This is a genomic window from Rhizobium binae (assembly GCF_017357225.1).
Taxonomy (GTDB): Bacteria; Pseudomonadota; Alphaproteobacteria; order Rhizobiales; family Rhizobiaceae; genus Rhizobium; species Rhizobium binae.
In genome coordinates, this window is sequence record NZ_CP071604.1 from 2,086,158 (window position 1) to 2,308,850 (window position 222,693).

Annotated in this window: 228 protein-coding genes, 2 tRNA genes and 5 pseudogenes (2 of these 235 running past the window's edge); 129 read left to right on the forward strand and 106 right to left on the reverse strand. The window is 61.0% G+C overall.

What is annotated here, in order from left to right; genetic code table 11:
• On the forward strand, nt 1-580 hold the 3' portion of the coding sequence (gene ntrC / locus J2J99_RS10185; RefSeq protein ID WP_012483696.1) for a nitrogen regulation protein NR(I). 872 nt of this gene lie to the left of the window's left edge; the window shows 580 of its 1,452 coding nt (coding positions 873-1,452); the start codon falls outside the window, past its left edge; the stop codon is at nt 578-580.
• 159 nt (nt 581-739) lie between these two features.
• Here ntrC and J2J99_RS10190 read toward each other — a convergent pair whose 3' ends face one another.
• Nucleotides 740-1,081 (reverse strand): TraR/DksA family transcriptional regulator, encoded by a 342-nt coding sequence (locus tag J2J99_RS10190; protein ID WP_168294765.1) that lies wholly within the window; start codon nt 1,079-1,081, stop codon nt 740-742.
• A 339-nt stretch (nt 1,082-1,420) separates the two neighbouring features.
• On the opposite strand from J2J99_RS10190, the gene J2J99_RS10195 reads away from it, so the two are divergent.
• Nucleotides 1,421-2,116, forward strand: a complete 696-nt coding sequence (locus J2J99_RS10195) for a VIT1/CCC1 transporter family protein (protein ID WP_168294764.1) — start codon at nt 1,421-1,423, stop codon at nt 2,114-2,116.
• A gap of 155 nt (nt 2,117-2,271) precedes the next feature.
• Here the strand turns inward: J2J99_RS10195 and J2J99_RS10200 are convergent, their stop codons facing one another.
• The 7 genes from J2J99_RS10200 to J2J99_RS10230 form a co-directional block, all read right to left on the reverse strand.
• Nucleotides 2,272-2,724 carry a DUF302 domain-containing protein gene (locus tag J2J99_RS10200; RefSeq protein ID WP_205918623.1) on the reverse strand — a complete coding sequence of 151 codons (453 nt, stop codon included), beginning with the start codon at nt 2,722-2,724 and terminating at the stop codon, nt 2,272-2,274.
• Nucleotides 2,721-3,104, reverse strand: a complete 384-nt coding sequence (locus J2J99_RS10205) for an EF-hand domain-containing protein (protein WP_246638803.1) — start codon at nt 3,102-3,104, stop codon at nt 2,721-2,723. The genes J2J99_RS10200 and J2J99_RS10205 overlap by 4 nt, the downstream gene beginning before the upstream one ends.
• A gap of 303 nt (nt 3,105-3,407) precedes the next feature.
• Nucleotides 3,408-4,328, reverse strand: coding sequence for an FAD:protein FMN transferase (locus tag J2J99_RS10210; protein WP_168294761.1), 921 nt, complete (start codon nt 4,326-4,328; stop codon nt 3,408-3,410).
• 1 nt (nt 4,329) lies between these two features.
• Nucleotides 4,330-6,528 carry a PepSY domain-containing protein gene (locus J2J99_RS10215; protein WP_168294760.1) on the reverse strand — a complete coding sequence of 733 codons (2,199 nt, stop codon included), beginning with the start codon at nt 6,526-6,528 and terminating at the stop codon, nt 4,330-4,332.
• An 18-nt stretch (nt 6,529-6,546) separates the two neighbouring features.
• Nucleotides 6,547-7,017: a DUF2271 domain-containing protein gene (locus J2J99_RS10220; protein WP_168294949.1), complete on the reverse strand. Its 471-nt coding sequence runs from the start codon at nt 7,015-7,017 to the stop codon at nt 6,547-6,549.
• A 34-nt stretch (nt 7,018-7,051) separates the two neighbouring features.
• The gene (locus J2J99_RS10225; protein WP_168294759.1) at nt 7,052-7,369 is read right to left on the reverse strand and encodes a hypothetical protein; all 318 of its coding nucleotides are present in this window, start codon (nt 7,367-7,369) and stop codon (nt 7,052-7,054) included.
• A gap of 44 nt (nt 7,370-7,413) precedes the next feature.
• Nucleotides 7,414-7,692: a PepSY domain-containing protein gene (locus J2J99_RS10230; protein ID WP_168294758.1), complete on the reverse strand. Its 279-nt coding sequence runs from the start codon at nt 7,690-7,692 to the stop codon at nt 7,414-7,416.
• Nucleotides 7,693-7,832: 140 nt separating this feature from the next.
• Between J2J99_RS10230 and J2J99_RS10235 the strand changes: the two genes are divergently transcribed.
• Both J2J99_RS10235 and J2J99_RS10240 read left to right on the forward strand, forming a co-directional pair.
• The gene (locus J2J99_RS10235) at nt 7,833-8,492 is read left to right on the forward strand and encodes a response regulator transcription factor (RefSeq protein ID WP_168294757.1); all 660 of its coding nucleotides are present in this window, start codon (nt 7,833-7,835) and stop codon (nt 8,490-8,492) included.
• Entirely contained in the window at nt 8,489-9,871 is a 1,383-nt protein-coding gene (locus J2J99_RS10240) for a sensor histidine kinase (RefSeq protein ID WP_168294756.1), read from the forward strand. The genes J2J99_RS10235 and J2J99_RS10240 overlap by 4 nt, the downstream gene beginning before the upstream one ends.
• Before the next feature lie 9 nt (nt 9,872-9,880).
• On the opposite strand, the gene J2J99_RS10245 is transcribed toward J2J99_RS10240, so the two are convergent.
• Nucleotides 9,881-10,638, reverse strand: a protein-coding gene (locus J2J99_RS10245) for an IS5 family transposase (protein WP_168294755.1) whose coding sequence is annotated in 2 segments (ribosomal slippage) — nt 9,881-10,320 and nt 10,320-10,638 — 759 coding nt in all. Because the reading frame shifts where the segments join, the coding sequence is not laid out codon by codon here.
• A 435-nt stretch (nt 10,639-11,073) separates the two neighbouring features.
• Between J2J99_RS10245 and J2J99_RS10250 the strand changes: the two genes are divergently transcribed.
• On the forward strand, nt 11,074-11,592 hold the full coding sequence (locus tag J2J99_RS10250; protein ID WP_168294754.1) for a TetR/AcrR family transcriptional regulator: 519 nt from the start codon (nt 11,074-11,076) through the stop codon (nt 11,590-11,592).
• Between the two features lie 53 nt (nt 11,593-11,645).
• A complete protein-coding gene (locus J2J99_RS10255; protein WP_168294753.1) occupies nt 11,646-12,473 on the forward strand; it encodes an SDR family oxidoreductase in 828 nt (275 codons plus the stop codon).
• 633 nt (nt 12,474-13,106) lie between these two features.
• On the opposite strand, the gene J2J99_RS10260 is transcribed toward J2J99_RS10255, so the two are convergent.
• Entirely contained in the window at nt 13,107-13,784 is a 678-nt protein-coding gene (locus tag J2J99_RS10260; RefSeq protein ID WP_168294752.1) for a cupin domain-containing protein, read from the reverse strand.
• 551 nt (nt 13,785-14,335) lie between these two features.
• On the opposite strand from J2J99_RS10260, the gene J2J99_RS10265 reads away from it, so the two are divergent.
• The 6 genes from J2J99_RS10265 to hflX all read left to right on the forward strand — a co-directional run bounded on the left by J2J99_RS10265 (nt 14,336) and on the right by hflX (nt 21,903).
• Nucleotides 14,336-15,325, forward strand: a complete 990-nt coding sequence (locus J2J99_RS10265; RefSeq protein WP_168294948.1) for a potassium channel beta subunit family protein — start codon at nt 14,336-14,338, stop codon at nt 15,323-15,325.
• A gap of 216 nt (nt 15,326-15,541) precedes the next feature.
• Nucleotides 15,542-17,809: a sensor histidine kinase NtrY-like gene (locus J2J99_RS10270; protein ID WP_168294751.1), complete on the forward strand. Its 2,268-nt coding sequence runs from the start codon at nt 15,542-15,544 to the stop codon at nt 17,807-17,809.
• A complete protein-coding gene (gene ntrX / locus J2J99_RS10275) occupies nt 17,799-19,163 on the forward strand; it encodes a nitrogen assimilation response regulator NtrX (RefSeq protein ID WP_064683635.1) in 1,365 nt (454 codons plus the stop codon). Before J2J99_RS10270 ends, ntrX begins: the two co-directional genes overlap by 11 nt.
• Nucleotides 19,164-19,282: 119 nt before the next feature.
• Complete coding sequence (locus tag J2J99_RS10280) at nt 19,283-20,146, forward strand: D-amino-acid transaminase (RefSeq protein ID WP_168294750.1); 864 nt, start codon at nt 19,283-19,285, stop codon at nt 20,144-20,146.
• Between the two features lie 111 nt (nt 20,147-20,257).
• Nucleotides 20,258-20,500 (forward strand): RNA chaperone Hfq, encoded by a 243-nt coding sequence (hfq, locus tag J2J99_RS10285; RefSeq protein ID WP_003539403.1) that lies wholly within the window; start codon nt 20,258-20,260, stop codon nt 20,498-20,500.
• 77 nt (nt 20,501-20,577) lie between these two features.
• Entirely contained in the window at nt 20,578-21,903 is a 1,326-nt protein-coding gene (gene hflX, locus J2J99_RS10290) for a GTPase HflX (protein WP_168294749.1), read from the forward strand.
• Nucleotides 21,904-22,213: 310 nt separating this feature from the next.
• On the opposite strand, the gene mazG is transcribed toward hflX, so the two are convergent.
• Entirely contained in the window at nt 22,214-23,059 is an 846-nt protein-coding gene (gene mazG / locus J2J99_RS10295; RefSeq protein ID WP_168294748.1) for a nucleoside triphosphate pyrophosphohydrolase, read from the reverse strand.
• Nucleotides 23,060-23,079: 20 nt separating this feature from the next.
• Nucleotides 23,080-23,667: a deaminase gene (locus J2J99_RS10300; protein ID WP_168294747.1), complete on the reverse strand. Its 588-nt coding sequence runs from the start codon at nt 23,665-23,667 to the stop codon at nt 23,080-23,082.
• 266 nt (nt 23,668-23,933) lie between these two features.
• Between J2J99_RS10300 and cysG the strand changes: the two genes are divergently transcribed.
• Genes cysG through J2J99_RS10325 form a run of 5 tightly spaced genes read left to right on the forward strand, consistent with a single transcriptional unit; the run spans nt 23,934 to nt 29,138 of the window.
• Nucleotides 23,934-25,370, forward strand: coding sequence for a siroheme synthase CysG (gene cysG, locus J2J99_RS10305; RefSeq protein WP_168294947.1), 1,437 nt, complete (start codon nt 23,934-23,936; stop codon nt 25,368-25,370).
• A gap of 2 nt (nt 25,371-25,372) precedes the next feature.
• Nucleotides 25,373-25,687 carry a DUF2849 domain-containing protein gene (locus tag J2J99_RS10310; protein WP_168294746.1) on the forward strand — a complete coding sequence of 105 codons (315 nt, stop codon included), beginning with the start codon at nt 25,373-25,375 and terminating at the stop codon, nt 25,685-25,687.
• Between the two features lie 8 nt (nt 25,688-25,695).
• Nucleotides 25,696-27,366, forward strand: coding sequence for a nitrite/sulfite reductase (locus J2J99_RS10315; RefSeq protein WP_168294745.1), 1,671 nt, complete (start codon nt 25,696-25,698; stop codon nt 27,364-27,366).
• 10 nt (nt 27,367-27,376) lie between these two features.
• Nucleotides 27,377-27,889, forward strand: a complete 513-nt coding sequence (locus J2J99_RS10320) for a DUF934 domain-containing protein (protein ID WP_168294946.1) — start codon at nt 27,377-27,379, stop codon at nt 27,887-27,889.
• A 37-nt stretch (nt 27,890-27,926) separates the two neighbouring features.
• Entirely contained in the window at nt 27,927-29,138 is a 1,212-nt protein-coding gene (locus J2J99_RS10325; protein ID WP_168294744.1) for a UbiH/UbiF family hydroxylase, read from the forward strand.
• On the opposite strand, the gene J2J99_RS10330 is transcribed toward J2J99_RS10325, so the two are convergent.
• Nucleotides 29,106-30,068 carry an AEC family transporter gene (locus tag J2J99_RS10330; RefSeq protein ID WP_168294743.1) on the reverse strand — a complete coding sequence of 321 codons (963 nt, stop codon included), beginning with the start codon at nt 30,066-30,068 and terminating at the stop codon, nt 29,106-29,108. The two genes, J2J99_RS10325 and J2J99_RS10330, sit on opposite strands and share 33 nt — an antisense overlap.
• A 45-nt stretch (nt 30,069-30,113) precedes the next feature.
• Entirely contained in the window at nt 30,114-30,863 is a 750-nt protein-coding gene (locus J2J99_RS10335; RefSeq protein ID WP_168294742.1) for a cytochrome c biogenesis CcdA family protein, read from the reverse strand.
• Between the two features lie 211 nt (nt 30,864-31,074).
• Between J2J99_RS10335 and J2J99_RS10340 the strand changes: the two genes are divergently transcribed.
• The 7 genes from J2J99_RS10340 to J2J99_RS10370 all read left to right on the forward strand — a co-directional run bounded on the left by J2J99_RS10340 (nt 31,075) and on the right by J2J99_RS10370 (nt 36,096).
• Nucleotides 31,075-31,150 (forward strand) — tRNA-Lys (locus tag J2J99_RS10340).
• A gap of 190 nt (nt 31,151-31,340) precedes the next feature.
• Complete coding sequence (locus tag J2J99_RS10345; RefSeq protein WP_168294741.1) at nt 31,341-31,553, forward strand: helix-turn-helix transcriptional regulator; 213 nt, start codon at nt 31,341-31,343, stop codon at nt 31,551-31,553.
• A gap of 93 nt (nt 31,554-31,646) precedes the next feature.
• Complete coding sequence (locus J2J99_RS10350) at nt 31,647-32,069, forward strand: hypothetical protein (protein ID WP_168294740.1); 423 nt, start codon at nt 31,647-31,649, stop codon at nt 32,067-32,069.
• Between the two features lie 17 nt (nt 32,070-32,086).
• On the forward strand, nt 32,087-32,353 hold the full coding sequence (locus tag J2J99_RS10355; protein WP_168294739.1) for a hypothetical protein: 267 nt from the start codon (nt 32,087-32,089) through the stop codon (nt 32,351-32,353).
• Nucleotides 32,325-34,439, forward strand: a complete 2,115-nt coding sequence (locus tag J2J99_RS10360; protein ID WP_168294738.1) for a bifunctional DNA primase/polymerase — start codon at nt 32,325-32,327, stop codon at nt 34,437-34,439. The genes J2J99_RS10355 and J2J99_RS10360 overlap by 29 nt, the downstream gene beginning before the upstream one ends.
• 188 nt (nt 34,440-34,627) lie before the next feature.
• Nucleotides 34,628-35,086, forward strand: coding sequence for a hypothetical protein (locus J2J99_RS10365; RefSeq protein ID WP_168294737.1), 459 nt, complete (start codon nt 34,628-34,630; stop codon nt 35,084-35,086).
• Between the two features lie 11 nt (nt 35,087-35,097).
• Nucleotides 35,098-36,096 carry a hypothetical protein gene (locus J2J99_RS10370; RefSeq protein WP_168294736.1) on the forward strand — a complete coding sequence of 333 codons (999 nt, stop codon included), beginning with the start codon at nt 35,098-35,100 and terminating at the stop codon, nt 36,094-36,096.
• A gap of 355 nt (nt 36,097-36,451) precedes the next feature.
• Here the strand turns inward: J2J99_RS10370 and J2J99_RS10375 are convergent, their stop codons facing one another.
• Both J2J99_RS10375 and J2J99_RS10380 read right to left on the reverse strand, forming a co-directional pair.
• Complete coding sequence (locus tag J2J99_RS10375) at nt 36,452-36,637, reverse strand: DUF3606 domain-containing protein (RefSeq protein WP_168294735.1); 186 nt, start codon at nt 36,635-36,637, stop codon at nt 36,452-36,454.
• A gap of 100 nt (nt 36,638-36,737) precedes the next feature.
• A complete protein-coding gene (locus J2J99_RS10380) occupies nt 36,738-37,232 on the reverse strand; it encodes a DUF6998 domain-containing protein (protein ID WP_168294734.1) in 495 nt (164 codons plus the stop codon).
• 453 nt (nt 37,233-37,685) lie between these two features.
• Between J2J99_RS10380 and J2J99_RS10385 the strand changes: the two genes are divergently transcribed.
• From J2J99_RS10385 to J2J99_RS10480, 20 genes are all read left to right on the forward strand, one after another.
• Complete coding sequence (locus J2J99_RS10385) at nt 37,686-38,072, forward strand: hypothetical protein (protein WP_168294733.1); 387 nt, start codon at nt 37,686-37,688, stop codon at nt 38,070-38,072.
• A complete protein-coding gene (locus J2J99_RS10390; RefSeq protein WP_168294732.1) occupies nt 38,038-39,945 on the forward strand; it encodes a terminase large subunit in 1,908 nt (635 codons plus the stop codon). The genes J2J99_RS10385 and J2J99_RS10390 overlap by 35 nt, the downstream gene beginning before the upstream one ends.
• Nucleotides 39,946-41,214, forward strand: coding sequence for a phage portal protein (locus J2J99_RS10395; RefSeq protein WP_168294731.1), 1,269 nt, complete (start codon nt 39,946-39,948; stop codon nt 41,212-41,214).
• On the forward strand, nt 41,211-41,810 hold the full coding sequence (locus tag J2J99_RS10400; RefSeq protein WP_168294730.1) for an HK97 family phage prohead protease: 600 nt from the start codon (nt 41,211-41,213) through the stop codon (nt 41,808-41,810). Before J2J99_RS10395 ends, J2J99_RS10400 begins: the two co-directional genes overlap by 4 nt.
• A 101-nt stretch (nt 41,811-41,911) precedes the next feature.
• On the forward strand, nt 41,912-43,180 hold the full coding sequence (locus tag J2J99_RS10405) for a phage major capsid protein (protein WP_168294729.1): 1,269 nt from the start codon (nt 41,912-41,914) through the stop codon (nt 43,178-43,180).
• 52 nt (nt 43,181-43,232) lie between these two features.
• Nucleotides 43,233-43,445: a hypothetical protein gene (locus J2J99_RS10410; protein WP_168294728.1), complete on the forward strand. Its 213-nt coding sequence runs from the start codon at nt 43,233-43,235 to the stop codon at nt 43,443-43,445.
• Entirely contained in the window at nt 43,426-43,950 is a 525-nt protein-coding gene (locus tag J2J99_RS10415; protein ID WP_246763154.1) for a head-tail connector protein, read from the forward strand. The genes J2J99_RS10410 and J2J99_RS10415 overlap by 20 nt, the downstream gene beginning before the upstream one ends.
• Before the next feature lie 18 nt (nt 43,951-43,968).
• Complete coding sequence (locus tag J2J99_RS10420; RefSeq protein WP_168294726.1) at nt 43,969-44,379, forward strand: hypothetical protein; 411 nt, start codon at nt 43,969-43,971, stop codon at nt 44,377-44,379.
• A gap of 94 nt (nt 44,380-44,473) precedes the next feature.
• The gene (locus J2J99_RS10425; protein ID WP_246735329.1) at nt 44,474-44,881 is read left to right on the forward strand and encodes a head-tail adaptor protein; all 408 of its coding nucleotides are present in this window, start codon (nt 44,474-44,476) and stop codon (nt 44,879-44,881) included.
• On the forward strand, nt 44,878-45,336 hold the full coding sequence (locus J2J99_RS10430) for an HK97-gp10 family putative phage morphogenesis protein (protein ID WP_168294725.1): 459 nt from the start codon (nt 44,878-44,880) through the stop codon (nt 45,334-45,336). The genes J2J99_RS10425 and J2J99_RS10430 overlap by 4 nt, the downstream gene beginning before the upstream one ends.
• Before the next feature lie 3 nt (nt 45,337-45,339).
• Nucleotides 45,340-45,756: a DUF3168 domain-containing protein gene (locus J2J99_RS10435; RefSeq protein WP_168294724.1), complete on the forward strand. Its 417-nt coding sequence runs from the start codon at nt 45,340-45,342 to the stop codon at nt 45,754-45,756.
• 36 nt (nt 45,757-45,792) lie between these two features.
• Nucleotides 45,793-46,230, forward strand: coding sequence for a phage tail tube protein (locus J2J99_RS10440; protein ID WP_168294723.1), 438 nt, complete (start codon nt 45,793-45,795; stop codon nt 46,228-46,230).
• Nucleotides 46,230-46,595, forward strand: coding sequence for a gene transfer agent family protein (locus J2J99_RS10445; protein ID WP_168294722.1), 366 nt, complete (start codon nt 46,230-46,232; stop codon nt 46,593-46,595). The genes J2J99_RS10440 and J2J99_RS10445 overlap by 1 nt, the downstream gene beginning before the upstream one ends.
• Nucleotides 46,596-46,819: 224 nt before the next feature.
• Nucleotides 46,820-49,090, forward strand: coding sequence for a tape measure protein (locus J2J99_RS10450; protein ID WP_168294721.1), 2,271 nt, complete (start codon nt 46,820-46,822; stop codon nt 49,088-49,090).
• A complete protein-coding gene (locus J2J99_RS10455) occupies nt 49,083-49,793 on the forward strand; it encodes a hypothetical protein (protein WP_168294720.1) in 711 nt (236 codons plus the stop codon). Before J2J99_RS10450 ends, J2J99_RS10455 begins: the two co-directional genes overlap by 8 nt.
• Nucleotides 49,794-49,819: 26 nt before the next feature.
• A complete protein-coding gene (locus J2J99_RS10460) occupies nt 49,820-50,386 on the forward strand; it encodes a hypothetical protein (protein ID WP_205918621.1) in 567 nt (188 codons plus the stop codon).
• Nucleotides 50,371-50,778, forward strand: a complete 408-nt coding sequence (locus tag J2J99_RS10465) for a hypothetical protein (RefSeq protein WP_207600965.1) — start codon at nt 50,371-50,373, stop codon at nt 50,776-50,778. Before J2J99_RS10460 ends, J2J99_RS10465 begins: the two co-directional genes overlap by 16 nt.
• Before the next feature lie 8 nt (nt 50,779-50,786).
• A complete protein-coding gene (locus tag J2J99_RS10470) occupies nt 50,787-52,832 on the forward strand; it encodes a phage tail protein (RefSeq protein WP_168294718.1) in 2,046 nt (681 codons plus the stop codon).
• A 14-nt stretch (nt 52,833-52,846) separates the two neighbouring features.
• Nucleotides 52,847-55,333 (forward strand): hypothetical protein, encoded by a 2,487-nt coding sequence (locus J2J99_RS10475; RefSeq protein WP_168302384.1) that lies wholly within the window; start codon nt 52,847-52,849, stop codon nt 55,331-55,333.
• 87 nt (nt 55,334-55,420) lie between these two features.
• On the forward strand, nt 55,421-56,461 hold the full coding sequence (locus J2J99_RS10480; protein ID WP_168302385.1) for an acyltransferase family protein: 1,041 nt from the start codon (nt 55,421-55,423) through the stop codon (nt 56,459-56,461).
• A gap of 122 nt (nt 56,462-56,583) precedes the next feature.
• On the opposite strand, the gene J2J99_RS10485 is transcribed toward J2J99_RS10480, so the two are convergent.
• The gene (locus J2J99_RS10485; RefSeq protein WP_168302386.1) at nt 56,584-56,781 is read right to left on the reverse strand and encodes a hypothetical protein; all 198 of its coding nucleotides are present in this window, start codon (nt 56,779-56,781) and stop codon (nt 56,584-56,586) included.
• 76 nt (nt 56,782-56,857) lie between these two features.
• Entirely contained in the window at nt 56,858-57,241 is a 384-nt protein-coding gene (locus tag J2J99_RS10490; protein ID WP_168302387.1) for a hypothetical protein, read from the reverse strand.
• A 144-nt stretch (nt 57,242-57,385) separates the two neighbouring features.
• On the opposite strand from J2J99_RS10490, the gene J2J99_RS10495 reads away from it, so the two are divergent.
• The 9 genes from J2J99_RS10495 to J2J99_RS10535 all read left to right on the forward strand — a co-directional run bounded on the left by J2J99_RS10495 (nt 57,386) and on the right by J2J99_RS10535 (nt 62,987).
• Nucleotides 57,386-57,643, forward strand: coding sequence for a hypothetical protein (locus J2J99_RS10495; protein ID WP_168302388.1), 258 nt, complete (start codon nt 57,386-57,388; stop codon nt 57,641-57,643).
• On the forward strand, nt 57,627-58,115 hold the full coding sequence (locus tag J2J99_RS10500) for a lysozyme (protein WP_168302389.1): 489 nt from the start codon (nt 57,627-57,629) through the stop codon (nt 58,113-58,115). The genes J2J99_RS10495 and J2J99_RS10500 overlap by 17 nt, the downstream gene beginning before the upstream one ends.
• A complete protein-coding gene (locus J2J99_RS10505) occupies nt 58,112-58,483 on the forward strand; it encodes a hypothetical protein (protein WP_168302390.1) in 372 nt (123 codons plus the stop codon). The genes J2J99_RS10500 and J2J99_RS10505 overlap by 4 nt, the downstream gene beginning before the upstream one ends.
• A gap of 49 nt (nt 58,484-58,532) precedes the next feature.
• Entirely contained in the window at nt 58,533-58,706 is a 174-nt protein-coding gene (locus J2J99_RS33940; protein ID WP_246735480.1) for an anaerobic dehydrogenase, read from the forward strand.
• Nucleotides 58,703-59,014 (forward strand): hypothetical protein, encoded by a 312-nt coding sequence (locus J2J99_RS10515; RefSeq protein ID WP_168302392.1) that lies wholly within the window; start codon nt 58,703-58,705, stop codon nt 59,012-59,014. The genes J2J99_RS33940 and J2J99_RS10515 overlap by 4 nt, the downstream gene beginning before the upstream one ends.
• Before the next feature lie 28 nt (nt 59,015-59,042).
• Nucleotides 59,043-59,306, forward strand: a complete 264-nt coding sequence (locus J2J99_RS10520) for a hypothetical protein (RefSeq protein ID WP_064696048.1) — start codon at nt 59,043-59,045, stop codon at nt 59,304-59,306.
• An 85-nt stretch (nt 59,307-59,391) separates the two neighbouring features.
• Nucleotides 59,392-61,887 carry an FAD-dependent oxidoreductase gene (locus tag J2J99_RS10525; protein ID WP_207600966.1) on the forward strand — a complete coding sequence of 832 codons (2,496 nt, stop codon included), beginning with the start codon at nt 59,392-59,394 and terminating at the stop codon, nt 61,885-61,887.
• Nucleotides 61,888-62,025: 138 nt separating this feature from the next.
• Entirely contained in the window at nt 62,026-62,601 is a 576-nt protein-coding gene (locus tag J2J99_RS10530) for a hypothetical protein (protein ID WP_168296993.1), read from the forward strand.
• Nucleotides 62,598-62,987 (forward strand): type II toxin-antitoxin system death-on-curing family toxin, encoded by a 390-nt coding sequence (locus J2J99_RS10535; RefSeq protein WP_168296992.1) that lies wholly within the window; start codon nt 62,598-62,600, stop codon nt 62,985-62,987. The genes J2J99_RS10530 and J2J99_RS10535 overlap by 4 nt, the downstream gene beginning before the upstream one ends.
• Before the next feature lie 45 nt (nt 62,988-63,032).
• Here the strand turns inward: J2J99_RS10535 and J2J99_RS10540 are convergent, their stop codons facing one another.
• From J2J99_RS10540 to J2J99_RS33950, 4 genes are all read right to left on the reverse strand, one after another.
• On the reverse strand, nt 63,033-63,830 hold the full coding sequence (locus J2J99_RS10540) for a DUF2971 domain-containing protein (protein WP_168296991.1): 798 nt from the start codon (nt 63,828-63,830) through the stop codon (nt 63,033-63,035).
• An 82-nt stretch (nt 63,831-63,912) separates the two neighbouring features.
• Nucleotides 63,913-64,287: a thermonuclease family protein gene (locus J2J99_RS10545; protein ID WP_168296990.1), complete on the reverse strand. Its 375-nt coding sequence runs from the start codon at nt 64,285-64,287 to the stop codon at nt 63,913-63,915.
• Nucleotides 64,284-64,508, reverse strand: a complete 225-nt coding sequence (locus J2J99_RS33945; protein ID WP_168296989.1) for a hypothetical protein — start codon at nt 64,506-64,508, stop codon at nt 64,284-64,286. The genes J2J99_RS10545 and J2J99_RS33945 overlap by 4 nt, the downstream gene beginning before the upstream one ends.
• Nucleotides 64,505-64,780: a hypothetical protein gene (locus tag J2J99_RS33950; RefSeq protein WP_425526062.1), complete on the reverse strand. Its 276-nt coding sequence runs from the start codon at nt 64,778-64,780 to the stop codon at nt 64,505-64,507. Before J2J99_RS33950 ends, J2J99_RS33945 begins: the two co-directional genes overlap by 4 nt.
• Between J2J99_RS33950 and J2J99_RS34690 the strand changes: the two genes are divergently transcribed.
• The 3 genes and pseudogenes from J2J99_RS34690 to J2J99_RS10555 all read left to right on the forward strand — a co-directional run bounded on the left by J2J99_RS34690 (nt 64,677) and on the right by J2J99_RS10555 (nt 66,687).
• Complete coding sequence (locus tag J2J99_RS34690; protein ID WP_205918848.1) at nt 64,677-65,198, forward strand: hypothetical protein; 522 nt, start codon at nt 64,677-64,679, stop codon at nt 65,196-65,198. The genes J2J99_RS33950 and J2J99_RS34690 overlap by 104 nt on opposite strands.
• Nucleotides 65,155-65,307, forward strand: a pseudogene (locus J2J99_RS33960) (non-homologous end-joining DNA ligase); the annotation flags it as partial. The gene J2J99_RS34690 and the pseudogene J2J99_RS33960, both read left to right, overlap by 44 nt.
• Before the next feature lie 294 nt (nt 65,308-65,601).
• Nucleotides 65,602-66,687 (forward strand): class I SAM-dependent methyltransferase, encoded by a 1,086-nt coding sequence (locus J2J99_RS10555; protein WP_207600967.1) that lies wholly within the window; start codon nt 65,602-65,604, stop codon nt 66,685-66,687.
• Nucleotides 66,688-67,126: 439 nt separating this feature from the next.
• On the opposite strand, the gene J2J99_RS10560 is transcribed toward J2J99_RS10555, so the two are convergent.
• Together J2J99_RS10560 and J2J99_RS10565 are read right to left on the reverse strand one after the other, a co-directional pair.
• Nucleotides 67,127-67,492 (reverse strand): hypothetical protein, encoded by a 366-nt coding sequence (locus J2J99_RS10560; RefSeq protein ID WP_168296985.1) that lies wholly within the window; start codon nt 67,490-67,492, stop codon nt 67,127-67,129.
• Nucleotides 67,493-67,542: 50 nt separating this feature from the next.
• Entirely contained in the window at nt 67,543-67,752 is a 210-nt protein-coding gene (locus J2J99_RS10565; RefSeq protein WP_246735359.1) for a helix-turn-helix domain-containing protein, read from the reverse strand.
• A 123-nt stretch (nt 67,753-67,875) separates the two neighbouring features.
• Here J2J99_RS10565 and J2J99_RS10570 point away from each other — a divergent pair, with 123 nt between their 5' ends.
• The gene (locus J2J99_RS10570; RefSeq protein WP_168296983.1) at nt 67,876-68,145 is read left to right on the forward strand and encodes a hypothetical protein; all 270 of its coding nucleotides are present in this window, start codon (nt 67,876-67,878) and stop codon (nt 68,143-68,145) included.
• A 439-nt stretch (nt 68,146-68,584) separates the two neighbouring features.
• A complete protein-coding gene (locus J2J99_RS10575) occupies nt 68,585-68,974 on the forward strand; it encodes a hypothetical protein (protein ID WP_168296982.1) in 390 nt (129 codons plus the stop codon).
• 610 nt (nt 68,975-69,584) lie between these two features.
• Here the strand turns inward: J2J99_RS10575 and J2J99_RS10580 are convergent.
• The 3 genes from J2J99_RS10580 to J2J99_RS10590 form a co-directional block, all read right to left on the reverse strand.
• Nucleotides 69,585-70,682, reverse strand: coding sequence for a hypothetical protein (locus J2J99_RS10580; RefSeq protein ID WP_168296981.1), 1,098 nt, complete (start codon nt 70,680-70,682; stop codon nt 69,585-69,587).
• 118 nt (nt 70,683-70,800) lie between these two features.
• Nucleotides 70,801-71,154: a hypothetical protein gene (locus J2J99_RS10585; RefSeq protein WP_168296980.1), complete on the reverse strand. Its 354-nt coding sequence runs from the start codon at nt 71,152-71,154 to the stop codon at nt 70,801-70,803.
• On the reverse strand, nt 71,138-72,433 hold the full coding sequence (locus tag J2J99_RS10590) for a tyrosine-type recombinase/integrase (RefSeq protein ID WP_168296979.1): 1,296 nt from the start codon (nt 72,431-72,433) through the stop codon (nt 71,138-71,140). The genes J2J99_RS10585 and J2J99_RS10590 overlap by 17 nt, the downstream gene beginning before the upstream one ends.
• 790 nt (nt 72,434-73,223) lie before the next feature.
• Between J2J99_RS10590 and J2J99_RS10595 the strand changes: the two genes are divergently transcribed.
• Nucleotides 73,224-73,361: a hypothetical protein gene (locus J2J99_RS10595; RefSeq protein ID WP_168296978.1), complete on the forward strand. Its 138-nt coding sequence runs from the start codon at nt 73,224-73,226 to the stop codon at nt 73,359-73,361.
• Nucleotides 73,362-73,682: 321 nt separating this feature from the next.
• Here J2J99_RS10595 and J2J99_RS33965 read toward each other — a convergent pair whose 3' ends face one another.
• The 13 genes from J2J99_RS33965 to J2J99_RS10660 all read right to left on the reverse strand — a co-directional run bounded on the left by J2J99_RS33965 (nt 73,683) and on the right by J2J99_RS10660 (nt 83,920).
• Nucleotides 73,683-73,826 (reverse strand): hypothetical protein, encoded by a 144-nt coding sequence (locus J2J99_RS33965; RefSeq protein ID WP_246735358.1) that lies wholly within the window; start codon nt 73,824-73,826, stop codon nt 73,683-73,685.
• Nucleotides 73,827-74,033: 207 nt separating this feature from the next.
• Nucleotides 74,034-74,534, reverse strand: a complete 501-nt coding sequence (locus J2J99_RS10605; RefSeq protein WP_168296977.1) for a hypothetical protein — start codon at nt 74,532-74,534, stop codon at nt 74,034-74,036.
• A 4-nt stretch (nt 74,535-74,538) separates the two neighbouring features.
• Entirely contained in the window at nt 74,539-75,264 is a 726-nt protein-coding gene (locus tag J2J99_RS10610) for a hypothetical protein (RefSeq protein WP_168296976.1), read from the reverse strand.
• A gap of 11 nt (nt 75,265-75,275) precedes the next feature.
• Entirely contained in the window at nt 75,276-75,938 is a 663-nt protein-coding gene (locus J2J99_RS10615; RefSeq protein WP_246763155.1) for a hypothetical protein, read from the reverse strand.
• 59 nt (nt 75,939-75,997) lie between these two features.
• A complete protein-coding gene (locus J2J99_RS10620) occupies nt 75,998-76,744 on the reverse strand; it encodes a terminase large subunit domain-containing protein (RefSeq protein WP_168296974.1) in 747 nt (248 codons plus the stop codon).
• A gap of 187 nt (nt 76,745-76,931) precedes the next feature.
• Nucleotides 76,932-77,333, reverse strand: a complete 402-nt coding sequence (locus J2J99_RS10625; RefSeq protein WP_168296973.1) for a hypothetical protein — start codon at nt 77,331-77,333, stop codon at nt 76,932-76,934.
• A gap of 412 nt (nt 77,334-77,745) precedes the next feature.
• Nucleotides 77,746-78,417: a hypothetical protein gene (locus J2J99_RS10630; protein WP_168296972.1), complete on the reverse strand. Its 672-nt coding sequence runs from the start codon at nt 78,415-78,417 to the stop codon at nt 77,746-77,748.
• Between the two features lie 468 nt (nt 78,418-78,885).
• Nucleotides 78,886-80,454, reverse strand: coding sequence for a TOTE conflict system archaeo-eukaryotic primase domain-containing protein (locus tag J2J99_RS10635; protein WP_168296971.1), 1,569 nt, complete (start codon nt 80,452-80,454; stop codon nt 78,886-78,888).
• The gene (locus J2J99_RS10640; RefSeq protein ID WP_168296970.1) at nt 80,451-80,909 is read right to left on the reverse strand and encodes a hypothetical protein; all 459 of its coding nucleotides are present in this window, start codon (nt 80,907-80,909) and stop codon (nt 80,451-80,453) included. The genes J2J99_RS10635 and J2J99_RS10640 overlap by 4 nt, the downstream gene beginning before the upstream one ends.
• The gene (locus tag J2J99_RS34695; RefSeq protein ID WP_168296969.1) at nt 80,902-81,108 is read right to left on the reverse strand and encodes a helix-turn-helix domain-containing protein; all 207 of its coding nucleotides are present in this window, start codon (nt 81,106-81,108) and stop codon (nt 80,902-80,904) included. Before J2J99_RS34695 ends, J2J99_RS10640 begins: the two co-directional genes overlap by 8 nt.
• 92 nt (nt 81,109-81,200) lie before the next feature.
• Nucleotides 81,201-81,848 (reverse strand): hypothetical protein, encoded by a 648-nt coding sequence (locus J2J99_RS10650; RefSeq protein ID WP_168296968.1) that lies wholly within the window; start codon nt 81,846-81,848, stop codon nt 81,201-81,203.
• The gene (locus J2J99_RS10655) at nt 81,845-83,182 is read right to left on the reverse strand and encodes a site-specific integrase (RefSeq protein ID WP_168296967.1); all 1,338 of its coding nucleotides are present in this window, start codon (nt 83,180-83,182) and stop codon (nt 81,845-81,847) included. The genes J2J99_RS10650 and J2J99_RS10655 overlap by 4 nt, the downstream gene beginning before the upstream one ends.
• 393 nt (nt 83,183-83,575) lie before the next feature.
• Complete coding sequence (locus J2J99_RS10660; RefSeq protein ID WP_168296966.1) at nt 83,576-83,920, reverse strand: hypothetical protein; 345 nt, start codon at nt 83,918-83,920, stop codon at nt 83,576-83,578.
• Between the two features lie 434 nt (nt 83,921-84,354).
• Here J2J99_RS10660 and J2J99_RS10665 point away from each other — a divergent pair, with 434 nt between their 5' ends.
• Entirely contained in the window at nt 84,355-84,786 is a 432-nt protein-coding gene (locus tag J2J99_RS10665; protein WP_168296965.1) for a hypothetical protein, read from the forward strand.
• A 373-nt stretch (nt 84,787-85,159) separates the two neighbouring features.
• Here the strand turns inward: J2J99_RS10665 and J2J99_RS10670 are convergent, their stop codons facing one another.
• Both J2J99_RS10670 and J2J99_RS10675 read right to left on the reverse strand, forming a co-directional pair.
• A complete protein-coding gene (locus J2J99_RS10670; RefSeq protein WP_168296964.1) occupies nt 85,160-85,450 on the reverse strand; it encodes a hypothetical protein in 291 nt (96 codons plus the stop codon).
• Nucleotides 85,451-85,621: 171 nt separating this feature from the next.
• The gene (locus tag J2J99_RS10675) at nt 85,622-86,095 is read right to left on the reverse strand and encodes a nucleoside deaminase (RefSeq protein ID WP_168297000.1); all 474 of its coding nucleotides are present in this window, start codon (nt 86,093-86,095) and stop codon (nt 85,622-85,624) included.
• A gap of 359 nt (nt 86,096-86,454) precedes the next feature.
• Here J2J99_RS10675 and J2J99_RS10680 point away from each other — a divergent pair, with 359 nt between their 5' ends.
• Nucleotides 86,455-86,625, forward strand: coding sequence for a hypothetical protein (locus J2J99_RS10680; protein ID WP_168296963.1), 171 nt, complete (start codon nt 86,455-86,457; stop codon nt 86,623-86,625).
• 350 nt (nt 86,626-86,975) lie between these two features.
• Here J2J99_RS10680 and J2J99_RS10685 read toward each other — a convergent pair whose 3' ends face one another.
• On the reverse strand, nt 86,976-87,434 hold the full coding sequence (locus J2J99_RS10685; RefSeq protein WP_168296962.1) for a DUF3237 domain-containing protein: 459 nt from the start codon (nt 87,432-87,434) through the stop codon (nt 86,976-86,978).
• A 102-nt stretch (nt 87,435-87,536) separates the two neighbouring features.
• Here J2J99_RS10685 and J2J99_RS10690 point away from each other — a divergent pair, with 102 nt between their 5' ends.
• A complete protein-coding gene (locus J2J99_RS10690) occupies nt 87,537-88,394 on the forward strand; it encodes a LysR family transcriptional regulator (protein WP_168296999.1) in 858 nt (285 codons plus the stop codon).
• Between the two features lie 199 nt (nt 88,395-88,593).
• Nucleotides 88,594-90,087 carry an FAD-dependent monooxygenase gene (locus tag J2J99_RS10695; RefSeq protein ID WP_168296961.1) on the forward strand — a complete coding sequence of 498 codons (1,494 nt, stop codon included), beginning with the start codon at nt 88,594-88,596 and terminating at the stop codon, nt 90,085-90,087.
• 20 nt (nt 90,088-90,107) lie between these two features.
• Here the strand turns inward: J2J99_RS10695 and J2J99_RS10700 are convergent, their stop codons facing one another.
• Together J2J99_RS10700 and J2J99_RS10705 are read right to left on the reverse strand one after the other, a co-directional pair.
• Nucleotides 90,108-90,839 (reverse strand): hypothetical protein, encoded by a 732-nt coding sequence (locus J2J99_RS10700; protein WP_168296960.1) that lies wholly within the window; start codon nt 90,837-90,839, stop codon nt 90,108-90,110.
• Nucleotides 90,840-90,954: 115 nt separating this feature from the next.
• Complete coding sequence (locus tag J2J99_RS10705) at nt 90,955-92,505, reverse strand: winged helix-turn-helix domain-containing tetratricopeptide repeat protein (RefSeq protein WP_168296959.1); 1,551 nt, start codon at nt 92,503-92,505, stop codon at nt 90,955-90,957.
• 130 nt (nt 92,506-92,635) lie between these two features.
• On the opposite strand from J2J99_RS10705, the gene J2J99_RS10710 reads away from it, so the two are divergent.
• Both J2J99_RS10710 and J2J99_RS10715 read left to right on the forward strand, forming a co-directional pair.
• Nucleotides 92,636-93,094 carry a cupin domain-containing protein gene (locus tag J2J99_RS10710; RefSeq protein WP_168296958.1) on the forward strand — a complete coding sequence of 153 codons (459 nt, stop codon included), beginning with the start codon at nt 92,636-92,638 and terminating at the stop codon, nt 93,092-93,094.
• Between the two features lie 173 nt (nt 93,095-93,267).
• The gene (locus J2J99_RS10715; protein WP_168296957.1) at nt 93,268-94,674 is read left to right on the forward strand and encodes an adenylate/guanylate cyclase domain-containing protein; all 1,407 of its coding nucleotides are present in this window, start codon (nt 93,268-93,270) and stop codon (nt 94,672-94,674) included.
• A gap of 87 nt (nt 94,675-94,761) precedes the next feature.
• Here J2J99_RS10715 and J2J99_RS10720 read toward each other — a convergent pair whose 3' ends face one another.
• Complete coding sequence (locus J2J99_RS10720; protein ID WP_168296956.1) at nt 94,762-96,552, reverse strand: ABC transporter ATP-binding protein; 1,791 nt, start codon at nt 96,550-96,552, stop codon at nt 94,762-94,764.
• Between the two features lie 847 nt (nt 96,553-97,399).
• On the opposite strand from J2J99_RS10720, the gene J2J99_RS10725 reads away from it, so the two are divergent.
• Nucleotides 97,400-97,693, forward strand: coding sequence for a DUF982 domain-containing protein (locus J2J99_RS10725; protein ID WP_168296955.1), 294 nt, complete (start codon nt 97,400-97,402; stop codon nt 97,691-97,693).
• A gap of 354 nt (nt 97,694-98,047) precedes the next feature.
• Nucleotides 98,048-98,932: an AraC family transcriptional regulator gene (locus J2J99_RS10730; RefSeq protein ID WP_168296954.1), complete on the forward strand. Its 885-nt coding sequence runs from the start codon at nt 98,048-98,050 to the stop codon at nt 98,930-98,932.
• A 308-nt stretch (nt 98,933-99,240) separates the two neighbouring features.
• Here the strand turns inward: J2J99_RS10730 and J2J99_RS10735 are convergent, their stop codons facing one another.
• Nucleotides 99,241-100,071, reverse strand: coding sequence for a nickel-binding protein (locus J2J99_RS10735; RefSeq protein WP_168296953.1), 831 nt, complete (start codon nt 100,069-100,071; stop codon nt 99,241-99,243).
• Between the two features lie 291 nt (nt 100,072-100,362).
• Here J2J99_RS10735 and J2J99_RS10740 point away from each other — a divergent pair, with 291 nt between their 5' ends.
• The 3 genes from J2J99_RS10740 to J2J99_RS10750 all read left to right on the forward strand — a co-directional run bounded on the left by J2J99_RS10740 (nt 100,363) and on the right by J2J99_RS10750 (nt 101,159).
• Nucleotides 100,363-100,620 carry a DUF982 domain-containing protein gene (locus J2J99_RS10740; RefSeq protein ID WP_168296998.1) on the forward strand — a complete coding sequence of 86 codons (258 nt, stop codon included), beginning with the start codon at nt 100,363-100,365 and terminating at the stop codon, nt 100,618-100,620.
• A gap of 117 nt (nt 100,621-100,737) precedes the next feature.
• Nucleotides 100,738-100,908, forward strand: a complete 171-nt coding sequence (locus J2J99_RS10745; RefSeq protein ID WP_164517744.1) for a hypothetical protein — start codon at nt 100,738-100,740, stop codon at nt 100,906-100,908.
• Entirely contained in the window at nt 100,908-101,159 is a 252-nt protein-coding gene (locus tag J2J99_RS10750; protein WP_168296952.1) for a hypothetical protein, read from the forward strand. The genes J2J99_RS10745 and J2J99_RS10750 overlap by 1 nt, the downstream gene beginning before the upstream one ends.
• Here J2J99_RS10750 and J2J99_RS10755 read toward each other — a convergent pair.
• From J2J99_RS10755 to J2J99_RS10785, 7 genes are all read right to left on the reverse strand, one after another.
• On the reverse strand, nt 101,156-101,545 hold the full coding sequence (locus J2J99_RS10755) for a RidA family protein (RefSeq protein ID WP_168296951.1): 390 nt from the start codon (nt 101,543-101,545) through the stop codon (nt 101,156-101,158). The genes J2J99_RS10750 and J2J99_RS10755 overlap by 4 nt on opposite strands.
• Nucleotides 101,546-102,127 carry an NAD(P)H-dependent oxidoreductase gene (locus J2J99_RS10760; RefSeq protein ID WP_168296950.1) on the reverse strand — a complete coding sequence of 194 codons (582 nt, stop codon included), beginning with the start codon at nt 102,125-102,127 and terminating at the stop codon, nt 101,546-101,548. It abuts the gene before it with no gap.
• The gene (locus J2J99_RS10765) at nt 102,127-103,533 is read right to left on the reverse strand and encodes an FAD-binding oxidoreductase (RefSeq protein WP_168296949.1); all 1,407 of its coding nucleotides are present in this window, start codon (nt 103,531-103,533) and stop codon (nt 102,127-102,129) included. Before J2J99_RS10765 ends, J2J99_RS10760 begins: the two co-directional genes overlap by 1 nt.
• A gap of 1 nt (nt 103,534) precedes the next feature.
• Nucleotides 103,535-104,848 carry a cytosine deaminase gene (locus J2J99_RS10770; RefSeq protein WP_168296948.1) on the reverse strand — a complete coding sequence of 438 codons (1,314 nt, stop codon included), beginning with the start codon at nt 104,846-104,848 and terminating at the stop codon, nt 103,535-103,537.
• Nucleotides 104,848-105,690: an ABC transporter permease gene (locus tag J2J99_RS10775; RefSeq protein ID WP_168296947.1), complete on the reverse strand. Its 843-nt coding sequence runs from the start codon at nt 105,688-105,690 to the stop codon at nt 104,848-104,850. The genes J2J99_RS10770 and J2J99_RS10775 overlap by 1 nt, the downstream gene beginning before the upstream one ends.
• Nucleotides 105,687-106,514, reverse strand: a complete 828-nt coding sequence (locus tag J2J99_RS10780; RefSeq protein ID WP_168296946.1) for an ABC transporter ATP-binding protein — start codon at nt 106,512-106,514, stop codon at nt 105,687-105,689. Before J2J99_RS10780 ends, J2J99_RS10775 begins: the two co-directional genes overlap by 4 nt.
• 70 nt (nt 106,515-106,584) lie before the next feature.
• Nucleotides 106,585-107,601, reverse strand: coding sequence for an ABC transporter substrate-binding protein (locus J2J99_RS10785; protein WP_168296945.1), 1,017 nt, complete (start codon nt 107,599-107,601; stop codon nt 106,585-106,587).
• Nucleotides 107,602-107,783: 182 nt separating this feature from the next.
• On the opposite strand from J2J99_RS10785, the gene J2J99_RS10790 reads away from it, so the two are divergent.
• The gene (locus J2J99_RS10790) at nt 107,784-108,734 is read left to right on the forward strand and encodes a LysR family transcriptional regulator (RefSeq protein ID WP_168296944.1); all 951 of its coding nucleotides are present in this window, start codon (nt 107,784-107,786) and stop codon (nt 108,732-108,734) included.
• Nucleotides 108,735-108,761: 27 nt separating this feature from the next.
• On the opposite strand, the gene J2J99_RS10795 is transcribed toward J2J99_RS10790, so the two are convergent.
• Nucleotides 108,762-109,553 (reverse strand): creatininase family protein, encoded by a 792-nt coding sequence (locus J2J99_RS10795; RefSeq protein ID WP_168296943.1) that lies wholly within the window; start codon nt 109,551-109,553, stop codon nt 108,762-108,764.
• A 231-nt stretch (nt 109,554-109,784) separates the two neighbouring features.
• On the opposite strand from J2J99_RS10795, the gene J2J99_RS10800 reads away from it, so the two are divergent.
• On the forward strand, nt 109,785-110,264 hold the full coding sequence (locus J2J99_RS10800; protein ID WP_168296942.1) for a DUF2938 domain-containing protein: 480 nt from the start codon (nt 109,785-109,787) through the stop codon (nt 110,262-110,264).
• Between the two features lie 231 nt (nt 110,265-110,495).
• Here the strand turns inward: J2J99_RS10800 and J2J99_RS10805 are convergent, their stop codons facing one another.
• From J2J99_RS10805 to J2J99_RS10815, 3 genes are read right to left on the reverse strand one after another with little or no spacing between them, the layout of a single operon-like run.
• Entirely contained in the window at nt 110,496-111,137 is a 642-nt protein-coding gene (locus tag J2J99_RS10805; RefSeq protein WP_012483742.1) for a ThuA domain-containing protein, read from the reverse strand.
• A 17-nt stretch (nt 111,138-111,154) separates the two neighbouring features.
• A complete protein-coding gene (locus tag J2J99_RS10810) occupies nt 111,155-112,255 on the reverse strand; it encodes a Gfo/Idh/MocA family protein (protein ID WP_168296941.1) in 1,101 nt (366 codons plus the stop codon).
• Nucleotides 112,256-112,289: 34 nt separating this feature from the next.
• Complete coding sequence (locus J2J99_RS10815; protein WP_168296940.1) at nt 112,290-113,489, reverse strand: ROK family transcriptional regulator; 1,200 nt, start codon at nt 113,487-113,489, stop codon at nt 112,290-112,292.
• A gap of 199 nt (nt 113,490-113,688) precedes the next feature.
• On the opposite strand from J2J99_RS10815, the gene J2J99_RS10820 reads away from it, so the two are divergent.
• From J2J99_RS10820 to J2J99_RS10835, 4 genes are all read left to right on the forward strand, one after another.
• Complete coding sequence (locus tag J2J99_RS10820) at nt 113,689-114,993, forward strand: ABC transporter substrate-binding protein (RefSeq protein WP_168296939.1); 1,305 nt, start codon at nt 113,689-113,691, stop codon at nt 114,991-114,993.
• Nucleotides 114,994-115,071: 78 nt separating this feature from the next.
• Nucleotides 115,072-116,010 (forward strand): carbohydrate ABC transporter permease, encoded by a 939-nt coding sequence (locus J2J99_RS10825; protein WP_168296938.1) that lies wholly within the window; start codon nt 115,072-115,074, stop codon nt 116,008-116,010.
• Nucleotides 116,003-116,851: a carbohydrate ABC transporter permease gene (locus J2J99_RS10830; protein ID WP_168296937.1), complete on the forward strand. Its 849-nt coding sequence runs from the start codon at nt 116,003-116,005 to the stop codon at nt 116,849-116,851. The genes J2J99_RS10825 and J2J99_RS10830 overlap by 8 nt, the downstream gene beginning before the upstream one ends.
• Nucleotides 116,852-116,874: 23 nt before the next feature.
• Nucleotides 116,875-117,948: an ABC transporter ATP-binding protein gene (locus J2J99_RS10835; protein ID WP_168296936.1), complete on the forward strand. Its 1,074-nt coding sequence runs from the start codon at nt 116,875-116,877 to the stop codon at nt 117,946-117,948.
• 110 nt (nt 117,949-118,058) lie between these two features.
• On the opposite strand, the gene kdgD is transcribed toward J2J99_RS10835, so the two are convergent.
• The 3 genes from kdgD to J2J99_RS10850 all read right to left on the reverse strand — a co-directional run bounded on the left by kdgD (nt 118,059) and on the right by J2J99_RS10850 (nt 120,769).
• Nucleotides 118,059-118,985, reverse strand: a complete 927-nt coding sequence (kdgD, locus tag J2J99_RS10840; RefSeq protein WP_168296935.1) for a 5-dehydro-4-deoxyglucarate dehydratase — start codon at nt 118,983-118,985, stop codon at nt 118,059-118,061.
• 36 nt (nt 118,986-119,021) lie between these two features.
• Nucleotides 119,022-119,996, reverse strand: coding sequence for a mannonate dehydratase (locus tag J2J99_RS10845; protein ID WP_168296934.1), 975 nt, complete (start codon nt 119,994-119,996; stop codon nt 119,022-119,024).
• Nucleotides 119,997-120,058: 62 nt separating this feature from the next.
• Complete coding sequence (locus J2J99_RS10850) at nt 120,059-120,769, reverse strand: FadR/GntR family transcriptional regulator (RefSeq protein ID WP_168296933.1); 711 nt, start codon at nt 120,767-120,769, stop codon at nt 120,059-120,061.
• A 130-nt stretch (nt 120,770-120,899) separates the two neighbouring features.
• Here J2J99_RS10850 and J2J99_RS10855 point away from each other — a divergent pair.
• Both J2J99_RS10855 and J2J99_RS10860 read left to right on the forward strand, forming a co-directional pair.
• Nucleotides 120,900-121,085, forward strand: a pseudogene (locus J2J99_RS10855) (ABC transporter substrate-binding protein); the annotation flags it as partial.
• Nucleotides 121,080-121,232, forward strand: a pseudogene (locus J2J99_RS10860) (ABC transporter ATP-binding protein); the annotation flags it as partial. The pseudogenes J2J99_RS10855 and J2J99_RS10860, both read left to right, overlap by 6 nt.
• A gap of 28 nt (nt 121,233-121,260) precedes the next feature.
• Here the strand turns inward: J2J99_RS10860 and J2J99_RS10865 are convergent.
• Both J2J99_RS10865 and J2J99_RS10870 read right to left on the reverse strand, forming a co-directional pair.
• The gene (locus tag J2J99_RS10865; protein WP_168296931.1) at nt 121,261-121,788 is read right to left on the reverse strand and encodes an NADPH-dependent FMN reductase; all 528 of its coding nucleotides are present in this window, start codon (nt 121,786-121,788) and stop codon (nt 121,261-121,263) included.
• Nucleotides 121,789-121,805: 17 nt separating this feature from the next.
• Nucleotides 121,806-122,858, reverse strand: a complete 1,053-nt coding sequence (locus tag J2J99_RS10870; RefSeq protein WP_168296930.1) for a LacI family DNA-binding transcriptional regulator — start codon at nt 122,856-122,858, stop codon at nt 121,806-121,808.
• Between the two features lie 188 nt (nt 122,859-123,046).
• Here J2J99_RS10870 and J2J99_RS10875 point away from each other — a divergent pair, with 188 nt between their 5' ends.
• The 5 genes from J2J99_RS10875 (at nt 123,047) to J2J99_RS10895 (ending at nt 130,096) form a co-directional block, all read left to right on the forward strand.
• Nucleotides 123,047-125,566 carry a hypothetical protein gene (locus tag J2J99_RS10875; protein ID WP_168296929.1) on the forward strand — a complete coding sequence of 840 codons (2,520 nt, stop codon included), beginning with the start codon at nt 123,047-123,049 and terminating at the stop codon, nt 125,564-125,566.
• A 65-nt stretch (nt 125,567-125,631) separates the two neighbouring features.
• The gene (locus tag J2J99_RS10880; RefSeq protein WP_168296928.1) at nt 125,632-126,891 is read left to right on the forward strand and encodes an ABC transporter substrate-binding protein; all 1,260 of its coding nucleotides are present in this window, start codon (nt 125,632-125,634) and stop codon (nt 126,889-126,891) included.
• An 11-nt stretch (nt 126,892-126,902) separates the two neighbouring features.
• The gene (locus J2J99_RS10885) at nt 126,903-127,940 is read left to right on the forward strand and encodes a carbohydrate ABC transporter permease (protein WP_168296927.1); all 1,038 of its coding nucleotides are present in this window, start codon (nt 126,903-126,905) and stop codon (nt 127,938-127,940) included.
• Nucleotides 127,937-128,986 (forward strand): carbohydrate ABC transporter permease, encoded by a 1,050-nt coding sequence (locus J2J99_RS10890; protein ID WP_168296926.1) that lies wholly within the window; start codon nt 127,937-127,939, stop codon nt 128,984-128,986. Before J2J99_RS10885 ends, J2J99_RS10890 begins: the two co-directional genes overlap by 4 nt.
• A 30-nt stretch (nt 128,987-129,016) precedes the next feature.
• Nucleotides 129,017-130,096, forward strand: a complete 1,080-nt coding sequence (locus J2J99_RS10895) for an ABC transporter ATP-binding protein (RefSeq protein WP_168296925.1) — start codon at nt 129,017-129,019, stop codon at nt 130,094-130,096.
• 57 nt (nt 130,097-130,153) lie between these two features.
• Here the strand turns inward: J2J99_RS10895 and J2J99_RS10900 are convergent, their stop codons facing one another.
• Nucleotides 130,154-130,336: a hypothetical protein gene (locus tag J2J99_RS10900; RefSeq protein ID WP_168296924.1), complete on the reverse strand. Its 183-nt coding sequence runs from the start codon at nt 130,334-130,336 to the stop codon at nt 130,154-130,156.
• A 377-nt stretch (nt 130,337-130,713) separates the two neighbouring features.
• Between J2J99_RS10900 and J2J99_RS10905 the strand changes: the two genes are divergently transcribed.
• The 6 genes from J2J99_RS10905 to J2J99_RS10930 all read left to right on the forward strand — a co-directional run bounded on the left by J2J99_RS10905 (nt 130,714) and on the right by J2J99_RS10930 (nt 135,634).
• Nucleotides 130,714-130,923 (forward strand): hypothetical protein, encoded by a 210-nt coding sequence (locus tag J2J99_RS10905; protein WP_168296923.1) that lies wholly within the window; start codon nt 130,714-130,716, stop codon nt 130,921-130,923.
• A gap of 9 nt (nt 130,924-130,932) precedes the next feature.
• A complete protein-coding gene (locus J2J99_RS10910; RefSeq protein ID WP_168296922.1) occupies nt 130,933-131,307 on the forward strand; it encodes a GFA family protein in 375 nt (124 codons plus the stop codon).
• Nucleotides 131,308-131,519: 212 nt separating this feature from the next.
• Entirely contained in the window at nt 131,520-132,812 is a 1,293-nt protein-coding gene (locus J2J99_RS10915) for an efflux RND transporter periplasmic adaptor subunit (protein WP_168296921.1), read from the forward strand.
• Nucleotides 132,813-132,824: 12 nt separating this feature from the next.
• The gene (locus J2J99_RS10920) at nt 132,825-133,541 is read left to right on the forward strand and encodes an ABC transporter ATP-binding protein (RefSeq protein ID WP_168296920.1); all 717 of its coding nucleotides are present in this window, start codon (nt 132,825-132,827) and stop codon (nt 133,539-133,541) included.
• Nucleotides 133,531-134,733, forward strand: coding sequence for an ABC transporter permease (locus J2J99_RS10925; RefSeq protein ID WP_168296919.1), 1,203 nt, complete (start codon nt 133,531-133,533; stop codon nt 134,731-134,733). The genes J2J99_RS10920 and J2J99_RS10925 overlap by 11 nt, the downstream gene beginning before the upstream one ends.
• Nucleotides 134,734-135,019: 286 nt before the next feature.
• Nucleotides 135,020-135,634, forward strand: a complete 615-nt coding sequence (locus J2J99_RS10930; RefSeq protein WP_168296918.1) for a GntR family transcriptional regulator — start codon at nt 135,020-135,022, stop codon at nt 135,632-135,634.
• Between the two features lie 52 nt (nt 135,635-135,686).
• On the opposite strand, the gene J2J99_RS10935 is transcribed toward J2J99_RS10930, so the two are convergent.
• Nucleotides 135,687-136,499 (reverse strand): ferredoxin--NADP reductase, encoded by an 813-nt coding sequence (locus J2J99_RS10935; RefSeq protein WP_168296917.1) that lies wholly within the window; start codon nt 136,497-136,499, stop codon nt 135,687-135,689.
• Between the two features lie 337 nt (nt 136,500-136,836).
• Here J2J99_RS10935 and pcsA point away from each other — a divergent pair, with 337 nt between their 5' ends.
• The 14 genes from pcsA to J2J99_RS11005 all read left to right on the forward strand — a co-directional run bounded on the left by pcsA (nt 136,837) and on the right by J2J99_RS11005 (nt 153,025).
• On the forward strand, nt 136,837-137,565 hold the full coding sequence (gene pcsA, locus J2J99_RS10940) for a phosphatidylcholine synthase (RefSeq protein WP_168296916.1): 729 nt from the start codon (nt 136,837-136,839) through the stop codon (nt 137,563-137,565).
• Between the two features lie 10 nt (nt 137,566-137,575).
• Nucleotides 137,576-138,556, forward strand: a complete 981-nt coding sequence (locus J2J99_RS10945; RefSeq protein WP_168296915.1) for a quinone oxidoreductase family protein — start codon at nt 137,576-137,578, stop codon at nt 138,554-138,556.
• Nucleotides 138,557-138,604: 48 nt separating this feature from the next.
• On the forward strand, nt 138,605-140,164 hold the full coding sequence (locus J2J99_RS10950) for an ABC transporter ATP-binding protein (RefSeq protein WP_205918849.1): 1,560 nt from the start codon (nt 138,605-138,607) through the stop codon (nt 140,162-140,164).
• Nucleotides 140,154-141,239: an ABC transporter permease gene (locus J2J99_RS10955; protein ID WP_168296913.1), complete on the forward strand. Its 1,086-nt coding sequence runs from the start codon at nt 140,154-140,156 to the stop codon at nt 141,237-141,239. The genes J2J99_RS10950 and J2J99_RS10955 overlap by 11 nt, the downstream gene beginning before the upstream one ends.
• On the forward strand, nt 141,236-142,156 hold the full coding sequence (locus J2J99_RS10960; protein WP_168296912.1) for an ABC transporter permease: 921 nt from the start codon (nt 141,236-141,238) through the stop codon (nt 142,154-142,156). The genes J2J99_RS10955 and J2J99_RS10960 overlap by 4 nt, the downstream gene beginning before the upstream one ends.
• A gap of 52 nt (nt 142,157-142,208) precedes the next feature.
• Nucleotides 142,209-143,285 (forward strand): BMP family ABC transporter substrate-binding protein, encoded by a 1,077-nt coding sequence (locus J2J99_RS10965; RefSeq protein WP_168296911.1) that lies wholly within the window; start codon nt 142,209-142,211, stop codon nt 143,283-143,285.
• A gap of 143 nt (nt 143,286-143,428) precedes the next feature.
• Nucleotides 143,429-144,391, forward strand: coding sequence for a galactofuranose ABC transporter, galactofuranose-binding protein YtfQ (ytfQ, locus tag J2J99_RS10970; RefSeq protein ID WP_168296910.1), 963 nt, complete (start codon nt 143,429-143,431; stop codon nt 144,389-144,391).
• Nucleotides 144,392-144,510: 119 nt separating this feature from the next.
• Nucleotides 144,511-146,034, forward strand: coding sequence for a galactofuranose ABC transporter, ATP-binding protein YtfR (gene ytfR, locus J2J99_RS10975; protein ID WP_168296909.1), 1,524 nt, complete (start codon nt 144,511-144,513; stop codon nt 146,032-146,034).
• Nucleotides 146,031-147,035 carry an ABC transporter permease gene (locus J2J99_RS10980; protein ID WP_168296908.1) on the forward strand — a complete coding sequence of 335 codons (1,005 nt, stop codon included), beginning with the start codon at nt 146,031-146,033 and terminating at the stop codon, nt 147,033-147,035. The genes ytfR and J2J99_RS10980 overlap by 4 nt, the downstream gene beginning before the upstream one ends.
• Before the next feature lie 5 nt (nt 147,036-147,040).
• Nucleotides 147,041-148,009, forward strand: a complete 969-nt coding sequence (yjfF, locus tag J2J99_RS10985; RefSeq protein WP_064708946.1) for a galactofuranose ABC transporter, permease protein YjfF — start codon at nt 147,041-147,043, stop codon at nt 148,007-148,009.
• 14 nt (nt 148,010-148,023) lie between these two features.
• The gene (locus J2J99_RS10990; protein WP_168296907.1) at nt 148,024-148,800 is read left to right on the forward strand and encodes a FadR/GntR family transcriptional regulator; all 777 of its coding nucleotides are present in this window, start codon (nt 148,024-148,026) and stop codon (nt 148,798-148,800) included.
• Between the two features lie 83 nt (nt 148,801-148,883).
• Entirely contained in the window at nt 148,884-150,245 is a 1,362-nt protein-coding gene (glmU, locus tag J2J99_RS10995; RefSeq protein WP_168296906.1) for a bifunctional UDP-N-acetylglucosamine diphosphorylase/glucosamine-1-phosphate N-acetyltransferase GlmU, read from the forward strand.
• A gap of 111 nt (nt 150,246-150,356) precedes the next feature.
• Nucleotides 150,357-152,183 carry a glutamine--fructose-6-phosphate transaminase (isomerizing) gene (gene glmS, locus J2J99_RS11000; RefSeq protein ID WP_168296905.1) on the forward strand — a complete coding sequence of 609 codons (1,827 nt, stop codon included), beginning with the start codon at nt 150,357-150,359 and terminating at the stop codon, nt 152,181-152,183.
• 134 nt (nt 152,184-152,317) lie between these two features.
• Nucleotides 152,318-153,025, forward strand: a complete 708-nt coding sequence (locus J2J99_RS11005) for a DUF502 domain-containing protein (RefSeq protein WP_168296904.1) — start codon at nt 152,318-152,320, stop codon at nt 153,023-153,025.
• Here the strand turns inward: J2J99_RS11005 and recG are convergent.
• A complete protein-coding gene (gene recG / locus J2J99_RS11010; RefSeq protein ID WP_168296903.1) occupies nt 153,022-155,127 on the reverse strand; it encodes an ATP-dependent DNA helicase RecG in 2,106 nt (701 codons plus the stop codon). The two genes, J2J99_RS11005 and recG, sit on opposite strands and share 4 nt — an antisense overlap.
• A 92-nt stretch (nt 155,128-155,219) precedes the next feature.
• Between recG and J2J99_RS11015 the strand changes: the two genes are divergently transcribed.
• Genes J2J99_RS11015 through J2J99_RS11025 form a run of 3 tightly spaced genes read left to right on the forward strand, consistent with a single transcriptional unit; the run spans nt 155,220 to nt 159,509 of the window.
• Nucleotides 155,220-155,525 (forward strand): FAD assembly factor SdhE, encoded by a 306-nt coding sequence (locus tag J2J99_RS11015; RefSeq protein ID WP_168296902.1) that lies wholly within the window; start codon nt 155,220-155,222, stop codon nt 155,523-155,525.
• Entirely contained in the window at nt 155,522-159,025 is a 3,504-nt protein-coding gene (gene mfd / locus J2J99_RS11020) for a transcription-repair coupling factor (RefSeq protein WP_168296901.1), read from the forward strand. Before J2J99_RS11015 ends, mfd begins: the two co-directional genes overlap by 4 nt.
• A 16-nt stretch (nt 159,026-159,041) precedes the next feature.
• The gene (locus J2J99_RS11025; protein ID WP_168296900.1) at nt 159,042-159,509 is read left to right on the forward strand and encodes an OsmC family protein; all 468 of its coding nucleotides are present in this window, start codon (nt 159,042-159,044) and stop codon (nt 159,507-159,509) included.
• A gap of 106 nt (nt 159,510-159,615) precedes the next feature.
• On the opposite strand, the gene J2J99_RS34575 is transcribed toward J2J99_RS11025, so the two are convergent.
• The 4 genes and pseudogenes from J2J99_RS34575 to J2J99_RS11040 all read right to left on the reverse strand — a co-directional run bounded on the left by J2J99_RS34575 (nt 159,616) and on the right by J2J99_RS11040 (nt 162,622).
• Complete coding sequence (locus J2J99_RS34575) at nt 159,616-159,882, reverse strand: GrpB family protein (RefSeq protein ID WP_311043897.1); 267 nt, start codon at nt 159,880-159,882, stop codon at nt 159,616-159,618.
• A gap of 32 nt (nt 159,883-159,914) precedes the next feature.
• Nucleotides 159,915-160,181, reverse strand: a pseudogene (locus tag J2J99_RS34580) (GrpB family protein); the annotation flags it as partial.
• A complete protein-coding gene (locus tag J2J99_RS11035) occupies nt 160,087-160,758 on the reverse strand; it encodes a DsbA family oxidoreductase (RefSeq protein ID WP_168296899.1) in 672 nt (223 codons plus the stop codon). The gene J2J99_RS11035 and the pseudogene J2J99_RS34580, both read right to left, overlap by 95 nt.
• 61 nt (nt 160,759-160,819) lie before the next feature.
• A complete protein-coding gene (locus tag J2J99_RS11040; RefSeq protein ID WP_168296898.1) occupies nt 160,820-162,622 on the reverse strand; it encodes an extracellular solute-binding protein in 1,803 nt (600 codons plus the stop codon).
• A 288-nt stretch (nt 162,623-162,910) separates the two neighbouring features.
• On the opposite strand from J2J99_RS11040, the gene J2J99_RS11045 reads away from it, so the two are divergent.
• Nucleotides 162,911-163,564: an invasion associated locus B family protein gene (locus tag J2J99_RS11045; protein WP_168296897.1), complete on the forward strand. Its 654-nt coding sequence runs from the start codon at nt 162,911-162,913 to the stop codon at nt 163,562-163,564.
• Between the two features lie 378 nt (nt 163,565-163,942).
• Here J2J99_RS11045 and hspQ read toward each other — a convergent pair whose 3' ends face one another.
• From hspQ to J2J99_RS11060, 3 genes are all read right to left on the reverse strand, one after another.
• Nucleotides 163,943-164,272, reverse strand: a complete 330-nt coding sequence (gene hspQ / locus J2J99_RS11050; protein WP_064802571.1) for a heat shock protein HspQ — start codon at nt 164,270-164,272, stop codon at nt 163,943-163,945.
• Nucleotides 164,273-164,428: 156 nt separating this feature from the next.
• Nucleotides 164,429-165,838, reverse strand: a complete 1,410-nt coding sequence (glnA, locus tag J2J99_RS11055; protein WP_168296896.1) for a type I glutamate--ammonia ligase — start codon at nt 165,836-165,838, stop codon at nt 164,429-164,431.
• 78 nt (nt 165,839-165,916) lie between these two features.
• A complete protein-coding gene (locus J2J99_RS11060; RefSeq protein ID WP_003539626.1) occupies nt 165,917-166,255 on the reverse strand; it encodes a P-II family nitrogen regulator in 339 nt (112 codons plus the stop codon).
• A gap of 345 nt (nt 166,256-166,600) precedes the next feature.
• Here J2J99_RS11060 and J2J99_RS11065 point away from each other — a divergent pair, with 345 nt between their 5' ends.
• Nucleotides 166,601-168,073 carry an NAD(P)H-hydrate dehydratase gene (locus tag J2J99_RS11065; RefSeq protein WP_168296895.1) on the forward strand — a complete coding sequence of 491 codons (1,473 nt, stop codon included), beginning with the start codon at nt 166,601-166,603 and terminating at the stop codon, nt 168,071-168,073.
• Between the two features lie 211 nt (nt 168,074-168,284).
• Here J2J99_RS11065 and J2J99_RS11070 read toward each other — a convergent pair whose 3' ends face one another.
• Genes J2J99_RS11070 through uvrA form a run of 3 tightly spaced genes read right to left on the reverse strand, consistent with a single transcriptional unit; the run spans nt 168,285 to nt 172,299 of the window.
• Nucleotides 168,285-169,091, reverse strand: coding sequence for a DUF72 domain-containing protein (locus tag J2J99_RS11070; protein WP_168296894.1), 807 nt, complete (start codon nt 169,089-169,091; stop codon nt 168,285-168,287).
• 23 nt (nt 169,092-169,114) lie between these two features.
• Complete coding sequence (locus J2J99_RS11075) at nt 169,115-169,381, reverse strand: hypothetical protein (protein ID WP_168296893.1); 267 nt, start codon at nt 169,379-169,381, stop codon at nt 169,115-169,117.
• Nucleotides 169,378-172,299, reverse strand: a complete 2,922-nt coding sequence (gene uvrA, locus J2J99_RS11080) for an excinuclease ABC subunit UvrA (RefSeq protein ID WP_168296892.1) — start codon at nt 172,297-172,299, stop codon at nt 169,378-169,380. The genes J2J99_RS11075 and uvrA overlap by 4 nt, the downstream gene beginning before the upstream one ends.
• A 282-nt stretch (nt 172,300-172,581) precedes the next feature.
• Between uvrA and J2J99_RS11085 the strand changes: the two genes are divergently transcribed.
• A complete protein-coding gene (locus J2J99_RS11085) occupies nt 172,582-173,097 on the forward strand; it encodes a single-stranded DNA-binding protein (RefSeq protein WP_168296891.1) in 516 nt (171 codons plus the stop codon).
• Nucleotides 173,098-173,199: 102 nt separating this feature from the next.
• Here the strand turns inward: J2J99_RS11085 and J2J99_RS11090 are convergent, their stop codons facing one another.
• The gene (locus tag J2J99_RS11090) at nt 173,200-173,847 is read right to left on the reverse strand and encodes a MarC family protein (RefSeq protein ID WP_168296890.1); all 648 of its coding nucleotides are present in this window, start codon (nt 173,845-173,847) and stop codon (nt 173,200-173,202) included.
• 237 nt (nt 173,848-174,084) lie between these two features.
• On the opposite strand from J2J99_RS11090, the gene gyrA reads away from it, so the two are divergent.
• The gene (gene gyrA / locus J2J99_RS11095; protein WP_168296889.1) at nt 174,085-176,883 is read left to right on the forward strand and encodes a DNA gyrase subunit A; all 2,799 of its coding nucleotides are present in this window, start codon (nt 174,085-174,087) and stop codon (nt 176,881-176,883) included.
• A 147-nt stretch (nt 176,884-177,030) separates the two neighbouring features.
• Here the strand turns inward: gyrA and J2J99_RS34475 are convergent, their stop codons facing one another.
• The 3 genes from J2J99_RS34475 to J2J99_RS11105 form a co-directional block, all read right to left on the reverse strand.
• Nucleotides 177,031-177,165: a hypothetical protein gene (locus J2J99_RS34475; RefSeq protein WP_281410839.1), complete on the reverse strand. Its 135-nt coding sequence runs from the start codon at nt 177,163-177,165 to the stop codon at nt 177,031-177,033.
• A gap of 36 nt (nt 177,166-177,201) precedes the next feature.
• Complete coding sequence (locus J2J99_RS11100) at nt 177,202-177,357, reverse strand: hypothetical protein (protein WP_003539654.1); 156 nt, start codon at nt 177,355-177,357, stop codon at nt 177,202-177,204.
• 142 nt (nt 177,358-177,499) lie between these two features.
• Entirely contained in the window at nt 177,500-177,778 is a 279-nt protein-coding gene (locus tag J2J99_RS11105; RefSeq protein ID WP_168296888.1) for a hypothetical protein, read from the reverse strand.
• Nucleotides 177,779-177,868: 90 nt separating this feature from the next.
• Here J2J99_RS11105 and coaD point away from each other — a divergent pair, with 90 nt between their 5' ends.
• From coaD to tgt, 5 genes are all read left to right on the forward strand, one after another.
• Entirely contained in the window at nt 177,869-178,363 is a 495-nt protein-coding gene (coaD, locus tag J2J99_RS11110) for a pantetheine-phosphate adenylyltransferase (RefSeq protein ID WP_168296887.1), read from the forward strand.
• A 58-nt stretch (nt 178,364-178,421) separates the two neighbouring features.
• The gene (locus J2J99_RS11115) at nt 178,422-178,994 is read left to right on the forward strand and encodes a peptidylprolyl isomerase (RefSeq protein WP_168296886.1); all 573 of its coding nucleotides are present in this window, start codon (nt 178,422-178,424) and stop codon (nt 178,992-178,994) included.
• A gap of 28 nt (nt 178,995-179,022) precedes the next feature.
• The gene (locus J2J99_RS11120; protein ID WP_168296885.1) at nt 179,023-179,532 is read left to right on the forward strand and encodes a peptidylprolyl isomerase; all 510 of its coding nucleotides are present in this window, start codon (nt 179,023-179,025) and stop codon (nt 179,530-179,532) included.
• Between the two features lie 72 nt (nt 179,533-179,604).
• The gene (gene queA / locus J2J99_RS11125) at nt 179,605-180,690 is read left to right on the forward strand and encodes a tRNA preQ1(34) S-adenosylmethionine ribosyltransferase-isomerase QueA (RefSeq protein ID WP_168296884.1); all 1,086 of its coding nucleotides are present in this window, start codon (nt 179,605-179,607) and stop codon (nt 180,688-180,690) included.
• Nucleotides 180,687-181,817 carry a tRNA guanosine(34) transglycosylase Tgt gene (gene tgt, locus J2J99_RS11130; protein ID WP_168296883.1) on the forward strand — a complete coding sequence of 377 codons (1,131 nt, stop codon included), beginning with the start codon at nt 180,687-180,689 and terminating at the stop codon, nt 181,815-181,817. Before queA ends, tgt begins: the two co-directional genes overlap by 4 nt.
• A gap of 2 nt (nt 181,818-181,819) precedes the next feature.
• On the opposite strand, the gene J2J99_RS11135 is transcribed toward tgt, so the two are convergent.
• The 6 genes from J2J99_RS11135 to J2J99_RS11160 all read right to left on the reverse strand — a co-directional run bounded on the left by J2J99_RS11135 (nt 181,820) and on the right by J2J99_RS11160 (nt 185,989).
• Entirely contained in the window at nt 181,820-182,890 is a 1,071-nt protein-coding gene (locus J2J99_RS11135; protein ID WP_168296882.1) for an acyltransferase family protein, read from the reverse strand.
• A 127-nt stretch (nt 182,891-183,017) separates the two neighbouring features.
• The gene (locus J2J99_RS11140; RefSeq protein WP_168296881.1) at nt 183,018-183,446 is read right to left on the reverse strand and encodes a DUF4864 domain-containing protein; all 429 of its coding nucleotides are present in this window, start codon (nt 183,444-183,446) and stop codon (nt 183,018-183,020) included.
• Nucleotides 183,447-183,527: 81 nt separating this feature from the next.
• Nucleotides 183,528-184,793, reverse strand: a complete 1,266-nt coding sequence (gene fabF, locus J2J99_RS11145) for a beta-ketoacyl-ACP synthase II (protein WP_168296880.1) — start codon at nt 184,791-184,793, stop codon at nt 183,528-183,530.
• 13 nt (nt 184,794-184,806) lie between these two features.
• Nucleotides 184,807-185,313, reverse strand: a complete 507-nt coding sequence (locus tag J2J99_RS11150) for a winged helix-turn-helix transcriptional regulator (RefSeq protein ID WP_168296879.1) — start codon at nt 185,311-185,313, stop codon at nt 184,807-184,809.
• 58 nt (nt 185,314-185,371) lie between these two features.
• Nucleotides 185,372-185,665: a hypothetical protein gene (locus J2J99_RS11155; protein WP_168296878.1), complete on the reverse strand. Its 294-nt coding sequence runs from the start codon at nt 185,663-185,665 to the stop codon at nt 185,372-185,374.
• 135 nt (nt 185,666-185,800) lie between these two features.
• A complete protein-coding gene (locus tag J2J99_RS11160; RefSeq protein ID WP_168296877.1) occupies nt 185,801-185,989 on the reverse strand; it encodes a hypothetical protein in 189 nt (62 codons plus the stop codon).
• A gap of 210 nt (nt 185,990-186,199) precedes the next feature.
• On the opposite strand from J2J99_RS11160, the gene J2J99_RS11165 reads away from it, so the two are divergent.
• The 6 genes from J2J99_RS11165 (at nt 186,200) to J2J99_RS11190 (ending at nt 191,836) form a co-directional block, all read left to right on the forward strand.
• Nucleotides 186,200-186,595 (forward strand): hypothetical protein, encoded by a 396-nt coding sequence (locus tag J2J99_RS11165; protein ID WP_168296876.1) that lies wholly within the window; start codon nt 186,200-186,202, stop codon nt 186,593-186,595.
• Nucleotides 186,596-186,778: 183 nt separating this feature from the next.
• On the forward strand, nt 186,779-187,609 hold the full coding sequence (locus J2J99_RS11170; RefSeq protein ID WP_168296875.1) for a metallophosphoesterase family protein: 831 nt from the start codon (nt 186,779-186,781) through the stop codon (nt 187,607-187,609).
• Nucleotides 187,606-188,796: an ABC transporter ATP-binding protein gene (locus J2J99_RS11175; RefSeq protein WP_168296874.1), complete on the forward strand. Its 1,191-nt coding sequence runs from the start codon at nt 187,606-187,608 to the stop codon at nt 188,794-188,796. The genes J2J99_RS11170 and J2J99_RS11175 overlap by 4 nt, the downstream gene beginning before the upstream one ends.
• Entirely contained in the window at nt 188,789-189,712 is a 924-nt protein-coding gene (locus J2J99_RS11180) for a carbohydrate ABC transporter permease (protein ID WP_168296873.1), read from the forward strand. The genes J2J99_RS11175 and J2J99_RS11180 overlap by 8 nt, the downstream gene beginning before the upstream one ends.
• Entirely contained in the window at nt 189,709-190,545 is an 837-nt protein-coding gene (locus tag J2J99_RS11185; RefSeq protein ID WP_168296872.1) for a carbohydrate ABC transporter permease, read from the forward strand. Before J2J99_RS11180 ends, J2J99_RS11185 begins: the two co-directional genes overlap by 4 nt.
• 25 nt (nt 190,546-190,570) lie before the next feature.
• Nucleotides 190,571-191,836 carry an ABC transporter substrate-binding protein gene (locus tag J2J99_RS11190; RefSeq protein ID WP_168296871.1) on the forward strand — a complete coding sequence of 422 codons (1,266 nt, stop codon included), beginning with the start codon at nt 190,571-190,573 and terminating at the stop codon, nt 191,834-191,836.
• 66 nt (nt 191,837-191,902) lie between these two features.
• Here the strand turns inward: J2J99_RS11190 and J2J99_RS11195 are convergent, their stop codons facing one another.
• Both J2J99_RS11195 and J2J99_RS11200 read right to left on the reverse strand, forming a co-directional pair.
• A complete protein-coding gene (locus J2J99_RS11195; protein WP_168296870.1) occupies nt 191,903-192,883 on the reverse strand; it encodes a substrate-binding domain-containing protein in 981 nt (326 codons plus the stop codon).
• Nucleotides 192,884-193,057: 174 nt separating this feature from the next.
• A complete protein-coding gene (locus J2J99_RS11200; RefSeq protein WP_205918847.1) occupies nt 193,058-194,227 on the reverse strand; it encodes an MFS transporter in 1,170 nt (389 codons plus the stop codon).
• A gap of 139 nt (nt 194,228-194,366) precedes the next feature.
• On the opposite strand from J2J99_RS11200, the gene J2J99_RS11205 reads away from it, so the two are divergent.
• Nucleotides 194,367-195,875, forward strand: coding sequence for a winged helix-turn-helix domain-containing tetratricopeptide repeat protein (locus J2J99_RS11205; protein ID WP_168296869.1), 1,509 nt, complete (start codon nt 194,367-194,369; stop codon nt 195,873-195,875).
• Between the two features lie 37 nt (nt 195,876-195,912).
• Here J2J99_RS11205 and J2J99_RS11210 read toward each other — a convergent pair whose 3' ends face one another.
• The 7 genes and pseudogenes from J2J99_RS11210 to J2J99_RS11235 form a co-directional block, all read right to left on the reverse strand.
• Nucleotides 195,913-196,593 (reverse strand): peroxiredoxin-like family protein, encoded by a 681-nt coding sequence (locus J2J99_RS11210; protein ID WP_168296868.1) that lies wholly within the window; start codon nt 196,591-196,593, stop codon nt 195,913-195,915.
• Nucleotides 196,594-196,667: 74 nt separating this feature from the next.
• On the reverse strand, nt 196,668-199,913 hold the full coding sequence (locus J2J99_RS11215) for an adenylate/guanylate cyclase domain-containing protein (protein ID WP_168296996.1): 3,246 nt from the start codon (nt 199,911-199,913) through the stop codon (nt 196,668-196,670).
• 297 nt (nt 199,914-200,210) lie between these two features.
• Nucleotides 200,211-202,472: a bifunctional diguanylate cyclase/phosphodiesterase gene (locus J2J99_RS11220; RefSeq protein WP_168296867.1), complete on the reverse strand. Its 2,262-nt coding sequence runs from the start codon at nt 202,470-202,472 to the stop codon at nt 200,211-200,213.
• Nucleotides 202,473-202,577: 105 nt separating this feature from the next.
• Entirely contained in the window at nt 202,578-202,712 is a 135-nt protein-coding gene (locus J2J99_RS34480; protein WP_259664544.1) for a hypothetical protein, read from the reverse strand.
• 127 nt (nt 202,713-202,839) lie between these two features.
• Nucleotides 202,840-203,046: pseudogene (locus J2J99_RS34700) on the reverse strand (helix-turn-helix domain-containing protein); the annotation flags it as partial.
• A 252-nt stretch (nt 203,047-203,298) separates the two neighbouring features.
• Nucleotides 203,299-204,726 (reverse strand): ISNCY family transposase, encoded by a 1,428-nt coding sequence (locus J2J99_RS11230; protein WP_168312671.1) that lies wholly within the window; start codon nt 204,724-204,726, stop codon nt 203,299-203,301.
• Nucleotides 204,727-204,961: 235 nt separating this feature from the next.
• Entirely contained in the window at nt 204,962-205,468 is a 507-nt protein-coding gene (locus J2J99_RS11235; RefSeq protein WP_168297136.1) for an Lrp/AsnC family transcriptional regulator, read from the reverse strand.
• A gap of 164 nt (nt 205,469-205,632) precedes the next feature.
• Between J2J99_RS11235 and J2J99_RS11240 the strand changes: the two genes are divergently transcribed.
• From J2J99_RS11240 to J2J99_RS11250, 3 genes are read left to right on the forward strand one after another with little or no spacing between them, the layout of a single operon-like run.
• On the forward strand, nt 205,633-206,859 hold the full coding sequence (locus J2J99_RS11240) for a diaminopropionate ammonia-lyase (protein WP_168297135.1): 1,227 nt from the start codon (nt 205,633-205,635) through the stop codon (nt 206,857-206,859).
• Complete coding sequence (locus J2J99_RS11245) at nt 206,859-208,100, forward strand: Zn-dependent hydrolase (protein WP_168297134.1); 1,242 nt, start codon at nt 206,859-206,861, stop codon at nt 208,098-208,100. The genes J2J99_RS11240 and J2J99_RS11245 overlap by 1 nt, the downstream gene beginning before the upstream one ends.
• A gap of 1 nt (nt 208,101) precedes the next feature.
• A complete protein-coding gene (locus J2J99_RS11250) occupies nt 208,102-209,259 on the forward strand; it encodes a M20 aminoacylase family protein (RefSeq protein ID WP_168297133.1) in 1,158 nt (385 codons plus the stop codon).
• 91 nt (nt 209,260-209,350) lie between these two features.
• Here the strand turns inward: J2J99_RS11250 and J2J99_RS11255 are convergent, their stop codons facing one another.
• Complete coding sequence (locus tag J2J99_RS11255; protein ID WP_168297132.1) at nt 209,351-209,731, reverse strand: hypothetical protein; 381 nt, start codon at nt 209,729-209,731, stop codon at nt 209,351-209,353.
• 64 nt (nt 209,732-209,795) lie between these two features.
• Nucleotides 209,796-210,425: a hypothetical protein gene (locus J2J99_RS11260; RefSeq protein ID WP_205918863.1), complete on the reverse strand. Its 630-nt coding sequence runs from the start codon at nt 210,423-210,425 to the stop codon at nt 209,796-209,798.
• 302 nt (nt 210,426-210,727) lie between these two features.
• Between J2J99_RS11260 and J2J99_RS11265 the strand changes: the two genes are divergently transcribed.
• Nucleotides 210,728-211,336 (forward strand): TerC family protein, encoded by a 609-nt coding sequence (locus J2J99_RS11265; RefSeq protein WP_168297130.1) that lies wholly within the window; start codon nt 210,728-210,730, stop codon nt 211,334-211,336.
• Nucleotides 211,337-211,411: 75 nt separating this feature from the next.
• Here the strand turns inward: J2J99_RS11265 and J2J99_RS11270 are convergent, their stop codons facing one another.
• Genes J2J99_RS11270 through metG form a run of 3 tightly spaced genes read right to left on the reverse strand, consistent with a single transcriptional unit; the run spans nt 211,412 to nt 214,569 of the window.
• Nucleotides 211,412-212,227 carry an MBL fold metallo-hydrolase gene (locus J2J99_RS11270; protein ID WP_168297129.1) on the reverse strand — a complete coding sequence of 272 codons (816 nt, stop codon included), beginning with the start codon at nt 212,225-212,227 and terminating at the stop codon, nt 211,412-211,414.
• Nucleotides 212,228-212,231: 4 nt separating this feature from the next.
• Nucleotides 212,232-213,014 (reverse strand): TatD family hydrolase, encoded by a 783-nt coding sequence (locus J2J99_RS11275; protein ID WP_168297128.1) that lies wholly within the window; start codon nt 213,012-213,014, stop codon nt 212,232-212,234.
• Between the two features lie 4 nt (nt 213,015-213,018).
• On the reverse strand, nt 213,019-214,569 hold the full coding sequence (metG, locus tag J2J99_RS11280; protein ID WP_168297127.1) for a methionine--tRNA ligase: 1,551 nt from the start codon (nt 214,567-214,569) through the stop codon (nt 213,019-213,021).
• Between the two features lie 233 nt (nt 214,570-214,802).
• Here metG and J2J99_RS11285 point away from each other — a divergent pair, with 233 nt between their 5' ends.
• Complete coding sequence (locus J2J99_RS11285) at nt 214,803-215,591, forward strand: sulfite exporter TauE/SafE family protein (protein ID WP_168297126.1); 789 nt, start codon at nt 214,803-214,805, stop codon at nt 215,589-215,591.
• Between the two features lie 10 nt (nt 215,592-215,601).
• Here J2J99_RS11285 and J2J99_RS11290 read toward each other — a convergent pair whose 3' ends face one another.
• The 4 genes from J2J99_RS11290 to J2J99_RS11305 form a co-directional block, all read right to left on the reverse strand.
• On the reverse strand, nt 215,602-216,627 hold the full coding sequence (locus tag J2J99_RS11290) for a DNA polymerase III subunit delta' (RefSeq protein WP_168297125.1): 1,026 nt from the start codon (nt 216,625-216,627) through the stop codon (nt 215,602-215,604).
• Complete coding sequence (tmk, locus tag J2J99_RS11295; protein ID WP_168297124.1) at nt 216,620-217,300, reverse strand: dTMP kinase; 681 nt, start codon at nt 217,298-217,300, stop codon at nt 216,620-216,622. The genes J2J99_RS11290 and tmk overlap by 8 nt, the downstream gene beginning before the upstream one ends.
• A 191-nt stretch (nt 217,301-217,491) precedes the next feature.
• Nucleotides 217,492-218,649, reverse strand: coding sequence for a D-alanyl-D-alanine carboxypeptidase family protein (locus tag J2J99_RS11300; protein ID WP_168297140.1), 1,158 nt, complete (start codon nt 218,647-218,649; stop codon nt 217,492-217,494).
• A 212-nt stretch (nt 218,650-218,861) separates the two neighbouring features.
• On the reverse strand, nt 218,862-219,968 hold the full coding sequence (locus J2J99_RS11305; RefSeq protein ID WP_168297123.1) for a septal ring lytic transglycosylase RlpA family protein: 1,107 nt from the start codon (nt 219,966-219,968) through the stop codon (nt 218,862-218,864).
• Between the two features lie 541 nt (nt 219,969-220,509).
• Here J2J99_RS11305 and J2J99_RS11310 point away from each other — a divergent pair.
• Together J2J99_RS11310 and J2J99_RS11315 are read left to right on the forward strand one after the other, a co-directional pair.
• On the forward strand, nt 220,510-221,331 hold the full coding sequence (locus J2J99_RS11310; protein ID WP_168297139.1) for an Ig-like domain-containing protein: 822 nt from the start codon (nt 220,510-220,512) through the stop codon (nt 221,329-221,331).
• Nucleotides 221,332-221,502: 171 nt separating this feature from the next.
• Nucleotides 221,503-221,592, forward strand: a tRNA-Ser gene (locus J2J99_RS11315).
• Between the two features lie 223 nt (nt 221,593-221,815).
• Here J2J99_RS11315 and J2J99_RS11320 read toward each other — a convergent pair.
• Both J2J99_RS11320 and J2J99_RS11325 read right to left on the reverse strand, forming a co-directional pair.
• On the reverse strand, nt 221,816-222,133 hold the full coding sequence (locus J2J99_RS11320) for a hypothetical protein (protein WP_168297001.1): 318 nt from the start codon (nt 222,131-222,133) through the stop codon (nt 221,816-221,818).
• A 366-nt stretch (nt 222,134-222,499) separates the two neighbouring features.
• Nucleotides 222,500-222,693: the 3' portion of an MFS transporter gene (locus J2J99_RS11325; RefSeq protein WP_168297122.1), read on the reverse strand. Its footprint extends 1,234 nt past the window's final position; 194 of the gene's 1,428 nt are visible here — the last part of the coding sequence; its start codon lies beyond the right edge, outside the window; the stop codon is at nt 222,500-222,502.

Genomic DNA, 222,693 nt, shown 5'->3' on the forward strand with positions numbered 1-222,693 from the left:
CCGCGAGGATCTCTACTACCGCCTCAATGTCGTGCCGCTGCGCCTGCCGCCGTTGCGCGATCGCGCCGAAGACATTCCCGATCTCGTGCGCCATTTCATCCAGCAGGCCGAAAAGGAAGGCCTCGGCTCCAAACGCTTCGATCAGGAAGCGCTGGAATTGATGAAGGCCTATGCCTGGCCGGGCAATGTGCGCGAGCTGGAAAATCTCATCCGTCGCCTGATGGCGCTCTATCCGCAGGATGTCATCACTCGCGAGATCATCGATGCCGAACTGCGTTCCGACGTTCCCGACAGCCCGATCGACAAAGGGCCAATCCGCAACGGTTCGATGACGATCGCGCAGGCCGTCGAGGAGAACATGCGCACCTACTTCGCCGGCTTCGGCGAAAACCTGCCGCCGCCCGGCCTCTATGACCGTGTGCTGACCGAGATGGAATATCCGCTGATCCTCGCGGCACTCACGGCAACGCGCGGCAACCAGATCAAGGCTGCCGATCTCCTCGGCCTCAACCGCAATACCTTGCGCAAGAAGATCAGGGAACTTGGCGTCTCGGTCTACAGGAGTTCCCGCACTGCCTGAGCTGTTCGGGCTTGCGCGGTTCTCCGGAGGGATGTCTAACACGCATCCTCCGGATAGCGATGACGCTCATGAATGGCTCATCGGTGCACGCGTCGGCTGAGCTGGCCCGGTATCAGATAGCGCTCATGATGGTGACCTTGCAACTCAGGCTTCAAACGACTAAGCGCAAGACTGACAGAAAGGTGTGTGAGGGACGGCGCCAAGCCTCTTCTCGCCGATCGGCTTGCGGCATTTCACGCATGTGCCAAAAGTTCCGGCTTCAATCCGGTCCAACGCCGCTTGGACGGCGAGGAGCTCTTTTTGTCCAGCTTCGCCGAGTTCTTCCAGGACTTCATCGTTATTTCGCTCTGTGGCACGATCATCATCATCGGGATTCCGAGGCTCTTCGAAATCATGCTCGATCGCTTGCAGGCGGATTTCCAACTCGCGCCGACGTTGGTCAAGGATCGCCTTGTACCTTTCGATATGCTGCCTCGTTTGCGAGGAGGACTGCTTCTGCATGATCGCTCTCCAGCCGGCCCTATGTTCGCGACCGACACCATGTTTTACTGGGAATTTCACCCCTGACGGGATGCGGAAAAGCTAGGCGTGTCGGGCGTCCGTCGCATTGATTCGAATCAAGATAGCTTTCGAGCCGCGAGTGTCCGGGCTTCCTTGTCCGAAGAGTTAAACTTGCAGGATACTGTTTTAGCTTGGCTTCGCCGACGGCCCTTCGGCCGGTAAATTGATGGTTGTCAAATCTTTTATGACCAAGGATCGATATGAAGGTCGGGTGTGATCGCGAGTGCCACTTTGCTCGATGTCGCGCTCCACGTCCAATCGCGCATCCCGGAGACCCTGATGAGCAGACTGCATTCCGAAAATCACCTCGTCTCCCGCATCGGCTGGCTCCGGGCCGCCGTCCTCGGTGCAAACGACGGGATCGTCTCGACGGCGAGCTTGATCATGGGCGTCGCCACCGCATCCGCCGGAGCCTCGCAGATCCTGGTGGCGGGCGCCGCTGGTCTGGTCGCGGGCGCAATGTCGATGGCGGCCGGCGAATATGTATCGGTAAGCTCGCAGGCGGATACCGAGGAAGCCGATCTCGCGCGGGAGCGGACGGAGTTGGAGACGCAGCCAGAAGCTGAGCTCAACGAGCTGACGCAAATCTACGTCAAACGCGGCCTTACCCACGATCTGGCTAGGCAGGTGGCTGTTCAATTGACCGCCAATAATGTTCTCGACGCGCATTTGCGCGACGAACTCGGTATCGTCGAACACATGGGCGCCCGGCCCATTGAGGCAGCCTTGACGTCGGCCGTCACCTTCGCGGTGGGAGCCGCACTCCCCCTGCTGATGGTCGTCCTTTCACCCGCCTCGGTGCTGGTCTATAGCGTTGCAGGCGCGTCTTTGGCTTTCCTTGCGTTGCTGGGCGCAATCGGTGCGAAAGCGGGCGGCGCAAATGTCTTGAAGGCCACCGCTCGCGTCACCTTCTGGGGCGCCTTCGCGATGGCGCTGACGGCCGCAATCGGTGCGCTGGTTGGCACGGCCATCTGACCAGGCGTGTCAGATGCGAGGGGTGGCCTGTTTCTGTACTGCGGCTGCCGGTTCGCGATGGTCGTATGCAGTCGGCCGCCGTTCGGCTATCAGCGGGAACTGTCTGAACAAAAATCGAAACGGATTCGGTAGCCAACTCTCCGTAAGGTCGGGTATCAAACGTCCGTCACGACATCCGCAAGCATCGAGCGGACCCTGCCTGCCAGACTGGTCAGCATTTCGTTGTCGATCGCCTGCATGGAGGCGACAGGATCAATGGCGCTCACCATGACATTGCCACCGCCGACTGCGCGCAGAATGACGTTGCACGGCAGCATGGCACCCACCTTCGGTTCCAGTTTCATCGCCTCGAACGCCATGCGCGGATTGCAGGCTCCGAGGATGAGGTAGTCGTCGATGTCGGCGTCGATCTTCTTTTTCATCGTTGCCCTGACATCGATCTCCGTCAGAACACCGAAACCGTGCTTGATGAGAGCGGATTTGGTCCTGCCGACCGCGTCTTGGAAACTGGTCGCCCCCAGGGTTCTATCGAGCGTATAGGTCATGAGAAGTCTCCTTTGGGCGGTGGCTCCCATGCAGCGGCCGGCAAATGCCCAGCCTCCAATCATTTGTCCTGCATGAACGCCTGCATTTCTTCAGGTGTGACCTTGCCATCCTTGTTTGCGTCGACCGCGTTGAAGATACGTTTGTGGATTGCTGTTACCTCTTCGAAAGAAATTGCGCCGTCTCCATCACTGTCTGCGATGACGAACATGATCTTCATCATATGACCGCGCATTGGCCCCATCATGCGCATTCCTGGGTACATGCCAGATTGCATCATGTTGCGACCCATCATGCCTGGCATCATTTCCCATCCGTCGGCCTCGGGTTTAGCCTCCGACTGGGCCGGGTCTGGACTTTTCGTCTGGGCGGAGGCGCTGCCCATGGCACCGACGGCACCGAGCAAGGCCAGCAGAGTGATAGTCGGCAGTCTGAACATAGACATTCTGCATCTCCTCTTTGAGACATTATCCTCCATGAATATGGAGTTGCTTGTACCAATACGATGAATGCTGGGTCCAAGCGTTGCGTTGGATCAAACTGCCTGCCGAGTCGTCGATGAAGGACCAACAAATCTGCATGCGCCACACCGTGTCCACGATGCCAGCCGCCATGTGTCCGAGGAGCGAACGCGCGCGAAGCGACACTTAGGATCGAGCCGGCCGACGCAAGGTGATTTTGCGAGTGCGATCGGCTCATTTGCACGCCTCAAGACAGATGAGCTATCGAGTTGGCTTCAATGAGGTCGTCAGCGCGCGAACAGGCCGCATCCGAACCCCTCAGTTTGATCATGCTTGAGGAAGAGAACGGACAGACCAAGCCTTTCCGCGAGCGCAAGACCACGTGCTTGGCCGAGAACCATCATCGCCGTCGCCCAGGCGTCGGCGCTCATGCAATCGCAGGCGATCACCGTCGCCGAGGCGGGCGGATCCCTGAGCGGCATGCCGAGGCGCGGCTCCATGGTGTGCGAGAGGCGATGGCCGCCGACATCGATCCAGTGTCGATAGTCGCCGGAAGTCGCAACAGCGGCATCATCCAGCTCGAGCATGGAATGCACGGCACGCACATCCAGATTTGGCGTTTCGACTGCGACGGCCCAGCCGCGACCATCGGGCCGAGTGCCAAGCGCTCGCAGTTCGCCATCGATGGCGAAGAGGCCGGCGTCGATACCGTACTGGCGCGCAGCCTCAGCCAATTGATCGGCGCCATAACCCTTGGCGATGCCGTTGAGATCGAAGCACATCTCGGAGTGCTTGCGGGCGCGCCCGGCGGCCTTGTCCAGCTCCAGGACGTCATGGGCCGGGCTGCGTTTCGCAAGACGGGCGGTCCTGATCATGTCCGTGTTTGCCTCCACCGGGCCGAAACCCCAGGCAGTGGTGGCATCACCCATGCCGATATCGAAAGCGCCGCCCGAGGTGCGGCCGATGGCAAGACCCGCTCCCAGCACGGCAAGCAGCCGGTCGGGTAGGGCGACCCATCCGCCGGGTCGTGCGGCGTTCAAGCGGTTCAGGTCGCTGTCCGGCCTCCAGGTGGACATTTGTTTGTCGACTTCGGTTACGGCGTCGGCCATTGCCTTGCGGGCGGGGGCGACATCGAAATCCGATGACATGTGAAAGAGGGCGGACCAGCGCGTGCCCATGGTCGGACCGTTCATCGCGTAGCGCGTCATGTCAGTAGACGTCCTCGGCGTAGCGGCCAGTGGCTTTCAGGAGCGCGAGATTGAAGCCCTGTGCCGCGAGAATGTCGGCAAGCACGGCGGCAACGGCCGCCGCCATGTCCCGACTCCCGCAGATGAGAACCTGACCGCCTGCGGCAATGAGCTTGCCGATGCGCTCGGCGTCCTTACGCAGAATATCCTGCACATAGGCCGGGCTTGCAGTTTGCGAAAAGGCGGTCGATACCGAGGTCAGCCGGCCGTCCTTTTTCCAGTAAGAAAGTTCCTCGGCGTAAAGCGCGTCGCTGGCGGGATGGCGAGTTCCGAAATAGAGGTGCATCGGGCGACGTGCCCGGTTTCGACGGGCGAAGCCGGCAAGCGGACCGATACCGGCGCCGGCGCCGATGAGAATGACCGGTTTGCCTCCTCGGGCTGGGCGGAAGGAGGGGTTGGGGCGCACGAAGGCCGCAACGATATCCCCCGGTTTCAAGGCGGTGAGCTGGGTCGAGCAAAGCCCTCCCACTTGCTTGCGGACGCAGATTTCGAGAAAGCCATCCTTGGTACCGGAAGCAAGGGAGTAGAAGCGCGGCAGATCCGAGCCCTGTGGCACGATGCCGATCAGGTCTCCCGCCTCGAACCGCGGGAAAGCCTTGCCAGTCAGGCGCTGCCAGAGCGAAATCTTCGGCAGGGAAAAACGCAGGATGGCGGTGGTCGCCTGTATGCTTGCGCCATAATCGCGGCGGGATATAAGCGGCAATCGCCAGGTCTTTGGAGCGGTGGGTTGGTGCTTCAGCTCGAAATCGAGGCCAAGTGTCTCAGCCAAGAGCCGTCCCCAGCGGGCAAAATCCTGTGGCGATTGGCGGTCTACCGTGTCGAAGGGGATGAGGGCGGCCCAGCCCTTGTCCTTGGCGATCGTCGCGATCTCAGCGGCGAAACCGCAGAAGGCCGGGAAGCTGCGGTCGCCAAAGCCGAGCACGGCGAGCGGGAGGCCGGGCTTTGCAGGCGTACGCTCGAGACGTTCGATGAAGCCCATGGCGGAGGCGGGTGCTGCGCCATCGCCATAGGTGGCGGCGAGCAGAATGACACGCCGCGCCTTCGGCCAGTGAGCCGGCTCGAAACTGGACATCGGGCCTATATGGACGCAAAGACCCTGTGCGGAAAGAGCAGCCTGCAGCGTATTGGCAAAGCCCCAGGTCGTGCCGCTCTCACTGCCGACGAGCAGGATCGTGTCGGCCTCGCCACCGTCTGTCGAGGTTGCTCGTCGGGCGCGGCTCCCTTTGAGCCAGACAATGAGGCCTGTCCAGCCGAGAACAGGAACCGCAAGCGCAGAGAACCCGAGAACGAGCCCGAGCCAAGCCAAGCCGTGCCCAGTGTGCAGCATGATGATGAAGCGCGTGACCCTGTCGACCCAGCCGGTGTCCGACCAGGCCAGCAGCGCGCCGTTGCCTTGGTCTATGTAAGCTTCTCCTGCTGCTATCTTGAGTGTGAAAACGTCCGTTGCGTCGCCCGTAGCAGGGAAATTCAGCGAGAGCAGATCATTGACCGGCGTCTCTTGAAGCAGAGTGACAGACGTGAGCGCCACCCCGGTCTTGCCGCTGACATCGGCCGGGAAGGTCGGTGCACCCGCGCCTGCCGGCAGCAGGCCGAAAACTGAAGCCGTCATCCAGAGCGCAGTGAGCGAGGAGAGGAAGAGACCCGGCAGAGCTAGGCGCGAGACGACGGCGTGTAGGCGTCCGTCGCCGCTGCCGCGAACGGATTTCAGGACGAAACGCCAGCCGCCGGCGCGCCGTGCCATCAAGAACAGACCGGAAATTGCGAGGGCAAGCATAACCGCTGCACCGCCCGCAGTTAGGAAGCGTCCAGTATCGTCGAGGAAAAGCGAACGATGGAGATTGGTCAACCAGCGCTCCAAATCCGAGATGTCGGCACTGCTGGCCGGCGTGCCGGTGGCAGGGTCGATGACAGCGGAGGCGGGTTGGTCGCCTTCGTAGTAATAGGCGGTGATCCGCCCGGACGGCGCGCGTCTGATCTGTTCCACCGTAGGTTCTGCCGCCTGGACCCGCGCGGCGAGTTCGGCAACGCTGATGTGCTGCGCGGCAGGCGTGGTGAGCGCCTCTGCAGCGGGGAAGATCGACAGTGCGACGCCGCTGAGCGCGACGACGGTGAGAAGCACCGAGGCGATCAGCCCAATCCAGCGGTGAAGCGAGCGCGTCATGGCGAGCGTCCGTCCCGCTCAACGCGCATAGGTGAAGGCGGCGATGTAGCGCGTGCCCTTCACCTTCTGCCCCAAGCCGACCGATGTCAGCGGCACCACGATCTCGTTTGGGCTGTCGCGCATGTCTTCCACGGCGGAGTCGATGTGAAGCTGATAGCCGGCATCGAACAATGTATCGGCAAGATCGACCGTGACCTTGAGTGAACGGCCGGCACCAACGCTGGCACCCGTGATGCCGTTGATCTCGGAGGTATCGCCACCAGTGGCGCGGTACCAGCCGGTGAGATGCTCGTAATACCTGGTCTTGCCGCCTGCCATCCAGAGACTGCCGACATATTTGCCCTGCGCATCGGTGACGTAAAAGGCAAGGTAGGCGCCATCGCCGCCGTAGTTGCGCATGTTGGTGGTGAAGGTCACCTCGCGCGCCATGGCAACGGCGGGAACGGTAAGGGCCGTGGTGACTGCAAGCATGGCAATAAGGGATTTCATTCTCATCGATACTCTCCTTGGCTGACTTGACGGTTCAGTTCGTCTGGACCCGCGGCTTGGAACCAGGCGTGAATAGGCCGTTGCTGGGCGGCGTGGCGTTCTGCTGCTGCACCGCGCCGCCGCAGGCTTCATCATCCTCGTTTTTGCAGTCATCGACGGCGTAACGGTCGGTGTCGTCGTCATGGAGGCGATGCTCTTCCTCGTGATCATCGTCCTCGCTCTCTTGATAGCCGGTTGGTACGGCCCCGGCGGCGGCACTCTTCTGTGCGGGGAACGGCATGGCCAGACTGCCGAGGGGTGCGAGAAAGCCGATGCCGGCGCAAGCGGCCAGAACAAATTTGCGGTTCGTCAAGGTGACCTCCAGTTGGTTATCTTCATGAGGATCGGGAGCGATGCTCAGCGATCTTCGCGGCGTTCATCGAGTTGGATGACTTCAAGCGTCACCGGATCGATTTTCGCCTCGAAGCGACGGCCGTCGCTGTCGGTGCCCTGGATTTCGTAACAACCGTCATCGATCTTGATGCGCTTCAACGTCCAACCCCGTTGCCCCGCCATGGCGCGAACCGCCGCGTGCGTCTTCCAATTGCTGATCGGAACGTCGCAATCATCTCTTGCCTGAGCGGATGTCACAGCGACGACGGCAAGCGCCAAGATGGGCAAGGTGCCGGTTTTCATCCTTGTTTCCTCTCATTTCGGTCCGATCAATTGCGTTCCAAGCTGACCGGCACCTGACAAACCGCGAGACATTGCTTCAGCTTCCCGTAAGCTGCCAGGGGGACTAGAAGATGAGGGAGAGCTACGGTGAGAGGACTACGATGCGGGTTCTGCTGATCGAGGACGATACGGCGCTGGGCGCGGCCATTCGCGACCAGATCGCCGCCGACGGCCATTCTGTCGATTGGGTCAACCGCCTCGACCAGGCGGGCGATGCGATCGTTGCGGCCGCTTATGATCTGGTGCTGCTCGATCTGATGCTGCCCGATGGGCTCGGCATTCCCTTCCTGAAGGCGTTGCGCGGGCGCGGCGACGTGACTCCGGTCATGATCTTGACAGCGCTCGACCAGGTCTCCGACCGTATTGCCGGATTGAATGCCGGCGCTGACGACTACATGGTGAAGCCCTTTGATCTTGCGGAGCTTTCGGCGCGGATCGGGTCGGTGGCGCGCCGTTATGCCGGCAATCCCAATCCCAACATCACGCTTGGCCCACTCGCCATCGATCTCGCCGCCAGAAGCATCACGCTGAATGGTAAGGCCGTTGTTTTAACGGCGCGAGAATGGGTCCTGTTTGAGGCCTTCCTGCAACGTCCCGGTCAGCTTCTTTCGAAGGCGCAGCTCGAAGAGCGGCTCTATTCCTTCGATAGGGAAATCGACAGCAACGCCATCGAGGTTCACGTCAGCCGGTTGCGCAAGAAGCTCGGTACTCATGTGATCGAGACCGAGCGCGGGCTCGGCTATCGCCTGGGACGGCCATGAGGATCGGCGCTTCGCTCCAGACGCGCTTGGCGCTCGCCCTTGGGCTTTCAGTGACGCTGTTATGGCTTGCGGCTGCGGCGGTCACCGCGCACCGCCTTGGCGGGCAGATGGAAGAGGTGTTCGATGATGGGCTGAAGGCCACAGCGCAGCGCATTTTGCCGATTGCCCGGCACGACCTGCGCGAGGACCATCAAGGCCGCGATGCGACCGACTACGACGACAACGGTGAGGACGACGACGGTGATGGACGCATCGGCCGAGAGGCTCGCTACGGCGAAGACGTCAGCTTCATCGTGCGTGAGCAAACCGGACAGGTTCTGCTCGGTTCCAAGGGGGCGGATGCCTCGATCTTCCCGCCGTTCACCAAGCGCGGCTTCCTTCGAACCGCAACGCACCAGCTCTATTACGATACAAGCTTCGACGGCAAGCTGACGATCGCCGTCGCCGAACCGCTTGACCATCGCACCGAATTGTCACGCAAGATGCTGTTGGGCCTTGTGCTGCCGTTGATCGTGGTGATCCCTCTCAGCCTGCTCGCGATATACCTTGCGGTGCGCCGCTCCTTGCGGCCGGTGCGCGCGCTGAGGCAGGAACTGGCCAATCGCGGCGCGCAGGATTTGTCGCCCGTCACCGACAGCGGCCTGCCGACCGAGCTTCTTCCGATTTCGGCAGGTGTCAACCAGCTTCTCGACCGCCTGACGGCAGCGTTCCACGCCGAGCGCGCCTTTGCAGCCAATGCCGCACACGAGCTTCGTACGCCGGTGGCCGGCGCAATCGCGCAGGCGCAACGCATTCGCTCCGAAACCAAGGAAAAGCTGACGAGCCAGCGGGCGGCGGAGATCGAAACGACGCTGAAGCGGCTGATGCGCGTATCTGAGAAGCTGATGCAGCTTGCTCGCGCTGAAGGCGGACGTCTACAAAGTGACGAACCGTCCGATCTCCGAACCGTCCTGCAGATGGTCCTTCAGGATTTTGCCCGGGCCGGAGAGGGGCGCATTTCACTGAGAGTGCCGCAGGCACCGGTGCTTTCCATGCTTGACCCGGATGCGGTCGGTATTCTCTGCCGCAACCTGATTGAGAACGCGCTGAAACACGGCGCGCTAGATGGAAAGGTTGAGGTTTCGCTTCAGCTTGGCGGCCTGCTGAGTGTTGCCAATGACGGCCCGATACTGCCCCCAGACGCTATAGACAGGCTGATGCGGCGCTTTGAGCGCGGGAACGTTGAGATCGGGGGAAGCGGTGTCGGGCTCGCTATCGTCAAGGCCATCGCCGATCGCATTGGAGCCGATGTGACGATTGTGTCTCCGCGACCCGCGAGGAACGAAGGTGTGCAGGTTGAAATAAAGCTTCCCGTGTGGTCGCCGAGGCTGAGTGTTTAGGCTCTGGACTCACAACCAAAACAACACCGTTGCCACGAGAGCGATGGCAGATAGGAACACGACAGGACATCTATCGTAGCGAGTAGCGACCCTGCGCCAGTCTTTCAGCCGCCCAAACATGTTCTCAATCTTGTGGCGGGCACGATAAGTCGTGGCGTCATGCGGGATAATGTCTTTACGGTTTCGTTGAAATGGAATGCGGGGTTCAATATTTCTTTCTTTCAGCCCGTCGCGGAACCAGTCGGCATCATACCCTCGATCCGCCAGCATCCACTTTGCATCCGGCAATGATGCAAGGAGTGCCCGCGCCCCGATGTAATCGCTGACGTTACCTGCGCTCAGAAACAGTCTTATCGGACGACCCAATGCATCGGTGACGGCGTGTAGCTTGGAGTTCATTCCTCCTTTGGTGCGACCGATCAAGCGGCCACGCCCCCCTTTTTGAGCCCCATGCTGGACGCTGTGCGATGGGTCTTCAGATGGGTGGCGTCAATCATCAAGGTGCCTGTCGCAGCGCCCTCAGAAGCCAATTCGGCCAGGATATTCGCGAAGATGCCCATTCGGGCCCATCTGGCCCATCGGTTGTAAAGCGTCTTGTGCGGCCCGTACTCGGCCGGAGCATCGCGCCAGCGCAGGCCATTTCGAATGACATGGATAATGCCGCTGAGAACCTTTCGGTCGTCAGAACGAGCAACCCCACGTGGCTTTGGGAACAAGTGCTTGATGCGGTTGAGGCGCTCTTGGTCGAGCCAGAACAAATGCGACATGGACAATCCTCCTGTCGCCTTGAATCACGATGCCGCAAGGAATGGAATCGACCATCACAAAGGCCGCTCAGCGCGGCAAGGCAATCATCCGACAGAAATGCTCAGATGACCGCCTTGAGCCCATCTCGACCAATGCTGCGCCAAGTGTGAATTACTGCAAATGCCATGAAAGCTGCCATGACCGATGGGGGCGGGCGCCGGACAGGCGGCGTCACGCGCCTGATTTCCTGATGGTCGCTGACTTCCCCGCTTTGTGCAGACCAAGGACACCCCATGGTATCAGCCGGTCTTCAGTAGGGTCGCTGTCGATCCCAGAGAATTTCCAGTGTCAGTCGCAGAAAGATCTTGTAACCGAAAATTTATTCGCTTATATGCGGTGACATGAAACCGAAAGACGAAAAGAAACTGGATGCAGTAATCGCGGCGACCTGTCATTTGGCCGCCGAAGAAGGGCTGCTTGGCCTGACCCTGGCCAAGATCGCCAAGGCGGCCGGAATTGGTACCAGCACGCTCTATGTCTACTTCGCGGACAAGGAGGCGCTGTTCAACGAGGTCTACCGCCGGGCCAAACGCACGGCGCTGGAGTTCTACAGCAGCGACCTGGATGCCGGCATGCCGTTGAAGGCACAGGTCCGAAACGTTTGGAATAAGATGCTAGACCACCGGCTGCGTAGGCACGACCAGGCAAGCTTCATGGAGCAATTTGCCGGCTCGGCCTTCATGAGCGATGAGAGCCGCGCCTTTGTCGGGCGACACGGCGACGGGCTGGTGCAGATCGTGCTGGAGGGGCAGCAGCAGGAGCTTCTGAAAGCCGCGCCGGTCCCGTTCATTGTCGCGCTGTTCTTCGGTTCGATCCGGGAAACGGCGCGACTCATGCGCAGCGGCGAAATTGCGGATACAAAGGAAAACCGCGAGACCGCCTTCCGCCTGTGCTGGGACGGCATCCGGTCCTGAACGTCCTTTTTTTTTGACTTTAACCGAAAATATAATCGCCAAAGGAGTCTCCTATGACTGACCATACTTCCCCCGTCGTTCTGATTACCGGCGCGTCCAGCGGGATCGGCCGCGCCACGACAGAACTGTTCGCCGCGCAAGGCTGGCGCGTTGCCGCCACCATGCGCAATCTGTCGCAAGGCGCGGATCTGGCCGGGCTTCCAAATGTCGAGGTTCTGCCGCTGGACGTGACCGATGCCTCTTCGGTCCGGGCGGCGGTTGCCGAAACACTGGATCAATTCGGACGGATCGACGCGCTGGTCAACAATGCCGGCTACGGTCTGTTCGGCCCTTTCGAGACGGCAAGCGACGAGCAGATTAGCCGCCAGTTCGCGACCAATGTCGATGGCATTTTCGCTGTCACCCGCGCAGTCCTGCCGGCAATGCGTAGCCAGGGTAGCGGCACGATCATCAATGTGGCCTCGCTTGGCGGCTTGATCGCGCTTCCCCTGTTCTCGCTCTACAATGCGACCAAATTTGCTGTGGTCGGCTTCACCGAGGCACTGTCTTACGAACTTGCGCCGCTTGGTATAAAGGCCAAGTATATCGCGCCGGGCGGTGTCGCCACCGATTTCGCCGGCCGGTCGATGGTCCAAACGTTCGATGGGGTCGAGAATGCCTATGGCGATACTCTTTCGAAGGTTGTGTCCGCCATGACCGGAGTTCGTACCGACTACTCGTCACCGGAGTCTATTGCCGAGGTCATCTTCTCTTCAGCGACCGATGGAACCGGTCAGGTCATGTATCTCGCCGGTCAGGATGCCGACCAAGCCTACGCGCTGCAGCGGAGCCTGTCGGAGGCAGAAAAGCTGGAAATGGTGCGGCAACGCTCAGGATTGTGATCGCACGGCTGCCAAACCCGAGGAGGTCGCCTTTCGCGATGCGCTTGAGAGCGCACATTCGCCCTAACCCGATAGGCGAGCGCTCCGTCTCGCAACTCGGTCATAGCCCGGTTTTTCGGCAGTGTCGGCTCACGGTCGAAGCTGCCGTTGGAGCAGGGATCGATTTATAGGTCCTGAGCCTAGCGGGTGGCCGCCGACGTGCCAATCGCGAAGCCGGCGCTGTCCACCCATCTTGTAGGCATGCCGCTCGGCCGTTTCTGTTTACAGAAGCTCCCGCACCGCCTGAAAGCAGGCGGTGGGCTCCTCGTGTCCGCCCACCGCCTCCTCCTCCCAGTATCCGCCGCCACGGTCGGGAACAAAACTAAATCTATCCCAGGCCTGCCACGGTTTGTATCTGCGCCGGCAAACAAAAGCGCAGTGTCATTTGATGGTCACATAGTATTTGCGGGCTATTGTTTGCCGCCGGGCAAATGTCATTGAAGTTACTGCGGTCGCCGCCACCGCGCCTGTGGATAAGCTGTGGATAACAGGTGGATGGCATGGCTGGTCAGTGGACGATAAGGTTCTCTGATTCATCATGATGTTGCTCATTCGTTCCGCGTGTGGCCATCCACCGTTGCGCCCCGAAATCCGCTAGGATGGCAGTTTCACAACATCGGCGTGCTGCAACGGTGCGTCTTTGATCCAGGCATATGCGCCCTCAGGACCGGCGCTCGCCATCAGGTTTTCCCCTTGAGGCAGCCGCATCCAGCTCTGGGGTCGAAGTCGCTCCGTTCCAACGGACAGCTCGCCTTCGAGAACCAGGAGCTCCAATCCACGATGATTCGAAAGTCTGATCGTGGCGCTGCTACCCCACCTTTGAAGATAGACCTGCTCATGACTGTCATCGAACAGGATCGTTGCGGTAACGGCATCGTTTTGAAGCCCTGGCTCTCCTTCACCCGGTCTACGCACGATTTGCGCCTCGTCGCCCTCGCGAAACTGCCAGAGCTTGACGAAGATGGTGCACCCGTCAGCGGATGCGGGCGCATGCGACGTACCCGGCGGATTGCGGAAGTAAGATCCGGCCGGGAAACGGCCGTGCTCGTCCTCGAATATCCCATCGAGCACCAATATTTCCTCACCGCCCGTGTGGGTATGAGAGGGAAATACGCTGCCTGCGGCATAGCGGACGATCGATGTCGCCCGAGCCACTTCCTCGCCGACGCGATAAAGCATCCGTCTATCGACCCCGCGAGCCGGACTGGCAACCCAATCCAGTTTCGCGGCGTGCACGACCGTCGGCTTGGTAAAATCATCATTCAGACGCATCGTTTTTCTCCATGGTCAGCACCACCGAAACTTGACGCCACCGGACTGCGTCTTTTTGAAAAGCATTAGCGGTCCTGACGACACCGCCAAAGGGTCCTTTCCGATTCCAAGAACAACAAGCCGGCCTTGAGCCGCGACACCTGGCATGAGTGCCGAAACCATCTGGAGGTCTCCGATGGTGGAAATTACGGCCTTCGCACCACCAAGGCGCTTCAGACATTCTACTGCGTTTGCTTGGCCGTATCATCGCCGGCTTGAATAAACTCGCGTATCAGGCGCGCGAGGAGTTCATGGTCGAGCGACACCGACGTTCTTCGTCAACGGCAAGAAGTTTACCGGGGCACAACCGGTCGAGGAAATGAGAGCCGATATCGGGGGGCAGCAAAACCGCATTCAGCGTCTTTCTCGGGGCTGGTTTAAACAGCTTGTTGCGCCGAGGCTCGCATATCGTCGTTCACGCCATAGATTAAGCCGATCGGTCGTTGATCGATGGTGTGATGTCGAGGCCGGTGACCGGCCGGCACATGTTCATAATTTGCGGGAGCTGCATGATGGAATATCGTCGTTTGGGAAAGTCGGGCCTGCAGGTGAGCGAGTTCTCCTTCGGCTCATGGGTCACTTTCGGCAAGCAGGTGAACGGCGGCGACGCCGTCGACCTCATGAGGCTTGCCTATGATAATGGGGTGAACTTCTTCGACAATGCCGAAGGCTATGAAAGCGGCAAGTCCGAGCTCGTTATGGGCGAGGCGCTGAAGTCGCTCGGTTGGAGCCGCGACAGCTTCGTCGTCTCCAGCAAGGTGTTCTGGGGAGGCCAGAAGCCGACGCAGCGCGGCCTGTCGCGCAAGCACGTGACCGACGCCTGCCACGCGGCGTTGAAACGTCTTCAGGTCGACTATCTCGACCTCTACTTCTGCCATCGCCCTGATATCGATACGCCGATCGAGGAAACGGTCCGGGCGATGCACGATCTGGTCGCCCAGGGCAAGGTGCTCTATTGGGGAACATCGGAATGGTCGGCGCAGCAGCTGACCGAAGCCTATGCCGTGGCCCGGGACCTGCGCATCACGCCGCCGACGATGGAGCAGCCGCAATACAACATCTTCGAGCGCCAGAAGGTCGAATCCGATTATCTCCCGCTCTATGACCTCATCGGTCTAGGCACTACCATCTGGTCGCCGCTCGCCTCGGGCGTCCTGACCGGCAAATACAATAACGGCGTGCCGGCCGACAGCCGCATGAACTTGCCCGGCTATGAATGGCTGAAGGAGAAGTGGTCGAGCGACGCCGGCCGCGCCCAGCTCCAAAAGGTCAGTCAGATCGCCAAGCTCGCCGACGAGATCGGCCTGTCGATCACCCATCTCGCCCTTCTGTGGTGCCTCGCCAATCAGAACGTCTCCACCGTCATTCTCGGCGCCTCGCGCGCCAGCCAGCTGCAGGACAATCTCGCGGCCCTCTCGCACCGGCACAAGATGACGCCTGAGGTGATGGAGCGGGTCGATACGATCGCCGGAAACAAGCCGGAAGGTCCACGACGTTTCTGACGCATGTCGCGCAAAAGTGTCCGAGGCGAGACACTGCCGGAGCTTGACAACGTGAGAAGGCGCGTTGCATTTTCGCCACAATGCGTTGCTTAAAGGTCACGCAGGGTTTTGGACATTTCGCTCCCGATCGACTCGTTTCGACGCTGGCTTTTTTGAGCCGGCGTTGTTTGGTTTCGATCGAGGGCGGGGCGGCGGTGCCGCCTGAAGAGAGGCTGAATGACGCAGGATGGGGTAGCGCCGGCGGCGGCGGGCGAGGCGGTGACGACGGTGACCGATCGCCGCGCCCTTTTTGCCGTGCCTGGCCTCGTGCTCGCCGGCGGTGCGCTTCTCTGCGCCACGATCACGCTTTTCATACTGCTTGGCTTGACGCCGATCGCGCCGACCTCGCACGTTGTCATTACCTCGGTGATCGTCAACTCCTTCTTCGTGCTGACGCTGCTCGCCCTGATCGGCCGCGAGGTGGCAAGGCTGCTCAAGGCCCGCACCCGGGGCAGGGCGGCCGCGCGGCTTCATATCCGCATCGTCGTGCTCTTCTCGATCGTCGCGATCACGCCGGCGATCCTGGTCGCCATCTTTGCCAGTATCACGCTGAATGCCGGCCTCGACCGCTGGTTTGCGCTGCGCACCCAGTCGATCGTCAGTTCATCGCGCAATATCGGCCAGGCCTATATGATGGAAAATGCCAGCTACCTGCAGGGGCAGACGGTTTCCATGGCCAACGACCTGGAGCGCAACCGTGCGCTCTACAGTCTCGACAGGACGGGATTCGCCGAGTTGATGACGCGCCAGGCGAGGGGCCGCGGCCTGCTCGGCGCCTTCCTCGTCGAGCGCGACGGTTCGGTGATCGTTCAGGCCGACATCACCACCGAAAAGCCGCTGCCGGCAATTCCGCAGGACGCACTGGAAAAGGCGGCGGCGGGCCAGCCGACGCTGATCCCGCCTGGTGTCACCAACCTCGTCGGCGCCATCATCAAGCTCGACGCCATCCAGGGCACCTTCCTCTACACGGTGCGCGCCGTCGATCCCAAGGTCATGGGCGCCATGCGCATGATGGAGGAGAACGCCACCGAATACCGTTCGATGGAGGCGAATCGCTTCTCGCTGCAAATCGCCTTTGCCGTTCTCTACATCGGCTTTGCGCTGATCGTGCTCTTGGCAGCGATCTGGACCGCTATTGCCGTCGCCGACCGCATCGTCCGGCCGATCCGGCTGCTGATCACTGCGGCCGACAGTGTTGCCTCTGGCAATATGGATATCGTCGTGCCGGTGCATGCCGTCGATGGCGACGTCGCCAATTTGTCGCGCACATTCAACAAGATGATTTCGGAAATCCGCACTCAGCGCGACGAGATCCTCGAAGCCAAGGACGAGGTTGACGACCGCCGCCGTTTCATCGAAGCCGTGCTGGCGGGCGTGACCGCCGCCGTCATCGGCGTCGAGCAGGATCGCCGCATCGCCATTGTCAACAGTTCGGCTGAAACGCTGATGTCGCTGCCGGCCGACGCGATGCTTGGCAGGCGGTTGGCCGATATCGCCCCCGAGGTCGACCAAGTGCTGACCGAGGCGGCCGTGCGTCATCGCGGCGACTTCCGCAAGCAGATCGCGCTGGTGCGCGGCGGTACGGTGAGGACGCTGAGCGTCCAGGTTACCCGCGAGGAAGTGCGCGACATGAGCGAATCCTATGTGATCACGCTCGACGACATCACCGACCTCGTCATCGCTCAGCGTTCGACCGCCTGGGGCGACGTGGCGCGGCGCATCGCCCATGAGATCAAGAACCCGCTGACGCCGATCCAGCTGTCCGCGGAGCGCATCCAGCGCCGCTACGGCAAACAGATCGCCCAGGACGACCGCACCGTCTTCGACCAGTGCACGGACACGATCATCCGCCAGGTCGGCGATATCGGCCGCATGGTCGACGAGTTCTCCGCCTTTGCCCGCATGCCGAAGCCGACCAAGGAGCCGAGCGATCTGCGCGATATCCTCCGCGACGCGATCTTCCTGCGCGAGATGGGCAACCAGCATGTCGCCTTCCAGCAGGATTTCGGGGACCAGCCGCTGGAGGGTCTGTTCGACAGCCGCATGCTCGGCCAGGCCTTTGGAAATCTCATCAAGAATGCCGTGGAAGCGATCGAGGCGGTTCCGAGCGACGAACGCGACGAGCGCAAGATTCTCGTCCGCGCCGCTCTCGATGCCGCCCGCGACCGCTTCACCGTCGACGTGATCGACAACGGCCGCGGCCTGCCGGTCGAGAACCGTCACAGCATTCTGGAGCCCTATATGACGATGCGCGAGAAGGGCACCGGCCTTGGCCTCGCCATCGTCAAGAAGATCATCGAGGAACATGGCGGGCAGCTCGAGCTGCACGATGCGCCCGCCGATTTTGACCGGGGAAGAGGGGCCATGATCCGCGTGCATCTGCCACGCCTGGATCCGACGCCTGCTCCCGCAGCCAATGACAAGGAAAGCGTTTATGGCCTCTGATATTCTCGTCGTCGATGACGAGCACGATATTCGCGAGATCGTTTCCGGCATTCTCTCCGACGAGGGACACGAGACACGTACGGCCCATGACAGCGACAGCGCGCTGGCGGCGATTTCTGACCGCGTGCCGCGGCTGATCTTCCTCGATATCTGGATGCAGGGCAGCAAGCTCGACGGCCTGTCGCTGCTCGACGAGATCAAGACCCGCCATCCGGATCTGCCGGTCGTGATGATCTCGGGCCACGGCAACATCGAAACCGCGGTTTCGGCGATCAAGCGCGGCGCTTTCGATTTCATCGAGAAGCCTTTCAAGGCCGACCGGTTGATACTGATTGCCGAACGGGCACTCGAAAATTCGAAGCTGAAGCGCGAGGTTTCCGAGCTGAAGCGGCGCACCGGCGATGCCTTGGAACTGATCGGCACGTCGGTTGCCGTCTCGCAGCTGCGCCAGACGATCGAGAAGGTCTCGCCGACCAACAGCCGCATCATGATTCTCGGCGCATCGGGATCCGGCAAGGAGCTGGTGGCGCGGATGATCCACAAGAAGTCGGCGCGCGCCAACGGCCCCTTCGTCGCCCTGAACGCCGCCAATATCACGCCCGATCGCATGGAAGTGGCGCTGTTCGGCACCGAAGGTACGCCGGGCCAGGCGCGCAAGATCGGCGCGCTGGAAGAGGCGCATCGCGGCATCCTCTATCTCGACGAGGTCGGCGAGATGCCGCGCGAGACGCAGAACAAGATCCTGCGCGTCCTGGTCGACCAGCAGTTCGAGCGGGTCGGCGGCTCCAAGCGCGTCAAGGTCGATGTCCGCATCATCTCTTCGACCGCCTACAATCTCGAAAGCCGCATCGCCGAAGGCTGGTTCCGTGAGGATCTCTATCATCGCCTCGCCGTCGTGCCGGTGCGCGTGCCGGCGCTTGCCGAGCGGCGCGAGGATATTCCTTTCCTCGTCGATCAGCTGATGCGCCAGATCTCCGAACAGGCCGGCATCCGGCCACGCCGGATCGGCGACGACGCCATGGCGGTGCTGCAGGCGCATGACTGGCCGGGCAATATCCGCCAGCTGCGCAACAATATCGAGCGGCTGATGATCCTAGCCCGCACCGACGGCCCGGATGCGCCGATCACCGCCGACATGCTGCCGACCGACCTCGGCGACATGCTGCCGAAGGTTTCCGCAAAGAACGACTATCACATCATGACGCTGCCGCTGCGCGAAGCCCGCGAAATGTTCGAGAAGGATTATCTGATCGCCCAGATCAACCGCTTTGGCGGCAATATCTCGCGCACCGCCGAATTCGTCGGCATGGAGCGTTCGGCGCTGCACCGCAAGCTGAAGTCGCTCGGCGTTTAGAGCATGATGCCGTAGTCTCAGCGGTTATCGGGCAACATGACGCTCCACTTTTTGATCACGCTGCTGCGGCCAGGGCCGCGCCGCATCCCTCTACCGCCTCCCGGAAGATCAGGTTTCCCATGCCGAGAATCGCCTATGTGAACGGCCGTTACGTCAAGCATTCCGATGCGAGCGTCCATATCGAGGACCGGGGCTATCAGTTCGCCGACGGCGTCTACGAGGTCTGCGAGGTCCGCCACGGCTATATCGTCGACCTCACACGCCATCTGAACCGTCTCGACCGGTCGCTCGGTGAGCTCCGCATCGGCTGGCCGATGAGCCGGGCGGCGCTGACGCAGGTCATTCGAGAGACCCTGCGCCGCAACCACGTCCGCAACGGGCTTTTCTACCTGCAGGTGACGCGCGGAGTCGCGCGTCGCGATCATGTCTTCCCGGCCGAGGGCACGCCGCCGTCGCTTGTCATCACCGCCAAGAGCACCGATCCCAAGATCATCGCCGCCAAGAATGCAAACGGCATCAAGGCGATCACCGTTGCCGACAACCGTTGGGATCGCGTCGACATCAAGTCTGTCGGCCTGCTGCCCAATGCCATGGCCCGCCAGCAGGCCAAGGAAGCCGGCGCCCAGGAGGCGATCTATGTCGATGCCCACGGCATGGTGAAGGAAGGGGCGGCGACCAATGTCTGGATCGTCGATAAGGACGGAATGCTGGTGACGCGGCCCGCCGAACACGGCATCCTGCGCGGCATTACCCGCGCCACCTTGATCGATGTCGCAGGCCGGCTGGGTCTGAAGATCGCCGAGCGGAATTTCTCGGTATCAGAGATGCTCGCGGCCCGCGAGGTTTTCCTGACGGCAGCCACAAGCATCTGTTTTCCGGTGGTTTCCGTCGATGGCCAGGCCATTGCCAACGGTCATCCCGGCAGCGTCTCGCAGAAAATCCGCGAGGCCTTTTTCGACGTTGCGGAAAAGATTGCGATTTGATACCAAGATTTGCTGGACAGGTGGAATGAGGGTGCCGCCGGTCTTGCATGGAGAGGTTGATTAATATTCTACCGGCCAGATCAGGTCGGCAATAAAGAAAGAAGCGGCGCGATGGCGGAACGTTCTCAGAATCTGCAGGACTTATTTCTCAATACTGTTCGCAAGCAAAAGATTTCCCTGACAATCTTTTTGATCAACGGCGTGAAACTCACGGGCGTTGTTACGTCTTTCGACAATTTCTGTGTTCTTCTTCGCCGTGACGGCCATTCGCAGCTGGTGTATAAGCATGCGATCTCGACAATCATGCCGGGTCAGCCGATGCAGATGTTCGAGAGTGAAGAAGCCGCGTCCTAACAGGATCTGCCCTCATTTCGACACGCGATACCAAGAACGATTCGATTATCCCTGAGGCCGCCAAGCACAGGGACGATATGCGCGCGACCGTCGTCGTGCCGGTTCTGAAATCGCGCAGCCGCGGTGGCCAGACCGAATCGGCCTCGACCCGCACGCCGGAGAGCCGGCTGGAAGAGGCGACCGGCCTTGCCCAGGCGATCGATCTCGATGTCGTCAACGGCTCGATCGTCCCGGTCAATGATCCCCGGCCGGCGACGCTGCTCGGCACCGGCAAGATAGAGGAAATCAAGGCGTTGCTCGATGAGCGCGATTCCGGTCTCGTTATCGTCGATCATCCGCTGACCCCGGTGCAGCAGCGCAATCTCGAAAAGGAATGGAACGCCAAGGTTATCGACCGGACGGGCCTCATCCTCGAGATCTTCGGCCGCCGCGCCTCCACCAAGGAAGGCACGCTGCAGGTCGATCTGGCGCATCTGAATTATCAGAAGGGCCGACTGGTGAGGAGCTGGACCCACCTTGAACGCCAACGCGGCGGCGGCGGCTTCATGGGCGGCCCCGGCGAAACCCAGATCGAAGCCGACCGGCGGCTCTTGCAGGACCGCATCATCAAGCTCGAACGCGAACTGGAGCAGGTCGTGCGCACCCGCCAGCTCCACCGTGCCAAGCGCCGCAAGGTTCCGCATCCGATCGTTGCCCTCGTCGGCTATACCAATGCCGGCAAGTCGACCCTGTTCAACCGCATCACCGGCGCCGGCGTGCTGGCCGAAGACATGCTGTTTGCCACGCTCGACCCCACGCTTCGCCGCATGAAGCTGCCGCACGGCCGCACGGTCATCCTGTCCGACACCGTCGGCTTCATCTCCGACCTGCCGACCCATCTCGTCGCCGCCTTCCGCGCAACGCTGGAAGAGGTGCTGGAAGCCGATCTCATCCTGCATGTCCGCGACATGTCGGATCCTGACAACCAGGCGCAGAGCTCCGACGTGATGCGCATCCTCGGCGATCTCGGCATCGACGAGGCCGAAGCCGACAAGCGGCTCATCGAGGTCTGGAACAAGATCGACCGGCTGGAGCCCGAAGTCCACGACGCCATGGTGCAGAAGGCTGCCGGCGCCACCAATGTGGTGGCGGTCTCGGCCGTCAGCGGCGAGGGCGTCGATACGCTGATGGAGGAGATCAGCCGCCGGCTCTCCGGCGTGATGACCGAAACGACCATCCGCCTTCCCGTCGACAAGCTGGCGCTGCTGCCCTGGCTCTACGACCACGCGATCGTCGACGGCCGCGAGGACAATGAGGACGGCTCGATCACCCTCGATCTGCGCCTCTCCGAAACCGAAGCCGCCGAACTCGAACGCCGCATCGGCAATGGGCCGAAGTCTGCGAAAGAGGATTGGGAGCGGTAAGGGGTTCCCCTCTCTCCGAGGCGAGAAGGTGGCCCGAAGGTCCGGGTGAGTGGGCCACCCGCCCTTCATTGCTCGTTGCTCGGCCTCAGCACAGTCGCTCCTGCCGTTGCTCAACCTCCTCTTCGGCCTGCCGGCATCCCCTTCGCGCGGGCAAGGAGAAGGGAGATTAGTTCGGCGACAAGCCAACCTCACTCTCCGTCATCCTCGGCCTCGAGCCGAGGATCCATGTCACTCGCGCCGGCGGATGTGGTGTGGATGCTCGGCTCAAGGCCGAGCATGACAGAGGATGGGGTTGAAATCGCCCACAAACTCACTCACCCCCAGCCGCCACAGCACGCTCGATCGCCTTCGCCGCCTGCCAGATTTCCTCCATTCGCTCCAGCGTCGCGCCTTCCAGCGTCTCGCCTTCCGCTTCAAGAACGTGCTCTATATGATTGAATCGGCGTCTGAATTTCGTATTCGTTCCGCGCAGCGCCTGTTCCGGATCTGCATTCACATGCCGGCCGATATTGACGACGGCGAAGATCAGGTCGCCGAGTTCATCGCTGACCTTCGCCCGGTCGCCGTCTCTGAGCGCCATCCGCAATTCGCCGATCTCCTCCTCGATCTTGTCGAGGATTGGCTCGGGCGCCGACCAGTCGAAGCCGACCTTGGCGGCGCGTTCCTGCAGCTTCAGCGCTTCCGTCAAGGCCGGGAAGCTGCGCTGCACCGAGCCGAGGAAGCCGCCCTTGAAATCCTCGGTAATCCCGCGCCTTGACCGGCGCTCGGCGCGTTCGCGTTTTTCCGCCTGCTTGATCTCGTCCCACTGGATCTTCACCGCGTCGGGTGTATCCGCTTCCGAACGGGCAAAGACATGCGGGTGGCGGCGGATCATCTTGGTGGTGATGGCGTTGACGACGTCGCCGAAAGAGAATTCGCCGGCCTCCTCGGCCATGCGGGCATGGAAGACCACCTGCAGCAGCAGGTCGCCCAGCTCGTCACAGAGGTCGTCCATATCGCCGCGCTCGATCGCGTCGGAGACCTCATAGGCCTCCTCGATCGTATAGGGCTTGATCGTCTGAAAATTCTGCTCGATGTCCCAGGGGCAACCGGTGTCGGGATGGCGCAATGCCGCCATGATCTCGATCAGCCGCGAAATGTCTTTTGAAGGTTCCATGGTGCCTCGGTTCAGCATCCTCAATTGAGGGGGATATCGTTGGCGCTCTTTGACGATTGGTAGCTGGTGGAAAGCGTGTCGTAGCGCGCCTTGATGCGAACGGTCTGCGCCTTCAGCGCCGCTCTCAGCCGGGCCTCTTCGGTCTCGACCAGATCGGCGATGGCAAAGCTGTTCCAGAAAGCGTTCTGCCTGCGATAACCGCCGGGTTCAAGCCCGAAGACTTCCTTCAGGATCTTCAGGTCATGCGGAATGGCGAAGGCATCGCGGGAATCCTCATGGCTGAAGAAATAATAGAAATTGTCGAAGCCCGCCCAGGTGATCGCCGACATGCACATGGTGCAGGGCTCGTGCGTCGACAGGAAGATCAGATCCTTGGTCGCCGGCCTGTCGCCAAGCTCGTAGAAGCGCTTCAGCGCATGTACCTCGCCGTGCCAGAGCGGATTTTCAAGCTCGTTGTTGGTTTCGGCGACGACGAGCGACAGATCGGACTTGCGCAGGATCGCCGCGCCGAACACCTTGTTGCCAAGCGAAACGCCGTGTTCGGTGAGTGGCAGGATATCGTCCTCGATCACCTTAAGCAGGCGGGCTGCGATCGTCTTGTCGGGCATTGGTGTCTCCGGTTTTTTCCAGTCTATCGCCTTGGAGGCGCGAGCGAAATGCGCCAATCGTCGGTGGACGCCGTTTATCACAGGCTTTATACTGCACCGCAACAATGAGAGTGGGAACAGGTGGGTTTTGTCAGCACGGTTGACTTTTCTCAAATCGCCGATGGTGCGAGCAAAAGAATACGCGCTTGCTGGGGCTTTCGAATTTCTGTTCCTTCAATCCCTTGTCGATCACGGGCATATTCTGGCAACTTCGAAGTGGATTGATGATGTCTCCCAAGACTGAGCAGCTTTCGGTATTTCCAGCCTTCTTTCGCGTGGAGGGCCAGAAAACGGCTGTCTTCGGCAATGGCGACGAAGCTTTCGCCAAGGTGCGGCTGCTGCTCAACACGCGGGCGCGGATTGTCGCCTACGCCGAGAAGCCGCAAGCCGATTATCATGCCTTCCTGATTGCCAATCGCATCGACACCGTGCGCGCCGGATTTTCCGCCGAGCAGGTCGAGGGAGCGGCCCTCGTCTTTGCCGCCACCGGCGATGAAGCCGACGATCGGAAGATCGTCGATGCCGCCCGCGCTGCAAGCATTCCGGCCAACGCCGTCGATCAGCCCGACTACTGCGATTTCTTCACCCCGGCGCTGGTCAATCGCGCCCCGGTCGCCGTGGCGATCGGCACCGAAGGGGCGGGGCCGGTTCTGGCGCAAATGATCCGCGCGCAGATCGACCAGCTTCTCTCTCCCTCGCTCGGGCGCCTGGCCGGATTGGCGACGAGCTACCGCAAGGCCGTCGAACAGCTCGTGCCCCGCGGCGTTTCCCGCCGCGTCTTCTGGCGCCGCTTCTTTTCCGGCGCCGTTGCCGATGCTGTCGCCAACGGCAACCTGCCGCAAGCCCGCCAAGCCGCTGAGCGGCTGCTGGGCGCGATGGACAAGGTGGCTGGTCACGTTTGGCTTGTCGGCGCCGGCCCGGGGGCTGAGGATCTGCTGACGCTGCGTGCCCAGCGCGTGATGATGGAGGCCGACGTCATCGTTTATGACGCCCTCGTGCCGCAGGCGATCGTCGATATGGGCCGCCGTGACGCCGAGCGCCTTTCCGTCGGCAAGCGCAAGGGTTGCCATTCGAAGTCGCAGGAAGAGATCAATGAGCTCCTGGTCGAGCTCGGTCGTCAGGGCAAACGCGTCGTCCGCCTCAAGTCAGGCGATCCGCTGGTCTATGGCCGGGCAGGGGAAGAAATGGCCGCATTGCGTGCTGCCGGCATCACCTATGAGGTCGTGCCCGGCATCACCTCGGCTTTCGCGGCCGCCGCCGATTTCGAACTGCCGCTGACCCTGCGCGGCGTCGCTTCCTCGCTGGTCTTCACGACCGGCCATGATCTCACCGGCGACGTGCTGCCGGATTGGGCAAGCCTTGCCGTCTCCGGCGCGACGATCGCCGTCTATATGGGCCGCACCGTTGCCGCCTCGGTCGCCGAGCGGCTGATGCAGGCCGGCATTCCAGCCGAAACGACGGTCGCCGTCATCGAAAATGCCAGCCGCGCTGACCGCCGTCTGCTGCATGGCACGCTTGCCGATCTGCCCGATCTGCAGCACCGCGATGAGTTGACCGGGCCGGTCATGGTCATTATCGGCGATGCCGTCGCCGGCGCCAATTTCGAACTGTCCGAGCCGCTGGTGCGTGCGAACGCCCGGATCGAGGAACTTGCAAGGAGCTGAATATGGTAGACAAGGTTCTGACGGCCAACCGGCTGACGGACGGCATTGCCGTCTGGCTGGATGCGAACGGGAAATGGTCGACCTCGCTGCAGAATGCGCTTGTCGCCCGCCATAACGAAGCCGTCGACGCGCTGGAAGCGATCGGCAAGAAATCCTATGCGGACAACGAGGTCGTTGACGTCGCCGTCGTCGACGTTCAGGAAACCAACGGCATTCTCTGGCCGCTGCGCCTTCGCGAGCGCATCCGCGCCCAGGGGCCGACCATGGAATATGCCCCGGGCTACGCTCCCGCCGATCCCGAATTCATTGCAGTCTGAGGAAGACGATGTACCGTTACGACGAATTTGACCATGCCTTTGTCAGCGAGCGTGTCGAGCAGTTCCGCGACCAGGTCCAGCGCCGCCTTTCCGGCGAGCTTGCCGAGGATGCGTTCAAGCCGCTGCGCCTGATGAACGGCGTCTACCTGCAGCTTCATGCCTATATGCTGCGCATCGCCATTCCCTATGGCACGCTGAGCGCGCGCCAGCTGCGCATGCTCGCCCATATTGCCCGCACCTATGACCGCGGCTACGGCCACTTCACCACGCGCCAGAACCTGCAGTTCAACTGGCCGAAGCTGTCGGAAATCCCCGATGCGCTGGCCGATCTCGCAAGCGTCGAGATGCATGCGCTGCAGACCTCGGGCAACTGCATCAGAAACGTGACGGCCGATCACTTCGCCGGTGCGGCCGCCGACGAGGTCGCCGATCCCAGACCCTATGCCGAAATCCTGCGCCAGTGGTCGTCGGTCCATCCGGAATTCTCCTTCCTGCCGCGCAAGTTTAAGATTGCCGTCACCGGCGCCGAGCGCGACCGCGCCGCGATCCAGGTCCACGATATCGGCCTGCACCTGAAGAGGAACGACAAGGGCGAGATCGGTTTTGCCGTCTATGTCGGCGGCGGCCAGGGCCGCACGCCGATGATCGCCAAGCTGATTCGCGACTTCCTGCCCGAGGAGGATCTGCTCTCTTACACCACTGCGATCGTGCGCGTGTACAATCTGCACGGCCGCCGCGACAACAAGTACAAGGCCCGCATCAAGATCCTGGTGCACGAAACCGGCACCGAGGAGCTGACGCGGCAGGTGGAGGCCGAATTCGCTGCGCTGAAGGATAGCGAACTGAAGCTGCCGGAACAGGACGTCGAGGCGATCGCCGCCTATTTCGCGCTGCCTGATCTGCCTGAGCGCGCCGAGGGCTGGGAAAATCTAGCCCGCTGGAAGAAGGCCGATCCGGCTTTCGCCCGCTGGGTCCAGCAGAATGTGCAGCCGCACAAGAACCCCGATTACGGCATGGTGACGATCTCGCTGAAGCCGATCGGCGGCATTCCGGGCGACGCGACCGACGCGCAGATGGATGCGATCGCCGATCTCGCCGAGGAATATGCTTTCGACGAAATCCGCGTCAGCCATGAACAGAACCTGATCCTGCCGCATGTAGCGCTGGCCGATCTCGAAGCGGTCTATCGCGGCCTTGTTGCCATCGACCTCGCCGAAGCCAATGCCGGCCTGATCACCGATATCATTGCCTGTCCGGGGCTGGACTACTGCGCGCTCGCCAATGCGCGCTCCATTCCGGTCGCGCAGGAAATCTCGCGTCGCTTCGGCAATCCCGAACGGCAGGCCGAGATCGGCGAACTGAAGATCAAGATCTCCGGCTGCATCAATGCCTGCGGCCATCACCATGTCGGCCATATCGGCCTGCTCGGTGTGGAGAAGAAGGGCGCCGAACTCTATCAGATCACGCTCGGCGGCTCCGGCGACGAACATACTTCGATCGGTGAAATCATCGGCCGCGGCTTCGAGCCGGACCGGGTGACGGATGCGATCGAGACGATCGTCGATACCTATCTCGGCCTGCGCCTCGATCCGTCCGAAACCTTCCTCGCCGCCTATCGCCGCGTCGGGCCGCAGCCCTTCAAGACGGCGCTCTACGGCTCGGCCGCCGAAGCGGCATAAGGAGGGGATGATGACGAAGATCTGGAAAGAAACCGGTTTTGTCGAGAACGATCCCTGGGTGATCGAGACCGACGAGGTGAAGGCGAGTGGCGAGCAGAAGCCGCTGCTCGGCCTCGACGCGCTGATCGCCAAGGCCGACGAAAGCAATGATGTCGGTCTTGGGGTGCTCGTCAAGCCGGCCGACGACGTACGCCGGCTGGAGCCCTATCTCTCCCGCCTCGACATCATCGCCGTCGCCTTCCCGGCCTTCAACGACGGCCGCGCCTTCAGCCATGCCTCGCTGCTGCGCCAGCGTTTGGGCTACACCAGCGAGCTGCGCGCCGTCGGCGACGTGCTGATCGACCAGGTCCCGCTGATGCTGCGCGTCGGCATCGACAGTTTCTCGGTCAGCAACGCCACGGCGCTGAAGCGGCTTGCCGAAAACCGTCTTCCCGCCATTCCCCATCACTATCAGCCGGCGGTGCGTGACGCCGAAGCCGGCAAGGGCTATAGTTGGCGCCGTCAGGCGAAGCCGGCCGCATAAGCGGCCGGTCCGCCTCTTGCGATGGCGGAACAATAGCATGAAGACATTTGAAATCGCGGTGATCGGTGGCGGGCTCGCCGGCATGATCGCCGCAATCGCGCTTGCCCGCGGTGGCCGCAATGTGGCGCTGGTGGCTCCCCTGGCGACAAGGGAGGACCGGCGCACGACGGCGCTGATGGATCAGTCGATCAGCTTCCTCGACCGGTTGGCGCTCTGGGAAAAGCTGCGCCCTGCGGCAGCGCCGCTGACCAGCATGCGCATCATCGACGGCACCGACCGGCTGCTGCGCGCGCCGACGACGACATTCCGCGCCGCCGAGGTCGGTCTCGACGCCTTCGGCTATAATTTCCCCAACAAGGCCATGACCGACATCCTCGAACAGGCGACGGCCGGCGAGGGCAATATCAGCCGCTTCCCCAGTATGGCTGAATCGATCGAGATCTCGGCCGAGAGGGTCTCGATCACGCTTGCCGGCGGCGAGACGTTCGCAGCCGATTTTGCCGTCGGCGCCGACGGCCGCGGCTCGAAGCTGCGCGAGACGGCCGGGATCGGCGTGCGCAACTGGTCCTATCCGCAATCGGCCATGGTGCTGAATTTCGCCCATTCCCTGCCGCACCAGAACATATCGAGCGAATTCCACACCAAACACGGCCCCTTTACCCAAGTGCCACTGCCGGGAAGCCGTTCGAGCCTCGTCTGGGTGCAGGATCCGGCTGAGGCCGCCGCACGCATGGAGTTGCCGCTGGCCGAGCTCGGCCGCCTTGTCGAAGCGCAGATGCAGTCCATGCTCGGCAAGGTCGATGTGGAGGAAGGTGTCCAACTCTGGCCGCTGTCGGGCATGATGGCGCATCGTTTCGGCAAGGGTCGCATCGCCCTGATCGGCGAGGCGGCGCATGTCTTCCCGCCGATCGGGGCGCAGGGGCTGAACCTCAGCCTGCGCGATATCATGGCGCTCACCGACATCCTCTGTGACAGGGCCGAATTGCCGGTGCCGGCCGATGCCGGCGACAGCTTCGATCGCAAACGCCGCGCCGACATCATGACGCGTACGGCCAGCGTCGATCTCCTCAACCGCTCGCTGCTCTCGGATTTCCTGCCGGTGCAGATGCTGCGCGCTGCCGGCCTGCATATCCTCTCGGCCATTCCGCCGCTGCGCAACCTCGTCATGCGCGAGGGCATCGAGCCCGGCCGCGGCTTCCGCGACATTCCCGATTCCCTAAGGGAAAAGCTGAAGCGGAAGAAGGCCTGAGCGGATCGCGATCAGCCAGAGCGAAACGCTCGCCACCGAAAGCACCGTCGTGATCAGGATCGTCGCCGAGGCCCGCTCCTGCCACACGCCATATTGCTGGCCGATGACGAAGACATTGGTTGCCGTCGGTAATGAGGCGAGCAGCACGGCCGCCTGGATCCAGACCGGCTCGAAACCGCCGACAGCAGTCAGCGCCAGGAAAACCGCGATGGGATGCAGGATCAGCTTGGCCGGCACGATGTAAACGATCTCCGTGGGAACCCGTTTCAGCGGCCGTAGCGCCAGCGTCACGCCCATGGCAAAGAGTGCGCACGGCGCCGCCGCCTGGGCGAGGTAATCGACGAGGCGCTGAAACGCCAGCGGCTGATCGATGTGGAAGGCGGCGACGGCAAAGCCCGCCGCCGTCGACAGGATGAAGGGATGCAGCGCCACCTTCCGGGCGATATCGGCGGCAAGCTGGCCCCCAGAACGCTTGTCATCGCCGGCCGCCGCCATCAGGGCCGGGGCGACGATGAAATGCAGCGCGTTCTCGAAGCAGATGATCAGCGCCACCGGCACGGCGGCACCTTCGCCGAGCGCCAGCAGCGCCAGGCCCGGCCCCATATAGCCGATATTGCCATAGGCGCCGGCAAAGGACTGGATGGTGCAGTCATCAAGCGCATTGCCGCGCACGAACCGGCCGATGGCAAAGAGCAGGATGAAGACCGCATAGGTGGCGGCGATATCGGTGACGATGAAATCGACGCGCGTCAGCTCTTCGATCGGTGTGCGCGAGACGAGCTTGAAGAACAAGGCGGGCAGGGCGGCATAAATGATGAAGGTGTTCAGCCAGCCGAGCGCCTCCGCCGGCTGCTTCGTCGCCTTGGCGGCGGCATAACCGATCAGGATCAGGCCGAAGAACGGCAGCAGCAGGCTGATGATGTCGGCCAAGGGAAAGTCCGGTTTTCGCGGGATGGTCGGCGGGAAGAATCTCTTCTAGCCGATTTGCATCAGGATCGGAAAGGTCTGCTGGAACCAGATCGCCACATCGCTGACCCAGCCGAACAGAAAGGCGAGGCCGGTGAGGATGAGGAAGACGCCCATCACCTTTTCCACCGTGCCGAGATGGCGGCGGAAGCGCGACAGGAAGCGCATGAAGGCGCCGGAGAAGCCCGCGGCGATCCAGAACGGAATCGCAAGACCCAGCGAGTAGATGGCCAGCAGCCCGGCCCCCGAACCGACCGTCTCGCGCGAGGCGGCGACACCGAGGATCGCGCCGAGCACCGGCCCGATGCAGGGCGTCCAGCCGAAGGCGAAGGCCAGGCCCATGACATAGGCGCCCGTCAAGGTCGCCGGCTTGCCGCCACCCTGGAAGCGCGCTTCGCGGGCAAGCAGACCGATTCGGAACAGGCCGAGGAAATTCAACCCCATGACGATGATGATCAGTCCCCCGATCTTGGAGAGCAGATCAAGATGCTGGCGCAGCGCCATGCCGATGCTGGACGCCCCGGCGCCGAGGGCCACGAAGACGGTGGCAAAACCGAGCGTGAAGAGCAGCGACGACAACAGCACCCCGCGCCTGATATCCGGCGCCACCACAACCGCGGAGCCGCCGCGGAACTGCTCGACCGATATGCCGGCCATATAGCAGAGATAGGGCGGGACCAGGGGAAGCACGCACGGCGAAAGGAAGGAAAGCGCCCCGGCTATCAACGCGCTCCACAGGGAAATATCGGCAATCGACACGCATTCTCTCCGGCTGCAATCTGCGCCCTGTTCCTAGCGTCGCAGGCCCGGGATTGCCAATCACCTTTTTGCGTCCGGCCGAAACGCATCTTTGGGCGCGAGAGAAATGTGCCTTACCTTTGCAAAAGCCGAATTTTTCGGTTGACCGCAATGGGTCACCTGCCTATGTTCCGCCCACTTCCAGCCGGGGTGCCTCACACCCGCGGAGAGGGAGAGCGTAGCTCAGCCGGTAGAGCAACTGACTTTTAATCAGTAGGTCTCGGGTTCGAACCCCGACGCTCTCACCAATAATTTCAATCACTTATAGACAGTATCGGGCTAGCGAATGTTGGCTGGTCGCCACCGAGTCGCCACCGATCTGGGTGCGCGCATCTTCAGCCTTTTCGCCTGCCTGCATTTTAATGCCATTTTTTCGCCTAAACTGGTTTCGGAAAATACATCATATCACCGGCATCAACCTGAAACATGGAGGTGCCAATGCAACGAAACATCCGAGTCAAAGAGGCTGCTCACTATGTCGGCCTGTCGAAATCCAGCCTCGATAAGCTTCGCCATTTCGGTGGCGGTCCAAAGTACTTCAAGCTCGGTCGGGCCGTGGTCTACTCGACTGCCGACCTAGACGATTGGATGTCTGAACGTCGGCGTTCTGAAACCTGGAACGGCGCCAACGACAATCATCGCGCCGCCTAATTCTGGACATTACGGTCGGCTCTGCCGACATAGCTTCCGCCACCACATCACCGACATTTTGCCGACCGGCCACGCGCCGGCGAGAGGAGACACATGCGCATTTCTGACATTCAAGGTCCGTCCCTAACCGAAGTCATCGCATTCACCATGATCGAGAAGCCCGAAGACGTCGCGATAGTCGAGCGCCAAGCTGCCGATCGCATGGCTACTGTCCGCGGCTGGTACGGCTGGCGGGCTGTCGACGTCGACGTCGTCGATGACGCTGACGAACTGGTGCGCCTGACCATCTACGCCCAACCTGTCGGCGCTGGATACCGGGAAGAGGCGACATTTACGTTCCTGACCGATCGAGATGGCAAGCGTCGATCAGCTCGCCTTGATGCATTCCTCGCGGCTTGCGGCGTATCGGAACGCGTAGACGACACCCGCGAAATCAAGGGTCGCTTCTTCGCAACCAAGAATCGCGGCCGAGGCGTTAGAGACTTCGGACCGCTGACCAACGCGCTGGTCGGCTGACCATGATAGTCGCCAACATGACGCCTGCCGCCGATCTGGGCGGCGGGACGATGAAGCACGTCGCCGATTTCGACCTGCAAATCACCGATGACATCAGGATCTGCGGAATGCGGTTGTTGCGAGCGCCGGACGGTCGACTCCTGACCTATGCGCCCACGGCGCTGGGAGGTCGCCGGTCGGTGACATTCTCGCCGGAAACGACTGCAGCAATTACCGACGCCGCCCGCAACAGTTACTTGGAGCTCGTAACAGCCGATGACCGCAGCAGCACTGCAGCAGCCTGAAGTACCATCCCCTCTCGAAATCGCGCTCGGATATAACCGTCTCCAGTGGCCTGTCTTTCCCTGCCGCCACGCTCCCGAAGATGTCGCAGACCCGCAGACCGGTGAGATCGAGACTCGCGGCGCCAAGACGCCTCTTATTTCCAACGGGCTAAACGGCGCGACCCTAAACACACCACTCATCGGCAGGCTCTGGACGCGTTTCCCCGACGCCATGATAGGCATCCCCACAGGAAAGAAGATCGGCGCGTGGGTTCTCGACATCGACGTGCCGCCCGGGCATGCCGACGGCCGCCTTTGGCTCGCCGAGATGGAGGCAAGGCACGGTAAGCTTCCTCCCACGCGCACGGCCACAACGGCCAGCGGCGGCCGGCACTATTTTTGGAAATATAGCTCCGACGTAAAGAACCGAGCGTCGATCGGTCCTGGCGCCGATCTGCGAGGCGAGGGCGGCTACGTCATTGCTGCCGGCAGCGTCATGGCCGACGGCCGTCGTTATGACTGGGACAACGACTTCGACATCGCTGAGGCGCCAGCGTGGCTGATGGAGCTGGCGACACCGCAGCAGTCGGCGCCGACGCCAGGTCAAACCTTCGACTATCGTACCCGCGCTACCGATCGCTACGTGGAAGCAAGTGTCGACGACGAGCTACGCATCCTCGCGTCTACGGCACAGGGTGGGCGTGGGCACCAGGTCAACGCCTCGGCTTACAATCTCGGTCGGTTCGTCGGCGCCAACCTTCTGAGCCGTTCAGAAGCCGAGGCCGGTCTCTACGCCGCTGCGCAGGCCAACGGCGTTGCGCAGAAGGATGGCGAGCGCGAGACATGGGCCAAGATCCGGCGCGGGCTAGACGCGGGCATACTGAAACCGAAGCACATCCCGGAACGAGAAGTTGCTGACAACACACCCCCGATGGATCACTCGCGGATGGTCGAGCGAGCGAGAGAGAAATCAGCTGCTCAAAAGCTAGAAGCGGCTAATGACAACGTCCCGCCCGCATCGACCATTTCCGAATTGCCTGTGGTCAATCCGGCTGATTGGCAAGACAAAGAAGTGCCTCCTCGTGAATGGTTCATCGCCGATTGGATTCCTCACCGACAGGTGACAATCCTATCCGGCGATGGTGGCGTAGGTAAATCTCTGCTTGCGCTTCAGTTCGGCGCCGCGTCGGCGCTCGCGGTAGACACCGCAGGCCTTTCGCCCAAGCCTGGCAAGGTTCTGTATCTCGGCGCTGAGGACGAAGAGGATGAGTTCCATCGACGGCTTGCCGATATCGTCCGCGGACATGGGCGACATCTCTCCGACCTAAGCGATTTCCGGCTGGTGCCGATGGCCGATTTGGACGCCCTGTTAGCTGTTCCTGACGCCAAGGGGGTGCTGCAGCCGACGAAGGTCTGGACGAAGTTCTGCGAGCTAGCTCGAAGCTTCGAGCCGCGTTTCATCGTACTCGATACTGTCGCGGATCTCTTCGGCGGTGACGAGATCAAACGCGGGCAGGCGCGGCAATTTATCGGCATGCTTCGAAAGTTGGCCATTGAGTTGGACTGCTCGATCATGCTCCTGGCGCATCCATCGCAAGAGGGTATTCGATCTGGCACAGGGTCGTCAGGTAGCACTGGCTGGAAAAACAGCTCGCGCAGCATGCTCTATTTCAGTCGGTCCGATGACAAAGAGGCGGACACAGATCTTCGATTCCTCACAAATAAGAAGATCAACTACGCCGGTGTCGGTAGCGAGATACGGTTGCGATGGGAAAGCGGATGTTTCGTTCCTGAGATTGCGGGATCCTCACCGGCAATGGGATTGCTTAACCGGCAGGCAGAGAGGACCTTCATAGATCTTCTTCGTACCTTCTCGAGAACGGGCCAGCATGTCGGCGCATCGCCAGGAACAAACTTCGCACCGGCGAAAATGGCTAAGCATCCAAGCGCCGGCGGCGTTTCGAAGAAATCACTCGAAGCTGCGATGCAGCGGCTCCTTGAGGATGGGACGATCAAACTGATTTGGGAAGGCCCGGCGTCGAAACAAAGGCAGAGGCTAATCGTCACCGCGGATGATTATTTTTCACGAAAAAGGGACGAAGAGTGAATTTCCACCGACCCTTCCACCGGCCTTCCACCACCCTTCCACCGCGTTCCACCGACCCTTCCACCTCTCCCCCTACAACCCCCGGCGAGGTGGAAGCACCTCGCGGTGGTGGAACCACCGCAGCGCTCCCACCCTCTGAAAGGAAAAGACATGCCGCATCTCAAAGAAGAGAACAGGAGTCTACACCTGTGAACCCAACAACGTTCATGATGCGCAATCCGATCCGCAAAGGCGAGGATCTTCGGAAGTTCATCATCCGGACGATCACCGAGAACTGCGATTCCGACCTTCCCGGGGCTCGTGAAGAAATGATCGGTGAGGCGCTCCAGTTTTACCGGGCTAGGATAGTCGAGCACGTTCAGCAGGAAGAGCAAGACCGAGCCGCTGCTGATCGTCGTCACCTGGAAGCACGACTTGCGGATCTCACCGCCAAGTATGACGCGTTGGGGGCGCAGCACGCGCGGCTCAAGTCCACCATGCCGACGTCAATCTCAATACGCGAAGCGGAGGAGGCCAGGCTAGGCGCGTTCAAGCTGGCGCGCGAGAAGGCGGCGAAGCTCATGGAAGGTCCCGATGGCCAGCCCACGCCTTGGAGTGAGGCAATCCGGGAAAAGATCAAAGATCCGAAACCTAAGTGGACAAAATAGGAGGTGGAGACATGGCGACAGAAGAGACCGACGAGATTTTGGATGCTACGGGCCGGACCGTGTTCACGGGCAAAGAGCCTCACCCGTACCGAACCAACACGCGCTTCGCCCAGGTCAACGGCCAATGGGAGCCAATATTAACAAAGAAGCCAGCCGCGACCACTTTGATAACGCGCTCACCGGAAGAGCAGGTTCGGGAGCGCAACGCCAACAGGGCTGCGGCCCAGGCGAGAGCAAACGGGGAGAGACGCCGCATGGCGAAGTTAATAAGCAAGATCGCTAAACGGCAGTCAAAGGGCGACCCCGCCACCGTGCAAAGCCGAGCAGAGGACTTCCCGCTCCTGGAGACGTTGCGTCGAGACAAGAACGAAGAAGGCATCAAACTTGTTAGACGATACCGGTTGCTGGTCGCGCTCTGTGAAGCCGAGCCGCTGAAAGGGCTGGACTATAGCAGGGCGGATGGCGGCGAGGTTGTACGCGTCAGTAAACGGCTCACGCCGGAAGCCGACGTTGATAAGGCGGGGGCTAGCGGTTGGTCCGTAATCGCTGATGGTGAGATCAGATATTCATCGAAGATAAGGAAGAGCAAGGGCGCCCACGCTGAACCCTCGAAGCGTGTCGTCGTCGCCTCGAACGATAATGCGGCGGAAGGTAGCCGCATCAGATCGGAAAACCTCCACATCAAGGTGACTGACGAAGTTCTGGTGGCGCAGATAGATGCCAAGCCAATCCTTGCCGAACTTCGCAGATCAATCGGCCCTCTCGTGGACCCATTTGAGGACGCTGTCCTGGGCGGCAAGACTTACGAGGAGGTGGGCCTCATCAGTGGTGCATCTGCGCGATATGCCGTGGGTGTAGGGAAGTCTTTGGTTGGTACCGCTATCGCATCCCTCACCGTCACATGGAAAGAAATAGACGCTCGTGAACGGCTGTTGGAGATAGAAGCCGCAAGGCGGTTGGCGTCCCGGAATGCAGCCAACGATAACCGCGCGGTCCGCAAAGCCTCATAGGGTGTCGCGCCACGCGCATTGAGGTCGCCAACGGTTGAGAGGGTGCATCGCTGCACCCCAAACCGTTTGCGGCAAAGTCCGCCGATCCGTCATGCTGCAGTTGGGTGCAGCCGCTGAACGTGGGCGTAACTATCTGGCCGTGCACCGTGGCTGCTTCTGCGTAAACGGGCTCTTATCAGCGATGCAGGAAATTGTAACTCCTGCATTCGTCGGGGATGGATCAACCAACGGCAGCGCTAACGCCCCACGTTATGCTCGGTGCCATCCCCATAATTTCCCATTACCTGGCGCTGCCTCCTCTCGGCGACGGGTAATCCTGCCGCTGGTCGAGCTTCACTGCTCCCAGCGGCTTTCGCTATTTCTTGAGACGCTCGGCCGCCTTGTTAGCCTCGCTTCGGTCTGACCCATGACGCTTTACGATCTTCTCGGCCTCGTCGCGACTTATCCCATGTTTCCTGGCGAAATAGCGGACTTCGTAAGGTTCGCTCGCAGAAATCCTTCTGCGATCTGCGGCGCCTCGCTTGGACTTGTCATCGGCCATCTTCTTTTCCTCCAATGGAGGAGACCGAACGCTTGAGCAGTTCGACGGTTCCTCGCGGCTGCTCCACTGCGATTGCGGTGTTGAGCGGCCGCTTTCGTTTTCAGGGAATGAAGTCAAGGCGCTCGTGATCTAGGACGAGGCGATCAGCTTGGCGGATCTTACTTGCAGTCAGCATTCGCTGATTTGAAAACTCCGTTGGAAGAAACTGAGTTGCGTAGCGCTCGGGCCCATTGAAAACGACCTGTCCCACACCTTTTGTGAAGTCGATTTCGAAGAACAAAAGGTAATCTGCTTTGGTTTCCGTTTTACGGAAAGCAGGACCACGGCTCGTTCCCGTAGCTTTCACTTGGACGGTAGAAATTCCATCGGCAGTGTATCCATCAATCCCGGGATGGGATTTGGTTTCCACCAACCTCACGCCAAAGTGCTTAACGGCAAGCGCTTCGCCAAGGTCTCCGACCAGATTGCCATCGAACGTAAAATGAAGCTTTACCGCCGGACTGTGATGCGTCCGTAAGATATCATCGTAATGATCGCGCAGTTTATTTCTGGCCGCAATCAAGTCTGAAAGCATCGGGATTTCAATTGTTCTCATGTAACATCTTCATTCGCGGTCTCACGGCGCTCACATTAATATGGCCAGCTTAAAACGCAGTGAAGATGCCGAGAAATATAGACGTCTCTATCGAACTGCCGCCTGGCGCCGCATCCGCCATCAGCAGCTAGCCCTTCAACCCCTATGCGAGTGGTGCCTCGAGCGCGAGGTCGTTACCGAAGCGACGGAGGTGCACCATGGCGAAGCGCATCGGGGAAACCTTGAGCTCTTCTTCAACGGCCCCTTCATCTCAACATGCAAACCTTGTCACTCCTCGCGAGGGCAGCGTGAAGACCTTGGTCAGACGGTACTGCGCTTCGGGCCGGACGGCTGGCCCCTCTGACGGGGAGGGGTGTTCCATTCTTACGGAATGCCGCCGCCAGCGAACCGGCGCCCCCGCATCGCGCACGCATCTGCATTTCAAAATATGACCCCTCGTAAGGATTTCGTCCCATGGCAAGACCGAGGAGTCCTCTCGGCAAAGCCAAAGCCGAGGGGCGAGACACAATCAATCGTGGCCGCTTCAAACAGCGCAAGGAGCCGGGCGCCAATGAGCCGCTCGGGCCGCCCCCGAAATGGATCGTCGACAATGACACGATCAAGGCTAAGTCGGCTTGGGAGTTGTTCCGTAAGGAGATCCCGTGGCTAACGGAGTCTCACCGCATGCTGGTTGGCATGGCGGCCAATATTCAAGGGCGCATCATGGCCGGCCAGGAGGTCGGCGTTCAGGCAATGAACCTTCTCCGGCAGATGCTGGGGCAGATGGGTGCGACGCCTTCTGACGCCTCCAAAGTAACGGTGCCCGATGCCGGTGAGGAAAAAGACGACCTGCTCGACTGAGGGGGTGGCGCTAAGGCGCGTAAATGAATACGCCAGGAGCGTTCTGGACGGCCAAACCATCGCCGGCCCGCACGTTCGAAATGCTTGCCGCAGGCATTTTGCAGATCTGGCCAACGGCCGTGAACGCGGCTTGCGCTGGGACGATGCAGCAGCGACGAGGGTCTTCCGGTTCTTCGAAGAGCGGCTGCGCCTAAGCGACGGCCAGTTCGATGGTAGGCCGTTCAAGTTGCATCCATCGCAGGCATTTAAGCTGGGCTCGATCTTCGGCTGGAAAAGAGCAGACGGAACCAGACGCTTTCGCACCGTCTACATCGAGGAAGGCAAAGGCAACGGCAAGTCTCCTTTCGCCGGCGGCATAGGTCTCTATGGCCTTATGGCAGACGATGAGCCTGGCGCGCAGATTTATGCGGCCGCAGCGAAAAAGGATCAGGCAAACATCCTGTTTCAGGATGCGTGCAAAATGGTCCGGCAGGCGCCAGCTTTGAATGATCGGCTAAAATTCAGCGGCGGCATAGGCAAAGAATTCAACATCGCCCACCACCGGTCACAGTCGTTCTTTCGGCCGATCTCCAAGGAGGCTGGCAAGACCGGATCGGGGCCGCGGCCGCATTTCGCCTTGTGTGACGAGGTGCATGAGCACCCGGACCGCAGCATCATGGAGATGCTCCAGCGCGGCTTTAAGTTCCGGCAGAACCCTCTGCTCCTGATGATTACCAATTCGGGTAGCGACAGGAATTCCGTCTGCTGGGAGGAGCGGGAGCGAGCGGTAAAAGTTGTGGTCGGCACCCAAACGCCCGACGACGATTTCACTTTCGTCGGCGACGCTTGGGAGGGCAGCGACAGCGTCTTCGCATTCATTTGCGGCTTGGACAAAGACGATGATCCGATGACGGATCCATCGTGCTGGGTGAAGGCGAATCCACTCCTCGGCACTATTTTGACCGAGGATTATCTCGCCGGGGTCGTTGCCGAGGCTAAGGCGGTCCCTGGCAAGCTGAACAACGTTCTTCGCCTGCATTTTTGCGTCTGGACCGATGCCGACAAAGCGTGGATGTCTCGAGCGACAGTCGAGAGGGTCATGGCGCCGTTCGATCCGGAAGAGCACGCGGGCAGGGATGCCTACCTGGGGATCGACCTCGCCGGCACCAAGGACATGGCTGTTGTGGCGTGCGTGGTGCCTACTGGAACGGTCGAAGTCGTTCGATCCGACAGCAGCTTGGTAATTCTGCCGACCTACGACGCCTGGATTGAGGCCTGGACGCCGGGCGACACTTTGGCGGCGCGCACCGCGGCAGACAAGCAACCCTATGATCTATGGGTCCGTGACGGGTTCTTGAATGCTCCCCCTGGCCCACGCATCCGCTTCGATGTCATCGCCGCTCGGGTGGCAGAGATTAACAGCACCTACAACATCAGGGCGATCGCCTATGACAACTACGCCTTCGCAAAGTTCAGAGATGAACTCGACGTGTTGGGCGTAGAGGCCGAGACCCTGCCGCATCCGCAGGGCGGGAAGGTGAGGGCCAGGCCCTCTGAGGCACGGATCGAGGCAGCCAAGGCCGCCGGCGAAAAAACGCCGCTCGGTCTGTGGATGCCCGGCTCAGTCACCGAACTCGAAAATCTTATCATCGATGGGCGTATTCGGCTTCGCAGTAGCCCAGTGCTCATGAGTGCCCTGATGGGCGCAACGTTCAACCATCCACCGGACCCGCACGGAAATAGGTGGTTTGTGAAAACGCGGGCTTCGGTCCGCATCGATGCGGCAGTCGCTCTCGCAATGGCGACCGGTGCTGCGGCAGACGGCGGACTTGAAATCGCGTGTGTTGCATCCCCATGGGACGACCCAGAATTCTCCATCAACAAGGCGGCATAAATGGCATTAAAAGACTGGTTTAGCCGCCCGAATGCGGAAAAATCGCCGGAAACGCGGGCAACAATCGAGAATCCGATGATCCCGGTGAGCGCTGACAATTTTCTGGCGTTCTTCGGCATCAATTCGGCCAATCTGCCGGCCGTCACGGTCGACAGCGCCCTCACGGTGCCGGCGGTTTGGGCCGCCGTCGCCTTCATGTCCAGAACGCTTGCCGCGCTGCCGCGGCATGCCTATCGCGACACGAAAGCTGGTGCGGCGCGGATAACCGGGCGGCTGGAAACGGTCGTCAACATCGCGCCGAACGATGGAATCGGCTCTTTCGCGTTTTGGCAGTGGTTCTGGCAGCAGGTTTTCACCCACGGTCGCGGCCTGGCCTACATCGAGCGCACGCCGCTAGGCGTGGATTCGCTCTGGCCAATGGATCCGACGAAAACGACGGTCAAGCGCGTCGGCCTGAAGATCTCCTACGAGTACGACGGCAAGACCTATGACGCCGCTGACGTCATCGACGTGCCGTTCATGCGCCGCAGTTGCGGATTGAGGCACTATGGCCCGATCGCGCAGACATCCAAGGCGATCCAGCTCGCGATCGCCATGAACGACTACGGATCGAATTTCTTCGCCGGCGGCGGTGTCCCGCCACTCGCGCTGAAAGGTCCGCTGCCGGCCAGCGGGGAAGCGCTCAAGCGCGCGCAGGCCGACATCAAGCGGGCCGTCGACGCCGCGAAGGGCGCCGGGGAATCTGTTTTCCCGATTCCGCCTGGTTATGACCTAACGGCGGTTGGCCTTGATCCTGCCAAGGGGCAGATGATCGAGGCGCGGCGATTCCAGGTCGAAGAGATCGCCAGGACATACCAATTGCCGCCGGTTTTTCTGCAGGATCTAACCAGGGCCACGTTTAGCAACGTTGAGCAGCAGGATCTGCACCTCACCAAGCACTTGATCGGCCAATGGGCTAAGGCGCTTGAGGACGAGATCAACTTGAAGTTCTTCGGCCGCAACGGCGGTGGACGTTACGTGGAGCATGTGCTCGACGGAATACTTCGTGGCGACTTCAAGAGCCGCATGGATGGTTACGGCGTCGCAATCCAGAATGGCATCCGCACTCCGGATGAGGTTCGCAAGCTGGAGAACCTGCCGGCCAAAGGTGGCGAGGCGGACAAGCTTCACATCCAGGGCGCCACGGTCCCGCTCGGCTCGCAGCCGAAGCCTGGCACGGATCCGCCGGCCAATGACAACAATTCCGATGATGAGGCGCAGGCCGCATGACGACAGAAATTGAAAAGCGCAGCCTCATTGCTGACGTCGAGCACCGTGCTGCGGATGACAAGCGCACCTTGGTTGGCTACGCCGCTGTTTTTGAGCGGCTGGCCGACATCGGCGGCTACTTCCAGGAGAAGATCGCTCCTGGCGCCTTCACCGATGCCATCAAGGGCGACATCCGCGCCCTCGTCGACCATGACATGGGCCGAGTGATCGGCCGCACCAAGAGCGGCACGCTGCGCCTTCAGGAAGATGGCAAAGGCCTGCTCGTAGAAGTAGACGTGCCGGACACCACCGACGGGAATGACCTGTGGGTGCTCGTCGAGCGCGGAGACATCAGCGGCATGAGCTTCGGCTTCCGCGTCACCAAGGAAACTTGGGATGAAACAGGCGCCGTGCCGGTGCGGACGATCGAAAAGGTCAACCTGCTCGAGGTCTCGGCCGTTGCCTGGCCGGCATACGATGACACCACAATCGGCCTACGGTCGCTTGCGGCGACTAGGGCTGAAGGCGGCGCGCGGAACGCCGCGGCCGCCCGTCGGCGCATTGCTGAGCGCGAAGCTCGCCAGGAACAAAAAATTCGGGGCATCCGGCAGGACTGACCCGTAAGCGGCCGCAAGGCTGAAGTCACCCGGCGCCCAGCCGGAGGGCCGGACACGCCGTCCTGCCATTTCCCACCAAAACCACCACATTGGAGACTTGCATGACTCTCACCGAGCTGCAGGAAAAGCGCGGCCGTCTCGTCACGGAAGCCCGCGCCGCCCTGGAAGAAATCAAGAAAAACACTGACGAAGCCCGCGCCGCTGAGCTCGAAGCTCGCCACGACACCATCATGGCCGAGTTCGACCGCGTCGAGCGCAACATCAAGCGCGAAGAAGACCAGGCCGCGATCGAAGCCCGCTTCGCTGCCCGCCAGGAAGAAGAGCGCGCCAAGAAGCGCCCGGGCGCTGGGTCCGAAGAGCGCGCGTCTGGCTCCGAGACCGGGAATGAGCTGAGCTATCGCCATGTCTTCGCAAAGGTCGTCTGCGGTGGTCTCGATGATCTGAGCCCCGAAGAGCGCGCCGTACTGAAGCAGGGCGTCGCCAAGTTCGAGCAGCGTGCTCAGACTGCGGGCTCGACGACTGCAGGTGGTTTCACGGTTCCAACAGAGCTTGCCAACGAGATCGTTCGGAGCATGCTGGCGTGGGGCCCGATGTACGACGGTGATGTCGCGCGTGTGATCGAGTCCTCGGCCGGCAACCCGATGAAGGTGCCGACGGTCAACGACACTGCAAAGTCGGCCGGTGCCCACACCGAAGGCGCCGCGCTGACCGATGACGGATCCGAAGATGTTACCTTCGGGCAAAAGTCGCTCGACGCATACGTCTTCGACACGGAGTTCATCCGGTGGTCGTTCGAGCTGGATGCCGACTCGATCTTCTCCATGGAAGCTCTTCTGGCGGACCTTCTCGGCGAACGTCTCGGCCGCATTGCGAACGCCCAGCTCACGCTCGGCACCGGCACGTCTGCTCCGAATGGTGTTGTTACCGCATCGACACTCGGCAAGACCGCCGCTTCGGCTACGGCGCTTACGACCGATGAGCTGATTGACCTCGAGCATTCCGTCAACCGTGCTTATCGTAAATCGCCCAAGACGGCGTTCATGATGAACGACCTGACGGTCAAGGCGGTGAGGAAGCTGAAAAACTCGGACGGCGATTATATCTGGTCTGCCGGCGACGTCACCCAGGGCCGACCGGCTACGCTGCTCGGCTACAAGCTGAACGTAAACGACTCCATGGCCGATATTGCCACGGGACAAAAGACCGTTCTCTTCGGTGACTTCAACAAGTATTTTGTCAGAAAGGTCGGTTCCCCGGTGATCGGCGTTCTCCGTGAACGCTTCTGGCCGGATCTTGGCATCGCCGGCCTCATCCGCTTCGATGGTGAACTAGCGGACACCGCGGCGATCAAACATCTCATCCAGGCTTAGTGAAACGCGCGGGCTGGCTTAGGCTGGCCCGCCAATCTTTAAAGGAGGCGACATGCTTTTGAAAATGACGGTCGGCTTGTGCGGCCCTGAATTCAACCTGGCGCCTGGCGACGAGCGCGAATTCGAAGATGCCGAGGCTGAGCGCCTGGTTGATGCAGGCTTTGCCTTGAAGGCAGAAGCTGACGAAGTGCCGGCCGCAGCACCGGCTCGCAAGAAGGGCAAGGCCAATGTGGTATCCGCCGAAGGTGACGCTGGCTCCGAGTGAGCCAATCTCCGTCGCGGAGGCGAAGCGCCATTGCGTGGTTTTGCACAACGATGATGATGCGCTATTCGACGCCCTCATCACCGCGGCACGCGACTACGTCGAACGATACTGCAATACGCCCCTGGCAACGCAGACGATCGAAGTGAAATGCGACGCCTTCTGCGATTTCGATCGCTTGCCGGTGGCGCCGGTGCAGTCGGTCACCATGATCGCCTATATCGCCACCGACGGCACAAATGCGACCGTTGACGCCGGCGACACAGAGATGCGCTTCGACGGCCTTGAGGCATCGATCTTGCCCGCCTACGGCAAGCAGTGGCCGGTCCCGCGCAACGGGTCGCGCATCACGCTGACCGCCATCGTTGGCTATACCGCGCTGCCGCCATCCATCAAACACGCGATGCTGCTCTGGATCGCCGATGCCTACGAGCAGCGCGAAAGCGAAGAGCTGCCAGGCTGGACCGCGTTCGACGCGCTGCTTTGCAACCATAGACGCGGCGCGTAAGCCGCAGGAGACTTTCCCATGGCAGACCTCGTAATTGTAGCCGCGAACGTCGTGGCTGGCGCGGATTCGTCCGCAGTCACCGGCGTCGCCGGCGAAACGATCACGGCCGGCAAGGCCGTCTACCTCAGCTCCACCACGAAGAAGTGGATGCTGGCCGACTCCAACTCGGTAACTGCTGAGGCGCGGCAAGCAAAGGGCATCGCGCTGAATGGCGCATCGCTAAATCAGCCCATCGCCGTGCACAAGAGCGGCGAAATCACGATTGGCGCGACCCTCGTCGCTGGAACGGCATACTACCTGAGCGACACCGCAGGCGGCATTTGCCCGCTCGCCGATGTGGGCGCCGGCGAGTATGTCTGCCTTCTCGGCCTCGCTAAATCGACCACCGTACTGGCCGTCGATATCCAGTTTCCGAATGTGAGCCTGTAATGTGGGTGCGGTTTCTGGCTGACTACGACTGGAAACCGCGGCCACAGGTGACGGTCGCGTTTAAGGCTGGCTGCGTCCACAACGTCACGCGTGCATGCGCGGCAGCCGCGATATCGGCCAGCAAAGCCACACCAACCGAGAGGCCAGCGAAATGACTGCAGGAAATCTGCGATCCAAGCTGCACTTTCAAAAGCGCGGGCAGAGCGACGACGGCTTCGGCAACTCGGTCACCGGCGAATTCGAAACGGTCTTCACTGACGCCGCCGAAATCATCCCGCGCATGGGCTCTGAGACAGTAATTGCCAGCCGGCTGCAAGGCGTTCAGCCCTTTACGATCCGCGTGCGCTCGTCGACGCAGACGAGGGAGCTCGACGCCACCTGGCGCGCCATAGACGCACGCTCGGCCCTGGTCTATTCCATTGTCTCGCCACCAACCAACCTGGATCAGAAGAACGCTTATATCGAAATGCTAGCCACAACTGGCGGGCAGACCGACGCATGACGGTTCGAGGCCTTAAGGAACTGCAGCGCAAGCTTGATCTCTTGCCGGCCGTCGCAAAGGCTCGGATCCGAGAAGCGATGGAGAAAGGCGCCGGCGAGATCGTATCCATGATGCGATCGCTCGTTCCGACTGATAGCGGCGATCTACGCGATAGCATAGCGTGGACATGGGGCAGGGCGCCTAAAGGCGCATTGACGCTGGGCAAGGTGCAGTCTGTCGGCGGCGATCTGACAATCACGATCTATGCCGGCAACGCGACAGCGTATTATTCCAGGTTCGTGGAGTTTGGTACGGCGTCGCATACGGCGGGCGGAATGTTTGCCGGCGCAACCATTCCAGCCATCGCGGCGTCTCCATTTTTCTTCGTGAGCTACCGAGCCAACCGCAAGAAGGTGAAGAGCCGTATCACCCGCGCCATTAACAAGGCAGCCAGAGAAGTGGCGGCTGGGAGTTAACCCTTGGATCCCGTTTTCGAACTCAAGGCGGCTGTCATCGGCAGGCTTAAGGCCGACGCCGCGCTAGCCGCGTTTGTTGCTGGTAACGTCTTTGACCGCCCGCCCGATGGGGCGAAGCCTTCTCCATACATTTCTATGGGGCCGTGGGATGCAACGACGGACGAAGCAGACTGCATCGACGGCATGGAAATCAACATGCAGATCGATTGCTGGTCATGGGGCGGCGGCGAGGCATTCAGCAGCGCCGAGGTCAGCAAGATCGCTGGTGCCGTCCGATCGGCACTTCATGAGGCCGAATTTGAACTATCGACCAATGCGCTGGCGACAATAAGCCACCGCATCACCCGTTACCAGCGGGAGTCGGATGGGGCGACTAACCGCGCCATCATCACCGTAACGGCATTCGTCGAGCTCCCGTAGCCGGCGGCCACCAATCACCACAGCTTGGAGACTACTATGGCCCAGCCTTCTACAGCTCGTTTTGGCAAATTCCGCATACTGCTCGGCAATAATGCTGAGCCTATCGTCTACACCGCTCCTTGCGGCTTTACGTCCAAGAGCCTCACGCTCACCAAGGACCTGACCGACGTCACGCTTCCCGATTGCGACGATCCTGATGCTGTTGCGTGGGTTGGTCGCGACGCAAGCACGCTTTCCGCTTCAGTTTCCGGTGAAGGAGTGCTCGCGTCCGAGTCCGTCGAGACCTGGCTCGATGCCTGGGAAAACGTCGCATCCGTTCCGGTCAAGATCGAAATCGAGTTTCCTGCGAAAACGATTACCTGGACTGGCCTTATGCACGTTTCCTCGCTCAACCCTTCAACTGAGCAGGGCGGCCGCGTGACGATGTCGGTTGAGATGCAGAGCGACGGCGAGCTCGTGCGCACGGTGGCCTAATGAGCCGCGATGCAAAAATTACCCTGACCTGGGCGGACGGTGACTACACCTTCCGCCTCGGCTGGGGCGAGTTGGCTGAGCTTCAGGAAAAAACCGACGCCGGACCGTATGTCGTGCTGAACCGCTTGCACACCCACCACTGGCGAATCGAAGACCTGTCAAACGTCATTCGTCTTGGTTTGGTCGGCGGCGGGCTAGAGCCAGTTAAGGCTCTCAAGTTGGTCCGCACATACGTCGAAGCGCGCCCGCCAATGGAAAATCATCCATATGCAGTTGCCATTCTCTCCGCCGGCCTGATCGGCGCGGAAGATGAGCCGCTGGGGGAGGACGAGGCGCCAAATCAGATGCCGGAAGCCAATCAATAGATGACCTTCCAAACGGCAAGATCCGATTTGGCGCGATCTACGGCACAGGCGCGGCCATTGGCTTCACGCCTCAAGATGTGAACGCGATGTCGATGTGGCAGTTCATGGCGGCCGTGGAGGGCTACGTGAAGGCGCACAGTGGCGAAGACGCCAAGATGTCCGACAAAGAAGCCGACGATCTGTTCGAGTGGCTGAAGTCTAAGGAATAACGGAGCGCCAGAAAGATGGCCCAAGATCTTGAGCGCCTCGTTGTGCAGCTGTCCGCTGACATCAAGGGATATGAGAATGCGCTAAATCGAGCGCAGGGCGTGACCGTAAAGCGGTTTGCTGCCATACAAAAAAGCGCAGAAACATCCAATAAAGCTGTCGCCGCCTCATTCATCAGGACAGGCGCGCAAATTGGCGCAGCCTTCCTGGCGAGTTCTGTCGTTAGGGAAGCGGCACAGCTTTCTGACGCTGCCACCCGCATCAGCAACTCGTTAAAGGTGGCCGGACTATCGGGCGAGGAGCTCGAGAAGGTATACCAGCGTCTCAATAAGGCGGCGCTGGCCAATGGCGCTCCGATTGAGACGCTGGCCACGCTTTACGGCAAAGCTGCGCAAGCTCAAAGGGAACTAGGCGTCAGCAGCGAGGAACTTCTCGGCTTCACCAACAACGTGGCTCTAGCGCTGCGAGTTGCGGGAACTGATTCACAATCTGCGAGCGGTGCGCTTTTGCAGCTTGGCCAGGCGTTGGGCTCCGGTACTGTCCACGCCGAGGAATTCAATTCCATTTTGGAAGGCGCGCCCACGATCGCGCAGGCCGTTGCAGCCGGTCTGCTGGAGGCCGGTGGATCCGTCTCCAAGCTGAAGTCGCTCATCGTCGACGGCAAAGTTTCGTCAGAGGCGTTCTTCCGCGCTTTTGAGGCCGGCGCACCGATACTTCAAGAAAAGGTCGCCGGCTCCGTCTTTACGATTGATCAGGCCACGACGAATCTTGTGACGGCCCTGACTGATGTCGCCAAAGAATTCAACGAGTCGACCGGCGCAAGTGAGAGTTTCGCCGGTGGCATAAACACCGCCGCGGGCGCAATAAACGACTTCGACGTTTCTGGGCTGATCGAAAAAATTCGATCGGCCAAGGCGGAGTTCGAGGACTTCCTTGGTAGCCTCGGAAACTCTGACTTTTTTGCGTCGCTGAATGAAGCGCTTGGCGTCACTGATGGCAACGGCAATGTCATCAATCTCGATGCATCCGAGGCCAAAGATGAGACGGCGAGCCTCGAGAAAGAGGTGGCAACACTTCAGGACCGCATCGCGCTAAACACGTCACTCGGTTTCGATAATACTGAGGCGCTTGCTCGCCTAGGCGAAGTGCAGCAGGCGCTTGCAAATATCCGTGCGGCAGCCGCTAATCTTCCCGCCACGGTCTCCGTGGAAAGCCTTACCGCTCCTGCGCCTGCGGCTCCCGCTGCGGCGGGAACTGGAGAGCAGTTCGGTCCACCCAAACCGCCTGAGAAGTTTGGGCCCCCGAAGCCGGTGGCCGTCAAACCCATCTCCACCAATGACTTCAAGCCACCCGCAAGTTCAAAGGGTGGTGGCGGTGGCGGTCGAAAGAAGGACGGTGGCAGCGGCGAGAATGAGTATCAGCGCGAGATCGAACAGATCAAGGAGCGTACAGCCGCAATTCAAGCGGAAACGACAGCTCAAGCTGGTGTTAACCCTCTTGTCGAGGACTATGGCTTTGCAATCGAAAAGGCGCGCGCTCAGAGCGACCTTCTGACTGCAGCGCAAAAAGCAGGCATGACGATCACGCCGGAGCTTAAGGCGTCGATCGACCAGCTGGCAACCGGTTACGCGAATGCCAGCGTTGCGGCCGAAAGGCTTCAGGAATCCCAGGATCGGGTAAAATACGCGGCGGCCGACTTCAAGGACACCGCCAAGGACATCACCAGCGGCTTCATATCTGACCTTCGCAACGGATCTTCCGCTGCTGAGGCGCTTTCTAATGCCCTGAATAAGGTGCTCGACAAGGTCATCGACATCGGCCTGAACGCCATCTTTGGCGGCGGAGGCGGTGGCGGCGGGCTATTGGCTGGACTTGGCTCTCTTCTTGGCTTTGCCGATGGCGGCTATACCGGCCCGGGCGGCAAGAATGAGCCTGCCGGCATAGTCCACAAGGGCGAATACGTCCTCGATGCGGAGACCACCAAGCGGATCGGCGTCAAAAACCTGCGCAGGCTTCAGGGTTACGCAAGCGGCGGCCTCGTCGGCGCTCCAGCCATGCCAGTCATTCGCGGCGCCGCATCTGGCGGTAAGCAAGGCGGCAAGACGCAGATCCAGGTCGGCGTATCCGTTGACGACACCGGCGGCCTGCGGGCCTACGTGAAGAGCGTCAGCCAAGACACAGTGACCGCGGCAAGCCCGCGCATCCTGAGCGCCGCTAACCAGCAGGTGGTTCCGACCATGGCGAAATACCAAAACGACAGCGCTGGCGGGGATTACAGAAATGGTTGACGTCGTCGAATGGCCGACCTGCTTGCTCACGCCGCAACAGGTGCAGGCCAATGTCGTCGCTTTCACGAGAAGCGGCGGCAAATCCCTGGGTGGCGTCGAGCCGGTTATCCGCACAGATCTGGGCTATTGGGCCATCGATTACACCGGTGTCGTTGTTCAGAACCGCTATCGCGACCAGTGGCGAACATGGCAGGCCATCAGGCAGAAGCTTGGCGGCCGCTCCGGCCTGATTGCGGTGCGCGTTCCATCGTCGCTCTCTGCGCCTTATGCGTCCGGCAAATTTGAGCCGACGACCGAGACAACGCACGGCGATGACACGACGTTCGGCGATGACACTGAATACGAGCAGAATGCCATTTCGGTCGTGTCCGTCGGCGTCACGCCTCTGGCGGCCACGTCAATCAAGCTCCGCATTATCAAAGCCCAGGCCGATTTGGTTGGCGTGCGCTTCTCCTTCAACAACGCGCTCTATGAAACCGGCCCGGTCACCGAAATCGATGGCGACACATGGACGGTGTCGATATCGCCGAGCGTGCGCGAGCTCATTCCTGATGGCGCCGATTTGAATTTCGATCGCCCGACCTGCCTCTGCCATCTCGCTGAAGATCGCGGCATGGACATCTCGCAGGACGCCATCAACAAGGCCACACGGCCGAATGTCAGCTTCGTCGAGGCGACAGATTACTGGAATTCGCTGGTTTAGGCCGGCGTCATTAATTGGAGGCCGGTTTGGCCAGTCTTCGTGTTTTGTGCCAGGTGGAGCTTCCATCTGGCACTCTTCGTTTTTGGGATGGGTCAGGCGGTCCGCTCATCGGCGCCGACGGCGAAGTCTATCGCGCTTGCACCCTAACAGAGGACGCTCTGGCGCAGATAGAGGCGGCAATCAACGCTGAGGCATTCACACTGTCGCTGGTGCTTTCTGGCATCAGAGAGGCGGAGAGCAACGCGATCTGGGCCGACTATCAGGCCGGCACCATCGTCGGATCGAAGTTTCGGATTCTCCTGCAGAAGTGCGACAACTACGATCAGCCGACCGGCTCACCCATTGTTAAATTCACTGGCACCATAGCCAATTTGAATTTCGTCGATAGCGCCAGCAATACCGGCATCAACTCCACGATTCAGGTGGATATCGCCAACCGCTTTACGCTGCGCTCGGTGACCAACGGCGCCGTCTTGTCAGACGTCGACCAGCGCGCTCGAGCGAAGATTTTAAATCCTTCAGCCGCGGACGACAAATTCTGCGAACGCATCCCTGGCTTGAAGGATCGGACGATCAGGTGGCCGCAGTGGTAGAGCAGGCGCTTGCCTCCTTCCTGGCCGCGCAAGAGCTGAAAGCCTGGGATGCGGCGACGTTGAATTGCATGCTCTTTCCGGCTGCATGGGCGATCTGGCTTGGCCATCGCGACCCCGTCGAGAAGTGGCGCGGCGCATTCGCCAGCGAGGCTGAATATCTGGCCATTGTCAGGGCGGCCGGCGGTTGCGTGCCGCTGATGGAGAAGGCGGCTGAGCGCATCAATGCGCGGCGTCTGATGGTCCCTGTGTGTGGCGCCGTGGGCGTCATCGGGTCGCATACCAATTTCGATCGGCAGTTTGGCGCAATCTTCGACGGCCGCCGCTGGCTGGTGCGCTTCACCAATCGCATTGGGAGCATGGCCGCGCGCCCTCTGGCCATCTGGTCCATTTAGGAATTTCCATGACTGGTCTTGAGCTTATTCCGCTGATCGTATCGTCAGCGGCAACGACGGTTGCAGCGGCAAACGCACTCTATCTCGGCACGGCAGCGCTCCTTTATGGCGGCTTGGCGGCTGGTCTCGGGTTTGTATCCAGGGCGCTTATGCCAAAGCCTTCGGTTCCGAAGCCAGAGGACGGAACATACAATCTAAAGCAGTCCGTGCCTTCGCTGCCGATCGTGCTCGGCCGCGTTAAGAAAGCCGGCGACTACGTCTTTCTTGAAGAAAAGAATGGCGTCGCATACCACATCATCGTCCACGCAGGCCATCGGATCCAAGGTTACGTTAAGCACTATCTTCACGACGAAGAGGTAACCATTGACGGCTCCGGCACTGTCGTGTCGCCAGCGCACTTCAATGATGACGGCAATGCCTACATCCACATAGAATCTAGGATTGGACAGTCCGGCGAGACTGCATACTCTTCGGTTGTCGGCGCATTCCCAACGATATGGTCGAACAATCATCGCGGTGATGGCCTTGCATCAGTCGAAATGCATTGCTTCACGGCACCGTCGAAGGACTATCTGAAGATTTATCCAAATCAGATGCCGGAGCATTCGGCGGTTATTGATGGGATGCCGCTCTACGATCCACGCACCGGCACGACAGCCTTTACCAATAATTTGGCGATCATGCGGCTTTGGCACCTAACCAGCCCATACGGCGGGAAGCTGTCATTGAGCGACATGTACCTGCCTGACTGGATAAACGCGGCCAATGTCTGCGGCCAAAACGTCACCAATCGAAGCGGCGGCACGGAAAACCGTTACGACGGCGGAATGTGGTTCAGGGCGAACAGCGACCCGATCGAGGTTGGTCGCACGCTGGATCAGGCCGCCGAGCTCGTTGTCTATGAGCGCGCTGATGGCCTTATCGGTGTTCATGCTGGCGAATATGTTGAGCCGACAATTACGCTCACAAGAAACGAAATCATATCGTTCGGCCTAAATGCGAATGTCGATCCAGCCACTACCGTTTTGGCGGTTCGTGGGCGCTTCACCGATCCGAGTGACCTCTACAACACTAACGACGCGGCCATCTATGGCAATCCGTATATCGGAGAGGACACCGAGCGGACGCTGACCGTCGACAACGTGGCGGTTCAATCGCACAACCACATTCAGCGCCTACAAAAGCTGGCCTATATCCGCCGCAACGGCGCTCGCGTGAGCATCACGGCCCACTACGATCCAGACAATGACGTCGCCTATCATCGGTTCATTCGCGTCCAGTATTCTCCGAAGCTTTCCGATGCAGTCATCGAAATCACATCCAAGGTCAACATCTCCCTCAAAGACATGACAGTCACGTTCAGTGGGATTGTTGTCCCTTCTGGGCTGTATGATTTCAATGCAGCAACCGAAGAGGGTGAGCCTGGGGCATCAATCGTCATCATTCCGCCGAGCAGCGCCCCGGTGCCAGTCAACTTCGACGTTGTCATCCAGACAGAGGTCGTTTCTGGCGGATCCTCTGCGGCTTATGCATTGGCTACGTGGGATTTCGCCGCCTCTTCACTGACATACGAACTCGAGTGGGAAAAGACATCCGGCTCAACTGGACCTCAGTCGGTCATCTCCACCGCCGGCGAGACGCAGGTTAGATCGGGCTATCTAGCCGATGGCACGCAATATAAATTCCGTCTCCGCAGTTGGGCTGGTGGTGCGAGCTCGGGCTGGACTGCCTACGAGATACGAACCGCAACGGCGGACTCGACGCCGCCTGGCGTCGTCACTGGCGCTTCAGCTACAGGCGGATCTGGGCAAGCCACATTCAATTGGACGGCGCCCAACAGTGCGAACTATGCGGCAGCACGGATCTATACCAACACCGTCAACAGCTTCTCTGGCTCAACGCTCATCGCGACAGAGTATGGGCCGCCGAGCTCGGCGGATAGCCGTGTCGTCACAGGCCTAACGGCTGGAATCAAATACGGCTTCATTGAAGCCATCAATGCATCTGGCATTGCTGCGACTCCGCAAGCAACCGGCTCATTCACCGTTACCTAATATCTGGAGTGCATATGCCCGCACCTACAGCAGCCATCGCATGGCGCGACTACGTAACCGACGGCGTGCCGTCTTCCGGCAATCACAATCCAGACAAATTGGAGATCCGCTCCTGGGGCCTGTGGCTGGAATCATTCATATCGGCCATCGGCGCGAATAGCGGGTCTGTCTTCACCACCCGCGCAGCCCTATTCGCCGACCTGGCTCATGCCGCAAACTCGATGGCGTGGGTAATCGGTGACACGACTGTCGCCTACAATGGCATATACCGGAAGAGCGGCGCGTCAGGAACCGGATCCTGGACGCGGGTTGCGGACCTTCCGTACAGCTTCATCACCGCTGTGGATGCTGGGGCCGGCACGCCGAATGCGATCCAGGCAACGAGTACAATACCGGTCTCCGAATCGGCGCTAATCGTTATGAACATCTTCGAGGCCAACACCGGATCGCCGGTAACGGTCTCGTTCAATGGTGGCTCGACGCTCACCGTCAAGAGCAACAGCGGGAATGACATCTCGGCCGGCGGCCTGACGGCCAACATGCGAGTGCTAGGCGTCATTTCCGGCACCGAATTCCGGCTGGTCAGTGACCAGGTCTCGGCCGCGATCGTGGCTGCGGCTGAAGCAGCGGCTGCGTCGGCTGCCTCCTCAGCATCGACCGCCACGAGCGCCGCGGCAACGGCGGTTGCGGCCGCTGCGTCGATCACCAATATCCCTATCGTCTTCAAGGCTTTTGGCGATCTGACCGCAGACACCGTTTTGAGTTATTCTGGCTCGTTCCCGGTTGTCGCAGGCTCAACCGTCGTGCAGGTCTCGTCGAAGGGATGGAGCTATATCGTCGCCGCTTCCGGCGCGAGCGATTACCACATCATCACGGCCGGCGGGGTGAAGCTTTATGCGCTGCCGTTCAACGGTTATGTGAACGTCGAGCAGTTCATTCAGGCCGGTTACGTTAACAGCACGACCAACGTCCTGGCCGCCTTCACTGCGGCTATAGCAACGGCGCATCGTGTCAAAGGCGACCCCGAGCACATCTACGGCATAAATGGCAAGATCACGCTCGCGGCCGGCACTTGGCTCGAGGACATCTCCGCGAAGCAGCTGGCGCCGCATGCCACCACCAGTGTCGTAACAATCGGCTCGACTTCAGTCAGCAACATCACGCTGAAACGCGTCAAGGTCGATCGCAACGGTGATGGGACCGGCGGCTCTCTTAATAATGCGGCCGGCATCTCCATCAGCGGCGGCTCGGGCCATTATCTCGAAGACGTCGAAGTGTTCGGGTCGGATATCGGCACCGGCATCGTGGTCAGCAGTGCGACAGATTTCCAGATCGTTAGACCGCATGTGCACGACATCCTTTACGTGTCGGCATCCCTACCTTCTGATGACCAGGCTCAGGGTTTGTGGCTTAGCAGCTGCTCGGATTTCTCTGTTATCGAGCCGAAGATCCATCATATAGGTGGCATTGTCGGCGGCACGTTCCGCAGAGCGTTCGGCCGCATGATGCCGATCGGGTTGGGTTGCTCGTTTTTCCGTATTGTTGGCGGCGATCTCTATGATGGTGACGTCGGCATCGATCTCACCGGTTCGAAGGGCAATGTTAATTTTGCCCTGATGGGCGTGACGGTTCGAGATGTCGAAACCTGGGGAATCAAGCTGGCGAACTACAATCGCTTCGGCGAGGTGATTGGCTGCAACGTTCACCGCGCGGGATCTGCCGGATTCGTTGGCTCGGGACCGACTGTCGATGTTGATCCTGATACGCCAGTGCCAGACAGCTTGCCGCGGCATGTGACCTTCACCAGTTGCGGCGCTTGGGACACCGGCTATGGCAACACCGGCCGCGGCACGTCCCAACCGGCTGGCTTTCTGATCACACCCGGTGCAGCGCCGTCCTATCAAGACTTCCCGCGCGGATATCGGATGGTTGGCTGCGTTGCCTACGACAACCAGACCGTTAAGACGCAATACCACGGATTCAGGTGCGAAACGACCTTCGGCGGCGCGCCGTTGAACGAAGTCATCAACTGCAAATCTGGCGGCTATGCAGCCGGCGGTCAGCATGTTGCGCTGTTCCCGTATCCGGCCTGTCGTGCCTATAACAGCGCCGCGATCTCGATACCGAACAACACATCGACGATCGTGTCGTTCAACGCCGAGGACTTCGACGGCTCGGCGATGCATAGCACGTCGTCGAACACGGATGCGATTTTTGTCCAAGAAGCAGGCTGGTACCGTGTTGAGGGCCAGGCGACATTCGCGCAAAACGGCACCGGGTTGCGCAGTGCTATCGTCAGTTTCGGCGGCGTCAATCAGCCGCGCATCGCCGATAGCCAGCCGGGCAGCGCCGTCAATGACACAACGGTTCGCGTCAGCGGCATGGTCTACATCAGCGACGTCACCGGCAGCTTCAAGCTCAGTGTGTATCAGAACTCAGGCGGGGCGCTGAACGCGTCGAACGTCCAGCTGTCCGTGACGAGGGCGATGCCGAACAATTGACGAAAAGGAGGGGCGCAACAAAGGCGCCCCGCTCACTGCGAACTCGCGGAAGTTGAACAGGTCCCAGGCTTATGTTAGGGCCTGATCATGATCCAGCGCTATAACCTCGGAAAAGAAACAGCCGTTATCGACGCACTCCGAGGCATCGCGGGCCTTCTGGTCTTTCTGTCTCACGCTGATGCGTACAATCTGATCAGGATAAAACCGATCGCGCATTACTCAGGCTACGTGGGGGCGATCGGGGTCTGCGTGTTTTTCGTTTTGTCTGGATATTTGATCTGGGCTTCGGCGGGCAGGCTGCTCGATCGCCCCCATGGACTTAGAACCTACGCCATACACCGGGCCGCAAGGATCATGCCCCTCTACTATGTGGCCCTTGGCTTTGCTGCTTTGATCTTCCGGCATGTCTCGGGCTATCCTGTAGAAGTAGGCTTCTATGACATGGTCCGGCACATCACGTTCACTCAGGCGCTTATTCCGGATGTCAGCAGGGCGCTAAACCCGGTGCTTTGGACGCTTACCTTTGAGATGATCTTCTACGTGGCGGCGCCGGCTCTCTTCGCGCTTCGCAGCTTCTTTCCTGCTTTCATCATCATCGCGGCTTCGTCCTTCATCCTCTGCCAGTTCGTTGCCTCGCCGTATTTCAAATTCCTCAACCTGATGCCGCTCTTCGTGCTCGGCATGTGGCTGGCGCATTACCGTCTGGCTCCGACGTGGGTTTGCGCGGTGGCCTGCGCGGTGATCGGGATCGCTTTGGGGCTTCTCGGCGCGAAAGCCTACCTGATCTCGTCGGTCTGGGGTTTTGGGGTTTTTTCGGCAATGGTTTGGCTTCGTGGTTTCCGTTCGTCCCTGGCTGTCAAAGCGTTAGCGTGGGTGGGCGTTATCTCGTACTCGCTGTACATCTGGCACTACATGCTGATTGAGATTGTCGGCTGGCTTCTAACGCGCGTCGGATTTATGCCAAGCAACTATCCAGTCTCTACTGGCGTCGGGTTAACCGCCCTGACGCTCGCGGTATCGTGGGCAAGTTACAGATACATCGAACTGCCCGCACAGGCGTCAGTCCGCAGGCGGCTTTCTAAAAGTTTTGCTGTTCATAACCTTTCTGCGGTCACCGAGAAATCGTGATCGAATAATACAAACAAGCGTATGGGCCGCTGCTGAGCGGCCTTTTTCGTGCCTGGAAACATCCTACCTGACTGGCGGTGGGCGCTATTGGGGTTTTGGCAGGGCGGGTTCGGCCCGCCTCTTCAGCTATCGTCGTCTTCCCGGTCGGCGATATCCTCAGCCAACTCCGCGGCATGCTCTGAAAGAATGGCAGCCACGTTGTCGAGAAGCTGCGCCAATTCAGGATCGCTGGCGAAAAGCCGCTCCTGATTGGTCCTCAGCTTTTCAATGTAAAATCGATGGATGTAAAGCGAGCCGTTCATTTGTGCGAGGCTTGGCATGACAATGCTCCGTATGCAGGCTTGTCACGTCATACGCTCGTGACGGTTCATCATCATAGCACAGTCCATTTTGCGGTCAGAGATTCTCAAGCTCTGGAAAAGCCGAATACTGTAGTCGGTCGGTGTTGCATCCCGGCGCGTCCTGCAGTGAACTGACGACGCTCGCGCCCCGAAAACGAAGCGACGTCGACGTCATTCCGACGTATCCGCCCATTCGGTTTTTTGCATTAAATCGGACGCAAATTGACCTATAGCCGGTATCTAGGAGCGTGACTGCATTGGAAATGCTAGCGTCCCGGATGGAATACGGGTCGTAGAAGGTGCTCTTGATATAAGTAATTGCGGCGGCTCGTTCGGCGGCTGTTGGCGGCATCTGCGACCCGTATATCTTGTCCAATTGCTCGGCGCTCACACAGCCCGACAGAACTCCAACCCCAACTAATAGAATCGTCCGCTTCATTCACCCCTCCCAGGTTGTGAAGCGATATTGCATGATTCTGCTGCGGTAGAAACTGATCAGACGCAGCAGACATTCACGGTGCGAGAGTTTGATCGAGCCTCTCATTCGCGCGCCTTTTCTTTCCACAAAAACCGGAGCCCACCATTGCTTCGCACGCTTTTCTCAGGCGCGCGTGACGCTTTCGCGCGCGTGCTCATTCCCGATGCGGCCGCAACCACCAAGAGCGCCTGGTCGCTGCGCCTCATCGAGTTGGCGGCCCTAGCCGACATAATCCTGAACCTCGTGCCGGTCGTCTCCGATTACCTGCCGTGGTGGCTGACGCTTGCGCTCCTCGTCGGCGCATGGATTGCGCGCCACCTCATCCAGCCTGAAAAGGAGCCTGCAGATGGCGACAAGGCTTAGAAAAACGGGCGGCGGTCTCGCCGCCATTACGCTCGCAGGTGCGCTTGCGGTGCAGACAGTCGGCGGGTTCGAGGGGCTGAAGCTCTACGCCTACCGCGATGTGGTCGGCATCTGGACCGCCTGTTACGGCGAGACGAAGGGCATAAAGCCCGGCATGAAGTTCTCCAAGGCCGATTGCGATAACCTGCTGATCGACAGCCTAGTCGAGCACGAGGCCGGCATGCGTGGTTGCCTCAAGGTGCCAGACGCTCTGCCGATCCAGACATACATCGCCGGCGTGTCGCTGACCTATAATATCGGCCCCGGCGGCTTCTGCGGCTCGACCGTGGCGCGCAAGCTGAATGCCGGAGACATCCGCGGCGCCTGCGACGCCTTCCTCATGTGGGACAAGGCGAAGGGCCGCAAGATCCCCGGCCTGACGAAACGCCGCGTCGCCGAACGGGCGCTCTGCCTGCAGGGTGTCGCAGCATGATCGCGTTCTTCTTGAGTCCCATCGGCCGCCGCCTCGCCGGCGCGCTGGCCGCGCTCGCGCTGCTGTTGGCCGCTTATGCCCACATCGACCACCGCGGCTACGCCCGCGCCGAGGCGCACTACAAGGGCGTCATTGCTGCGGAACATGCGGCCGCAGCCGACGCAGCCATCGCCGAGACCGAACGGCAAGCCGCAGCGAACAACGCGGCCAAGGCCCGCGAGGCGGAGCGCATTGCTCAGATGCAAGCCGAAAACGAATCCCTGGAATTGAATATTAAGGAGCTCGAGCGTGAGGCTGATGAAGATCCTAGCGCTGATGTGCCTGTGCTTGGCGCTCCCGGCGTGCAGCGCATTAACAAGGTCCGATAGACTGGTTGTGCCGCCGGCGCCGCCTAAACTGGTGCGGCCGGACAGCGCATTGACGGCGCGCTGCCTCGGCCCGGTCGACCTTGGCGACAAGGCGTTGACGCAGGCGCAGCTGGAAAAACTCTGGATCACTGACCGCGAGCGGCTTCTGACGTGCATCCGGCGACACTTGGCGCTGCGCGATTTCTATGCCGACCGCGACGCAGGGTTGGAGCGCAGGCCATGACCGGACCAGAAATCATGGCCGTTGTCGGCTTCTTCGTCATGCTCGCCGGCGCCGGCTGGCGCGTCTGGACTCGCGTCGAAGCCAAGGTGAAGGTCGCCGAGGACAAGGCCGACAAGAACACCGCCGACCTTGCCGCGTACAAACTCCATGCTGCGGAAACATTCGCAACGAAGACCAGCCAGGCCGAGCAGACGGCGCAATTGCTGCGAGCCATCGAGGGCGTCGGCAGCAGGATAGATGGCGTGCACGAGCGCCTCGATCGCCTCTACGAGAACTCACCACAGCGGCGCACCACCACGCGCGGCTAATTCCTCTCCCAATCTCCTGGACATCATCATGGCTACTGAACTCCTCGCGGTGGGCTCCACCGCGGCCAATTCCGCTGATCTCGTAGTAGCATCTGGCTCTACCGTGCTCGTGGGCATCAAGGGCACTACGACCTCACAAGCGCGGGTGCGCATCACCCTCAAGGACGACGCGGGCGGCTACACCGATATTGGCGAACTCACGCCTTTCCGCCCCGCGATCGCGATCACCGCGCCAGGCACATACCGCTTCAGCCGCGTCGCTGGCGAAACGTGTGGTGTCTTCAGTGCTTGATAGCAGTACGTTTCTGAGTTCGCCGCTCTCCCCCTTTGGGCGATACAGCGTCGTTGGCCGAATTCCTGGCGGGGCCGGGGGCGGCTTGCCGTCTCTGGCGCCATATACATTCGAGGCGGAGACCAACGCTCTCGCCGCGGCCATTACCGCGCCGACTACCAACGCCAAGCGGTCGATGAACCGCGCAATCAAGCGTCTCAAGGCGGCAGGCATCTGGTCTAGGGCCGTGGGGATGGGCTTCCTAGTTGGCCCTGATGAGGCGACTGCCCTGCGCTGGTGGAATGACCCCTCGCGCACCTGTACAAAGATCAGCACTCCGGGCTTTAACACCGGTTTTGGCTGGACAGCGACGGCGAACGGCCAGGCCCTCAATACCGGCTTGTTAGCCAGCGATCTGAACGGCGCAGGCGGCACCGCCCCGACCGACCTCGGTGCTTACGTCTATTGCACCAATGCGGTTACCGGCAGCAGCAACAGCGACATGGGCGCTATCAACGCCTCGTCTCAAGGCATCAACATTTGCGCCCGTCGAGCGACAAACGACAACCAGACGATCCGTTTGGCATCAGCTGCGATCACCACCATCGCGGCGGATGGCGATACTGATGGCGCCGGTCTTACGGGCGCGAGCCGTTTCGATGCGGCGAACATAACCGGATCCCACCTCGGGGTTGCCAAGAACACGGTTGCTGCTGCATCGGTCGCCCTTCCTTCGATCCCGATCTACTTGCTTGCGCACAACGCAAACGGTTCAGTCTCGAGTTTCTCGCCACGCCGTCTGGCATTCTGGTATGTGGGCCGAGGCCTGACCAACTCCCAAGAGATCGAACTTAATTCCATCTGCGCCGAGTATCTGGCGGCAGCGGGTTACGGGCATGCCTACATCGAGGAAGTCGGGGTTGGCACACAGTCGATCACCGTGGACTTCATCGGCTACGGCTTCGAGGCTCAAACGGTCCTCGCCTGCCTACAGGCTGCCCGAAACGGGTTGACCGTTGCCATGGTTGGCGGTTGGCGTGATCGCTTCAACTTCGGCGGCATGTCGTCAGGCGGTCTCGGCTTCGGCGACATCCTTAATACCGCCGCGTTTGGTGGTCTGGTCAACTGGCTCATTAAGCGCATCCAGGCGATTGGCAACCAGGCGAGCCCTCAATACTATTTTGAGCCCAGATGGATGCAATGGGCGCTACGCGAGCTGCTCACGTTCGAGAAGAATGGCGGGTATAACATCCCCATTTATCAGACGAATGGCGTCCTGTCCGTCACCAAAGATCCAGCCACCAAAGCTGTCACCTCAGTCACCACGATGGACGGGCGCACCTTCAACATTAAGGGCTGGTACGATGGCTCGTATGAGAAGGACTTGGCCGCTGCGGCTGGTTGCTCGTATCGGATCGGGCGAGAAGCTGCGACGGGCGGCGCAGGCGAGCAGTACAACGGCATTCGCGCCACCTACAACGAGTACGCGGGCGTTGATCCGTGGAAGACGCCGGGGGATACAAGTAGCGGCCTGATCAACATGATCCAGGCTGTCAAATCGACCTTTACGCCCGCCCTCAACACCTTGCCTGCGGCGGGAACAGCTCATGACAAAGAGCAGGCTTTCAACTTCCGCATGACGATGACGAACTCGCCAAAGTGGCGCCGGCCGTTGCCGAGCACGCCACCTGCCGGGTTCGACATCGCAGATTACGAAATCCTGCTGCGCTTCATGGCGGCAAACCCAACAAAGACCAGCTTCACCGACTACTTCAAGGCGGATGCCGTTTTTACCTCCAGCGGCGAAAGCAAGTTCGACGTGAACAACCGCGCCGGGCCCGCCGCGCCGTCGACTGACTTCATCGGCAAGAACTGGGGCTATTCGACGGCCAACTACTCGGCCCGCGAGGTTATGTGGAGGGCTCACTGGAACTGGATCATGGGCATGCTGTACCTGCTGCAGTATGGCACCGATCCTCGTATCCCAGCAGCGCTAAAGACGAACTGCCTGAACTGGGGCCTCTGCGCCGATCATTACCACTCGCCGCACGAGAGCGACACGGTCGGCATGAACCCGCAGCTGTACGTTCGCGAGGCGCGCCGCCTAATAGGTGTCGCCACCATGACGGGCGACGAGCTGAAGCGCGGCGACGGCGGTGTGCCATCGATCTCGACCAACACGATTTCCATGATCTCGTATTTCATGGACAGTCACGCTATCCAGTACATCGCCTACGAAAAGACGGCTGGGAACTGGATAGTGGCGGGTGAGGGCGGCTTCGGCGAGCCGGAAGGTTCATTGGGCGGGGCAGACGGCATGTTCCCGCTTCCGCTTGAGATCGCGACGCCTGTTGCCTCTGAGTGCACCAACGGCTTCGTGGGCTTCGGCTTCTCTACCACCCATATCGCGTTCGCAGCCTGCCGAATGGAGCCTACCGCATGGCAGGCCGGCCAGAGCCTTGGCCAAGTGGCTGCGGAAGCGATCAAAAACAACCGCACATTCCAAGATGCGGCGAACTATCCGGCCGCACGCACGGCGCTCTTGGCGAATGCCTTCGCACTCAGCAATGAGACTGTGCCGGTACTCGCACAGGCGACCTAAACATCAGCCGCCTCTCCTTCACCGGGGAGGCGGCTATTTCGTTTGGCACGGGCGCCCAGGGACGGAGTTCCGCATCCACTTGTGGGCGACGATTGAACATGACCTTCCGATGCCGTATCTATTGATGAAAAGGTATTGATGGCGATGTCTGCAGCACTCTTAAAAGAGCGGGTGAAAAGGTTCGAGGACTTCCTCAATCCGGATTGGCCGTCACTGGATGCCGACCCGGGAGAGGTGGCAGCCGCTTACGCGCGGGGTTTCGCAAAATTTGTCCTTAAACTTCGCTCTGCTGATGCACTCGATCGAGCAGGCCTCGCTGAGGAGGTTGAAAGTGCGATTCAAGACAACAATAGAGCGGCCCTGATAGGCTTGAGACTTGCTTGCCTGGATTACGGCACGAGCGCGTATAAAAACGTCTTGCGCTCGCGTCAGGTCCTCCAACAAATGCAGCAACTTATCGATCAGCGTGCCGCTCGCATTAGCGACCCGGGCAAGCGGAGATACTTTCGCGCAAAAAGCGCTGAATCTATCAAAGCGCACGAGCAGGCGGTGGGAATAGAAGAGGCCTTTATCTCTTATCTTCAGCAGGAGATTCAGCCGAAGATCGATAGTAAGATTCGGGAACAAGCCCGAGCCATTGCCGGTGATGAAGCGGCTATTCGGGAAGACCTAAATAAACGATATCCAATAGTCACGGCATACTTGGCTAGATGACCACGCCAATCTGGGTAGATGTCGAGAGCGTGGTTACGATCAACGCCCAGCAGGTCTTTAGGACTGGCGAGACGCACTTTTTGCGAGACCTTGGCGCGTTGGAAAGCGCCGTGATGTCGCCAAGGAACCATTGGCTCTACGAGAGCCAAGATCTCGTGCGAGCGTTTGGCATTATGCTCTTCGCGATCGCGAAGGCGCACGCCTTCGAACAAGGCAACAAAAGAACAGCGTTTCACGCCAGCGCAGAGTTTTTAGCGAAAAATGGAGCCACCCTAATTATGCCTGATGATGAGTTCTGGGCTAGCAAGATCGAGGACGTCGTCTCAGGACGGGCACAGCTGGGAGACTTCATCAGAGTTATTAGGATTTTCATTATTCTGCCCTGAAGGCCAATGTGCAGCCACCAATGTCTGTCTTAGATGCAGATCTGATCAGGATCTCACCCTATACGATGAGCGTGACGGTCTGATCTCGTACATGGAGCTGCCAAACAGGTGATGCAGCATAAAGCCGCGAACCATTTCCACTGGGGTGTTGTTTGCTGGACCTATGATAATTTTTGCGATCAACTCCTGCCGTTGCTCTTCGGGTATGCTTATATCCAGGTAAGGAGCGAGGTGGGTGCCTTTGGCAACATAGTTACATTTCTCGTAGCCGGCCTCGTGAACGATACGCCATTCACGCTCCTCTTCAAAGCCTGGGTTCTTGAAAGCGAACGCGAAATTCTTTGTTGCCTCTAACGAGATATCGGTGGGCTTTCGTTGTCGCTGCTTTTCGACGATCTGCGTAACAATACGTTCCTGCTCGCCCTCGTCATAAATCACTTTAATCGCCCGGCCTCCCATCTTAGCGAGTTGCATTAGCTTCTCACCTCGGAAACCTATGCAGAATCCGCGACCGTCATCGGCGTAGCCGCGCCATTGGCTGAGCAGATCGCATTGCTCTGACAGGCACAATCCCAGGATAGCAGCTTGATTGATGAAATCTCGCTGACTGTAATACCAGCGCGGAAGGAATTCCTGCGCGTTCTGCGCCTGGATAGCGTCCTTCAGTTTGCTGTCGTACCATTCGCCTTCCATGCTGTCATTGGACAGCCGTAGCGCCGATAGCCTGATGGTCGCGTTCGAAATGATCGCGTGGAATGTCGCAGTGGAGCAGTAGTGATACAATATCTCAGGATTGCCATTGTATTGCTCTGGTTTTAACGGATCAGATTCAAAATCAATCATAGTATCTTTTCTTTTCGTGTTCGGTATTATGCGACAATTTTATATGTTGCGCGCCTCGCCGCGGCAAGTAATCCTCAATACATTATCCACACCAGTCGTTCCGCTGCTTCGGGCTCCAGCTGCGAGCGAAGCCTTCCTTCAGCAGCTTCTTGCCGATTTCTTCACCATTCATTCGGTAGATGTTGACGAGCGGCCGGTGCGTTGGTGTCTTGTCCACCGCGCCGCTGAACATCACACGCAGTCCCTTTTCAGCCAAAAGCTCTTTCAGCCTGCCTTTTGCAATCAGCGCCAGCTTCCGTTCCTTGACGCACTTCGCGTGGCTCCCGATCTCCGGCGTGTCGATGCCCGAAACGAACGGAACACCTTCTCCCAGCAGTCGCATGTTCTGCCCATCGCATTTCACGGTGTCGCCGTCGACGGCCGTCAGCGAGGCGCATAGTATCAATCCAGCAATCATTGAACGGTCGTCCCACCCTCCGCAGCCTCGAGGTTCCGTCGCAGCGCTTGTTCGTGTTCGAAAGATTTATGCGGGAAATGCTCAAAGCACCACCATAGTGTCGCCACGGCGGGCGAGGGGCTGTTACCCCAGCTTCCCCAATTGTCGCAGCCTTGGTGCTCGCAATAATGGACGTAGAGGTCTGGCGCTTTAGCCAGCGGTGACCTGTCAATGTCGCTCATTTGACCTCCTGGAGTTGCCAGCGCGCCTTCGGCTTCGGCCATCCGTTCTTAGCCGCGCGAAAATCAGCCTCAGTTTCGGCCTTTCTCCTGGCCTCCATGGCGCCGGTCGCCCAGACTGTAATCCGCATGCGGCCAGCTCTGAAGACGAAACGGCGCTCGGAGGCGTGCTTGCCGGCGGTATATCCTGCACGGAAACAAGCCCGCGCGGCTGACCGGCTGACGCTGTCGCGAAACGATGGCGGCTGCGACCGCCACCAGTCGTTAAATGCCACATCGAAGGTAACGTTTTTTGGTTGCGGGCGGTCAAGCATATCAGTCTCGCTCGTAGCTCGGGCGCCACCCGCGCGTGATGCCTCGGCCCATAGCGCCTTCGGTCAGCACCAACTGCCAGCGAAGGTGGCGGATGTCTGCCAGGAGGGTTCCTATCGCGGCTTGCGCATCGCCTTTGTGATAAGCAAGCACCTCTGCGATCTCATCATCAACCATGGCTTCGCCGATCGGCTGCGCGTGCATTCCGTGCTCCATACTTTCCGTTGTCAGATTGGCGGCCGCCTCGCCGATGTTCTTATTATGTTCACGTCAGCAGATGAGTCAATAATCAGTTTAGGCAAATTGATTTTTAAGATGTTGCTGCTGAACTGCGGTCTTGATGATGGTGCCTCGCAAGTCTTCCCAGCCGCTGCTCAGTGAGACCGAAGCGCCGATCCGCAGCCGCCCGCGAAAGAAGCGTGACCCCGCCCAATCCCAGCTGCTGCTCGACCCAGTGCCGGCGCGCATCGAGCCGTGCCTGGCGCTGCTGTTGGTCTTCGTCGTGCAATCGTATCCCTTGGAGGAAACAATATTCCTCGCATCGCCGACAGCCAGCCCCCCCCCGGGGGGGGGTCGGTCAACGATACCACTGTACGTGTCAGTGGCCTCGCTTACGTGAGCGACATCAGTGGCGGGTTCAGGCTTAGCCTTTACCAAAACTCAGGCGCCGCTCTGAATGCTAGCAATGTGCAACTGTCGGTCACGAAGTCGATGCCGAACAACTGATGCTTCTTGACTTGGGATTCTAAATGAAGAACGGTCCGTGATCGACCAGAGGGCGTTTATGAATCTCATTGACCTGATAAATCGTAAAGACCAGCGCCTGACGCTGAATGGAAATTGGCGGCAGATCAAGGTTAGCTATAACGGCGCTGTGTGGCGCGGCGCCGAATTCTCTGACGGGGCTTCATGCACCATAAGCGGCATCGACAAGGTCTACAGGCTCGCGTCTCTCCCGGGAGTAATTGGTTGGTTTGTTCGGCTTCGAAATATTGCCAAGTTGCCGGTTAATTTGTTTTCGCGGCGAGCGCAGGTGGAGATAGCCCTCTGGAAGAATGGGAAGCGTTTTGCGGCCCAACGGTTGAGGTTCGGCTTATCGGCGGTTGCGGTACCTATGCCCTGGACGAAAAAGCTGGGATCGATACCCGACGGCGCTGAATTGCATCTGTCATTCAAAGCCCCCAAGGGCTATTCCGTTGAGCTTCTTGCGCATAAGGCGCTCGATCGCGCAGAGATCTTAAAACGAGCCACCGGCAACGGAATCGAGATTGGCCCAGGGCCAAGACCTCAAGTACACCAAAGCGCCGCGACGTCGGTTCGATATGTTGAGGAAATGCCTATAGACAAATGGGCGGAACTCTATGATCCAACGGGAAAATACGGGACGCCGCAGGCCGACTTTTCGAAATATGTTATCGGAACCGCTGACAACCTGCCGGCTGAAGATAACTCGCTTGACTTCATCTTCAGTAGTCATGTGTTTGAACATCTCGCCAATCCTCTCGGGCATCTGGTCAGATGGCGGGACAAGCTGGCCGCTGGCGGCGTTATCTTGGCGGTGATCCCGGAGATGCACTCGACAAAGGACGCGACAGGAAAGCCGTCGACGATCGAAGAGATTGAGATCGAATTCAACGCCGGGATCTGGCGCCCGACACTGGCTCACTACGAGCGATATTTCAGCCTCCGCGGCATGCCACAGTCAGCGAACGAAATGATGGAGAAGAACAGCTCAATCCACGTTCACTTCTACGACAAACGCAATCTCGCAATCCTGCTGGAAAAGGCAGTGAAAGAGCATGGCTTCTCGTCCTACGAGATCATCCACACCGAGAACCATAAGGACTTCTATTTTTCGATCTGGAAATAGACAAGGAACTTGGCGGGCCGCGAGGCTAGCTCGCCGTACCGGTTGCTATCTTGTCTGAGGTATTCGATCAGTTTTTTTGGCCCGAATTTCTGGCCATCTCGTCGGTTTTCCTGGATCGGTTGCGGAGGCCATGACAGCCGCAATAATGCATGCGCAAACCATCGCAATCGCGGCAAATCGGTATGTCGTTACCCAAATACGGCTATCCATGCAGCCTCAATGAAATCGCTTCGGCGCGTCCTCGATCTGTTCCAGGATCCGAATAAGTCCCAGGACTGCGTTGGCGTTGAGACCCGCCAGAATGAGACCGGAGCGCTCAGCAATTTTGCCGGTGCGCCAATCGAAAATTGTCTATGTCTGGTCTTTGCGGGCGCCAAAGCGCGGATCTCGATCATGAATTCGTCTCCATCTGCTCCGGACACGGTGGGCCGCTTTGCGTCTAGAACGCAGCCGCAGCCTTGCCAAACACGAAGTCGGCTTCGGTTCCATCGTTGAGGCGCACTCGACCAGAGCCATCGACTTTATTTGCCTCACGGGTAGCGATTACGAAGCCCTTGCGGCCGTCGGAGCACTGAACCGGCATGGAGATCGTGACGGACTGGTCCAACGCATTGTATGTGCCGGCGCACTTTGTCTCTTTGCCCTTCAGCTTGCCGGCCACCGTGAATGATCCACCGGACACTGCGGCGGTTGCCGTGCCGCGCATCACCTCGCCGTTACTCGAAATGACAGCGACCGGAACGGTGAAACCGCACGACGACAAACACACCGCGACAGCGGCGACAACAAAAATGTTAGATTTCATAGAAAGCCCCTCAACCCACGCGCGCAATCTGCACGAATGGTGGTGTGGGGTCAAGACGGATCGCGCAGGCGGACGCCAGGGCCGTTGCCGTTAGAGTCGATGAAAATAACGCCGGCCGCTTCGAGTGCGAGGCGAATAGCATCGACGGTTCGGGATTTCAGGATCTCATCGCCCTTTTCGAAACGAGTGATGGTATTAGTCGAAACTTTTGCCGCTTCGGCAAGCTCCCGCACTCCCATGCCAAGCGCGGCACGCGCCATCCTACACTGCGAGGGCAACATTTTCGCTACTCCGTTGCGATTTCGCCTTGACGTGGCGATTATCTGTGGTATTTGTCTACATCGTAGCGAAAACGCTACCGAAACGCAACGAGGAGACTAAAAATGCTAGCCGCACCGGCCACAATCGACAGACCCGCACTGCCGCGTTCGCTTCTCGGCAGAAGAAGACGCCCCATCAACCCGGACTATTTTTTTGAATACGAGATCGGTCAGGTAGTCGTGCTGGAGTGCACAGGCGAGACTGCCGTTGTTGCCGGCCGCTTCCAAATGATAGGATGCATCGACGAATATTTTATCGAAGTGATCGGCGCGAAGTGCGAGCCGCTACAAGTGCAGGCTCACCAAATCCGCGAAGACACCACACGTTCTTGAGTTTCAATCCTGCCGGTCCATCACCCGGCAGGCCAGCGGCGCCGCTTGAACCGGTGCCGTGGCCGGACGCGTTTTCGCTCTCGATGCGCCTCCGGTTTCATTCGGCCCGCCCTGGCCGATACGCGCTCGGTCGCAGTCGCCGCATGACGCGGCCGAGCGCTCACCGAACACCATAGGCCGGCGCGATCACCACCCGCGACCACACCAGCGGCGCGTCGGCCGGCTCTATTGACTGCATGCAAGAGTTGCGCTAACAAAAACCTAGCGGACATAGGTGCCGCATCGCCTCAGGGCCATGTCTCGAAGCGCTAGCGTTTACGAGACTCTTCAACGCAACGAATCATCCGCTTTGCGGACATCGGAAAACTGCGCGCTCAAGCGGAGCTCGCGGATGATCAATCACGCGCGCCTTGAGCCGCGTTGCTAGAGGAGACCTGACATGACCAACACCCTTTCCTTCGAGCTCAACAAAACCGCAGAATGGCGCACCCGCAAGCTCGAGCGCCACCCCGAAGACTCCCGAAATCAGACTGCACGAATATTGCTAGCCCAGTTGTCCGAGCAGGATGCAAACGTTGAATTGGCGCGCCGCTATGACGCCATTCAAGACGATGAGGAAATCAGCGCTGAACGCCTTGGTGAGGTCCATTCTGAAATCCTGGCGGAAATCGGTTTTAGCTGGGAACCGAAGCACGTCGATGAAGTGCTGGAGCGGATCATCAATCGGGCAACGGGCAAGGCGCCAACCTTGACTGATGTGATGGAGGTCCAACGTAAACGTGGCGAGGCAGACGCTGCGGCAGCCGTAGATGGAAAGACTGCCAACTAATACAAGCGCTCCGTCGGCCTCACCAGCCGGCGGCTTTTCCGTTTCTCGGCGCTGTAGTAAACAGTGCAGATGAACAGCACGCCCATCCATCTCCGACAGAAACGCGTGCGCCATCGGGGCGCACCGACTTCGTTCGGAGATCGACATGCATCACAAGAGAAAGCGCCCGCGCAAGGCTTCCTGCGGGCTCTGCAAGCCGCATAAAACGAACGGCAACTGCCCGCGTCACAAAAACATGCAGTGGGGCAACCTGCGCCGCTACCTCTCTGGATCTGACGAGCTTCGCTGCGAGGGTGTCAGGGTGTCGGACAGGGATCGGCCGTACAGGCAGTAGTGGGGGGTGAGGGATCGGCAGGGATCGGCCTCACCTTCTAGTGGGGCTTTTCTGTAACTTCGGTCGTCTTGCTTTGCCCGAGAAGCTGCATGATGGCGACTTCGTCATGTGCTTAAAACTAGGGCTGCCGTCGTCGCTACTGTACGGCCGAACATAACGATTGCACTCGGGGCAAAGGTATACTGATTTACGCCTGTAAAGCGCCTCCTGTATTCTGCAGTCTTCTAGTTCACCCATCAGGTTGCGCCGCTTGGCTGAGAGAAGAGGTGCCATTAATCACCGGATGCCGCCAGGCGGCTTTTCGCTTGCTGCTTTGAAATACGAATAGACAGTCTCAACCCATTCTCCACCTGGGATTTTTGCGAGCACTGGCACAATTCCACCGGCGGACAAAAGAGCGGTGACGATTGCTGTCGCTAACCGCTTCCGCCCGTCTGCGACGATATCGCGGCCGATCCCCAGAGCGACCTTCGACACGACCGACCAAACATTCTCCAGTGAACGCGTTAGCGACAGAACATCCCGGTTATCAGGAGTGTCGCTGTCCTGAACCCACCGAGAGGCAGTGTCCAGCGCATCGACTACCGCTATATCGGCCAGATGTTCATCCCGTAGCTGCTTGACGAGTTCTGCGGTGGCCTGAGTGAGTTTTTCGACTGAGCCAGCGTCAATATTAAGGTCTGCCGCGTTCTTCGAATAGATTCGCCAGTCCTCAAACTGCGCAAGGGCGGAGAACACGCTCTCGATGTGGCCGATCAAGAGGCTAAACATTGTCGGTGATAGTTCTTCAATGTCGCCATGTACGAGCCTGCGGCAGATTTGAGCACGCACTCCCACCTGCACGATATTTTTATAACCCGCCATCGTCGCTTGAAGTTGCCGAAAGGCCTCCTTGAGACGAGGCGACGAGTTTGTCGCCGCCAAGTCACTAATCACGTACTCGCCGTGTTCCACGGCCGCCTCAATGGCAGCCATCGCCATTTCCTTCTCACGTAAAGAGGGGCGCAATGGCTGATCTACGACTTTCAGCACGTCTTCATCGAGCCGAAATTGAAACGCGGCGGTCTTTTGCCCTGGCAAAGACTCGAGCAGTTCGTCTGGCCCAAGTTGATTGAGCCCAAATTTTAGGCCGAGCACCAAATTCCCCAAGTTGGGGTGATCGCCAGGTGGTATTGGGACACTTCTAATCTGCTTTTCGAGAGCCGCAACATCGGCCGCTCGCAAAGAATCGACCTTGCTGATATATCTTCTAACTTCCGCTTTCACAGCAGCTAGCGGAATCGCAATGTGGTACGACCGCTCATAAGATCGCTCCAGACGGCCGACACGCCCTTCCAGCTCAATAAGGAGATTGCGAAGTTTGTCTGGCTTCATGCATTTCCCACCGCCATTGCACGCAAGGAACTATAGGGATCGCGTTGAGAGAGCGCCAGCGGCTCGAGGATATGTTATCCACAGGGCAACAAACGTGCGGATGGATCTTCTTTGCCATCTAAACAGAGCGGCCCTCATCATAATCAGCAATCGCATTGCGGACATGTGTCTCTGAATAGCCGAACTTTTCCGAAGCGATGCGAAGGGCATCCTCGTACTTCACGCCAGCCTCTCGGAGTTGGTGGTATTTCTCGCCAATCTCATGCCAATGCCGCGTAAGGGCAGGACGCCGGCCACGTCCGCGCTTTGGCGGCCGGATCATTTCCGCTGCGAGACGCTGTACGACTTTATCCGCCGTACCGGCCAACAGGAGCCGGACGATCTCAGTCTTGGCATCTTCCGTTCTTCCCTCCGCCAAGGCGGAACGAATGGGAATGGCTTGCACACTAAATCCCTCAGGCAGCTTGGCCATTTCCGCCTCCGATCGCCCGGTCGATATGGTCGCCGATGAAGTCGGTCACACGTCGCATTGGATCCGTGTCCAGATGCGCATAGCGCTGCGTCGTGGCCATGTTCTTATGACCGAGGAGCTTTCCAATAATCGGCAGTCCCTGGCCTCCGCCCGCGCCGATGCTTGCATAGGTATGTCGTAGGTCGTGAAGCCTAAGCTTTTCCAGGCCGGCGCGTTGCGTCACGGCCTTCCACGGGCGGTCAAGGTCTGCGCGCGGCGCTTCGTTCTCGGTGCCGGCATCAGCACCAGCTATCACGTATTTTCCAATTCGGGTCAGGTTCGTAAGGATTGCCTGCGCCTGGGGGGACAAGATCACCGGCTTCTTGCCGGTCTTGGAGTCGGGCAGAAACAAGATACCTCGCTCGAGGTCGACGTCTGACCACATGAGCTTCAAGATTTCACTGCGCCGGCAGCCCGTAAAGAGGTATAGCCTTATGGCAGCTATTGCGTGTTCGCCGTAGACTGTTCGACGGTTCTCAGCCTTGTTCGCGTGCTTAGCCTTGGCTTTTGTCTCGTCAATCTCGTAGGGGAGGCCGATCGTCTCGGCCTCCGTGAGGGCCGCGGCCAGTGCTCCGATTTCTTCGGAGGTCAGAAAGCGCTCGATCTGGTTTTCCTTGAAGCGCTCGATAGAGGCGACTGGATTGAAGCCGACGGGAACGATCCTCAAGTCTTGCGCCCAACCATATATGGCGGACAAAGCGGCCAGTGCACGATTGGCCATTGTGCGCCCACCGTTCGCCTTGTCCGTCTTGCCGCGGATGATCTTTGCCTGCATGCGGAGCACGTCAGATGGCTCCACGAGAGAGAATTTCATGCTTCCAAGCACGGGCTTGATGTAGCGTTCTACGGCCAATTTGTATTCACCGTATGTCCTGGGCTTGCGCTTGATTAGGACGTGTTCTTCGAGCCAGGAATCGGCGACATCAGCGACCGTTTGGCCTTTGCGCTCGTCAGACCTTGACGCGGCGGGATCCGATCCGAGCGTCACGCGGGCGAGGGTGCGCGATGCTTCGTCCCGGGCCGCCTCCGGTGAGTGAGTGGCTAGTGTGCCGATCTTGATGCGCTTCTTCGAAACGCCGCGGCCGCCGGCGCCAGGCCGGTACTCGATAATCCACGACTTGGCGCCGGTCGGCATTACCTTAAGACCGAAACCCTTGAGGGTGGCATCGTAGTAGATGGTAGGCTTTGCGCTGGGCACGATGTCCGCAAGCGCCTTTCGGCTGATTTTGATTGTCGGCAATTTCCCCTCACTTCATTTAGTCGCCACCGAGTCGCCACCGGCGACAGAAACACGGTGAAACTCGATGATGCATTCAACGGGAATATAGGAATAAAATGACGAAAAAACAATGCAATATGAAACAGAAGGAAATTAGATGAAACACAACAAGCCTGACTTTTAATCAGTAGGTCTCGGGTTCGAACCCCGACGCTCTCACCATAAAATCTTTAAAATCTGCTAGTTACGGGACATACTAATAATCCGTTAGCTGGCTTTCGGCCGGGGCTAACGCCCCGCTAACGGACGCCGTTCGGCGGCTGGAGCTAACCTAAAGCCGTTCTTCTTCCGAATCCTTTCGACAGTATCGGGTGCGGGTTCTACGAGGGGATCGTAAGCAGCCTCAAGTGGTTGGTCTGCTATTCGTGGGGCTGCCGGGTTTACCGTAGGAATCCACACTTGCAGCCGTGAATTCTGGCCATATGTCCGCATTCAATGGAGCGAAAAGTGGGTATACTGGGGAAAACCCGGGGGAAAACTTGGGGAAAACCTGGGGATTGGGCCTGTCTCCCGGTGCCCACGGGTACTGCTTTAAGCCTGGATGAGCTTCAGGCTAAGCGTCAAAGGTGACGAAACCGCTCAAACGAATCAGCGGCATACAGAAACCATCTTGGTCAACACCTGTCATGTCGCGAAATGTGCTGATTTCCTTTGGACTTTTATTTCCGGTAATCTCAGCATGGGTTAAGCCAATCGACCGCTCGCGGAAGTGCGGCTGGCCCACTGTCCACCGGATTGAAAGGAGGCCATCATGGCTGCAATCTGGAAATTCGTGGTGGCAGCGGCGCTCGTGACTGTTGGCATGCACTACGTGGCCGAGGGTTATGAGAAAATGAAGGAGGCCGTCTCGGCAAAAAACCAAGACGGACCTCACGATACGAAGAAGTAGCCGTTTGCTGCGTGGGGAAAGGATTTGCCTCGAAGCGCCTTTCCCCTTTTCTTCGTCATTTCACTTTCCCTCACATCGGTCCCAAAGTCAAAAGGGAGTTCAACATGGAAGCAAGAACTAGGAGACCTTTTTTCTCCCGCTTTGGATATCCCAAGTTTTTGGGAGGCGCCCCACTAAGGTGACGGAGTGCTTGGAAAAGTCAGCGCAAACATTCGCACGTACTCCAGTGAGGAGACCTGTCGCCACCGGCAAGCGTCTTCCCTTATTTGTGCAGAGCTCGGCCACGTGTAATTGCGGAGTGGCTTGCCCGGAGCCTCAACCTCAAGTAGCGGCAACGGCGGCGTCTTCCATGTGGCGGCGCTCCACCCGGCGGGCGTTGGCATCGCTCTTATCGGCGTCGCGAACTAGGTCCATCCACGCGACGCCCAGCTCGGCCGCGAGTTGCTGGAATACCGCATGGTTCAAGACGAACTGCCTCTGCCAGCTTGCCCGCGCCAGGCCGGGGCCAACAATCCGCTCGCCGTGCATCCGGGGGAGGACCACGCCATAGACCAGCCGAAGAGCCTTCTCAGTGCGGCGCAGTGGATCGTCGGGCGTGATTCGAGGTGCGCGGTCGGGGTCCCGGTCGGCCCTTATGCCGCCTCCAGGGCGGTCCCTCTGCGGAGCCATTGGTCAGTGCACGTTCTTCAAGCGGGCCACCTCAGCGGCGAAGCCCCCGGCCTCGGCGCGCTCCGGTGCGGCGTAAGCCTCGCCGTCCTCTGCGATCCAATTGATCGCTGCCATCTCGGCTTCCTCGCGTCCGCGCCGCCCTACGATGACGACCTTGCCGTCCTTGATGCCGAACTTGTGCTGCGACATGAACAGCGCCACAGCGCCGGGCATAAGCTCCGGCTTGACGAACTGCGCTAGCTGCTCCCGCACCTTCTCGACCACCCTCCGCCGGTTGCTCTCATCCCTCAACTGAGCGTTTTCCCGGCGCAGTTTGTCATCCTCAAGCGCCCTAGAGACGTTGGCAATCAGAGCGTCTCGCTGGGCGTGGTCAAGCGTCAGGCGGTCACCGTTCTGCTTGTAGAAGTCCCGAAGACCCTCAGGAACGCCCTCGATCGAGGTGATTTCCTCTGGCATTTCCTGGGCGCTGGTCAGCACGCCCTCAAGATCGATGTCTACCTTCATGGCTCTACTCCTGCTGTGCGATTACGGCCTTTATTGCCTGCTCGGCTGCCTGCGCGTTGGCTGCTGCCTCGGCAATTTGGACGGCTGAACCAGTGGTCGCGCTGGCAATGTAGTTGATAAACGAGCGCCCGCTGCGCTCCGTGGCTTCAAGGGCGGCGGTGAGCCGCTTGAGCCGCGCCTCTTCCGCCGGGTGGAACGTGGTCCGGTAACGGTGGCGGACCATGTCTTGGCGGGATTGGCTCAGGCCGACCAGCAGCGCCGGGCCACGCAGCACAGCGGCTATGATGCTCCCATCCATTTCGGCGAATGCCTTGCCGATTGCCTCATCGCGGGCCTTTTCGGGCATACTGGCAAGCCGCGCTCGGATCTCAGCCTCAAGCCCGGCGGATAGTTGATCGCGCGGGGCAGGGGGCGTGCTGGTGCGAGCGGTGATCTCCGCTACTTCTTGCTGCACCCGCGCCTTGGCTTCGTCCAGCTTCTTCGCGGTGGCCTCGGCCAGCTTTAGGGCATTGTCCCTCAGCTTGAGCCGTGCAGCATCCGGCGACAGCAGCCGATCCTTGGCCAGCGTATCGGCGTAAGCCGCAAGCGACTCGCTATTGAGCCGAGTGGTTCGCACGGCGGTAGCGAGTGAGGCAATTGTCGCGTCGTTCTCCACCTCGCCGCTGGGCGCGCGGGCATAATGGTGTTCGACGGCGGCTTCGTGAATGTCTGGCGGTGGTCTGAGCTTCATCGTCTTCTCCTTTAGACAAAACCGGAAATGGCAGCTTGGCCTCCACCTGTCCGGGGGCGGGAGGCCCACCAAAGAGCGATGGCGATGCTGAGAATGAGGTCGTCGTGCTTGCCTTCGCGCGCGTTGAAGCTCGCGCGGCCTGCGGCGCTGACGGTGCGGCGGAAGTCCTTCAGCTCCTCGGCTAGCGCTCCAGCGTCGGTCAGCTCGGCAGCAAAACGCAGCTCGCCAACGTGTAGCCGGGCGTCCACGGTGCTGATGAGATGCGCCTTCGGCACGTGCCAGCGGCGATTCTCGGGATTGGTGATCTCATTGCCGGCGGTGATGGCGACCCGCTGCGGTCGCATGCCGGCGGACTCGAATATGTCGGAGACGGCCCGGCCCACGCCCGTTTCGTCGACGACGAGGTCGCAGCCGTTGCGCAGGGGCGGGCGGTCAAGCAGTTCGGCAACGCGTCCCACGACCTGCGGGTAGGGAGTGCCCAGCGGCACACGCTCCAGAGCACGTACATCGAATCGGGTTTCGCTGCGTTCGCGTGTTACGTTGGGCCTGACGTGATCGCCGTAGGATAAGCTCCAGTCGCCCGTAGGCGTCACCGTATGATGGATGACGGATATAGCGGTGGGGTCATTCGACTGACCAAGGTCCACCCCCATGATGAAGCGGCTGACCGGCACGACAGGTATGCGCTGCCACGGTCCTCTGGCGCCCCGGCCTATCGGAGGGCTGGAGTGTGCTACCATAGTGCTCTGACCTCCTGCGTGAATGCGGCTTCGATAATGGCGAGTGGGAAGACGGCCTCCTCAGGGTCGTGGAACTCTAAGCCGTACTCCTCGCTGAACTTGATGGCACCGAGGGCTTTCAGTTCCTCGTCCAGAAACTCCTGCGTGATCCGGGGGCATTCGCTCGCTGGAACCCTCACGCGCTCCCACGATGGATCGTCGCCGACCCAAGCCTCGTAGAACCAGCCGCGCTTGCCCGCTGGCGTGGTCAGGGCAACTAGGCGAGCGTCGCGTTTGGTCGCCATCATCGGCCGTACCGCAGTCAGCAGTTCGTCTTCGACGCGCGCCGCCTCGTCCATGACTACGAGGTCCACCCCGGCAATTCCGCGGATGGTCTTTTCGGTGCCGGGTAGCGAAAGAATACGCGCACCGTTCGATAGCTCAGTTCCCTGTTTGCTTTCGGCGGTGGGGCGCGGCGCGCCCGGCAGCCGTCCAAGGAAGCCGACGATGGTGCGGAACAACTCGTTGGACTGGCGCTGCGTGGGACTGACGACCACGATCTGCGCTGCCGGGACGAAGAGTGCTGTCTGGATGACGAGGAAGGCCGCGACGGTGGACTTGCCTGATTGGCGGGAGCACAGCAGCAGGGAGCGCCGGGGGTTGGCGTCTAGCAAAGTTGCCTGCCATGGGTCAGGCTCTATGCCGCACTCGCGGGCCAAGGTGACGGGGCTCAGTGCGCGGGCAAGGTCGCGGGCTAGCATCGATGCTGTCTCCACGAATGGCGAAAAGAGGCAGACCGGCGCGCGTCGGGCAAACACAAAGGAGAAGGCCCGGAACGACACTCAGGGAAACCAGCCGGAGACCTGTGCGTCGGCGCTGCCGGTCTGCCTTCACCCAGCGCGCGGCGGGGCTGCGCTGGTACTCGGAGGGTGAGCCTGCCGAGGTTCTTCATGAGCCGCCAACCCCGTTGCCGGGTACAGGGCCGCTGGCGTAGGAGTGGTCGATCACCATGCCTTCGGCGAACCGCGTCTCTAGCCCCTGGAGCACCAGCGCGACGGCCTGCCGTGCATCGGGAAAGCCCCGTAGCGCCTTGACGAGCTCGGTGCGCATCTCGATGTAGACCGGGGATACGAGCACGTTATTGTTGATGGTGGTGCCGGTGTTCAGGTCGCCAAGGAGCTTGCCTGTTAACTCGAGATTCCGGTGCAGCTGGCTGGAGATGCGCGTCACTGCCGCCGTATCGCCAACCTCATCGGCGGCGTCCATCGAGGCGAAGAGCCGGTGGCGAAGCGCGACGATGTTGGACAGCAGCGACTGCGATTCCGTCTCTCGCAGCCGGTCTATGTCCATGGGTAGCTCGGGCCCGGCCAAGAGCTGCGCCCTTAACTGAGGCGGCATGTGGTTCTTCGCGTGACGGCGCAGGCTATCGGAGCCGAGCTTGTAGCGCCGGGCGAGCACTGCGAACGGTACGTTGCGGGCCAGTGCGAGGTCAATGGCTGCGCGCTCACGGTGCCTGCAGACTGAGCATTCCGGTCCTCGTTTGGCCATGGCGGCGGAACTCGCTAAAATCGACGGCGGGTTACTTTTGATTAGCTGAGCGTTAGCTGCATCAACTCTTAGTTGTATACTAGCGTGCTAAAGCTTTGATTTAAAGGGTTTTTATATGCGTTAACCTGCTAATAGATTATAAGGCGGTCGCAATCGAGGAGAGTGAAAGCGCGTAGCGCAAAGGGCGACGACGCGGGAAGGAGGGCCGAGGAACTTACCTGGGGTGGTCAGTCATTCGCTCGAAATCCCTTATAAAGCGATCGCAAACATCCTTTACCTGATCAAGGTATTGCATCGAATTCGCTGAGCAACCTATTACCGCTTCGCTCGGACTGATTTCGAGGCGAGTATACCGCTCTTTAAGCTTATCGATCGATTCATCGATAGACTTGAGCAATTGCTCATGTCGCATGTACGTCACTTCGATCTCCGATTGGATTCGGATAAATTCAGTTCTGTCTACTAAATCCTTTAGAAACCCTAATCTTTTTATTGCTTGCTTTTTGAACTCGACATCGGATGGGATATTATTGATCTCCCAAAGCTCACCTTTTGAGGCGATCTGATTTCTTATATTCACCGAAGTCTCAGCCGCCTTCTGTGCCAACATGTAAGTTGGTCGCGCCTGAATACCTATTGTTGTCCGATGATGTTTCTCTGCTGCCCGCACCTGCTTCGATAGGTAGATGATGGTTGGCACCGCAACAACAACGGCAACCCACCCGCCGAGCGCCGACATCCACTCTCGCAAGCATTCATCGTCTGCGCCGTAGCACCATGTGTCACGCGAGAAGAGCGAAGCTCCCCCATACATCACACCAACGTACGCTCCAATGACAAGGATGGCCGTCGCCGCCCAACCCCAGCTGTCCCAATGCTTCTGCATAATCCTGCCCCACAACGCCCGGATGCCGAGCGTATGTAAGAGACGGCTGACTCGCAAGGCTCCGTAGGAGCCCGCCTACAAGCGCAAAGCTCCCGCCGAGGGTACCCTAGAGCGCGGCTCGGCCGCGAGAGCTAGGGGTCCTGCCAGCGGTCGCGGCGCTCGTACCGCGCGGCGAGCGACGGGGCGGCCCTTACCGTGCGGTCAGCCACCGGGGGAGCCTCAAATTAAGCGCTACTTCACGCGCACGTACGTATATAGGGGCGCGGGCGTACAGTCGGTTATAACGATTATACGTATATACGCGCAGTAAAAGCGTAGGCGCAGCAGGCGCTTGCATTATTCACGCCCCCCGGACTTAACGACTATAGCCTAAACTAAAAGTGGCGCGTTCCGCGATCCCGCCACGAAAAGCGCTCGCCTACTACCAAGCGCCAATCGCCGGCAGCGCTTTTATAATCGTCCCGACGGTTATAAAGGCGGCCTTGCAGTGGGTGGCAGCGGGAGCTCAACCGGCTTGTCAAGCACGCTCATCCGCACCCACTTGACGGGTATCCCCTTTGGGCGACCCTTCACGATCTTCATCGTCTGTTTATAGTTATCCTTGCCGACCGCCTTCTTAATCAGGGTGCCGATCGTCTGCGTCGTTCCGTTCTTGAAACGCGAACTGCCCGTTCGAAGGAACTTGTCAAAGTCCTCAAACCGGAAATACACGCGGTCCTCCTCCGGCAGGGGAACCGGCTTACCAAGCAGAAGCTCATCGATGCTTTCGCCTCGATGTCGGTCCATGCAGAAGCTGCGAAGCTGTTCACGCATCATGTATTCAACAGTCTCGTCCTGCGGCACCTCTTCGAACTCGGCCCGCGCGCGGGCGTCGCGAAGGCGCTCGTTCCAGTCGTTGACTTTCATGTGACGATAGACGGCACCCAGCTGGCTGGCGCAGTGCACGTTGAACGCAAAGTAGTTCATGATCTCCTTCACCGGCAGCGTTATGTCACCATACCCAGACAGCGTGAGACGCCATTCAACGGTCTCACCACCCGTCCGGACGACTAATTTTTCAATCCTCGGATACAGATCGCCGCCATCGCCGTCGCTCGCGTCGGGTGGCTGCTGTCTCCCATCCTTGATGCCTTTGCGTACATGGCCTACAGCTTCGCCGTACGGCAGCCGGGCGCGAGTGGCGGCCTCCATCAGAGCGTCGAAGACAACATCTTCCTCTATCCAGCCCGCGCCGATCATCTTGCCCATGTCCTTGGAGAGTCCATAGAGCAGCTTGGCTCTCCCTCCTTCTGGCGCTTCGGCTATCTCAGTCACCGATGCGGCCAGCTTCCGCGCCGCCCGGTCGGTATCTTCGCCGCTTGCTGGAACACCTTCCGGCGCGGGCGGGCGGGTCAGCGCCGCAATTGCCGTTGGTGACTGGCGCGCCTTTTCCGCCGTCTCAAGAAACTCCGCCACCGCCATCCCTAGCCCCCCGGCCTTCACGCCGTATCGGTCGGAGGTTTCGCCGCCAAAATATGGCATATTCATCCAGTTACCGAGGCCGGTGGCCGGGGGATACGTTTCCGCGTCAGGGTGGCCGAGCCGACAGGCAAGCGCGGTCAGCGCGGCATTCATCGCGGCCTGCGGCATCCAATCGCTGGCGAACAGCCAAACGTGCCCGCCGCCACTCTTGGAGCGCGTCAGCACCAATGGCAGACCCTCGCGCCGGATTTTACTAGCAAGTTCGCCGTGATCGATGCCGCCGTCGTAGAGGTCAATATCGACCACTCCGACCCGGCTCATTCCGTCCTCGCGCAACGGACTGACGCCGAGCGGGCGGGCGCCAGCAAGATGCTTCTCCCACAGCTCTGGCGAGGAACGACCCTTTACGTCGCGAGGTCCGTTGCCAGCCTCGTCTTTCATTTCCATCTTGGAGCCGACAAGACGCAGCCGCTTGACGTCATACGTGCCGTGCCGCTGCTCAGCGCCACGGAATAGTTCGTAAAGGCGCTCCGCAGCGGAGCGCCCCTTGAGGTTGTTGTTCGGCTGGAGGGTCATTCATCACCCTCTTTTGCCTGTGCCTCTAGCTGCAGAGCAGCCTCGTACCGGCCCTTGAGGTCATGGAAGTGCGCCCCTGACCAGTTGCACCGGCAGCAGTCGTAGAGCGCGAATTTGCACCCATCGGAATAGGTGAACCGCCGCACCCGCAGCGTGTCGTCGTCGAAGGCCAGAGCGCGGCTTAGCCGGTCTTCGCTCTCCTTGTTCAGCAGGAAACCCTCACTGGCCTTTTCCTGCTTTCGGCAGGCATCCTCTAGGCAAGCTACGCACTCCTCCGTGAACTCGTCTAAATCGCGGCGCGGGCTGTTCTCCAGTATCGCCTCGATGCGCGGATCGAACAGGGCGGGGTCGGGTTTACCGGCATCGGCCGGCACGCTATTATTCGACCCGTTGCGAGTAAGGTTGTTACTGGGCGGGGCTGCAACCCCGCCCTTATCTTTTTCGTCCTCAGCCATTGGCGGCCTCCGCGACATGGACCTCGCCGCGCCGAATGAAGTTATCGAGATCGGAGCGCCGGTACATGACGCGACGACCAACGCGGCAGAAGGTTGGCCCGGTCCGGCGCCACCTCCACCAGCGCAATGTGTCAACTGGGACGCCACCAAGATATTTCCCCGCCGCAGAGGGCGGGAGTAGTTCATTTTCACCAGCCATTACTTTCTCCTTGCTGAGAAATACTACCGTTATTGGTAATAGGCTGGTTGTAGCCGGTCACGGCCGGCACCCCAATAAGGGGCTTTAAAAACCTATTTGCGGCGCGCGATGGTCTTGGTCAGGAGAAGCCAGCGTAGTTCTGCGTTCCGCGTAAAATTGTCCTTATACTGCTCCTTTGCCTTCTTAGCCTCGTTCGCGGTCATCCCGCAGATGAGCTTAGCCACCTCGGTCGCGCGCCGGGCGATGTCAGTCTGGCTCGCCGACGACGTTTGATAGGCGTGAAGAAGCAGCCTCTTTATCTCCTTGTGCTCCTGAACAAATTCGATCTGTCTAAGAGACAGTTCTACGCTGGGCTGCGAGCGATTGGTGAATGCCCCACTTTCGAGAAGCTGCGCCACGATCTCTAGAAAGGCCTCGGTTGGGGACTGCCGCAGAGCCGCCGCCATCAGGCGACCCCTGTCCGCTGGTGAGGTGATAGCGCTGCGCACAGCGTCCAGTTCGTCGGCCCGCATGTGGTACTTCGGATCGAACATGAACCGCTCGTACCCGTCGGAATTTTCTGCCCCGTGCCGGAGGCTCTCCGCGAGTACCCAGTCGGTTAGCGCGGCTATGCGCCGCGCGTCCTCTGCCTTCTGTTCTTCGATGACCTTTTGCTTTTCGACGTCTGTCGCGCGGCGAGGTAACTTCTCTCGTTCGGGATAGCAGACTGTTTCCCATGCCGGCGTCGTGTGATCGCTCACTCTTTCTCTCCCCTGATCGACACCACCTTGCCCTTCTTTGCAGCGGCCTCCACAGTGCGCTCGCGCCGCGCCGCCGCCGACCGCGCCGCCTCGGCCAGCACCTCACGGCTGACGTGGGTGTAGCGCATAGCCGTGGCTACCGACTTGTGCCCAACGACCGCCATTCCGACTGCCATAGGCAGGTCAGAGTCCGTGTATGTCTTCGTGCTGAACCAGTGCCGGATGGTATGCGAGCTAATCCCGTAACCCCCGGTCACTTCCGCCTCCTTCATTACGCGTTTGAAGGCAGAACCCAGAACGTCCACACGCAGCGGCAGCTCCGGGTCGGTGGCCGGGCAGACCCACGGCGAGCCGACGAACCGGGGGGCAGCCTTGAGCAGCCGCTCCACTTCCGGCGTGATGGGCTTCTCCAACTGTCCGGTTTTGGTCTTGGGCCAAATTATCAGCCCGGCCTCGCGGTCAATGTAGCTCCACTGCAATTTGCACACTTCACCCGCCCGCGCCCCGAGCGCGAAGATGAGCCGGACGGCTATCGCCGTCGAAGGCTGTAGACGACCCCCCGCCGCCATCGTCTCGGTCGTCGCCAGAAGGCGGGCAACCTCGTTTTCCGTGAAGAGCCTCGTTCGCCGCTTCGTGCCCTTCAACCCAAGCTCCTTGAAGTCCAGCGGCGGCGGCAGCGCGTTGCTGTAGAGCGTGGCCTTCTTCTTGCTGCGCGACCAGTTGAGCGCGGCGCGCAGCATTCGCATAGCGCCCTCGGCTTGCGCCTTGGCCGGGGGTAGGGGCTTGGCATTCGGACTAGGCTTCTTACTGCGACGCTGGCGCGGGCGCTTGCTGAGCCTGTCGAAGAGCGAATGAACATCTTCCATCGTCAGCGCCGCCAGCTTGATCTTGCCGATCTCGGGCTTGAGGATCTTATTCGCTGTCCGCTCGTACTCGTCTGCCGTTTTCTCAGCCAACTGCGACTTCGCATGCTCGGCTACGAACAAGTCGAGCATATAGCCCACCGTAGCTGCATTGCTCTTCCTGGTGGCCTCGCGCTGCGACTCCTCCCGCTCGGCAACCGGGTCCTTCCCCCGGTGGTATTGATTGGCCATCTCGGTCGCTTGATCGAAGGCGTCGTCGGCGGTTGTCGCCTTAATGGTGGCCCACTTCGGCTTGCCGTTGGCGCGATAGACGTAGACGAACGCCTTGGCGCCGCTCGGCCGTATGCGTAGGCCGAAACCCGTTAGGCGGCTGTCCCAGATTAGGCGGGTGGTCTTTCCGTCCTCGTGGGGTTGGGCGTTCTCCAACACGGCGCGGGTGATTTTCTTTTTTGGCTCTGTCTGCTTGCTCACGGCTAGCCTCCGGGCTATCTTGCAGCTAACGCGCGCTCCGGCGTTAGCCCGCGCGCTCCAGCTCTAAACTAACGTGAGTTTTCCTGAAAAGCTAGTATTTTCAATTAAATACAAGCGTAGACCAGCTCCAGGCTAACGCTGCCGGCTCCCGTACCTGCCTACTTTTAATCAGTAGGTCTCGGGTTCGAACCCCGACGCTCTCACCATAAACCCGCAATGATTTCAATGGTGTAATCGCAGTAATTGGCGTAAAGCTTTACCGCCAATTACTCAGATTTTATGGCTCATAGCGCATATTTACGGCACATGATTGTCACACGGCACATGAAAAGCGGGAAAGCCGCCGGCAGGTGACGCCGACGGCGCGCTTGTTGGCCACCCTGGCATTGGCAACTAGAAATCGAAATACACGCTTACGCCTGACCGACGATGATACGGGTAATGGCGATAGCCGTAGTCGCGATACGGGTAGTAATCGCGATAACCATAATAGTCGCGGTGGCCGTAATACCGCGGACGATAGCACGAGCCATAATACCGGCAGTCACGGTAAGCGTACCGGTGTTTCTTCCAGTGGCCATACGCATGTCCATGACCGTGGCGACGGTAATGGATCAGATCGACGTCGGCGGCGGACATCGCTATTGATTTCGGCACGACCATCGGCGTGGCGCTTAGCGGCAGGGCGAAAGATGCAGACAAGATCATTGCTGCAAGTGTGGAAAAAAGCATCCTCATCGGCGCATCCTTTCAGGCTGCGATTCTGGGCTAATGAGCATTAACCTCCGATGAACGGCTACGTGCTTGAAGGAAGACCGGCCGGCGCGCCGCTGATGTGGTCGCGGGTGGTGCTCGCGCCAGCCTAAGCTCCAGCTTGACGAACCGGGCTAGGTGCTCCGCACCATCTCGACCACCCGCCGCCGGCTGGCTCCGGGTACGTCATGGCTACGGCCATTGCCTTCTGCCTTTGATCAGATGTCGGCGGTCGATATTTCGGCCTGAATATCCCTGTCGCCGCCAACGCCATTCAAGTAGGTTTCCAACTTGCTGCTAAATACAACCTAAGACGGCAAAAATTACCATATAATCCTAGGGTAGTCCTAAAATGACCGATCTGATAAGTTCTGGGTGTTGCCTTACCAATCCAACAAGGCGCAACAGTGGAGATCGTCATGACCGATAATTCCAAGACTCCTCCCGCCAAGAAGACAATCCAAGACCCCCCAGAATACGCGGCTGCCGCTCTCAAAAAGGCGCCGAAAGGTTCACTATCGGGCGGTTCCGAGGATTGGTTAGGCGGGCCGCAAAACGGCGAGGAAGAAAATCACCTTGGTGATTGGTTGGGCGGGCCGCAAAACGGAGCCGAATTTTCCGGCAGGGGAAGGCCACCCGAGCCAGTATCTCAAGATCTTCGAGGCCAGCTTAAATGGAATGAGCAGCGTACCGGCGAGACCGATGATTGGCTGGGTGGTCCGCAAAACGGAGCCGAAGCGCCTGGCTCCAAGGAGAGTGGTCCGACAGGCTCGGGCAAAGCGCAGGGCGAAGGGGCAAGAAACCCCCAAACGGGCGAACGAATTGCAAGGAACCCCCAAACGGGAGAGTAGGCCGCCGCCAAGCGCCGCCGATGAATATGACGCCGCCCAAGAGCGGGCGAGATACGCGCTTCACGGCAGCGCACTACCTCCAATGCGGAAGCAGTGGGCGTTGGCTACATCGGCCTTTCTCGCAAAGACATCCATGATGCCCGCCTGATCAGTGCTGACCCCGGCGTTGTCCGGCGGGCACGCCGCGCCGCGAAGCCTTCGGTCGTGGAGGACTCGCCAACTTGGCGACTGCTCATGTGACGCCTTGATCAAATGCGGCAGGGGCAGAAGGAAACGGTCGGGCTTGCGACCGGCGGCGAACAAGCACTGGGGTATCGAATATCCCGGTGGTTCCCACTCTTGCCAGGGCCCCGGTTAACTCCCGGACCTCGGCTCAAGCGCCCTTCAAGAAGCGGAGGTAGTCCGTGACCGCCATGGAGATCGTCGCAACCGCTACTAAGATGCTCGACGCGGCGACGAGCCATCCGATTATCCGCTCAACGTTGCTGAAACGCCTTTCGACCTGGAGCTTCTTGCCGTCCCAATAAAGCAAGTTGTCATCACTGACCCCAAGCCGACCAAGCCCATCAAGAGAAATAGGGCCGACTCCATGTGGCCAATGTGGGGGTGGCTCTGCGCCAACAGCTTTGGCAGACGCGCCACCCTGGTTCAAATCAATATCCATAAAGCCCCCATGCTGGTCCTACGCACGCCGGGAAGTTCGCTCAGCGCCCGCTAAACGCAAGACCAGTGATCTTGCCCCCAAGTTTTCCAGTTTTGAGTTCGCGCTTCCGCAGTTTGTGAAGCTCACCGCGATCTGGGTCAGCGGGAGCTGGAATTTTCCGGCCCTGGGCCTCTAAATCTTGCCCAGATGTTTCGGCCAGAATTCCCGGTGGACTTTGGCGGCTTCCTCTTCGAGGTTCGTCGGGCCAACCACGGTGACGGCACGCGCGCCGGTCTGCAACACCGCCCGGCTGGGTACGTTCAACCCGATCCCGGCAATCTCCCCAAGCCGCGTCTCGGAGCACGCAAACACCATGCGTCCGATACCCGACCAGTAGATCGCCCCGGAGCACATCGCGCACGGCTCGGTGCTGGTGTAGAGCGTGCAGTCAGCGAGAAAAGCAGGGTCGTAGTGCTGTGCCGCCAGTTTGATCAGGTTCATCTCGGCGTGGTTTGTCATATCGTGGCCGGTGAAGACGCTGTTTTCGGCGCGCAGGATGACTTGCCCGTCCTTGACCAGGACCGAGCCAAACGGTTCGTCGCCGTTTTCCATCGCGGATTTCGAGAGCGCAATTGCCTCGCGCAGAAACGGCTCGTGATTTTCCATGAGACCCCCAAGAGTTGGCGCGGGATCGATATTCCTCTGAATCGAAAGGATTTCCAAGGGCTGCAGAACAGATCCGAGTTTGGTGATCTGTCCAAAGCCATCATCCTGGTTGCGAATACCGAACGGTTCGACAGGAAACATCTTTGGAAGTTACTCGATAGGGATGTGGCGGGGAGCACATGGGTCGACATACCCAAGTACCTGTCCGTTCCTACGGCTAGGCCGCAACGCTTGAGCGTCATATCGTCAAGGCATATGGCCTTCGCGCAGATGCCCGACGGGGCGGCCGCAGACTTCATTCTCGGAACCAAACGCGTCCGCATCGACTTTGAGCCCGGAGTTATCTTGGAGGTCCCCTGATGGACAGAACACCGAAAACGGCGATCCGCGGAATGATGCTGTACGTACTGGCTCTCCTCGTGTTGGGCATTTTGGCGGGCGCCCTGTACACAATCTATGGCCATCCCGGAGATCCGTCCGAACCACCTGCCGCCGCGGCGATTCAACAAAAAGGTGCGGCTCCGCAGTAAGACAGCTGGGGTAAATCGACTGGCCCCTTCCGAGAACAAATGATGACCGGCAAGGCTTCTGCCGGATCCGGCGCGCGCACCCGGTCAGGTCGTGTTGAAAAGACTTCGTTGCACAGCAAAGGCCAGCAAGCGGGAACGAACATGGCTTTGGAAAGTAAGGCGGAAATTCTGTCGCAAGTCCTTCCCACCAGTAGAGAGCCTATATTTATAGGGGGAACAACCTGCGACAGGGGAGAAGTTCTGCAAGCAGCATGCACAAAACAGGGGAGGAACCGGTAGGAGCAGGTCGGCCTAGAGCGCTGACGGGTCTGGGGCAATCATCCTCTCGCTTGCCTCCTCGATCAGGTGCGCTAGAGAATTTCGAACACCTCATACTCAACGCCACCTGGACACCGGCCGCCTTTGGCGACGGCAACGATCTGGTTGAGCCAGGCGTATTGCGGCGCCGCCGTCTCGAAATAGGGCGTTGTCCGCAGATAGTATTCTGAGGCGTCGACCGCTTCGCCGCGGCCGAGACGCATGTCGACTTCAGGCGAGGAGCGTCTGACGCCGCGATAGGTCATCAAGATCGAGGCGCCGTCGTCGGCCAGGAGCAGAAGTCTCACATCCTGCTGGAAAGTGCCGTCTGCTCGCCCGAGCAGGAGGTCGGAGCCGATCAGGGGCGATACTTGCCCTTTGAGGCGCTCACCCTGAAACGATCCGCCGGAGACGGCAAATATGCGGCGGCTTCCGGCAGGCGTCTGCCCGAGCTCCACCGCCGGATGAAGGGTCATGAAGAGTGTGAACAAGTGCTGAGATTGCAGGGACATTTGACTTCACCTATGGTTGACGCCAAATCCTATCTGCGTGCGCGCTGCCTTCAAAACGCGCTTTGCTTGTGAGCATCACAAGAAGAACTGATGAAGGAGACCATGCGGCCGCCATTGGAGTCCTTGCGAATATTGGAAGCATGCGTGTCCGCCGGCAGCTTCGCCCGCGCGGCCGAACGCCTGTGCCTTACCCCTGCGGCCGTCAGTCTCCGCATCCGCACAATGGAGGCAGAACTCGGAAAGCGGCTCTTTCATCGAGCCGGACGCCGCGTTGTCCCGACGACTGACGCCGTTGTGCTGGCGGGTCGCGTTCGCCAGGCTCTGGATGGCATTGCCGCGGCACTCGATGAGTTTCAGGCTGCCAAGCCGCCGCTGCGCGTGACCGCACCTCCGACATTCGCGTCGCGCTGGCTCGCCCCTCGGCTGTCACGTTATCCCGCGGCAGCAATTTCGCCCATCGAGGTCGACGTCTCCGCCGATATTCGCGATCCGGCCGCTTTTGACGTCGCCATACGGACGGGTCGTGGCGGATGGGACGGGCTTGAGGAATATCGGCTCACGCCCGTTGAGGCAACGCCGATGCTGGCGCCCTCCCTGCTTGGAGCGCAGCGCCTGGAGACGCCGGACGCTCTGGCGGATTTCGAGCTTTTGCCGCATCCGGATTGGGATGCTTGGTTCAAGAGCGCCCAAGGCAGGGCGCCTCGGTCGCTGCGGTTTGCGTCGGTCGATTATCCCACGCATGAGCTGGACGCCAATGCCGCGGTGGCAGGTGCGGGCGTGGCGCTGTTGTCGCCGTCTCTGTTTCGGCCGCTTTTGGACAAGGGACTTCTCATCGCACCTTTTTCACAAGTGCTGACGGGACCGGCCTGGCATTTCGCCTTGATGCGTCTGGATGACACCCGCCTCGCACCCAGGCGGCTCTGTGCGTGGCTTCGGCAGCGGGCGCAGGAACACGCTTGATCGGGGGAAACTCTGTCCTAACTGCGTCGGGATGTTTGATCCCGCAATTTGACCTTTCTGCCAAAAGAACGCACGCCGCCAACGGCGCAGGGCGAGCCGGGATCGCGCACGCAATCGAATTGGCGCCCGGATGCGGTCGGGCCGAATCGGTCCGGCCCTCTGAGATGCTGCGCCCACTTCGAAACCGAGGAGTTCGCCGATGAGAGAACATGCGGTCGTGATATCAGGCGGAGGGCCGACGGGGCTGATGCTGGCGGGTGAACTGGCGCTGGCGGGTGTCGATGTCGCCATCGTCGAACGGCGCGAGAATCAGGAGATCGTCGGTTCGCGGGCCGGCGGTCTGAGTTCGCGTACGCTCGAGGTTCTCGACCAGCGCGGCATCGTCGAGCGGTTCCTGGCTGAGGGGCAGGTCGCCCAGGTGACCGGGTTTGCGGTCACGCGGCTTGACATAAGTGATTTTCCGACACGGCACAATTACGGGCTGGCGCTGCGGCAGAAGCATATCGAGCGCATCCTGTCCGGCTGGGTCGGCGAGTTGCCGGTCGCGATCTATCGCGGCCGCGAACTGACTGGTTTCGTGCAGGACGAGACCGGCGTCACCCTCGAACTCTCCAATGGGTCGTCGCTGCGCGCGGGCTACCTCGTCGGCTGCGATGGCGGCCGCAGCCTGGTCCGCAAGATCGCCGGCATCGCCTTTCCGGGATGGGATGCGACGACCAGCAATATTCTCGCCGAGGCCGAGATGGAGGAGGAGCCGCCGCTCGGCGTCCATCGCACCGCGCTCGGCATGCATGCCTTCGGCCGCGAGGATTATGAGATCCGCGACGGCAAGGTGGTGTTTGCCGGCGAAGGTCCGATCAACATCATGGTGACGGAACAGACGGCCGGCGGCGCAGGCGAGCCGACGCTTGATGATCTCAGGCAAGCGCTCATCGCCGCCTGCGGAACCGATTATGGCATCCACGGCCTGAGGTGGATTTCCAGGTTCACCGACATGTCGCGCCAGGCGGAGGTCTACCGCAAGGGCAGGGTGCTGCTGGCGGGTGATGCCGCCCATGTGCATTCTCCGGTCGGCGGGCAGGGGCTCAATACCGGTGTGCAGGATGCCGTCAATCTCGGCTGGAAGCTGGCCCAGGTGGTGAAGGGCATATCGCCTGCGGCCATGCTCGACACCTATCACGCCGAGCGTTGTCCGGTCGCCGCCCGCGTGCTGCGCATGACGATGGCGCAGGTCGCATTGCAACGGACCGATGATCGCACCGAGGCTCTCAGAGAGGTCGTGCTGGAACTGCTTGGCCTGGAGGAGGCGCGCAAGAAGATCGCCGGCGAAATGTCCGGGCTCGGCATCCGCTACGACCTCGGCGAGGGGCATCCGCTGCTCGGCCGCCGCATGCCCGACCTCGACCTGGTCACGCCGGACGGCCCATTGCGTCTCTTTACCCTGTTGAAAAACGCGAGGCCGGTGTTGTTGAACCTCGGACCGCGCGGCAGCCTCGACAGCGGGCCATGGTCAGGCCGCGTGCCTTTGGTCGATGCGCGCTATGACGGGCCATGGGAGTTGCCGGCGGTGGGGGCGGTCGCAGCCCCGACCGCGGTGCTGATCCGGCCGGACGGTTATGTGGCCTGGGTGGGCGAGGGGTCTCAGGATGGCCTCGACGCCGCGATGAACACCTGGTTCGGGCCGCCCCGCTGACAGACTAAAAAGCCGCTGAGCTAGGCGGCGAGCGAAATCGGCGCGGCGTCCGGCATTGGTTCCGGCATCGGTTTGCCGCGTCGCTCCCAGGTGCGGCGGCTGATGCCGAAGGCTTCCCAAGGGCGGGCGGCGCTGAGGGAGTTTTGGAGATAATCGGCCCTGGAAACGGCGCCGGCGGCCCGCCGCTGCTCTTCCTTTCGGTTTCGGTCGCGCTGCCGCCGCTTTTCCTTCTGCAGTTTTGCTCTTTTCGCCTTCGGCACGTCGAAGGCGCCGATGGTGCGAATGTCGAGCGCGCTGCGTTCGGCATAGCTCAGATGCAGGGCGTGACCGAGCGCGTCGGCGGTGAGCGGAGAAAAGCGCAGCTTCGTCCGCTCATAGATGATTTCCTCGATCGCCGCCTTTTGAGCCCAGGGCAGCCATCGCGCCGCCCAGCCGAGAACCACCTCGACAAACCCTTCCCCGAACTCGACGAAAGCAAGGCTGGCGATCACCTCGACATAGATCAGGGCGTCATCCGCCTCCGGCACGATCTCTCCATGGCGGTGCCGGATCAACTTTTCGATCTCGCGCATGCGACCGCGGAAATGGTTCCAGCGGCCGCCCCGCATCCGGCGCTGCACGGCCTTGTAGCCGAGCAGACAGTCGCCGATTTTGACTGCGGTAATATCTCGCGCAAGACCCTCCGCACGCCCGGCCTCGTCCACTCGCTCCGCCGATCGAGCCCCTTCATCCGCGCCGACGAGACGATCCATCGTTTCTCCTTTGCGACCAGGCCCGAGAGGCCGAAACGCGTTAATGTAGCGGAAGTGGGGGCGGTGAAGCTCGCTTTTTCTGCGCTGTTCCCTGGATTTCTGAAGCGCAGCTCCGCTATCCGGGCAGCCCCGCTATATCAAGCGCGGCGCCGAGAGAGGCCGCCAGAGCCGGGTCGCAGTCGACGCCGGAAAATTGCATGCTGTAGCGAAACGCAGGCTGCAGTTCCAGAACCCGAGCCGCAGCACTCCTCGCGTCGCCGAGACGTCCAAGTTTTGCGAGCGCTGCCGCCAGAAGCATGTGCGAAATGCTGTGGCGCGGATTGTGCTGAACCGCCCTGTAGGCCGCTTTGACGGCTTCGTCATCATGTCCCAGATGGAAATGACCGAGCATGAGGGCATGGAAAGCCGACCATGCCCAAGGGTCGAAGGGGCTGAGGCGCAAAGCCCGCTCGCCCCATTCGATGGCGCGCTCAGCCTTTCCACCCCATCCGAACATTACGCCGCCGACGATATAGGTGATCGCCGAAGACGGGCTGACGGCAAGCGCCGCCTCGGCCGCAGCGAAGGCGGCGTCACGATCATGATCGTCCATGCCGATGGAAAAACCTGCAAACGTCAGGGCAAGCGCATCGTCCTGGCCGTAGAGAATGGCCGCCCGCGCATGCCGGACCGATGCCAGACGATGGTCTTCAAGCAAGCCGGCGCGCAGGAAGAGGCAGTGATGGCACATGGCCGCGAAGGCATGGGCCAGCGCATAGCCGGGTTCGAGTGCAAGCGCCCGCTCCAACAGCGCCAACGCCCTTGCTGCCTCGGTCGGCATGCCGCAATAGACGTCGGGCTGGGCCTGCAAAACGAGGTCGTAGGCGTCGAGGTTTTCGGGTCGTTTGCGCTTGACGCGCTCCAGTTCCGCCCGACGCAGGCGCGGCTCGATGGCGCTGACGACGTTGAGAGCGATTTCGTCCTGCAGATCGAAAATGTCTGCGAGCGGGCGGTCGAAGCGTTCCGTCCACAGCAGGCTTCCGGTTTCCGCCTCGATCATCTGCGCCGATATCCGCACACGATCGCCGGACCTGCGCACGCTGCCTTGCAGCAGATAGCGCGCGCCGAGCTCCTGGCCGATCTGTTTCAGGCCGAGAGCTTGGGCGTCGTAGGTGAAACTTGATTTCGGGGCGATCACGAACAGCCAGTTCACCCGGGAGAGCCCCGCCGCTACGTCCTCGACGACACCGTCCGCGAAATAATCGTCTTCCCCGTCGCCATTCGGATTCGAGAAGCGAAGCACGGCAACGGAAGGTCGGGATGGAAGAGCAGACACGGGCACTGTCGGCTGGGCCGCGCTGGCGGGCAAACCTTCGCTGGTGACCGCCGGCCCGATATAGCGGTAGCCCCGCCGCGGCAGGGTTTCGATCCAGTCCGTCCCTCCGCCCGCCGAAAGAGCCCGGCGTATGGCCGCCATCTGAACGGTAAGATTGCTGTCCTCGATGGCGAGACCGGGCCATGCGGCTTCAATCAGCGCCTCCTTGCCGACGGGCGTTCCCGCCCGTTCCAGAAGCACCCGCAATAGCGCCACGGCGCGTCGCCCCAGCCCCAGCGGCTCTGCTCGCCAAAACAGGATTTCGGCATCCGCGTCGAGGCAAAACGAGCCGAACTTATGCATCGCAGTCATGTGTCGAGGAAATATCATTCGCAGAAATTTTGCAACAATTTCGCAAGACCTTTGCGACTTCTAGGCGGGAAGGCGGCATCGTTGAAGCGGCTGAAAAGGCCGCATGTTTCGAAAAATGGAGGAGAGTGAAATGAGCGCGAAAGCCGTTGTTCGAATGCCGGGTGAGGGCAAGGAACTGAACCTGGCCGGCAAGTCCCTGAGGTTCCTCGTGGCGGGGGAAGACACCAAGCATACGTCGATGTTCGACTGGACATTGCCGCCGGGTTTCTTCACCGGGCTTCATGTTCACCGCGTCCAGGAAGAGACCTTCTTTGTGCTTGAAGGTGAATGCGAGTGGGAGGTCGGCGGCCGGAAGATCACGGCGACGCCCGGCACCTATGTCTTCATCCCGCCGGGCGTGCCCCATAATATCGGCAATGCCAGCGGCAAGACGGCAAGGATGATCATGACGGTCTCGCCGCCCGGACACGAACACTATTTCGAGGAACTCGCAAAGCTCGTCGCACAAAGCAGCCCGCCGGATGCGGGCGCCATCGCGGAACTACGGGAACGGTATGACACGACGCAGATCTCGACACTGCGGAAATAGGATGTGATCGGCGGTTCCTGGCTGCCGGCGGTTGGTCCTGCAGGGCCGGAGATGGCCGGCCAGCAGATCGGGAGCGAGCGGCATCTGGCCCTTTGATTTCTATTGGGAACGTCCCGTGTTATCATCACGGGACTGGCCTTATCGGCCGTGTTGTCAGTACAGAGACTTGTCCGATGAGCGAAGTGGACGTGCTTTTTGCCACCCTGCGACAGGCGGCTGACCCGCAGACGGTCGAGTGCATCGAAAATGTCGTCAGGCACGGCGCCGATCGCGATCTCAACCGCATCAATGCGCTCGCCTTCGCCGAAAAACATCATCTCGATGAAGAGAAAACCATCGCCGCTTTTCTCCACGCCGCCCGCATAGGCGCGTTCGAGATGACGTGGAATGTGCTTTGCCCGGGATGCGGTGGCGTTCTCGACAGCGGCGCGACGCTGAAAGGCGTCGTCCAGGACACCTATCATTGCGCCCTTTGCGCGGCCGGATACGAACCGACCCTCGACGAAATGGTCGAGGTCACCTTCACCGTCAGTCCGCGGGTGCGCGGGATTGCCGCCCACGATCCCGACCGGCTGTCTCCGGTCGAATATTACCGCCAGATCTTCTTCAGCTCCGGCGTCGACCTGCCGGAGGATCTCGAAGCCAGGTTCGACCGCATCCTGCTGGAACTGATCGAGTTGGCCCCGGGCGAGAAGGCCTTCGTGTCGCTGCAGCTGCCGGCGCAATTCGTCATCATCTTTGATGCGGTCACGCACTCCGCGCAGTTTATCGATGTGCAGGGTGAACCCACCAGCGAACGCCAGGCCCTGTCGATGGTCATCAGCCGGGGGCATGCGCTGAACGAAACCGTGGCGATGCGCCCGGGTCTGCTGCGGCTCACCCTCGAGAACCATACCGATCGCCGGGTGGTGCCGAATGTCTGCATCGCCGGAGATGAACTGCACGACCTGCTCGGCCGCCGGCGGCCGTTTCTGACGGCCAAGCGCCTGCTGACGAACCAGAGCTTCCGCGACATCTACCGGACCGATACGCTCGACGTCGACCAGCGCCTGAAGATCACCAGCCTGACGTTCCTCTTCACCGATCTGAGGGGCTCGACCGCGCTTTATGAGCGTGTCGGCGATCTGGCCGCTTTCGATCTGGTGCGGGCGCATTTCAGGGTTCTTCACGAGATTGTCGCCACCGAGGCCGGCGCCGTCGTCAAGACGATCGGCGATGCCGTGATGGCAACCTTTCCGAGCCCGGACCGGGCGGTGGCGGCGGCGCTGAGGATGCGCGAGGCGATGCGGCGACTAAATGCCGAACACGGCAGCGAAGATTTGCTCCTGAAGATCGGCATCCATGAGGGGCCGTGCCTCGCCGTCAACCTGAACGACAGGCAGGACTATTTCGGCCAGACGGTCAATATCGCCTCCCGCGTCCAGGGCCTTGCCGACCCGAATGTGATCATGACGACGGAGGCGATCGTCGAAGATGCCAATGTCTCGGAAATCCTGCGCGACAGCGGCGTCAGATCGGCTTCGCGGATGGCGGAACTTCAGGGCATCGGCAGGGAGGTGAAGATTTTTGCCCTGTCGTGAGCCCGTTCGCCAATGATATTTCCGCCCAGCTAGCTGCCGCGTCACTTCACAAGAAGACGCCAGAGCATCCGCCCTGGCGTCTTCGCTTCAGGCCACCAGACCCTTGGTCAGTTCCAGCGCCTGTCGTTCGAATAGCCGGCGATAGATGCCGCCATTGAGCCGGATCAGCGCCTGGTGGTCCCCCTCTTCGACGATTTTGCCCTTGTCGAAGACGAGCAGCCGGTCGAGCGCCCGCACCGTCGACAGGCGGTGGGCGATCACCAGCGTCGTGCGGCCGACCATCAGCCGTTCCATGGCCTGCTGGATCTGCACCTCACTCTCGCTGTCGAGGCTCGACGTCGCCTCGTCCAGGATCAGCACCGGCGCATCGGCGAGGAAGGCGCGGGCAATGGCGACGCGCTGCCGCTCGCCGCCCGACAGCTTGACGCCGCGTTCGCCGACCATCGTCTCATAGCCGTTGGGCAGGCTTATGATGAAGCCGTGCGCATTGGCCTGTTTCGCCGCTTGCTCGATTTCGCGCCGCGAGGCGTTCGGCCGGCCATAGGCGATGTTCTCCGCCAGCGTGCGATGGAACAGGATCGGCTCCTGCTGCACGATGGCGATCTGGCTGCGCAGGTCTGATTGCCTGACGTCGGCGATATCCTGTCCGTCGATGCGGATGGCGCCCGCATTCACGTCATAGAGGCGCTGGATGAGCTTGACGAAGGTCGTCTTGCCCGAGCCCGAATGCCCCACCAGGCCGACACGCTCGCCCGCCTCGATGGTGACAGAAAAATCCTCGTAAAGCGGATCGGGATGCGCGCCATATTGGAAGGTAACGCGATCGAAGACGATCTCGCCGGCATCGATCGCGATCGGCCCGGCGTCCGGCTTGTCCTCGACGCCAAGCGGCATCTTGTCGAGCAGCACCAGCTCTTCCATGTCGTTGACGGCACGCTGCAGGTTGCGGATGTCCTGGCCGACATTGCGCAGATAGCCTTGCAGGACGAAGAACATCGCCAGCACGAAGGTGATGTCGCCAGGCGTGGCCAGCCCCTTCCGCCACATGAGGAGGCCCGTTCCCAGAATGCCCGCCTGCATGGAAACCATCATGAAGCCCTGGATCGTGCCGCTCGATGTGCCGCGCTTCCAGGTGCGCCGCGTCCGCCTGTCCCATTTGGCCAGCACGTGACGCAGGCGCAGCTCTTCGCGGCTTTCGGCGCCGAAGGCCTTGACCACCGAATTGCAGCTGATGGCGTCGGCGAGCGCGCCGCCGAGCTTGGTATCCCAGGCGTTGGCAAGCCGTGCTGCCGGCGACACGAAGCCCATGGAAAGCGCCACAGTCGCGCCGATATAGATCAGCGACCCCACGGCCACGAACAGGCCCACGACCGGCCAGTAGCTGCCGAGCACGACGCTGGCCCCGACGAGCATGACGATTGAGGGCAGCAGCGCGACCAGCAACAGGTCGTTGAGGGAGTCGAGCGCCCACATGCCGCGGGTGATCTTGCGCACGGTCGAACCGGCAAAGCTGTTGGCGTGCCAGTCGGTGGAAAACCGCTGCACCTTGTGGAAGCCGTTATTGACCACATCGGCCATGATGCGCAGCGTCAGCCGGATAATGCCGTTGAAGATGAACCAGCGCAGCATCACGCTGGCAAGGCCGAGAACCACGACCATGGCAAAGGCGCTGAGTGCGCCATCGGCGGCATTGCCGCCGGCGATGGCATCGACGATCCGGCCGGAAAACACCGGCACCATGACTTCGGCCACCGTGCTGGATACCACCAGCACGATGATGGCGCCGACCAAAACCGGCCGATGCCTCCAATGATGAAAAACAAAGCCGAGCACCTGACGATAGGCATCGGCGCGAAAATCGAGCTTCCTGCGAGTCATTTTAACCTGCCCGGCCCGTATTCCGGCAACCGGCCTCAAATCGAGAGTTGGGTGACACGGCCCGGGCGGGAGACAAAATGATCCCGTCAGATCAATCGGGCTATGAAGAATGGTAAAACCGCATGTCGGGCGCGCTCGGGGCGGCCGCGAATGGAAGTGACCTAGCGTCGGCACATTCCATGCGGGAAGCTGTCGATGAATGCTGGGGTCATGCAACGCCTCCCTATGTTCGATCTGAAGCGGTGAGTGTTTCTGTAGCGGAGCAATTCGCCATTGCCAAGCGGATTTTTACAACCCTGCAGGCAGTGATGCGGAAACGACACAGCTTATGAGCTTGCATCCTGCGGTATCGGCCGTCTGTCGTTGCGCGCAGGCGCTGCCAACCCCTGGGCACTTCAATAGCTGCAGGAGCGTGCGTTGCTGGGTCGGAATCCACCTGCGCAAGCCGGGTTCCTCGATGTATCCACTTGATACTGATAATCCTCCCCGTTGTGTCTCGCAGGCGTGGTGCAGGAGGACACGATGGCGGAAAGGCCGATCAGCACGCAAGCCGCGGCCGATCTCATAAGTCGTTTCATCTGCATCTCCTCGGGTTGATCCTTGTCCGTCATTCTATCACGGCAGCACTCGGATTTCGCGAGCAAGGGTGGCCGCAATTACGCGCATCGATCGTGGGCAGAGGGCGTGATTGCACATTTAATGTCCAGCCGATCCGGATCTCCTATTCTATCCTAATGGAAGTAGTTGCAGTGTCTCTTGCGATAAATCAAACCCGATTTGTCTTGAAATATTCAAGCATTTTCAGTAATATAAATCCACAAAAAAGTAATATAAATGGGAGGATACTATGCCTGAAGCTCGGTTCGAGCCAGTTTTTCTTCGTCGTCAGCATTTCGTCGCCCAGATCACAACTCTCGACGAAATCATCGATTTTCTCGACGAATGGCCGCAGGACAAGCGAGGGCTGGCATATGATACGCTGCTGAGGGCGTGCAGGGATACGGCGAGCGGCCGTTTCCCGCTGAATGCAGCGAGGGAGAATTTCCGGCGCTTCCTGAAGATGTCGGGCGTACTGGCAAAGGCCGAGGGCGTGCCGAATTTCGAGCATCTGATGAACGATCAAACGATCGGCAATGCCTGATTCGATCGGAACCGCTGATGCACTACCGAGCAGCTGCGGCCGCCACGGGGCATGTTCCGCTGTGCGGGATTATTCGCGGTGGGCCCATTATAACGGGTGGCGATGCGGCGGAACTGCTTCAGCCTGGTGTGAACCGCTTGGCACCGGCGCCTTTTGCTGAAGCTGGCTCCAGCGCCAACTGCGGTCGATGTGAGAGCGACCGGCCCCGCAAATGTCTTTACCGTTCTCCCCGAATTGGGCTTCCCTGCAAAACTGTCCTTGGCGACGGTCTGAAACCCGTGGCAAAACCGCAAGATTGGTCGAGCGCGTCGGGTCTGTGTGCGCTTAGCTGCCGCTGCCACGGAGGACAGAACGATGAAGGCGGCGCCGCTTCAAAACTACCATGCCCGGATGCAACGGGTGCTGGATCACATAGACCGGCATCTGGACCGCGATCTGGACCTGGACGCGCTGAGCAGCGTCGCAGCCTATTCGAAATATCATTTCCACCGGCAGTTCACTGCGACCTTCGGTCTATCGGTGCATCGTTATATCCAGCTTGCCCGGATGAAGCGCGCTTCATACCGGCTTGCTTACCGGGATGCCGAAAGCGTCACCGATATAGCGATGGATGCCGGTTACGACGGACCGGACGCCTTTGCCCGCGCCTTCCGACAACGGTTCGGGCAATCGCCTTCGTCTTTCCGGAAATCTCCCGACTGGGAACCGTGGCTTGCGGCCTTCGGGCCTCTCGACAACGCCAGGAGCAAGCTCATGCAGAAGACTTTTACCATCGACGACGTGACGATCCGCGAGGTGGCCCCGACGCCGGTGGCGATCATGGAGCATCGGGGCGATCCGGCAACGCTCGGCGCCACCATTCAGCGGTTCATCGCGTGGCGCCAGGCTGCCGGCCTGCACCCCAGGACAAATCCGACCTTTAACGTGTGGCGGTCCGAACGGCGGCCTGCATCGCCTGCCGATTATAGTCTGGATCTCTGTGTCGGGACCAACCGGCCGATCGAGCCGAACGGCGATGAGATCAAAGCAGGCGAAATCCCCGGCGGGCGCTGCGCGGTGCTGCGCATCGTCGGCAACACCGACAATCTGGAGCCCGCCGCGCTCTTTCTTTATCGCAACTGGCTTCCGGCCAGCGGTGATGAGGCGCGCGATTTCCCGATCTATTGCCAGCGGCTGAGCTTCTTCCCGGAGGTTTCCGAACATGAGGCGGTGGCGGAACTGTTCTTGCCGCTGAAATAGCGGCCTCCGCGCGGCCTGTCCCTTCCGATGGCTGGGTAACGGACAGGCCGCCGGCAACCTGCGGTTCGAACGGCCGCCTGTTTTTTGCCATGGTGAAGTCGGATCTCGTGCGTAAAAGCAAAGATCCGAGCGCGACACGCGACTGACGAAGGACGCGAATGCGCATCTCAACGTTGCGTGCTGACAGACTCACAGAGAATGACGTAACGCTTTCAACCTGCGCTCTATCTATTTGTTTTTTGCGGCGTTACCGACAAAGCGGTTTGCGCTCTACCGGGCAAAGCCGCTTCGCACTTCCGCTGAATTGCTCAAGGATGACTGGCATTGGCCCAGTCGCACCGGAAGACCAGCACAGGCTTCGAAAACCCCTTGAGCCGCCGCCGCGAGGCCTGCGCGAAGAGGTCGGTGGAGCCATATTCCCGGAAGATATTCTCCGACACCAGGATCTGGTCGCTGGCGGCCGCCGCGCAGAGGCGGGCCGCCAGCTGCACGGTCGAGCCGAAGAGGTCGTTGCTGTCCTCGACCGGCTCGCCGCAATCGAGCCCGATGCGGATATGGATCGGCTGCGCATTGTTGCCGCTGTTGTAATGTTGAAATTCCTGCTGGATCGCCATGGCGCATTCGACGGCCGTGGTCGTCGCTGCGAAGGCCGCCATGATGCCGTCGCCGGTATGTTTGACTTCGCGGCCTGAATTTTTGCCGAGGCATCGGCGCACGATCGCGTCATGGGCCCTGACAAGCTCCGTCCCCATGCGGTCGCCGAGGCGGGCCGTCATCTCGGTCGAGCCGACGATGTCGGTAAAGAGAATTGCCCGGTGGCCGGGATCCATTTGCGGGGCGGATTGGCCGGGGGCCGGGTCGGGGTCGTTGATGCGGCCGAGAAAGGCCTCGACGGCCGACAGGGCCACCTCGACGACCTCATTGGCGACAAAACCGTGGGCCTCGCGATGCACGCAGTGGACTCTTTCCACATCGGGCGCGTCCACCAGACAGAAGGCCGTTCCGCGCCGCTCGTCGAACCAGTAGGTGAGGAACTTGACGCCGTATCGATCCTGAATGTCGATATCCATGCGGTGTGCCTGGGCGACCTCGGCGGCCGAGGTACCTTCGAGAAAGTGACGGTCCATGAAGATCGGCATCGCGCGTCCTCCCAGATCCGCCGCGTGCAAGAGGCGGCATTGTATGATCTGGAAGCGTTCCCGTCCACCTTCGGGACAATTAACGAGATCATTGCGGTATGTTGCTCGCGAAAGAGCAACGCGTTGCTGCATCCCCGGTAGAATACGCAAGAAAATGAGCCGGTTTTAACGAGCGGGCCTGTCACATTGGCCTGATATTCGTGGTTGGCCAAGATCGAAAGGCTGCTACCAACGGCACGCAAATTGCATATTGTCGATGAGCTCGCCGAAATTAGGAAAAGCTGTAGCAACGTGAAACAGACGGCACATTTTCGACCGGTCGGCTTGGCCTCGATGGGACTCGGGCACTATGCCGTTATTAACTCTGTATGGGATGCCGCGCGCACGCTCCTCCATGACTGGCCGGTGGATGATGGCGAGGAATATTTCGAAGCCGTCAAAGCCTGCCTGGATGCGATCATCGGCGATCTGCCGCCGGATTATGTGCGGGCCGCCTTCGTCAGGGCTGCGCAGGAGGCGGGCATCGCCGTCATAGAAGTCGCCGACTGAACGGCGGCCGCATCTTGATCTCTGTTTTCTCCCGTTTCCACGAGACGGTTTCGCCCACGCTTGACTTCTGCCGGTTAGAGGCTAAATTAGAACAAAACAGGAACACTGGAGATGGTCATGACACATACGGAACAGGTGATCGCCAATGCCCTGGCCCTCGTCGAAGCCTCCCGCGCCGCCCGCGAACGGGATCAGCAGCGTCGTGCCGCCTGGCAGAAAAAGGTCGAACTCAGCCGGCCGCTGCCGCCCTTGCCGCGGCCGGTCCAATTGCCGCTGGCGCTGAACTGATGCAGCCGGCCGAGACAATGAAACCCGGTCAGACGCGGCCAGATCCGGCTTGCACCGACCCGGCCTGGCCAGATCCTGCGTGGGAAGTGGAAGCCGTGCTGGCCTGGCATGACGACGATGCCAAGGCGGCGATCCGCTCGCTGCTCGACGACTGCAGGCATCTGCGCCGGCAACTGGCACTGGCGGAAAGCGTGATGAGCCGCGGAATGGCCCGCGGCTGGACACCGCGATACGAACGCGACGCGCTCTAAAATACTTTGGCGGCCGTTACTTCGACTTCCACAAGGAATTCGGGGCGGGTGAAGCCGGCGACGATGATCAGCGTCGAGGTCGGTTTCGGATCGAGCGTGTAACGATCCCGGACGGCCATATAGTCGGGGAAGTGCTCGCGCTTCGTCACAAAACCCGAGATCCGGATGACGTCGGCAAAACTCATCTCCGCCTCGGCAAGTATAGCCCTGATTGCCTGGAAGCAAAGGTCTGCCTGCGCGCCGACGTCCTCCGGCACCTTCTCGTCGAGACCGATGCCGAGTTGTCCCGAGGTCACGAGCAACGAGGCGCCCGGCGGCACCAGCAGTCCGTGATTGTAATTCCCGAAGGGACGGCGCACGGACGAGGGATTGAAAATCATCTTCATTCAGAAGCGCTCCATCGCCGTCTTCACCTTCTCCAGAAACCTCGCCCGGGTGTCCGCTGTGCAGTTGTTCATGTCGTAATGCGCAAGAAAGGTGACCGGTCTTAGCGGATTGATCTGCGCTCTCAGGACACGTTTGACGATTTTCTTCGGCGGATTGCCGGCCGCGAAGGCGCGAAACGGCGTGGCACCGTATGTCAGAACGGCTGCGAGCTTTCTGATATGGCGCAGCCGCGATTCCACCTTGCCGTCGACGAGGTCGAAGGAAACGCCGGGAAGCCAGACGCGGTCGAAATAGCCCTTCAGGATCGCCGGGAAACCGAAATTCCAGATCGGCGTCACCAGCACCAGCCCTTCGGCTTGTTTCAGCCGCTCGACATAGGGTTTTACCAGATCGGTGTTGGCGGGATAGTCGTGATAGATGAGCCGGTCCTGGCGGGAGAGCACGGGATCGAATTGCTCGGCATAAAGATCGCAGGCATCCACTGCGTGACCGGCTTTCTGAAGGCTTTCCAGCGTCTGTTTGTAAAGTGCCTTGCCGTAGCTTTCCTCGACCGGATGCGAGTGAAGAACGAGAACGTTCATCAGGCCTCCATGACGCTTGCAAGCCCTGGAAACAGATAGTTCTTGCCGGCATTGAAGTCGAAATCAGGATTCTCCCAGGCAATCATCTTGCCGGGGTTCAGCAGCCCGCGGGGATCGGTCTCGTGCTTGAAGGCGAGCTGCACCTTGTCGGTACGCTTCATGCCGCCTTCCTCCAGCGTGTAGCGGTGCGGATTGAAGATCGGGCAGCCATGATCCTGATGGATCTTGATGATTTCTTCGAGCCGTTCCGCCGTGGTGTAGCGCACCAGCGGCAGGCCGGAGCATTGGATCTGCCCGTCGAATTTGATGAATTCGAGATGACCCGGCACTTCGTCACCGAAGATTTCCACCATCTTGGCGACCTTGGCCACGTGATCCGGGCCCGGATACTGCACTTGCAGATAGGTGAAGCTGGGATCGACCTTGAGGGCGCGCAGCGTCGTGTGGTTCCAGGCAAGTTCATAGGCATGCGGAATGCCCTTCAAGCTCTCGACCCTGTCGGAGCGGAAGATGACCTCGCCCTTGTGGGCGGCGGTAAAGGCGAGGAAGGCATCCATGGAATGCGGCGCGATCATCAGCACCACCACCGACTGGCCCTTGCGGATATAGGGTTTATGCCGGGTGAAATAGTCGTACGGTATCGGTGCGGCGATCGGCGCGATCTCCTTGACCAGGATGCCGTTGCATTTGGCGAGCGCATCCGAGAAGCGCACGGCGGCCATGAAGTCGTCGTAGCCGACGAGCACGTCGACCCAGTCATAGGCGGGCGCCAGCGGCATTTCGATCTCGGTGATGATGCCGTTGGTGCCATAGGCATGGCTGACCTTCTGCAGGTCCCAGCCGGTGAGATCGAGCACGCGCGGCTCGGCCTCCATGGTGACGACGCGCAGGCGCAGAATATTGCCGAGGTCGCGCAACCCGCCCCAGGTGATCGAACCGACGCCGCCGGAACCGCCGGCGATGAAGCCGCCCACTGTTGCCGTCTGGGCCGTCGACGGATGGAAACGCAGTTCCTGGCCGGAATGGGCCTTGGTCTGCTTGTCGAGCTGGGCGAGCACGATACCCGGTTCGCAGATCACCCGGCCCGGATGGATCTCCTTGATCTTATTCATGGCTGCAAGGTTCAGCACGATACCGCCGGAAAGCGGCATGGCCTGGCCGTAATTGCCGGTGCCGGCGCCGCGCGGGGTCACCGGCACGCCATGGACAAAGGCGACCTTCAAGGTCCGGATCACCTCTTCCTCGTTCTTCGGCGTGACGACGAGATCGGCCGTCACATTGTCGAGCTGCGCCTTCAGGATCGGTGAATACCAGTAGAAATCACGGCTCTTCTGGCGCACCAGCGCCGGATTGTCCTCGACGGCTATGCCCTCGAGTTCCGTTTTGATCCTTTGATAATCCGGCATGTCAGGCTCCAACGAGGTTATCGAGTTCGCGATAGTCCGGCAGGCTGCGGTCAATCACCTTGCCGCGGCGAAGCACGACGCGGTCGGACTGCGGACGGGAAAGAAATTCGCTCCAGCGCCGGGCGCTGAAGAGCACGAGATCGGCCGGGGCACCGGCGGCGATGCGCCCCTTGTCGGACCTGCCGAGAATTTCGGCGGGCGAGGCGGTGATGACCCGCGCCGCCGTGTCCAGCGGATGGTCGAGATGCAGGATGCGGACCGCCTCGCGAAACACCTCCACCGGGTCGAGATCGCCATAGGCGTAGAAGGGGTCGCGGGTATTGTCGGAGGCGACCGCCGTTGCCACGCCGGCCGCGGCCAATTCCTTGAAAAGGGTAATGCCGCGCCAGCGCGGTGTGCGGCCGGGATAGCGGTCCTGCAGATACATGTTGCACATCGGCAGCGAGACGACGCCGACACCGGCCTCCGCGACCAGTGCGACTGTGCGCTTTGCCGTCTCTTCGTCATGCCGGGCGAGCGAGCAGCAATGGCCGGCTGTCACCTTGCCGTCGAAACGGTTGCGCAACACGGCCTGGGCGATTGCTTTCAAGGTTTCGGCAGCCGGATCGTCGGTCTCGTCGACATGGAGGTCGACGTCGAGGCCGCTATCGGCCGCCGCTCTGAACAGCGTGTCGAGCTGACTGTCGAGATCGGGGCTCATCCGGGTGACGCCGCCGATCAGGCCGCCCTTGTCGCGAACGACGGCGACGAGGTCGGCGAAATAGGCGGCATCCGCCATGTTTTCCATCGGGAAGAGGGCCACCGCCTGCAACGCGATCCTGTCCTTCCAGGCGTCGCGGATCTCGGCAAAGACCTCGAAGGAAATGCGATGCTGTGGCGCCAGGGAGTCGAGATGGGTGCGGATCAGGCTGGTGCCGTGCGCATAGGCCGACCGCAGGGAGAATTCCATGCGCTTCTTGACGTCGCCGGCCGACCAGTTGGCTTCGCGGTCGGCGCGCACTGCTTCCAATGCTCCCGGAAATGTGCCGTCCGGATTGGCGCTGCGCGGCCAGATATGACCCTTGTCGAGATGGGTGTGCATATCGGTGAAGCAGGGCCAGACCATGCCTTCCCTGAGATCCGATTTCGCCAGTTCGGCCGGCGCTGCGCCGGGCGGCACCACGGCGGCGATGATGCCGTCGGTGATGACGAGGTCGGCCTTGACGAGGCCTTCGACGGCAGGGGCGTCGTAGCCGGTGACCGCAGCTGCAGGCAGCGTCGCGTTGCTCAGCGCGAAGCGGCCGGCATTGGGTGGGGAAATGAAGGAATGGGTCATCAGTTTTCCCGCTTCAGGCTGCTCTCATGCCAACGGTGCAGGGCAAGCCAGGAAATGAACGAGGTGACGGCAAAGATCGCCACACCGAGCAGGGAGAGCATCAGCAGCGCGGCGAAGAGGCGCGGAATGTTGAGCCGGTACTGCGCTTCGAGAAGCCGAAAGGCGAGGCCGGAGCCTGCCCCCGCCGAGCCCGCGGCAAATTCCGCGACGACGGCCGCGATCAGCGCAAGACCGCCGCCGATCCTGAGGCCGGTCATGAAATAGGGTTGGGCGGCCGGCAGCTTGAGATAAAGCAGCGTCTGCCAGCGCGAGGCGCCGTAAAGCTCGAAGAGGTTGATGAGATTGTGATCGACGCTTTTCAGCCCTTGAACCATGTTCGAAAGGATCGGGAAAAAGGCGACGAGGAACGCGCAGATTAGAAGCGCCACCTGCGTCGACGGCGCATAGATGAGAATCAATGGCGAGATTGCCACGATCGGCGTGACCTGTAGAATGACCGCGAGCGGATAGAAGGCGAGTTCGATCCAGCGCGACTGCACGAGGAAGATCGCAAAGCCGACGCCACCGACCAGCGCCAGCATCAGCGATATCAGGGTGATCTTGGTCGTGACCCAGAGGGCAGGGGCAAGCGTGCCCCAGTCGGTTACGAAGGCGTTGGCGACCGCCGCCGGGCCCGGCAGGATATAGGGCGGCACGCCGGACAGAGCCACATAGGCGTACCAGATCAGGATCAGCGAGGCGATGACCAGCAACGGGGTCAAGATGCGCAGCGCCAGATCGCGGCGCCTGGCGCTTGCAGCGCCTTTGACCGGCAGCGGCGCTACGACGGTTTCGTCATTCATCGATGATCCTCCGCCGCATTGATCGCCCCGATGAGTGAATGTGAGACCGTCTCGCAGGCTTTGCGGTATTCTTCGGAAGTGCGGTAATGGGCGTCGCGTTCCAAGCTGGTCGTCAGCGGCAGGTCGGCATGCACGCGTCCGGGCCTTGCCTTCATCACGACGATGCGGTTCGAGAGATAGGCGGATTCGAAGACCGAATGGGTGACGAAGATAACCGTGATGCCGGTCGTCTTCCACAGCCTGAGCACGTCGTCGTTCAGCCTCTGGCGGGTGATCTCGTCAAGCGCTGCGAAGGGCTCGTCCATCAGCAGCAGCTTCGGCTTCGTCACCAGCGCGCGAGCGATCGAGACGCGCATCTTCATGCCGCCGGAAAGCTCGCGCGGATAGGCCCGCGCGAAATCCTGGAGGCCGACGGTGGTCAGCGCTTCCACGATCTGATCATGCGCCGCCGTCCTGGAGATATGTCGGAGCTTCAGCGGCAGATGGACATTGTCGAAAACGTTCTTCCAGGGCATCAGTGTCGGTTCCTGGAACACGAAGCCGATATCTCCTTCCGGAAGGCCCCTGGAATTGATGCGCGAACTCGGCCAGTCGATCGCGCCCGATGTGGCGTCGCCGAGGCCGGCGATGATGCGCAGTGCCGTCGACTTGCCGCAGCCGGAAGGGCCGAGCAGGCTGATGAACTCACCGCTCTCCACCGTCAGCGACATGTTGGAAAGGGCCGCCGTTCCGCTGGAGAAGACTTTCGAGACCGATTGCATGACGACCAGCGGCCGCTTGCGCGTCTCTTTCGGGGATAGGGCCTGAGCTTCTGCTGGGGGCATTGCCTGTCTCGTTCATGCGGGGAGGTGTGATCCGCCGTGTTTGCGGCGGATCACAGGCGGCGTCCGCCGCCTACTTCTTCATCGCCATTCCGGTGTTCTTGCAGACGAATTTGGTTGTAAAGGCCTTGGTATAGTCCGTCTCCGGTTTGAACACCTTGATATCAACCATCTCGTCGAAGAACGCTTTGTAGTGCGCGTCGGTCATGCAGCCGATGCCCTTGTCCAGGCTGTCGCCGGATTCGATGATGCCGTATTCCTTCATCTTGGCGATTGAGTAGGCGATCTGGCCATCGGTCATTTCAGGATTATCCTTCTTGATCAGCTCGTTGGCCTTGCTGTTGTCGCCGTAGAGATAGTTGTACCAGCCTTCGATCGAAGCATCGACGAAGCGTTGGACGACATCAGGCTTGCTGTCGATCATTGCCTGGGTGGTGGTTATCATCGTCGAATAGGGTGAATAGCCGTTATCGGCGAGCAGGAAGACCTTTGGCTCGAAACCGGCCTGCTTCTGAATCTCATAGGGTTCCGAGGTCAGGTAACCTTGCTGTGCCGAATCCTTGTCGGCAAGGAATGGAGCCGGGCTGAAATTGTAGGGCTTGTACTGCTCGTCCCGGAAGCCTTTGAAGTTCGCCTTCATCCATTCGAAATAGGTGAGATAGCCGTCCTTGCCGAGAAAAAGCGTCTTGAGCTTCGCGAGATCTTCGAACTTCTCGATGCCGGAATCGGGGTGCGCGATCAGCACCTGCGGATCCTTCTGGAAGATCGCCGCGACGTCGACGAGCGGAATGCCCTGTTCGACGGCCGAGATCTCGCCCTGCGGGCCACCCATGTAAAAGTCGATCTTGCCCGAAATCAAAAGCGCGCTGTTGGCCGCATTCGGGCCGCCCTGGACGATGGTCACGTCGAGGCCATGTTTCGCATAGGTGCCATCGGCGACCGCCTGATAAAACCCGCCATGTTCGGCCTGCGCCAGCCAGTTCGTGCCGTAGCTGACTTTGTCGGCCGCTTGCACGGATGCGATCGAGACAAGAATTCCGCCGAGGCCGGCAAGTGCGGAAAAGACGCTGTTCTTCAGTATATTCGACATGATCGACGTTCCCCTCGTGAGCCCGCAACGTCTCTGGCGACGTCAGGTTTTCCTCATAGGAGCGATTGCTTTGCTCTTTGAAAAGCATCAAATTTCGTGCGCAATGATGCCTTTTCGGCATCCCACCGAAAGCCTGTGCCTAATTTGCGCTATGCGCTTCTTTTTTGTGCAACGAGGTCATGATGCTGCATTCCAGAAAGCTTCTCTATATCAACGAGATCGCGCGCTCGGGGTCGATCCGGAAAGCGGCCGCGCGTTTGAACGTGGCGTCATCGGCGATCAATCGACAGATTCTGGCGCTGGAAGAGGAAATGGGTGCGCCGCTCTTCGAGCGCTTGCCGCGCGGCCTGCGCCTGACGGCGGCCGGCGAGCTCTGCATCGAGCATATTCGCGAGGTCCTGAAGAATTATGAGCGGTTGGAGGGCCGCATCCGTAGCCTGAAGATGCAGCAGGCCGGCAAAGTGCGACTGGTGACCACGGTCGGCCTTGCGGCTGGACCGCTGCCTGACATCATTGCACGTTTCCAGTCGGAGCATCCACGTGTTTTCATGCAATTGCGCAACGACGCCGGCACGATGACGGTCAATCCAGTGCTGTCGGGTGAAGTCGATATTGGCCTCGGCTTCAATATTCCGGCAACGCCCGGCATCCGCACCCTTGGCAATTTCGACATTCCGATCGGCGTCGTCTTGCCGCTGGGCCATCATCTGATCAATCCAGGTCCGATCAATCTGGCCGATATCGTCCAGGAACGTCTGGTGCTGGCCCAGCAGGGTACCAGCCTGCGCGATGTGATCAATCTGGCCCTGGCGCGGCTTGATGTACCTGTCGAGCCGGTTCTCGAAACCAATGCGTCGGAGATGCTGAAGAAGCTGGTCAAATCGGGAGCAGGGCTGACGATCCTGAACCCGCTCGACGTCATCACCGAATGCCGCCAGGGCGAACTGGTCTTCCGGCCGATCGCCGAGCCGCATGCGCGCCACCAGCCGATGAAGCTTTTTGCCCGCGCCCGCGCCCCACTCGATTCCGCGACCAGCCTCTTCGTCGAGTATCTGCTGGCCGAACTCGCGGGCCTGGTGGAGGAACTGCAGGCCAAAGGCCACATCGCGGTGGAGAAAACCGCCGCGATCTGAGCCCCATCTCAGGGATGGAACCCTATTTCAATAGAGATTCGACAGCGGGTAGCGCTTCAGGTCACGGAGCAGTTCGACAAATCCCTCGACCTGGTGGCGGCAGATCGCTTCGCCCTTTTCGGCTGTTCCGCGCGAGGCGTCGCCCACAACGCCGTTCGGATTGAGGTCGTGGGCGATCCAGGCAAGGGAATGCGGCGGCAGGGGCTGGATATACTTCGATTGCTGGCGCATCCATTCGGCCTTCGAGGTGAAATTCTGCGCCTTGTCCATCCGCACCAGATCGGGACGGAAATAGAGCATCAGCGAGGTTTCCACCTCGCCGCCGTGGATGCCGTATTTCAGCTCGTGTTCGCCGATCATCCCCTCGGGATGGCCGAATCGGCCCCATTGCGTCGAGAGGACGGCCATCTGACACCGGACCCGCAACTCGCGCGCGACGATGCTCATGATGTCGACATTGCCGCCATGCGAATTGACGATCACCATCTTACGGATGCCGGCTTCGGCGACCTTGACGCCGATCGCTGTCCAGACAGGAATGAGCAATTCCGCACTCAGCGACAGTGTTCCCGGTCCGTGGATATGCTCGTTCGCCTTGCCGATCTCCTGCGTCGGCAGGACGAGAAAATCGAGATCCTCGGGCTTCTGCTTTCGCAGTTCGTCCAGCATGCCGTTGGCGATCACGACGTCCGTTGCGATCGGCAGGTGCGGGCCGTGCTGTTCGGTCGAGGCAATGGGAAGGATGGCGATCGTCGTGTCCGGCGACAGTCCGGCGAAATCATAGGTATTCAATTCGTTCCAGTAGAATGGCAGTGCCATAACCGCGCCTCTCATTGCCGTTCTGATCGTGAGTAAGAAAAATCGTTACACGCGAAAAGCATCAATTTGCGCCTGCACCGATGCCTTTTTGCGGATGATGGCGAGGCGCACTCGCGCGGGCTGTCGTCTTCAAGCGGAATTGCGGAAAGGGAATTGACCAAAGCCATTGCGCCGGCGGTTCGGCAATGGTTCTCTTGGCTTCGACTATCCCAAGCTTTCCGGTGATTCCCGATGTTCGATATTCTGTGGCGCGGCCTGGCGATCGGCGCCGGCGCAACCATCCTCATGGACTTCTGGGCGATCGTGCTCGCCAAGGTCTTCGGCCAGCCGCCGGCCAATTGGGCGCCGGTCGGCCGCTGGTTCTGGCATCTTCGCCGCGGCAAGGTCTTTCACGACAACATTGCCGATGCCGAGCCCTATGAGCATGAACTGGCACTCGGCTGGATCAGCCACTACGCCGTCGGCATTCTCTACGGCGTGATCTTCGCGATCATCATGGGACAGGCGTGGTTGGCCGCACCGACATTCCTGCCCGCCTGGATCTTCGGCATCGTTACCGTGGGGGCAGGGTGGTTCCTGCTGCAGCCCGGCCTCGGTCTCGGCTGGGCCGCTGCCAAACATCCGAAGCCGATGAAGGTCCGTTGCTTCAATCTGCTGGCGCATACGGTGTTTGCGTTAGGACTTTATGGTATGGCGTTGATTTTGCGCTGAGATTGACGCTGCCCCCCATCCGCCTGCCGGCACCGACCGGGGGCGAGCCACTGGTCTCGACCCGTCCTTCGCACCCCCGCCCGCGGGGAGAAGGGAGCAAGGCGCGACCCTTCCGTCGCTCTCCAGCCTCTCGCAGGGCACGTCCCCTCTCCCCGTCAGAACGGGGAGAGGGCTAGGGTGAGGGGCAATTGGCTCGGTGCAAGCCAAACCCACCAACCGAAAATCCCGACCTCACCGCGCCGCCCAATTGGCGCCGCGGCGGAAGATCGTCTTCATCTCGGGAACATCGAACTCCTTGGCCTGGTGGCCGAGCGAGGAGTAGAAGACGCGGCCCTTGCCGTATTTGCGCTTCCAGACGACGGGCATGACGACGCCGTCGATCCAGTAGGCGTGCTCGCCGGTGAATTTCGTCGTCGCCAGAACCTCGTTCGAGGGGTCGACATGCATGTAATATTGCTCCGACGTATAGGGGAAATCGGAAATTCCCTCCATCAGCGGATCGTCCGGCCGGGTGATGTTGACGGTATAGTCGATGATATTGCCGGGATGGGCGACCCACTGGCCGCCGATGATGAACTGGTAGTCGACCGAGTCACGGAAGGCGTCGCCCGCGCCCCCGTGATAGCCGGCGATGCCGACGCCGCTTTCGATTGCGGCGGCGAGGTTCTTGACCTCTTCCTTTTCGATCTTCGACATCGTCATGATCGGCACGACGAGGCTGAGATCATGGACCGAAGGGTCGGCAAGCGCCTCGGTGCCGTGTTCGAGGTAGACCTTGAAACCATCCTCCTCGAGCATGGTCTTGATGATTTCGGCGCATTCCTGCGGCTCGTGTCCGCTCCAGCCACCCCAAACAATCAGTGCTTCACGCATTCTCATTCCTCCTCAAATTATTTCGCCAGCCGTCCGTCGACGATGGAATCGGACAAGGGGGCAGGGCGCTCCGCCGCCGTCGTGATCGTCACCGTCCGGCCGGTCTCCGACGCTGTATGGAAGGCTTCCATGACTTCGAGCACATGCAGCGCCAGGTCGCCATTGGCGCGGTGGGGTCGGTTCGAGCGGATCGCATGCGCCATGTCGGCGACGCCGAGCGAGCGGAAATTGCCCTCGGCATAGGGCGCCGTGACCGGCTGGTCCTCGAACGCGCCGCCCTTCTTCAGATATTCGACAGGGCCGGCAAACTTGTTGGGATCCGGGACGACGAGCGTGCCTTCGGTGCCATAGACTTCGAGCGGCACATGCTTATGGCCGGCGACGTCGAAGCTCATGGCGATCTGGACGACCGCGCCGTTGGCAAAAGCCATCATGCCGGCGACATGGGTCGGCACATGCACGGGGATGCGCTCGCCGTTGCGCGGTTCACTGGTGATCAGCCGCTCGGCCCGTGGCGTCGTTGCAAAGCCAGCGACTTGAGCCACCGGCCCGAGAAGATTGACGAGATCGGTGATGTAATAGGGGCCCATGTCGAGCATCGGCCCGCCGCCGACCTCGTAGTAGAAGGCCGGGTTGGGATGCCAGCGCTCATGGCCCGGGCACATGAAGCTCGCCGAACCGCCGACCGGCTGGCCGATGACGCCCTGGTCGATCAGGGATCGCGCCGTCTGATGCCCGCCGCCGAGGAAGGTGTCAGGGGCGGCGCCGATGCGCAGATTGCGGGCACGCGCCGCCTCGGCCAATTTTTTCCCTTCCGCGAAATTAATCCCGAGCGGCTTTTCCGAATAGGTGTGCTTGCCGGCCTCGAGCGCCTGCAATGCAACGGCGACATGGGCTTTCGGGATCGTCAGGTTGACGATGATCTCAACCTTGGGATCGGCGAAAAGCTCTTCGACCGTCCTGGCGGGAACATTGAATTCGCGCGCCTTGGCCTCTGCCAGTTCCCGATTGAGGTCGGCGACGCCGCGGATGTCGAGAATGGGAAAGGATGCCATCGCCTTGAGATAGGCGCCCGAAATATTACCGCATCCGATGATGCCGATACCGACTCTCTCCATGAATTCCTCCATTGATCTTGATTTGTGACGCCCGTCAGAGCGCCGGCCCCGTGGTGCTCCAGGGCGATTCGTAGAGCTCGTAGAGCGCCACCGCGGCCGCACCTTGCGCCCAGAAATCATCGCTCGAATCGTCAAAGACGAGTTCGCTGACCCCCTTCAGCGAGGGCGGAATGGCGAGCGCATAGGCATCGCGCAGGCTGTTCAAGAAGGGTTCGCCGAGCGCGAGACTCGATCCGACCAGGATGACGCGCGGCGGCGCAAACAGCGTGACGATATTGGCGATGGTCAATCCGACAGCCTCGCCGGCGCGGACGGCAGCGCCGATCAACCGGTCGTCATCCGCCTTGATCAGGGCCTGCGCATGAGCCATGCCGCGCCCGAGCCGAATCGCTTCGGCAAAACGCCCATCGGCCTGCTGTTCGCCGAGGATGGCGCTTTCACCGGCCTGGCTGAAGAGCCGCACCACGCCGTTCGGCCCCATGCCGAGCACGAGGTCGCCGAGATTGTGGCTGAGGCCGCCGGCGCCGCGAAACAGGCTGTTGCCGTGCAGCACGCCGAGGCCTAGCGTCTGCTCCAATGAAATCAACACCATATCTTCGAGATCGCGCGCTTTGCCGAACCAGTGATGGCCAAGCGTGATGGCATGCGCGTCACTTTCAACGATGGTCGGCGTCGACAGCCGCGTTGACATCTCGGCGGCGAAATCGACATTGGTGTCGCGGAAGATCGGGCTGCTTCTTATGTAGCCGGTGCGGTGCTCGATGACGCCGGGAAAGCCGAGGCAGACGCTGTCGACATCTTCGAGCGACAGTCCGGCATCGACGACGCAGCGTCGCACACCGTCCTCGACGAGATCGGCAATCACGCCGATCGGCTGCCGGTCGATGCGAATCGGCAGGGTGAGCTTCGACAGCACATCGCCGCGGAAATTGGTGACGACGAAGACCATGCGGTTGGCGGCGATCTTGGCACCGACCACGCGAGCCGCATCGGGATTGAGTTCCAGCGCCACGCGTGGCCTGCCGCGCACCGCCTCATTGCGGATATCGCCTTCGTGACGCGGCAGGATCAGCCCGTCGTCGAGCAGCGAGGCGGTAATGGCCGAAACGGTGGTGGTGGAAAGCTCGGTCCGCTCGCTGATCTCGATGCGCGAGATCGGGCCATGCCGCCGGACGGTATCGAGCACGTTCAAGCGGTTGATCGCGCGCATCAATTCTGGGTCTGCAGTCTTCATGAAAATCAGCCGGCAGTCGTTTCGTTGGGCGGAAGCCAATATTTTTAACGGGTTACGAAATAAATAGCAGGCAATTCCGGGGGCGTGTCAAGCGCATTTGATAAAAATATGGGCAATCGGGTTGACATCGGGCAAAAGCTCCGCTGAATTATTCCGCATCGGGGAAAAAGTATGAGGATGGTCCCCTGGGAGGAAAATCATGAATTTTATGCTGAAGAACGCCACTTTCGGCGGTAGCCGTTTCGTATCTCTGGCGGCGGCAGCCGGCATGTTGTTGGCAGGAGCCGGCGCTGCTTCTGCGACGACGGTGGTCAAATGGCTGCATCTCGAGCTCGACCCGAAAAACGTCGCGGTCTGGGAGGACATCGCCAAGAAATACGAAGCCCAGCATCCCGACGTCGATATCCAGATGCAGTTTCTCGAAAACGAGGCCTTCAAGGCCAAGCTTCCCACCTTGCTGCAGTCCGACGACGTGCCGGATTTCTTTTACAGCTGGGGTGGCGGCGTCTTGAAGCAGCAGTCCGAGACAGGCGCGCTTCAGGATGTGACCGCAGCCCTCGATGCCGATGGCGGCAAGCTGCGTAAAGCCTATACCCCGGCCTCGGTCGACGGCCTGACCTTCGACGGCAAGACCTGGGCTATTCCTTATAAGGTCGGCCTGGTCAGCTTTTTCTACAACAAGGCGCTGTTTGCAAAGGCGGGCGTCAAGGCCGAGGACATCAAGACCTGGGCTGATTTTCTCGCCGCGGTGAAGAAGATCAAGGCGGCCGGCATCGTACCGATCGCCGGCGGCGGCGGCGAGAAATGGCCGATCCATTTCTACTGGAGCTATCTCGTCATGCGCGAAGGCGGCCAAAAGGTCTTCGAAGCAGCCAAGAACGGCGAGGGCGAAGGGTTCCTCGACCCGGCGGTCATCAAGGCCGGCGACGATCTCGCCGAGCTCGGCAAGCTCGAGCCTTTCCAGCCCGGCTATCTCGGCGCTACCTGGCCGCAGACGCTCGGCGTCTTCGGCGACGGCAAGGCGGCGATGATCCTCGGCTTTGAAAGCACCGAAGCCAACCAGCGCAAGAATGCCGGCGACGGCAAAGGGCTTTCGTCCGACAATATCGGCCGTTTCGTTTTCCCGACGGTCGAAGGCGGCGCCGGCAAGCCGACGGATACGCTCGGCGGTCTGAACGGCTGGGCCGTTACCAAGAAGGCCTCCAAGGAGGCGATCGATTTCCTCGCCTTCCTGACGAATGCCGAGAATGAGCGGGCGATGGCCAAGGCCGGCATGTTGCTTCCCGTTGCCGTCGGCGCGGATGACGGCGTCGTCAATCCGCTGCTAGCCGAATCGGGCAAGCAGCTTGCCGGTTCGACCTGGCATCAGAACTTCTTCGACCAGGATCTTGGTGCTGCCGTCGGCCGTGTCGTCAACGACGTCTCGGTGGAAATCGTCTCCGGCCAGATGAATTCCAAGGACGGCGCCCAGATGATCCAGGACGCTTTCGAGCTGGAACAATAACAGCGTCCGCACAGCCTAACCGGCGCCCCCGATCAAGCGGAGCGCCGGCATTGCTGCCGACGAACGAAAGCAGGATCCATGGCCAATATTTCAGTCCCCTCGATGACAGCGGCCGCAAGGCCGGCAAGACGAGCCGCAAACCGGAAAAGCTCGGTCGCCCACGACCGGCTGGCGGTGCTGTTGCTGTTTTTGCCGCCGGCGCTGCTGCTGTTCACGCTCTTCGTCATCATGCCGATGGGCGAGGCGGCCTGGTACAGCCTCTACAAATGGAACGGCTACGGCACGCCGGCCGAGTTCATCGCCCTGCGCAATTTCCAGGTACTGTTCCGCAACGCGGCCTTCACCCAGGCGCTGGTCAATAATGGCCTGATCATCGTCATCTCGATCTGCATCCAGGTGCCGCTCGCCATCTGGCTTGCGACCATGCTCGCCCACCGCATTCCCGGTGTCGTCACCTACCGCCTGATCTTCTTCCTGCCCTATGTGCTGGCGGACGTCGCAGCCGGCCTGATCTGGCGCTTCGTCTATGACGGCGATTACGGTCTGTTTGCCGCCATTTCCAATTTCTTCGGCTTCGCCAATCCTTATGTGCTCGCCGACAAGGATCTAGCGATCTACGCCGTGCTCGGCGTCATCGTTTGGAAATATTTCGGCTTTCACATGATGCTGTTCATCGCCGGCCTGCAATCGGTCGACAAGAGCGTGCTGGAAGCGGCCGAAATCGACGGCGCCACCGGCTGGCAGAAATTCCGTTACGTCACGCTGCCGCTGCTCGGCTCGACCTTGCGCCTGTCGATCTTCTTTGCGGTCGTCGGCTCGCTGCAGCTCTTCGACATGATCATGCCGCTGACCGGCGGCGGACCATCCAATTCGACGCAGACGATGGTCACCTTCCTCTACACCTATGGCGTCATGCGCATGCAGGTCGGCTTGGGCAGCGCCGTCGGCGTCGTGCTCTTCATCATCTGCGTGACGCTCGCCTTCGGTTACAAAAGGATCTTCATGCGCCATGACTGATATGAGCTCCTCCATCCGCATGCGCGCGTCGACCCGCATCTATCTCTACGTGTCATTGAGCCTGATCGCCGCCATCGTGCTGATCCCGCTGCTGACGACGGCGCTCGGCGGCTTCAAGACGCTGGGCGACCTGCGCACCAATCCCTTCGGGCTGCCAACAGAGTGGCAATGGACGAATTATACCGACATCCTCTTCGGCGAGCGCTACTGGCTGCAGATCGGCAATTCGCTTGTCATCGCAGCGCTGACCGTGCTGCTGACGCTGATCGTCTCGTCCATGGCGGCCTTCGCCTTTGCGCATGTGCGCTTCTTCGGCTCATCCTTCCTGCTCAACTATTTCCTGCTCGGCCTGATGTTTCCGGCAGCGACTGCGATCCTGCCGCTCTTCATCCGCATCCGCGATCTCGGCCTCCTGAATACCTACTGGGGCGTGGTGCTGCCGCAGGTGGCCTTCGGCCTCGGCATGAGCATTCTTTTGTTCCGGAATTATTTCCGCAACCTCCCGGAAGAATTGTTTCAGGCGGCCTTTGTCGATGGCTGCGGTTACCTCAGGTTCTTCTGGCACGTGTCGCTGCCACTGTCCCGGCCGATCGTCGCGACCGTCAGCATCATCTCCTTCGTCGGCAGCTGGAACAGCTACATCCTGCCGCTGATCATGCTGAACTCTGAATCGAAATATCCCTGGCCGCTCGGCATCATGGTCTATCGCGGCGAATACGGCACGGAATGGCAATTGGTGCTGGCCTTCATCACGCTGACCATCCTGCCGACGATCATCGTATTCTTCGTCGCCCAGCGGCACATCATCGCCGGCCTGACCGCCGGCGCCGTCAAGTCCTGAGCCGACCCATTGGAGCTGCAATCATGGCATCCGTTTCACTGCACGATGTAACCAAGGCCTATGGCGCCGTCGACGTCATCCACGGCATTTCGCTTCATATCGAGGATGGGGAGTTCGTCGCCCTTGTCGGGCCGTCCGGCTGCGGGAAGTCGACGCTGCTGCGGATGATCGCCGGCCTCGAGGAGATCACCGACGGCGAGATCGCGATTGGCGGCAATGTCGTCAACGGCATGACCCCGCGCGAGCGCAACATTGCCATGGTCTTCCAGTCCTACGCACTCTATCCGCATATGACGGTTTCCGAAAACATGGGCTTCAACCTGAAACTCGCCGGCGTTCAGAAACCTGAAATCGAGGCCCGCATCGCCGAGGCCGCCCGCATGCTCGATCTCGCCCAGTTGCTCGACCGCAAGCCGGCCCAGCTTTCCGGCGGCCAGCGCCAGCGCGTCGCCATGGGCCGAGCCATCGTGCGCAATCCCGCCGTCTTCCTGTTTGACGAGCCGCTCTCCAACCTCGATGCCAAGCTGCGCGTGCAGATGCGCTCGGAGATTAAGACGCTGCACCAGAAGGTGAAGACGACATCGATCTACGTCACCCACGACCAGATCGAGGCAATGACGCTCGCCGATCGCATCGTCGTGCTCAATCAGGGCAGGGTGGAGCAAGAGGGGACGCCGCTCGAACTCTACAGGAAACCCGCCAATCTCTTCGTCGCCGAATTCATCGGATCGCCGGCGATGAACATGCTCGAAGGCACGGTCGACGGCGAAAATGGTGAACCGGCTGCCCGCCTCGGAGACGGCACGGCAATCCGCATCGCGTCCGACCGCAGGGTCAAGGCCGGCCAGGCCGTCACCATCGGTCTGCGGCCCGAACATCTCGTTCCCGGTATCGGTAATGGCACGCCGCTGGCCGGCCGAACCATGCTGGTCGAACCCACCGGCGCCCAGACCCATGTGGTCTTCGATCTCGCCGGGCAGCAGGTCACGGCAATCGTCGACGGCGAATATCCCGCCCGCTACGGGGCGGTGTTCGAGGCAAGCATCGCCAGCAACCAGGTGCATGTCTTCGACCGCGGCAGCGGGGTGGCGCTGTAGGCGAGGATTAGTCTGCAGGGGAACGGAGAGGGTGCGGCGCACCCTCTTCTCCCCGAGGGGAGAAGAGGGAACCGAGAGGGCGCAGCCGGCATTCGTGCGGTCCCCCGCGATTACTCCGCCGCGGTCCGTTCGATACCGTTAGCCTGGACGATCTTGTCCAGGAGCGCGAGCTCTTCCTGCGTAAGGTCTGTCAAGGGCGGGCGAACTGGGCCGGGATTCTGGCCGAGGACACGAAGCCCCGCCTTGATGATCGAGACGGCATAACCTTTCTTGCGGTTGCGCAGGGCGACGAAGGGAAAGAAGAAGCTCTTCAGGATTTCGTCGACGGTCGCCTGGTCGCCGGTGCGGAGCGCCCCGTAAAAGCGCTGGGCGAGGGCGGGGACGAAGTTGAAGACGGCGGAGGAGTAGGTGGTCACGCCGGCGGCGAAATAGGCTTGGGCATAGACCTCGTGGGTCGGCATGCCGCCGACATAGACGAGACGGTCGCCAAGCAGCGTGGTGATCTCGATGACCTTGTCGACCTCGCCGACGCCGTCCTTGAAGCCGATCAAGTTGGGGCATTCCTCGGCAAGTCGCGCGATGCTGTCGGCGGTCAGCACGGCGTTGTCGCGGTTGTAGACGATGACGCCGATGCCGACCGATCGGCAGACCGCCTTGACATGGGCGATCAGGCCGGCCTGTTCGGCAAACATCAGATAGGGCGGCAGCAGCAGCAGTCCGTCGGCGCCGGCCTTTTCGGCCGCCTGTGCGATCTCGATGGCGAGCGAGGTGCCGTAGCCGGTGCCCGATATGATCGGCGTATTGCCCGCCGACGCCTTGGCAGCGCGGACGACCTGCGGAATCTCGCTCGGATTGAGCGAGAAGAATTCACCGGTGCCGCCGGCGGCAAACAAGGCGGCGGCGTCATAACCGGCAAGCCACTCGACATGGCGGCGGTACTTCGCCTCGTCGAATTTCAGCTGGTCGTCGAAATGCGTCACCGGAAACGAGAGCAGACCACTGCCGACGGCCTTCTTCAATTCAATCGGGTTCATCATCAAGTCCCATTCCTTAGCTGTTGAAAATCGGCGGCGTCAGGCGCTCTCGAGTACTTGCAGGAGTGCCGCGATATAGCCGTAGCAGAAGGCGAATGCGGTGGCGGAAGGGTCCCGGCCGCTGACGGTCGGCACATGGTCGGGCATCAGCATGTATTTGAAGCCGACTTCCTTGTAGATCCTGGCCGAGCGGACCATGTCCATGTCGCCTTCGTCGGGGAAGGTTTCCACGAAGGAAAGCTTGCCGCCGCGAATATTGCGGAAGTGGACGTTGAAGATCTTGTCGCGCTGACCAAACCAGCGAATGACGTCGTCGATCTCCTCGCCGGGGTTTTCGAGCATCTCGCCGATCGATCCCTGGCAGAAATTGAGGCCGTGATAGGGATTTTCACGCATCAGCACGAACTTCTTCAGGCCTTCTACCGTGCCGAGCACCCGCGTGACGCCACGATAGCCGGGCGGCGTATAGGGATCGTGCGGATGGCAGGCGAGTCGGACGCGATTGCTTTCGGCGACCGGCACGACACGTTCGAGGAAATAATCGATGCGTTCCCAGTTCTCATCTTCGGACAAGACGCCGGCAAGACCGGGTGCGGCCTGCTGATCCGTCTTGTCCCAGCGGAAGCTGGCGTTCATCGAGCCGCCGCGTCCCGGTTCATCCGGCGTGCGGGGAATACCGATCAGATTGAGATTATACTTGACCGCCGGAATGCCGGCCTTCGCGACATTCTCGATCATCTGGCAGACGGCGTCGATCTGCCGGTCGCGATCGGGGCCGGCGAGCAGAATATCGGGATAGGACGCCTTCTCGATCGGCTGCGAGGGCAGAGGCAGCTGGATCATGTCGAGGATCAGGCCGAAGCTTTCGACCTTGTCGCGATGGCGCTCGATGTCGGCAAGCGTCCAGCTGCTCGGCTTGCCCGGCGGGTCAGCGCTGATATGCTTGACGCCCAATTGCGCGAAGATCCGATAATCGTCATCGTCGCGCGCCGCCACCTGTGTTCCCAGATACATCAGAGAGCTCTCCAATCAACAATGTCATATGACATAATATGAATTTCGGAGGGTGTCGAGCCCTATTGCTGCTCGGCAAGCATCCGATAGCGCCTTTGGCTCGCCATCAGATGGGCGCGCATCGCCTGCCGGGCGCGATCAGGATCCTGATCGGCGATCGCCGAGAGGATCTCCACATGTTCGGCATGGACCTTTTGCAGGTAGTCGCGGTCATTGGCTTCGGGCAGCGTCGGAAACTGGCCGCGCGGGATGGCGCGGGGGCCGAAATGGCGCAGCACATCGACATAGAACCGGTTGTTGGTGGCGGCGGCGATCGCCATGTGAAAGGCATAGTCCGCCTCGACGGTTTGCTGGCCGCTCTCGATGAGCTGCGCCATTCTGCGGTTGGCCTCGCGGATCGCCGCCTCCTGCTCGGCGGTGCGGCGATAGGCGGCAATCGCCGCCGCTTCGCCCTCGGTCGCCATGCGAAACTCCAGCAATTCAAGGGTTTCCGGGATGCTTTTGATCTCCACCGGCGTCAATGACATCGACGAATGAACCTTCGGATCCGCGACGAAAACGCCTTTGCCCTGGATCGGTCGGACGAAGCCCGCCGCCCTTAGATCCGCGATGGCCTCGCGCACCACGGTGCGGCTGACGCCGAAGGTCGATTCGAGCTGCGGTTCGGTCGGCAGCTGGTCGCCGACGAGCAATTTGCCCGCCTCGATTTGCGCTCGCAGCTCATCGATGACCTGCTGCGCCAGTCTTTGCCGCCCACGGCCGAGTGTCGTCATTCTTTGTTCCCCAGTTCCTTTGCCTCAAGTCTTCCGCACGGCTTGCAAATCGTTTTCGACTTCTAAAAATCATAATACGACATACGGACGACATAATATGTCTATTATAGTAATCCAGGCAGGAGTGACAATGAAGCATTTTTCTAAAGGCCTGTTCGTCGGCGCCGTCATCGGCGCGCTGACGATCGCTGCGCCGCTCTCACACGCCGCCACACCCAGGGATCAGCTGGTGATCGGCACATCGCTGGCCCAGGTCCTGTCGCTCGATCCGCATCAGGCGACCGAAGGCAAGGCAGTCGAGATCATGTCGAACCTCGCGGTCATCGCCCATATGTGCGACCGGGTGCTGATCATGAAGAACGGCGTCTTCGTCGACGAACTCACCAAGGCGGATCTCCAGGCCGGCATCACGCATGATGCCTATGCGCGTGAGCTGTTCGAGGCGAGCTTCATGGAAGCATGAAAGGCGGCGCCGAGAAGGGAACCGGACGTCAGGCCGATCCGCAATAGCGTGCAAATTCGTCGAGGAAGCCGCGCATGTCCTCCTGATGCCGAGGCGCGGAAAGACGCTCGGCAATCTCTTCCGGGGAAAGCTTCATCAAAGCAATCCGCAGGAAAAGCTCCTCGTTGAATCGCTCGCTGAGCGTAGCGAGAACGATGCGAAGCTGGCACAGCATGTCATCGCCGCGGTGCGACGCGTGCGCGAGCACGACCGGTTTGCCGATCACTTCGTCTCGGGAGACGAGCCAGTCGATGGCGTTCTTCAATCCGCCCGGTATTGATCGGATATATTCAGGGCTTGCCAGGATCAGTCCATCCGCATCCGCGATCGCCTTGGCAAGAGCCGACACGGCAAGCGGCGGGTCCAGCTCCAGATCGGGCGAGAACACCGGAAGTTCCCCCACACCGTCATAGATCGAAACCGTATGCGCCGCGCCTGCAGCCGCTTGCAGAGCACGGAGCAGGGCGGTGTTCGTCGAGGCCCGGCGGGCGCTTCCTGATATGGCCAGGAATTTCATGATGGCGGCATTGGCTCCTAAACGGGCGCGGCGGCTTTCGAAGGATTGACGGTTGCGACGCTGCCCCTTTCGACGAGATGGCAGGCGAGCTCGACGCGCCGGCGCGGCACGGCAAGGCCGAGCATCATGTCGCGCAGCAGATCGAGCGCGGTGGCGCCAAGTTCGCGCATCGGAATATGCACGGTCGAGAGCGGCGGATTGAGAAAGGCCGATTGCGGCAGATCATCGATGCCCATAACCGAGATATCCTGCGGCACGGCATATCCCATGGCCTGCAATCCGCGCACCGCGCCGTTGGCAAGACTGTCGCCCGCCGTCAGGACAGCGGTGAAGGTGAGGCCCTGATCACGGACGAGACGGGTGATCGCCTCGGCGCCCAATTCCGGCAGCCAGTCGTCGACCTCGAGCACAAGTTCGGCATCAGCTTTCAGCCCGTGATAGAGCAGAGCGTCGCGCCAGCCCTCCAGGCGTCTCTCGATCGTCCGCCGGCCCGGCCGCAGCATGAAAAGGATCTGTCGATGCCCGGCCTTGATCAACCTCTCGGCGGCAATGAAGGCGGCCGAGCGGTTGCAGGGCGTCACACTCGAAAGCCGCATATAGGGGTCGTCGGTATTGACCAGCACGACCGGTTTTCCCAGGCCCGCGGCCGCCGCCAGCATCTCCTCCTCGTCGACGGTCAGGATCAGCATGCCGCCGAAGCTCGGATCATCGCGCATCTCGGCGATGACGCGGGCTTCGTCCGCCTTGTCGGCGACGGGACGCATGGCCATCTCGATGCCGAGCGCCGCCGCCCGCGCATTCAGGCCTTCGAGAACGTAGAGGGTGAACTGGTTGCGGACATAGTCGATCATCGCCGCGCCGGAGGCGACAAGCATGACCTTCTTGCCGGCGACACTTGCCGGCAGCGCGTAGCTGACCGCGCTCGCCGTTTCCAGCACCAGCTTGCGGATCTCGGGCCTGACGCCCTTTTCGCCGGCAAGCGCCCGGGAGACGGTGCTGATCGACACGCCGCATCTGGCGGCGATGTCGTCGAGGCGCGTGCGCCTGCCTTTCTTTTGATCCGGGGCCATGTCGTTTTCCTCGCTCCCAACCTTTATGCAAAAATCTTTCAGATTGCGCAAACGGAATGTCTATGCACAATTGCCGATGAGGAGTCCGCGGTAAGCGGCAGAGCAGGGAGGCTTTGAAGATGCGGCTTGACCGCCCGTCCATCCGTCGGCGTTTTGTCAGAAATACCAAGGCCGGAGCGGCCTGAAACATGGCCGTCGAGCAATCCTATCTCGGCCGCGCCGTCGGCAAAAACAGCCCGATCGTCTACTGGCAGCTCGGTCATCTCTCGCAGGCGCGCTACGATGTCGCCGACCGTCCGATGGAAGGCCGGATGGATCCCTTCTTCTTCGTCACCAAGACGAAGAACTTCATTCCGCATGAGTACCCCTGCCGCACCGAATTCAAGAAAGACTTCTCCGGCCGGCGGCCGCAGCCGGCAGCCGAATTCGCTCCCGTCCGCTGGTGGCTGCCCTTTGCCTCGCCGCGTGTCGATCTCTCCGGCTTCTGGTTTCGCCCGACGCGCATCGGCTGCTGGGCGCGCACCTTTCTCGATGCCCCCACGGGCGGGCGGGCCACGCTTCGCCTGTCGACCTGCGGCGGCGCCATCCTCTTCGTCAACGGCGGCGAACAGGGTTTCATGGCGCCTTACGAGCGCAATCTGGAAGCGCAGCGGACCTTCGAGGTAGAGCTTTTCGCCGGCCTCAACGAGATCCGTGTCTATTTCGACGATCTCGCCGAGCGCGACGCCCGCTTCTATTTCCAGCTGGATTATCTCGACGGGCCGGACGTCAAAACATCACTTCCCGTTCCGATCGCCGCCGATGAGGCGGACGGGCTGGAGGCGATCCTCGAAGGCATGCGCTTCGACCGCACCGCCTATCTCGGCGAGGACGTGACGATCCTGTTTCCCGCGCCGCTGCCACTGGCGCTGAACTGCCATGTCGAGATCGAAGGCGACTTCATGTCGGTCGAGCGCTTCGACTATGATTTCGCGCTGGAGAAAGGCGCAACCACGCTGGGGCTCGGAAGCTCGGCGCGCATGCCCGCCGATTTCCGCCATTTCCGCATCACCTTCAAAACCGGCGCGCTGTCGGTCGCCCGCACCCTCGGCGTCGAGATCTGTCATCCCGAACGCCAGGGGTCGGCGCCCGCCGCGCTGGCGGACCGGGTCGCTGAGGCGCTGGCAGAAGTCGCCGCCCATTCGGAGCCCGATACGGTCTGCGCTTTCGCCCGTCTGGCGCTGGGGCAGGGCGGCGCGGAGACCGAGGCGATGATCTCGGCCATGCTGCCCGTTATCGAGGATTGCCACGACTGCGCCGATTTCGTGCTGGTGCCGCTGCTCTTTGCCTATACACGCTGGAGCGATCTTCTTTCACCGGAACTGCGCGGCAGGATGGAGCAGGCCGTTCTCAACTACCGCTACTGGATGGACGAGCCGGGCAATGACGTTCAGTGGTATTTTTCTGAAAACCACGCGCTGCTCTTCCACGCCGCCGCCTATCTCGGCGGCAGGCTTTTCCCCGATGCCATTTTCGTCCGTTCCGGCCGCACCGGCGCCGAGCAGATGAAGGTCGGCGAAGAGCGGGTTCGCGCCTGGCTCGATCATTTCGAGCGCTGGGAGATGGCGGAGTGGAATTCCGTTCCCTATTTCCCGATCGACCTCAAGGGGCTGACGGCGCTTGCCGCCTGCGCGCCGGATGAGACGATCCGTGCCCGCGCCAGTGCCAGCATCGTCCGGCTGATGGAGATCGTCGCCCGCTCGGCCCATCATGGCATGCTGACCGGCAGCCAGGGCCGCTCCTACGAACATACGCTGCGGCCCGGCCGCTCGGTCGAACTCTCTGGTATCGCCCGTCTGCTCTGGGGGCGCGGCTGGTACGGCCGGCGCGTCCACGCGCTGCCGCAGCTTGCCGTCTGCATCCGCGACCATGGCCTCCGTTTCCCGGAAGCGCTTGCTGAAATCGCCGCGCACCGCTCCGACGAGGCGCAGGAATGGACCTTCTCCCAGGGAGAGAACCGTTTCGCCGCCCTCTACCACTACAAGACGCGCGACACCGCGCTCGGCACCATCGCCCATTATCGCCCCGGCGCCTGGGGCTATCAGGAGACGGTGCTGCATCTGCGCCTCGGCGAACGGCCGGAAGCGCAGATCTGGATCAATCATCCCGGCGAGACCATCCAGTTCGGTTACGGCCGGCCGAGCTTTTGGGGCGGCTGCGGAACGCTGCCGCGCGTACATCAGTATCGCGATCTGGCCATCCTCGATTTCGCCATTCACGAGGGCCAGCCGGATTTCACCCATGCCTGGTTCCCGCTCGAAGCCTTCGATGAGGCGGCGGTCGATGGCGATCTGGCGCTTGCCCGCTCCGGCAACGGCCTTGCCATGCTGATCGGCAGCGGACCGCTGGAGCCGGTCAAGCACGGCCCGACCACGGATATGGAACTGCGCCTGATTGGCCGCAACGGCCGCTGGATTGTCCGCCTGTCCGATCTCAGTCGCGAGGGGGGGCTCGACGGCATGCGGGGCCGTTTCGCCGCGCTCTCGGCTCGGCGGGACGGCGAGGGCGCGTTGATCGTCATCGATCCTGATTACGGTGAAGTCGTCTTCGAGAAGGATGGCACCGTGCGCGCCGAAGGCCGCATTCTTCGTCCCTCGGACTGGTCGGTCAGGGGAGACGCGATACATCTTAAGATACCGGGCAGGCAGCCTCGGCGAGCGGCCTCGTAGACGACATGTCCGGCAGGTGGAGGACCGACTGGACACGGGAATGCATCGGTCAACAGGAGGAGAAAATGACCAGAATAAAATCGATCGGCGCGGCCGTTGCTGCGGTTCTCTTGAGTTCCATCGCCGCCCATGCCGGCGACGTGCGCATCATGTGGTATTCCGACGGCGGCGAAGGCGAGGTGATCAAGGACCTGCTGTCGCGCTTCTCCAAGGCCAATCCCGATGTCAACGTCATTCTCGACGAGGTTTCCTATGATGTCGTCAAGGAACAGCTGCCGGTGCAGTTGGAAGCCGGGAAGGGACCGGATATCGCCCGCGTCACCAATCTGAAGGCGCAGTCGCAGCACTGGCTCGATCTCCGCCCGCTCCTCGCCGATGCGAAATATTGGGACGAGAATTTCGGCGCCCAGGCTGACTGGATGCGCCCCGACGGTTCGAACGCCATCACCGGCTTCATGACGCAGCTGACGCTCACCGGCGGCTTCGTCAACAAGACGCTGTTCGAGCAGGCCGGCGTCGAAATTCCCGGCCCGAAGGCAACCTGGGACGACTGGGCGGCGGCGGCCAGGAAGGTTGCCGACAGCCAGAAGGTCTTCGCCATGGCGATCGACCGCTCCGGTCACCGCGTCTCCGGCCCCAATATCTCCTATGGCGCCAACTATATCGCCGCTGACGGCAAGCCGGCGCCCATCGATCAGGGCGCGAAGGAATTCCTCAGCCGCTTCGTCAAATGGAATGAGGACGGCACCGTCAACAAGGACGTCTGGGTCAGTGCTGCCGGCAGCACCTATCGCGCGGCGGCCGACGACTTCATCAATGGCGGTCTCGCCTATTATTATTCCGGCAGCTGGCAGGTTTCGGGCTTCGCCCAAAAGATCGGCGACAGTTTCGACTGGGTCATGGCTGGAAGCCCCTGCGGCACCGTGGCCTGCAGCGGCATGCAGGGCGGCGCCGGTCTCGTCGCGGTCAAATACACCAAGAACCCGAAGGACGTCGCCAAGGTGATGGACTATCTCGCAAGCGCCGACGTGCAGAAGGAATTTGCCGAGCGTAGCCTGTTCATCCCGGCACATAAGGGCGTGGCTGCCGGCCAGGTGGATTTCAAGACCGATAATCCGCATGTGAAGGCGGCACTGAAGGCCTTCGTTGAATCGGCCGCCCAGACCGCCCCTGCTGCGATGAAGTTGCCGGGCTGGAAGTGGTCCGACGCCTATTATAGCGCCATCGTCGCCCGCATCAGCCAGGTGATCGCCGGCGAGATGAAGCTCGATGACGCCTATGCCCGCATCGACGAGGACATCAAGGCCAAGGTTGGCGGCAACTGACGGACGAACGGATGGCGGAGAAGACGGTTTCTTCCGAACCGCCGGCGAAAGCCGGTCTGCAGCAGGCGCTCCTTGCGCCTGTCAGGCTCGCCATGGGGATCGTCGATATCCCCATGCGCGCCTGGCAGAAGCTGACGGGGGTGAACGGCATGGCCGGTGTCTTCCTGGCGCCTAACATGCTGATCTTTTCCGTCTTCGTCCTCCTGCCGCTGGTCATCAACTTCATCTATTCGACCACGAGCGGCGGCGCCATCTTCCTTCAGAACAGAACTTATGTCGGCGCCGAGCAATATCGAATCCTGTTTGATTGCGGCTCCTATCTCGACCCCTCAACCTGTGCTGCCGACACCTTCTGGGCCTCCGTGCGCAACACCGCAGTTTTCGTCGTCTTCCAGGTCTCGGCGATGCTGGTGGTGGCACTCGCAACGGCTTTGATCCTCAACCGCGAACTTTCCAATCGCGGCTTCTGGCGCGCCGTCTTCTTCTTTCCAGTGCTGCTGTCGCCGGTGGTCGTCGGCCTGATCTGGAAATGGATCCTTCAGCGAGAGGGGCTGTTGAATTATGCGCTAAGCCCCTTCGGCTTCGAACCCTTCTCCTGGCTCAGCGATCGCTTCTGGGCCTTCTTCTTCGCCGTCTTCGTCTCGGTCTGGGCGCATATGGGCTTTTACGCGCTGATCTTGCTCGCCGGTCTGCAGGCGATCCCGAGGGATCTCTATGAGGCGGCGGCGATGGACAAGGCAAGCCCGACACGTATCTTCCGGCGCATCACCCTGCCGCTCTTGATGCCGAACCTCATCGTCGTCCTGGTCTTGGCGCTGATCCGAGCCGTGCAGATCTTCGACGAGGTCTTCGTGCTCACCGGCGGCGGGCCTGGCACCAGCACCATGTACATCACCCAGTTTATTTACGAGACCGGCTTTGCCAGTTCGCTGCGCAATCCGGGGCTGGCCTCGGCCGCCTCGATCCTGATGGGCATCGTGCTCGTCATCCTGACCCTGGTCCAGCTCGGAGCAAGCAGCCGCAACGAAAAGAAGGGAACACGCCGATGAGCGCTGTCGGCGCATTCCTGCTTCGGCGCCGCGGCCGCGGCTGGCACTGGACCGATGTGGTCACCTGGATCTGGCTGATCTCGGGCGTCATCCTGATGTTCGGCCCGGCCGTCTGGCTGGTCTTTTCCTCCTTCAAAACGCCGGCAGCTCTTGCCGAATTCCCGCCATCCTTTCTGCCGTATGTCACCGAGCAGGCCGATGTGGCTGGCTACGACAAGCCGCTGCCGCTCTATAACGTCACGATGCCGGATGGCAGCACCCGTCAGCTCGCCGAGGTCCGGCGCATCGGCATCATGGGCCAGATGGTCGATCCGAAGCAGCCGGGCGAAATCGTCAAGGTGAACATCAAGGATCGCACGCCGGTGCGTCAGGTCGAATTTGCCGCCAACAACTACACCGAACCGTTCCAGCGCTTCGATTTCTTCCTGTTCCTGCGCAACTCCGTCTTCGTGACGGTCGTGGCGACGGCCATCACCCTGTTGGTCAATTCCATGGCCGCCTTCGCGCTGTCGAAATACCAGTTCCCCGGCCGCACCGCCGTCATGCTGATGATCCTGGCGACGCTGATGGTGCCGCTCTCGGTGATCGTCGTGCCGCTCTATTCGGTCATCGGTACGCTGAACCTCTTCGACAGCCTCTGGGGAGTCATCCTGCCGACCGTCGCCACGCCGACGGGCGTCTTCCTGCTCCGCCAATACATGCTGACGATCCCCGACGAACTGATCGACGCCGCGCGCATGGACAAGGCCAGCGAATGGCAGATCTACTGGCGCATCATCCTGCCGCTGTCGGCACCGGCGCTGGCGGTGCTGGCGATCTTCTCGGTGGTCTGGCGCTGGAACGACTTCCTCTGGCCGCTGATCGTGCTGTCGCGCAAGGAGCTATACACGCTGCAGGTCGGCCTCAACGTCTATGCCGGCGAGCTCAATGTGCAGTGGCACTATATCCTCGCCATGACCGTCGTCTCGATGATCCCCGTCGTGCTGATCTTCGTCTTCCTGCAGCGCTTCATCACGACTGGTATCGCCGGCTCGGGCCTGAAATAGACTCGCTTTCAAAATGATAGAGGAGAATGCATGAGCGGGCTCGAGCTCAGAAATATCGTCAAGAATTTCGGCGCCGTCGAGGTGATCCGCGATGTCTCGCTTGAGGTCAACGACGGCGAGTTCGTCGCTTTCGTCGGCCCGTCCGGGTGTGGAAAATCGACGTTGCTGCGCCTGATCGCCGGTCTCGACAAGCCGACGGGCGGTAGTATCGCCATCGACGGCAAGGACGTCACCGCGATCGGTGCGGCCGACCGCGGCCTTGCCATGGTCTTCCAGTCCTATGCCCTTTATCCGCATATGAGCGTGCGCGAAAACCTCGCCTTCGGGTTGGAGAACACCAAGGTGGCCAAGGCCGAGATCGAGGCCCGCATCGCTGACGCCGCGCGCATGCTCGAGATCGAGCCGTTCCTGCAGCGCCGCCCAGGCCAGCTCTCCGGCGGCCAGCGCCAGCGCGTCGCGATCGGCCGCGCCATCGTCCGCCGGCCGGATGCCTTCCTGCTCGACGAGCCGCTCTCCAATCTCGACGCCGAACTTCGGGTGAGCATGCGCGCCGAACTCGCCGCCCTGCACGCCCGCCTGAAGGCGACGATGATCTACGTCACCCATGATCAGGTCGAGGCGATGACGCTCGCAAACCGCATCGTCGTGTTGCGGGGCGGCAGGATCGAACAGGTCGGTACGCCGCTGGAACTCTACAACACGCCCGCCAATCGCTTCGTCGCCGGCTTCATCGGCGCGCCGCACATGAATTTCCTGGAAGGCTCGATCGTCGGTCAGGGGAACGGTTTCGCCGAGGTCGAAACCGTGGGCGGCCATCGTCTTTCCGTCCTTGCCAGGGAGGCGCGTCCGGCGGGCGAGAGGGTCAGCATCGGAATCCGGCCGCAACATATCAGCATTGCCGATGCGGCCGCGGCGGGCAGGCTGGATACGCAGGTCACGCTTGTTGAGGAGCTCGGTTCCGAGACAGTCGTCCATACCGAAGCCGCCGGCAAGAAGCTGATCGCGGTCTTTGCCGGCCAGCAGAGGATGAAATCCGGCGACAGCCTCCCGCTTCATCTCGATCCCGCCGTGCTGCACCTCTTCGGCGAGGACGGCCGGCGGCTGTGTTGAAAACAAAAAGCCCGCGCCGGAATGGAGGCGCGGGCCGAGTTTCATGTCATGACAGCCTTAGTGGCTGTTCTTGTGGCTTTGTTGACCAGCTTTTACATGCTGCTCATGGCTGCCGCCGCGGGATCCGCTGGACTGCGCATCGCGGCCGCCTGAAGAGGCGCTGCGGGTATTGGAGTCGTTCTTGTGACTCTGCTGACCAGCCTTGACGTGCTGTTCGTGGGTTCCACCTTGGTTTGCCATTTGGTTTCTCCTTGGTTTTGAACTGAGGCCACGTCGACCTCGTGTTGACAACCTCGCCCCGGCGCATGCGTTCCGCATTTTAACATTTCGTGATCTCGCCGGAGAATGAGGATGAGGAAGCGGACCGGGCGGGTAGGGAGCTCGCCTGCCATTTCGTCGGCCATCGGGAGAAAGCGGAAAAATCCCGATGTTCTCCAGCACCGCCGCGTCCGCTTGGCGCGGTCCGCAGCCTCGCTTCGAAAACCGTCTCTCGGCAGAAAGGTTCCAGGAAAATCAGCCGCATCCATCCCGACGGACGGTCCCGGATCAGCCCGTCGACTCTTTTCAAATGGACGAGCCGCTCTAGCTTAAACGGTACCAAATGAAAGGAGAAAACCATGAACGACGCACCGAAAACGGCCACCCCGGCGCGAAGAGTGTTGCGTGGCCGCCCCTACAGCATGAGCGAATTTGCCAGAAAATACCGGTTGGACGACAAGGAGGCCAAGCGCCTCTATGACAAGTTTGGCCCCTCCGCCACGGAGCTCGACCTGTTGATGGCGGCAAAGCGTCGTCCGCCTGGGCTTCCCACCAAGCTCGATTCCTGACGACCGTCAATGAGGATCAGGACGGGAAGCTGCCTTTGCGGAGCGGTCGCCTACCGGGTGGAAGGCGAGCCGCTTCGCGTCGGCCTCTGCCACTGCGCCGATTGTCGCAAATCGAGCGGCTCCGCCTTCGTCTTCTTTGCGCTCTGGCCTCGCTCGGCTTTCTCCCATAGGGGCGAGATATTCACCTTCGCCGGCCGCAGCTTCTGCCCCGCCTGTGGCAGCAGGCTTTTCTGCCTGCAGGAGGCGGCGGTGGAAATCCGCCTCGGCTCACTCGACAGCCCCCCGACGGATCTCGCGCCGAGTCATGAAGTCTGGATCAAGCGGCGCGAAGCGTGGCTGCATCCGCTGTCGGATGCCCAGCAATATGCCGAGGATGCCGATTGACCGTCGGCAATTGCTGCCTGTCGGGAGCGCGAAAACGCTGCAGATTTTGCGCGAGAGGCTCCGCCGTGCGGAAACTTGAGTTTTCTTACCAATATTTCATTTCACCTGTCCGCAATTCCGTGCCAGTTCGGCGGCAACGCTAATTCCCGGTTCACCTGCGGTGTGATTATTTCATTGCAGGCCGATGCGGCCACTGACTGATCGAGGGTGAGATGAACAAAATCGTAAGCGGCGACGAAACCGGAGAAAATGCCGGCGCGACGCCCGACCTCGCAGCGGTGCTTGCCGCGTCGGGAAGGCAGAACAGGCGGAGCCGCTGGCGCGGACGCCTGCTCATCCTGCTGATCCTCCTCGCTGCCGCCGCGGCTGCCGCTTACTTCTACCTCGGCCGCGGGCAAAGCGAAGTGAGCTACACCACGCAGCCGGCAAAACGCGGCGACCTGACCGTGCTTGTCACCGCCACCGGTTCGGTGCAGCCGACCGAGCAGGTGGACATATCGAGCGAGCTTTCGGGCACCGTACGCGACGTCAACGTGGATTATAACAGCATGATCAAGGCGGGCGACGTGCTGGCGCTGCTCGACACCAACAAGCTCGAGGCGGATGTGAAGAGCTCGCGCGCGAAGGTCAATTCGGCCAAGGCAAACGTCGCCAAGGCCAATGCCGATCTCGAATCGGCAAGCACCTCGCTCGAGCGGCTGAAGAGCCTGGTCAGGAGTAATGTCTCCACCCAGCAGAGCCTCGACGACGCCACCTATAAATATGATTCCGCCGTCGCCGCCAAACAGATCAACGAAGCCGAGGTGCTGGCTGCGGAGGCCGACCTGCAGCTTGCCGAGGTCAATCTCGCCAAGGCAAAGATCGTCTCGCCGATCGACGGCGTGATCCTCACCCGTTCCGTCAATCCGGGCGCCACCGTCGCCGCCTCGCTTTCGGCGCCCATACTCTTTACCATCGCCGGCGATCTGAAGAAGATGGAGCTGCAGGTCGATGTCGACGAGGCCGATGTCGGCAAGATCGCCGTCGGGCAGAAGGCGAAGTTCACCGTCGATGCCTATCCCGACCGGTCCTTCCCCGCCGAGATCGAGCAAATCCGCTTCGCCTCCGAAGTGGTCAACAATGTCGTGACCTATAAGGCAGTGCTCTCGGTCGATAATGCCGATCTGCTGCTGCGCCCCGGTATGACTGCGACCGCCGACATCACCGTCGAGGCCGTCAAGGATACGCTGATGGTGCCGAACGCGGCGCTGCGTTATGCCCCGCCGCAGGCGGAACGGCTCGGCCGTGGCATTCTCGGGATCTTTGGGCCGCCACGCCGGCGCGGCGGCAACTCCGGTGAGGTGCTGACGGGAGCGCAGCGCCGCGTCTGGGTGCTGCGCAACGGCCGCGCCACCCCCCTAGTCATCCGGGTCGGCTCTTCCGACGGCCAGTTCACTCAGGTGGTGTCAGGCCAACTCGAGGAAAATGACGCCTTGGTGACCGACGCCACCGTCCGGACGAACTAGGCGGAGAGACGGATGGCAAGCCCGCCGCTGATCGAATTCAGGAAGGTCTCGAAAATCTACGGCGAGCGCGAGGCGGCGATCCGCGCGCTCGACCATGTGGATCTTATGATCGATGCCCGTGAATTCGTTGCGATCATGGGGCCGTCCGGTTCAGGCAAATCGACGGCGATGAACATTCTTGGCTGCCTCGACGTGCCGACATCGGGTGAATACATCTTCCAGGGCATTCCGACCAGCGGTTTCGACCGCAGCCAGCTGACGCTGTTGCGCCGCCACATGCTGGGCTTCGTCTTCCAGGGCTTCAACCTCTTGTCGCGAACCTCGGCCGCAGAGAATGTTGAGCTGCCGCTGATCTATCGCGGCATGGCAGTGCGTGAACGGCGCGAAAAGGCGCGCGAGGCGCTGGCGCTGGTCGGCCTGTCGGGCCGCGAGCATCACAAGACGCAGGAGCTGTCAGGCGGTCAGCAGCAGCGCGTCGCCATCGCCCGCGCCATTGTTACCGAGCCGGCGCTGCTGCTCGCCGACGAGCCCACCGGCAATCTCGACACGAAGACCAGCTTCGAGATCATGGAACTGATGACGCGGCTGAACCGGGAGCACGGCATCACCATCGTCATGGTCACGCACGAGTCCGATATCGCCTCCTATGCGGGGCGGCTGCTGCGCTTCGTCGATGGCAAGCTGGAGAGCGAGGTCGAGCAGGCCAGGAGGACGGATCATGTTCTTTGAGACGTTGAAGCTGGCATTGCGTGCCATTAACCGCAACATGCTGCGCTCCTTCCTCACCGTGCTCGGCGTCGTCATCGGCGTTGCCGCGGTCATCGCGCTGGTGACGATCGGCAACGGTACGACCGCGCAGGTCTCGACCGAACTCTCGCGCCTCGGCACCAACATGCTGTTCGTCCGCCCCGGCCAGTTCGGACCAGGTCGGGCAAGCTCCGAGGCCAAACGCTTCAGCCTCAAGGATGTCGCCGCCATCCGCGATCAGATCGGAGGCTTGAGGGCGGTGGCGCCGCTCAACCAGTCGACGGCGACGGTGATTCTTGGCGGCCAGAACCATTCGACCAGCGTCTCCGGCACCACCAACGACTATTTCGTCGCGCAAGACTGGAGCCTGGCGCTCGGCCGCACTTTCACGCCTGCCGAGGAACGCGGCCAGTCCCGCTGCATCATCGGCGAGACGGTGCGTTCGCAGCTCTTCGGCGCCGCCGATCCGCTCGGTCAGCAGATCCGCGTCGGCAAGGTCTCATGTCCTGTGATCGGCGTGCTTGCCAAACGCGGCCAGTCCGGCATGGGCACTGACCAGGACGATGTCGTCATCATGCCGGTCAAGGTGTTCCAGCGGCGCATCAGCGGCAACAGCAACGTGCCGCAGATCATCATCTCGGCGCGCGACGGCGTGTCCACAACCAAGGTGCAGGCCGATGTCGAAAATCTGCTGCGCGAGCGCCGCAAGATCGTTCCCGGCCGGCAGGACGATTTCAACGTCAACGACATGACGCAGATCGCCGAGGCGATGACCGGCACGACGACGCTCCTGACTGGTCTGCTCGGCGCCGTCGCCGCCATCAGCCTGCTCGTCGGCGGCATCGGAATCATGAACATCATGCTGGTCTCCGTCACCGAACGGACCCGCGAGATCGGCATCCGCCTGGCGATCGGCGCGCTGGAAAGCCAGGTGCTCACCCAGTTCCTGGTCGAAGCGGTGGCCCTCTCGCTCTTCGGCGGCATCACCGGAATTCTGCTGGGCCTCGGCCTTGGCTCCGGCGCCGTCGCGCTTTTGAAAGTCCCCTTCGTCTTCAGCCCGATGATGGTTGCCGTCGCCTTCCTCTTCTCGGCGGCGATCGGCATGATCTTCGGCTATTTCCCGGCGAGGCGGGCAGCGCGGATGAACCCGATCGAGGCGCTTCGGCACGAGTGACGCGCCGTGTCAAAACGCGTGATGTCTCTGCCGGTGAGTTCGGGAGAAACGCCAACCCCACCCTCCGTCATCCTCGGCCTTGAGCTGCCTTGAGCCGAGGATCCACGCCACTCCCGCTATGGATGCGGTGCATGAGCGATGAACTTTCACAGCGTAGACTCCTGAGCCCCGAAACTCACACCGCTTTTATCTATTTGTCTCTATTCTGATATTTCAATGCCGACTTGTCTTCGGTTTTTGACCGTGTCACTATGTGATATATCAGATTGGGCAGCGGACTTTCAGCATGCAGACGTCACAAAGCCATCGTGCCTATCTCGCGCTCGAGCACCTGATCGTTACGCTGGCGCTGAAGCCTGGCGCACTCGTCACCGAAAAGCAGTTGATCGATCTGGCCGGGCATGGGCGGACGCCAGTACGCGAGGCGATTCAGAAACTCGCCTGGCAAGGACTGATTTTGGTGAAGCCGCGCGTCGGATTGCAGATTGCCGAGATCGCCCCTGATGATCATGGCAGCGTCATGCAGGTGCGCCGCGAGCTGGAGCCGATCGCGGCAAGCCTGGTTGCGGAACATGCGACGGACGAGCAGCGCCTACGCTTAGGCAATTGCGCCGACGCCATGGAGAAATGCGCCGCAACCGGCGACCTCGCCGGCTTCTTCGCCGCCGACAAGACCTTCGACGAAATCCTCGAGGATGCCTGCCCGAACGGCTTCATCGTGGCAGCACTCGGCCCGGTACAGACGCATTCGCGTCGCCTCTGGTACTCCACCGCAACCCCCGAGCGTATGGGCCGCGCCATCGCGCTGCATGTCGCCGTTATCAGAGCCATTCAGCGGGGCAGGCCGGATGAAGCGGGTGCGGCCATGGCGGCATTGATCGATTATCTCGCCCGCAAATAAAAACGGCCCCGTTTCCAGAGCCGCTTCAAATCTAATTGTCGCAAAAAAACTGTCAGCCGACGAAAGCGCGTTCGATGACGAACTCGGCGGGCTTGCTGTTGGCGCCTTCATTGAGGCCGGCCTGTTCGAGCAGTTCCTTGGTGTCCTTCAGCATGGCCGAGGAGCCGCAGATCATGCCTCGGTCGATTGCCGGATCGAGGGGCGGTACGCCGAGATCGGTAAACAGCTTGCCTGACGAGATCAGGTCGGTGATGCGGCCGCGATAGGCGAAGTCCTCGCGCGTGACGGTCGCATAATGGCGCAGCTTGTCGCCGACGACTTCCTTCAGCAGCTCGTCGTTCTGAATCTCCTCGATGAGGTCGAAGCCGTATTTCAGCTCGGCGACATCGCGGGTCGTATGGGTGAGGATGACTTCCTCGAACTTTTCGTAGGTCTCGGGATCGCGGATCAGGCTGGCGAAGGGCGCGATGCCCGTTCCCGTCGAGAACATGTACAGGCGGCGCCCAGGCGTCAGCGCATCGAGCACCAGCGTGCCGGTCGGCTTCTTGCGCATCAGCACCTGGTCGCCCGGCTTGATCGCCTGCAGATGCGAGGTGAGCGGGCCGTCCGGCACCTTGATCGAGAAGAATTCGAGCTCTTCGGCCCAGGCGGGGCTGGCGATCGAATAGGCGCGGAAGACGGGCTTGCCCTCGACCATCAGGCCGATCATCGCAAATTCGCCGGAACGGAAACGGAAGCCCTGCGGCCGGGTCATCGTGAAGCGGAAGAGCCGGTCGGTGTAATGCGTCACGGCAAGCACCGTCTCGGCGTAGACGCCGGCGGGGATGGACGAGGCGAAGTCTTCGGTCTTTGCAGGCGCGTTCATTGGGGTTGAGGATCCCGTTTCGTCGGATGAACTATCGGATGCGAGGCAGATATTACATATCGGGCTCGAATTAAAGGCATTCCATTCCACGCAGTGCTCCTGAAGGGAAATATGCATGTCATTGTCAGGATTCAATGGCCTGTGGGGAATGTCTCATTTCCCGCTGGCGAAGGCCGGCAAAGGATGCATATTAGTGCGGCGTGCCCGACATGGTCGCCGGTTTTCGGCGAAATCGGTGCGACAACAAGGATCTACGGGAACCGATTCAGCGACGGGATCGGTGCCGGTGGCAAAAAAAGACGCTTGCCGGGGTGAGCGCGATAGGGCGATCGGGGATATGAAGATTTTCAACTACAAGCGTGTCCCTTACGCGGAGATGCGCGCCTTTTCCGTCCATATCCTGACGGCCTCCGGCTCGTTCCTCGCTTTTCTCGGCGTCGTCGCGGCCGCCGAGCACCGCTTCATCGACATGTTCTGGTGGCTGGGTCTTGCCCTTCTTGTCGACGGCATAGACGGGCCGATTGCGCGCAAGGTGCGGGTCAAGGAAGTGCTGCCGAACTGGTCGGGTGATACACTCGACAATATCATCGATTACGTCACCTATGTACTGCTGCCGGCCTTCGCGCTCTATCAGAGCGGCATGATCGGCGAGCCCTGGTCCTTTGTCGCCGCCGGCATGATCGTCGTCTCCAGCGCCATCTATTATGCCGATATGGGCATGAAGACGGAGGAGTATTTCTTCTCCGGCTTCCCCGTCGTCTGGAACATGATCGTCTTCACCCTGTTCGTCATCGACGCGAGCGCGACGACGGCACTTGCCATCGTCATCGTCTCCGTGGTGCTGACCTTTCTGCCGATCAATTTCCTCCACCCGGTCCGCGTCAAACGGCTGCGCCCGCTGAATCTCGGCGTCTTTTTCCTGTGGTCGGCGCTCGGAATTCTTTCACTGCTGATGCATTTCGATACGCCCGAATGGGCGCTCATTCTCTTTATCGTGACCGGGATCTATCTTTACGTCATCGGCGCGGTGCTGCAATTCTTTCCCGCCCTGGGACGCGAAGCTTGAGGACAGGCAAATGACGAAGACGCAGGCGGTTTCATTCTCGAGGACCGGTGGACCGGAGGTTTTCGACTATGTCGAGATCGATCTTCCGCCGCCCGTGGCCGGCGAAGTGCAGATCCGTCAGGCAGCGATCGGTCTTAATTTCATCGATGTCTACTTCCGCAACGGCTCCTATAAGGTGCCGCACCTTCCCTTTGTCACCGGCAAGGAGGGCGCTGGCATGGTTACCGCAGTCGGCCCCGGCGTTATCGATTTCAAGCTGGGCGACCGGGTCGCCTATGCCAGCGCCGACGGCGCCTATAGCGTCGAGCGCAATATCGAGGCGCGCCATCTGGTGCATGTGCCTGAGGGCATCGAGCTCGAAACGGCGGCGGCGATGATGCTGAAGGGCATGACTGCCGAATATCTCCTGAACCGCACCTTCAAGGTCGGTCCCGAGACGGTTCTGCTGTTCCATGCCGCTGCCGGCGGGGTCGGACTGATCGCCGGTCAATGGGCGAAGGCGCTCGGCGCCACCGTCATCGGCACGGCGGGCTCCGAGGACAAGGTCGCGCTGGCGCTCGACCATGGCTACAACCACGTGATCAACTACAAGACCGAGGACTTCGTCCAGCGTGTCCGCGAGATCACCGGCGGCAAGGGCGTCGATGTCGTCTATGATTCGATCGGCCGCGATACTTTTCCACAGTCGCTCGATTGCCTGAAGCCGCGCGGCCTTTTTGCCTCTTTCGGCCAATCCTCCGGGCCGATCGAGAATTTCAGCCTTTCGCAGCTGGCGCAGAAAGGCTCGCTCTTTGCAACGCGGCCGACGCTCTTCACCTATATCGCCGCGCGCCAGGAATTGGTCGACAGTGCGAAAGCGCTATTTGATGTTGTGCAAAGCAACAAAGTGCGTATCAATGTCAACCAAACCTATCCGCTGCGTGAGGTTGGGCGGGCTCACGCGGATCTGGAAGCAAGAAAAACGACAGGAACGACGCTGCTGATTCCATGAGATCCGAACGGACCGGTTGGCAGAAGAAATGAGGGGAACGTGTCGCCATTGAATGTGCCGGATCCCGGTGCGTTATTATCCGTGCAGAAGCTGACGAAGTTTTTCGGTGGCTTTGCCGCCTGCAATGACATCGATCTCGATATCGCGCCGGGCGAAATTCACGCGCTTCTCGGCGAAAATGGCGCAGGCAAATCCACGCTGGTGAAGATGCTGTTCGGTGTTCTCGAGCCGACGGGCGGACATATCCTCTGGCAAGGCAGGCCGGTCGCCATCGCCTCGCCGGGCGACGCCCGCAGGCTCGGCATCGGCATGGTCTTTCAGCATTTCTCCCTGTTCGAGGCGCTGACCGTCGCCGAAAACATCGCGCTGTCGCTCGATGACACCATTCCGATCGGCAAGATCGCAGAGGAGGCGAGGGCGCTCTCTATCGCCTACGGCCTGCCGCTCGATCCGCATGCCCATGTCGCCGATCTCTCGGTCGGCGAGCGCCAGCGGATCGAGATCGTCCGCGCGCTGCTGCAGAACCCCAAGCTGATCATTCTCGACGAGCCGACCTCGGTGCTGACGCCGCAGGAGGCCGACAGGCTGTTCGAAACGCTGTTCAAGCTGCGCGCCGAGGGCCGCTCGGTTCTCTATATCAGCCACCGCCTGGAAGAAGTGCAGCGCATCTGCGATCGCGCCACCGTGCTGCGCCATGGTCGGGTGACCGGCGCCTGCGATCCGAAGCAGGAGACGCCCGCCTCGCTTGCCCGCATGATGGTCGGCAGCGAGGTGGCGACCGTTACCCATCCCGAGCGCTCGGACAAGGGCGAGGTGCAACTGGCCGTTTCGAACCTGTCGGTTGCTGCCCGCACGCCCTTCGCCATGCCACTGCGCGATGTCTCCATGGCTGTGCGCTCGGGCGAAATCCTCGCCATCGCCGGTGTCGCCGGCAACGGCCAGAGCGAGCTCTTCGACGCACTCTCCGGCGAATATCCGGTCGCATCGGCCGAGGCGATCGTCATCCGCAAGAAGCCAGTGGGCACCGAGGGCATCACGGCCCGCCGCCTGCTCGGCGCCGGTTTCGTGCCGGAGGAGCGGCATGGCCACGCCGCCGTTTCCGCCATGAAGCTGTCGGACAATCTGGTTCTCGCCCGCAGCCAGTCGGATCGCAAGGCCTTTCTCGGCGCGCTCGGCATCATCCGCTACGGCGCGGTGAAATCCGCCGCGCGGCGCATTTCCCAGGCGATGGATGTGCGCAAGAGCGGCGATGATCCGGCCGCGGGCTCGCTTTCCGGCGGCAATCTGCAGAAATTCATCGTCGGCCGCGAGCTCGACCGCCAGCCCTCCGTCCTGGTCGTCAACCAGCCGACCTGGGGCGTCGATGCCGGAGCTGCGAGCCGCATCCGCCAGGCCCTGGTCGATCTTGCAAAGTCGGGCTCCGCCGTCGTCGTCATCAGCCAGGATCTCGACGAGATCTTCGAGGTGGCGACCGATATCGCGGTCATCTCCGAAGGGCGCCTTTCCAGGCCTTATCCGGCCGGCGCACTGACGCGCGAAAGGATCGGCCTGCTGATGGGCGGCCTGCATGAGGGCAGACACGCCTCGGAGGCAGCGCATGCGCATTGAACTCGAAAAGCGCCCCGACGTCTCGAAGCTCTATACCTTCGTCTCGCCGCTGCTGGCGCTTGTGCTGACGCTTGCCGTCGGCGCCATCATGTTCGCCATGCTCGGCAAGGATCCTGTCGAGGCGCTGGACGCCTTTTTCGTCGAGCCGCTGCTCGAAGTCTGGTCGCTGCACGAGCTGGCGATCAAGGCAGCACCGCTGATCCTGATCGCCGTCGGCCTTGCCGTCTGCTATCGCTCGAACAACTGGAATATTGGCGCCGAAGGTCAGTTCACGATCGGCGCCATCACCGGCTCCTATCTGCCGATCGTCTTCTACGACTGGCATTCGCCGCTTGTCCTGCCGCTGATGCTGCTGCTCGGAGCGCTCGGCGGCGCGCTTTTTGCCGCCATTCCGGCGCTGTTGAAAGCCCATTTCAACACCAACGAAATCCTGACGTCGCTGATGCTGGTCTATATCGCCCAGCTCTTCCTCGATTGGCTGATTCGCGGCGCCTGGCGCGATCCGCAGGGCTTCAACTTTCCGGTCTCGCGTGATTTCGCCCCGGAAGCGGTGCTGCCGGCGATCTGGGAGGAATCCGGCCGGGCCCATTGGGCCTTCCTCTTCGCCATCATTGCCGCGATCGGCGTCTGGTTCATGCTGCGCTATACGCTGAAAGGCTTCGAGATTGTCGTGCTCGGGCAGTCGGAGCGGGCAGGGCGCTTTGCCGGCTTCTCCTCGAGGAAGATGATCTGGTTCAGCTTTCTTTTCTCCGGCGCGCTTGCCGGCCTTGCCGGGATCGCCGAGGTCTCCGGCTCGATCGGCCATCTGCAGCCGGCGATTTCGCCGGGCTACGGCTTCACCGCCATCATTGTCGCCTTCCTGGGGCGGCTCAATCCGCTCGGCGTCATCGCATCGGGCCTGGTGCTGGCGCTGACCTATCTCGGCGGGGAGGCGGCACAGCTGTCGCTCGGCGTTTCCGACAAGGTCACCCGCGTCTTCCAGGGCCTGTTGCTCTTCTTTGTGCTCTCCTGCGATACGCTGATCTATTACAAGATCCGCATCGTCTGGTCGCGGGTCAGGGGTGGCGTGGCATGAGCATCTTCGAAGCGATTCTGTTGACGGTGATTACCGCCTCTACTCCGCTGGTCATCGCCGCCCTCGGCGAACTCGTGACGGAACGCTCCGGCGTTCTGAACCTCGGTGTCGAAGGCATGATGATCATGGGCGCGGTCGCCGCTTTTGCGGGTGCCCAGGCATCGGGCTCGCCCTATGTCGGGATTGTCTGCGGCATTGCGGCCGGCGCACTCTTTTCGCTGCTCTTCGCCTTGCTGACGCTGACGCTGGTGGCCAACCAGGTGGCGACGGGACTGGCGCTCACCCTTCTCGGCCTCGGCGCATCCGGCATGCTCGGCGAGGCCTATGTCAGCGTGCCGGGCATCCGGCTGCAAGAGATCGTGATTCCCATTCTGTCGGATATCCCGCTCGTCGGCCCGGTACTCTTCAGGCAGGATCTGATCTTCTACCTGTCGATCGCGCTCGTCGTCGGTGTCAGCTGGTTCCTGTTCCGCAGCCGGGCCGGGCTGAAACTCAGGGCAATCGGCGACAGCCACGCTTCCGCTCATGCACTCGGCATCCATGTCATCCGCACCCGTTACCTGGCGGTGATGTTCGGCGGCGCCTGCGCCGGTCTGGCCGGCGCCCAGTTGTCGCTCGTCTACACGCCGCAATGGGCGGAGAACATGTCGGCCGGCCGCGGCTGGATTACGCTGGCGCTGGTCGTCTTCGCTTCCTGGCGGCCGTGGCGGGTCTTTGCCGGCGGTTATCTCTTCGGCGCGGTGACCATATTGCAGCTGCACGCACAGGCCTTCGGTCTCGGCATACCCGCGCAGTTCCTTTCGATGCTGCCCTATGCCGCGACTATTGTGGTTCTCATCATCATTTCCCATAATCGGCGCACGACGTTGATCAACACGCCCGCATCGCTTGGAAAAGCCTTCGTGCCGGAGCGATAGACAACGACAAAAGACGGGTTTCCGCAATAACTTCAAACCAACAGGGGTTCCCATGAAGAAGTTCGCATTCGCACTCGCCGCCTCGGCTGCTGCCGTGATCGGCATTTCCTCCGCCGCTCAGGCCGCGGACAAGACGAAGGTCTGCTTCGTCTATGTCGGTTCGCACACCGATGGCGGTTATTCGCAGGCCCACGATCTCGGCCGCCAGCAGGTCCAGGCCGAATTCGGCGACAAGATCGAAACGCCTTATCTCGAAAACGTGCCGGAAGGCCCGGACGCCGAGCGCGCCATCGAGCGTCTGGCCCGATCCGGCTGCAAGCTGATCTTCACCACGTCCTTCGGCTTCATGGATGCGACGGTGAAGGTCGCTGCCAAGTTCCCGAAGGTCGAGTTCGAGCACGGCACCGGCTACAAGACCGGCCCGAATCTCGCGACATACAACTCGCGCTTCTATGAAGGCCGCTATATCCTCGGCCAGATCGCCGCCAAGACCTCGAAGAATCACGGCGCCGCCTACATCGCCTCCTTCCCGATTCCCGAAGTGGTCATGGGCATCAACTCCTTCGAGCAGGGCGCCAAGTCGGTCGACCCGAGCTTCAAGCTCAAGGTCATCTGGGTCAATACCTGGTTCGACCCCGGCAAGGAGGCCGACGCGGCCAAGGCGATGGTCGACCAGGGCGTCGACGTGTTGACGCAGCATACCGATACGACAGCGCCGATGCAGGTTGCCGAAGAACGTGGCATCCATGCCTTCGGTCAGGCATCCGACATGATCGCAGCCGGCCCGAAGGCGCAGCTGACGGCGATCGTCGACACCTGGGGCGCCTACTACTCCAAACGCGTTCACGCGCTCCTCGACGGCACCTGGAAGTCCGAACAGAGCTGGGACGGCCTGAAGGACGGCATCCTGAAGATGGCGCCCTACACCAACATGCCTGACGACGTGAAGAAGATGGCCGAGGAAACCGAAGCCAAGATCAAATCCGGCGAGTTGCATCCCTTCACCGGCCCGATCAACAAGCAGGACGGAACGCCCTGGCTGAAGGCGGGCGAGAAGGCCGATGACGGTACGCTGCTTGGTATGAACTTCTACGTCGAAGGCGTCGACGACAAGCTGCCGGCGCAATGATCGGTTATCGGTTTTGCAGATGCGAAGGGCGCTCCTTGGGGCGCCCTTTTTTCTTCCCAAACGTTAAAAAAAGCGATTTACAAAAGTAATACTATATGATTTTTTGACCCTGCGCCGCGAAGGAGCGGCATTGGGAGGATATCATGAAATTGAAGACTGCACTTTTGAGTGCCACGATTCTGGCTGCCTGCATGTTCGGTTCGGCTTCGGCTGGCGGCTTGACCGTCGGCTTCTCGCAGATCGGTTCGGAATCGGGCTGGCGTGCGGCTGAAACCACTGTCACCAAGGAACAGGCCAAGAAGCGCGGCATCGATCTGAAGTTTGCCGATGCGCAGCAGAAGCAGGAAAACCAGATCAAGGCTTTGCGCTCCTTCATTGCTCAGGGCGTCGATGCCATTCTGATCGCTCCGGTTGTGGAAACCGGCTGGGACGACGTTCTGAAGGAAGCCAAGGAAGCCAAGATCCCGGTTATCCTTCTCGACCGCACCATCAAGGCTCCCGATGATCTGTACCTGACGGCCGTTACGTCGGACCTCGTTCATGAAGGCAAGGTCGCAGGCGACTTCCTGGTGAAGACCGTCGGCGATAAGAAGTGCAACGTCGTCGAACTGCAGGGCACGACCGGTTCGTCACCGGCGATCGCCCGCAAGAAGGGCTTCGAAGAAGCTCTTGCCGGCCACGACAACCTCAAGATCGTTCGCAGCCAGACCGGTGATTTCACCCGCACCAAGGGCAAGGAAGTCATGGAAAGCTTCCTGAAGGCCGAGAACGGCGGCAAGGATATCTGCGCTCTCTATGCCCATAACGACGACATGGCCGTCGGCGCCATCCAGGCGATCAAGGAAGCCGGCCTGAAGCCGGGCAAGGATATCCTCGTCGTCTCCATCGACGCCGTGCCTGATATCTTCAAGGCGATGTCCGAGGGCGAGTCCAACGCCACCGTCGAGCTGACGCCGAATATGGCCGGCCCCGCCTTCGATGCCCTCGAAGCCTATCTGAAGGACAAGAAGGCTCCGCCGAAGTGGATCCAGACCGAGTCCAAGCTCTACACGCCTGCCGACGAGCCGATGAAGGTCTACGAAGAGAAGAAGGGTCAGGGCTACTGATTTGAACCTGGAACCGCACTGGCCCATAATGGGCCGGTGCGGAACTGCCGGTGCCGGATCGGGCGTCAGCCCGGTCTTGGCGCGGGCGCACGGCGCAATATCAGGACACAGCAGCCCTCATGCTTCACAATAACGAGAATATTCTCGCAGCCTCGGCCATATCCAAGTTTTTTCCCGGCGCCGTCGCCCTTGATAAGGTTGATTTCACGCTGCGCCGCGGTGAGGTTCATGCGCTTCTCGGCGAGAACGGGGCCGGAAAATCGACGCTGATCAAGTGCATCACCGGCGCCTATCATCGCGACGGCGGCAGCCTGACGCTCGACGGCCAGGAAGTCAATCCGGCGAATACCCTCGCTGCCCAGAAGCTGGGTATCGGCACCGTCTATCAGGAGGTCAACCTCCTTACCAATCTGAGTGTCGCCGAAAACCTGTTTCTCGGACGACAGCCGAGGCGTTTCGGCGTGACCGACGTGCGCGCGATGAACCGCAAGGCGCGCGAACTGCTCGCCGGTTACGGCATCGATATTGACGTCACCGCCGAACTCGGACGTTTCTCCGTCGCCGTCCAGCAGGTCGTCGCCATCGCCCGTGCCGTTGATCTCTCCGGCAAGGTGCTGATATTGGACGAGCCGACGGCAAGCCTCGACAACCAGGAAGTCGCACTGCTCTTCCGCATCATCGAGGACCTGAAAAAGCGCGGCCTCGGCATCGTCTTCATTACTCATTTCCTCGAGCAGGTCTATGCGATCAGCGATCGCATCACCGTCCTGCGCAACGGCAAGCTCGTCGGCACCCGCGACGCCGCCGAACTGCCGCGCCAGGGCCTGATCGCCATGATGCTCGGCCGCGAGCTCGCCCAGGCCGAAGAGACGGCGGGAGAACGCAGTATTGCGGCCGGCGAGGTCCGGTACCGCTTTTCCGGCTACGGCAAACGCGGCAAGGTCAAGCCCTTCGATCTCGATGTGCGCGTCGGCGAGGTGGTCGGCGTGGCCGGTCTTCTCGGTTCCGGGCGCACCGAAACCGCCGAATTGCTGTTCGGCGTCGAACATGCCGACAGCGGCAGCGCGACGATCGATGGCCAACCCGTCACCCTTTCCAGCCCACGCGCGGCAATCGAAAAGGGTTTCGGCTTCTGCCCTGAGGACCGCAAGACCGACGGCATCATCGGCGACCTGTCGATCAGGGAAAATATCGCGCTCGCGCTGCAGGCTCGCCGCGGCTGGACGCGGCCGCTGTCGCGCGCCGAGCAGAATGCGCTCGCCGACCGCTATATCAAGGCGCTCGACATCCGCACCACCGACCGTGAAAAGCCGATCCGGCTGCTCTCCGGCGGCAACCAGCAGAAGGCCATCCTCGCTCGCTGGCTGGCAACCAATCCGAAGTTTCTCATCCTCGACGAGCCAACCCGCGGCATCGATGTCGGCGCCCATGCCGAGATCATCCGGCTCATCGAACAGCTCTGCGCCGAAGGCATGTCATTGATCGTAATTTCCTCGGAACTGGAAGAGCTTGTCGCCTATAGTTCACGTGTCATCGTGCTTCGCGACAGGCAGCATATCGCCGAACTCACAGGCGAGCGCATCACCGCGGCCGGCATCGTCGATGCCATTGCCGCCGCCGAGCATAAGAAGGAGGATGCATGAAGTCCTCTCGCAATGCGCTGGCCTATCGCCTGGCGCCGCAATTGATCGCGCTCGTTGTCATTCTTCTGTTGAATTTCATAACGTCGCCGCAATTTTTTAATGTCGTTGTTCAAAATGGTCGTCTCTATGGCAGTCTGATCGACGTGCTCAATCGCGGCGCGCCGGTGGCTTTGTTGGCGATCGGCATGACGCTGGTGATTGCCACCAAGGGCATCGACCTTTCGGTCGGCGCGGTCATCGCCATTTGCGGCGCCGTCGCAGCGTCGTCAATTGTCTCTGGAAATTCAGTCGCTTATACCATTTTCCTGACGTTGGCGATTGGGCTTGCCTGCGGCGTCTGGAACGGTTTCCTGGTGGCTATCCTCAACATCCAGCCGATCATCGCCACGCTGGTGCTGATGGTCGCCGGCCGCGGCATCGCCCAGCTCATCACCGAGGGCGCCATCCTGACGTTCAACGATGACGGCCTGATCTTCTTCGGCAGCGGCTCCTTGGCGCTCCTGCCGATGCCGGTCGTCATCTGGATGCTCGTCGGCCTGCTCGTCATCCTGCTCGTTCGCCGCACGGCGCTCGGCATGCTGCTCGAGGCGGTCGGGATCAACCGCCGCGCCAGCACCCTCTCCGGCATTCAAACACCGGTGTTGCTGATGGCGGTCTATATGCTGAGCGGGCTTTGCGCCTCGATCGCGGGGATTATCGTCGCGGCCGACATCAAGGGCGCTGACGCCAACAATGCCGGTCTTTGGCTGGAGCTCGATGCCATCCTCGCCGTCGTCGTCGGCGGCAACTCGCTTCTTGGCGGAAGATTCAGCATCGTCGGGTCGCTGATCGGCGCAATGATCATCCAGGCGGTCAACACCGGCATCCTGTCCTCCGGATTTCCGCCTGAGTTCAACCTGATCATCAAGGCGGTCATCATCATCGTGATCCTTGTCATCCAGTCGCCGGCGGTGCAATCGCTCGCCATCTTCGCCAGCCGTCGGCAGGGCGGAAGGGAGTAGCCGAAATGAACTCCAAATATCTGCCGCTGCTTGCGACCATCGTCATCTTCGTGCTGGCTTATGCCGGCTGCACGCTGCAATATCCCAACATGCTGTCGACGCGCGTCATCGGCAATCTTCTGACGGACAATGCGTTCCTCGGCATTGCCGCAGTCGGCATGACTTTCGTCATCATCTCCGGCGGCATCGATCTGTCGATCGGTTCGATCATCGCCTTCACCGGTGTCTTCCTCGCCGTCATTCTGCAGAACACCTCGATCCATCCGCTGCTTGCCTTTGCGCTGGTCCTCGTCATCACCACCGCCTTCGGCGCCGTCATGGGCGCCATCATCCACTATCTCGAAATGCCGGCCTTCATTGTCACGCTTGCCGGCATGTTCCTGGCGCGCGGTATCGCCTTCGTGCTCTCGATCGACAGTATTCCGATCAACCACGACTATTATTCGACGCTGACGAGCCTCTATTGGCGCCTGCCCGGAGGCGGACGGCTGACGCTGATCGGCGCCGTCATGCTTCTGGTCTTTGCCGCCGGCATTTTCATCGCCCACCGCACCCGCTTTGGCACCAACGTCTATGCACTCGGCGGCGGGCCGCAGACCGCGCGGCTGATGGGCGTGCCGGTCGGCCGCACGACGATACAGATCTACGCATTGTCGGGTTTTCTCGCCGGTCTATCCGGAATCGTTTTTTCGCTGTACACATCTGCCGGATATTCTCTGGCTGCGGTGGGCGTCGAACTTGACGCCATCGCTGCAGTGGTCATTGGGGGGACGCTGCTGACCGGAGGAGCGGGCTTCGTGGCGGGAACCTTGATCGGGATTCTGATCCAGGGACTCATTCAGACCTACATCACCTTCGACGGTACGCTGTCGAGCTGGTGGACGAAGATTCTGATTGGCCTGCTGCTATTTGCATTTATTCTGATGCAGAAGGCGATCCTGTTCCTTTCCAGCCTGAACAAGAGGTATGCCTGAGGGGGGCGGCTCGCTTGCGCAACAAATTCATCGAGGCACGCAAGACAGGGCGCCGAACCCGGACGAGCCATGCACAGGTGGTCGACGAGCTCGGCAAGGCAATTGTCGCCGGCACCTATCCGGTCGGCTCGATCCTGCCGGGCGATACGGAACTGGCGCAACGCTTCAAGGTGTCGCGCACCGTCCTGCGTGAAACGATGAAGACGCTCGCAGCCAAGGGCATGGTTGTCGCGAAGGCGCGGGTCGGCACGCGCGTGACCGAGAAAACCCTCTGGAACATGTTCGACAGCGAAATCATCGCCTGGCACTTCGACAACGGCGTGACGGAAGAATTCCTGCTGCAGCTTTACGATATCCGCCTGGCCGTCGAACCCTTCGCCGCCGGTCTGGTCGCCGAGCGCGCCAGCACCGAGGAAATCGAGACGCTTCGCGAACTGGCGCAGGAAATGGCGGCGAGCGGGCATACGGCCGACAGCCTGGCGCTCGCTGACCTGCGCTTTCACCTGGCGATCGCCGAAGCCTCGCACAATCCCTTCATGCGCACCCTCGGCAGCCTTATCGAAGCTGCCCTGGTCGGCATGTTCCGAATCAGCACGCCGCCCTCCGAAAACGGGTTCGCCAATATCGCCGATACCCACATGCGCATCGTCGATGCCATCGTTTCCGGCGACAGCGCCGCGGCGCGGCGTGCGATGGAAGTCGTCATCGTGGACGGCCGCGATCACGTGCACGAGGCCTTCGCGGCGCACGGCTCGCCTGTTGTCTTGGGGCCGATTTCGCCCGCAATCTAGCCCTGAAATCGATTTCCGATTTCAGGAATTATGCAGTATGAGGCAGAAAAGCCGCCTCATCGCGCGGATTCGCGGAGCAGATCATGGAACGAACTTGTCTTGCCGTCATCCTTGCCGCCGGTGACAGCACGCGGATGAAATCCTCGAAATCGAAAGTGCTGCATCCGGTCGCCGGACGGCCGATGATCGCCCATGTGGTCGAGGCGGTCGCCTCTGCCGGCATCTCCTCCGTTGCCCTCGTCGTCGGCCGCAACGCCGAGGAGGTGGCAAAGGCGGCAAGCATCGACGGTGTCGGCATCGAAGCCTATCTGCAGCAGGAGCGCCTTGGCACTGGTCATGCGGTGCTGGCGGCGCGCGAGGCGATCGCCAGGGGCTATGACGATGTCCTCGTCACCTATGGTGACGTGCCGCTGCAGACCGACGGACCGCTCAAGGCCGCTCGCCAGGGACTGGCCGAAGGCAGTGATGTCGTCGTCATCGGTTTCCACACCGACCGCCCGACCGGCTATGGCCGCCTGCTCGTCACGGACGGCGAACTCATCGCCATCCGCGAGGAGAAGGACGCCACCGACGCCGAACGTACTGTGACTTGGTGCAACAGCGGACTGATGGCGATCAACGGTCGCAAGGCGCTCGATCTTCTCTCACGCATCGGCAATGCCAATGCCAAGGGTGAATTCTATCTGACCGATCTCGTCGAGATCGCCCGTTCGCTCGGCGGCCGCGTCACCGCCGTCGACGCTCCTGAAATCGAGATGACCGGCTGCAACAATCGCGCCGAACTTGCCGTCATCGAACGCTTTTGGCAGGAGCGTCGCCGCCGTGAGATGATGCTGGCCGGCGTTACGATGATCGCGCCGGAAACGGTGTTTCTCTCCTACGACACGGTCATCGGCCAGGACGCGCTGATTGAGCCGAACGTCGTCTTCGGCCCCGGTGCGGTGATCGACAGCGGCGCCGTCATTCATGCCTTCTCCCATATCGAAGGCGCCCATGTCAGCGAAGGCGCAACCGTCGGGCCCTTCGCGCGGCTGCGGCCGGGTGCCGATCTCGCCAACGGTTCGAAGGTCGGCAATTTCTGCGAGATCAAGAACGGCCGGATCGGCGAGGGCGCCAAGGTCAACCATCTGACTTATATCGGCGATGCTGTTGTCGGTGCCGGCAGCAACATCGGCGCCGGCACGATCACCTGCAATTATGACGGCGTCAACAAGAGCGAAACGGTCATCGGGGAAAACGCCTTCATCGGCTCCAACTCCTCGCTGGTGGCGCCGGTGACGATCGGCGACGGCGCCTATATCGCCTCGGGCAGCGTCATAACAGCCAACGTGCCGGCCGATGCGCTGGCGCTCGGCCGCGCCCGTCAGGAGATCAAGCCCGGCCGCGCAACGCTGCTGCGTGAACGCGCGCTCGCGATCAAGGCTGCAAAGAAGGCGAAGGGCTGAGGCTGCTTTCCGTAACCGGCGGAAATTGAAAGTGACCGCCGAGGCCATTGAGAAATAAGCAGGAATCATTAGGACTGGCCTCGTTATCGAAGCCTTTTATGGGGATATTGCATGTGCGGCATTGTCGGGATCGTCGGAACTCAGCCTGTTGCCGGGCGCCTGGTGGATGCACTGAAGCGTCTCGAATATCGCGGTTACGATTCCGCCGGTGTCGCCACCATCCATGAGGGGATGATGGATCGCCGTCGCGCCGAGGGAAAGCTTTTTAACCTTGAAAAGCGCCTCGATGCGGAGCCGTTGCCCGGCACCGTCGGCATTGCCCATACACGCTGGGCAACGCACGGAGTTCCCAATGAGACCAATGCTCATCCGCACTTTGTTGAAGGGGTTGCCGTCGTCCATAACGGCATTATCGAGAATTTCTCCGAGCTTCGCGATGAATTGACTGGAGAAGGGGCGGTCTTCGATACCCAGACCGATACGGAAGTCGTCGCCCAGTTGATGGCGAAATATCTGCGCGAGGGCCTGGAGCCGCGTGCGGCCATGCTGAAGATGCTGAACCGGGTGACCGGCGCCTATGCGCTGGCCGTCATGCTCAAGGCCGATCCCGGCACGATCATGGCCGCACGTTCCGGCCCGCCGCTGGCCGTCGGTTATGGCCGCGGCGAGATGTTCCTCGGATCGGACGCGATCGCACTTTCGCCCTTCACCAATGAGATCACCTATCTGGCCGATGGCGATTTCGCCGTCATCACTCGCGACGGCGTCGCCGTCCTCGATTTCGCCGGCAAGCCGGTCAAACGCGCCCGCCAGATCTCGCAGGCGACCGCCTATGTGGTCGACAAGGGTAATCACCGCCATTTCATGGAAAAGGAAATCTACGAGCAGCCGGAGGTGATCTCACACGCCCTCAGCCACTACGTCGATTTCGCCGAGAACACGATCGGCCCCAATGCCGCCGCAATCGATTTCAAGGCGGCGACCGGTCTTGCGATTTCGGCCTGCGGCACTGCCTATCTCGCCGGCCTTGTCGGCAAATACTGGTTCGAGCGTTATGCCCGGCTGCCCGTTGAGATCGACGTCGCCTCCGAATTCCGCTATCGCGAGATGCCGCTGTCGTCCTCGCAGGCCGCGCTCTTCATCTCCCAGTCCGGCGAGACCGCCGATACGCTGGCATCGCTGCGTTATTGCCGCGATAATGGCCTGAAGATCGGCGCCGTCGTCAATGTCCGCGAATCGACGATTGCCCGCGAATCCGACGCCGTCTTTCCGATCATGGCCGGGCCCGAAATCGGCGTTGCCTCGACCAAGGCCTTCACCTGCCAGCTTGCAGTGCTGGCATCGCTGGCAATCGGCGCCGGCAAGGCGCGCGGTACGGTGAGCGCCGAGGAGGAGAGGGCGCTGGTGCGTCATCTCGCCGAAATGCCGCGGATCATGAGCCGAGTGCTGAACCTGATCCAGCCGCAGATGGAAAGCCTGTCGCGCGAATTGTCGAAGTGCAAGGACGTGCTCTATCTCGGCCGCGGCACCAGTTTCCCGCTCGCCATGGAAGGCGCGCTGAAACTCAAGGAAATTTCCTATATCCACGCCGAAGGCTATGCTGCCGGCGAGCTGAAGCACGGGCCGATCGCGCTGATCGACGAGAACATGCCTGTCATCGTCATCGCCCCCTACGACCGCTTCTTCGAAAAGACGGTCTCGAACATGCAGGAGGTCGCAGCCCGCGGCGGCCGGATCATCTTCATCACCGACGAAGCGGGTGCGGCGGCCTCGAAACTGCCGACCATGGCAACCATCACCCTGCCTGTCGTCGATGAAATCATTGCCCCGATGATCTTCTCGCTGCCAATCCAGTTGCTCGCCTATCACACCGCCGTGTTCATGGGCACCGACGTCGACCAGCCCCGCAACCTGGCGAAATCCGTGACTGTGGAGTAAGCCCGCAAGGTTGGAATCCGGCGCCGAAACATATTGTGCGGCGCCTGGAATTCTGGCAATTTTACCATGTGGACAAAGGGGGAGGGCCGGTGCATCGGCCTGTCCAGGACTGAAATGGAGCTCATCAGGAAACGATGACCGACAATGCCCCCAGAATGCCCGTGGCGACACGGTTGCGGAATAATTTCCTCGCAGGGCTGATCATCTGCGCGCCGATCGCCATCACCATCTGGTTGACCTGGACCTTCATCCATTGGTCGGACAGCTGGGTCAGGCCCTATATTCCGGCGCGCTGGAACCCGGAAAGCTATCTGAACTTCGCCATTCCCGGCTTCGGCTTGTTGATTGCTGTCGTGCTGATCACCGTCGTCGGCTTTCTCGGCAAGAACCTGATCGGCCAGAGCATCGTCCGGTTCGGCGAATCGATCGTTCATCGCATGCCGTTGGTGCGCACGATCTATAGAAGCGTGAAGCAGATTTTCGAAACGGTGCTGAAGGAACAGTCGAACTCCTTCAAGAAGGTCGGCCTCATCGAATATCCGGGTCCCGGCCTTTGGGCGCTGGTCTTCGTCGCCACCGACGCCAAGGGCGAGATCGCCTCGAAGTTCAATGCCATGGGCCAGGACATGGTGGCCGTCTTCCTGCCGCCGACGCCGGTGCCGACGGCCGGCTTCCTGATCTTCGTGCCTCGTGAAAAGATCGTCATGCTCGACATGAGCCCCGAGGACGCCGCAAAATTCCTTATATCAGGCGGGCTCGTGGCGCCCGGGCACACGCCATCAGAGCCGAAACAGAAGCATTTGCCGCGGCCGAAGCCGGTGGCGGTTTCGAAGGCGGACTAACCTGCCCTCAGGAAGCGGATCGCCTCGTCGCGGCGGAAAAGATAGAGCAGCGTGCGGATCGCCTGTCCTCGTTCGCTGGTCAGTTCCGGATCGCGCTCGATGAGATAGGCCGCATCCTTGCGGGCGATTTCGAGCAGGTCGGCATGCGCTTCGAGGCTGGCAATGCGGAAGCCCGGCGTGCCGGATTGACGGGTGCCAAGCAATTCGCCTTCGCCACGCAGCTTAAGGTCTTCTTCGGCGATGCGGAAACCATCTTCGGTTTCTCGCATGATCGAAAGCCTGGCGTGGCCGGTCTCGCCGAGCGGTCCCTTATAGAGCAGGATGCAGGTCGAGGCCTGGTCGCCACGCCCGACGCGGCCGCGCAGCTGATGTAGTTGCGCCAGGCCGAAACGCTCGGCATGTTCGATTACCATGATCGTCGCATCCGGCACGTCGACGCCGACTTCGACGACTGTTGTGGCGACGAGAAGACGGGTCTCGCCATTCTTGAACGCCATCATCGCCGCATCCTTCTCCGCGCCGCTCATGCGGCCATGAATGAGACCGATATCGGGCCCGAGCGAGGAGACGAGCGTCGCGTGCCGCTCCTCGGCCGACATCAGCTCGAGTTCGTCGGATTCTTCGACCAGCGGGCAGATCCAGTATGCCTTCTTGCCCTCGGCTAGCGCGCTCTGCAGCCGCCCAACGATTTCGCCGGTCCGCTCCATCGGCACGGTGATCGTCTGGATCGGCTTGCGGCCAGCGGGCTTTTCGGTGAGCTTGGAGACGTCCATGTCGCCGAAGGCGGCGAGAACCAGAGTGCGCGGGATCGGCGTCGCCGTCATGACAAGCATGTGCGGCGAGATGCCCTTGGCCGTCAGCCTGAGTCGCTGATGCACGCCGAAACGATGCTGTTCGTCGACGACGGCCAGCATCAGCTTGGCGTAATTGACGCTGTCCTGGAAGAGCGCATGCGTTCCGATGACGATCTGCGCAGCACCCGAGGCGATGCGCTCCAGGATCTCTTCCCGTTCGCGTCCCTTGGTGCGCCCGGTCAGCACCTCGATGCCGAGTCCCGCGCAGGCAGCGAATTTCGCGATTGTCGCGTGATGCTGGCGCGCCAGGATTTCGGTCGGGGCCATGAGCACCGCCTGGCCGCCGCTCTCGATCACCGCCGCCATCGACATCAACGCCACCAGCGTCTTGCCGGCACCGACATCGCCCTGCAGCAGCCGCAGCATGCGCTCGTGACCGGCCATGTCCTTCAGAATCTCGGCGATCGCATCGTTCTGGCTTGACGTGAGCGAGAAGGGCAACGCCTTCATGATCTTGCTGCTGACCGCACCGGTCGCATGCACCGGCTGGCCGGCCAGTTTGCGCAGCCTCTGGCGCACCAGGCTCAGCGACAGTTGGCCGGCTAGAAATTCATCGTAGGCCAGCCGCCGTCGGGCAGGGGCCTGCGGATCGACATCCGAGGGATCGCGCGGTTCGTGCAACATATGAAAGCTGTCACGGATCGACGGCAGCCCCTGCCGCTGCGTCAGCGTCAGGTCGATCCATTCCGGCAGCTCTGGAAAGCGCGGCAGAGCGGCATCGATGATCTTGCGTAATGTCTTTGGCGAAAGCCCCGCCGTCAGCGGATAGATCGGCTCGACGAGGGGCAGGCTCTCCGCCTCCTCCGCTTTGACGATATAGTCGGGATGCACCATCGAGGCGCGGCCGTTGAACCAGTCGACCTTGCCGCTGACCGTCACCTCCGCGTCGAGAGGCAACTGCTTCTCAAGCCATGCCGCCTGCCCACGGAAGAATACCAGCGTCAACTCGCCCGTCTCGTCATGCAGGAAGACGCGATATGGAATATTGCTTTTGCCGCGCGGCGGCACCTGATGGCGGTCGACGCGCGCGGTGATCGTCACGATCCCGCCCTGCGGCGCCAAAGCTATTCCCGGCTGGTTGCGCCGGTCGATCAGCGAGAAGGGCGCATGGAAAAGAAGATCGATGACCCGGCAATCCTCCGCCGTCTCGCGCCCGAGCAGCTTGACCAGCAATTCGGCGATCTTCGGGCCGACGCCCGGGAGGCCCGAAATGGGAGAAAACAGCGGATCGAGAATGGCGGGGCGCATGCGGCCAAAATGCGATGAACAATGCGGCCTTGGCAAGGCTGACAAGCCGCTTTCCAGGGTCTATAGAGGCGCATCAACAGGAAGGTAATGCCATGACAGGTGTCACGCTCACGAGTGCCGGTCTCGACCCGCGCCGCCGCCGCATCCTTTTCCGCTGCTGGCATCGCGGCATCCGGGAAATGGATCTGGTCTTCGGCCAGTTCGCCGAAGCCGAGATCGCGACGCTTTCGGACGCAGAGCTCGACGAGTTCGAGACGATCATGGCCGAAGAGGATAACGACCTGGTCCGCTGGATCATGGGAACCTGGCCGGTGCCTGAGCATCTCCAGACACCGATGTTTGCCCGCCTTGCCGCCTACACGCCGGATTTCGACAAGCCCCTCAGGACACCGGAATGATCCCTGGTTTCAATGCGAAGAAGCTTGCGGCCATTGCCGAGCCGCTGACGATCGGCAATGTGCCTGCCGGCCTCGAACCGCTGCTGCTCGCCGAGCTTGCCCGAGCGGGGGATCCGGTCGCCTATGTCATGTCGGATGGCCACCGCATGGCCGATCTGGAGCAGATGCTCGGCTTCGTCGCCCCCGACATTCCGGTTCTCACTCTCCCGGCCTGGGACTGCCTGCCCTATGACCGCGTCTCGCCGAGCGCCGATACCTCGGCCCGTCGGCTTGCCGCGCTGGGGGGCCTCATTGCCCATCGCAAGAAGCCGCATGCCGCGATCGTGCTCGTCACCGCCAATGCCATGCTGCAGAAGGTGGCGCCGCAGGATGTCATTGAAAGCCTGAGTTTTTCGGCCCGTCCCGGCAACCAGCTGCGCATGGACGATCTCGCCGGGCGCCTGGAGCGCAACGGCTTCGACCGCGTCGCGACCGTTCGCGAGGTCGGCGAATATGCCGTGCGCGGCGGCATCCTCGACGTCTTCGTGCCGGGCTCGGAAGAGCCGGTGCGCCTCGATTTCTTCGGCGATACGCTGGAGAGTATCCGCAGCTTCGATCCCGCCAGCCAGCGCACGACCGGCCAGGTGCGCTCGCTCGATCTCAATCCGATGAGCGAGGTGACGCTGACCCCTGATACGATCAGTCGCTTCCGCAAGAACTATCTCTCGGCTTTCGGCGCGACGACACGTGATGACGCGCTCTATCTCGCCGTCTCCGAAGGCCGTCGTTATCCCGGCATGGAGCATTGGCTGCCGCTCTTCTACGAGAAGCTCGATACCGTCTTCGATTATCTCAGCGGCTTCCGTCTTGTCACCGACCATACGGTGCGGGAGGCGGCCGAGGAGCGCTCCAAACTCGTCCTCGATTATTACGACGCCCGCCTGAATTCCGGCCAGCCGGCCAAGGGCCAGATGGCGCAGGGCACGCCCTATAAGCCGGTAACGCCGGGCCAGCTCTATCTCGACAGCAAGCTTTTTGCCAAAACCCTCGACGCGCTCGGCGCGATCCGCATCAGCCCCTTCAACGAGATCGAAGGCGAGGCGAGGCGGGTCGTTAACATCGACGCCCGCCAGGGCCAGCGCTGGGCCCGCTCGAATGCCGAAGGCGGCGGTGACGCCGAACGCGTCAATATTTTCGACGTCGTCGTCAAGCATATTGCCGACCGGCGCGCCGGCGGGGCGAAAGTGCTGGTCACCGCCTGGACCGAGGGTTCGCTGGAGCGGCTGCTGCAGGTGCTGAACGAGCATGGCCTCGAAAAAGTCAAGCCGGTCGAGGCGCTGAAAGATCTCGGCGCGCTGGGGAAGGGCGAGGCGGCCGCCGCCGTGCTCAATCTCGAATCCGGCTTCGAGGCCGGCGATCTCGTCGTCATCGGCGAGCAGGACATTCTCGGCGACCGGATGGTGCGCCGCTCCAAGCGCCGCAAGCGCGCCGCCGATTTCATCGCCGAGGTCGCCGGCCTCGATGAAGGCTCGATCGTCGTCCATGCCGAACACGGCATCGGCCGTTTCATCGGGCTGAAGACCATCGAGGCGGCAGGCGCCCCGCATGCCTGTCTCGAACTGCAATATGCCGATGAGGCCAAGCTCTTCCTGCCCGTCGAAAACATCGACCTGCTCTCGCGCTACGGTGGCGAGGGGACGGATGCTCAGCTCGACAAGCTCGGCGGCGGCGCCTGGCAGATGCGCAAGGCCAAGCTCAAGAAGCGGCTTCTCGACATGGCGGATGCGCTGATCCGCATCGCCGCAGAGCGCCTGACGCGTCATGCGCCTGTTCTGACGACCCCGGACGGGCTTTACGACGAGTTTGCCGCTCGCTTCCCCTATGACGAGACTGAAGACCAGGACAATGCCATCGAAGCCGTTCGCTCCGATCTCGGCGCTGGCCGGCCGATGGATCGCCTTGTCTGCGGTGACGTCGGCTTCGGCAAGACGGAAGTGGCGCTGCGCGCGGCCTTCGTCGCCGCGATGAACGGCGTCCAGGTTGCGGTCGTCGTGCCGACGACATTGCTTGCCCGCCAGCATTTCAAGACTTTTACCGAGCGCTTCCGTGGCCTGCCGGTGCGCGTCCAGCAGGCCTCCCGCCTTGTCGGCGCCAAGGATCTGGCGCTGACCAAGAAGGAGGTGGCCGAAGGCAAGACCGATATCGTCGTCGGCACCCATGCGCTACTCGGCGCCGGCATCAAATTCGCCAATCTCGGCCTGCTCGTCATCGACGAGGAGCAGCATTTCGGCGTCAAGCACAAGGAGCGACTGAAGGAGCTGAAGAGCGACGTGCATGTGCTGACGCTGTCGGCCACACCGATCCCGCGCACGCTGCAGCTTGCCATGACCGGGGTGCGCGAACTGTCGCTGATCACCACGCCGCCGGTCGACCGCATGGCGGTGCGCACCTTCATCTCGCCCTTCGACAGCCTTGTCATCCGCGAGACGCTGATGCGCGAGCACTACCGCGGCGGCCAGAGCTTCTATGTCTGCCCGAGGCTTGCCGACCTTGCCGATGTGCATGCCTTCCTGCAGTCCGACGTGCCGGAACTGAAGGTCGCCGTCGCCCATGGTCAGATGCCGGCCGGCGAACTCGAAGACATCATGAACGCCTTTTATGAAGGCCGTTACGACGTTCTGCTGTCGACCACCATCGTCGAATCCGGCCTCGATGTGCCGACCGCCAACACGCTGATTGTCCACCGCGCCGATATGTTCGGCCTTGCCCAGCTCTATCAGTTGCGCGGCCGTGTCGGTCGCTCGAAAGTGCGCGCTTTCGCGCTCTTCACCCTACCTGTGAACAAGGTGCTGACGGCAACGGCCGACCGACGGCTGAAGGTGCTGCAGTCGCTGGATACGCTCGGCGCCGGCTTCCAGCTGGCGAGCCATGATCTTGATATCCGCGGCGCCGGCAACCTGCTCGGCGAGGAGCAGTCCGGCCATATCAAGGAGGTTGGTTTCGAACTCTACCAGCAGATGCTGGAAGAGGCGGTCGCCGAGGTGAAGGGCGTCGACGAGATCCGGGATACCGGCTGGTCGCCGCAGATCTCGGTCGGCACGACCGTGATGATTCCCGAGAACTATGTGCCCGACCTGCATCTGCGCATGGCGCTGTACCGCCGTCTCGGTGAACTCACCGAACTCAAGGAGATCGACGGCTTCGGCGCCGAGATGATCGACCGTTTCGGGCCGATGCCGATCGAAGTCCAGCATCTCCTCAAGATCGTCTACATCAAGTCGCTTTGTCGCACCGCCAATGTCGAAAAGCTCGATGCCGGCCCGAAGGGCGTGGTCGTGCAGTTCCGCAACAAGGAATTCCCGAACCCTGCAAATCTCGTCGGCTATATCGGCAAGCAGGGCACGATGGCGAAGATCCGCCCCGATCACAGCCTCTTCCTGACCCGCGATCTTCCGACCCCGGAAAAACGCCTGCAGGGCGCCGCCGTGATCATGACGCAACTGGCCGAGATGGCGAAGTAAACAGAGGGAGATTGACATGGCAACATATGGCGCGACGATCGCCTGGGAGCGGAACGGCGAGACGTTCACCGACAACCGCTATAGCCGCGCCCACCGCTGGACCTTCGACGGCGGCATCGAGGTGAGGGCGTCCTCATCCGCGCATGTCGTGCCGCTGCCCTATTCGGCCGAAGACGCCGTCGATCCGGAGGAGGCTTTCGTCGCTTCGCTTTCGAGCTGTCACATGCTCTGGTTCTTGTCGATTGCCGCCAAGAAGCGATTCTGCGTCGACACCTACACTGATGCCGCCGAAGGCATCATGGAGAAGAATGCCGAAGGCCGTTTCGCCATGACCGTCGTGACACTCCGCCCGCATGTGGTCTTCTCGGGCAACAAGCAACCCTCATCGAGTGAGGTCGAAGCGCTGCACTATCGCGCCCACGACGAATGTTTCATCGCCAACTCTGTGAAGACCGAGGTGCGCTGCCTTCCGGTTCTGGGCTGAAGGCTGATACCGTTCAGCCGGCTGGCGGTTCTGACCAGCCGATCAGCCTTGCCCAGTCATTGGCGCCGTCCATGATGATGTCGAACACCGGGTCCTTGATGTCGTACTAGAAATCGACGTCGTCGGGGAACCGTTGGGCGAGCCGCTGCTTGATCAGGGCGTAGGCGCTTGCCGCTATCGGATGAGCGCGCAGGAAATCGCGGCAAAGGAGAGAGTACCGTTGATTGAAACGGCCTTTCTCGCGGATGTGCAGATTCGCCGGACGCCCCTTGCTGCGATAGAAGGCCTTGCGCAGATCGGCTTCCGCCAGATCAGTCCCGGAGGGCAGTGATCGATGACGATCGGTCTGCGCTCGAAGCCTGCCTCTTCGAATGCGTCGGCATCGACGTCAGCGAGATCGTTCACCGTCAGTTGAATATCGATGACATTCTTGGCGGGAAGTCCGGGAATGACCGTCGAGCCGATGTGATGCAGATGTGCCCCGGCGGGTGCTGCGCCGATGATTGCGCGCTTGAGCGCTGGGAAATCCTCGACCCAACTTTGTTGCGGCTCTTCGATCTCGATGCGCATCGGCGCCTCAGTTGAGGCCCGATCGCGCCTCGGCCTTCGCCTTGGCGATATCACGCAATGCATTCGCGAGCACATCAGGCGTCTGGGCGCCGCTGACGGCATACTGCTGGTCGAAGATGAAGAACGGCACGCCGTTGACGCCCATTTCCTGTGCCGCGGTGATTTCGGCGACGATAAGGTTGCTGTCGGCATCGGAGGCAAGCAGCGAGGCGATGACCGAGCGGTCGAGGCCGGCTTTCTCGGCGATATCGAGCAGCACCGCGTGATCGCCGACATTGCGGCCTTCCTCGAAATTCGCCTTGAACAGCGCCGTAACCACCTTGTCCTGCTTCTCGCGGCCTTCGATCATCGCCCAATGGATCAGCCGGTGGGCGTCGAGCGTGTTTGGGCCGATGTTGATCGCCGCGAAATCGAAGGCGATGCCGACCTCTCGGCCGTAGTCGGTCAGCATCTTGTGCGCCTGCGCCACACGCTCCTCGCCGCCGAGCTTCTCAGCCAGCGCCTTCTTCTGGTCGACGCCTTCCTTGGGATAGTCGGGATTGAGCCGGTATGGCCGCCAGTTGATGTCGACGCCGATCTCGTCCTGCACCTCGGCGATGGCGAGCTCCAGCCGCGCCTTGCCGAGATAGCACCAGGGGCATACGACATCCGAGACGACGTCGATGGTGATGCGCTCCATGATGATCTTCCTTGTTTCTCTGCGTCTCCGGAGGAGACATGGGCCGTGCGTTTGGCCGCTTCTATTGGGCGCTTGTATCCCACCAGACTGGCAGCTGGTAGCCGTAAAGCGGTACCGCGTCGGGGTGGCCGATACGCTTGCTGCGCGCCACCCATTGCTGGTCCATGTGATAAAGCGGCAGCACGTAGTGGCTCGACAGCAGCAGCCGGTCGTAGGAGCGCACCGCCGCGGTGAAATCTTCCGCCGAGCGCGCCCTCAACAGATGGTCGATCAGCGTGTCGAGATCAGGATCGTTGGCGCCGGCAAAGCTGTCGGTGCCCTCGCGCGTGCGGGCAGCCGAAGACCAGCGGCCGAGCTGTTCGTTTCCAGGTGACAGTGACGAGGTATAGGACTTCATGATCATGTCGTAATCGAAGCTGTTCGTGCGGCTCTGGTACTGCGAATCATCGACCGTGCGGATCGACGCGGCGATGCCGATCGCCTGCAGTGAACGCTGGTAGGCGACGGCGAGCTTCTCCTGGTCGGCATTCTGCGTCATGATTTCAAAGGCGAGCTGGCGCCCTGAAGCGTCAACCATCTTGCCGCCCTGGATCGTATAGCCACCCTGTTTCAACCTTTCGACCGCCTGCTTCAGCACGTTGCGGTCGCGTCCGGAGCCGTCGGTGACCGGCAGCTTGTAGGTGCCGTCGAGAAGATCAGGCGTGATTCTGTCCTTGATCGGCCCGAGCAGTGCGAGCTCCGCAGCATTGGCGGGAACGCCGAAACTCGAAAGTTCCGAATTCTGCCAGAAGCTCTGCGTGCGCTTATAGGCGCCGGAATAGAGGTTCTTGTTCGCCCATTCGAAATCGAACACCAGGGACAGGCCTTCACGCACCTTCGGATCGGCAAAGATCGGCCGCCGCGTGTTGAACACGAAGCCGAGCATGCCGCTTGGCAGTTTCGGCGTGAACACATCCTTGATCACGGCCCCGGAGGTGGCGGCGGGGAAGTTGTAGGCATTGGCCCAGTGGCCGGGATTGCCGTCGGGATAGATGTCGACATCGCCCTTCTTGAAGGCTTCGAACAACGTCGTGTCCTGCAGATAATACTGGATGGTGATCTGATCGTAATTGTCGGTGCCGACCTTGGCAGGAATGTCCTTGCCCCAGTAGTTCGGGTCGCGTTCATAGGTGATGCTTTCGCCGGGCTTCACCACCTTCACCTTGTAGGGGCCGGAACCGACCGGCGGCGTCAGCGAAGTGCGGTCAAAGGTTTCCGGATCGATCGCATGTTTCGGCAGCACCGGGAAAAGGCCGAAAATCAAAGGCGTCTCTCGATCGGCCTTGTCATTGAAGGTGAAGCGCATGCTGTGTTCGCCGACCTTCTCCATTTTAGCGACGACCTTGAGGCGGTTGGAAAATGGGACGCGGCCTTTGTCACGCAACAGCTCGAAGCTGAACATCACATCTTCGGGCGTCACCGGCTGGCCGTCGGACCATTTCGCCTTCGGATTGAGGTTGAACTGGATGAAGCTCCTGTCGTCGTCCCATTCGACCGTTTCGGCTAGCAGGCCGTACAGCGTGAAGGGCTCGTCCCTGGAGCGTTGCATCAACGATTCGTAGACGAGATTGCCATAGTCCGGGTCCCACATGCCGCGAGCCGTCGTGCGCATGCTCTTTAGAATAAATGGATTGAGGTTGTCGAAGGTGCCGACGACGCCATAGGTGATCTTGCCGCCCTTCTTGACGTCGGGATTGACGTAAGGGAAGTGCTTATAATCAGGCGGCAGCGCCGGCGCGCCGTGCATCGCAATGCCATGCAGCGGTTCGGCGGCGACGGTGCCGCAGAGCAGCGAGAGGGCGAGAGGGACGACGATACGGAGCATTCGGCAATCCTTGAAATCCGCGAAAATGGGCACGATTCACGCCGGAGATTAGCATGGGGTCGACCGATTCCAACACGCGTGCGCGATTTCTTTAGCGCCGTCGACGAAATAGCTGCTCGAATTGCCAAAGAAATGCTGGATATCTTGAACGCTGCGATGTAACAGGTGAACCCGAAGTTTCGGGGTCATGCATTTGCCTCATTTTTCCATGAGGTGGAGTGCCGAACGACCCGATGGTTGGGGCGGCAGGTCGCTGCCCCGAACGGATATCAGGAGACGGAATTCGTTATGATGTTCAAGTCTGAAAAGAAAATGCGGGCAGCACTGTCCGTTCTGGCAGTGATGTTCGGCGCCGCTTCGGCTCCGGTCTCCTCGTTCGCGCAGGATGCGCCGGCACAGGCTCCGGCCCAGGGCGTCGGCGCTCCTAAGCTTGGTTGGTACAAGACCTGCAGCAAGCAGGAAGACAACGACATCTGTGTTGTCCAGAACCTGATTCTCGCCAATGGCGGCCAGCTCGTCACGGCCGTCGGCCTGATCTCGGTCACCGGCAAGATCAACCGCAAGCTCCTGCAGGTTTCCGTTCCGACCGCGCGCCTGATTCCCCCCGGCATCATGATGCAGATCGATGGCGGCAAGGGGCAGAAGCTCGACTACGCCGTCTGCCTGCCGGACAAGTGCACCGCCGAAATCCCGTTGACCGATGCGATGATCGCCAGCCTCAAGAAGGGCAGCGACGTGATCTTCACCTCGATCAACTTCCGCCGCGCCCCGAACCCGATCAAGATCTCGCTCGAGGGCTTCACCGGCGCTTATGACGGCGAACCGATTACTGAAAACAAGCTTGCCGAAACCCAGCGCAGCCTGCAGGAAGGCATGCAGAAGAAGGCCGAGGAAGCCCGCAAGAAGCTGGAAGACGCCCAGAAGGCAGCCAAGGCGCAGTAAGCCTGTCGCCATATCGAATAGAAACCCGGCTCCAGGCCGGGTTTTTTGTTGATCGACCGCCTGCCTCGTGGATTTGCTCCTCACCCTAACCCTTGCCGGGGGTCGAGCCACTGGTCTCGACGCGTCCTGTGGAACGCCGCAAACGGGGCGAGGGGACGTGCATACGAGGTGGATGGGGCGGAGAGGTCACGGCATATGCCCTTCGCGCCGGTTACGGGGAGAAGGTGGCGGCCCCGGTTGAGGGGTCGCCCAGCGAAAGGCAAGAGAGAAATTGACGAGGATTGCCAGCACCTTACCGGGCAAGTCGGATTTGCTGTCAAAAGAAAAAGGCCCCGCTGGGAGGGGCGAGGCCTTGTTTCATGGATCGGCAAGTCTGATCTAGTGGGCGAAGCTCATCTTGGGTTTGAACTGCCCTGACGGGGCCTGATCGAAAATCTGATAGATCTGCGGATTGCGAAGCGGTGTCCCGCTTTCGTCATTCACCAGGTTCTGCTCGGAGACATAAGCGACATATTCGCTTTCATCATTTTCTGCGAGCAGGTGGTAGAAGGGCTGGTCCTTGCTCGGCCGCACCTCGGCGGGAATGGAATTCCACCATTCCTCCGTATTGGCAAACTCCGGGTCCACGTCGAAGATCACGCCGCGAAACGGAAAAACCTTGTGCCGAACCACTTCGCCGATACTGAATTTTGCTAGTCTTTCTTTCATGGTACGACTTCCTTTCATCACCAAATTTGGTGATTGGTGGCTCATAAATCAAGATTTTTGAGCGCAGTCTGTCACATGAACGTCATATCCTCGCCTTTTGCGTCCGTGACGTGGGAGGCGAAAGCCCCGGCAAGCCGGGGCTCTCAATCTTCTGGATCAGGCCGAATAGTACATGTCGTATTCGACCGGGTGCGGCGTCATTTCGAAACGCATCACTTCTGCCATCTTCAGTTCGATGAAGGCGTCGATCTGGTCGTCGTCGAAGACGCCGCCGGCCGTCAGGAACTTGCGGTCCTTGTCGAGGCTTTCGAGTGCTTCGCGCAACGAGCCGCAGACGGTCGGGATCTTCTTCAATTCCTTCGGCGGCAGGTCGTAGAGATCCTTGTCCATGGCCTTGCCGGGATGGATCTTGTTCTTGATGCCGTCAAGGCCCGCCATCAGCATGGCGGCAAAGGCGAGGTAGGGGTTGGCGGTCGGATCCGGGAAGCGGACTTCGACGCGCTTGGCCTTTGGGTTGGAGCCGAACGGAATGCGGCAGGAGGCCGAGCGGTTGCGGGCCGAATAGGCGAGTAGCACCGGCGCTTCATAACCCGGAACGAGACGCTTGTAGGAGTTCGTCGACGGGTTGGTGAAGGCGTTGATCGCCTTGGCATGCTTGATGATACCGCCGATATAGTAGAGGCAGGTCTCGGAGAGGCCGGCATATTCGTCGCCGGCGAAGGTCGGCTTGCCGCCCTTCCAGATCGACTGGTGCACATGCATGCCCGAGCCATTGTCGCCGAAGATCGGCTTCGGCATGAAGGTCGCGGTCTTGCCATAGGCGTTCGCCACCTGATGCACGACATATTTGTAGATCTGCATCTTGTCTGCATTGCGCACCAGCGTGTCGAACTTGATGCCGAGTTCGTGCTGGGCGGCTGCCACTTCATGGTGATGCTTCTCGACGACGACGCCCATTTCGGAGAGAACCGTCAGCATTTCCGAACGCATATCCTGGGCGCTGTCAACAGGCGGAACCGGGAAATAGCCGCCCTTGACGCGCGGGCGATGGCCGAGGTTGCCGGTTTCGTAATCTGTGTCGTCGTTCGACGGCAACTCCGTCGAATCCAGCTTGAAGCCGGTATTGTACGGATCTGCCTTGTACTTGACGTCGTCGAAAACGAAGAATTCGGCTTCCGGCCCGACGAAGATCGTGTCGCCGATGCCGGAGGCCTTGAGATAGGCTTCGGCCTTCTTGGCGGTGCCGCGCGGGTCGCGATTATAGGCCTCGCCGGAGACCGGATCGAGAATGTCGCAGACGATAACCATGGTCGACTGAGCGAAGAATGGGTCCATATGCACCGTCTCGGTATCGGGCATCAGCACCATGTCGGACTCGTTGATGGCCTTCCAGCCGCCGATCGAGGAGCCGTCGAACATCACGCCGTCGGCGAACATGTCTTCGTCGACGCAGGCAACGTCCATCGTCACATGCTGCAGCTTGCCCTTCGGGTCGGTGAAACGCAGATCGACGAACTTTACGTCGTTTTCCTGGATCTGCTTCAGAATTTCGCTTGCGGTCGCCATTAAATACCTTCCTCCAATTTGCAATGACAATAGGTGGGCGCGGTGACGGTATCGGACTTTGCGCGGTAGGCAAAGTGCTCAGATGGCATCGATGCCGGTCTCGCCGGTGCGGATGCGGATAACCTCTTCGACATTCGAGACGAAGATCTTTCCGTCACCGATGCGGCCGGTTTGCGCCGCCTTGCGGATCGCGTCGATGACGGCCTCCGCGTTTTCGTCGGCCAGTACGACCTCGACTTTCACCTTCGGCAGGAAATCGACAACATATTCGGCGCCGCGGTAGAGCTCCGTGTGGCCCTTCTGACGGCCGAAGCCCTTGGCTTCCGTGACTGTGATACCCTGCAGTCCGACTTCCTGAAGGGCTTCCTTCACTTCGTCCAGCTTGAAGGGCTTAATGATCGCTTCGATCTTTTTCATGAGAAAATGTCTCTCCGCTTCTCCTGTTATGGCAGGATGTTTCCCGCTCGCCGGATATGATGCAGATATCGTGCCAGTTTGAAATCCATCTTGATGAAAAAAGACGTCGATTTTGTCAAAACCGGCGCGCTTGCCGGGAATTCCATGTCGATTTGGTGAGCCAAGAGGCGAAAAAACATGGACTCCGATCCAAAATCGTGTCGGAAACCGAAAAAATCAGCTTTCCTCGCGAATCCTGAAGCGCTGCTTTCGGCGATGAAAATATAGGCAAATGCACGAATTGCAGGCTTTTCATTGCTGTTGCAGACGGTTGTTTTTTGGGCGTTTTTTGAATTGAATAGGCTGATGAGCGAACATCTGTCCGACCTTCTCCTCACCCCCGCCGAAATGGCCGCCGTCGACGCTGCGGCGGCAGCATCTGGTATCGATAGTTTCGGTCTGATGGAAAAGGCAGGGGCAGCGACCGCGGCCGCCGCATTGCGCCTCTATCCAGGCGCCCTGCGATTCGCCGTGTTCTGCGGACCGGGCAACAATGGCGGCGACGCCTATGTCGCGGCACGACATCTGCAGCAGAGCGGGGCGAAGGTCGCGTTGTTTCATCTGGGCGATCCGGCGAGGCTGAAAGGTGACGCCGCCCGCGCCCGGGCCGGCTGCGCGCTTCAGGGGCAGGGGCTTGAGCTCTACCGGCCCAAAAGCGGCGATGTCGTCGTCGACGGCCTGTTCGGCGCGGGGCTCGCACGCCCGGTTCCGGCCGCTGTCCGCACGGTGGTCGAGCAAGTCGCCGATGCCGACATTCCGGTGCTTGCGATCGACCTGCCCTCCGGTCTCGACGGCCGCACCGGCAAGGTGCTGGGCGCAGCCTTCCACGCATGCAACACCATCACCTTCATGACGCGCAAGCCCGGCCATCTGCTGATGCCGGGCAGGGAGCTTTGCGGCGAGCTCGCGGTCTTCGATATCGGCATTCCCGCCCGCATCGTCAGGGCCGAGGCAGGTGGTATTATCGCCGAGAACAAACCGGATGCCTGGAAGGCCGTGCTGCCGCCCGAGCAGCTGGAGACCCACAAATACAAGCGCGGCCACCTCGTCGTCTTCTCGGGCGAGGCCGGCAAGACGGGTGCCGCGCGCATGTCGGCGGCCTCCGGCCTGAAGGCCGGTGCCGGCCTTGTGACGATCGCGGCGCCCCATGCGGCAATGGCCGCCAATGCCGTGCATCTGACAGCGGTCATGTTGCATGCGATCGACGGTGCCGCCGAACTTGAAGACTGGCTGTCGGACTCCCGGCTGCAGACCTTCGTCCTCGGTCCCGGTTTCGGTATCGGCGCCAGGGCGCGCGCCTATGTCACTGCCCTTTCCGACCGCCGGCTTGTGCTCGATGCCGACGGAATCTCCTCGTTCAAGGATGATCCGCAACAGCTTTTCGATCTTTTCCAAGGCGAGCCGCGCCTGGTGCTGACACCGCACGAGGGCGAATTTTCGCGGCTGTTTCCCGAGATCGGCGGCGACGATGCGCTGGGCAAGGTCGACAAGGCCCTGGCCGCCGCCCGCCGCGCCAATGCCGCGATCGTCTATAAAGGCGCCGATACCGTCATCGCCTCGCCGGACGGCCGCGCACTGATCAATACCAATGCGCCGGCTTGGCTTGCCACCGCCGGTTCCGGCGATGTGCTCGCCGGCATTATCGGTGGATTGCTCGCCCAGGGACTGCCGGCCTTCGAGGCGGCGGCCGCCGGCGTCTGGCTGCATGGAGAGGCCGCCCGCCGCGCTGGCAAAGGGCTGACGGCAGAAGATCTCGCAGCGGCGGTGCTGCCGCTTTAGAGCGTTTCCTGGTTAGATTGCAGCATTCTGCCGGGCCTCAGCGGCCGTACCGCTTCGCCGTGGCGAAGCGACCAGTGCGTCCGGCGATTCCTAAGTCCTGCAGATTTGCCAGGCAAATCTGCGAGGGTGGCTGAAACGGGCCGGTCGACCATCCGACTCCGTTTCAGCCAACAGAATGCTGCAATCCCACAGGAAAGCCTCTTAGCTCGATTTATTTCGGCAGCAATTTCTGCAGGGCGATCGCCCCATGCGGCGCATTCACCTTGCCCTCATGGATCATAAAGGCGAAGACGTCGCGCGGCTCGACCTTGACCTTGCGCTCTTTATTGATCAGCGGCAGATCGTCGGGTACCTTGCCTTCCGCCCAGGTCTCGAACCTGTCCGCCCAGGCCTTCAAGTCCTTGTCGGGATAGCAGGTCGGAATATCGTCCGATCCCTTCTGCAGCCTGGCATACACGAAATCGGCCGTGACGTCGGCGATCATCGGATATTCGAAATGTTCGGCGCAAACCGGCGCCACACCGTATTTGGCAAGCAGGGCGACGAATTCCGGCACCTTGAAAGAATCGTGCCGGACCTCGACTACGTGGCGAAGCGCCAGCCCGTCCTGTTTTGCCGGCAGCAGCTTCAGGAAGGCCTCGAAATCTTCCGGATCGAACTTTTTCGTCGGCGCAAACTGCCAGAGCAGCGGCCCGAGATGATCGCCGAGCTCGCTGATTCCAGATGACAGGAATCGCTCCATCGATTCCCCGGCCTCGGCGAGCACCCGCCGATTGGTGACGAACCGCGTCGCCTTCAGCGAAAAGACGAAACCTTCGGGCACATCGGCTGCCCATTTGGCAAAGACCGCCGGCTTCTGGGTGCTGTAATAGGTGCCATTGACCTCGATGACCTTCAGCTGGCGGCTGGCATAATGCAGCTCGTCCTTCTGTTTGAGATCATCGGGAAAGAAATGCCCGCGCCAGGGCTCGAAGGTCCAGCCGCCGATGCCGGTGCGGATAGTGCCGGATTTCGTCATGTCGTCCTCCCAGTTGACAGCCGTCAGGCCGCATCGATCACTTTCGTCATATCGACGAGCGTCCATCCTGGCCGATACTCGTTCGGCCGGCGACCATTTCCTGAAATGAGCCCTGCGATTTTGCCGCCGATGTCGCGCAGCCACACCTCGCCGCGTTCGATCCGTGGCCTGTAGTCTTCCGTCACGGGAATCGGTGGCGAGCCGAAGAGTTCGGTATAGGGGCGATAGGCGGCTGCCGTCAGCGTCGTGACCGTTTGGAGATCATCGGGCGACGCCAGCCTCATCGTCATTCCGCCGCAGCCGCCCTCTTGGCCGGCCGCCGTTCCAGCAATTCCTTGAGGAACTGTCCGGTATAGGACCGCTTCTCCTTGACGATCGCCTCAGGCGTGCCGGTTGCGACGATCTCGCCGCCGCCATCGCCGCCCTCGGGGCCGAAATCGAGCACCCAGTCGGCCGTCTTGATGACTTCGAGATTGTGCTCGATCACCACAACCGAATTGCCCTGATTGACCAGCTCGTGCAGCATTTCGAGCAGCTTGGCGACGTCGTGGAAATGCAGTCCGGTCGTCGGTTCGTCGAGAATATAGAGCGTACGCCCGGTCGAGCGTTTCGACAGCTCCTTGGCAAGCTTGACGCGCTGCGCCTCGCCCCCGGAAAGCGTGTTGGCCTGCTGGCCGACCTTGATGTAACCGAGGCCGACATCCTTCAGCGATTGCAGCTTGTCGCGCACGGCCGGCACCGCCGCGAAGAAATCGACGCCTTCCTCCACCGTCATATCGAGCACGTCCGCGATCGACTTCTGTTTGAAGGTGACGTCGAGCGTCTCGCGATTGTAGCGTTTGCCGTGACAGACGTCGCAAGTGACGTAGACGTCGGGCAGGAAGTGCATCTCGATCTTGATGACGCCGTCGCCCTGGCAAGCTTCGCAGCGCCCGCCCTTGACGTTGAAGGAGAAGCGGCCCGGCTGATAGCCGCGCGCCTTGGCTTCCGGGAGGCCGGCGAACCAGTCGCGGATCGGCGTGAAGGCGCCGGTATAGGTCGCCGGGTTCGAGCGCGGCGTGCGGCCGATCGGCGACTGGTCGATGTCGATCACCTTGTCGATATGCTCGAAACCGTCGATACGGTCGTGGTCAGCCGGAATTTCGCGCGCACCCATGACGCGGCGTGCCGCCGATTTATACAGCGTCTCGATCAGGAAGGTGGACTTGCCGCCGCCGGAAACGCCGGTCACCGCCGTAAAGACGCCGAGCGGGATCGAGGCGGTGACGTTCTTCAGATTGTTGCCGCGCGCGCCGACGACCTTGATCTCGCGACCCTTCTTCGGCTTGCGGCGCTCGTCCGGAACCGGAACACCGAGTTCGCCCGAGAGATATTTGCCGGTCAGCGACTTCGGATTGTTCATGATATCCTGCGGCGTGCCATGGGCGATGACCTGGCCGCCATGGATACCGGCCGCGGGGCCGATGTCGACGACGTCATCGGCCGTCAGGATGGCATCCTCGTCATGCTCGACGACGATCACGGTATTGCCGATATCGCGCAGGTGCTTCAGCGTGTCGAGCAATCGGGCGTTGTCGCGCTGATGCAAGCCGATCGACGGCTCGTCGAGCACGTAAAGTACGCCCGTCAAGCCCGAGCCGATCTGCGAGGCGAGGCGGATGCGCTGGCTTTCGCCGCCCGACAGCGTGCCGGAATTACGCGACAGGCTGAGATATTCCAGGCCGACATCGTTGAGGAAGCGCAGCCGGTCGCGGATCTCCTTGAGAATGCGGACGGCGATCTCGTTCTGCTTGGCGTTGAAGGTCGCCGGCAGCGTTTCGAACCAGTCGCGGGCGACGCGGATCGACATCTCGGTCACTTCGCCGATATGCAGCCTGTTGATCTTCACCGCCAACGCTTCCGGCTTCAGCCGATAGCCGTTGCAGGAAGGGCAGGGGGCGGCCGACATGAAGCGCTCGATATCCTCGCGCGCCCAGGCGGAATCCGTCTCCTTCCAGCGGCGCTCGAGATTGGTGATGATGCCCTCGAAGTTCTTATGGGTCGTATAGGAACGGGCGCCGTCGGCGTAATGGAATTCGATTTTCTCGTCGGTACCGTTGAGGATCACATCCTTGGCCTCGTCGGAAAGATCGTTCCAGCGGGTGCCGAGCTTGAAGCCGTAATGCTTGCCGAGCGCTTCCAGCGTCTGATTATAATAGGGCGAGGTCGACTTGGCCCAGGGCGCGATCGCCCCGTCGCGCAGCGTCCGCTCGGGTTCGGGCACGATCAGGTCGGGGTCGATCTTCTGCTGGGCGCCCAGACCGTCGCAGGTCGGGCAGGCGCCGAAGGGGTTGTTGAACGAGAACAGGCGGGGCTCAATTTCCGGAATGGTAAAGCCCGAGACCGGGCAGGCGAATTTCTCCGAAAACAGCACGCGCTCATGCGTCTCGTTCAGCGACTTGTTGGCCGAGCCGCCGGCCGACGTTTCCTCCGGCGGCAGCGGCTTGTCGGCGAATTCGGCGACTGCCAGCCCGTCGGCCAGCTTCAGGCAGGTCTCCAGGCTGTCGGCCAGGCGCGCCGAGACATCGGAGCGCACGACGATGCGGTCGACGACGACGTCGATGTCGTGCTTGTATTTCTTGTCGAGAACAGGTGCCTCGGCGATTTCGTAGAACTGGCCGTCGACCTTGACACGCTGGAAGCCCTTCTTCATCAGCTCCGCCAGTTCCTTCTTGTATTCGCCCTTACGCCCGCGCACGAGTGGCGCGAGAATATAAAGACGGGTGCCTTCGCCGAAAGCGAGGATGCGGTCGACCATCTGGCTGACGGTCTGGCTCTCGATCGGCAGGCCGGTCGCCGGCGAATAGGGAACGCCGACGCGCGCAAAGAGCAGGCGCATATAGTCGTAGATCTCGGTGACGGTGCCGACCGTCGAGCGCGGGTTACGCGACGTGGTCTTCTGCTCGATCGAGATTGCAGGCGACAGCCCGTCGATCTGGTCGACATCGGGCTTCTGCATCATTTCGAGGAACTGCCGGGCATAGGCCGACAGGCTTTCGACATAACGCCGCTGGCCCTCGGCGTAGATCGTGTCGAAGGCGAGCGAGGATTTGCCCGAGCCCGAAAGACCGGTCATGACGATCAGCTTGTTGCGCGGCAGATCGAGATCGATGCTCTTTAAATTATGCTCGCGCGCGCCGCGGATGGAGATCGTCTTCAGTTCGCTCATCGTCTCTGCTTTGGTTTTCTGGATAACAGCCCTTATTTAGTGATGCCGGCGGGCGAGTCGAGGCTGAATATCCGGGAAGCTTCAAGGTTTTCGATTCTGTTGACAGGATCATACGGATAAACTAGAACAAATAAAGAACAAAATTCCTGATGAATGCATGCGGCTTTCTGATGGATAAACATGTGGATGAATGACCGTTTACGCGCATTGGCGGTCCGCGATGGTTTAAGATGCGCTGATCGATTAACGCCGCCCGGCAGGGCGGCAGGCAGGGTGAGAAGCATGGCTGGTAGCGTGAACAAGGTAATTCTGGTTGGAAACGTGGGTGCAGATCCCGAAATCCGCCGCACTCAGGATGGCCGGCCGATCGCCAATCTCCGTATCGCGACCTCGGAGACCTGGCGCGACCGCAATTCCGGCGAACGCCGCGAAAAGACCGAATGGCACACTGTCGTCGTCTTCAACGAAGGCCTCTGCAAGGTTGTCGAGCAATATGTGAAGAAGGGCGCCAAGCTCTATATCGAAGGCCAGCTGCAGACCCGCAAGTGGCAGGACCAGCAGGGCCAGGACCGTTATTCGACGGAAGTGGTGCTGCAGGGCTTTAATTCGACGCTGACCATGCTTGATGGACGCGGCGAGGGCGGCGGTGCGAGCCCCGGCTTCGGCGGCGGCCGCGGCGGCGGCAGCAACAATGATTACGGCGACGATTACGGCGCCCCGGCGCCGTCCTCATCGTCGAACCGCGGTGGTGGCGGCGGCAACTTCTCGCGCGATCTCGACGACGACATCCCGTTCTGATCGATCGCGGCTCCTGACTTTATAACCAGCTGAGAGCATGGTGTCCTGAACGGCACCATGCTCTCTCTGTTTTCCAGCTACGGTGCTTCCGCCGGCACCTTGTCAGTGCGGCGTCGCGCTGATCAGATTGAGCGCCGATTTTGCCCCGTCGACGACGAATTGCGCCGCGAGCGCGGCAAGGATGACACCGAGCAGCCGTGTCAGGATTGCCCGGCCGGTGACGCCAAGGAAACGGTCGAGCCGTTCGGCAACGAGCAGCATGAGGAAGGTCAGCAGCAGATTGGCGGCAAGGACGCCGATCAGCTGCAGCTTTCCGATCGAGGTCGCGAGCGTCCCGGCAAGCAGGATCGTCGCCGAAATCGCCCCAGGGCCGGCGATCAGCGGCAAGGCGAGGGGAAAGACGGCGACATTTTCGATATGATCCTTGGTGATCGCCACCTCGGTCGCCTTCTCCTTGCGGTCCTGCCGCTTCTCGAAGACCATTTCGAAGGCAATCCAGAAGAGCAGCAGCCCGCCGGCGATGCGGAAGGCGCCGATCGAGATGCCGAGTACGCCGAGCACGCCGGCGCCGAACAGCGCAAAGACCGCCAGGATGATGAAGGCGATGGTCGAACCGCGCAGCGCCACCTGCGTGCGCTGGGCTCTGCTCATGCCGGTTGTCAACCCCAGGAACAACGGCGCCAGCCCTGGGGGATCGATGGTGACGAGAAGCGTCGTGAAGGCGTTGATCAATTGGTCGGCGCTTGCCATCGTCTCTCCGAAAGCCCATATGGGTGCGTGATTTACTGCGATTGTGAAGCGGGGATTTGGATTTGGCAAATGTGCCGCGGCGGCCCGCGACGGATTTGTCCGGTCCGGCCGCACAACTCCCGTGCTTTACCCTTTTTCGGCCGCAAAAGCCTGTTCAAAACGCGCTCGGAAATTGGCGCGGGAACAGGCTTTCCGCTATAAATCTTCAAGTGATTCTAGAAGAGATCGTGATCTGTTTTGACTGAGCAAACACCCCCCGGCGGCGGGAAGCTCCCGCCAGGCATCGAGCCCATCTCCATCATGGAGGAAATGCAGCGGTCGTATCTCGATTACGCCATGAGCGTCATCGTCAGCCGCGCGTTGCCCGACGTGCGCGACGGTCTGAAGCCCGTGCACCGGCGCATCCTCTACGGCATGTCCGAGCTCGGCATCGACTGGAACAAGAAATACGTCAAATGCGCCCGCGTCACCGGCGATGTGATGGGTAAATACCATCCGCACGGCAATGCCGCGATCTATGATGCGCTCGCCCGCATGGCGCAGCCCTGGTCGCTGCGGCTGCCGCTGATCGACGGTCAGGGGAATTTCGGCTCCGTCGACGGCGATCCGCCGGCGGCCGAACGTTACACCGAATGCCGCCTCGAAAAGGCCGCCCATTCGCTGCTCGACGATCTCGACAAGGAAACCGTCGACTTCCGCGACAACTATGACGGCACGCTCTCCGAGCCGGTCGTGGTTCCGGCGAAATTCCCGAACCTGCTCGTCAACGGCGCTGGCGGCATCGCCGTCGGCATGGCGACCAACATTCCGCCGCATAACCTGTCGGAAGTCATCAACGGCTGCATCGCGCTGATCGACGATCCGGCGATCGAACTGCCGGAATTGATGCAGATCATTCCCGGTCCCGATTTCCCGACGGGCGCCAAGATCCTCGGCCGCGCCGGCATCCGCTCGGCCTATGAGACCGGCCGCGGTTCCGTCATCATGCGCGGGGTCGCCACCATCGAGCCGATGCGCGGCGACCGCGAACAGATCATCATCACCGAAATTCCCTATCAGGTGAACAAGGCGACGATGATCGAGAAGATGGCCGAACTCGTGCGTGAAAAGCGTATCGAGGGCATTTCGGATCTGCGCGACGAATCCGACCGCCAGGGCTATCGCGTCGTCATCGAATTGAAGCGCGACGCCAATGCCGAGGTCATCCTCAATCAGCTCTATCGTTATACGCCGCTGCAGACCTCCTTCGGCTGCAACATGGTGGCGCTGAACGGCGGCAAGCCGGAACAGCTGACCCTGCTCGACATGTTGCGGGCCTTCGTCTCTTTCCGCGAGGAGGTCGTTAGCCGGAGAACGAAATTCCTGCTGCGTAAGGCGCGCGAGCGTGCCCACGTCTTGGTCGGCCTCGCGATTGCCGTCGCCAACATCGACGAAGTCATCCGTGTCATCCGCCAGGCGCCCGATCCGCAGTCGGCCCGCGAAGAGCTGATGACTCGCCGCTGGCCGGCGGAAGATGTCGAAAGCCTGATCCGTCTGATCGACGATCCGCGCCATCGCATCAACGAGGACATGACGTACAATCTGTCGGAGGAGCAGGCTCGCGCCATCCTCGAGTTGCGTCTTGCCCGCCTCACGGCCCTTGGTCGTGACGAAATCGGCGATGAACTCAATAAGATAGGCGAGGAAATCCGGGATTATCTCGATATTCTTTCCTCGCGCGTCCGTATCCAGACCATCGTCAAGGATGAACTCACCGCCGTGCGCGACGAGTTCGGTACACCACGCCGCACCGAGATCGTCGATGGCGGCCTCGAAATGGACGATGAGGATCTCATCGCCCGCGAGGACATGGTCGTCACCGTCTCGCATCTCGGTTATATCAAGCGCGTGCCGCTGACCACCTACCGCGCCCAGCGCCGTGGCGGCAAGGGCCGCTCCGGCATGACCACCCGTGACGAGGATTTCGTTAGCCGGCTATTCGTGGTCAATACCCATACGCCGGTTCTGTTCTTCTCCTCGCGCGGCATCGTCTACAAGGAGAAGGTCTGGCGCCTGCCGATCGGCACGCCGACCTCGCGCGGCAAGGCGTTGATCAACATGCTGCCGCTCGAGCCCGGCGAGCGCATTACCACCATCCTGCCCTTGCCCGAGGACGAGGCGAGCTGGGACAATCTCGACGTCATGTTCTCGACGACGCGCGGCACGGTTCGCCGCAACAAGCTGTCGGATTTCGTCCAGGTCAACCGCAACGGCAAGATCGCCATGAAGCTCGAAGAAGAGGGCGACGAAATCCTCTCCGTCGAGACCTGCACGGAACGTGACGACGTGCTGCTGACCACCGCGCTCGGCCAGTGCATCCGCTTCTCCGTCGACGACGTTCGCGTCTTCGCCGGCCGCAACTCGATCGGCGTGCGCGGCATCAATCTCGGCGAGGGCGATCGCATCATTTCGATGACGATCGTCGGCCATGTCGATGCCGAGCCGTGGGAACGTGCCGCCTATCTGAAGCGCTCCGCCGCCGAACGTCGCGCGACGGGTGTCGATGAAGAGGATATCGCGCTCGTCGGCGAGGAAGTCACCGAGGAGGGACAGCTTTCCGATGAGCGTTATGAGGAGCTGAAGGCACGCGAGCAGTTCGTGCTCACCGTCTCCGAGAAGGGCTTCGGCAAGCGCTCGTCGTCTTACGATTTCCGTATCTCCGGTCGCGGCGGCAAGGGCATCCGCGCCACCGACACGTCGAAGACCGGCGAGATCGGCGAACTGGTTGCGGCCTTCCCAGTTGATGACGGCGATCAGATCATGCTGGTTTCGGATGGCGGCCAGCTGATCCGTGTGCCGGTCGGCGGCATCCGCATCGCCAGCCGCGCCACCAAGGGCGTCACCATCTTCTCGACGGCCAAGGACGAGAAGGTCGTTTCGGTCGAGTGCATCAGCGAGCCGGAAGAAGACGAGACCGAAGAGGCCGTCGAGACCGCCGAAGGCGCTCCTGTTGTTGAGGAAGGTTCAGCGGGCGAAACGCCGGTTGCCGAAGAATGATCAAGAGAAAGGGCGGCTTCGGGCCGCCCTTTCTTTTCGGGCTCAGCCTGCTTTGTCCCCAAGAAAAAAGCCGGACGCTGGGTGCGTCCGGCCTTGAATGACCCGAGGCGGCGGAAGGTTGCCGCTCTTGGTGGGGAAGGGAAAATGTCAGAATGCGCTATGTTTTTCGTTCAACGCTTTCACCTCTTCGCCTTCGCGCCGGATCGCTGAAATAGTCGAGGCCACGGACACGATGAACATGACGCTGATGAGCGCGGTGAGCACTGTCAAGATCGTGAACATAGGCATTCCTTTCCTGGGGAGTTGCGTTCTCGCCCCTCAGTACTGGCCCAGTACGGCCGTGCGGGCCGAAGCATAGGGACCATAAACCTTGGAGGTATCGACCTTCTGATCATAGAGAGCGACAGTTGCAGTTAGCATGCCCGTGACCATTACCATCCAGAGCACGTTAATCATCGTAATCTTGCCGGGCATCTTCAGTCCTTCCTGCCGCGATAATCGCATCTATGTGTCGGTTGAATGAACGCATCCGTTCAAAAATGGTTCCGCCGGATGTTGAGGCGGTGTTTAGCAATGCCGATCTGAAGCCTCCTTGAATGTCTCGTTCATCTGGCGTTCAGATTCGGCGCCTGCTTTTTTCGCGCAGCCGGCCTTGGGCGCGCACGATGGCTGCATGTTCGGGAAGCTCCGGCCGCACCCAGCTGAGCTCGTAACGGTCGGCGAAGAAGCCATAGGCGAATTCGGCGGCGAGAGAGAAAAGGACGGCAAGCGCAACGAGCACGATCAGCATGGACATGGTCTTTCGGGGAGCGCCGGATGCCGGAATGGCATCGGCTGCCTTGATGATCCGAGTTGAGCAGGTCCTGTCTGAAACAGCCTTGAATGGTATGTTCATTCGCCGTTCAGCCGTGGGAAACGGCGGGGCAAATCACTTGCGGCAAGGCGGTATCCGTGACAAAAGGCGTCAAACCAACGGCCGAGCCAGATGACGACAGCTTTTTATCCCGGGTCCTTCGACCCGATCACCAATGGACATGTGGATGTTCTGGTCCAGGCCCTGAACTGCGCCGAAAAGGTGATCGTCGCGATCGGCATCCATCCCGGCAAGGCGCCGCTGTTTTCGTTCGACGAGAGAGCCGAGCTGATCCGCCTTTCCCTGGCGCAAGCGCTGCCCGGCAAGACCGGTGACATCACTGTCGTCGCCTTCGACAATCTGGTCGTCGATGCCGCCCGTGCCCATGGAGCAACGCTTTTGATCCGCGGCCTTCGCGATGGTACCGACCTCGATTACGAAATGCAGATGGCTGGCATGAACAGGGCGATGGCGCCCGACATCCAGACCATCTTTTTGCCGGCGGGCACGGCTTCGCGGCCCATTACCGCCACATTGGTCCGCCAGATCGCCGCCATGGGCGGCGATGTCAGTGCTTTCGTGCCGGCCGCCGTCTTGCAAGCCCTCACATCCAAGCGTCCAAACTAGCAAGTTAAAAGTCTAGCAAACGCAAAGACCAGGCGGAACCCGCCGCAACGGAGCCCATATGAAACTCTTTTATCTCGCATTTGCCGGCGTGCTGTATCTGGCCTCATTCGCGGGGGATGCCTTCGCCGAGGCGGCCGATCACTATCTCACCATCCAGCTGAAGAATGGCCCTGTCGTCATCCAGTTGATGCCTGATGTCGCGCCGAAGCACGTCGCCCAGATCGAGGCGCTGGCCAAGAAGGGCGAATACGACAACGTCGCCTTCCACCGCGTCATCGAGGGCTTCATGGCCCAGACCGGCGACGTCAAATACGGCAACATGGAAAAAGGCTTTGATGCCAGCCTTGCCGGCACCGGCTCCTCCGACATGCCTGATATTCCGGCTGAGTTCTCCAAGACCCCGTTCGTGCGCGGCACGGTTGGCATGGCCCGCTCGCAGGATCCGAATTCCGCCAATTCGCAGTTCTTCATCATGTTTGCCGACGGTTCTTTCCTGAACGGCCAGTATACTGTCGTCGGCAAGGTCGTTTCCGGCATGGAAAATGTCGACAAGATCAAGCGTGGCGAAGGCCAGAACGGCGAAGTCAAAAATCCTGACCGGATGATCAAGGTCACCCTGGGCAAGAAGTAAGTTACAAGAGAAACAAGAGGAGAAGACAATGGCCGAGATCAAGGATCCCGAAAACACCATCATTCTGGAAACCACCAAGGGCAAGGTTGTCATTCAGCTGCTGCCGCAGGTCGCTCCGGAGCACGTTGCCCGCATCAAGGAACTCACCCGCGAGAAGGCCTATGACGGCGTGGTTTTCCACCGCGTCATTCAGGATTTCATGGCCCAGACGGGCGATGTCGAATATGGCAAGAAGGGTTCTGAAACCTTCAATCCAGGCCGGGCCGGCATGGGCGGCTCCTCCAAGCCGGACCTGAAGGCTGAATTCTCCGCGACCTCGCATGTTCGCGGCACCTGCTCGATGGCCCGTTCGCAGAACCCGAACTCGGCCAACTCGCAGTTCTTCATCTGCTTCACCGACGCGCCGTGGCTGAACAAGCAATATTCCGTCTGGGGCCAGGTGATCGAAGGCATGGACAATGTCGACAAGATCAAGCGCGGCGAACCGGTTTCCGATCCGGATTCGATCGTCTCGATGCGGGTTGCCGCCGACGTCTGATTGTGATTTCTGCTGGAACCCGCCCTTGCGCGAAAGCGCGGGGCGGGTTTCGCTTTGCCTGGAAGTACCACGATGCGCGTAGACCTTTTCGATTTCGACCTGCCGGATGAACGCATTGCGCTGCGGCCCGCCGAGCCGCGCGACAGCGCGCGCCTGCTGGTCGTCGATCCCAATGCGGAAAGCGCGCTCTCGGATCATCACGTTTACGATCTGCCGTCGTTCCTGCGGGCCGGTGACGCGCTTGTCTTTAATGACACCAAAGTCATTCCCGCCCATCTCGAAGGCATCCGCCATCGCGACGGCGCCGGCGGCCAGCAGGTGTCGGCAACGCTGCACATGCGCATCGGCCCCAGCCGCTGGAAGGCCTTTGCCAAGCCCGGCAAACGCATCAAGGAGGGCGACCGCATCGCCTTCGGCCATTCCGGCGAAAGCTGCTTCCTCGGCTCGCTCGATGCCACCGTCGAGGAAAAGGGCGAGGCGGGCGAGGTGACGCTCGCCTTCGATCTGTCCGGCCCGGCGCTCGACGAGGCGATCGCCGCCGTCGGCCATATTCCGCTGCCGCCCTATATCGCCGCCAAGCGCCCCGAGGACGAGCGCGACCGCGCCGACTACCAGACGATCTACGCCCGCGAGGAGGGCGCCGTCGCCGCCCCCACCGCCGGCCTTCACTTCACGCCTGATCTGTTTGCGGCGCTGGATAAGGCCGGCATCGAACGCCATTTCGTCACGCTGCATGTCGGCGCCGGCACCTTCCTGCCCGTGAAGGCCGACGATACCGACGATCACAAGATGCATCTCGAAAGCGGTTATGTCAGCGCCGAGGTCGCCGCCCGGCTGAATGCCGTCAAGGCGAGTGGCGGGCGCATCGTCTGCGTCGGCACGACCTCGCTGCGGCTGATCGAAAGTGCGGCCGGGGAAAGCGGAGAGATCAAACCCTGGGCCGGCGCCACCGGGATCTTCATCACGCCTGGCTACCGTTTCAAGGCGGTCGACATGCTGATGACCAATTTCCACCTGCCGCGCTCGACCCTGTTCATGCTGGTCTCGGCCTTTTCCGGCTTCGAAACCATGCATGCGGCGTATGAACACGCGATTTCGACAGGCTACCGCTTCTACTCCTACGGCGACGCGAGCCTTCTTTTCCGGAAAGACAAATGACCGAGAACTTCCAATTCACCCTGAAGAAGACCGATGCCGGCGCCCGCCTCGGCGAAATTTCCATGCCGCGCGGCGAAATCCGCACACCGGCCTTCATGCCTGTCGGCACGGTCGGCACCGTCAAGGCCATGTATCTCGACCAGGTACGCGACACCGGCGCCGACATTATCCTCGGCAATACCTATCACCTGATGCTGCGCCCGACCGCCGAGCGGGTCGCCCGGCTTGGCGGTCTGCACAAGCTGATCCGCTGGGAACACCCGATCCTGACCGATTCCGGCGGCTTCCAGGTCATGTCGCTCTCCGGGCTGCGCAAGCTCGACGAACAGGGCGTCACCTTCAAATCGCATGTCGACGGCAGCCTGCACCATATGTCGCCGGAGCGCTCCATCGAAATCCAGGGCCTGCTCGGCTCCGACATCCAGATGCAGCTCGACGAATGCGTGGCGCTGCCGGCCGAGCCGAAGGAGATCGAGCGCGCCATGGAAATGTCGCTGCGCTGGGCCGAACGCTGCCGGGTCGCCTTCGGCGAGCAGCCGGGCAAGGCGATGTTCGGCATCGTCCAGGGCGGCGACATCCCGGCGCTGCGCATCCGGTCGGCCGAGGCGCTGAGCCAACTCGACCTCAAGGGTTATGCTGTCGGCGGCCTTGCCGTCGGCGAGCCGCAGGATGTCATGCTGCGGATGCTGGAAACGACGCTGCCCGTGCTTCCGGGGGAAAAGCCCCGTTACCTCATGGGCGTCGGCACGCCCGACGACATTCTGAAATCGGTCGCCCGCGGTATCGACATGTTCGACTGCGTCATGCCGACCCGCTCCGGCCGTCACGGACTGGCCTTTACCCGCCGCGGCAAGGTGAATATCCGCAACGCCCGTCATGCCGAGGACATGCGTCCGCTCGACGAACAGTCGAACTGCCCGGCCTCGCGCGATTATTCCCGCGCCTATCTGCACCATCTCGTCCGCGCCAACGAGGCGCTCGGCGGCATGCTGCTCTCCTGGCACAATCTCGCCTATTACCAGGAACTGATGCAGGGCATCCGCAAGGCGATCGCCGAAGGCCGCTTCGCCGACTTCATGGCGGAGACAATGGAGGAATGGGCAAGGGGCGATCTCGACCCGGTGTGAGGCTAGCTCGCCCCCGCGGGAAGCTCAGATGCTGGTCTTGGCGCAGTCATTGTTTTGAGCTTTTTGCGCACTGGCTCGTCGAAGTGAACGGCGACGATGCCGGCCATGATGATAATCGCTATCACGACGACCATCCCGGCTGCCGGAGAGGCCGGGAGGTCAAAGCCCTTTTGCCGCAGTAAATGCAGCAACTCGAAGATGGGCGCGTGCAGGATATAAATTGGATAGGAAATGATCCCCAGCCAACGGAATGCCAGCCCGAGTAGGCCGGTCTGCCTCGTGCGCATTGCGACCCAGACAATGGCCGGGAAGATGACCGAGCATATGAAAAGATCGAAATAGGGAAAACCGTAGAATGTGCTCGCGGGTATATTCGTGATCACAATCAGGCAAGCACAGAGGAAGATGCCGATGGTATTGCCTCGATTGACCGCATTCGGCCTCTGAAGCTCGTACAACCTGCGAAGGCAGATCCCGAGCGAGAACGAGAACAAAATTCTCGAGAAGCCAAATCCGAAATAGCCCGCCTGATGGCCAATGTCGAAATTGCCCCCAAGGGCTCCGTACAAGGTGATAGCCGCTGTTCCCAAGGCGACGGCGAGCAAGATTCTGGACGATAGTCGCACCAGAAGAACGGAGAACAGCACTCCGGCCCAGAGTTCGAAGAAGAGCGACCAACTGGGCCCGTTTAAAGGAAAGGCGCCGCCCGTGCCTGCGTTTGGAATGAACAGAACCGCCCTCAGAAGAAGTCCGGCCAGGGTGAGGTAATCGAAGCCGAATTGAATTGCATAGCTGACCAGGCCAACAGGCAGAGAAAGCAGATATACAGGATAAAGCCGAATGATACGCTGCAGCAGAAATCCGGCAGGCGAAATCTGTCCTGTTGCCAGTTGCCTTTCGTATGAATTCGCAAGCACGACGCCGCTCAAAAGAAAGAAAAGGTCAACGGCAAGGTAGCTGATGTTGACAGGTGTGGGACCAAGCGTGCCGCCAGTGTGTAGGAACATGACCATGATGGCCGCGATTCCTCGCAACGCTTCAAGAGTTGTGAAAAAATGCTTGCCTGTATCCAACCCGCCAATCCCCCGCTGGCGGATTTTTACTCCGGCACGATTTCAAAATAGTTAGTGCAACGAATCCAAGTGCCGGGCAGTGTTCCATTCAGCCAAGAACAGCGCGTTAAATGCCTTGAACAGCGCGTCAAATGCCTTTGCTGTCGGCATCCGGCATCATCTGCACGCCGTTGATCCGGTAGCTGCCGTCCGCCTGCCGGGTCATCTGGTAGATTGCCGTCCAGTCCCTGCCGTCGCGCCCTGATATCAGCACCTCGTGGTAGATCAGAGCGCCGTTATCGATCGAGCGGCTGCGGCCGAAAGCGTAGTTGCCGGGGTGATAAACCGGCTCGTAGCTCTTCTTGACCATGGCGAAGAACAGGTTCTTGTCGGGGTACATCGCCTTGATACCGGGAGCGGCGAAGGAATAGGCGGTCTCGGCATCGTCCTTGAGGAAGGCTTTGATCTGTTCCTCGATCATCGTCCGCGTCGTGTCGATCGGATCTTCGGCGCGGGCCGAGACGGTGGAGAGGAGGGACGCGGCACACAGAATGACAACTGCGAAGAAGGCGCGCATGGGTTGATCTCCAACTCTATCGGGGAATGATCCCCGATAGAGAGGAAGTGTAGGCCATTTCCGGCGCAAGGAAAGCGGTCTTTACGACCAGCGCCGGAAGAGGGCGCTGGCATTGACCCCGCCAAAGCCGAAACCGTTGGTGATGGCATAGTCCATCGCCACGGGGCGCGCCGTCTTGCCGACGATATCGATGCCGTCGGCATCAGGATCGACCTCCTCCATGTTGCGGGTCGGCGGCGCGATCTGGTCGCGCAACGCCAGGATAGTGAAGATCGCCTCCAGCCCGCCGGCGGCCCCGAGCAGATGGCCGGTCGCCGATTTCGTCGCGCTAACTGCAATGCCGCCATTGCGACCGAAGACCGTGGCGATCGCCGCGATCTCGCCTTTGTCACCGACCGGTGTCGAGGTTGCATGTGCGTTCAGGTGCTTGACCTCGGACGCCGGGATCTTGGCCTGCCGGAGCGCCGCCTCCATCGCCCGGCGTGCGCCAGCGCCGTCTTCGGGGCCCGCGGTCATGTGGTAGGCATCCGCAGCTGTGCCGTAGCCGACGAGTTCGGCAAGCGGCGTCGCGCCGCGGGCAAGTGCATGCTCCAGCGTTTCGATCACCAGCATGCCGGCGCCTTCGCCCATGACGAAGCCATCGCGCGCCGCATCGAACGGCCGCGACGCCAACTCCGGCGTCTCGTTGAAGCCGGTGGAAAGGGCGCGCGCCGCGGCAAAGCCGCCAAGGCTCACCTTGTCGATGCAGGCCTCGGCGCCGCCGCAGATCGCCACATCCGCTTCGCCGGAACGGATCAGCCGCGCCGCATCGCCGATCGCCTGGACGCTGGCCGCGCACGCCGTCACCGGCGCGCCAAGCGGGCCCTTGAAGCCGTAGCGGATGCTGACCTGGCCGGCGGCGAGGTTGACGAGGAAGGAGGGCACTGTGAAGGGCGACAGCCGCCGCACGCCGCGCGCCTCACCGATCCGCACCGCTTCAGCAATGGCAGGAAAGCCGCCGACGCCGGAGGCGATGATCGTTGCGGTGCGTTCGCGTTTTGCTTCGTCGGTCGGCATCCAGCCGGCCTGCTTCACCGCTTCTTCCGTCGCCGCCATGGCGAAATGGATGAAGCGGTCCATCTTTTTCTGGTCCTTAGGTGTGATGTAGCGGTCGGGGTCGAAGCCCGCCTCGATATCCTCGGTGATACCGGGAACGCTACCGCCGACCTTGGCCGAGAGGTCGCCGACGACATCCTCGGGCAGTGCCCTCAGACCCGAGGCGCCTGCGACAAGGCGTCTCCAGGCGGGCGCGACGCCGGTCCCGAGCGGCGAGACAAGTCCCATGCCGGTAACAACAATGCGGTCCATGATATTTTCCTTTCTATGCGTCGATGCCGAGATACCAGGCACGCATGCGGGCGATCCGCGCGCGCACCTCGTCATCGGCTGCGGGACCTGGAAGCAGGCTGGTGTTTTCGGGTGTCACTTCTTCGCCGGTCCGTGCGTCCACCAGTACCGTTTGGCGCTCTCTGCCCAAAGCGGCGTCGCCGAGCAGAAAGGCGAGATCTTCCTCCGGCATGTGCCGGCTTCCCCAGGAAAACAACGTCATCAGCACCGGAAAGAAATCGCGGCCCTTGTCCGTCAGCCGATATTCGTAGCGGGCAGGGCGCTGCTGGTAGAGCCGTCGTTCGAACAGCCCCTGATCCGTCAGATGTTTGAGCCGTCGTGTCAGGATGTTCGGCGCCACGCCGAGGCTCTTCTGAAACTCGTCGAAGCGAGACAGCCCCTGAAAGGCGTCGCGCAGGATCAGGATGCTCCACCAGTCGCCGACGCTATCGAGCGCGCGCGCCGCTGGGCACTTGAACTCACTGAAGCTTGTCCGTTGCATGATGGTAGTCACTACAACAGTGACTATCATCATGCAAGCGAGCTATCGGCGACATGTGCTAGATCGCGTCGCCGTCGAAAAATCGGGCAAGCGCGATGCCGGTCACCAGCATACCGGCCGCGGCGAAGATCGTATCGCCCGGCGTGCCGATATAGAGCGGCCCGATATTGGCAAAGAGCAGGAAGGCGACTAGGAGGTTCGCCCAACCCCATATGACATTCACCGTCGCCGAACTCGGATTGGCGAATGGAGTGCGGAAGGGCCGGCCGCTGACGCCGTTGACGAAATGCGGGATCCCGTTGGTCAGAAATGCCGCGGCGATGAAATGGACAATGTAAGCAATCCAGGGCAAAGGCTTCTTCTGACCTCCGATTGGCGTCAAAGAGAATGTGTCCGGGATCGTGCCGCCGGCAAGAGGACGTTTACAACGCCGTGACGCGGCGGCCCGCCGCCGGAGAGTAGCGGGCTCTGTTACTGCGAGGTCGGCTCAGGCGAAGCCGAGCGGCAGATTTTCCACTTTCCTGTCGGCGCCATAATCGCGCTCATGCGGCGAACGACGACGCCCGTCGCGGCGAAAGGAAAGGTCGATGAGGTTTTCGGCGAAGATTCCATCGGGATAGGTGCCGGTATCAAGGCAATCGGCCTCGATCTTGGGTGCAAGGATTTTCAGCATCATCGGGGTTCCTCCACGGCGCAGCATCAACACTCGAAAAGGCCGCATGGTTCCGATTATAAACCCCGAATTATTAATAAATTAACCATAAATGCCGGCCGAGGTCGAGCCGCTGCATCCCCTGCGCCACATGCGCCGCTGACTGAAATGGTATCGTCGCGGGAACTCCTGATCTTGCTCGCCGTTGATCCGGCATGAACACAGGAGGTTTCCATGCAGTTGATCGATACACGCGTGACACAATCCGGCGACTTCTTCACCGTCGAATTCCTGGGCGAAGGAGGGGAATCGATTTCCGTCAAAATCGATAATTCCCATGGCGAGCTCGACGGCTCGACGGCGCTCGACCACGCCAAGGTGATGATGGTTCAGCTGACCGCTTTTCCAGGCCGCGATGCAGACGGCAGCATCAACCGTTACGACGCATTGAGCAACGGCAACTTCGACGAAGGCAGCAAAGGTTTGGTCGGCCAGCCGAGCGCGCGTTCGACCCATGATCGTGAAACGCTGGAAGAGGAGCTGAACGAAGGCCTCGAAGATAGCTTCCCGGCAAGCGACCCCGTTTCGGCAACCGTGTCGTCTATTCCCGCCAACGCGCCGCGGCACTGATCTCCGTGGACCCTGCCGACGGCCGCCCCATGCTCGGGGCGGTCTGAGCCTGCATGACGGATTGATGTCAAAACTGAAAAACAGCTGAAAACCGCGGATGTCTGATTGACATGGGAGCCTTCTAGAGAGGGCCCGAGAAGGAAGCGTCCACGACGCGCTTCCAGGTCTCGGAGACGCGCCCTCATGAAAATCATTCAGATTACCGACACGCACTTCAGTCCGAACAAGCCCCATTTCAACGGCAACTGGGCGCCGCTTCTGAGCTGGATCGAAGCGACCGGCGCCGACCTGATCGTCCATACCGGTGATCTCACCGTCGACGGCGCCGACAAGGACGAGGATATTACTTTCTCGATGGATCTGATGCGGCAGGTGTCGATCCCGATGCTCATCGTTCCCGGCAATCACGATGTCGGTCACTTCAGGGAAACCGACCAGCCCGTCAATGCCGAGCGGCTGGCCCGCTGGCGCAGCCTTGCCGGTGACGATCGCTGGCGCGAGGATGCGGCCGGCTGGCGCTTCATCGGCTTGAACTCGCTGCTTCTCGGTCATGAGGATGACGAGGAAGAGGCCCAGTTCGAGTGGCTCGCCAAGGCGCTCCAAGACAGGGCGGGGCGGCGCGTGGCTCTCTTTGCGCATAAGCCTCTGTTCATCGATGCACCCGATGAAGGCGATACCGGCTATTGGAGCGTTCGCCCGGCCCAGCGCCGGCGGCTTTATGATCTGATAGCAGCCCATGACGTGGCGCTGTTTGCCAGCGGCCACCTTCACTGGGCCTGGCAGGGTCGTTTCGACGACACCCAGCTGACCTGGGGTCCGTCGGCTGCCTTCATCATCGACAAGATGGAGCGCGAGATGCCGGGCGAGCGCCTGATCGGCGCCGTCGTCCACGAGTTCGATACGTCGGTCGAAAGCGAGATCGTCGCCGTTCCCGGCATGACCGCGCATGTGCTCGACGATGTCGTGCTCGAGGTCTATCCCCAGGCGGTGAAGCCGCGCGAGGCCGTCGAATGAGCGCGCTCTCGCTTCGTGGCATCACCAAAGCCTTCGGCGGCAACCAGATTCTCAACGGCGTCAGCCTCGATGTCGGCGCCGGCGAATTCATCGCGCTGGTCGGCCCTTCCGGCTGCGGCAAGAGCACGCTGCTGCGCGTCCTTGCCGGCCTCGACCATGCCGACCATGGAGAGATCGTGATCGGTGGAAAAGACATGTCCGGCGTGGCGGCCGCCGAGCGCAACATCGCCATGGTCTTTCAATCCTACGCGCTCTATCCGCATCTGACGGCATCTCAGAATATCGCCGTGCCGCTGGCGATGCGCCGGCTGTCGAGAATGGAGAGGCTCCCTTTCGTGGGCTCGCTGATGCCGGGCCAGCGCGCCACCCGCGCTGCGATAGCCCGCGATGTCAAGGAAATGGCGAAATCGCTGAAGATCGACCACCTGCTCGACCGCAAGCCCGGGCAGATGTCTGGCGGCCAGCGTCAGCGTGTGGCGCTCGCCCGTGCCATGGTGCGCCAGCCGAGCATCTTCCTGATGGACGAGCCGCTCTCCAATCTCGACGCCAATCTTCGCGTTCACGCCCGTGGCGAGATCGTCGACCTGCATCGCCGCGCCGGCGTGCCGACGCTCTATGTCACTCATGACCAGGCCGAGGCGCTGTCGATGGCCGACCGCGTCGCCGTGATGATGGGCGGCCGTTTGCTGCAGATCGCAAGTCCTCAGGTCATCTATGACGATCCGGCCCATGTCGAGGTCGCCCGCTTCATCGGCCAGCCGCGCATCAACCTGCTTCCGGCCTTTGCCGAAGGCGGCGTGATCCTGTGCGGCGGCCTGCGGCTGACGCTTGAAAATGCACCCGCCGGGAGGGCGCCGGTCACGATCGCAATTCGACCCGAATTCGTCTTTCCCGCCAAGAGCCGGCATGACGGCCTTGCCGCCCGGATCGAACGCGTCGAATTCCTGGGGTCCGAAGTTATCCTCCATTGCCGGCTCGATGCGATCGGCGAGACGGTCATCGCCAAGGTGCAGCCGTCCGAAGCCTCCGGACTGGCGGCGGGCGATGCCGTAGGGCTCCGCTTGTCGCCCGGACGCACGCTGGTCTTTGCCGAGGACGGCAGCCGGCTGGCCGGCTTCGTCGCCGGCGGCGACGCCGGGCTCAGCACTGCTGATGCCGATGCCCAGCGGGAGAGGGCGCATGGCTAGCCTCGCCCTCATGGCCATTCCTGATCATTCCGCCCTTGCCCATCGCCGCAGCGAAGCCCGCATCGCCTGGATGCTGGTGCTGCCGGCGATCGTCCTGCTTTTTCTCTTCGTGCTGTTGCCGGTCACGGCCGTCGTCGTGCTCGGCTTTACCGATTTCGAACTCGGCTACGGCAAGTTCCGTTTCGTCGGCTTCGAAAACTACGCTCACCTGATCACCGATCGCACATTCCGCAAGTCGTTGTGGAATACGACGGTTTATGCCTCGATCGTCGCGCCCGTTTCGATCCTGCTCGGTCTCGGCATCGCCTTGCTGATCGAGAGCGAGACCGCGGCCCGCAGCGTCTTCCGCACCGCCTATTTCCTGCCGGTCGCCTCGCTGATCGTCGCCATGGCGACCGTCTGGCAATATATGTTCCACCCGACGATCGGCCCGCTCAATGCGATGCTGGCGTTTGTCGGTCTGCCCGGTCCAAACTGGCTGGGCAGCTCCGGCACGGTGCTTTACAGCCTTTCGATCATCGGCGTCTGGCAATCTGCCGGCTTCAACATGGTGCTCTTCCTCGCCGGGCTGACGGCAATCCCGCGCGAGCTTTACGCCGCGGCTGACGTGGACGGCGCCAGATCCTCCTTTGACCGCTTCTTGCTGGTGACCTGGCCAATGCTCGGGCCGACGATGCTGTTCGTCATCACCATCAGCATCACCAATGCGGTCAAGGTCTTCGAGACGGTCAAGATGCTGACGGATGGCGGCCCGAACAAGGCGTCGGAGGTGCTGCTCTTTACCATCTACCAGGAAGGCTTTGTCTATCTGCGTGTCGGTTATGCCTCGGCGATGACCGTGGTGTTTCTGCTGATCCTGGTGGTGCTGATGTTACTGCAGTACCGCATTCTCGACCGCCGGGTGCATTACACATGACGACAAGCACTTTTTCCTTCGGCAGGGTCATCCGCCTGAGCCTGCTCTCTCTTGGGGCGATCGTTTTCCTCGCGCCCTATATCTTCATGATCTCGGCCGCCGGCAAGACGCAGAGCGACATCTTCACCTCGTCGCTGTCGCTGATCCCCGCGCATCTCGCCTATATCGAGAATTTCACCAAGGCCTTGAGCCGGGTGCCGATGGCGCGGCTTCTGTGGAACGGCGTCGTCGTCTGCGGGCTGATCTTTTTCTTCCAGGTGCTGGTGGCCATCCCCTGCGCCTACGCCATGGCAAAGCTGCGCTTCGCCGCCGCCCGCGCCATGATGGTGCTTGTCATGCTCGGCCTTCTTGTGCCGATCCATGCGACCGCGCTGCCGCTTTATGTCGCTTTCGATCGCGCCGCGCTGCTCAACAGCTATGCTGCCCTTGTCGCGCCCTTCACCATTTCGGTCTTCGCGATCTTCATGTTCCTGCAGTTCTTCCGCGCCATGCCGGACGATCTCATCCATGCCGCCCGTCTCGACGGCATGTCGGAGCTCGGCATCGTCGCCCGCGTCATCGTACCGAATGCCTGGCCGGCGGTCACCGCCTTCGCCATTTTCTCGGTCGTCGCCCATTGGAACGATCTCTACTGGCCGCTGATCGTCATCAGCAAGCAGGACTATGCCACGCCGCCGCTCGGGCTGATGTATTTCCGCGCGGCCGAGGCCGGCGATGACTACGGCGCGCTGATGGCTGCGACCCTCATCATTACCCTTCCCCTCGTTGCCGCCTTCCTGCTTGCGCAGAAGCGTTTCGTCGAGGGCATTACCATGACCGGCCTCAAAGGATGACCGGCTTCAACCAGGAGAACGAGCGATGAAACGTATCACCCAGCTTCTCGCCGCAGCGGCCGTATCGATGGCAATCGCGCTCCCCGCGCATGCCGAGACGACGCTGACGGTTCACTACCCGATGCCGGGCTTCTTCAAGGACGTGATGGACACGATCTCGAAGAAGTTCATGGAAGAAAATCCCGATATCAAGATCCAGTTCGCCAGCCCTTCGGCGACCTATGAAGAAGGCATCCAGACGATCCTTCGCCAGGTCGGCACCAGCGAAATGCCCGATATCACCTTCATCGGCCTGAACCGCCTGCGCATGCTCGACGAACGCGATGTCGCCGTCGACCTCGGTCCGCTCGTCAAGAAAGACGGCAACATGGCCGAGCAGGGCTTCTCCGACACCATCCTTAAGCTCGCTCAGGTCAAGGGCAAGCAGGTGGGCCTCGCTTTCGCGACCTCCAATCCGATCATGTATTACAATGCCGATCTCGTGAAGGCAGCCGGCGGCGATCCCGACAATCCACCGAAGACCTGGGATGAGGTCATCGCGCTCGGCGGCAAGATCAAGGCGCTCGGCAACGGCGTCGACGGTATCGATTTCCGCTGGCAGGGCGACGACTGGATGTTTTCGGCTCTGCTCTTCGGCGCCGGCGGCAAGATGCTGAACGACGACGAAAGCAAGGTTGCCTTCAACGGCCCGGAAGGCCAGAAGGCCGTCGAGGTCCTGCAACGCATGGTCACCGAGGGCGGCATGCCCGTCTTCACCAAGCCCGCCGGCGAACAGGCCTTCGCAGCCGGCAAGGTCGGATTCGAGTTCCAGACCACAGGTGCGCTGCGCAACACGATCAAGAATGTCGGTAACAAATTCGATCTGCGCACCGCCAAGATCCCGCTGATCGATCCGGCGAACGGCCGCCTTCCCACAGGCGGCAACGCCGTCGTCATCCTGACCCATGACGCCGTCAAGCAGGACGCCGCCTGGAAGTTCGCCAAATTCGCCGCCGGCCCTTACGGCGCCTCGGTCGTCGTGCCCGGCACCGGCTATGTCCCGAACAACGAGCTTGCCGCCAAGTCAGCCGACTATCTCGGCGATTTCTATAAGCAGAACCCGTTGTTTCAGGCCGGTCTCAGCCAGATGCCTGTCATGATCCCCTGGTATGCCTTCCCCGGCTCGAACGGCGTCAAGGTCACCCAGACGATCGTCGACAACCTCTCGCGCGTCGTCGACCAGTCGGCCAAGCCGAAGGAAGCGCTCGACGATGCAGCCGCCGATGTCGAGGGCATGTTGCCGCGCAGCTGATCGCCTTCCGCGTCAGAAGAAAGGCCGCCACGCCGAGGGCGCGGCGGCCCTTTCTTTCCGGATGGTTTAGATGGCGCGCACCGTACCGCCACGCCGCAGTGTGTAGGCGACATCTAGATGGCGGGCAGGGGCGGCATTCTCCGCCATGTCGAGCAGCAGCGAGGCGGCCGTCGCGCCCATGCTGGCATCCGGCATTTCGATGGTTGTCAACGGCGGATCGATCAGACGGCCGATGGCGATGCCGTCGAAGCCGGCAACCGACACGTCCCCCGGCACCGACAGCCCCTCGCGCTTCAGTGCGCCGATGACGCCGAGCGCCAGAAGATCGTTGGAGGCGATGATCGCGGTCGGCGAAAGCGAGCTCAGTGCTGCACCGAGATCGAGCTGGTCATAGCCGCCGACGAAGGGGATCTGCACGGCATCGAGCGGTGTCAGGCCGTTCTCGGCCATGGCGTCGAGATAACCCCTGTAGCGAAGATGGGCGCGGTCGGAGGCGACGAAATTGCCGGAGAGGAAGAGAATGCGGCGATGGCCCATGCCGACCAGGAAGGTGGTGATCTCGTGGCCGGCACCACGGTTGTCGGCCGTGACGGCCGCCGGAAACTGAGGCGTCGGCAGGTTGTTGAGCAGCACGGTCGGCGGCAGCCTGGCGAGCAGCGCCTCGCTCGTCGACGGGTCGCAGACGGTGAGGATAAGCCCGGTCGGCCGGTCGTTTAGCAATGCAGCGACGGCATCGGCCTCGCGCGCCGGGTCGTAATTCGACTGGGCGATCAACACGCCATGGCCGGCCACCAGCATGCGGTTCTGGATGCTCGACAGCGATGAGGCAAAGACCGGGTTGGTGATGCTGGGGATCAAGACGCCGACTACCGGTCTGCGCCCAAGCCGCCCGACAGCATGGCCGGCCGGGCGATAACCGAGTTCGGCGGCGGCACGGCGCACCCTGCGCACCATCAGATCGCTAGCCGGTCCGTTGCGATTGAGAACCCGGCTTGCAGTCGCCAGCGAGCATCCTGCCCGGAATGCGACTTGCTGCAATGTCGCCATCGAAAGCGCCCTCCTGGTGACAGCGTCGAAGCGCAATCCTCTAGTCGGGCTCGATGACAGTGATCTGACAATTGACGAGATGTGGGGAATTCATCACGTCCCGGCCGTTGAGCAACAGCTCAAGGACCGGTATCCGGTGGTCGGAGGGGACTTGTCGAAAGCATGCGAGGTCCTTCATTGGTCACGCCGCCTCGCGGCCAACAGAGAAATCAGCAGGACACAACTCAGTAGGGCGAGCGACGACGGCAGCCCCTGATATCCCATCAGCTGCATTGCCAGTCCGGCCGCAGGCGAGCCTGCCATGCCGCCGACGCCCCATGCGAAGGCGAAGGCTGCATTTCCGGCGATCAGGGCTTGACCGCTGAAACGCTCGCCGAGATGGATCAGCGACATGGTGTAGAGCCCGAACGAGACGCCGCCCCAGATGAAAACGAGCGGCCAGATGAGCCAGGTGGTAAAGGTAGACGCCAGCAGCAGGCAGCCGGAAAGACAAGCGAGGACGCAGAATAACATGGTCCGCGTCGCGCCGAACCCTTCCGCCACGCGCCCAAGCAGGATCTGCAGCACAGCATTGCCGGCAACGAAACAGGTGATCAGCGAAGCGATGCGCCCCTCCGTACTGCCAAGTGCCGCGCCATAGACGGCAAGCAGGGAGAGCAGGATCTGCTCGAAGGCGGCGGCGGTGAAAACCGCAAACAGCAGCAGCGGCGCCCTTGAAAGGAAGTCGCCGACCGATATTGCCTCGCCTTCGCCGGGCATTTCAGGCAAGCGGAGGGCGACAGCAAGCACGATCAGCCCGCAGCCTAGGAAGGCCCCAATGCCGATCAGGAAGGCCGCCCAGCCTTCCGTGCCACTGAGGCCGAGCGAGAGCGGACCGACGGCAAAGCCCGCCGAAACGATCGATGAATAGAGGCCCATGATGCGGCCGCGGCGCGACGCCGGCGTGATCGAGATCAGCCAGGTCTCGCTGATGACATAGAGTGGATTGGCAAAGTAGCCGAGCAGGAAGCGCAGTGGCATCCAGGCCCAAACCTGTTGGCTCCAGCCAATCACCGTCAGGGTGAGGGCGGTCAGGATCGAACAGAGGATCGCAAGCCGCGCTGCGCCCACCCGCCGCGAAAGCGCCGGAATAACGGGCGCTGATATTATGAAACCCAGCGGCGTCATCGCGGCCGAGAGCCCGATCAGGGCTGATGTCGTTCCCTGCCGCTCCAGGATGAAGCTCAGCAGCGGATAGGTCAGGCCCTGCGCCACGGCAAACACGGTGACGGTCGCGATGATGCCCGCCATCGTGGCCCATGGAATTCGGTCTTCGCCTGGTGACGTCGTGCTTGCCGCGGTCATGCAGATGTCCTCGTCAGTCGCTGTGGTCGCAGGGCAAGCCCTTGAAAGAGGCTGGAATTCTGCGGGATAGGGGGAGCGGCGTAATTAAGCCGCGCCAAAACGTTCTCAAAAACTTCCAAACGGACTATAGATCCGCCTCATGCAGGGATTGCGCTTTGCCTTTGGTCCGTTCGTGCTTGATCCGGATGCGGGAACGCTCCTTCGGAATGATGAACCCGTCGCCATTGGCCATCGCGGGCTGAAGCTACTTGCGGCGCTCGTCGGGCGATCCGGCGAAATTCTTGCCAAGGCCGAGCTGATGGATGCCGCCTGGCCGGGCTTGGCGGTCGAGGAAGGCAATCTCACCGTCCAGATCGCGCAGTTGCGCAAGCTGCTCGGCCGAGCCGCCGGTGGCGGCGAATGGATCGTAACGGTTCCGCGCGTCGGCTACCGCTTTACGGGTGCCATGCAGCGGCTCGGCGGAGTGAAGCGAAAAGCCTTGCCGCTGCCGGACAAGCCGTCGATCGCCGTGCTGCCCTTCCTGAATATCGGCAACGATCCCGAACAGGAATCCTTTGCCGACGGGTTGACCGAAGACCTGATCACCGATCTCTCCAGGATGCCCGGCCTGTTCGTCATCGCCCGCAACTCGGCCTTCGCCTATAAAAGCAGGGCGATCGATGTGCACGAGATCGCCGACGAACTCGGCGTGCGCTACCTGTTGGAAGGCAGTGCGAGACGCGCCGCGGGACGCGTGCGCGTCAACGCCAAGCTGATCGACGCCGTCAGCGGTGATCATCTGTGGGCGGAACGGTTCGATCGCAGCCTGGACGATATTTTCGTCGTTCAGGACGAGGTGACGGCGAGGATCGTCGAGGCACTGCTGGGACGGCTGCGCACGCCGCCGCCGCGCCACCGACCTAGAAGTCTCGACGCCTACGATCTCTGCGTGCGGGCGCGCAACCTGATGGACGATTCCCCACAGGCGGCTGCGGAAGCGCATCTGATGCTGACTCGCGCAGTCTCCCTCGACCCCGACTATGCCGAGGCCTATCGCTGGCTAGCCATGAACCACTGGATGGGATGGGTCCATAGCCGCGGGCCGACGGACCCGACCCGCAGCATCGCCTTGCAGCTGGCGCGCAAGGCTGTTGCACTCGATCCAAACGACGCTGGCTGCCGTTGGGTCCTGGCCTACCTGCTTGCCTATGAACGCGATTTCGCTGCGGCAGAGGCCGGATTTGCCAAGGCGATCGAGCTCGATCCGAACGAGGCCGACACCTTTGCGGCTCTATCCGACATTACCGTGCTCGCCGGACGGATCGAGGAGGGTCTTGAACATATTCGCAAGGCATTCCGGCTGAATCCTTTTCCGGCAAGCTGGTATTATCTGGCGCTCGGCCAGGCGCAATATGCAGCGGCGCAATATGCGGCCGCCGTCGAGACGTTGCGCCGCGAAGAGACCTATCGCACAAGCTCGCGCCGGTTCCTGGCGGCAAGCCTTGCCCAGCTCGGCCGGTTCGACGAGGCGCGGGCGGAGACTGAACTCTTCCTTGTCGCCAACCCCGGCTTTTCCATCCGCCACTGGGCCGCGACCGAACCATTCCGCGACGCGCGCACGCTTGAACATTTCGTGGAGGGCTACCGCAAGGCGGGGCTTCCGGAGTGACGTCCAAGCCTGACCTGGAAAGGCCAAAGAACCCGAGTCAAACGGCCATATTCGCCGCCGCAGACATCACTTCCCGCGGCGCTGGGACGCCGAACATGTGGCGGCCGGCCTCCTCGACTTCCGTGAAGCACCAGCGCACGACACCGTCACGATCGAGCAGGAATTCGCCGACAAGCTGGCCTTCGCCGGTGGCGATCATCTGCCTGTCATCCTCGGTGACTTCGTAACCGTCAGCCTTGTCGAGAAAATCCCTCGCTGCGAACGGGTTCATCGGTTCGGGAAGCTCGCCCGGCATGTCGACGCGCATCGACATCACCGTGTCCATGCCGACCTTGTGCGGCCACTCGTTTTCGGTCTCGGTGAATTGAAGGTTCGGCAGGCCGAAGGCGCGATGTGATACCCGTTCGGGGTCGGAGGCAGCCAGCAAGTTGGGAAGTGGGTGGTAACGGAAATAAAGGCGCGCTCGCTCAATCGGGGTATTGACGACAGTCAGGCTGTCGATGCCCTTCTCCTGCAATGCATCGGTCAGTTCGGCCATTGCGGCGATCTGCCTGCGGCAGAAGGGGCAATGCAGTCCGCGGAACAGGCCGACGAGCAGCGGCTTCTGGCCGCGAAAGTCGTCGATGGCGATCTTGCCCTGGCGGGTGATCGCATCCAGCACCACGTTGGGCGCGCGATCTCCAGGCCGTAATGGTCTATCGGCGTGGTTCTCCTGCATTGTTCGTTCCTCCCTTTATGCGTCTGAATCGCTTATTCTATTCGATATTGCGCGATCATGGCGGTGCGAACCCTTCAGTCGAGAAACGGCAGGACGACGAGGGTGCCCGGGTCGAGGTTATGGCGGATGCACACATCCTGTGCCAGCGTGAAATACCGTTCCGCTTCGTCCATATCGTCATGTTCGAGGCTCAGCGTCGCCAAACCATCATAACACGGAAAGAGCAATTGCGGCTCGTCAATTTCCTGTGCAACTTCAAGAGCTTCTTCGTAATACTTACGAGCTAGCTTCGGCTGCCCATGGCATTGGTGAATCTGGCCGAGCACGATCAGCGGCACCGACAGGTGATCGCGCTGATCGAGCCCCCGGTCGATTTCGACCGCCTTTTCCGCCGCCGGCACGCCTTCGGCCGCACAGCGATCGGTGAAGGTACAGCAGGATACTGCGAGATTGGCGAGAAGGCGCGCCTGGAAGCCGAGATCGCCGATACGGGTTGCGACCTCCAGCCCACGGCGGCAGACCGTGATGGCGTTGGCCGGATCGACGATCGTGTAGAGTACGCCGAGATTGGAATAGGCGCGGCAGGCGGCACTTTGCAGATCGGCTTTTTCGGCGACCGAGAGGCTGCGCTCCACTTCCTGCACGGCGTCGCGCCGGCGTCCGAGCCGCGCGAGCGCTACACCCTTGGTGTTCAACGCCTCCGCCATCGCCCGGGCTGCCTCGCGGCCGGCCTCGGTCGTTCCATCGATCGGCAGCGTTTGCAGGCATTGCAGCGCCTGGGTCGCCCACTCGGCGGCGGCGGCCTGATCCCCCATGCGAAAGGCGAGATGACCGCGCTCTTGCAGGAGGTGGGCATGTTCGACCGGTGCATCGATCGTCGCGATCATCGCTTCCGCCGCGGCACAATGCGTCTCCGCCTGGTCGCGGCGCCCCGCATCGAGATGCAGGCGGCCGATCTTTCGCATTATCCTTGCTGCGGAGATCGGGTCGTCATTGGCGCGGTGGATCGAAAGCGCTTGCTGATAATGGGTCAAGGCATCGTCGCGGCGACCGGCAGGGCCGCAGAGATCGGCAAGGCGCTCCAGCAGCGCCAATTGCTCCGGCGCAACCTCAGGCTCATCTGCGAAGGCCGCGAGAGCTTGATGATAGAGCCGCATTGCATCGTCATTGGCATATGTCTTGCGCGCTTCATCGCCTGCTGCCATCAGATAGGCGGCGCCCTTGGTCTTGTCCGTGGTCAGGCTGAAGTGATGGCCGAGTTGCGCCAGCTGCTCGGGACGCTCGGGAGCCAGGCCATATTGGCGTTCCAGAACCCGCCCGATCCTGCCATGGAGCTCCATGCGGCGTTGCAGCAGCAGGTTCTGGTAGATGACGTCGTGCATCAGCGTCTGGCTGAAGCGATAGCCGGGCGACCCGCCCGCATCGGGGCCGCGCAATTCCTCGACGATATTGGCATCGCAGAGATAGTCCAGTGCGGCATCGATGGCGGCCGGATCGGTGGCGATGTCGCGGAGCAGGGCGGTATCAAATTTCGGGCCGACCACCGCCGCCTCCTGCGCCAACCGCCTGATCTCCTGCGGCAGACGGTCAACGCGGGCAAGCAACAAGGCTTGCAGGTTCACCGGGATGGCGACATCCGTGTCGTCGGCCGCAACATGCCAGCGCTGACCGTCATGATGCAGCGTGCCCATGTCGATCAGTCCACGCAGGATTTCTTCGATGAAAAGCGGATTGCCACCGGCGCGGTCGAGGATGCGTTTGCGCATTGCGACCGGCAGCTTGCCATGCGCCTCGCCAAAAAAGGCGGCAAGCAGCCTCTGCCCATCGGCCGCAGCGAGTGGGCCAAGGCGCTGCACGGTGACGTTGACGCGATTGGAGTTCAGCGGGTCGGTCTGCGAGGTCGGCCGGTAGATCACAAGCAGCATCAGCCGGCTGCGTTCCAGCCGGTCCATCATGAAGCGAAGCACTTCCAGCGAAGCCGTGTCTGCCCAATGCAGGTCCTCGATCACGAGCAGGAGAGGGCCTTGCGCCAGCCGCCGCTCGAACACGGTGCGGATCGCGTAGAAGATCTGCCGTCGCAACTGCTCCGGCTCGATGTGCCGCAACGCCCCATCGGGATCACCGAGGCCGAGCACATGCTGAAAAAGCGGCTGCAGCCCGTCAACATCGTCCTGCGTCAGATCGAGTGCGCGAAACCCCGTTGTCAACAGCTGTCGCGTCCTGTCGCGATCGTCGCGCTCGCCGATGCCGTAGGCGCTTCGCACGACCGCGGCGAGGGTGCCGTAGGATTGTTCGCCCAGGGGAGAGCAGGTGGCTTTGCGAATGGCAAGGCCAGGGAAACGGGTCGTATCCGCGGCGATCCCGACGAATTCGGTGGCCAGACGCGATTTCCCGATGCCCGCTTCGCCGATCAGGCGGACGAGCTGAGCAGAACCGTCACAGGCGAGATCGAGGCAGGTCAGCAGCCGTGACAATTCTGCATCCCGTCCGACCATCGGCGCCTGAAGTCCGAAACTTTCGAGCCCGCGCGCAGTATGCGGCGTTTCCAGCAGGCCGGTCAGCCGATGGACGAGAACGTTTCCGCTCTTGCCGCGCAAGGTCTGCGCGCCGAGACTGTCGAAGGCGAAGGCATGGCGGGTGAGGCGGTAGGTCAGCGGACCGACGAGAATATCGTTTTCGCCGGCCATGGATTGCAGCCGTTGGGCGGTGTTCACCGTGTCGCCGGTCACGGAATAGGATTTGGCGCCAACCGCGCCGAAGCCGCCGGTAACGACAGGGCCGCTGTTGATGCCGATATGCAGGCGCAGCGGCACGCCGGCGCGCGACTGCCAGCGCGTGTCGACTGCGGCGGCCCGATTGATCATGTCGAGTGCGGCGCCAAGGGCCCGCACCGGATCGTCCTCATGGGCAACCGGCGCGCCGAACAGCGCCAGAAGGGCGTCGCCGACGAACTTGTCGACGAAGCCGCCGTAGGCTTCCACCGCCCGGGTCATCTCTTCGAACAATTCGTTCTGCAGCACCCGCATGGTTTCGGGGTCGATCTGCTCGCTCAGCGTGGTGAAGCCGCAGAGATCGGCAAAGAGCACCGTCACCGGCCGCCGGTCGGCGTCGCTGTCGGATTTCGCCGGCACCAGCCCAACAGCCGGCTTCGGAGTAGGCGGGGCATTACCTGAGATCGATGCACCGCATTTGGGGCAGAAGGCAAAATCTGGCTGGCAGGCATAGCCGCAAGTGCCGCAGGAGAGGGGTTGCCTTGCGCCGCATCGCGGACAGAAAGCAAAACCGCTCTGTATCTCGAAACCGCAGCCGGCGCAGTCCATCGCTGGCATCTCACCAACCCGGTGCGCGACGGTTATCTCAACCGCAACCAACGGGCCTCACACAGAAGACCAGCATGAACCTGTTGCCCCGTGCCCGCAAGCATCAAACAGGCGTTCAGCGATGATCGCCGTTGAACACCTGCTCTCTTGAGAGCCGCGTCGAAGGTAACGGCGTCACCTCGTCCCTGCCAGAAACTGGCGGAAGCGCTCCGATTTCGGCTCCGGTTCGGAAGGCGGCTCTGAGGCACTGGAGAGTTACCTCAATACGAAGCTCGTCACCGAGGCGGCTTGAGCAAGCTATCGGCTTGCCTTTGCCGCTCCCTTGCCCTGCATCCGGCAAAATTCGATCAACTGATCCGAGGTCATGGGTCGTGCCAGAGCGTAACCCTGGAGCAAATGGCAACCGAGATCTTTCAGGATCTTCGCGTGCTCCATTGTCTCCACGCCCTCGGCAACGATGTCGATGTTCTGCGACCGGCCGATTTCGATGATGGAGGAGACCAGCCGGCGTTGCGAGGGAGAGGCGATGATCGGCTTGATGATTTCTCGATCGATCTTAAGTCTGCGCGGCTCAAATCGAAGCAAGCTGACGATACTGGCATGTTCCGTGCCGAAATCGTCGATCTCGATTTCAATGCCGAGCGCTTTGATTGCCGGAATGACTTCCTTGAGGGCAGGCTGAAGCTCGTCGAAGGAGATCGTCTCGAGCAGCTCGAAACATAGACGATCCTTCGCTGCGGGAAGCGCGGACAGCTCGGCGAGCAGATTTGCCTGCGCCAGCCGGCGCGCTGAAATATTGACGGAGACCCGTGGAATTTGCATTCCCAACCCGTCCCATCGCGTCAGCTCGAACAGCGCCTTTTGCAGGATCAGCCTGTCCATGTCGCCACTGCGCCCCAGTTTTTCCGCGGCATCCAGAAACGCGTTCGGGCCGAGCAGACCTTTTCGCGGATGATCCCAGCGGGCAAGCGCCTCGACACCTGCGATATCAAGCGTGTTCGCATTGAACTGTGGTTGGAAGAATGCGACGAGTTCATCGCGTTCGAGCGCTTGATTGAAGTCATCCGCCAGTTCTTTTGCATGGATTGCCGCGCTGCGAAGCTCCTCGGTGAAAACGGCCGCGCGGCCGCGGCCGGCTTTCTTCGCCTCATACAGTGCCAAATCGGCATTCAGAAGCAGCTGACTGAGATCCCGGTCGCGGGCACTTTCAGTTTCCCAGGCGACGCCGACGCTTGCGCCGACCACATAACCGGCTCCATCGATAAAGATGGTCTGCTGCAGCGCGTCGACGATCTGTCTGGCCAATTCGGTTGCTTTAGGCTCGGGAGTGGTGCTCCAACTGGCGAAGACGAACTCGTCTCCGCCGATGCGGGCCGCAACATCATTCGGGCCTGTCAAATCGGCAAGCCGCGAAGCCGTTGTCTGCAGGACCATGTCACCGCCGGCATGCCCCTTCGTGTCGTTGATCTCTTTAAAGCGGTCAAGATCGATATGGATGAGGATCAGACGGTCATGCGGATCGGGCCTCGGCGGCTGCGAGATCATCTGGTCGACAAATCGCCGATTGGGTAGTCCGGTGAGGGCGTCATGCAGTGACAGGTGCTCCAGCCTCTGTCGTGCTCGGACGAGCTTGTTCTTGTGAAGGCGAAGTTTTTCGATGGTCTTCTGGCGGGATTTGGTGAGAAAGCCGACCCAGACGATCGGCGCCACGACGCACAAAGCCAACAGGCTGGCATAGAGCTCAAAAGTGCCGATGCCATTATTCTGGCCCCATCCATGCCTGGGAAGCGCGGCGAGGGACCATCGACCGTAAGTCATATCGATGGAGGCGACGACCGGTTTCTTCGCAAAGGTTTCCAGGCTTCCAAGAAAGACCTGTTTGGGCGAATTCGGCTCCGGCGTCGTGCTGATCGCAATCTCGAGGTCGGTCGAACTGAGACCGCTATCCCCATATAGCCTCGGAATATCGATGATTCCGGAAAGCAGACCCCAAAAGATCTGGCTGTTGCCATCGTCGATATAAATCGGGCACCTGACAACGAAAGCCGTTCCGCCTTGGACAAGCTCCACCGGGCCTGTCAGGACGATATTGTGTGTGTTGCGCGCCAGCATCGCGGCAGCCCGTTGCTTCTCATTTTTTCGGTAGTCGAGCCCGATGGCCTTTTCGTTTTCTTTTTCCGGATAAACCCACTGGACCACCATGTCGGGCGCTGCGGCAAAGCTTCGCAATTGAGATTCAGGCCGCAGAATCTGCGCGGCAAGTTTGGAAAATCTGTTCTGGCCCATCGCCGGATCGACCGCGATGCCCGCCGCCAAACCTTGCAACAGCTTCACATTGCTGTTGAGGTTAGTCTGAAGTCGAGATGACAGCGTCGCAAGCTCGCCGGCAACAACCGAGCGTTCCTCGGCCAGCGACCGCTCAAGCCGCCAGTTCGTTGCCACCCAGACGACAATGGCCGCGATAATGGCCGCAAATAGCGCCGGAGCGAATGCACTCGCATGGCTCATCAGGGAGCCCGCGAAGGCGCGAATTGTCTTTGTATTTCGTCGAAACTTCATCCGGTCGCCAGTTTGAATGACAGACTTGCATCCTTGCACAGTTTCTTTAAGGCAACGCTAAACCGCCGATGTGGTTGCAGGAAAGACAATCCGTTGGGGATTTGATCAGTCCGGCGTGCATCGGCGCGTACTCAGAGCAAGCACATGCGCCGCCGACACCTTCGTCATCCGGCCGTTGACGACCTTCGACAAAACCTCGATCCGCTGCAGATCACGCTCGCTCATCGAAATCAGTCCCATCCGCTTGTCTCCCACGTCATCAAACGCGGGGAGAGTGACATTCCAACTTTGCAGAAACAGGACACTCTAACTTTGCGGGTGACTTCTAATGTAAATGCAACAGGAGCTTAAAGACTGACGCCTGTCACGCCATGTCGTTGGCGGTCACCGCCCAGTAGCCTTCGGCATCGGGGAATTCCTGATCGTGCCAGTAGTTGCGTTTGATCTCTCGGGAGATGGTCGCACGGTCCCGGCCGAGGCGTCTGGCGATCTCAGACTGGCTAAACTTCTGATCCAACATCCTGGAAATCGATCGGCGTTCGTCAAAACTCAAATGCGAAAAGGTATGGCTCAAACCATGGCTCCCGAAAAGCAGGTAGCTTAGCGCTTTTGTTGCAGTTCGAGATAGCATGTGCCCCGCTACAAACAATGTCAAAGCTGATTAGATGCGCAACGCTGTCAGCCATTTAGAAATGCGACACTCGGCATGTCCACTTGCGCTGAGGCAAGCCCCCGACCGGACCGGCTGGGCCGGGTTGCAAGGGAAGGGAGGGGGCGGGTGAGGAGCACCCCTTCGGCTTTAGCTTTGAGACTATGAGTGCCCGATTTATTCCGCTGCCTCCAGCCGTGCCAGCGCCTTCTGCCTTTTTGCGATGACCTCCGGATCATTCATGAAGTCCGTCCGCCGGCCAGGCTTGCGGCCACGCTTCTGATAACCATTGCCCTGGCTGCCATCGGGAATACCGAACATATGATCCGTCTGGCCGGTGCGGCGAGGGCCGCTCTTGCTGCGTTGCTGTTCCCGCCCAGCCTGCAGCTCGGCGACGATGGAAAGCATGTCGTCGAGACGCTTGTTCTCGACAACCTCTGCCCGGTGGACCGACCGCAATGTATCGAAGGTTCTGTAGGGCAGGGTGAAGCTCTCGTGCATGATCTCGAGGCGGCCGTCCGGGTAGTCGCAGACAACGACCTTCTTACCCGCCAATGGCCTGGAAATCTCGGTCGGATCGAGAATGAACAAGACCTTGTCGTAACGGAGCGTCAGCGACTGCGACAGTGTGCGGACTTCCTTCCGGCACATGGCGCCATCGAGATTCTCATGGTCGGCCAGCGGTCGGTGCATGTCCTTCGGATTGCGCGGTTGCTTGCCGAACCGCGAATTGAAATCCGCAATGAACTCAGGCGCATAGGCATTGGCAGCTTCGATCGTATCGATGCCGCGAAGCCGCATCTCCTTGACCAGCCGATCCTGCAATGTCTGGTTGGCGCGTTCCACACGGCCCTTGGCTTGCGGAGTGTTGGCACAGATAATGTCGATGTTCAGCTCATAAAGCGCACGACCAAACTGCGTCAGGCCGCTCGTCCGGTCCTTCTCCGACGCATGGGTCGAACGAAAAACACCATGCTTGTCGCTATAGAAAGCCAGCGGTTTGCCCCATTGCTGCAGATAGGCTTTCGTCGCATGCAGATAATCGAACGTGTTCTCCGATCCGGCAAAGCGAAGATGTAACAGCTTGCCAGTGGCGTCATCGATATAGACGAGCAGGGCGCATTTGGGGCCGCGGTTCTCGAACCACCAGTGATGCGAACCATCGATCTGCACCAGTTCGCCAAAGCAGTCGCGCCGGCCGCGTGGCTGGAAAACCCGCTTCTTGCGCTCGCGACGCGAGATCCAGATGCCGGCCTCGGTCATCCATTGCCGCAGCGTCTCCTTGGCGACCGAAATATGATGCAGTTCGATCAGCTTCTCGCGAGCCAGCGTCGGACCGAAATCCAGATAGCGCTCCCGGATGAGATCCAGCGCCGCATTGCGAAACTCCTCGCTGTGGCGCCGGTTGCTCGGTTGTGATCGCTTCTTGGAAACAAGGCCGGCTGGACCATTCCGGTCATAAGCCTGCAGCAGCCGATGGACCTGACTTCGACTGAGGTCGAGCAGTTCGGCAGCCTGGACAACGCTCAGGCGTTCGTCACGGATCTTCTGGATGACTTCGAGGCGATGCAACTCTTTCTGCGACATGGTGATCATAAAGGACATGACGACTCCGACCGCTCATGGTCTCGACCAGGCTGAAGATCGTCATCCTTGCTCCCAACATTGGCTTTGACCAGTGCGTCGAGAGGCGAGACTGTCGCATCTCTAACTGGCCCAACTGTCGCATTACTAAATAGCCCCTACAAACAAAGATCACATAAGATAGATTATGGAACGCAAACTTTCATGCTACGCCAAAGGCTTGCACCGCTCCGCCCTTGCGCTGCCCAGATCCGGCTCAGCTCCGATCCCGTTTCGGATCCAGCGAGACATTCAGGCCAACCTTCACTCTGTCCATCGCTACAAAACTGCGGAACCGCTTGACGTTCTTGTTGGCAAAGAACAGACGCCGGGTCATGGCTTCGTATTCTCCCATGGTTCGGACGACGACGAGAAGAATGAAATCCACCTCGCCGGTCACGTAGTAGCACTGCTGGACTTCAGGAGCCTCGGCGAAGGATTTCTTCGTCTCGTCATGCGTGGCGCCAAACTCGCTGTGCATTTCGACTTCGACAACGACCGTGATCTCGTGGCGCACATGGGAAGGCTCGATCATCGCGACGTTGGCGGCGATCGTACCCGTCTCCTCCATCCGCTTGATCCGGCGCTGCACAGCCGGCGCCGACAGACCGATGACCTCGGCGATCGAGCGCTGAGGTGTCTTGTTGTCCCGCTGGAGGATCTCGAGAATGGCGAGGTCGAAACGGTCCAGCTCCACCATTTTCGCTGAAATCCTGTCGATCATACATCGATCCTTTTGAGAGGAGCACCGGCGGCAAAGCGAGGAAAAGCGCTCCATTCCGGCGGCAAGATGAGCGAATGTTGCAAAATCGGTATCAAAATACAGCGCTTCTTTCAGCCTGAATGAAGTAATTATCACGTCACAGGCCTTTTCGAAAGGAAGTCCGCATGTTCCTCCTGAACAAACACGCCGACTACGGCAAACCCATCGATGCAGCCGACGCCGAGGTTTTAGGAGTTGAAGCCGCCAAGACCGTCGAACGTTTCCTCCATCATCGCCAGGGCCACAAGCCAACTCCCTTGCTTCAGCTCGCGAAACTTGCGCGTGAGATCGGGGTCGGTTCGATCCTGGTAAAGGATGAGGGCCATCGCCTCGGCCTCGGCAGCTTCAAGGCGCTCGGCGGTTCCTATGCCGTGATCCGGCTCGTTCTCGAGGAAGCTTCGAAGCGCCTTGGCCGCGAAGTGGACGTGGGAGAACTGCAGAATGAGGATGTGAAAGTCATCGCCTCGAAAATGACAGTCGCCTGCGCCACGGACGGCAACCACGGGCGCGCGGTCGCCATGGGCGCGCAGCTCGTCGGAGCCAAATGCTCGATCTTCGTTCATTCAGGCGTCAGCAAGGAGCGCATCGACGCAATTGCCCGCTATGGCGCGGATATTATCCGGGTCGACGGCAATTATGATGACTCCGTTCACGAGGCGGCGCGCGTTGCCGAGGAGAAGCACTGGATGACGGTCTCCGACACGTCGTGGCCCGGCTATGAACGCATCCCAGGCTTCGTGATGCAGGGTTACACCGCGCTGTTGACCGAGGCGCTCCGCCAGATGCCGCAGCCGCCGACCCATGTGTTCCTGCAGGCGGGCGTCGGCGGCATCGCCGCCGCGGTTGCGGGCCACTTCTCCGTCCTGTTTGGCGACAAGCGCCCCTTCTTCGTGGTCGTCGATCCCTCTCGCGCAGCCTGCATCGTTCAGACAGCGCTCGCCGGACAGCCGGTGAAAGTCGATCGTGGAGAGGCCACCGTAATGGCGATGCTGGAGTGCTATGAGCCATCGCTGGTGGCATGGCGGATCCTGGCGCATGCTGCGGATGCATTCATGACGATCGACGACCCCGACGCGATCGAAGCGATGAAACTGCTTGCCAACCCCGGCGGGTCCGACCCGGCGGTCGTTGCCGGCGAAAGCGGCGGCGTCGGTCTCGCGGCCCTTCTGAAAATTGCTGCCGACACTGAACTGCGGACAAAGATCGGCCTTGACGCGCAATCTCGCGTCTTCCTCATCAACACCGAGGGCGCGACCGATCCCGTCCTATACGAGAAGTTTGTCGGCGCAACACCGGCAGACATAACAGCGAAAAACGTCGGCCAAAGCGGACGTAAGGAAATGGTGGCGTGATGAGCGAGATTTCCATCAACTCCGAACGGCTGCTCGGCCGGATCGTTGAACTAGGCGACATCGGTCGTGACGACGATGGCCGGCTGATCCGTCTTGCGGCCTCGGATACGGAGAAGCTCGGACGTGACAAGTTCGTCTCGTTGATCGAGCAGGCCGGGTTGGAAGTCGCCGTCGACCGCATCGGCAACATATTCGGAATCTGGAAGCCCGCAGCTGTATCCAACCTGGCACCGCTGATGCTCGGATCGCATATCGATACCGTGATCAACGCGGGCATCTATGACGGATGTTATGGAGTTCTGTCTGGTCTTGAGGTTATCGAGACGCTCGTCGCAAAGGGTTTTCAGCCGTCGCGCCCGATCGTGGTCGCCGCCTTCACCAACGAGGAAGGAGTGCGCTACGCCCCGGACATGATGGGATCGCTCGTCTATGCGGGCGGCCTCGATGTCGACACCGCACTTGCAACTGTGGGAACAGATGGCACGAAACTTGGCGAGGAGCTGCGGCGCATCGGCTACGATGGAGAACATCAGCCAGGCTTCATCCGGCCGCATGCCTATCTCGAGCTGCATATCGAACAGGGTCCGGTTCTCGAACGCGAAGGCATCCAGATCGGCGCCGTGGAAAACCTGCAAGGCATCTCCTGGCAGAGGGTGACCATCAGCGGCGACGCCAACCATGCGGGAACGACACCCATCTCGATGCGCCGCGACGCCGGACATGCCGCCGCGCTGGTCATTACTTTTCTGCGCGAACGCGCAGTGAATGCGAACACGCCGACAGTGGCAACGGTTGGCTGCATGACCTTCGAGCCGAACGCGATCAACGTCATCCCTTCCCGCGCCACCTTCACGGTGGATCTTCGCGATCCGGACGAGGATCGGCTGAGGCAAGAGGAGGCTGCCCTCGAAGCCCACCTTGCGCAGGTAGCGAAAGAGGAAGGCGTGTCCTTCGAGGTCGAGCGCCTCGCCCGCTTCCAGCCGGTGGCGTTCGACGGCAAGATCGTCGAACTGATCGAGAAAGCCGCGGCCAGACGCGGACACACGGTCCGCCGCATGACCTCGGGTGCGGGCCATGACGCGCAAATGATGGCTCGGATCGCTCCCGCCGCGATGATTTTCGTGCCGAGCCTTGGCGGCATCAGCCATAGTCCCAAGGAAAAGACCCCGGACGAGGATCTGGTCGCCGGAGCGAACATGCTTCTCGACGTTGTCAAGCAGATTGCGGGCGGAGGAATTTGAAATGGCGATCGATATCGATGCCCTGAAGAACGAAATGACGGCGTGGCGGCGCGACCTGCATGCCCACCCGGAGTTCGGATTCGAGGAGAAGCGCACCTCAGCCTTCGTCGCGGCCAAGCTGCGTGAGTTCGGCCTCGACGAGGTGGCGGAGGGTGTCGGAGGAACCGGTGTCGTCGGCACGCTCAAGCGCGGATCCGGCGACCGCTCGATCGCGCTGCGCGCTGACATGGACGCACTTCGAATTCCCGAAGAGGGAAACGTTCCCTACAAATCATCGAACCCGGGCGTCATGCACGCCTGCGGCCACGACGGGCACACCACCATGCTGCTCGGCGCCGCCAAGCTGCTCGCAGAGGAAGGTGGTTTCGACGGAACCGTCCGTTTCATTTTTCAGCCGGCGGAGGAATGGGGACGCGGCGCGCTTGCCATGCTCGCGGACGGATTGACGGAGCGCTATCCGTTCGAGGAGATCTACGGCATTCACAACATGCCCGGCCTCCCCGTCGGCACATTCGAAACCCGGCCGGGCGCGATCATGTCGGCCGAAGACAATTTCGAGATCGTGCTGCGCGGCGTCGGCGGTCACGCTGCGCGCCCCCACTGGGGCAACGAGGTTCTCGTAGCCGCCTGCGCCCTTGTGACCAACCTGCAGACGATTGTCTCACGCCGCCTCAGTCCTACGGATACTTCCGTGGTTTCCGTCACCGAACTCATCACCGACGGAACTCGAAATGCCCTGCCGGGAGAGGCGCGGATTCTGGGCGATGCACGAAGCTTCCGTTCGGAGGTCAGCGCCGAAATCGAGAAGCAGATGCGAATCATCGCGCAAGGAACTGCGCTCGCCTATAATGTCTCGGCCGAGGTGAGCTACAGCAGGGAATTCGTTCCGCTCCTCAACGATCCCGATCTGGTCGAGGAGACTTTCGCCGCCGCTCACGCCATTCTTCCGGAGAAAAACGTTCGCATGGCACGGGAGCCGATGACGGGAAGCGAGGACTTCGCACACTTTCTGGAGTATGCGCCCGGCGTGTTCGTGTTCCTCGGGAACGGAGACTCGCCACCGCTGCACAATCCTCGCTATGACTTCTGCGACGACGGCCTGATCCACGGGACGAATTTTCACACCGCTATCGTCCGCCGCCGGCTTCCCCTGCCCTGATTTCGGCAGGCGCGTGAAATCCCACAGCCTTTGATGACGACCAGGTCTACAACCGCAGCGCCTCGTCTCGATCCGAGGCACGCCGGATCGTTCACCATCGTCTGGCCTGCGAGACATGACCAGCAAATGCGCCCAGCAATACGCCGAACGGCAAGTTTCTGATCGCCCTCGCCACGACGAAGGCTGCGCCGGTGGCGATGGCGAGTTTCAGCCACGGATAGTCGCCGAGCTGGACATGAGCATTCGCATCGAGGGAAGTAGCCTTGGCTTTCAGCGCCGCTTCCGCATCGGCTCGCAGCAGGGCGATGCGGGCGTGGAGCAGCTTCAGTTCCCGCTGCAGGTGGTGCAGACTTTGGTCGGCCTTGTCACGTGCGGATTCGTCGGCCGCATCGGCAAAAGGCAGTTCGCCTTCGGCGACCAGTTCATCGGGATCAGGCGGCAGAAAGCCGTCGCGGTTGATGGATGATTGCATCGATATGTGTCCTCGAATAGGTGAGTGCCGCGTGGCCCGGCATTGCCGCCGGCCTCGCTGCTCATCAATGGTCGCGCCGGAAACTCTGGCTCTGCTGCGATCCGCCTTGCGTCTGCGACTGCCGGTCCGAACCGTTCGATGATGCGGAACTGCCGGTGAATCTGTAAGCACGAACTGTTGCGCTTCCACGCGCGGTGTCGCGCATTGCGACTGGCGCCGCCTCGTCGTCGGAAGCCGGCCCTTCGAATGCGCTTTCGGATACGGCCAAGTCGTCTGCGGCCTTGCCGCCGCGGGCCGAGCCGGCAAAACCGGTATTCGACCCGCCTTGACGTCCGCTTTCCGACAGCCAGAGATCTGCCCGTTCGTCGATGTCGATATTGCCCTCGTCGTCCAGGATATCATGAACGGTTTCGTAGAGTGCGTCATCGATATCATTGACCTGAACCAGGAAGCCGCCTCGCCGCAGTCCCTCTGCGTACATCGCACGATCCTCGTCCGGGAAGAAGAAGTCGGCCAGCGCGTCGAAGAAGCCGCTGCGGTCGTCGCTCATGACGCCGGCATTCTTTCCATCCGCCTCATATCCCGGCATCAATCTTATTCTCGCGACGGGGACGCCGGCGTCCTCGAGACGGGAAATCGCGGATTCGGCCTGCGACTGGCTGTCGAAAAATGCGGTAAGGCTGCCACCGCCCATGGGGCCTGAAAAGCCCCGGTTGGTTTCGTCGTGAATGTTGCTCACGGAACTCTCCTCTCGATGTCACGTTCCAGCCGCCGACCCGACGCCTGGTTTCCTGACTTGGAGAACCGGCAGCCGAGATGAATGTTCCACGGCTATGGCGACGGCTCGGCGGGGCTTCACCGGCAGTCCTATAGCGTTGCCGCTCACCGTTTCGGATGCACCGCGCCGTGATTTGCACCGGCTGTTGCATCCCTCAGCGGTTGACGGCAAACCATCGAGACGCTAGCACGGCTTTCGACGCATTGGGGACATTTCATATGGACATCTTCACGGCAGCCGGTCTGACGGCTTTGCTGCAGGTCATCGCTATCGACCTTGTTCTCGCTGGCGACAATGCCGTGGTTATCGGTCTTGCCGCTGCCGGTCTCGAGGCCACGCAACGGCGCAAGGCGATCATCGTCGGCATTCTGGCCGCGACTGTTCTGCGAATTGTCTTTGCCAGCGTTGCGGTCTATCTGCTGGCGATCGTCGGCCTGCTGCTGGCCGGCGGCCTGCTGCTGCTCTGGGTTTGCTGGAAGATGTGGCGCGAGCTTCGCAATGGCCAAAGCGAAGAGCACATGGCCGAAAGCGGCGAAGGTGCACCGAAAAAGACCTTCTTCCAGGCGGCGACCCAGATCGTCATCGCCGACGTCTCGATGTCACTCGACAACGTGCTCGCCGTGGCGGGAGCTGCGCGCGAACATCCGAGCGTGCTGGTGCTCGGCCTCGGTCTGTCGATCGCGCTCATGGGCATCGCCGCCAATCTGATCGCCCGGCTGCTCGGCCATCATCGCTGGATCGCCTATATCGGTCTGCTGATTATCCTCTACGTTTCGCTCGATATGATCTATCGTGGCGCCGTCGAGGTTCTGCCTTATATGCAGTGAACCTGCTTCAGGGTCGGGGTTCGCCCGACCAGCTGCGTCCTTTCAGACACAGTGCAGACGCTGCAGCGCTTGGATTTATGCGCTGACCTCAATCTCGAAGCTCATCTGGTCAAACGCAGGCACCACATGCTCGGGCGTCTCAGCCATCACCGCGTCGTAATCGAGCGGCGTATGCATATGGGTGAGAATCGCCCGTTTCGGCTTGAGCCGGCCGATCCAGTCGAGCGACTGTTCCAGCGACAGATGGCTCGGATGATAGGTGTATTGCAGGGCGTCGATGATCAGAACGTCGAGATTCTGCAGCTTCTCCACGGTCTGCGGCGGAAAATCGCTGATATCACTGCAATAAGCCACGTCGCCGATGCGGAAGCCGAGTGATTGGATATCGCCATGCTGCTGGATATGCGGGTAAAAGTCGATCTTGCCGCCGGGGCCGCGGATTTCGACGGCCTCGTCGACATTTTCGATGACAACAGGCAGCACGATCGGCGGGTAATTGCTGCCGGGCGGCGTCTCCAGGCAATAGCGGAAGGCTTCGCGCAGCCTGTCCATCGTATATTGATCGGCAAAGATCGGCACCCGACGGCGCGTATTGTGGAAATAGCCGCGCAGATCGTCGATGCCGTGGATGTGATCGGCATGCGGATGGCTATAGAGTACGGCATCGACATGGTCGGCCCCTGCCCTGATCATCTGCTCACGAAAATCCGGCCCGGTATCGACGACGACAGTCGTGACGCCGTCGGGGCCGAATTGCTGCACCATGAACGAGGCGCGCGTGCGCCGGTTTTTTGGATTATCGGGATTGCAGGCGCCCCAGTCGCCGGTAATGCGCGGCACGCCCGGTGACGACGAACAGCCGAGAATGGTGAAACGCCGCCGATAGAGCACGCCGCTAGATCCTCGGCATTTTCGAGAACAGGCGCAAAGCGTTCTCCGTCGTGATCCGGGCGGCCTCCGCATAGGAAAGTCCGATCGTCTCGGCGAGAACTTCGGCCGTATTGACGACATAGGACGGCTCATTGCGCTTGCCGCGCCAGCGCTTCGGCGCCAGATAGGGCGCGTCCGTTTCCACCAGCAGCCGCTCATGCGGGATCGTCTTGGCAATCTCGCGCAGCTCTTCCGATTTGGGGAAAGTCAGGATACCCGAGAAGGAAACATAGCCGCCGAGCGCCACGCCGGTCCTTGCCAGTTCCGGGCCCGCCGAGAAGCAGTGCAGGATGAAGGGGAAGGCTCCCTTCCCGGTTTCCTCGGTCAGGATGGAAGCCATATCTTCATCGGCGCTGCGGCTATGGATGACGAGCGGAAGCTGCGTTTCCCGAGCAGCCGCAATATGCCGGCGAAAGCCGGTCTGCTGGTCCTCGGGCTTCTGCGTGTCGTAGAAATAGTCGAGCCCCGCCTCGCCGATCGCCACCACCTTTTGATGGGCGTTCGCCAGGCGCACGAGGTCTTCCGTCTGGATGTCCAGCTCGTCGCCGGCATTATTCGGGTGCGTGCCGACGGAGCAGAATACTGAAGGATATTTTTCGGTAATGGCGAGCAGCCCGTCGAGCTTGCGCACGCGCGTCGAGATCGTCACCATCTGCTTGACGCCGGCCTGATGCGCACGCGTGACAATCTCGTCGCGCTCTGCCTCGAAGTCGGCGAAATCGAGATGGCAATGGGTATCGATCAGCACGGCCTCAGGCCTCCAGAGCCACGTAACGCGGGAAGACCGGCGTCGGTGCCTCGAGCGGCGTTCCGGCAACAAGGCGGCCGGCCTCGCCGAGGGCGGCAAAATCGCGCTTGTCGGCAGGCGCAGCCACGAGGTCGAGCAGCTTCCCCGACGATTCCGGCATGAACGGCTGCAGCAAGATGGCGATCTGGCGCACGACTTCGGCGGTGACGTAAAGCACCGTGCCCATGCGCTCCGGATCGGTCTTCTTCAGCGCCCACGGCGCCTGGCCGGCGAAATAGCGGTCGGTCTCGGAAACGACTGCAATGATCGAGGCAAGCGCCCGGTGGATCTGCTGCTTGCCCATATCCTCGCGCGTCGACGCGTGCAGCGCGTCGGCCTGCGCCAGCATCGACTTGTCCTCGTCGGTGAGCGGCCCGCATTCCGGGATTTTCCCGTCACAGTTCTTGACGATCATCGACAGCGAGCGGCTGGCAAGGTTGCCGATGCCGTTGGCAAGGTCGGAATTGATGCGCGTGCCGATCGCCTCTTCGCTGTAGCTGCCGTCCTGGCCGAAGGAAACTTCGCGCAGGAAGAAGTAGCGCACCTGATCGAGACCGAAATGGTTCACCAGATTGACGGGATCGACGACGTTGCCGAGCGACTTCGACATCTTCTCGCCCTTGTTGAGCAGGAAGCCGTGGGCAAACACCCGCTTCGGCAGCGGCAGCTTCGCCGACATCAGGAAGGCCGGCCAATAGACGGCATGGAAGCGGATGATGTCCTTGCCGATGATGTGCACATCCGCCGGCCAGTATTTCGCCCGCGGGCCGTTCCTGTCCTCGATATAGCCTGTCGCAGTGAGGTAGTTGGTCAGCGCGTCGACCCAGACATACATGACGTGGGACGGATCGTTCGGCACTTTGATGCCCCAGTCGAAGGTCGTGCGCGAGACCGAGAGATCCTTGAGACCGGACTTGACGAAGGAAACTACCTCGTTGCGGCGCTCGGCTGGACCGATGAAGTCGGGATTCTCTTCGTAGTGCTTCAGCAGCTTCTCCTGGTATTCGGAGAGCTTGAAGAAATAGCTTGCCTCTTCCACCCACTCGACGGGCGTGCCCTGCGGGCCGTAGCGCACGCCGTCGGCGCGCAGCTCCGTCTCGTTTTCCTGGTAATAGGCCTCGTCGCGCACCGAATACCAGCCGGCATAGCTGTCCTTGTAGATGTCGCCATTATCGGCCATCAGTTTCCAGATGTTCCTCGACGTCTCGTGATGACGCTCCTGCGTGGTGCGGATGAAGTCGTCATTCGAAGCGTTGAGCAGCTTCGCCATCGCCTCGAATTCGCCGGAGTTGCGGTCGGCGAGCGCCTGCGCGGTAATCCCCTCGGCGCGCGCCGTCTGCTGCATCTTCTGGCCGTGTTCGTCGGTGCCCGTCAGGAAGAAAACATCCCTGCCGTCCAGGCGCTGGTAGCGCGCCATCGCATCCGTCGCGATCAGCTCATAGGCATGGCCGATATGCGGCTTGCCGTTCGGATAGGAAATCGCGGTGGTGATGTAAAAGGGTGTTTTGTCTGTCATAGCTGCCAATGTCCGGCTTACTCTATAAAAATGGTCAGCCGCTCTTAGCGCATGTCACCGTCTAGCGAAACATCAAGTTTTCGCGCCGTCGATGATTTCCGGGACACGGGGTCGTGAACTTGACTCCGCTTCGCACGCAATTTACCGGTCGTCAGAAAGAGGGCGGGACAGAACAAAGTGCCAGTTTTCATGTACCGGGATAGTCGTGGCCGCGCGCCGTCGGAGGCGCTTGCTTGACATTCGAGCCGCTCTATTCGCTTTCCGGCCTATTCGTCGGCGCGCTTGTCGGCATCACCGGCGTTGGTGGCGGCTCGCTGATGACGCCCCTGCTGGTGCTGCTGTTCGGCGTCCATCCCGCAACGGCCGTCGGCACCGATCTCCTTTATGCGGCGATTACCAAAACCGCGGGAACTGCCGTTCACGGCATGCATGGACGGGTCAACTGGAAGATCGTCGGCAGTCTCGCCGCCGGCAGCGTGCCGGCCGCCCTGCTGATGCTCTGGCTTCTGGCCGGCGTCGATCGCAAAAGCATCGGCGTGACCAACACCATCACGGTCGCGCTCGGCTGGCTGCTTGTCATGACCGCGATCATGCTGGTCTTCCGCGGTTCCATACTGGAATTGGCGCGCCGCGCCATCGGCCATCGCGCACCGCCGCGGCCGACAACCATTCTGATCCTCACAGTCCTTCTCGGATTCTGCCTCGGGGTCTTGGTCACGCTGACCTCGGTCGGCGCCGGCGCGCTAGGCGTGACGATCCTGCTCCTCCTCTATCCCAGGCTGGATGTGCGTGAAATCGTCGGTTCCGACATCGTCCACGCGGTGCCGCTAACCCTGATCGGCGGCACCGGCTACTGGCTGATCGGCGAGATCGACTGGGCAATGCTGCTTGCCCTGCTTGTCGGCTCGATCCCCGGCATCGTCATCGGAAGCCTTCTGGCGCCGAGGCTGCATGAACGCACGATCCGCATCGTCCTGGCAGCGACCCTGGCCGTTGTCGCATGGAAGCTGCTGGCTGGCTGACCGGTCGCCGCTACCGACCCGGCTGCATGATATCCGCGAGAATGCTGATGATCGTCTGTTTGCGATCGAGATTATAGGCATTGGAAACGGCAAGCCGCTCGGTGATGTCGGAATAGAGCCGCGCCAGTCGCTCGGCGGCGGCGATTTCGCCCTCGCCCGCTGCCGCACGCGCACGGTTCATGATGTCGTCACCGACATGGCTGACGAAGAAATCGAAGATGGTGTCGCTTTCCTTTCCCGACAGCGCATCGGCCAGCCGGTGCATCGCCTTGCGGGCCGCCGGCCCTTCGGCGGAAAGCACCTCGTCATAGGCCGCGATGATTTCTCCGCCGCCATAGTTCAGGAGTTTCAGCGCCTCGCCGACGCTGCCCTTGGCCGCCGCAAGCACCGCCCCGCGCTCGCCCGCTATGCCGAGATGGGCAAGCGCCGCGACGAGCGCATCGTCTGAAAGCGGTGACAGTTTCAGCGGCAGGCAGCGCGAGCGGATCGTCGGCAGCAGCCGACCCGGCGCATGCGAGAGCACCAGAAACAGCGCCCGCTTCGGCGGTTCCTCGAGAATCTTCAGAATGGCGTTGGCCGCATTGCGGTTCATGTCGTCGGCCGGGTCGATAATGACGATCCGCCAGTTGCCGGTGCCTGACGTCTGCGAGAAGAACTTCCCGGCGCGGCGCACCTCGTCGACGGTTATCGCCGATTTCACCTTGCCGGTCTTTTCGTCCACCGGCCGGGCAAGATGCAGGAGATTGTGCGAGGCGCCGGAGACGATCTGCCGGCTGACGGCAGAGTCAGGATCCGGATCGCCAATCGTCTCCGGCACCGTCGCCGGATCGGGATGCGAAAGCACATGGTTGGCGAAGCGGAAGGCGAGCGTCGCCTTGCCGATGCCCTGCGGTCCTTCGATCAGGATGGCGTGATGGCCCTTGCCGGATCGGTAGGACTGCGCGAGGAAGGCTTCGGCCTCCTCATGCCCAAATAATCTGGTGTTCGCCGCGGGCCAGATGGCGCCGTCGAGCAGTCCCGGCCTGTCCTCACTCATGATGGGCGGCTTCCGGCATGCGGGAGCGGTCTGCGGGCGACATGAGTTGGCTGACGATCGCCAGGATCTCGGCGGCGATCGCCTCTTCCGTCTGCATGGCGTTGACCACGTGGCAGCGCTCCGGCTCCCGCGCGGCGATATCGAGAAAGGCTTCGCGCCGTTTCTCGTGGGTTTCGAGCCGCTCCTTCTCGAAGCGGTCGGGCGCTTCGGCTGCGCTGCGCTTCTGCGCCCGCTCCAGGCCGACCTTTGCGGGAATGTCGAGGATCAAGGTGCAATCCGGCACGACGCCATTGATGGCGACGCGCTGCAGTGTCTCGATGAAATCGGGTTCGAGATTGCCGGTGATCCCCTGATAGACGCGGGAGGAATCCATGAAGCGGTCGCAGAGCACGATCTTGCCGGCGGCAAGCGCCGGCCGGATCACCTCTTCGACATGGTCGTTGCGCGCAGCGGCAAAAAGGATCGCTTCCATCCGCGTGCCGAAGGCCTCGGCAGCTCCTGACAAGAGCACGTGGCGCACCGCCTCGGCGCCGGGCGACCCGCCCGGTTCCCGCGTCACCAGCACCTCCTGACCTTCGCCTTTCAGCGCCTCGGCGAGGCGGCGGATCTGCGTGGATTTGCCCGCGCCTTCCCCGCCTTCAAACGTAACGAACAATCCCGTACCGGATGACAATGACAGCTTCCCGCATTCCGGGCGCCGCACGCGCGCGCCCTGCCTATTCTATCTATCCGAAGACATCAGGAAGGAAAACCTTTCGCCGCGGCGACATAACCGCCTTCCCCGGCAAATTGTATCAGAAGGCCAGGCGTTCAAGCCTTGGACATGTGGCGGGGGGACACCACAGCCCCTTGGCGACAGCAGCTTCAGCCGGCGGCGGACTTGTCCCAGAGCCAGGAGAAAAACAGTGATTCGCCGAGTTCGAGCATGGCATCGACCGCGCGGCTGCTGAGCGAGCCTTCGCCAACCGCCTGCGCGGTATAGAGGGGCACTTCCCTGAGAAGCCGGCTGCCGGCGAAAATCCTGAGCGTGCCAGCCTGATAATCCGGCTGCACCGGCGCTGTCAGCGGCCAGTGATAGACGATGCGCGCCGACAGCCGGTCGGGATTGCTGACCGGAATATAGACGCTGACCGGCGCTTTGGCGACAAGGTCGACGCTGCGCGCCGCGCCGCCATAGACGCTGGCTGCGCCAATCACTTCATGCTCGGCGAATATCTGCCGGTTCTCGAAGGCCGTCAGACCCCATTCGAGCACCCGCTTTGCCTCTTCCGTCCGCTCCTTGTCGGAGGCGATTCCGGCGAGCGCCAGAAACAGCCGCCGTCCGTCGCGCTGAACCGAGGCGACGATCGAATACCCCTCACCCTCGGCAAAGCCCGTCGCAAGTCCGTCAGCGCCGAGATCGAGCCCGAGCAGCGGGTTGCGGTTGCGCTGGAAGATCCTGTTCCACTCGAAATCCGGCTGGGCAAAATAGGGATAGAGATTGGGATAGGATTGCTGGAGAGCGGCGGCAAGCGTCACCATCTCGCGCGCCGTCACTGTGCTCTTGCCATCCGGAAGGCCGGTTGAATTGCCGAACACCGCCTTCTCCATGCCGATTTCGCGGGCGCGGCGCGTCATCGATTCGGCGAATTGCTGCTCGCTTCCGGCCATGCCCTCGGCGAGGATGATGCAGCTGTCATTGGCACCCTGGATGGCGATGCCCTTGATCAGGTCCTCGACGCGCACACGCGATTTCAGTGCCGCAAACATCGTCGCCGTCCGCGACGGCGCGCCGCCGGTGCGCCAGGCATATTCGGAAACGGGATATTCGGTATCGAGCGTGATCTGCCCCTTGGTGACCGCCTCGAAGACGAGATCCATCGTCATCAGCTTGGCGAGCGAAGCCGGCGAAAAGCCCTGATCCTCGTTCTTGGCGAGAAGCACCGTGCCGGTGGATGCCTCGATCATATAGGCCTGCGCCGCCTTGGTGGCGAAACCTGCAGCGCTCCCATCGGCTGGCTGCGCACTTGCGGCGAGCGGCATCAGGCATGCAAGAGCAACTGCGGCGAAATCACGGCTCGGTTTCTTTTCCTCCGGAATTGCAGCAAGACAAAAGCTTAGAGCGGTTCTGCGCTTCGGCGAAAAGCGCAACCGTTCCAGAAGGACAAGCACAGGCCTCAGCATCGCAATTCCCATCCCTCGACGACATTTTGGAGAAGGTTAGAGCGCCGCGAAATCCGATGCAATCGCCCTGCTCAGCGCGCCGCGGATTTTGCCTGCTGGCGCTTGGCCGCGGCAAGGATCGAGGCCTGCGTCAGCCCGTCATTGCGTACCATCACCGCGTCGAAGGCGAGATCGACCGTCACCGTCTTCACGTCCTCGTTCTGAAAGCCGAGCGCGAGGGAAGGCTGCGAGCCGCCATAGGGCCGCTCATAGGGCATGGGACCGATCTCCGGCAGCACGACCACCTGATCGAAGGCCGGCGCGGCGTTGGAGGACGGAGCCGGTGGCGCCACCAGGACATGGGCGGCCGGGGCAAGCGCGGGTGCCGCATTGTAGCGTGCGCTCGGCGTCGAGCCCGCATAGGAGGTCGCCGACACCGGCACCGGCACATTGGCCGGCTGCGGCTGGTAATCTTCCGCGCTCTGCAGCTGATCGCGGGTAATCTTGCGGCTGTTGGAGGCAACCATGACGCCGCTTGCAATCTGCCCTTCCGGATTGACGCCGGGGATGCGGCTACCCTTAGGCACGTAGGAAGCCATCAGATAGGGCATGTCGTGGCCGTCCATGCGAGCGCGACCGACATATTGCACGCGCACCTTGCCGGTGCCGCTGTGCTGCAGATCGAGCATGTCGGCCGTCTTGTTCGAAAGGTCGATGATGCGACCTTCGTGGTAGGGACCACGATCGTTGACGCGCACGATGATCGAGGAGCCGTTCTCGACATTGGTGACGCGCGCATAGCTCGGCAGCGGGAAGGTCGGATGCGCTGCGGAGAGATGCATCTGGTCGTAGACTTCGCCGTTCGCCGTCAAGCGTCCGTGAAAGGCCGAACCGTACCAGGAAGCGATGCCGACCTTGTTATAGGAAAAATCTTCCTTCGGATAATACCACTTGCCCTTCACCACATAAGGATTGCCGACCATGTAGCGGCCGCCACCCTTCGGGATGTTATTGCCGGTGGCGACGCGGGGGCTGGCCTTCACGCCATATTCGGATTCGGAGAAATACTCTTTGCCGTGGGCTCTCTTTTTCGGAACGGCCTGTGTCGTGCCACACGCCGCAACCGTCGCACACATCGCCGATATCGCCAGCCATCGCGCTGTCGTGGCGAAAGACGCCGCCCCGTATCCCAATGTCATATGTCCCACGCCGCTCAAAGATCGTTATGGTTAAGCAATCTTGCCCCATCTCGGGCCAATAACGCCTTATGCCCACCCGCCTAACGAGACTTTAATCTTGCTAGGTTCGTGGCGAATTTACGAATGTTTTCGAAGCGATAGCGACAATTCCAATCATTATGGTTTACAAATTACTAATCCAAGGCTGCCGCCCGCCCTTCTTTGGCCGCAGCCAAAACGGCAATGGGCGTGCCGATGCGGATCATTTGGCGACTTCAAAGCCAGCTTTCGGCGCCTGGGATGCCCCAGAGCGAAACAGCTGCGACATGAAGGTTAACGGCCACCCTGCGCCAATCTCCGCTGGAGTTCGAGCTTTCATCTCAGGGTAGTTGCGCAGGTTGCTTTTCACCCAGCTCGGTCCGGCTCGCGACGGTAACGAGGGTAACCGCTCCCTTGTGGCGTGTAGTTTGTTACTTGACTCAAAGTGGAGTAGAAACTTTATTTGCGGCGTTCGGGTCGTCGCCCGGCGTCCTTTCCACGCTCATCTTTAGGGAGACGAGCTATGGCAAATCACAAGCCAGCAGTGCCTGACGTGTCGATCCACGACTACGCGCCAGCGGAAGCAATTGAAGGAAACCTTCTCGACAACGCCTCGGATCCCGACGGCGACTTGCTTCAGGTTCAGTTCGTCAATGGAATAAGAATCCCCAATAAGACGGGCGAGCCCGGATCTCTGACCATCGAAGGCGAGCACGGAACGCTGACGATTTGGAGCAATGGCGGCTATAGCTACACGGTTACTGATCCCGCAAGCCTCGAGTCCGGCCAGGTCTTCGCCGAAAAATTCTCCTTCAAGATCTCCGATGGAAAAGGCGGCACCGATGTCGCCAATCTCAACATCGGCGTGCATACGCCTCCGCAAGGGCTGTATTCCATCGATTTCGAGAACGCGCCCACGGAATATCCGGGGCAGCCGGATATCGCCTCGGGCTATTCCGGTTTCAAGTTTGGCGACAAGCTCGACGGCAATCTGTGGACGGTCGCCGAATCCGGTGGCAACGAATACGTCGTCACCAACCCTTACAATCCGTTCTTCGATCGCGTTGACGGCAAGCTCTTCACGGTGGAGGGTGTCGACGTCGCGACGGTTTTCGACCCGGCCTATCAAGGTGTCGATGCTCTTGTGACGTTCGAAGGCTATATCGATGGCAACAAGGTGAGCGAGCTGTCGCTGACGGTTTATGGCGATACCATTGCCGATGGCCAGCACATTTCGTTGGCAGCCTTGGGTGCAGTCGATTTCATCCGCTTCGATATTCAACCCGATGTGGAGCCGACGGGCTTTCCGCAGCTCGCATTTGACAACTTCAGCGTCCTCGTCTGACGACGGCAGAAAGAAGCGGCTGTCAAAGCCGCTTCTCTCTGCAGAACAAGTTGACGCTGCGGTCAAAGCTGCTAAAAAGCCGGCCTGTGAGTGAATGGGCAGCAAATCGGCAGAAACCACCGATGCACCAGAAATCCCAAAACGGAATTTCTTACAGCTTCTCAATTACTTGGAAGAGTGTCCGAGTGGTTTAAGGAACCGGTCTTGAAAACCGGCGTGCGGGAAACCGTACCGTGGGTTCGAATCCCACCTCTTCCGCCATTTCCCATTTTAGGTGCCGGCGTTCAGCCGCCCGATGCGGCGGTCTTGAGGCATGCCCCCAAGAGACCGAATGCAGGCGGAAGAAATCACCAGCTGGTGAGGTGGGCGGTGCGTTTGTCGTGGTGAAGTTATCCGGCACGCTCTCTCGCCTAACCCGAAATCGGCACCCCCTACTCCTTGCATAAATTCACAAGGCGCATAGATTCAAGCTATCCGATAGCTTCTACTGGTGACCACGGATGTACTGGCACCGTGCTGATGCAATCAAAGAAAGGTTGGCGCGACCATTCGCGCCGACCTTTCTTTTTATCCAAGACCGTACTGTGGCTACTGCCGCTTTGTCATGCTGGCAGTTCATCACAAGCACCTGGCCGAACTGCTCAATACAACCGCCTCCCCTAAGCTGCTCGTCAGTGACGCCTTCCTCCTGCAGCCAAGGCTTCATGTCGAAGGCGATCTTCCGGATATCAAGTCGGTCGAACAAGCCAGGAGAGCCGGCAGCCTTGAGGCGGCAGCGAGAAATCTCATCGGCGCCATCCAAGCGGTATCGTCAAGGCGCCAAATCCCGCAAAATAAAGGCTGAGCGCGGCGGTGAAAGTGCATGAGGATATGGGATCACGCCCACGCGCGGTTCAATCATCCCCATTCGGTGCGGTCCCCTCACGATAAGAGCGAATAGACCCAGACGCCGATCGAACCCCAGAAGATCACCGGCGTCAGTATCATTCCCAAAACGATTATTTTCGTCACTGCTGTAAGACTCCGCAATTCTGCCCCGCGGCGAAAACCTATTGCGGCAGCCGCGAGTTTGGTATCGGCACGAAGTCCGGGTCGGATCGGACCTTGGTCGGTTTGGCTCGAAGGGCGACGGGCCGGGGAAGTGATCCATGTGCCTCCCCGTCCGGCCTCAATGCCCCGCGGGCGCTCGGCCAAGACGGCAAGTCCCGACCGCGATGGCGAGTGCGACGGCGATCAATGTGGCGGCGACGGCAAAAGTGATCTGCATGCCGAGATGAACGGCCTCGGGAGGCGCGCCGGCGATGTCCGATGTCGCCGATGCTCGCGCGAATATAGCCCCCATGACGGATGCGCCGGTGACCA

What these genes read in the sequence shown, in the direction of transcription:
- J2J99_RS10220 (WP_168294949.1), bottom strand. Translation starts at nt 7,017, where the DNA reads ATGAAATCCCTTATTGCCATGCTTGCAGTCACCACGGCCCTTACCGTT.
- J2J99_RS34695 (WP_168296969.1), bottom strand. Translation starts at nt 81,108, where the DNA reads ATGGCTGGTGAAAATGAACTACTCCCGCCCTCTGCGGCGGGGAAATAT.
- J2J99_RS10475 (WP_168302384.1), top strand. Translation starts at nt 52,847, where the DNA reads ATGCCCGCACCTACAGCAGCCATCGCATGGCGCGACTACGTAACCGAC.
- J2J99_RS11060 (WP_003539626.1), bottom strand. Translation starts at nt 166,255, where the DNA reads ATGAAAAAGATCGAAGCGATCATTAAGCCCTTCAAGCTGGACGAAGTG.
- J2J99_RS10880 (WP_168296928.1), top strand. Translation starts at nt 125,632, where the DNA reads ATGACCAGAATAAAATCGATCGGCGCGGCCGTTGCTGCGGTTCTCTTG.
- J2J99_RS11245 (WP_168297134.1), top strand. Translation starts at nt 206,859, where the DNA reads ATGAGCGAGATTTCCATCAACTCCGAACGGCTGCTCGGCCGGATCGTT.
- J2J99_RS10695 (WP_168296961.1), top strand. Translation starts at nt 88,594, where the DNA reads ATGAGAGAACATGCGGTCGTGATATCAGGCGGAGGGCCGACGGGGCTG.
- J2J99_RS10405 (WP_168294729.1), top strand. Translation starts at nt 41,912, where the DNA reads ATGACTCTCACCGAGCTGCAGGAAAAGCGCGGCCGTCTCGTCACGGAA.
- recG (WP_168296903.1), bottom strand. Translation starts at nt 155,127, where the DNA reads ATGCGCCCCGCCATTCTCGATCCGCTGTTTTCTCCCATTTCGGGCCTC.
- J2J99_RS11175 (WP_168296874.1), top strand. Translation starts at nt 187,606, where the DNA reads ATGAGCGCGCTCTCGCTTCGTGGCATCACCAAAGCCTTCGGCGGCAAC.
- J2J99_RS11120 (WP_168296885.1), top strand. Translation starts at nt 179,023, where the DNA reads ATGGCCGAGATCAAGGATCCCGAAAACACCATCATTCTGGAAACCACC.
- J2J99_RS10480 (WP_168302385.1), top strand. Translation starts at nt 55,421, where the DNA reads ATGATCCAGCGCTATAACCTCGGAAAAGAAACAGCCGTTATCGACGCA.
- glmS (WP_168296905.1), top strand. Translation starts at nt 150,357, where the DNA reads ATGTGCGGCATTGTCGGGATCGTCGGAACTCAGCCTGTTGCCGGGCGC.
- J2J99_RS11025 (WP_168296900.1), top strand. Translation starts at nt 159,042, where the DNA reads ATGGCAACATATGGCGCGACGATCGCCTGGGAGCGGAACGGCGAGACG.
- J2J99_RS10835 (WP_168296936.1), top strand. Translation starts at nt 116,875, where the DNA reads ATGGCATCCGTTTCACTGCACGATGTAACCAAGGCCTATGGCGCCGTC.
- J2J99_RS10760 (WP_168296950.1), bottom strand. Translation starts at nt 102,127, where the DNA reads ATGAACGTTCTCGTTCTTCACTCGCATCCGGTCGAGGAAAGCTACGGC.
- J2J99_RS10215 (WP_168294760.1), bottom strand. Translation starts at nt 6,528, where the DNA reads ATGACGCGCTCGCTTCACCGCTGGATTGGGCTGATCGCCTCGGTGCTT.
- yjfF (WP_064708946.1), top strand. Translation starts at nt 147,041, where the DNA reads ATGAACTCCAAATATCTGCCGCTGCTTGCGACCATCGTCATCTTCGTG.
- J2J99_RS10770 (WP_168296948.1), bottom strand. Translation starts at nt 104,848, where the DNA reads ATGACCCATTCCTTCATTTCCCCACCCAATGCCGGCCGCTTCGCGCTG.
- J2J99_RS10535 (WP_168296992.1), top strand. Translation starts at nt 62,598, where the DNA reads ATGACCACGCCAATCTGGGTAGATGTCGAGAGCGTGGTTACGATCAAC.
- queA (WP_168296884.1), top strand. Translation starts at nt 179,605, where the DNA reads ATGCGCGTAGACCTTTTCGATTTCGACCTGCCGGATGAACGCATTGCG.
- J2J99_RS11085 (WP_168296891.1), top strand. Translation starts at nt 172,582, where the DNA reads ATGGCTGGTAGCGTGAACAAGGTAATTCTGGTTGGAAACGTGGGTGCA.
- glnA (WP_168296896.1), bottom strand. Translation starts at nt 165,838, where the DNA reads ATGGCGACCGCAAGCGAAATTCTGAAGCAGATCCAGGAAAACGACGTA.
- J2J99_RS10905 (WP_168296923.1), top strand. Translation starts at nt 130,714, where the DNA reads ATGAACGACGCACCGAAAACGGCCACCCCGGCGCGAAGAGTGTTGCGT.
- J2J99_RS10900 (WP_168296924.1), bottom strand. Translation starts at nt 130,336, where the DNA reads ATGGCAAACCAAGGTGGAACCCACGAACAGCACGTCAAGGCTGGTCAG.
- mfd (WP_168296901.1), top strand. Translation starts at nt 155,522, where the DNA reads ATGATCCCTGGTTTCAATGCGAAGAAGCTTGCGGCCATTGCCGAGCCG.
- J2J99_RS10630 (WP_168296972.1), bottom strand. Translation starts at nt 78,417, where the DNA reads ATGCAGAAGCATTGGGACAGCTGGGGTTGGGCGGCGACGGCCATCCTT.
- J2J99_RS10715 (WP_168296957.1), top strand. Translation starts at nt 93,268, where the DNA reads ATGAGCGAAGTGGACGTGCTTTTTGCCACCCTGCGACAGGCGGCTGAC.
- J2J99_RS10410 (WP_168294728.1), top strand. Translation starts at nt 43,233, where the DNA reads ATGCTTTTGAAAATGACGGTCGGCTTGTGCGGCCCTGAATTCAACCTG.
- J2J99_RS11100 (WP_003539654.1), bottom strand. Translation starts at nt 177,357, where the DNA reads ATGCCCGGCAAGATTACGATGATTAACGTGCTCTGGATGGTAATGGTC.
- J2J99_RS11305 (WP_168297123.1), bottom strand. Translation starts at nt 219,968, where the DNA reads ATGACATTGGGATACGGGGCGGCGTCTTTCGCCACGACAGCGCGATGG.
- J2J99_RS10805 (WP_012483742.1), bottom strand. Translation starts at nt 111,137, where the DNA reads ATGCGTGAAGCACTGATTGTTTGGGGTGGCTGGAGCGGACACGAGCCG.
- J2J99_RS10520 (WP_064696048.1), top strand. Translation starts at nt 59,043, where the DNA reads ATGGCTACTGAACTCCTCGCGGTGGGCTCCACCGCGGCCAATTCCGCT.
- J2J99_RS11230 (WP_168312671.1), bottom strand. Translation starts at nt 204,726, where the DNA reads ATGTCCTTTATGATCACCATGTCGCAGAAAGAGTTGCATCGCCTCGAA.
- J2J99_RS10320 (WP_168294946.1), top strand. Translation starts at nt 27,377, where the DNA reads ATGACGAAGATCTGGAAAGAAACCGGTTTTGTCGAGAACGATCCCTGG.
- J2J99_RS10690 (WP_168296999.1), top strand. Translation starts at nt 87,537, where the DNA reads ATGCGGCCGCCATTGGAGTCCTTGCGAATATTGGAAGCATGCGTGTCC.
- J2J99_RS10515 (WP_168302392.1), top strand. Translation starts at nt 58,703, where the DNA reads ATGACCGGACCAGAAATCATGGCCGTTGTCGGCTTCTTCGTCATGCTC.
- J2J99_RS11185 (WP_168296872.1), top strand. Translation starts at nt 189,709, where the DNA reads ATGACGACAAGCACTTTTTCCTTCGGCAGGGTCATCCGCCTGAGCCTG.
- J2J99_RS10910 (WP_168296922.1), top strand. Translation starts at nt 130,933, where the DNA reads ATGAGGATCAGGACGGGAAGCTGCCTTTGCGGAGCGGTCGCCTACCGG.
- J2J99_RS11190 (WP_168296871.1), top strand. Translation starts at nt 190,571, where the DNA reads ATGAAACGTATCACCCAGCTTCTCGCCGCAGCGGCCGTATCGATGGCA.
- J2J99_RS10745 (WP_164517744.1), top strand. Translation starts at nt 100,738, where the DNA reads ATGACACATACGGAACAGGTGATCGCCAATGCCCTGGCCCTCGTCGAA.
- J2J99_RS11205 (WP_168296869.1), top strand. Translation starts at nt 194,367, where the DNA reads ATGCAGGGATTGCGCTTTGCCTTTGGTCCGTTCGTGCTTGATCCGGAT.
- J2J99_RS11140 (WP_168296881.1), bottom strand. Translation starts at nt 183,446, where the DNA reads ATGCGCGCCTTCTTCGCAGTTGTCATTCTGTGTGCCGCGTCCCTCCTC.
- J2J99_RS10565 (WP_246735359.1), bottom strand. Translation starts at nt 67,752, where the DNA reads ATGGCGCGTGCCGCGCTTGGCATGGGAGTGCGGGAGCTTGCCGAAGCG.
- J2J99_RS10560 (WP_168296985.1), bottom strand. Translation starts at nt 67,492, where the DNA reads ATGAAATCTAACATTTTTGTTGTCGCCGCTGTCGCGGTGTGTTTGTCG.
- J2J99_RS10605 (WP_168296977.1), bottom strand. Translation starts at nt 74,534, where the DNA reads ATGAAGGTAGACATCGATCTTGAGGGCGTGCTGACCAGCGCCCAGGAA.
- J2J99_RS10830 (WP_168296937.1), top strand. Translation starts at nt 116,003, where the DNA reads ATGACTGATATGAGCTCCTCCATCCGCATGCGCGCGTCGACCCGCATC.
- J2J99_RS10725 (WP_168296955.1), top strand. Translation starts at nt 97,400, where the DNA reads ATGCCTGAAGCTCGGTTCGAGCCAGTTTTTCTTCGTCGTCAGCATTTC.
- uvrA (WP_168296892.1), bottom strand. Translation starts at nt 172,299, where the DNA reads ATGAGCGAACTGAAGACGATCTCCATCCGCGGCGCGCGCGAGCATAAT.
- J2J99_RS10815 (WP_168296940.1), bottom strand. Translation starts at nt 113,489, where the DNA reads ATGAAGACTGCAGACCCAGAATTGATGCGCGCGATCAACCGCTTGAAC.
- J2J99_RS10265 (WP_168294948.1), top strand. Translation starts at nt 14,336, where the DNA reads ATGGAATATCGTCGTTTGGGAAAGTCGGGCCTGCAGGTGAGCGAGTTC.
- J2J99_RS33945 (WP_168296989.1), bottom strand. Translation starts at nt 64,508, where the DNA reads ATGAGCGACATTGACAGGTCACCGCTGGCTAAAGCGCCAGACCTCTAC.
- J2J99_RS11070 (WP_168296894.1), bottom strand. Translation starts at nt 169,091, where the DNA reads ATGACGAAATCCGGCACTATCCGCACCGGCATCGGCGGCTGGACCTTC.
- J2J99_RS11200 (WP_205918847.1), bottom strand. Translation starts at nt 194,227, where the DNA reads ATGACCGCGGCAAGCACGACGTCACCAGGCGAAGACCGAATTCCATGG.
- J2J99_RS10895 (WP_168296925.1), top strand. Translation starts at nt 129,017, where the DNA reads ATGAGCGGGCTCGAGCTCAGAAATATCGTCAAGAATTTCGGCGCCGTC.
- J2J99_RS10955 (WP_168296913.1), top strand. Translation starts at nt 140,154, where the DNA reads ATGCGCATTGAACTCGAAAAGCGCCCCGACGTCTCGAAGCTCTATACC.
- J2J99_RS11040 (WP_168296898.1), bottom strand. Translation starts at nt 162,622, where the DNA reads ATGCTCCGTATCGTCGTCCCTCTCGCCCTCTCGCTGCTCTGCGGCACC.
- J2J99_RS10980 (WP_168296908.1), top strand. Translation starts at nt 146,031, where the DNA reads ATGAAGTCCTCTCGCAATGCGCTGGCCTATCGCCTGGCGCCGCAATTG.
- J2J99_RS10790 (WP_168296944.1), top strand. Translation starts at nt 107,784, where the DNA reads ATGCTGCATTCCAGAAAGCTTCTCTATATCAACGAGATCGCGCGCTCG.
- J2J99_RS10325 (WP_168294744.1), top strand. Translation starts at nt 27,927, where the DNA reads ATGAAGACATTTGAAATCGCGGTGATCGGTGGCGGGCTCGCCGGCATG.
- J2J99_RS10470 (WP_168294718.1), top strand. Translation starts at nt 50,787, where the DNA reads ATGACTGGTCTTGAGCTTATTCCGCTGATCGTATCGTCAGCGGCAACG.
- J2J99_RS10380 (WP_168294734.1), bottom strand. Translation starts at nt 37,232, where the DNA reads ATGAGAACAATTGAAATCCCGATGCTTTCAGACTTGATTGCGGCCAGA.
- fabF (WP_168296880.1), bottom strand. Translation starts at nt 184,793, where the DNA reads ATGGACCGCATTGTTGTTACCGGCATGGGACTTGTCTCGCCGCTCGGG.
- J2J99_RS34480 (WP_259664544.1), bottom strand. Translation starts at nt 202,712, where the DNA reads ATGGGACTGATTTCGATGAGCGAGCGTGATCTGCAGCGGATCGAGGTT.
- J2J99_RS10720 (WP_168296956.1), bottom strand. Translation starts at nt 96,552, where the DNA reads ATGACTCGCAGGAAGCTCGATTTTCGCGCCGATGCCTATCGTCAGGTG.
- J2J99_RS10310 (WP_168294746.1), top strand. Translation starts at nt 25,373, where the DNA reads ATGGTAGACAAGGTTCTGACGGCCAACCGGCTGACGGACGGCATTGCC.
- J2J99_RS10255 (WP_168294753.1), top strand. Translation starts at nt 11,646, where the DNA reads ATGACTGACCATACTTCCCCCGTCGTTCTGATTACCGGCGCGTCCAGC.
- ntrX (WP_064683635.1), top strand. Translation starts at nt 17,799, where the DNA reads ATGGCCTCTGATATTCTCGTCGTCGATGACGAGCACGATATTCGCGAG.
- J2J99_RS11150 (WP_168296879.1), bottom strand. Translation starts at nt 185,313, where the DNA reads ATGCAACGGACAAGCTTCAGTGAGTTCAAGTGCCCAGCGGCGCGCGCG.
- J2J99_RS11045 (WP_168296897.1), top strand. Translation starts at nt 162,911, where the DNA reads ATGATGTTCAAGTCTGAAAAGAAAATGCGGGCAGCACTGTCCGTTCTG.
- J2J99_RS10680 (WP_168296963.1), top strand. Translation starts at nt 86,455, where the DNA reads ATGGACAGAACACCGAAAACGGCGATCCGCGGAATGATGCTGTACGTA.
- J2J99_RS10865 (WP_168296931.1), bottom strand. Translation starts at nt 121,788, where the DNA reads ATGAAATTCCTGGCCATATCAGGAAGCGCCCGCCGGGCCTCGACGAAC.
- J2J99_RS10395 (WP_168294731.1), top strand. Translation starts at nt 39,946, where the DNA reads ATGGCATTAAAAGACTGGTTTAGCCGCCCGAATGCGGAAAAATCGCCG.
- J2J99_RS10390 (WP_168294732.1), top strand. Translation starts at nt 38,038, where the DNA reads ATGCCGGTGAGGAAAAAGACGACCTGCTCGACTGAGGGGGTGGCGCTA.
- J2J99_RS10965 (WP_168296911.1), top strand. Translation starts at nt 142,209, where the DNA reads ATGAAGAAGTTCGCATTCGCACTCGCCGCCTCGGCTGCTGCCGTGATC.
- J2J99_RS10450 (WP_168294721.1), top strand. Translation starts at nt 46,820, where the DNA reads ATGGCCCAAGATCTTGAGCGCCTCGTTGTGCAGCTGTCCGCTGACATC.
- J2J99_RS11255 (WP_168297132.1), bottom strand. Translation starts at nt 209,731, where the DNA reads ATGCAATCATCCATCAACCGCGACGGCTTTCTGCCGCCTGATCCCGAT.
- J2J99_RS10775 (WP_168296947.1), bottom strand. Translation starts at nt 105,690, where the DNA reads ATGAATGACGAAACCGTCGTAGCGCCGCTGCCGGTCAAAGGCGCTGCA.
- J2J99_RS10195 (WP_168294764.1), top strand. Translation starts at nt 1,421, where the DNA reads ATGAGCAGACTGCATTCCGAAAATCACCTCGTCTCCCGCATCGGCTGG.
- J2J99_RS10280 (WP_168294750.1), top strand. Translation starts at nt 19,283, where the DNA reads ATGCCGAGAATCGCCTATGTGAACGGCCGTTACGTCAAGCATTCCGAT.
- J2J99_RS10440 (WP_168294723.1), top strand. Translation starts at nt 45,793, where the DNA reads ATGGCCCAGCCTTCTACAGCTCGTTTTGGCAAATTCCGCATACTGCTC.
- J2J99_RS10235 (WP_168294757.1), top strand. Translation starts at nt 7,833, where the DNA reads ATGCGGGTTCTGCTGATCGAGGACGATACGGCGCTGGGCGCGGCCATT.
- J2J99_RS10750 (WP_168296952.1), top strand. Translation starts at nt 100,908, where the DNA reads ATGCAGCCGGCCGAGACAATGAAACCCGGTCAGACGCGGCCAGATCCG.
- J2J99_RS10635 (WP_168296971.1), bottom strand. Translation starts at nt 80,454, where the DNA reads ATGACCCTCCAGCCGAACAACAACCTCAAGGGGCGCTCCGCTGCGGAG.
- J2J99_RS10205 (WP_246638803.1), bottom strand. Translation starts at nt 3,104, where the DNA reads ATGTCTATGTTCAGACTGCCGACTATCACTCTGCTGGCCTTGCTCGGT.
- J2J99_RS10960 (WP_168296912.1), top strand. Translation starts at nt 141,236, where the DNA reads ATGAGCATCTTCGAAGCGATTCTGTTGACGGTGATTACCGCCTCTACT.
- J2J99_RS10400 (WP_168294730.1), top strand. Translation starts at nt 41,211, where the DNA reads ATGACGACAGAAATTGAAAAGCGCAGCCTCATTGCTGACGTCGAGCAC.
- J2J99_RS11015 (WP_168296902.1), top strand. Translation starts at nt 155,220, where the DNA reads ATGACAGGTGTCACGCTCACGAGTGCCGGTCTCGACCCGCGCCGCCGC.
- J2J99_RS10545 (WP_168296990.1), bottom strand. Translation starts at nt 64,287, where the DNA reads ATGATTGCTGGATTGATACTATGCGCCTCGCTGACGGCCGTCGACGGC.
- J2J99_RS10915 (WP_168296921.1), top strand. Translation starts at nt 131,520, where the DNA reads ATGAACAAAATCGTAAGCGGCGACGAAACCGGAGAAAATGCCGGCGCG.
- J2J99_RS10445 (WP_168294722.1), top strand. Translation starts at nt 46,230, where the DNA reads ATGAGCCGCGATGCAAAAATTACCCTGACCTGGGCGGACGGTGACTAC.
- J2J99_RS10875 (WP_168296929.1), top strand. Translation starts at nt 123,047, where the DNA reads ATGGCCGTCGAGCAATCCTATCTCGGCCGCGCCGTCGGCAAAAACAGC.
- J2J99_RS11195 (WP_168296870.1), bottom strand. Translation starts at nt 192,883, where the DNA reads ATGGCGACATTGCAGCAAGTCGCATTCCGGGCAGGATGCTCGCTGGCG.
- J2J99_RS10430 (WP_168294725.1), top strand. Translation starts at nt 44,878, where the DNA reads ATGACGGTTCGAGGCCTTAAGGAACTGCAGCGCAAGCTTGATCTCTTG.
- J2J99_RS11005 (WP_168296904.1), top strand. Translation starts at nt 152,318, where the DNA reads ATGACCGACAATGCCCCCAGAATGCCCGTGGCGACACGGTTGCGGAAT.
- J2J99_RS10500 (WP_168302389.1), top strand. Translation starts at nt 57,627, where the DNA reads ATGGCGACAAGGCTTAGAAAAACGGGCGGCGGTCTCGCCGCCATTACG.
- J2J99_RS10315 (WP_168294745.1), top strand. Translation starts at nt 25,696, where the DNA reads ATGTACCGTTACGACGAATTTGACCATGCCTTTGTCAGCGAGCGTGTC.
- J2J99_RS11075 (WP_168296893.1), bottom strand. Translation starts at nt 169,381, where the DNA reads ATGACGATGAGGCTGGCGTCGCCCGATGATCTCCAAACGGTCACGACG.
- J2J99_RS10575 (WP_168296982.1), top strand. Translation starts at nt 68,585, where the DNA reads ATGACCAACACCCTTTCCTTCGAGCTCAACAAAACCGCAGAATGGCGC.
- kdgD (WP_168296935.1), bottom strand. Translation starts at nt 118,985, where the DNA reads ATGATGAACCCGATTGAATTGAAGAAGGCCGTCGGCAGTGGTCTGCTC.
- hfq (WP_003539403.1), top strand. Translation starts at nt 20,258, where the DNA reads ATGGCGGAACGTTCTCAGAATCTGCAGGACTTATTTCTCAATACTGTT.
- J2J99_RS10230 (WP_168294758.1), bottom strand. Translation starts at nt 7,692, where the DNA reads ATGAAAACCGGCACCTTGCCCATCTTGGCGCTTGCCGTCGTCGCTGTG.
- J2J99_RS10540 (WP_168296991.1), bottom strand. Translation starts at nt 63,830, where the DNA reads ATGATTGATTTTGAATCTGATCCGTTAAAACCAGAGCAATACAATGGC.
- ytfR (WP_168296909.1), top strand. Translation starts at nt 144,511, where the DNA reads ATGCTTCACAATAACGAGAATATTCTCGCAGCCTCGGCCATATCCAAG.
- J2J99_RS10300 (WP_168294747.1), bottom strand. Translation starts at nt 23,667, where the DNA reads ATGCCCGACAAGACGATCGCAGCCCGCCTGCTTAAGGTGATCGAGGAC.
- J2J99_RS10730 (WP_168296954.1), top strand. Translation starts at nt 98,048, where the DNA reads ATGAAGGCGGCGCCGCTTCAAAACTACCATGCCCGGATGCAACGGGTG.
- J2J99_RS10350 (WP_168294740.1), top strand. Translation starts at nt 31,647, where the DNA reads ATGCGCATTTCTGACATTCAAGGTCCGTCCCTAACCGAAGTCATCGCA.
- J2J99_RS10925 (WP_168296919.1), top strand. Translation starts at nt 133,531, where the DNA reads ATGTTCTTTGAGACGTTGAAGCTGGCATTGCGTGCCATTAACCGCAAC.
- J2J99_RS11035 (WP_168296899.1), bottom strand. Translation starts at nt 160,758, where the DNA reads ATGGAGCGCATCACCATCGACGTCGTCTCGGATGTCGTATGCCCCTGG.
- J2J99_RS11240 (WP_168297135.1), top strand. Translation starts at nt 205,633, where the DNA reads ATGTTCCTCCTGAACAAACACGCCGACTACGGCAAACCCATCGATGCA.
- J2J99_RS10675 (WP_168297000.1), bottom strand. Translation starts at nt 86,095, where the DNA reads ATGGAAAATCACGAGCCGTTTCTGCGCGAGGCAATTGCGCTCTCGAAA.
- J2J99_RS10555 (WP_207600967.1), top strand. Translation starts at nt 65,602, where the DNA reads ATGAATCTCATTGACCTGATAAATCGTAAAGACCAGCGCCTGACGCTG.
- J2J99_RS11160 (WP_168296877.1), bottom strand. Translation starts at nt 185,989, where the DNA reads ATGATGCTGAAAATCCTTGCACCCAAGATCGAGGCCGATTGCCTTGAT.
- J2J99_RS10200 (WP_205918623.1), bottom strand. Translation starts at nt 2,724, where the DNA reads ATGATTGGAGGCTGGGCATTTGCCGGCCGCTGCATGGGAGCCACCGCC.
- J2J99_RS11065 (WP_168296895.1), top strand. Translation starts at nt 166,601, where the DNA reads ATGAGCGAACATCTGTCCGACCTTCTCCTCACCCCCGCCGAAATGGCC.
- J2J99_RS11180 (WP_168296873.1), top strand. Translation starts at nt 188,789, where the DNA reads ATGGCTAGCCTCGCCCTCATGGCCATTCCTGATCATTCCGCCCTTGCC.
- J2J99_RS10640 (WP_168296970.1), bottom strand. Translation starts at nt 80,909, where the DNA reads ATGGCTGAGGACGAAAAAGATAAGGGCGGGGTTGCAGCCCCGCCCAGT.
- J2J99_RS10625 (WP_168296973.1), bottom strand. Translation starts at nt 77,333, where the DNA reads ATGGACATAGACCGGCTGCGAGAGACGGAATCGCAGTCGCTGCTGTCC.
- J2J99_RS10735 (WP_168296953.1), bottom strand. Translation starts at nt 100,071, where the DNA reads ATGCCGATCTTCATGGACCGTCACTTTCTCGAAGGTACCTCGGCCGCC.
- J2J99_RS10270 (WP_168294751.1), top strand. Translation starts at nt 15,542, where the DNA reads ATGACGCAGGATGGGGTAGCGCCGGCGGCGGCGGGCGAGGCGGTGACG.
- J2J99_RS10375 (WP_168294735.1), bottom strand. Translation starts at nt 36,637, where the DNA reads ATGGCCGATGACAAGTCCAAGCGAGGCGCCGCAGATCGCAGAAGGATT.
- J2J99_RS11170 (WP_168296875.1), top strand. Translation starts at nt 186,779, where the DNA reads ATGAAAATCATTCAGATTACCGACACGCACTTCAGTCCGAACAAGCCC.
- J2J99_RS11290 (WP_168297125.1), bottom strand. Translation starts at nt 216,627, where the DNA reads ATGAGTGAGGACAGGCCGGGACTGCTCGACGGCGCCATCTGGCCCGCG.
- J2J99_RS10870 (WP_168296930.1), bottom strand. Translation starts at nt 122,858, where the DNA reads ATGGCCCCGGATCAAAAGAAAGGCAGGCGCACGCGCCTCGACGACATC.
- J2J99_RS10795 (WP_168296943.1), bottom strand. Translation starts at nt 109,553, where the DNA reads ATGGCACTGCCATTCTACTGGAACGAATTGAATACCTATGATTTCGCC.
- J2J99_RS10570 (WP_168296983.1), top strand. Translation starts at nt 67,876, where the DNA reads ATGCTAGCCGCACCGGCCACAATCGACAGACCCGCACTGCCGCGTTCG.
- J2J99_RS10780 (WP_168296946.1), bottom strand. Translation starts at nt 106,514, where the DNA reads ATGCCCCCAGCAGAAGCTCAGGCCCTATCCCCGAAAGAGACGCGCAAG.
- J2J99_RS10755 (WP_168296951.1), bottom strand. Translation starts at nt 101,545, where the DNA reads ATGAAGATGATTTTCAATCCCTCGTCCGTGCGCCGTCCCTTCGGGAAT.
- J2J99_RS10490 (WP_168302387.1), bottom strand. Translation starts at nt 57,241, where the DNA reads ATGAAGCGGACGATTCTATTAGTTGGGGTTGGAGTTCTGTCGGGCTGT.
- J2J99_RS10685 (WP_168296962.1), bottom strand. Translation starts at nt 87,434, where the DNA reads ATGTCCCTGCAATCTCAGCACTTGTTCACACTCTTCATGACCCTTCAT.
- J2J99_RS10420 (WP_168294726.1), top strand. Translation starts at nt 43,969, where the DNA reads ATGGCAGACCTCGTAATTGTAGCCGCGAACGTCGTGGCTGGCGCGGAT.
- J2J99_RS10800 (WP_168296942.1), top strand. Translation starts at nt 109,785, where the DNA reads ATGTTCGATATTCTGTGGCGCGGCCTGGCGATCGGCGCCGGCGCAACC.
- J2J99_RS10505 (WP_168302390.1), top strand. Translation starts at nt 58,112, where the DNA reads ATGATCGCGTTCTTCTTGAGTCCCATCGGCCGCCGCCTCGCCGGCGCG.
- ytfQ (WP_168296910.1), top strand. Translation starts at nt 143,429, where the DNA reads ATGAAATTGAAGACTGCACTTTTGAGTGCCACGATTCTGGCTGCCTGC.
- coaD (WP_168296887.1), top strand. Translation starts at nt 177,869, where the DNA reads ATGACGACAGCTTTTTATCCCGGGTCCTTCGACCCGATCACCAATGGA.
- J2J99_RS10595 (WP_168296978.1), top strand. Translation starts at nt 73,224, where the DNA reads ATGGCTGCAATCTGGAAATTCGTGGTGGCAGCGGCGCTCGTGACTGTT.
- metG (WP_168297127.1), bottom strand. Translation starts at nt 214,569, where the DNA reads ATGACAGACAAAACACCCTTTTACATCACCACCGCGATTTCCTATCCG.
- J2J99_RS10485 (WP_168302386.1), bottom strand. Translation starts at nt 56,781, where the DNA reads ATGCCAAGCCTCGCACAAATGAACGGCTCGCTTTACATCCATCGATTT.
- J2J99_RS11090 (WP_168296890.1), bottom strand. Translation starts at nt 173,847, where the DNA reads ATGGCAAGCGCCGACCAATTGATCAACGCCTTCACGACGCTTCTCGTC.
- J2J99_RS10820 (WP_168296939.1), top strand. Translation starts at nt 113,689, where the DNA reads ATGAATTTTATGCTGAAGAACGCCACTTTCGGCGGTAGCCGTTTCGTA.
- J2J99_RS11310 (WP_168297139.1), top strand. Translation starts at nt 220,510, where the DNA reads ATGGCAAATCACAAGCCAGCAGTGCCTGACGTGTCGATCCACGACTAC.
- J2J99_RS11220 (WP_168296867.1), bottom strand. Translation starts at nt 202,472, where the DNA reads ATGAAGTTTCGACGAAATACAAAGACAATTCGCGCCTTCGCGGGCTCC.
- J2J99_RS11215 (WP_168296996.1), bottom strand. Translation starts at nt 199,913, where the DNA reads ATGGACTGCGCCGGCTGCGGTTTCGAGATACAGAGCGGTTTTGCTTTC.
- J2J99_RS11235 (WP_168297136.1), bottom strand. Translation starts at nt 205,468, where the DNA reads ATGATCGACAGGATTTCAGCGAAAATGGTGGAGCTGGACCGTTTCGAC.
- J2J99_RS11265 (WP_168297130.1), top strand. Translation starts at nt 210,728, where the DNA reads ATGGACATCTTCACGGCAGCCGGTCTGACGGCTTTGCTGCAGGTCATC.
- J2J99_RS10660 (WP_168296966.1), bottom strand. Translation starts at nt 83,920, where the DNA reads ATGAGGATGCTTTTTTCCACACTTGCAGCAATGATCTTGTCTGCATCT.
- J2J99_RS10710 (WP_168296958.1), top strand. Translation starts at nt 92,636, where the DNA reads ATGAGCGCGAAAGCCGTTGTTCGAATGCCGGGTGAGGGCAAGGAACTG.
- J2J99_RS10260 (WP_168294752.1), bottom strand. Translation starts at nt 13,784, where the DNA reads ATGCGTCTGAATGATGATTTTACCAAGCCGACGGTCGTGCACGCCGCG.
- J2J99_RS10935 (WP_168296917.1), bottom strand. Translation starts at nt 136,499, where the DNA reads ATGAACGCGCCTGCAAAGACCGAAGACTTCGCCTCGTCCATCCCCGCC.
- J2J99_RS10370 (WP_168294736.1), top strand. Translation starts at nt 35,098, where the DNA reads ATGGCGACAGAAGAGACCGACGAGATTTTGGATGCTACGGGCCGGACC.
- J2J99_RS10785 (WP_168296945.1), bottom strand. Translation starts at nt 107,601, where the DNA reads ATGTCGAATATACTGAAGAACAGCGTCTTTTCCGCACTTGCCGGCCTC.
- J2J99_RS10455 (WP_168294720.1), top strand. Translation starts at nt 49,083, where the DNA reads ATGGTTGACGTCGTCGAATGGCCGACCTGCTTGCTCACGCCGCAACAG.
- J2J99_RS11115 (WP_168296886.1), top strand. Translation starts at nt 178,422, where the DNA reads ATGAAACTCTTTTATCTCGCATTTGCCGGCGTGCTGTATCTGGCCTCA.
- J2J99_RS10585 (WP_168296980.1), bottom strand. Translation starts at nt 71,154, where the DNA reads ATGGCCAAGCTGCCTGAGGGATTTAGTGTGCAAGCCATTCCCATTCGT.
- J2J99_RS10240 (WP_168294756.1), top strand. Translation starts at nt 8,489, where the DNA reads ATGAGGATCGGCGCTTCGCTCCAGACGCGCTTGGCGCTCGCCCTTGGG.
- J2J99_RS10385 (WP_168294733.1), top strand. Translation starts at nt 37,686, where the DNA reads ATGGCAAGACCGAGGAGTCCTCTCGGCAAAGCCAAAGCCGAGGGGCGA.
- J2J99_RS11250 (WP_168297133.1), top strand. Translation starts at nt 208,102, where the DNA reads ATGGCGATCGATATCGATGCCCTGAAGAACGAAATGACGGCGTGGCGG.
- J2J99_RS11300 (WP_168297140.1), bottom strand. Translation starts at nt 218,649, where the DNA reads ATGCCGCTCGCCGCAAGTGCGCAGCCAGCCGATGGGAGCGCTGCAGGT.
- J2J99_RS10580 (WP_168296981.1), bottom strand. Translation starts at nt 70,682, where the DNA reads ATGAAGCCAGACAAACTTCGCAATCTCCTTATTGAGCTGGAAGGGCGT.
- hflX (WP_168294749.1), top strand. Translation starts at nt 20,578, where the DNA reads ATGCGCGCGACCGTCGTCGTGCCGGTTCTGAAATCGCGCAGCCGCGGT.
- pcsA (WP_168296916.1), top strand. Translation starts at nt 136,837, where the DNA reads ATGAAGATTTTCAACTACAAGCGTGTCCCTTACGCGGAGATGCGCGCC.
- J2J99_RS10355 (WP_168294739.1), top strand. Translation starts at nt 32,087, where the DNA reads ATGACGCCTGCCGCCGATCTGGGCGGCGGGACGATGAAGCACGTCGCC.
- J2J99_RS10920 (WP_168296920.1), top strand. Translation starts at nt 132,825, where the DNA reads ATGGCAAGCCCGCCGCTGATCGAATTCAGGAAGGTCTCGAAAATCTAC.
- J2J99_RS11210 (WP_168296868.1), bottom strand. Translation starts at nt 196,593, where the DNA reads ATGCAGGAGAACCACGCCGATAGACCATTACGGCCTGGAGATCGCGCG.
- J2J99_RS10345 (WP_168294741.1), top strand. Translation starts at nt 31,341, where the DNA reads ATGCAACGAAACATCCGAGTCAAAGAGGCTGCTCACTATGTCGGCCTG.
- J2J99_RS34475 (WP_281410839.1), bottom strand. Translation starts at nt 177,165, where the DNA reads ATGTTCACGATCTTGACAGTGCTCACCGCGCTCATCAGCGTCATGTTC.
- J2J99_RS11165 (WP_168296876.1), top strand. Translation starts at nt 186,200, where the DNA reads ATGCAGTTGATCGATACACGCGTGACACAATCCGGCGACTTCTTCACC.
- J2J99_RS10930 (WP_168296918.1), top strand. Translation starts at nt 135,020, where the DNA reads ATGCAGACGTCACAAAGCCATCGTGCCTATCTCGCGCTCGAGCACCTG.
- J2J99_RS11260 (WP_205918863.1), bottom strand. Translation starts at nt 210,425, where the DNA reads ATGGGCGGTGGCAGCCTTACCGCATTTTTCGACAGCCAGTCGCAGGCC.
- glmU (WP_168296906.1), top strand. Translation starts at nt 148,884, where the DNA reads ATGGAACGAACTTGTCTTGCCGTCATCCTTGCCGCCGGTGACAGCACG.
- J2J99_RS10530 (WP_168296993.1), top strand. Translation starts at nt 62,026, where the DNA reads ATGGCGATGTCTGCAGCACTCTTAAAAGAGCGGGTGAAAAGGTTCGAG.
- J2J99_RS10360 (WP_168294738.1), top strand. Translation starts at nt 32,325, where the DNA reads ATGACCGCAGCAGCACTGCAGCAGCCTGAAGTACCATCCCCTCTCGAA.
- cysG (WP_168294947.1), top strand. Translation starts at nt 23,934, where the DNA reads ATGTCTCCCAAGACTGAGCAGCTTTCGGTATTTCCAGCCTTCTTTCGC.
- J2J99_RS10620 (WP_168296974.1), bottom strand. Translation starts at nt 76,744, where the DNA reads ATGCTAGCCCGCGACCTTGCCCGCGCACTGAGCCCCGTCACCTTGGCC.
- J2J99_RS10705 (WP_168296959.1), bottom strand. Translation starts at nt 92,505, where the DNA reads ATGACTGCGATGCATAAGTTCGGCTCGTTTTGCCTCGACGCGGATGCC.
- mazG (WP_168294748.1), bottom strand. Translation starts at nt 23,059, where the DNA reads ATGGAACCTTCAAAAGACATTTCGCGGCTGATCGAGATCATGGCGGCA.
- J2J99_RS10890 (WP_168296926.1), top strand. Translation starts at nt 127,937, where the DNA reads ATGAGCGCTGTCGGCGCATTCCTGCTTCGGCGCCGCGGCCGCGGCTGG.
- J2J99_RS10850 (WP_168296933.1), bottom strand. Translation starts at nt 120,769, where the DNA reads ATGACGACACTCGGCCGTGGGCGGCAAAGACTGGCGCAGCAGGTCATC.
- J2J99_RS10425 (WP_246735329.1), top strand. Translation starts at nt 44,474, where the DNA reads ATGCGCGGCAGCCGCGATATCGGCCAGCAAAGCCACACCAACCGAGAG.
- J2J99_RS10810 (WP_168296941.1), bottom strand. Translation starts at nt 112,255, where the DNA reads ATGGAGAGAGTCGGTATCGGCATCATCGGATGCGGTAATATTTCGGGC.
- J2J99_RS10765 (WP_168296949.1), bottom strand. Translation starts at nt 103,533, where the DNA reads ATGCCGGATTATCAAAGGATCAAAACGGAACTCGAGGGCATAGCCGTC.
- J2J99_RS10190 (WP_168294765.1), bottom strand. Translation starts at nt 1,081, where the DNA reads ATGCAGAAGCAGTCCTCCTCGCAAACGAGGCAGCATATCGAAAGGTAC.
- tgt (WP_168296883.1), top strand. Translation starts at nt 180,687, where the DNA reads ATGACCGAGAACTTCCAATTCACCCTGAAGAAGACCGATGCCGGCGCC.
- J2J99_RS10945 (WP_168296915.1), top strand. Translation starts at nt 137,576, where the DNA reads ATGACGAAGACGCAGGCGGTTTCATTCTCGAGGACCGGTGGACCGGAG.
- J2J99_RS10885 (WP_168296927.1), top strand. Translation starts at nt 126,903, where the DNA reads ATGGCGGAGAAGACGGTTTCTTCCGAACCGCCGGCGAAAGCCGGTCTG.
- J2J99_RS10845 (WP_168296934.1), bottom strand. Translation starts at nt 119,996, where the DNA reads ATGTATCTGGGAACACAGGTGGCGGCGCGCGACGATGACGATTATCGG.
- J2J99_RS10610 (WP_168296976.1), bottom strand. Translation starts at nt 75,264, where the DNA reads ATGAAGCTCAGACCACCGCCAGACATTCACGAAGCCGCCGTCGAACAC.
- hspQ (WP_064802571.1), bottom strand. Translation starts at nt 164,272, where the DNA reads ATGAAAGAAAGACTAGCAAAATTCAGTATCGGCGAAGTGGTTCGGCAC.
- J2J99_RS10665 (WP_168296965.1), top strand. Translation starts at nt 84,355, where the DNA reads ATGACCGATAATTCCAAGACTCCTCCCGCCAAGAAGACAATCCAAGAC.
- J2J99_RS10700 (WP_168296960.1), bottom strand. Translation starts at nt 90,839, where the DNA reads ATGGATCGTCTCGTCGGCGCGGATGAAGGGGCTCGATCGGCGGAGCGA.
- J2J99_RS11105 (WP_168296888.1), bottom strand. Translation starts at nt 177,778, where the DNA reads ATGAACATACCATTCAAGGCTGTTTCAGACAGGACCTGCTCAACTCGG.
- J2J99_RS10670 (WP_168296964.1), bottom strand. Translation starts at nt 85,450, where the DNA reads ATGGATATTGATTTGAACCAGGGTGGCGCGTCTGCCAAAGCTGTTGGC.
- J2J99_RS10210 (WP_168294761.1), bottom strand. Translation starts at nt 4,328, where the DNA reads ATGACGCGCTACGCGATGAACGGTCCGACCATGGGCACGCGCTGGTCC.
- J2J99_RS10825 (WP_168296938.1), top strand. Translation starts at nt 115,072, where the DNA reads ATGGCCAATATTTCAGTCCCCTCGATGACAGCGGCCGCAAGGCCGGCA.